Annotated in this window: 177 protein-coding genes, 1 other RNA gene, 4 pseudogenes and 2 riboswitches (2 of these 184 only partly in view); of the genes and pseudogenes, 114 read left to right on the top strand and 68 right to left on the bottom strand. The window is 55.0% G+C overall.

Features of this window, described 5'->3' with window-relative positions; translation table 11 throughout:
- Together WJU16_RS07285 and holA are read left to right on the top strand one after the other, a co-directional pair.
- Window positions 1–302 carry the final stretch of a 3'-5' exonuclease gene (locus WJU16_RS07285; protein ID WP_341837663.1) on the top strand. The gene continues 424 nt to the left of window position 1, outside the view, so 302 of the gene's 726 nt are visible here — the last part of the coding sequence; its start codon lies beyond the left edge, outside the window; the stop codon is at window positions 300–302.
- Between the two features lie 24 nt (window positions 303–326).
- Complete coding sequence (gene holA / locus WJU16_RS07280) at window positions 327–1,325, top strand: DNA polymerase III subunit delta (RefSeq protein WP_341837662.1); 999 nt, start codon at window positions 327–329, stop codon at window positions 1,323–1,325.
- On the opposite strand, the gene WJU16_RS07275 is transcribed toward holA, so the two are convergent.
- Complete coding sequence (locus WJU16_RS07275; protein WP_341837661.1) at window positions 1,314–2,249, bottom strand: bifunctional riboflavin kinase/FAD synthetase; 936 nt, start codon at window positions 2,247–2,249, stop codon at window positions 1,314–1,316. The two genes, holA and WJU16_RS07275, sit on opposite strands and share 12 nt — an antisense overlap.
- A 98-nt stretch (window positions 2,250–2,347) precedes the next feature.
- Here WJU16_RS07275 and WJU16_RS07270 point away from each other — a divergent pair, with 98 nt between their 5' ends.
- Window positions 2,348–3,526 (top strand): AIR synthase related protein, encoded by a 1,179-nt coding sequence (locus WJU16_RS07270; protein ID WP_341837660.1) that lies wholly within the window; start codon window positions 2,348–2,350, stop codon window positions 3,524–3,526.
- A gap of 73 nt (window positions 3,527–3,599) precedes the next feature.
- Here WJU16_RS07270 and WJU16_RS07265 read toward each other — a convergent pair whose 3' ends face one another.
- Together WJU16_RS07265 and WJU16_RS07260 are read right to left on the bottom strand one after the other, a co-directional pair.
- Window positions 3,600–4,853 carry a M56 family metallopeptidase gene (locus WJU16_RS07265; RefSeq protein WP_341837659.1) on the bottom strand — a complete coding sequence of 418 codons (1,254 nt, stop codon included), beginning with the start codon at window positions 4,851–4,853 and terminating at the stop codon, window positions 3,600–3,602.
- A complete protein-coding gene (locus WJU16_RS07260; RefSeq protein WP_341837658.1) occupies window positions 4,850–5,221 on the bottom strand; it encodes a BlaI/MecI/CopY family transcriptional regulator in 372 nt (123 codons plus the stop codon). The genes WJU16_RS07265 and WJU16_RS07260 overlap by 4 nt, the downstream gene beginning before the upstream one ends.
- Before the next feature lie 333 nt (window positions 5,222–5,554).
- On the opposite strand from WJU16_RS07260, the gene WJU16_RS07255 reads away from it, so the two are divergent.
- From WJU16_RS07255 to WJU16_RS07245, 3 genes are all read left to right on the top strand, one after another.
- Window positions 5,555–6,247, top strand: coding sequence for an ATP-binding cassette domain-containing protein (locus tag WJU16_RS07255; protein ID WP_341837657.1), 693 nt, complete (start codon window positions 5,555–5,557; stop codon window positions 6,245–6,247).
- A gap of 113 nt (window positions 6,248–6,360) precedes the next feature.
- A complete protein-coding gene (gene rpsO, locus WJU16_RS07250) occupies window positions 6,361–6,633 on the top strand; it encodes a 30S ribosomal protein S15 (protein WP_298710514.1) in 273 nt (90 codons plus the stop codon).
- 86 nt (window positions 6,634–6,719) lie between these two features.
- Window positions 6,720–9,053: a polyribonucleotide nucleotidyltransferase gene (locus tag WJU16_RS07245; protein WP_341837656.1), complete on the top strand. Its 2,334-nt coding sequence runs from the start codon at window positions 6,720–6,722 to the stop codon at window positions 9,051–9,053.
- Window positions 9,054–9,132: 79 nt separating this feature from the next.
- Here the strand turns inward: WJU16_RS07245 and WJU16_RS07240 are convergent, their stop codons facing one another.
- Window positions 9,133–9,708: a hypothetical protein gene (locus tag WJU16_RS07240; protein WP_341837655.1), complete on the bottom strand. Its 576-nt coding sequence runs from the start codon at window positions 9,706–9,708 to the stop codon at window positions 9,133–9,135.
- A gap of 103 nt (window positions 9,709–9,811) precedes the next feature.
- Here WJU16_RS07240 and prmA point away from each other — a divergent pair, with 103 nt between their 5' ends.
- From prmA to WJU16_RS07220, 4 genes are all read left to right on the top strand, one after another.
- On the top strand, window positions 9,812–10,633 hold the full coding sequence (gene prmA / locus WJU16_RS07235; RefSeq protein WP_341837654.1) for a 50S ribosomal protein L11 methyltransferase: 822 nt from the start codon (window positions 9,812–9,814) through the stop codon (window positions 10,631–10,633).
- A gap of 118 nt (window positions 10,634–10,751) precedes the next feature.
- Window positions 10,752–11,393: a glycerol-3-phosphate 1-O-acyltransferase PlsY gene (gene plsY, locus WJU16_RS07230; RefSeq protein WP_298710522.1), complete on the top strand. Its 642-nt coding sequence runs from the start codon at window positions 10,752–10,754 to the stop codon at window positions 11,391–11,393.
- A gap of 132 nt (window positions 11,394–11,525) precedes the next feature.
- The gene (locus tag WJU16_RS07225) at window positions 11,526–12,329 is read left to right on the top strand and encodes a M48 family metallopeptidase (RefSeq protein ID WP_341837653.1); all 804 of its coding nucleotides are present in this window, start codon (window positions 11,526–11,528) and stop codon (window positions 12,327–12,329) included.
- 894 nt (window positions 12,330–13,223) lie between these two features.
- Window positions 13,224–14,363, top strand: a complete 1,140-nt coding sequence (locus WJU16_RS07220; protein ID WP_341837652.1) for a hypothetical protein — start codon at window positions 13,224–13,226, stop codon at window positions 14,361–14,363.
- 76 nt (window positions 14,364–14,439) lie between these two features.
- Here the strand turns inward: WJU16_RS07220 and WJU16_RS07215 are convergent, their stop codons facing one another.
- Together WJU16_RS07215 and topA are read right to left on the bottom strand one after the other, a co-directional pair.
- The gene (locus WJU16_RS07215; protein ID WP_341837651.1) at window positions 14,440–15,309 is read right to left on the bottom strand and encodes a transglutaminase-like domain-containing protein; all 870 of its coding nucleotides are present in this window, start codon (window positions 15,307–15,309) and stop codon (window positions 14,440–14,442) included.
- 44 nt (window positions 15,310–15,353) lie between these two features.
- On the bottom strand, window positions 15,354–17,705 hold the full coding sequence (topA, locus tag WJU16_RS07210; RefSeq protein WP_341837650.1) for a type I DNA topoisomerase: 2,352 nt from the start codon (window positions 17,703–17,705) through the stop codon (window positions 15,354–15,356).
- Window positions 17,706–17,916: 211 nt separating this feature from the next.
- On the opposite strand from topA, the gene WJU16_RS07205 reads away from it, so the two are divergent.
- The 7 genes from WJU16_RS07205 to WJU16_RS07175 all read left to right on the top strand — a co-directional run bounded on the left by WJU16_RS07205 (window position 17,917) and on the right by WJU16_RS07175 (window position 23,630).
- A complete protein-coding gene (locus tag WJU16_RS07205; protein WP_341837649.1) occupies window positions 17,917–18,678 on the top strand; it encodes a DUF2520 domain-containing protein in 762 nt (253 codons plus the stop codon).
- Between the two features lie 70 nt (window positions 18,679–18,748).
- The gene (locus WJU16_RS07200) at window positions 18,749–19,270 is read left to right on the top strand and encodes an HAD hydrolase family protein (RefSeq protein WP_341837648.1); all 522 of its coding nucleotides are present in this window, start codon (window positions 18,749–18,751) and stop codon (window positions 19,268–19,270) included.
- Window positions 19,271–19,301: 31 nt separating this feature from the next.
- Window positions 19,302–20,243 (top strand): geranylgeranylglycerol-phosphate geranylgeranyltransferase, encoded by a 942-nt coding sequence (locus tag WJU16_RS07195; RefSeq protein WP_341837647.1) that lies wholly within the window; start codon window positions 19,302–19,304, stop codon window positions 20,241–20,243.
- 1 nt (window position 20,244) lies between these two features.
- Complete coding sequence (locus WJU16_RS07190) at window positions 20,245–20,814, top strand: Maf family protein (protein ID WP_341837646.1); 570 nt, start codon at window positions 20,245–20,247, stop codon at window positions 20,812–20,814.
- 184 nt (window positions 20,815–20,998) lie between these two features.
- Window positions 20,999–21,868 (top strand): hypothetical protein, encoded by an 870-nt coding sequence (locus WJU16_RS07185; RefSeq protein WP_341837645.1) that lies wholly within the window; start codon window positions 20,999–21,001, stop codon window positions 21,866–21,868.
- Window positions 21,869–21,968: 100 nt separating this feature from the next.
- Window positions 21,969–22,439 carry a hypothetical protein gene (locus tag WJU16_RS07180; protein WP_341837644.1) on the top strand — a complete coding sequence of 157 codons (471 nt, stop codon included), beginning with the start codon at window positions 21,969–21,971 and terminating at the stop codon, window positions 22,437–22,439.
- A 393-nt stretch (window positions 22,440–22,832) separates the two neighbouring features.
- Window positions 22,833–23,630, top strand: a complete 798-nt coding sequence (locus WJU16_RS07175) for a hypothetical protein (protein ID WP_341837643.1) — start codon at window positions 22,833–22,835, stop codon at window positions 23,628–23,630.
- A gap of 75 nt (window positions 23,631–23,705) precedes the next feature.
- Here WJU16_RS07175 and WJU16_RS07170 read toward each other — a convergent pair whose 3' ends face one another.
- Together WJU16_RS07170 and WJU16_RS07165 are read right to left on the bottom strand one after the other, a co-directional pair.
- The gene (locus WJU16_RS07170; RefSeq protein ID WP_341837642.1) at window positions 23,706–24,890 is read right to left on the bottom strand and encodes a homoserine dehydrogenase; all 1,185 of its coding nucleotides are present in this window, start codon (window positions 24,888–24,890) and stop codon (window positions 23,706–23,708) included.
- A gap of 2 nt (window positions 24,891–24,892) precedes the next feature.
- Window positions 24,893–26,070 (bottom strand): annotated as a pseudogene (locus WJU16_RS07165) (trans-sulfuration enzyme family protein).
- Window positions 26,071–26,284: 214 nt separating this feature from the next.
- A riboswitch (SAM riboswitch) is annotated at window positions 26,285–26,399 on the bottom strand.
- A gap of 122 nt (window positions 26,400–26,521) precedes the next feature.
- Between WJU16_RS07165 and WJU16_RS07160 the strand changes: the two are divergent.
- A complete protein-coding gene (locus tag WJU16_RS07160) occupies window positions 26,522–27,874 on the top strand; it encodes a DUF2851 family protein (protein ID WP_341837641.1) in 1,353 nt (450 codons plus the stop codon).
- A gap of 91 nt (window positions 27,875–27,965) precedes the next feature.
- On the opposite strand, the gene WJU16_RS07155 is transcribed toward WJU16_RS07160, so the two are convergent.
- Window positions 27,966–28,373 carry an OsmC family protein gene (locus WJU16_RS07155; protein ID WP_341837640.1) on the bottom strand — a complete coding sequence of 136 codons (408 nt, stop codon included), beginning with the start codon at window positions 28,371–28,373 and terminating at the stop codon, window positions 27,966–27,968.
- A gap of 163 nt (window positions 28,374–28,536) precedes the next feature.
- Here WJU16_RS07155 and WJU16_RS07150 point away from each other — a divergent pair, with 163 nt between their 5' ends.
- The 3 genes from WJU16_RS07150 to WJU16_RS07140 all read left to right on the top strand — a co-directional run bounded on the left by WJU16_RS07150 (window position 28,537) and on the right by WJU16_RS07140 (window position 31,498).
- A complete protein-coding gene (locus WJU16_RS07150; protein ID WP_341837639.1) occupies window positions 28,537–29,364 on the top strand; it encodes a hypothetical protein in 828 nt (275 codons plus the stop codon).
- A 30-nt stretch (window positions 29,365–29,394) separates the two neighbouring features.
- Entirely contained in the window at window positions 29,395–30,288 is an 894-nt protein-coding gene (lipA, locus tag WJU16_RS07145; RefSeq protein ID WP_341837638.1) for a lipoyl synthase, read from the top strand.
- Window positions 30,289–30,592: 304 nt separating this feature from the next.
- On the top strand, window positions 30,593–31,498 hold the full coding sequence (locus tag WJU16_RS07140) for a phosphodiester glycosidase family protein (RefSeq protein WP_341837637.1): 906 nt from the start codon (window positions 30,593–30,595) through the stop codon (window positions 31,496–31,498).
- Between the two features lie 4 nt (window positions 31,499–31,502).
- Here WJU16_RS07140 and WJU16_RS07135 read toward each other — a convergent pair whose 3' ends face one another.
- Both WJU16_RS07135 and WJU16_RS07130 read right to left on the bottom strand, forming a co-directional pair.
- Window positions 31,503–31,907 (bottom strand): SdpI family protein, encoded by a 405-nt coding sequence (locus tag WJU16_RS07135; RefSeq protein ID WP_341837636.1) that lies wholly within the window; start codon window positions 31,905–31,907, stop codon window positions 31,503–31,505.
- A 48-nt stretch (window positions 31,908–31,955) separates the two neighbouring features.
- The gene (locus tag WJU16_RS07130) at window positions 31,956–34,658 is read right to left on the bottom strand and encodes an AsmA-like C-terminal region-containing protein (RefSeq protein ID WP_341837635.1); all 2,703 of its coding nucleotides are present in this window, start codon (window positions 34,656–34,658) and stop codon (window positions 31,956–31,958) included.
- A gap of 96 nt (window positions 34,659–34,754) precedes the next feature.
- Between WJU16_RS07130 and WJU16_RS07125 the strand changes: the two genes are divergently transcribed.
- Window positions 34,755–35,348: an RNA methyltransferase gene (locus tag WJU16_RS07125; RefSeq protein WP_341837634.1), complete on the top strand. Its 594-nt coding sequence runs from the start codon at window positions 34,755–34,757 to the stop codon at window positions 35,346–35,348.
- Window positions 35,345–35,800: a TlpA disulfide reductase family protein gene (locus tag WJU16_RS07120; protein WP_341837633.1), complete on the top strand. Its 456-nt coding sequence runs from the start codon at window positions 35,345–35,347 to the stop codon at window positions 35,798–35,800. Before WJU16_RS07125 ends, WJU16_RS07120 begins: the two co-directional genes overlap by 4 nt.
- A 31-nt stretch (window positions 35,801–35,831) precedes the next feature.
- Here WJU16_RS07120 and WJU16_RS07115 read toward each other — a convergent pair whose 3' ends face one another.
- The 3 genes from WJU16_RS07115 to WJU16_RS07105 form a co-directional block, all read right to left on the bottom strand.
- The gene (locus WJU16_RS07115) at window positions 35,832–36,449 is read right to left on the bottom strand and encodes a hypothetical protein (protein ID WP_341837632.1); all 618 of its coding nucleotides are present in this window, start codon (window positions 36,447–36,449) and stop codon (window positions 35,832–35,834) included.
- A gap of 201 nt (window positions 36,450–36,650) precedes the next feature.
- Window positions 36,651–39,023, bottom strand: a complete 2,373-nt coding sequence (locus tag WJU16_RS07110; RefSeq protein WP_341837631.1) for a ribonucleoside-diphosphate reductase subunit alpha — start codon at window positions 39,021–39,023, stop codon at window positions 36,651–36,653.
- Window positions 39,024–39,084: 61 nt separating this feature from the next.
- Window positions 39,085–40,056: a ribonucleoside-diphosphate reductase small subunit gene (locus WJU16_RS07105; RefSeq protein WP_341837630.1), complete on the bottom strand. Its 972-nt coding sequence runs from the start codon at window positions 40,054–40,056 to the stop codon at window positions 39,085–39,087.
- Between the two features lie 133 nt (window positions 40,057–40,189).
- Window positions 40,190–40,393, bottom strand: a riboswitch (cobalamin riboswitch).
- Window positions 40,394–40,835: 442 nt separating this feature from the next.
- On the opposite strand from WJU16_RS07105, the gene WJU16_RS07100 reads away from it, so the two are divergent.
- From WJU16_RS07100 to WJU16_RS07080, 5 genes are all read left to right on the top strand, one after another.
- Window positions 40,836–41,396, top strand: a complete 561-nt coding sequence (locus WJU16_RS07100; protein ID WP_341837629.1) for an RNA polymerase sigma-70 factor — start codon at window positions 40,836–40,838, stop codon at window positions 41,394–41,396.
- An 85-nt stretch (window positions 41,397–41,481) separates the two neighbouring features.
- Window positions 41,482–42,549, top strand: a complete 1,068-nt coding sequence (locus WJU16_RS07095; RefSeq protein ID WP_341837628.1) for a FecR domain-containing protein — start codon at window positions 41,482–41,484, stop codon at window positions 42,547–42,549.
- 174 nt (window positions 42,550–42,723) lie between these two features.
- Window positions 42,724–42,999, top strand: coding sequence for a hypothetical protein (locus tag WJU16_RS07090; protein WP_341837627.1), 276 nt, complete (start codon window positions 42,724–42,726; stop codon window positions 42,997–42,999).
- Window positions 42,999–46,157: a TonB-dependent receptor gene (locus tag WJU16_RS07085; RefSeq protein ID WP_341837626.1), complete on the top strand. Its 3,159-nt coding sequence runs from the start codon at window positions 42,999–43,001 to the stop codon at window positions 46,155–46,157. Before WJU16_RS07090 ends, WJU16_RS07085 begins: the two co-directional genes overlap by 1 nt.
- Window positions 46,158–46,193: 36 nt before the next feature.
- Window positions 46,194–47,858, top strand: coding sequence for a RagB/SusD family nutrient uptake outer membrane protein (locus tag WJU16_RS07080; RefSeq protein ID WP_341837625.1), 1,665 nt, complete (start codon window positions 46,194–46,196; stop codon window positions 47,856–47,858).
- 60 nt (window positions 47,859–47,918) lie between these two features.
- On the opposite strand, the gene WJU16_RS07075 is transcribed toward WJU16_RS07080, so the two are convergent.
- On the bottom strand, window positions 47,919–49,472 hold the full coding sequence (locus tag WJU16_RS07075; RefSeq protein WP_341837624.1) for a hypothetical protein: 1,554 nt from the start codon (window positions 49,470–49,472) through the stop codon (window positions 47,919–47,921).
- 245 nt (window positions 49,473–49,717) lie between these two features.
- Between WJU16_RS07075 and leuC the strand changes: the two genes are divergently transcribed.
- From leuC to WJU16_RS07045, 6 genes are all read left to right on the top strand, one after another.
- A complete protein-coding gene (leuC, locus tag WJU16_RS07070; RefSeq protein ID WP_341837623.1) occupies window positions 49,718–51,115 on the top strand; it encodes a 3-isopropylmalate dehydratase large subunit in 1,398 nt (465 codons plus the stop codon).
- A 21-nt stretch (window positions 51,116–51,136) separates the two neighbouring features.
- The gene (gene leuD / locus WJU16_RS07065; RefSeq protein ID WP_341837622.1) at window positions 51,137–51,736 is read left to right on the top strand and encodes a 3-isopropylmalate dehydratase small subunit; all 600 of its coding nucleotides are present in this window, start codon (window positions 51,137–51,139) and stop codon (window positions 51,734–51,736) included.
- Between the two features lie 14 nt (window positions 51,737–51,750).
- The gene (leuB, locus tag WJU16_RS07060) at window positions 51,751–52,824 is read left to right on the top strand and encodes a 3-isopropylmalate dehydrogenase (protein ID WP_404980337.1); all 1,074 of its coding nucleotides are present in this window, start codon (window positions 51,751–51,753) and stop codon (window positions 52,822–52,824) included.
- Window positions 52,825–52,845: 21 nt separating this feature from the next.
- A complete protein-coding gene (locus tag WJU16_RS07055) occupies window positions 52,846–54,351 on the top strand; it encodes a 2-isopropylmalate synthase (RefSeq protein WP_341837620.1) in 1,506 nt (501 codons plus the stop codon).
- A 1,088-nt stretch (window positions 54,352–55,439) separates the two neighbouring features.
- Window positions 55,440–58,424: a SusC/RagA family TonB-linked outer membrane protein gene (locus WJU16_RS07050; protein WP_341837619.1), complete on the top strand. Its 2,985-nt coding sequence runs from the start codon at window positions 55,440–55,442 to the stop codon at window positions 58,422–58,424.
- A gap of 19 nt (window positions 58,425–58,443) precedes the next feature.
- Window positions 58,444–60,132, top strand: coding sequence for a RagB/SusD family nutrient uptake outer membrane protein (locus WJU16_RS07045; RefSeq protein WP_341837618.1), 1,689 nt, complete (start codon window positions 58,444–58,446; stop codon window positions 60,130–60,132).
- A 122-nt stretch (window positions 60,133–60,254) separates the two neighbouring features.
- On the opposite strand, the gene WJU16_RS07040 is transcribed toward WJU16_RS07045, so the two are convergent.
- Together WJU16_RS07040 and WJU16_RS07035 are read right to left on the bottom strand one after the other, a co-directional pair.
- Window positions 60,255–61,088 (bottom strand): DUF1080 domain-containing protein, encoded by an 834-nt coding sequence (locus WJU16_RS07040; protein ID WP_341837617.1) that lies wholly within the window; start codon window positions 61,086–61,088, stop codon window positions 60,255–60,257.
- Window positions 61,089–61,132: 44 nt separating this feature from the next.
- Window positions 61,133–61,807, bottom strand: coding sequence for a M15 family metallopeptidase (locus WJU16_RS07035; protein ID WP_341837616.1), 675 nt, complete (start codon window positions 61,805–61,807; stop codon window positions 61,133–61,135).
- 115 nt (window positions 61,808–61,922) lie between these two features.
- Between WJU16_RS07035 and WJU16_RS07030 the strand changes: the two genes are divergently transcribed.
- From WJU16_RS07030 to WJU16_RS06985, 10 genes are all read left to right on the top strand, one after another.
- The gene (locus tag WJU16_RS07030) at window positions 61,923–62,705 is read left to right on the top strand and encodes a glucose 1-dehydrogenase (protein WP_341837615.1); all 783 of its coding nucleotides are present in this window, start codon (window positions 61,923–61,925) and stop codon (window positions 62,703–62,705) included.
- A 3-nt stretch (window positions 62,706–62,708) separates the two neighbouring features.
- Window positions 62,709–63,455, top strand: a complete 747-nt coding sequence (locus tag WJU16_RS07025; RefSeq protein ID WP_341837614.1) for a hypothetical protein — start codon at window positions 62,709–62,711, stop codon at window positions 63,453–63,455.
- Between the two features lie 9 nt (window positions 63,456–63,464).
- Window positions 63,465–64,319: a fumarylacetoacetate hydrolase family protein gene (locus tag WJU16_RS07020; protein WP_341837613.1), complete on the top strand. Its 855-nt coding sequence runs from the start codon at window positions 63,465–63,467 to the stop codon at window positions 64,317–64,319.
- 4 nt (window positions 64,320–64,323) lie between these two features.
- Complete coding sequence (locus tag WJU16_RS07015; protein WP_298707835.1) at window positions 64,324–64,653, top strand: L-rhamnose mutarotase; 330 nt, start codon at window positions 64,324–64,326, stop codon at window positions 64,651–64,653.
- A 30-nt stretch (window positions 64,654–64,683) separates the two neighbouring features.
- Window positions 64,684–65,514 carry an amidohydrolase family protein gene (locus WJU16_RS07010; RefSeq protein WP_341837612.1) on the top strand — a complete coding sequence of 277 codons (831 nt, stop codon included), beginning with the start codon at window positions 64,684–64,686 and terminating at the stop codon, window positions 65,512–65,514.
- A 15-nt stretch (window positions 65,515–65,529) separates the two neighbouring features.
- The gene (locus tag WJU16_RS07005) at window positions 65,530–66,312 is read left to right on the top strand and encodes an SDR family oxidoreductase (RefSeq protein ID WP_341837611.1); all 783 of its coding nucleotides are present in this window, start codon (window positions 65,530–65,532) and stop codon (window positions 66,310–66,312) included.
- A gap of 37 nt (window positions 66,313–66,349) precedes the next feature.
- Window positions 66,350–67,648, top strand: a complete 1,299-nt coding sequence (gene fucP / locus WJU16_RS07000) for an L-fucose:H+ symporter permease (protein ID WP_341837610.1) — start codon at window positions 66,350–66,352, stop codon at window positions 67,646–67,648.
- A 91-nt stretch (window positions 67,649–67,739) separates the two neighbouring features.
- Window positions 67,740–68,486, top strand: a complete 747-nt coding sequence (locus tag WJU16_RS06995) for an MbnP family protein (protein WP_341837609.1) — start codon at window positions 67,740–67,742, stop codon at window positions 68,484–68,486.
- Window positions 68,483–69,526: a cytochrome c peroxidase gene (locus WJU16_RS06990; RefSeq protein ID WP_341837608.1), complete on the top strand. Its 1,044-nt coding sequence runs from the start codon at window positions 68,483–68,485 to the stop codon at window positions 69,524–69,526. Before WJU16_RS06995 ends, WJU16_RS06990 begins: the two co-directional genes overlap by 4 nt.
- Window positions 69,527–69,648: 122 nt before the next feature.
- Complete coding sequence (locus tag WJU16_RS06985; protein ID WP_341837607.1) at window positions 69,649–70,059, top strand: septal ring lytic transglycosylase RlpA family protein; 411 nt, start codon at window positions 69,649–69,651, stop codon at window positions 70,057–70,059.
- Between the two features lie 129 nt (window positions 70,060–70,188).
- On the opposite strand, the pseudogene WJU16_RS06980 reads toward WJU16_RS06985, so the two are convergent.
- From WJU16_RS06980 to glmS, 3 genes and pseudogenes are all read right to left on the bottom strand, one after another.
- Window positions 70,189–70,760 (bottom strand): annotated as a pseudogene (locus WJU16_RS06980) (DNA-3-methyladenine glycosylase I).
- Window positions 70,748–72,916, bottom strand: a complete 2,169-nt coding sequence (locus WJU16_RS06975; RefSeq protein ID WP_341837606.1) for a DUF4954 family protein — start codon at window positions 72,914–72,916, stop codon at window positions 70,748–70,750. Before WJU16_RS06975 ends, WJU16_RS06980 begins: the two are co-directional and overlap by 13 nt.
- A 7-nt stretch (window positions 72,917–72,923) precedes the next feature.
- Complete coding sequence (gene glmS / locus WJU16_RS06970) at window positions 72,924–74,762, bottom strand: glutamine--fructose-6-phosphate transaminase (isomerizing) (RefSeq protein ID WP_341837605.1); 1,839 nt, start codon at window positions 74,760–74,762, stop codon at window positions 72,924–72,926.
- Between the two features lie 507 nt (window positions 74,763–75,269).
- On the opposite strand from glmS, the gene WJU16_RS06965 reads away from it, so the two are divergent.
- The 8 genes from WJU16_RS06965 (at window position 75,270) to WJU16_RS06930 (ending at window position 86,128) form a co-directional block, all read left to right on the top strand.
- Window positions 75,270–75,869: an RNA polymerase sigma-70 factor gene (locus WJU16_RS06965; RefSeq protein WP_341837604.1), complete on the top strand. Its 600-nt coding sequence runs from the start codon at window positions 75,270–75,272 to the stop codon at window positions 75,867–75,869.
- Between the two features lie 69 nt (window positions 75,870–75,938).
- Complete coding sequence (locus WJU16_RS06960) at window positions 75,939–77,105, top strand: FecR domain-containing protein (RefSeq protein WP_341837603.1); 1,167 nt, start codon at window positions 75,939–75,941, stop codon at window positions 77,103–77,105.
- Between the two features lie 230 nt (window positions 77,106–77,335).
- Window positions 77,336–80,662 carry a TonB-dependent receptor gene (locus tag WJU16_RS06955; protein ID WP_341837602.1) on the top strand — a complete coding sequence of 1,109 codons (3,327 nt, stop codon included), beginning with the start codon at window positions 77,336–77,338 and terminating at the stop codon, window positions 80,660–80,662.
- Between the two features lie 12 nt (window positions 80,663–80,674).
- Window positions 80,675–82,141: a RagB/SusD family nutrient uptake outer membrane protein gene (locus WJU16_RS06950; protein WP_341837601.1), complete on the top strand. Its 1,467-nt coding sequence runs from the start codon at window positions 80,675–80,677 to the stop codon at window positions 82,139–82,141.
- Between the two features lie 11 nt (window positions 82,142–82,152).
- Window positions 82,153–83,781, top strand: a complete 1,629-nt coding sequence (locus tag WJU16_RS06945; protein ID WP_341837600.1) for an FAD-dependent oxidoreductase — start codon at window positions 82,153–82,155, stop codon at window positions 83,779–83,781.
- A gap of 184 nt (window positions 83,782–83,965) precedes the next feature.
- Complete coding sequence (locus WJU16_RS06940; protein ID WP_341837599.1) at window positions 83,966–84,445, top strand: carboxymuconolactone decarboxylase family protein; 480 nt, start codon at window positions 83,966–83,968, stop codon at window positions 84,443–84,445.
- A 40-nt stretch (window positions 84,446–84,485) separates the two neighbouring features.
- Complete coding sequence (locus tag WJU16_RS06935; protein ID WP_341837598.1) at window positions 84,486–84,830, top strand: YciI family protein; 345 nt, start codon at window positions 84,486–84,488, stop codon at window positions 84,828–84,830.
- Between the two features lie 56 nt (window positions 84,831–84,886).
- The gene (locus WJU16_RS06930; RefSeq protein WP_341837597.1) at window positions 84,887–86,128 is read left to right on the top strand and encodes a DUF6596 domain-containing protein; all 1,242 of its coding nucleotides are present in this window, start codon (window positions 84,887–84,889) and stop codon (window positions 86,126–86,128) included.
- Between the two features lie 60 nt (window positions 86,129–86,188).
- Here the strand turns inward: WJU16_RS06930 and WJU16_RS06925 are convergent, their stop codons facing one another.
- Window positions 86,189–89,710, bottom strand: a complete 3,522-nt coding sequence (locus tag WJU16_RS06925; protein ID WP_341837596.1) for a TraB/GumN family protein — start codon at window positions 89,708–89,710, stop codon at window positions 86,189–86,191.
- Window positions 89,711–89,810: 100 nt separating this feature from the next.
- Window positions 89,811–92,165 (bottom strand): prolyl oligopeptidase family serine peptidase, encoded by a 2,355-nt coding sequence (locus tag WJU16_RS06920; RefSeq protein ID WP_341837595.1) that lies wholly within the window; start codon window positions 92,163–92,165, stop codon window positions 89,811–89,813.
- A 96-nt stretch (window positions 92,166–92,261) separates the two neighbouring features.
- Between WJU16_RS06920 and WJU16_RS06915 the strand changes: the two genes are divergently transcribed.
- Window positions 92,262–92,804 (top strand): histidine phosphatase family protein, encoded by a 543-nt coding sequence (locus WJU16_RS06915; protein ID WP_341837594.1) that lies wholly within the window; start codon window positions 92,262–92,264, stop codon window positions 92,802–92,804.
- Window position 92,805: 1 nt separating this feature from the next.
- Here WJU16_RS06915 and mgtE read toward each other — a convergent pair whose 3' ends face one another.
- Both mgtE and WJU16_RS06905 read right to left on the bottom strand, forming a co-directional pair.
- The gene (mgtE, locus tag WJU16_RS06910) at window positions 92,806–94,182 is read right to left on the bottom strand and encodes a magnesium transporter (protein WP_341837593.1); all 1,377 of its coding nucleotides are present in this window, start codon (window positions 94,180–94,182) and stop codon (window positions 92,806–92,808) included.
- Between the two features lie 30 nt (window positions 94,183–94,212).
- On the bottom strand, window positions 94,213–95,094 hold the full coding sequence (locus WJU16_RS06905; RefSeq protein WP_341837592.1) for a bestrophin family protein: 882 nt from the start codon (window positions 95,092–95,094) through the stop codon (window positions 94,213–94,215).
- Window positions 95,095–95,183: 89 nt separating this feature from the next.
- On the opposite strand from WJU16_RS06905, the gene WJU16_RS06900 reads away from it, so the two are divergent.
- The 8 genes and pseudogenes from WJU16_RS06900 to WJU16_RS26030 all read left to right on the top strand — a co-directional run bounded on the left by WJU16_RS06900 (window position 95,184) and on the right by WJU16_RS26030 (window position 103,269).
- Window positions 95,184–95,573 carry an SET domain-containing protein gene (locus WJU16_RS06900; protein ID WP_341837591.1) on the top strand — a complete coding sequence of 130 codons (390 nt, stop codon included), beginning with the start codon at window positions 95,184–95,186 and terminating at the stop codon, window positions 95,571–95,573.
- Between the two features lie 74 nt (window positions 95,574–95,647).
- Window positions 95,648–96,154 (top strand): MarR family transcriptional regulator, encoded by a 507-nt coding sequence (locus tag WJU16_RS06895; protein WP_341837590.1) that lies wholly within the window; start codon window positions 95,648–95,650, stop codon window positions 96,152–96,154.
- A complete protein-coding gene (gene hutH / locus WJU16_RS06890; RefSeq protein ID WP_341837589.1) occupies window positions 96,151–97,719 on the top strand; it encodes a histidine ammonia-lyase in 1,569 nt (522 codons plus the stop codon). Before WJU16_RS06895 ends, hutH begins: the two co-directional genes overlap by 4 nt.
- 25 nt (window positions 97,720–97,744) lie before the next feature.
- On the top strand, window positions 97,745–99,418 hold the full coding sequence (gene hutU, locus WJU16_RS06885) for a urocanate hydratase (protein WP_341837588.1): 1,674 nt from the start codon (window positions 97,745–97,747) through the stop codon (window positions 99,416–99,418).
- Window positions 99,419–99,436: 18 nt separating this feature from the next.
- A complete protein-coding gene (hutI, locus tag WJU16_RS06880) occupies window positions 99,437–100,639 on the top strand; it encodes an imidazolonepropionase (RefSeq protein WP_341837587.1) in 1,203 nt (400 codons plus the stop codon).
- A gap of 42 nt (window positions 100,640–100,681) precedes the next feature.
- The gene (gene hutG / locus WJU16_RS06875; RefSeq protein ID WP_341837586.1) at window positions 100,682–101,680 is read left to right on the top strand and encodes a formimidoylglutamase; all 999 of its coding nucleotides are present in this window, start codon (window positions 100,682–100,684) and stop codon (window positions 101,678–101,680) included.
- A gap of 17 nt (window positions 101,681–101,697) precedes the next feature.
- Entirely contained in the window at window positions 101,698–102,186 is a 489-nt protein-coding gene (locus tag WJU16_RS06870; RefSeq protein ID WP_341837585.1) for a metallophosphoesterase family protein, read from the top strand.
- Between the two features lie 37 nt (window positions 102,187–102,223).
- Window positions 102,224–103,269, top strand: a pseudogene (locus tag WJU16_RS26030) (DUF4421 domain-containing protein).
- Here the strand turns inward: WJU16_RS26030 and WJU16_RS06855 are convergent.
- On the bottom strand, window positions 103,264–103,893 hold the full coding sequence (locus WJU16_RS06855) for a hypothetical protein (RefSeq protein WP_341837583.1): 630 nt from the start codon (window positions 103,891–103,893) through the stop codon (window positions 103,264–103,266). The pseudogene WJU16_RS26030 and the gene WJU16_RS06855 sit on opposite strands and share 6 nt — an antisense overlap.
- A gap of 87 nt (window positions 103,894–103,980) precedes the next feature.
- Window positions 103,981–106,251 (bottom strand): aconitate hydratase, encoded by a 2,271-nt coding sequence (locus WJU16_RS06850; RefSeq protein WP_341837582.1) that lies wholly within the window; start codon window positions 106,249–106,251, stop codon window positions 103,981–103,983.
- A gap of 141 nt (window positions 106,252–106,392) precedes the next feature.
- On the opposite strand from WJU16_RS06850, the gene WJU16_RS06845 reads away from it, so the two are divergent.
- Both WJU16_RS06845 and WJU16_RS06840 read left to right on the top strand, forming a co-directional pair.
- Entirely contained in the window at window positions 106,393–106,614 is a 222-nt protein-coding gene (locus WJU16_RS06845; protein ID WP_341837581.1) for a PspC domain-containing protein, read from the top strand.
- 136 nt (window positions 106,615–106,750) lie between these two features.
- Window positions 106,751–107,560 carry a DUF4382 domain-containing protein gene (locus WJU16_RS06840; protein ID WP_341837580.1) on the top strand — a complete coding sequence of 270 codons (810 nt, stop codon included), beginning with the start codon at window positions 106,751–106,753 and terminating at the stop codon, window positions 107,558–107,560.
- A 390-nt stretch (window positions 107,561–107,950) separates the two neighbouring features.
- Here WJU16_RS06840 and WJU16_RS06835 read toward each other — a convergent pair whose 3' ends face one another.
- Window positions 107,951–108,349, bottom strand: coding sequence for a hypothetical protein (locus tag WJU16_RS06835; RefSeq protein ID WP_341837579.1), 399 nt, complete (start codon window positions 108,347–108,349; stop codon window positions 107,951–107,953).
- 120 nt (window positions 108,350–108,469) lie between these two features.
- Window positions 108,470–109,291 (bottom strand): 3-deoxy-8-phosphooctulonate synthase, encoded by an 822-nt coding sequence (gene kdsA, locus WJU16_RS06830; protein ID WP_341837578.1) that lies wholly within the window; start codon window positions 109,289–109,291, stop codon window positions 108,470–108,472.
- A 216-nt stretch (window positions 109,292–109,507) separates the two neighbouring features.
- On the opposite strand from kdsA, the gene WJU16_RS06825 reads away from it, so the two are divergent.
- Window positions 109,508–110,464 carry an NAD-dependent epimerase/dehydratase family protein gene (locus WJU16_RS06825; RefSeq protein WP_341837577.1) on the top strand — a complete coding sequence of 319 codons (957 nt, stop codon included), beginning with the start codon at window positions 109,508–109,510 and terminating at the stop codon, window positions 110,462–110,464.
- Between the two features lie 104 nt (window positions 110,465–110,568).
- Complete coding sequence (locus WJU16_RS06820) at window positions 110,569–112,179, top strand: hypothetical protein (protein WP_341837576.1); 1,611 nt, start codon at window positions 110,569–110,571, stop codon at window positions 112,177–112,179.
- Between the two features lie 84 nt (window positions 112,180–112,263).
- Here the strand turns inward: WJU16_RS06820 and WJU16_RS06815 are convergent, their stop codons facing one another.
- From WJU16_RS06815 to WJU16_RS06775, 9 genes are all read right to left on the bottom strand, one after another.
- Window positions 112,264–113,511: a GTP-binding protein gene (locus WJU16_RS06815; RefSeq protein WP_341837575.1), complete on the bottom strand. Its 1,248-nt coding sequence runs from the start codon at window positions 113,509–113,511 to the stop codon at window positions 112,264–112,266.
- Window positions 113,512–113,538: 27 nt separating this feature from the next.
- A complete protein-coding gene (cysD, locus tag WJU16_RS06810; RefSeq protein ID WP_341837574.1) occupies window positions 113,539–114,444 on the bottom strand; it encodes a sulfate adenylyltransferase subunit CysD in 906 nt (301 codons plus the stop codon).
- A 21-nt stretch (window positions 114,445–114,465) separates the two neighbouring features.
- Entirely contained in the window at window positions 114,466–115,152 is a 687-nt protein-coding gene (locus WJU16_RS06805; RefSeq protein WP_341837573.1) for a phosphoadenylyl-sulfate reductase, read from the bottom strand.
- A 390-nt stretch (window positions 115,153–115,542) separates the two neighbouring features.
- Complete coding sequence (locus WJU16_RS06800; RefSeq protein WP_341837572.1) at window positions 115,543–115,959, bottom strand: Rrf2 family transcriptional regulator; 417 nt, start codon at window positions 115,957–115,959, stop codon at window positions 115,543–115,545.
- Window positions 115,960–116,040: 81 nt separating this feature from the next.
- Window positions 116,041–116,757 carry a 4-hydroxy-tetrahydrodipicolinate reductase gene (gene dapB / locus WJU16_RS06795; RefSeq protein ID WP_341837571.1) on the bottom strand — a complete coding sequence of 239 codons (717 nt, stop codon included), beginning with the start codon at window positions 116,755–116,757 and terminating at the stop codon, window positions 116,041–116,043.
- Between the two features lie 20 nt (window positions 116,758–116,777).
- Window positions 116,778–117,455 carry a DUF5683 domain-containing protein gene (locus WJU16_RS06790; RefSeq protein WP_341837570.1) on the bottom strand — a complete coding sequence of 226 codons (678 nt, stop codon included), beginning with the start codon at window positions 117,453–117,455 and terminating at the stop codon, window positions 116,778–116,780.
- 1 nt (window position 117,456) lies between these two features.
- The gene (locus WJU16_RS06785) at window positions 117,457–118,362 is read right to left on the bottom strand and encodes a ParB/RepB/Spo0J family partition protein (protein ID WP_341837569.1); all 906 of its coding nucleotides are present in this window, start codon (window positions 118,360–118,362) and stop codon (window positions 117,457–117,459) included.
- Window positions 118,346–119,167 (bottom strand): AAA family ATPase, encoded by an 822-nt coding sequence (locus tag WJU16_RS06780; RefSeq protein WP_341837568.1) that lies wholly within the window; start codon window positions 119,165–119,167, stop codon window positions 118,346–118,348. The genes WJU16_RS06785 and WJU16_RS06780 overlap by 17 nt, the downstream gene beginning before the upstream one ends.
- A 43-nt stretch (window positions 119,168–119,210) precedes the next feature.
- Complete coding sequence (locus WJU16_RS06775) at window positions 119,211–119,897, bottom strand: metal-dependent hydrolase (RefSeq protein WP_341837567.1); 687 nt, start codon at window positions 119,895–119,897, stop codon at window positions 119,211–119,213.
- A 246-nt stretch (window positions 119,898–120,143) separates the two neighbouring features.
- Between WJU16_RS06775 and WJU16_RS06770 the strand changes: the two genes are divergently transcribed.
- From WJU16_RS06770 to WJU16_RS06745, 6 genes are all read left to right on the top strand, one after another.
- Window positions 120,144–121,436 carry a metallophosphoesterase gene (locus WJU16_RS06770; protein WP_341837566.1) on the top strand — a complete coding sequence of 431 codons (1,293 nt, stop codon included), beginning with the start codon at window positions 120,144–120,146 and terminating at the stop codon, window positions 121,434–121,436.
- Window positions 121,437–121,733: 297 nt separating this feature from the next.
- Window positions 121,734–122,348 carry a porin family protein gene (locus WJU16_RS06765; protein ID WP_341837565.1) on the top strand — a complete coding sequence of 205 codons (615 nt, stop codon included), beginning with the start codon at window positions 121,734–121,736 and terminating at the stop codon, window positions 122,346–122,348.
- A 208-nt stretch (window positions 122,349–122,556) separates the two neighbouring features.
- Window positions 122,557–124,959 (top strand): endopeptidase La, encoded by a 2,403-nt coding sequence (gene lon, locus WJU16_RS06760; protein ID WP_341837564.1) that lies wholly within the window; start codon window positions 122,557–122,559, stop codon window positions 124,957–124,959.
- Between the two features lie 168 nt (window positions 124,960–125,127).
- On the top strand, window positions 125,128–126,294 hold the full coding sequence (porQ, locus tag WJU16_RS06755) for a type IX secretion system protein PorQ (protein WP_341837563.1): 1,167 nt from the start codon (window positions 125,128–125,130) through the stop codon (window positions 126,292–126,294).
- Window positions 126,224–126,994, top strand: a complete 771-nt coding sequence (locus tag WJU16_RS06750) for an ABC transporter ATP-binding protein (protein WP_341837562.1) — start codon at window positions 126,224–126,226, stop codon at window positions 126,992–126,994. The genes porQ and WJU16_RS06750 overlap by 71 nt, the downstream gene beginning before the upstream one ends.
- Before the next feature lie 12 nt (window positions 126,995–127,006).
- The gene (locus WJU16_RS06745) at window positions 127,007–128,716 is read left to right on the top strand and encodes a hypothetical protein (RefSeq protein ID WP_341837561.1); all 1,710 of its coding nucleotides are present in this window, start codon (window positions 127,007–127,009) and stop codon (window positions 128,714–128,716) included.
- A 70-nt stretch (window positions 128,717–128,786) separates the two neighbouring features.
- Here WJU16_RS06745 and WJU16_RS06740 read toward each other — a convergent pair whose 3' ends face one another.
- The gene (locus WJU16_RS06740; RefSeq protein ID WP_341837560.1) at window positions 128,787–129,518 is read right to left on the bottom strand and encodes a pyridoxine 5'-phosphate synthase; all 732 of its coding nucleotides are present in this window, start codon (window positions 129,516–129,518) and stop codon (window positions 128,787–128,789) included.
- 149 nt (window positions 129,519–129,667) lie between these two features.
- Window positions 129,668–130,996, bottom strand: a complete 1,329-nt coding sequence (ahcY, locus tag WJU16_RS06735; RefSeq protein ID WP_298716748.1) for an adenosylhomocysteinase — start codon at window positions 130,994–130,996, stop codon at window positions 129,668–129,670.
- Between the two features lie 375 nt (window positions 130,997–131,371).
- Between ahcY and WJU16_RS06730 the strand changes: the two genes are divergently transcribed.
- The 3 genes from WJU16_RS06730 (at window position 131,372) to WJU16_RS06720 (ending at window position 146,940) form a co-directional block, all read left to right on the top strand.
- On the top strand, window positions 131,372–144,985 hold the full coding sequence (locus WJU16_RS06730) for a Calx-beta domain-containing protein (RefSeq protein ID WP_341837559.1): 13,614 nt from the start codon (window positions 131,372–131,374) through the stop codon (window positions 144,983–144,985).
- An 18-nt stretch (window positions 144,986–145,003) separates the two neighbouring features.
- On the top strand, window positions 145,004–145,918 hold the full coding sequence (locus WJU16_RS06725) for a PorP/SprF family type IX secretion system membrane protein (protein ID WP_341837558.1): 915 nt from the start codon (window positions 145,004–145,006) through the stop codon (window positions 145,916–145,918).
- Window positions 145,919–146,733: 815 nt separating this feature from the next.
- Entirely contained in the window at window positions 146,734–146,940 is a 207-nt protein-coding gene (locus tag WJU16_RS06720; protein WP_298716165.1) for a PLDc N-terminal domain-containing protein, read from the top strand.
- Here WJU16_RS06720 and WJU16_RS06715 read toward each other — a convergent pair.
- From WJU16_RS06715 to rplU, 5 genes are all read right to left on the bottom strand, one after another.
- Window positions 146,931–147,668: a PrsW family glutamic-type intramembrane protease gene (locus WJU16_RS06715; protein ID WP_341837557.1), complete on the bottom strand. Its 738-nt coding sequence runs from the start codon at window positions 147,666–147,668 to the stop codon at window positions 146,931–146,933. The genes WJU16_RS06720 and WJU16_RS06715 overlap by 10 nt on opposite strands.
- 1 nt (window position 147,669) lies before the next feature.
- Window positions 147,670–149,352 (bottom strand): helix-hairpin-helix domain-containing protein, encoded by a 1,683-nt coding sequence (locus WJU16_RS06710; RefSeq protein ID WP_341837556.1) that lies wholly within the window; start codon window positions 149,350–149,352, stop codon window positions 147,670–147,672.
- 74 nt (window positions 149,353–149,426) lie between these two features.
- Window positions 149,427–149,828: a histone H1-like repetitive region-containing protein gene (locus WJU16_RS06705; protein WP_341837555.1), complete on the bottom strand. Its 402-nt coding sequence runs from the start codon at window positions 149,826–149,828 to the stop codon at window positions 149,427–149,429.
- Between the two features lie 71 nt (window positions 149,829–149,899).
- Window positions 149,900–150,178 (bottom strand): 50S ribosomal protein L27, encoded by a 279-nt coding sequence (rpmA, locus tag WJU16_RS06700; protein ID WP_109697096.1) that lies wholly within the window; start codon window positions 150,176–150,178, stop codon window positions 149,900–149,902.
- Between the two features lie 37 nt (window positions 150,179–150,215).
- Window positions 150,216–150,545: a 50S ribosomal protein L21 gene (rplU, locus tag WJU16_RS06695; protein ID WP_298708030.1), complete on the bottom strand. Its 330-nt coding sequence runs from the start codon at window positions 150,543–150,545 to the stop codon at window positions 150,216–150,218.
- 292 nt (window positions 150,546–150,837) lie between these two features.
- On the opposite strand from rplU, the gene WJU16_RS06690 reads away from it, so the two are divergent.
- The 4 genes and pseudogenes from WJU16_RS06690 (at window position 150,838) to ssrA (ending at window position 155,416) form a co-directional block, all read left to right on the top strand.
- The gene (locus tag WJU16_RS06690) at window positions 150,838–152,337 is read left to right on the top strand and encodes a GH3 auxin-responsive promoter family protein (protein WP_341837554.1); all 1,500 of its coding nucleotides are present in this window, start codon (window positions 150,838–150,840) and stop codon (window positions 152,335–152,337) included.
- Window positions 152,338–152,450: 113 nt separating this feature from the next.
- Window positions 152,451–153,613: pseudogene (locus WJU16_RS06685) on the top strand (1-deoxy-D-xylulose-5-phosphate reductoisomerase).
- Between the two features lie 43 nt (window positions 153,614–153,656).
- Entirely contained in the window at window positions 153,657–155,006 is a 1,350-nt protein-coding gene (gene rseP, locus WJU16_RS06675; protein ID WP_341837551.1) for an RIP metalloprotease RseP, read from the top strand.
- 38 nt (window positions 155,007–155,044) lie between these two features.
- Window positions 155,045–155,416: a transfer-messenger RNA gene (ssrA, locus tag WJU16_RS06670) on the top strand.
- 627 nt (window positions 155,417–156,043) lie between these two features.
- On the opposite strand, the gene WJU16_RS06665 is transcribed toward ssrA, so the two are convergent.
- Together WJU16_RS06665 and WJU16_RS06660 are read right to left on the bottom strand one after the other, a co-directional pair.
- Entirely contained in the window at window positions 156,044–157,600 is a 1,557-nt protein-coding gene (locus WJU16_RS06665) for a TlpA family protein disulfide reductase (RefSeq protein WP_341837550.1), read from the bottom strand.
- Window positions 157,601–157,808: 208 nt separating this feature from the next.
- Window positions 157,809–158,588 carry a hypothetical protein gene (locus tag WJU16_RS06660; protein ID WP_341837549.1) on the bottom strand — a complete coding sequence of 260 codons (780 nt, stop codon included), beginning with the start codon at window positions 158,586–158,588 and terminating at the stop codon, window positions 157,809–157,811.
- Between the two features lie 324 nt (window positions 158,589–158,912).
- Between WJU16_RS06660 and WJU16_RS06655 the strand changes: the two genes are divergently transcribed.
- Window positions 158,913–161,348 (top strand): TonB-dependent siderophore receptor, encoded by a 2,436-nt coding sequence (locus WJU16_RS06655; protein ID WP_341837548.1) that lies wholly within the window; start codon window positions 158,913–158,915, stop codon window positions 161,346–161,348.
- A 72-nt stretch (window positions 161,349–161,420) separates the two neighbouring features.
- On the opposite strand, the gene WJU16_RS06650 is transcribed toward WJU16_RS06655, so the two are convergent.
- Window positions 161,421–162,527 carry an epoxide hydrolase family protein gene (locus WJU16_RS06650; protein WP_341837547.1) on the bottom strand — a complete coding sequence of 369 codons (1,107 nt, stop codon included), beginning with the start codon at window positions 162,525–162,527 and terminating at the stop codon, window positions 161,421–161,423.
- Window positions 162,528–162,825: 298 nt separating this feature from the next.
- On the opposite strand from WJU16_RS06650, the gene WJU16_RS06645 reads away from it, so the two are divergent.
- From WJU16_RS06645 to WJU16_RS06635, 3 genes are all read left to right on the top strand, one after another.
- Window positions 162,826–163,656, top strand: coding sequence for a hypothetical protein (locus tag WJU16_RS06645; RefSeq protein WP_341837546.1), 831 nt, complete (start codon window positions 162,826–162,828; stop codon window positions 163,654–163,656).
- A gap of 89 nt (window positions 163,657–163,745) precedes the next feature.
- On the top strand, window positions 163,746–164,660 hold the full coding sequence (locus WJU16_RS06640; protein ID WP_341837545.1) for a 2-dehydropantoate 2-reductase: 915 nt from the start codon (window positions 163,746–163,748) through the stop codon (window positions 164,658–164,660).
- A gap of 3 nt (window positions 164,661–164,663) precedes the next feature.
- Window positions 164,664–165,407, top strand: coding sequence for an SDR family oxidoreductase (locus WJU16_RS06635; RefSeq protein WP_341837544.1), 744 nt, complete (start codon window positions 164,664–164,666; stop codon window positions 165,405–165,407).
- Between the two features lie 58 nt (window positions 165,408–165,465).
- Here WJU16_RS06635 and WJU16_RS06630 read toward each other — a convergent pair whose 3' ends face one another.
- Entirely contained in the window at window positions 165,466–165,807 is a 342-nt protein-coding gene (locus WJU16_RS06630; protein WP_341837543.1) for a HopJ type III effector protein, read from the bottom strand.
- Between the two features lie 101 nt (window positions 165,808–165,908).
- On the opposite strand from WJU16_RS06630, the gene WJU16_RS06625 reads away from it, so the two are divergent.
- The 8 genes from WJU16_RS06625 to WJU16_RS06590 all read left to right on the top strand — a co-directional run bounded on the left by WJU16_RS06625 (window position 165,909) and on the right by WJU16_RS06590 (window position 175,590).
- Window positions 165,909–166,637, top strand: a complete 729-nt coding sequence (locus tag WJU16_RS06625) for an endonuclease (protein ID WP_341837542.1) — start codon at window positions 165,909–165,911, stop codon at window positions 166,635–166,637.
- A 5-nt stretch (window positions 166,638–166,642) separates the two neighbouring features.
- Complete coding sequence (locus WJU16_RS06620; protein WP_341837541.1) at window positions 166,643–167,503, top strand: family 43 glycosylhydrolase; 861 nt, start codon at window positions 166,643–166,645, stop codon at window positions 167,501–167,503.
- A 198-nt stretch (window positions 167,504–167,701) separates the two neighbouring features.
- Window positions 167,702–169,009 carry an SWIM zinc finger family protein gene (locus tag WJU16_RS06615; protein ID WP_341837540.1) on the top strand — a complete coding sequence of 436 codons (1,308 nt, stop codon included), beginning with the start codon at window positions 167,702–167,704 and terminating at the stop codon, window positions 169,007–169,009.
- A 56-nt stretch (window positions 169,010–169,065) separates the two neighbouring features.
- The gene (locus WJU16_RS06610) at window positions 169,066–170,520 is read left to right on the top strand and encodes a DUF5691 domain-containing protein (RefSeq protein WP_341837539.1); all 1,455 of its coding nucleotides are present in this window, start codon (window positions 169,066–169,068) and stop codon (window positions 170,518–170,520) included.
- Between the two features lie 12 nt (window positions 170,521–170,532).
- Window positions 170,533–171,612, top strand: a complete 1,080-nt coding sequence (locus WJU16_RS06605) for an AAA family ATPase (RefSeq protein WP_341837538.1) — start codon at window positions 170,533–170,535, stop codon at window positions 171,610–171,612.
- A 12-nt stretch (window positions 171,613–171,624) separates the two neighbouring features.
- Window positions 171,625–173,826 carry a DUF5682 family protein gene (locus WJU16_RS06600; protein WP_341837537.1) on the top strand — a complete coding sequence of 734 codons (2,202 nt, stop codon included), beginning with the start codon at window positions 171,625–171,627 and terminating at the stop codon, window positions 173,824–173,826.
- Entirely contained in the window at window positions 173,823–174,962 is a 1,140-nt protein-coding gene (locus WJU16_RS06595) for a VWA domain-containing protein (protein ID WP_341837536.1), read from the top strand. Before WJU16_RS06600 ends, WJU16_RS06595 begins: the two co-directional genes overlap by 4 nt.
- Before the next feature lie 91 nt (window positions 174,963–175,053).
- Window positions 175,054–175,590, top strand: a complete 537-nt coding sequence (locus WJU16_RS06590) for an OmpA family protein (RefSeq protein ID WP_341837535.1) — start codon at window positions 175,054–175,056, stop codon at window positions 175,588–175,590.
- Window positions 175,591–175,620: 30 nt separating this feature from the next.
- Here WJU16_RS06590 and WJU16_RS06585 read toward each other — a convergent pair whose 3' ends face one another.
- The 3 genes from WJU16_RS06585 to WJU16_RS06575 all read right to left on the bottom strand — a co-directional run bounded on the left by WJU16_RS06585 (window position 175,621) and on the right by WJU16_RS06575 (window position 177,908).
- Entirely contained in the window at window positions 175,621–176,193 is a 573-nt protein-coding gene (locus WJU16_RS06585) for a pentapeptide repeat-containing protein (RefSeq protein WP_341837534.1), read from the bottom strand.
- A 153-nt stretch (window positions 176,194–176,346) separates the two neighbouring features.
- Window positions 176,347–177,186, bottom strand: a complete 840-nt coding sequence (locus tag WJU16_RS06580) for a histidine kinase (RefSeq protein WP_341837533.1) — start codon at window positions 177,184–177,186, stop codon at window positions 176,347–176,349.
- Between the two features lie 83 nt (window positions 177,187–177,269).
- Complete coding sequence (locus WJU16_RS06575) at window positions 177,270–177,908, bottom strand: response regulator transcription factor (protein WP_341837532.1); 639 nt, start codon at window positions 177,906–177,908, stop codon at window positions 177,270–177,272.
- Window positions 177,909–178,103: 195 nt separating this feature from the next.
- Here WJU16_RS06575 and WJU16_RS06570 point away from each other — a divergent pair, with 195 nt between their 5' ends.
- On the top strand, window positions 178,104–178,997 hold the full coding sequence (locus tag WJU16_RS06570; protein ID WP_341837531.1) for a hypothetical protein: 894 nt from the start codon (window positions 178,104–178,106) through the stop codon (window positions 178,995–178,997).
- 147 nt (window positions 178,998–179,144) lie between these two features.
- Here WJU16_RS06570 and WJU16_RS06565 read toward each other — a convergent pair whose 3' ends face one another.
- Window positions 179,145–184,433, bottom strand: coding sequence for a glycoside hydrolase family 44 protein (locus tag WJU16_RS06565; protein WP_341837530.1), 5,289 nt, complete (start codon window positions 184,431–184,433; stop codon window positions 179,145–179,147).
- Window positions 184,434–184,792: 359 nt separating this feature from the next.
- Here WJU16_RS06565 and WJU16_RS06560 point away from each other — a divergent pair, with 359 nt between their 5' ends.
- Window positions 184,793–185,782: an ABC transporter ATP-binding protein gene (locus WJU16_RS06560; protein WP_341837529.1), complete on the top strand. Its 990-nt coding sequence runs from the start codon at window positions 184,793–184,795 to the stop codon at window positions 185,780–185,782.
- 3 nt (window positions 185,783–185,785) lie between these two features.
- On the opposite strand, the gene WJU16_RS06555 is transcribed toward WJU16_RS06560, so the two are convergent.
- The 7 genes from WJU16_RS06555 to WJU16_RS06525 all read right to left on the bottom strand — a co-directional run bounded on the left by WJU16_RS06555 (window position 185,786) and on the right by WJU16_RS06525 (window position 191,079).
- The gene (locus tag WJU16_RS06555) at window positions 185,786–186,676 is read right to left on the bottom strand and encodes an SMP-30/gluconolactonase/LRE family protein (protein ID WP_341837528.1); all 891 of its coding nucleotides are present in this window, start codon (window positions 186,674–186,676) and stop codon (window positions 185,786–185,788) included.
- 45 nt (window positions 186,677–186,721) lie between these two features.
- Window positions 186,722–187,021 (bottom strand): thioredoxin, encoded by a 300-nt coding sequence (gene trxA / locus WJU16_RS06550; protein WP_341837527.1) that lies wholly within the window; start codon window positions 187,019–187,021, stop codon window positions 186,722–186,724.
- A 9-nt stretch (window positions 187,022–187,030) separates the two neighbouring features.
- Complete coding sequence (locus WJU16_RS06545) at window positions 187,031–187,546, bottom strand: thioredoxin domain-containing protein (protein ID WP_341837526.1); 516 nt, start codon at window positions 187,544–187,546, stop codon at window positions 187,031–187,033.
- Window positions 187,547–187,554: 8 nt separating this feature from the next.
- Window positions 187,555–188,019 (bottom strand): redoxin domain-containing protein, encoded by a 465-nt coding sequence (locus WJU16_RS06540; RefSeq protein WP_341837525.1) that lies wholly within the window; start codon window positions 188,017–188,019, stop codon window positions 187,555–187,557.
- 109 nt (window positions 188,020–188,128) lie between these two features.
- Window positions 188,129–189,616 carry a gamma-glutamyltransferase gene (locus tag WJU16_RS06535; RefSeq protein ID WP_341837524.1) on the bottom strand — a complete coding sequence of 496 codons (1,488 nt, stop codon included), beginning with the start codon at window positions 189,614–189,616 and terminating at the stop codon, window positions 188,129–188,131.
- A 29-nt stretch (window positions 189,617–189,645) separates the two neighbouring features.
- Window positions 189,646–190,017, bottom strand: a complete 372-nt coding sequence (locus WJU16_RS06530) for a gamma-glutamyltransferase (RefSeq protein ID WP_341837523.1) — start codon at window positions 190,015–190,017, stop codon at window positions 189,646–189,648.
- A 189-nt stretch (window positions 190,018–190,206) separates the two neighbouring features.
- Window positions 190,207–191,079 carry a fatty acid desaturase gene (locus WJU16_RS06525; protein WP_341837522.1) on the bottom strand — a complete coding sequence of 291 codons (873 nt, stop codon included), beginning with the start codon at window positions 191,077–191,079 and terminating at the stop codon, window positions 190,207–190,209.
- Window positions 191,080–191,292: 213 nt separating this feature from the next.
- Between WJU16_RS06525 and WJU16_RS06520 the strand changes: the two genes are divergently transcribed.
- A complete protein-coding gene (locus tag WJU16_RS06520) occupies window positions 191,293–192,603 on the top strand; it encodes a hypothetical protein (protein WP_341837521.1) in 1,311 nt (436 codons plus the stop codon).
- 81 nt (window positions 192,604–192,684) lie between these two features.
- On the opposite strand, the gene WJU16_RS06515 is transcribed toward WJU16_RS06520, so the two are convergent.
- The gene (locus WJU16_RS06515; RefSeq protein ID WP_341837520.1) at window positions 192,685–192,885 is read right to left on the bottom strand and encodes a hypothetical protein; all 201 of its coding nucleotides are present in this window, start codon (window positions 192,883–192,885) and stop codon (window positions 192,685–192,687) included.
- A gap of 225 nt (window positions 192,886–193,110) precedes the next feature.
- Between WJU16_RS06515 and WJU16_RS06510 the strand changes: the two genes are divergently transcribed.
- Window positions 193,111–195,243 carry a catalase gene (locus WJU16_RS06510; protein WP_341837519.1) on the top strand — a complete coding sequence of 711 codons (2,133 nt, stop codon included), beginning with the start codon at window positions 193,111–193,113 and terminating at the stop codon, window positions 195,241–195,243.
- A gap of 1 nt (window position 195,244) precedes the next feature.
- Here WJU16_RS06510 and WJU16_RS06505 read toward each other — a convergent pair whose 3' ends face one another.
- Window positions 195,245–196,117 carry an AraC family transcriptional regulator gene (locus tag WJU16_RS06505; protein ID WP_341837518.1) on the bottom strand — a complete coding sequence of 291 codons (873 nt, stop codon included), beginning with the start codon at window positions 196,115–196,117 and terminating at the stop codon, window positions 195,245–195,247.
- Window positions 196,118–196,237: 120 nt separating this feature from the next.
- Here WJU16_RS06505 and WJU16_RS06500 point away from each other — a divergent pair, with 120 nt between their 5' ends.
- From WJU16_RS06500 to WJU16_RS06455, 10 genes are all read left to right on the top strand, one after another.
- Window positions 196,238–197,641, top strand: a complete 1,404-nt coding sequence (locus tag WJU16_RS06500) for a sugar porter family MFS transporter (RefSeq protein ID WP_341837517.1) — start codon at window positions 196,238–196,240, stop codon at window positions 197,639–197,641.
- A 63-nt stretch (window positions 197,642–197,704) separates the two neighbouring features.
- A complete protein-coding gene (locus tag WJU16_RS06495) occupies window positions 197,705–198,892 on the top strand; it encodes a hypothetical protein (protein WP_341837516.1) in 1,188 nt (395 codons plus the stop codon).
- Window positions 198,862–199,122 (top strand): hypothetical protein, encoded by a 261-nt coding sequence (locus WJU16_RS06490; protein ID WP_341837515.1) that lies wholly within the window; start codon window positions 198,862–198,864, stop codon window positions 199,120–199,122. Before WJU16_RS06495 ends, WJU16_RS06490 begins: the two co-directional genes overlap by 31 nt.
- 166 nt (window positions 199,123–199,288) lie before the next feature.
- A complete protein-coding gene (locus tag WJU16_RS06485) occupies window positions 199,289–200,077 on the top strand; it encodes an SDR family oxidoreductase (protein ID WP_341837514.1) in 789 nt (262 codons plus the stop codon).
- Window positions 200,078–200,095: 18 nt separating this feature from the next.
- Entirely contained in the window at window positions 200,096–201,319 is a 1,224-nt protein-coding gene (locus WJU16_RS06480; protein WP_341837513.1) for a mandelate racemase/muconate lactonizing enzyme family protein, read from the top strand.
- 9 nt (window positions 201,320–201,328) lie between these two features.
- Window positions 201,329–202,603 (top strand): aspartate aminotransferase family protein, encoded by a 1,275-nt coding sequence (locus WJU16_RS06475; protein WP_341837512.1) that lies wholly within the window; start codon window positions 201,329–201,331, stop codon window positions 202,601–202,603.
- Window positions 202,604–202,606: 3 nt separating this feature from the next.
- The gene (locus tag WJU16_RS06470) at window positions 202,607–204,112 is read left to right on the top strand and encodes a M81 family metallopeptidase (protein ID WP_341837511.1); all 1,506 of its coding nucleotides are present in this window, start codon (window positions 202,607–202,609) and stop codon (window positions 204,110–204,112) included.
- Window positions 204,113–204,365: 253 nt separating this feature from the next.
- Window positions 204,366–207,482: a TonB-dependent receptor gene (locus WJU16_RS06465; protein ID WP_341837510.1), complete on the top strand. Its 3,117-nt coding sequence runs from the start codon at window positions 204,366–204,368 to the stop codon at window positions 207,480–207,482.
- A 27-nt stretch (window positions 207,483–207,509) separates the two neighbouring features.
- Window positions 207,510–208,943: a RagB/SusD family nutrient uptake outer membrane protein gene (locus WJU16_RS06460; protein ID WP_341837509.1), complete on the top strand. Its 1,434-nt coding sequence runs from the start codon at window positions 207,510–207,512 to the stop codon at window positions 208,941–208,943.
- Window positions 208,944–208,966: 23 nt separating this feature from the next.
- Entirely contained in the window at window positions 208,967–210,094 is a 1,128-nt protein-coding gene (locus WJU16_RS06455; RefSeq protein ID WP_341837508.1) for a hypothetical protein, read from the top strand.
- A gap of 92 nt (window positions 210,095–210,186) precedes the next feature.
- Here the strand turns inward: WJU16_RS06455 and WJU16_RS06450 are convergent, their stop codons facing one another.
- On the bottom strand, window positions 210,187–211,233 hold the full coding sequence (locus WJU16_RS06450) for an agmatine deiminase family protein (RefSeq protein ID WP_341837507.1): 1,047 nt from the start codon (window positions 211,231–211,233) through the stop codon (window positions 210,187–210,189).
- Entirely contained in the window at window positions 211,230–212,108 is an 879-nt protein-coding gene (locus WJU16_RS06445) for a carbon-nitrogen hydrolase (protein WP_341837506.1), read from the bottom strand. The genes WJU16_RS06450 and WJU16_RS06445 overlap by 4 nt, the downstream gene beginning before the upstream one ends.
- Window positions 212,109–212,216: 108 nt before the next feature.
- Between WJU16_RS06445 and WJU16_RS06440 the strand changes: the two genes are divergently transcribed.
- From WJU16_RS06440 to WJU16_RS06425, 4 genes are all read left to right on the top strand, one after another.
- The gene (locus WJU16_RS06440) at window positions 212,217–213,725 is read left to right on the top strand and encodes a histidine kinase (RefSeq protein ID WP_341837505.1); all 1,509 of its coding nucleotides are present in this window, start codon (window positions 212,217–212,219) and stop codon (window positions 213,723–213,725) included.
- Between the two features lie 4 nt (window positions 213,726–213,729).
- On the top strand, window positions 213,730–214,935 hold the full coding sequence (locus WJU16_RS06435) for a DUF4407 domain-containing protein (protein ID WP_341837504.1): 1,206 nt from the start codon (window positions 213,730–213,732) through the stop codon (window positions 214,933–214,935).
- Between the two features lie 17 nt (window positions 214,936–214,952).
- A complete protein-coding gene (locus WJU16_RS06430; protein WP_341837503.1) occupies window positions 214,953–215,660 on the top strand; it encodes a LytTR family DNA-binding domain-containing protein in 708 nt (235 codons plus the stop codon).
- A 169-nt stretch (window positions 215,661–215,829) separates the two neighbouring features.
- Window positions 215,830–216,306 (top strand): DUF4920 domain-containing protein, encoded by a 477-nt coding sequence (locus WJU16_RS06425; RefSeq protein WP_341837502.1) that lies wholly within the window; start codon window positions 215,830–215,832, stop codon window positions 216,304–216,306.
- Between the two features lie 68 nt (window positions 216,307–216,374).
- On the opposite strand, the gene WJU16_RS06420 is transcribed toward WJU16_RS06425, so the two are convergent.
- Window positions 216,375–217,067, bottom strand: a complete 693-nt coding sequence (locus WJU16_RS06420) for an alpha/beta fold hydrolase (RefSeq protein WP_341837501.1) — start codon at window positions 217,065–217,067, stop codon at window positions 216,375–216,377.
- Between the two features lie 872 nt (window positions 217,068–217,939).
- A complete protein-coding gene (locus WJU16_RS06415) occupies window positions 217,940–218,323 on the bottom strand; it encodes a VOC family protein (RefSeq protein WP_341837500.1) in 384 nt (127 codons plus the stop codon).
- A gap of 186 nt (window positions 218,324–218,509) precedes the next feature.
- On the opposite strand from WJU16_RS06415, the gene recQ reads away from it, so the two are divergent.
- From recQ to WJU16_RS06400, 3 genes are all read left to right on the top strand, one after another.
- On the top strand, window positions 218,510–220,675 hold the full coding sequence (gene recQ / locus WJU16_RS06410; RefSeq protein ID WP_341837499.1) for a DNA helicase RecQ: 2,166 nt from the start codon (window positions 218,510–218,512) through the stop codon (window positions 220,673–220,675).
- A 115-nt stretch (window positions 220,676–220,790) separates the two neighbouring features.
- On the top strand, window positions 220,791–221,819 hold the full coding sequence (locus WJU16_RS06405; protein WP_341837498.1) for a sugar phosphate isomerase/epimerase family protein: 1,029 nt from the start codon (window positions 220,791–220,793) through the stop codon (window positions 221,817–221,819).
- Between the two features lie 85 nt (window positions 221,820–221,904).
- Entirely contained in the window at window positions 221,905–222,219 is a 315-nt protein-coding gene (locus tag WJU16_RS06400) for a hypothetical protein (RefSeq protein WP_341837497.1), read from the top strand.
- 112 nt (window positions 222,220–222,331) lie between these two features.
- Here WJU16_RS06400 and WJU16_RS06395 read toward each other — a convergent pair whose 3' ends face one another.
- Complete coding sequence (locus WJU16_RS06395) at window positions 222,332–223,108, bottom strand: FecR domain-containing protein (protein ID WP_341837496.1); 777 nt, start codon at window positions 223,106–223,108, stop codon at window positions 222,332–222,334.
- A gap of 203 nt (window positions 223,109–223,311) precedes the next feature.
- On the opposite strand from WJU16_RS06395, the gene WJU16_RS06390 reads away from it, so the two are divergent.
- Entirely contained in the window at window positions 223,312–224,490 is a 1,179-nt protein-coding gene (locus tag WJU16_RS06390; RefSeq protein ID WP_341837495.1) for a proline dehydrogenase family protein, read from the top strand.
- 213 nt (window positions 224,491–224,703) lie between these two features.
- Here the strand turns inward: WJU16_RS06390 and WJU16_RS06385 are convergent, their stop codons facing one another.
- Together WJU16_RS06385 and WJU16_RS06380 are read right to left on the bottom strand one after the other, a co-directional pair.
- The gene (locus WJU16_RS06385) at window positions 224,704–225,990 is read right to left on the bottom strand and encodes a RagB/SusD family nutrient uptake outer membrane protein (protein ID WP_341837494.1); all 1,287 of its coding nucleotides are present in this window, start codon (window positions 225,988–225,990) and stop codon (window positions 224,704–224,706) included.
- A gap of 24 nt (window positions 225,991–226,014) precedes the next feature.
- Window positions 226,015–228,978: a SusC/RagA family TonB-linked outer membrane protein gene (locus WJU16_RS06380; RefSeq protein WP_341837493.1), complete on the bottom strand. Its 2,964-nt coding sequence runs from the start codon at window positions 228,976–228,978 to the stop codon at window positions 226,015–226,017.
- Window positions 228,979–229,479: 501 nt separating this feature from the next.
- Between WJU16_RS06380 and WJU16_RS06375 the strand changes: the two genes are divergently transcribed.
- The gene (locus WJU16_RS06375) at window positions 229,480–230,274 is read left to right on the top strand and encodes a thymidylate synthase (RefSeq protein ID WP_341837492.1); all 795 of its coding nucleotides are present in this window, start codon (window positions 229,480–229,482) and stop codon (window positions 230,272–230,274) included.
- Window positions 230,271–230,686, top strand: the 5' portion of a protein-coding gene (locus WJU16_RS06370) for a dihydrofolate reductase (protein ID WP_341837491.1). It continues 76 nt past the right edge of the window; the window shows 416 of its 492 coding nt (coding positions 1–416); its start codon is at window positions 230,271–230,273; its stop codon lies beyond the right edge, outside the window. Before WJU16_RS06375 ends, WJU16_RS06370 begins: the two co-directional genes overlap by 4 nt.

Genomic DNA, 230,686 nt, shown 5'->3' with positions numbered 1-230,686 from the left:
CTCCCCTCCAGCTCCACCAGCTCAAACCCTGGGAACAGCCCCTGCTGGACACCCTACAGATCTGGCGGTTCGGGGATTTCCGGAACTACACCTCCCTCAAGCTGCTCGCCGCCGTTCTCGGGATTCCCACCCCGAAAGACGATATCGACGGCAGCCAGGTCGGGAAAGTATATTGGGAAGAAAAAAATCTCCGCCGCATCGCGGAGTATTGCCAGAAAGACGTGCTCACCGTTGGCCAGCTCCTGCTCCGCTTCAAAGGGCTCCCCCTTATGGAAAAGAACGGCGTGGAAGTAGTCAGCTAATTTTGGATTGAAACAGACAGGGTTATGGATTACCAGGATATCATCAAGGAATGGAAAAACAATAAGTTCAAACCGCTCTACTGGCTCGAAGGGGAGGAGGATTTCTTTATCGACCAGGTGGTGAACTACGCCGAACACAACCTGCTCACTGTAGCCGATAAAGGCTTCAACCTCACCGTGCTGTACGGGAAAGACACCGACTGGGCCACCGTCATCAACGCCTGCCGCAGGTATCCCATGTTCGCCGAACGCCAGGTGGTCATCCTCAAGGAAGCACAGGGCATGCGCGACCTCCTCAAAATCGAACCCTACATCGATAAACCCCTCGAATCCACCATATTCGTCGTGGCCCACAAACAAGGCAAGCTCGACGGCCGCTCCAAAATGGCCAAGCTCGTCAAAGACCGTGGTGTCATGCTCTCCACCAAAAAACTCTACGACAACCAGATCCCCCAGTGGGCAGAGGCGTACGTCCGCTCCCAGGGCCTCGCCATCTCCGAAAAAGCCTGCATCATGCTGGCCGACCACATCGGCAACGACCTCAGCCGCATCGCCAACGAGATCGAAAAACTGATGGTCAACCTCCCGCAGGGCAAAAAAATCGATGAAGGCGATATCGAGAAATACGTGGGTATCAGCAAGGAATACAACGTGTTCGAGCTGCAGAACGCCATCGGCCAGATGGACCTCGGCAAGGCCATGCGTATCATCAAATATTTCTCCGCCAACCCCAAAGCCGCGCCGATACAGGTAGTCATCCCGTCCCTATACGGCTACTTCGCCAAAATCAACCTCCTCTTCGGCGCCAAAGGCGGCGAAAAGGAAATGGCCGCTGCATTGGGCGTGCACCCGTTCTTTTTGAAAGATTACATGTCCGCCGCAAGGAACTTCGGTCCCAACGGCACTGAGCGCGCCATTTTGCTGCTCGCCCAATATAACCTGCGCAGCATCGGCATCGGCGATAGCGGTAACGAAGACGGTGAACTGATGAAGGAAATGGTATACAGGATCTTACGGCCTTGACGAGATCGCGCGGGCCTGCTCCACATCGTTTTTCATTTGCATGACGAGCGCTTCCACGCTGTCGAACCTGCGGTCGCTCCGGATATACTCCAGGAAATCGACCCGGATAGCCGCGTCATAAATTTCCCGGTCGAAATCGAGGATGAACACTTCGATGCGTAGTTCCGAGCCATTGAAAGTGGGGCGGGTGCCGATGTTGAGCGCGCCCTGCAACAGCGCGCCGCCGTTGCCGACGGATACCGTTACGGCGTAAACGCCTTGCGCTGGGATGAGTTTGCGGTAATCGTTGAGGGAGATGTTGGCGGTAGGAAAACCGAGCTTGCGCCCCATTTTATCGCCGTGTACCACTTTGCCCTGCAGGAAATACGGATAACCGAGCAGCTCGCTGGCCAGACGGACGTCGCCTTCCTGGAGGCTTTTACGGATGCGGGTGGAGCTGACGGCGGCGTCGTGGATCACTTGCTGGGGGATTTCCAGCAGCCGGAAACCATATTTTTCCTGCTCCGCTTCCAACAACTCGAGGCCGCCTTCGCGGTTGTGGCCGAAACGGTGGTCGTAACCGATGATGATGGTGTGCGGACGGAAAGTGCTGATGAGAAAATCTTCCAGGTAAGCCGTGGCGGAAAGCTCGGAGAACTCGCGGGTGAAGGGGACCACCACCAGGTGATGAATGCCCCAGTGCGCCAGCAGCTCGATTTTTTCTTCGAGCGTGGTGAGCAGCCGCACGGTTTTGTCGCCCGCCAATACTTCCCGCGGGTGCGGGTCGAAGGTGATGATGACCGTTTCCCCGTTGCATGCGTGCGCGGCTTCCTGCAGTTGCTGGAGGATGTGCTGGTGCCCGGTATGCACCCCGTCGAAAGTACCGATGGTGATCACGGCATTCCGGAAAGCGGGCAATTTCTTTAAATCTCTGTGAACCTGCATGGTGGAACGGTCATATTTGCAAAAACGCCGTGCAAATCTAAATGTTTTGACGGGATTACAATACTTTTGCACTTTAATCGCAAACCAAAGGATCATTCGTGGACCAAAACCTTTACGCCAAAAGAGGCGTCTCTGCCGGCAAAGAGGATGTGCACAACGCCATCCGGAATATTGACAAGGGGCTCTTCCCCCGCGCTTTCTGCAAAATCATCCCCGACCTGCTCGGTGGTGACGAACAGTGGTGCAATATCATGCACGCCGACGGGGCGGGCACCAAATCCTCCCTGGCTTACGCTTACTGGAAAGAAACGGGGGACCTCAGCGTATGGCGCGGCATCGCGCAGGACGCGATCATCATGAACACCGACGACCTCCTCTGCGTGGGCGCCACGGATAACATCCTGTTGTCTTCCACCATCGGCCGCAATAAAAACCTCATCCCCGGCGAAGTGATCGCCGCCATCATCAACGGTACCGAAGAAATCCTCGAAGAGCTCCGCTCTTATGGCATGGGCATCTACAGCACCGGCGGCGAAACCGCGGACGTGGGCGACCTTGTGCGCACCGTGATCGTGGACTCCACCGTTACCGCCAGGATGAAGCGCAGCGATGTGATCTCCAACGACCGCATCCAGGCGGGAGACGTGGTGGTAGGGCTCGCATCCTACGGCCAGGCCACCTACGAACGCGAATACAACGGCGGCATGGGCAGCAACGGCCTCACCTCCGCGCGCCACGACGTTTTCAACAAAACCGTCGCCGAAAAATACCCCGAATCCTTCGACCCCGCCATCCCGCAGGAGCTTGTGTTCTCCGGGAAAAAAGCGCTGACCGATATGGTCGACGTTCCGGGATTCGGCCAGATCACCGCCGGCAAACTGGTACTGTCGCCCACGCGCACCTACGCGCCGGTGATCCGCCACATGCTGGAGCAGTTCCGCCCGCAGATCCACGGCATGGTGCATTGCAGCGGTGGCGCGCAAACCAAGGTGCTGCACTTCATCGAAAACCTGCACGTCATCAAGGATAATCTCTTCCCCGTTCCCCCGTTGTTCCAGCTGATCCGCGAGCAATCCGGCGCCGAATGGAGGGAGATGTACCAGGTGTTCAATATGGGCCACCGCATGGAATTGTACGTTCCCGCTGAAATCGCGGAAGATCTTATCCGCATCAGCCAGACCTACAACATCGACGCGAAGATCGTGGGCCGTGTGGAAGCGGCTCCCGAGAAAAAAGTAACAGTGAAAAGCGAGTACGGAACTTTCGAATACAAATAATCGCAATCATGCATACACGAAAGCCGGCGGTCCGTTTGGGCCGCCGGCTTTTCGATTATTGTTGAAAGTTAACCTATTCCAACACGAAACGGATGGGCAGCACGAACTGAACGTTTACAAACTTGCCGTTTTGCTTGCCAGCCTTCCATTTGGGCATATTTTTTACGACACGGATGGACTCTTGTTCCAGTCCGCTTCCGATCACTTTTCCGACAGTTTTTACGTCAGAGATGGAGCCGTCGGCCCGTACCACGAATTGCACAAAAATGGTTCCTTTGGTGTCTTTATCAATGGCTTCTTTGGGATAGCGGATGTTGTCGCCCAGGTATACATTCAGCGCTTCGTCTCCCCCGATGAAGCTGGGCGGTTGCTCCACCAAAGTGAAGATTTCGTTACTGGCCGTGGGGGCAGATTGTACGGCTTCCGGAGCAGGGGAGGGTGTTTCCGCTACCGGTGCGGCTGGATCCTGCTGTGTGCAGGAGGTAGCGAAAAGGATACCTGCGGCGAGGGGGAGTGCCATCAGTTTGCGGATGGCGGCATGACGTGTTTTGGAATGGCGGGTAAGCATCATAATTCTGCGTTTTACGGGCGGTTGAGAAAAATGGTGAATGAGCAATTGGGCGGAAGGAGCATGCAGCGCCTGGCGGAGGAGGTTTTCGGCATATGCGGCCGTTTGTCCGTTTCCTGCGGGCACTTCGTCGGCTTCGAATTCATGGACGATCGATAATTCTTTCTTCACGAGATGGAAGAAGGGATTGATCCAGCAGAGGGCCGTAACCGTTTCCATGAAAAGCGTATCCCAGCTATGGCCTTTGCGGATATGCGCCTGCTCGTGCTGAAGCATGTGGCGGCCTTCGGCGGAAAGGGTCTCCGTGCCGGGGTTCCAGAAGATGTACCGGAAGAAGCTGAATGGTGAGGAAACGGAAGGGTGGAGGATTAGCTGGTAAGTGGATGACACCTGCCTGCGGCCCCCGCGGATGAGGTTGCGCAGCTGCCATATGGCGTAACCGAAGCGGCTGAGCAGCGTGGCGGCCACGAGTGCGTAGGCGATCCAGGCCCATTGCCAGGAACCTGCGTTGCCGGAAGCACCGCCTCCATTCACTTCGAATGCGGCCGCGGTGTACCGCAGGATGGCGGAAGAAGCGGCGGCGTCGCCGGGGAGCGGGATGCGCACAAGGGGGAGCTGGAGGCTGGCGGCCGTGAGGGTCAGGAGGTAAGCCCGGTTCCAGCGGTGCTGCCGTTGGTTGCGGAGCGCCACACAATAATAGGCGAACAGCAGGCCCGAATACAGGGCGGCTTTTAGCAGATACATGAGGATCGGGCTCATGGGTGCTGATTTTTAGATTTTTTAATTTCTTCCAGCAACTGTTCCAGGTCGCTGACCGAGATATCCTTCTCCTTGACAAAGAACGATACCAGGTTGGCGAAGGAACCGCCGAAGTACCCTTTTACAAGATTTTGCACGGTACGGCTGCTATATTCGGCTTTGGAAACAAGCGCGTAGTACTGGTGGCTCTTCCCGAAAGCCTTGAAGTCCACAAATCCTTTGTCGACGAGGATTTTAACGAGTGTGGAAACTGTATTGTAATGCGGCTGCGGCTCCGGGAGCACGGTGATGATGTCTTTCACGAAAGAGGGGCCGAGCGCCCAGAGGGCTTGCATGATCTGTTCTTCGGCTTTTGTCAGTGTTTTCATTGTGTCGCTGTTTATGGCGGGGCGGTTTGAAAGCCCGATGGAATTATTTTTGATGATACATCCGCCTATGCGGTTGTATTTTTTACGGTTGTTTACCGGACTGCCGGTTTTTGTTTTAGTACGGTTACAGTACGGTATCCCTACTGTATCTGTACGGAGCCATTGCTGAGGGGCGCCTGAAAAGCGCTGTCCCGTCACCGGAATTCCGCATTTCCCGATGCTGTAACGAATGTATAACTATTATTTTAGTTTACAAACTAATTTTATAGTTATTATTGAATGCGGGTGGATGACAAGGATTTAATTATTTTTGGATTTTAAAACAGGAAATTAATGGTTGATCAACCGATAGTCCAGCTGACGAACGCTAATATTTACCAGGGGAGTTCATTGATCCTGTCTGACGTGAACATCTCGATCAATAAGGGCGAGTTTGTGTATTTGATTGGGAAAACGGGCACGGGGAAGTCGAGCCTGCTGAAGACGCTGTACGGCGACCTGGTGTTGCGGGAAGGCTCCGGTCAGGTGGCGGGTTTCGACCTGACGAAGATGGACTGGAAGAAGGTGCCTTACCTTCGCCGGAACCTGGGCGTGGTGTTCCAGGACTTTCAGTTGCTGACGGACCGCACGGTGCATGAGAATCTGAAGTTTGCGCTGAAGGCCACGGGGTGGACGGAGCAGAAGCAGATTGAGGATAAGATTGCGGACGTGCTGGATAAGGTGGGCCTGGCCACGAAGGGGTTTAAGATGCCGTATGAGTTGTCGGGCGGGGAGCAGCAGCGTGTGGATATCGCGCGGGCGTTGCTGAACGGGCCGAAGCTGATTTTGGCGGATGAGCCCACGGGCAACCTGGACCCGGAAACTTCCGACGGGATCATGCAGCTGTTGTTCCGGATTTGCCGGGAAGACGGTACTACGATCGTGATGGCGACGCATGATTACATCGTGTTGCAGAAGTTCCCGTCGCGCGTGCTGCGCACGGAAAACGGGCAGGTGACGGACAATGCAGCAGTAAATTTTGTATAGATAAAGCATTGGTTTACAGGTAGGGTGTTCCAAATAATTCTATTTGGAACTTGCCATTTATCTTCTTACCTTTGCACCGGAAAAATAGCGAGTAATAATTTATTTTATCAAAGATGTCTTACTTAACTGTAGAAAAGAAAGCGAACATTTTCAAGGAATTCGGTGGTAGCGAAAAGAATACCGGTTCTACTGAAGCGCAAATTGCTCTGGTAACCGAGCGTATCAACAGCATTTCCGCTCACCTGAAGCAAAATAAAAAAGACTTCTCCACACACCGCGGACTGATGAAGATGGTAGGTCAGAGAAAGCGTTTGCTTTCTTATCTGTCTAAAACCAACCTCTCCGGCTACCGTGCCCTCATCGAGAAGTTAGGTATCAGAAAATAATCCGAATTTATTGATAGCGCTATTCCCAACTATTCTGGTTGGGAATAGTTTTTTTGTATGTATACTATTTTAATCCTCACACAAGTATGAATCTCACACCTACTTCGGTTAAATTTGATATAGGCGGAGGTCGTGAAGTGACGATCGAGACCGGCAAGATGGCCCGCCAGGCCGACGGTGCCGTTACCGTTCGTTGCGGCGATTGTATTCTGCTGGCTACCGTGGTGGCCAATAAAGAGCCCAAAGCCGGGCAGTCTTTCTTCCCCCTCACCGTGGATTACCAGGAGAAATTCGCTTCCGCAGGCCGTATCCCGGGTTCCTTCTTCAAACGCGAAGGCAAGCTGAGCGACTACGAAGTGCTGATCTCCCGCCTGATCGACCGCGCCCTGCGACCCCTGTTCCCCGATGATTATCTTTGTGATGTTCAGGTGTTGGTAACCCTTGTTTCCTCCGATAAAGAAATCATGCCCGACGCCATGGCCGCACTGGCCGCGTCCGCAGCCCTCGCCGTGTCCGACGTTCCCATCCAGGAGATCATCTCCGAAGTGCGCATCGGCCGCGTGAAAGGCGAATACATCATCAACCCCACCCGTTCCCAGCTCGCTGAAGCCGATATGGACTTCATCGTGGCCGCTACGGAGAAAAATATCATGATGGTGGAAGGCGAATCCAAAGAGTGCCAGGAAGAAGACCTTATCAAGGCCATCGAACTCGCGCACGACGCCATTCGCATCCAGGTGAAAGCACAGGAAGAACTCCGCGCCCTTATCGGCAACCCCGCCAAGCGCGAATTCACCCTGCCTTACGCCAACGAAGAACTGAAAGCGAAAATCGAAGCCTTTGCCGCCGGCAAAATCCTCGAAGTTTCCAAATCCGCCCTCGGCAAACACGAGCGCAGCGAAGCTTTCAGCAAAATCGAAGAAGAAGTGAAAGAGCACCTGGGCGAACTCTCCGAAGAAGACGCCCCGCTCGTCGGCAAATATTTCCATAAACTGGAAAAAGAGGTAGTGCGCAACATGATCCTGGACCAAAGCATCCGCCTCGACGGCCGCGTGCTCGACCAGGTTCGCCCCCTCGCCATGGAAGTTGACCTGCTGCCCAGCCCCCACGGCTCCGCACTGTTCACCCGCGGCGAAACGCAATCCCTCACCACAGTAACCCTCGGTACCCCCGACGACGAACTGCTGATCGAGTCTGCCGCCACTTCCAACTACGTTAAATTTATCCTCCACTATAACTTCCCTCCCTTCTCCACCGGCGAAGTGAAGATGATGCGCGGCCCCGGCCGTCGCGAAGTGGGCCACGGTAACCTGGCTTTACGTTCCCTCAAGCAAATGATGCCCGGGAGCGATTACGCCTACACCGTGCGCGTAGTAAGCGATATCCTCGAATCCAACGGTTCCTCCTCCATGGCTACCGTTTGCGCAGGCTCCCTCGCCCTCATGGACGCTGGCGTTCCCCTGCCCAAACACGTATCCGGTATCGCAATGGGCCTCATCTCCCGCGCTGCCGACGGCAAATGGGCCGTACTGAGCGACATCCTCGGCGACGAAGACCACCTCGGTGACATGGACTTCAAAGTTACCGGTACCCGCGACGGTATCTGCGGCGTGCAAATGGATATCAAAGTAGACGGTCTGAGCATGGACGTAATGCGTGCAGCGCTTTCACAAGCCCGCCAGGGCCGCCTGCACATCCTCGATGGCATGTACAATACCATCGAAGCTGCCCGTCCTGAACCGAAACCGCACGCTCCGCGCATGGAGAAACTGACCATCGACCGTGAATTCATCGGCGCGGTGATCGGGCCCGGCGGTAAAGTTATCCAGGAAATCCAACGCGAAACCGGCACCAATATCAATATCGAAGAAGTTGGCCAGCATGGTGAAGTATCCATCTTCGCTACCCAGAAAGAAAACCTGGACAAAGCCGTGGCATGGATCAAAGGCATTGTTTCCCAACCCGAAGTGGGCGAAGAATACGAATCCGTTGTGAAAAGCGTAATGCCTTACGGTGCTTTCGTGGAATTCCTCCCCGGCAAACAAGGCCTGCTCCATATCTCCGAAGTTTCCTGGAAACGCCTCGAAAATATGGACGGCGTACTGAGCGAAGGCGACAAAGTGAAAGTGAAACTGGTAGGCACCGATCCCAAAACCGGCAAGTTCAAACTCAGCCGTAAAGTGCTCATGCCCAAACCCGAAGGTTACGTAGAACGCCCCGAACGCGAAGAACGCGGAGACCGTGGCGATCGCGGAGACCGTCGTGACCGTGGCGACCGCCGTGGCGGTGGTGATCGTGATCGTGGAGACCGTCGTGACCGCGGAGATCGTGGTGACCGTGGCGATCGCGGGCCCCGTCCTTCCCAGCAAACTGAACAGAACGATGGTCCCGAACTGGGCCCCGTATTCGACGAACAATAATCGTGTGAATAGCTTACATAAAAAAAACGCCGCTTACGAGCGGCGTTTTTTATTTTAAGGAAATCCGTTTGTTTTTCGTTTAGCGGCCGGCGTTATACACCTGCTCAATGAACACTTCGCTTTCACGCCAGATTATTTTCCCTTTCTCCAGCCTGAACACCCGGAAAGATTTACCGTTCACGTCTTCATAATCCATTTTGTAGAGCTTCACGCGCTTGTTGGTGGTGCGGTCCACCACTTGCACCTTGCCGGCTTCCAGGAGGTCGGGCAGAATCTCGTCGATGTACGGGAGGATGATACCTTCGTTATCGTTCCAGAACAGCGTGATCCGGTCGGTGCTGTAGGAGAGGGGATTGCTTTTGGAGGCGGTCCAGAACTTACTGGCGAGGCCGTAGTGGCGTTGCACTTCTTCGGGGTTGAGCGGTGAGAACTGGATGTTGCGGAACACCGTTTTGTTGTATTCCTTTTGCACGAGCAGGGTGTCGAGGTTTTTGAAGTAATCCTCCAAGTCCAGCTTGTCAACAATCAGCACGGCGTTGGGCACCTGGTAGAAGATGGAGTCCTTTTTTTCGTATTCGTGGGGAATGATGGTGGACTGGGCGGATACGGAGCAAGCGCCGCCCAGCAGGACCGCGAGGATGATGCGTTTTTTCATAGGATAAGGTTATATTTAATAAAAAGTAAATATAGAGAGGTGTGGGGAAATGGCCAAGAAAAATGCGGAATCGGGGGCGGAAAAATGTCATTATCTTGCGGCCATGTCTTACATCGCCATAACGATTCCCGCGCCTCAGGAGCTGCGGGATGTGCTGGTCGCGCAATTGAGCGACATGGGTTACGAAGGGTTTGAGGAGCGGCCCGATGCGCTCGTGGCTTATATACCCGAAACGGATTTTGAGGAGAACAACCTGATGGGGCTCGTGGGGTCTCACGGGCTGGATTATACGAAAGAGAAGATTGAACAGGCGAACTGGAACGCAGTGTGGGAAAGCAGCTTTGAGCCGGTGCTGGTGGAGGATTTCTGCGGCATCCGCGCGGGTTTCCACGCGCCGTTGGGCGATACGGTGAAGCATGAGATTATTATCACGCCGAAGATGTCGTTCGGGACAGGGCACCATGCTACCACCTGGTCGGTGGTGCGGCTCATGCGGGGTGTTGATTTTGTGGGAAAGAAGGTATTTGATTTCGGTTCGGGAACGGGCATACTCGCGATATTGGCGGATAAGTTAGGTGCGGAGGAAACGCGGGGGATCGATATCGACACCTGGGCGGTGGAAAACGCGGAGGAGAATGCGGAGGCGAATGGTTCGGGGAACGTGTCGTTTGCGCAGGCCGATAACCTGTCGCGGGAGGAGAGCGGGGCATACGACGTATTGCTTGCCAACATCAACCGTAACATCCTGCTTGTTAATATGAGCGAGATGAAAAGAATACTCAAAAAAGGCGGAATATTGATTTTGAGTGGTATATTGCAGGAAGACGAACCTGCAATTGTTAAGGCCGCCCGGGCAGAGGGGCTGCAACCCGCGGAGCGGGCAGAACGGGAGCACTGGCTGGCACTTTCATTCATCGCCGGTTAATGTGGAAAAATTATCATATTTTAATTACTGATTCTTGAGTAATTACCTTATCATTGCAGTATATTTTACATTCATTTTAACACATTAATTGCTAACTTAGCAGTTCTAACTTATTGTGATGACAGAATTATTGCTAATTATCTGCGCCTATCTGATTGGCTCTTTTGCAACCGCCGTGTGGGTGAGCAAGGGAGTTTTCGGTATCGATATCCGCGAGCATGGTTCCGGTAATGCCGGCGCCACCAACACGTTCCGCGTGCTGGGCCCCAAGGCCGGCACGTTCGTGATGTTGGTGGACATGCTGAAAGGCGTGCTGGCTGTCAGACTATCCTACCTTATCCCTCATGATTCTACCGAACAATTGGTAAACCTGCAGGTTGGCCTAGGCCTGGCTGCCGTAGTGGGTCACATTTTCCCCATCTGGGCGGGTTTCCGCGGGGGCAAGGGCATTGCCACCCTTTTCGGGATGGTACTTGCCATTCAGCCGCTGGTTGCCCTGTATTGTGTGGGGGTTTTCCTCATGATTCTCTTCCTTACCAGGTACGTATCGCTGAGCTCAATCCTCGCCAGCATCGCGTTCCCGGTGCTCATTCTCTTCGTGTTCCGTGAAGAAGAGGTATACTACCGTATTTTCGCTATCGCAGTCGCGGTAATGGTGGTGTTGACGCACCAGAAAAACATTATGCGCCTTATCAGCGGCAGCGAATCCAAAGTTCCCCTCTTCAAAAACAGGAAAAACAAGCACGGAAACGATATCTGATCTCCCGTTCCCGTAAATCCGGCACAACGATTGCAAGCTGTTATGTAAAGTGGTATTTTCGCCGCAACAACCGCCATGCTGCGCTTGTTAATATCGCAGCGATATTATCCTTTCTACTAAATTAATGTCCCGATGAAAAAAATTGCGTTGTTATTGGTTGCCGGAACCGGGCTGATATATGCCTGTTCGAGAGTGCCCATCACCGGCCGTAGCCAATTGAACCTCATTCCTGAAGCCACCATGCAATCCATGGCCCTGCAGGAGTACCAGACTTTCCTTTCCCAGAACAAAGCCGTTTCGCCCGCCGCCAGCAAAGATGCTGAAATGGTGCAACGCGTTGGCGGCCGCATCGCCAAAGCCGTTACCACTTACATGACCCAGAAAGGCATGGGGAGCGAAGTAGCCAGCTACAAATGGGAATTCAACCTCGTGAACGATAACCAGGTGAACGCCTGGTGCATGCCTGGCGGAAAGGTTGTGGTATACACCGGCCTCTTGCCGGTAACTCAAAACGAGACCGCACTCGCCTGCGTAATGGGGCACGAGATTGCCCACGCCATCGCGCGGCACGGTAACGAAAGGATGAGCCAGGGCCTTGTAGCCCAGGGGGTCCAGATTGCGGGCGCCGTTGCGCTCAACAAGAACCCCCAGGCCCAGAATATCTTCATGCAGGCAGTAGGCGTCGGCGGACCGCTGGGTCTCATGGCCTATGGCCGCCAAAACGAGCTGGAGGCCGACCACCTGGGTGTGATCTTCATGGCCATGGCCGGTTATAACCCGCAGGAATCCATCGCTTTCTGGGGCCGTATGGCGAAAGCCAGCGGCGGGCAGAAGCCGCCTGAGCTGCTCAGCACCCACCCGAGCGACGACCGGCGTATCGCGCAGCTGCAAAACCTCATGCCCGAAGCCATGAAGTATTACACGCCTGCCAAATAATTCCGAAGACATGCTTCTTGATATAGCACCGGGCAATAGCGTTACCGCTGTTGCCCGGTTTTTTATGGGTCCCACCCGTTAAGAAAACGCACCTGGGGTAAATGGTTTTAGAGATGCGAGAAACTCTAATTTTGGACAATTTGTATTAGTTGAAACCATGCATTTGGTTAAATGCCGGGATATCTATGTTAAGGAATTTGTAACAGTTGAAAACAAGGTACTTGGTGCAAGTAATGCGAGATTTAATCTTAAAAATACGATAACCGCATTAGTGCATCGGACTGGCTCTTCAAGCATGCATTTCCTGGCATGAATTTTAGTTGACCGGCATAAGTCAAATACGCGACCCCAGACCGATGCATTTTCTGACTAAGAGGGAAGTTTTAAAACCTTATTTTATCTCCTTTCTAAACCTTTTGTTAGGAAATATTTCGTCTAATTTGAAATTATGTAATAAAAAGAAAGGATGGTGCTGCTGTATTTTATTAAAAATAATGTTTAGAAAATAATTTTGTTTGTTATATCTTTTTTCATAGTTTTATATCCTTGTTAAATGATTGTTGTTGTCAGGGAATCCAATGTTATGAAATCGATTGAAATGGCTTTTGTTGCCGGCTTCCCCAGTGTCCTGATTACATATCAATGAAAAATGGCCCAAGGCCACCCATTCCACCGGTCCAACCCCCACGGTAATAGCGAAAGTCGAGCAGAATAGGGAGGACCACCCAGTTACATCATAAGCCGCCGGCAATGCCGGAAGCGCCGGAGCAATACCGGCCCGGATATGCGCATCCCGCATTTACCGTACCGCCTCACGGCCTTGCGGTCAGGGAAAGCCATGTCCGCATGCAGCAGGATCTTATATCACTTAATAACCAAGTAAATCCAAGCATTATGAACAACTGTGTGAAACTACTGTTCTTGACCGCTGCCGTATGGACCCTCGGCAGCTGCGACAAGGCAGACATTTTCAACCCTCCGGGAAAAGACCCGAAACCTAACACCACCACCACCACGCCGGTGCACGGCGACCTTAAAACCATCACGGTGACGGGCTCCGGCAGCAAGACCGACTTCAACGCCGGCAATTACACTTTCGCCGGACACCGCCACATGGCGCTGCGTTCCACCGACTTCGATTCCGCCACTACCGCCACGCCTTCGTCCAACACCAAGGCCGGCTGGCAGGCGCACCTGCAGGGTATTTACCCTATCCTGACCTCCAACGATTTCAACAACCAGGCCACCGCTTCCGGCGCCACCCTGGAACTCACCGGCGGTCCCACCCACTCGGGCAAATGGCTCAAACGCCAGGCCAGCCAGGCTATCCGTACTTTGTTCCCCTCCAACTGGCGCCTGCGCAACTGGAACCTGCTGGACAACTCCGGGTACAAATCCTACCTCTACGTTTCCTTCTACCTGCAAACGTTTGACGACGACGAAACGGGCAAGTGGTACCGCATGTACTGGAAAAGAGATCTTCCCAGTAGCGATCCAAAATACAGCAGCAGCTTCTGGGCGGCCAAAATGCCCAACGGCGGTCAGTTTACCTGGCGCGTGGAATGGTCGGGCAACGGTGAACTGGGCGGATATGCCGATCAGTCGCACCCCACCACCGGCGTATGGAACCGCATGGAATTGTTCTTCGATTTCGATAACGATGCATACCAGATTCATATCAACGGCAAGCCCATTACCGATTCTTCCCGGAACTATTTCGGCACCGTGTCCAACCAGCTGGGCCTGAACAGCCAGATCACTTATGCTTTGCTCGGCAATACGCTGGAACCGATGGCGGAAGACGGCCACCATGTCGGCTGGGCTATGCCCTACGCGGATTACAGCTCCAAACGCATCGAGCTGGCCGATAATTCCAACTGGGCGTTGAAGACCAAATCCGTGGTACAGCCTGTGAAATCATGGGCTTCCGGCAATGTGGAATTCATCATCAACCAGGGCGACTTCGCCGACCTGAACAACAAGCACATTTTCTACCTCGACGGTACCACCGCCACCTACATCGGGGCATTATAATTCACCCAAGGCAATCGTGACCACAAAAAAAGCCCGCAGTCATCTGCGGGCTTTTTTCATATGATAAGCTAAGGTATCAATCGAGTATGCGGGCGAGGTTCAGCAGTTCGTCGTGTTTGTACTGTTCCTTGTCGTTGCGAAAGCATTTCGCGGTTTCTTCCAACAGGAACTGGACGATCCGGGCGTTGCTTTGTGGTTTGTAGAAGTCGGGATTTACCGGCACGTTTACCCGTTTCAGGTAGGTGTCCACATCTTGTTGCGTATAGATCTGGCCCTGGATGGGGTCGATGAAGAAAAGGATGCGGTAGTCTCCCGGGTCGGCGGGCTCGGTGAAATCGTAGAACGTGTCGAAATACCCGAGGATGAATTGCCGTGGTATATTGACGGCGTACACCGGCAGGTCGAGCATCGCGCAGAGTGCCTGGTACACAATTCCGTTGGTGAGGGGATTGCCTTTCCGGCCTTCGATCACCTGGTTGATGAAAAACTGGTTCTTGCGCTGGTAGCTGACTTCTTCCCCCTTCAACCCGAAATAGTTATAAATCATGCTGTTCAGCACATTTATCTGCTCCAGTGGGGTGAGGTAATTATTCAGTTCGAGCCAGATATTACGTTTGATGCGGTCGATTTCAGTATGTACCGTCTGCTCCGTGAGGTCGGGGTACTGGTATTGGGCGGTCAGCAACGCGCCTTTGATCAGCTCCTGCGAACCCGCCGCATGCCACACCCTGAATGCTTCCTGCAGGTCCTGGTAATGGACGCGGTGGATCAGCATTTCTATCCTTTCCTGGATGTGCTCGTCGATGGTCGTTTCCCACAGATGCTCAAGGTTGGGAATGATTTCTTTCCCGAACATGAGAATTTTGTTGGCCACGGTGTCAAACACTTCCTGGTCAGGATCGTCCAGCAGATGGAATAACGCGTTTATTTCCCTTGTTTCGTGCAATGGAATGAGTTATGGATTCTTGTCTTTAAGTTACGATTTTTTGGCTAGTCCGCTTTCTTTTTGCGGGGCGGCGCCTTTTTCTTCGGGGGATTGGCTTTCAGCTCTTCGATGATGGCTTTGGCTTCTTCCACGGTGATATCGGCGGCGGTCTCATGTTTTTCTTTCGGCAGCTTGTAATTGCGCAGTCCTACTTTCAGGTAGGGACCGTACGGGCCTCTCAGCACCTGGATCTTCTCCTTCTCGAACACTTTAATGGTGCGTTCGTCTTTGGCCTGGCGTTTTTCCACGATGAGCGGCGCCACTTCTTCGAGCTCCACGGTGTAGGGGTCCATTTCCTTTTTGAGGGAATAGAACTTCTTGTCGTGTTGCGCGTAAGGCCCGAACCGGCCGATGTTCACCGACACTTCGGTGCCTTCGAACAAACCCAGGTTGCGGGGAAGGCGGAACAGGTCCATGGCTTCATCGAACGTGATCGTTTCGATGCTCTGGGTTTGCTTCAGCTTGGCGAAACGGGGCTTCTCCTCGTCTTCTACCTTGCCTATCTGTACCATCGGCCCAAACCTGCCCATGCGGGCGGTAACGGGCTTGCCGGACGCGGGATCTTCGCCCAGGAGGCGTTCTCCCTTCACCCTTTCGGCTTTTTCCAGCGTTTCCTCCACATTATGATGGAAGGGCGCGTAGAAGTCCTGGAGCATATTGTTCCATTTCTTCTTGCCGCCGGCGATTTCGTCAAATTCTTCTTCGATGCGGGCGGTGAAGCCGTAGTCCATCACCCGGTCGAAATATTGTTTCAGGAAGTCGGTCACCAGCATGCCGAGGTCGGTGGGGAAGAGTTTGGCTTTCTCCGCGCCGGTGTTTTCCTGGTCGGTGACTTTGCTGATCTGGTCGTTTTTGAGCCAAAGGATGCGGAAATCCCTTTTCACCCCTTCTTTATCGCGCTTCTCCACGTAACCGCGTTTCTGGATGGTGGTGATGGTGGGGGCGTAGGTGGAAGGGCGGCCGATGCCGAGCTCTTCGAGCTTTTTCACCAGCGAAGCCTCCGTATAGCGGGGAGCGGGGCGGGTGAAGCGTTCGGTGGCTTTCATTTCCTTCATTTCCAGCGCCTGTTTCACGGCCAGCGGGGGCAATACGCCTTCCTGGTCGTCTTCTTCCGCGTCTTCGTCGTCGCGGCTCTCCATATATACTTTCAGGAAGCCGTCGAATTTGAGCACTTCACCGCTGGCGGTCAGCTCTTCGTGATTAGTGCTGATATCGATTTTGGCGATGGTTTTTTCCAGTTCCGCGTCCGACATCTGGCTGGCGATCGTCCTTTTCCAGATCAGTTCATAGAGCCGCTTGAGGTCGGAATCGTCGACCGAGGCGTTTTCCATGTAGGTGGGGCGGATGGCTTCGTGGGCTTCCTGCGCGTTTTCGTTTTTGTTTTTGTATTTGCGGGATTGATAGTAGCGTTCGCCCCAGTTTTTATGGATGGCTTTGCTGATATCTTCCATGGCGGTGTCGGAGAGATTCACGGAGTCGGTCCTCATGTAGGTGATCTGCCCGGACTCGTAGAGTTTCTGCGCCAGTAGCATGGTTTTGGACACGCTGTAGCCCAGCTTGCGGGAGGCTTCCTGCTGGAGGGTGGAGGTGGTGAACGGTGCGGCGGGGGATTTTTTCCCGGGTTTTACCGTCACGTCTTTCACCGTATAGGCGGCGCCCACACATTGGGAGAGGAACTTCTCGGCGTCTTCGGCGGTTTTGAAGCGGGAGGGGCCGTCGGCCTTGAAGGCGATGGTCCGCCCCTGGATATCCTTGGCGAGGAACCAGGCTTCCACTTTAAAGCTGCTGACGGTCTCGAACTGGTTGATCTCGCGCTCGCGCTCCACGATCAGCCGAACGGCTACGGATTGCACACGGCCGGCAGACAGCGAGTTGCGCATGCTCATTTTGCGCCAGAGCACGGGCGAAAGCTCAAAGCCCACGATCCGGTCGAGGATGCGGCGGGCTTGCTGGGCATTCACCAGGTTCATGTCGAGCAGGCGGGGGGTACGAACGGCTTTTTCGATGGCGGGTTTCGTAATCTCGTGAAATACAATGCGTTTGGTAGAGGCGGGGTCCAGGCCGAGTACTTCGCAAAGGTGCCAGGATATGGCTTCCCCTTCGCGGTCCTCATCCGTTGCCAGCCAAACCTCGTCGGAGTCCTTCACCAGTTTTTTTAATTCCTTGACAACCTTTTCCTTGTCATCCGGTATTATATATTTCGGCTTGAAATTATTCTGAATGTCGATTCCCATGTCATCCTTCTCCAGGTCACGGATGTGGCCGAATGAAGATTTCACTTCAAAATCTTTTCCTAATATTTTTTCTATAGTCTTCGCCTTTGCCGGGGATTCTACAATCACGAGATTTTTAGCCATGAACGCCTTTTTATGTCTGTAATTACGCTAAAATTTGTACAAATATTACAAATCCGATTGGTGCAATTATATAAAAGTAGGTTGATATAAAAAATAGCAAAGGTTAAATACTTGATTTATAGCAATCAACAATCACGATATTATTATATTATCTCCTTTTCGCCGAAAGACGCTTATATTACATATTCAATTTTTAACTACATCGACCGCCATGGACATCGTCATTATAGGATCCGGAAACGTAGCGCATTGTTTTGGCCATTTCATGAAACTGCACGGCCACCCCGTAAAGCAAGTCATCAGCCGTAACAGGGAAAACGCCCGCCTGCTGGCGGAAACCCTCGGGGCCGAGCACTCCGCCGACCTGTTCGACATCCACATGGAAGCGGATATTTACCTTTTGGCGGTGGGAGACGAAGCCCTCGTGCAGCTGAACAACGACCTCCGCCTGGGCCGCCGCATCGTGGTGCACACTGCCGGCGCCGTTCCCCTGTCCGCCATTTCCAACATTTCCGCAAATACCGGCGTGCTTTATCCCCTGCAGAGCATCCGGAAAGAAAATAAATCCTATCCCGAAATACCCCTGCTGCTGGAAGCCTCCTCCGACGAAGTGCAGAAGCGCCTCCTGGCCCTGGCCCAAAGCATCAGCGGCAGCATTTCAATCATGAATTCCGAACAGCGGCTGCAGATGCACCTGGCAGCCGTTTTCTGCAACAATTTCACCAACCACCTCATCGCCCTGGCCAAATTCTACTGCGAGCAGGAAGGGCGCGACTTCAGCCTGCTGGCCCCCATCATCAGGGAAACCTTCCAGCGGCTCGACAAGTTTCCGCCCGAACACGTGCAAACCGGCCCGGCGATACGGAACGATGCGCGCACGATGGCCCTTCATGAGTCGCTCCTGGCCAATTACCCGTCTATGGCGCAGATTTATCCGCTCCTGTCCGAAAGCATCCAACAGTTCCACAAATGATTGGCGGTCTCCCGATTAACAGATATTTTTGCGCACCGGCCTCCGGCCGGCCAACGCAGAACAGACAGTTATGAACGTATTGGAACATTTTTCCCGCATCCGCACTTTTGTATTCGACGTAGATGGCGTGCTCACCGATGGCACCGTACAGCTCCTGCCTGGCGGCGAGCTGAGCCGGAAGATGAGCATCCGCGACGGGTACGCCTTGCAGCTGGCGGTGAAAAAAGGCTATCGCATCGCGATCATTTCCGGTGGCAGGTCGGAAAGCGTGGTGACGCGGCTCAACGGATTGGGTATCACCGACGTATATACGGGCGTGGCCGACAAGGTGGACCGTCTGGAAACTTACGCCCTGGAGCACGACCTGCAATGGGACCAGATCCTGTTTATGGGAGACGATATCCCCGACTACCGCGCCATGCAGCTGGTAGGCCTGGCCGCCTGCCCGGCAGACGCGGCGCCGGAGATCAAATCCATCAGCCGGTATATTTCGCCCCTGGCGGGCGGTGCAGGCTGTGCCCGCGACGTGATAGAGAAAGTGCTGAAGCTCAACGGCGACTGGCAGCTCGACGAAGGCATCCGTGCTAAATAGCAAACCGGATTCTCCATATATAAAACGACTTATGACCCTCATCGCCGCTTTTTTCAGGATGATCCGGTATCCTAACCTGATCTACATTGCCCTCACGCAATTGCTGTTGCAGTTCTGCGTGGTGGCGCCCGTGTTGCAGAAGAGCGGGCTGGAGCCCTCCCTTTCCTGGGCGCATTTCGTGCTGCTGTGCCTTTCCACCCTCATGGTGGCGGCGGGCGGGTATATTATCAACGATTATTTCGACATCAATATTGACCTGGTCAACAAGCCGGAAAAAATGGTCGTGGAAAAGATCATCAACCGGCGCTGGGCCATGGCCTGGCATACGATGCTCAATATGGCCGGCGTATCGCTGGGCTTTTTGGTGGCATTCAAGATCGGGCAGTTTTACCTCGGTTTCATCCAGGTGATCTGCACGATGCTGCTGTGGTTCTATTCCACGTCCTTCAAGCGCCAGGTGATTATCGGCAACGTGGTAATCTCGCTGCTGACGGCATTGAGCGTGGTGGTGGTAGGATTTTACGAGAAACAGATTTACGAGAGCTTCGAGGCGATTCTTTCACCCGCAGGGCGCAAGCTCATCCAGATCATCGGGATTTACGCGCTGTTCGCGTTCCTGTTGTCGATGATCCGGGAAATCGTGAAGGATATGGAAGACATGATCGGCGATAGCAAGGACGGTTGCCGGACGCTCCCCATCGTGTGGGGCGTGAAGAAGACGAAGCACTTCACCATGGGGCTGATCGTAGCCCTGGAAGTGCTATTGCTCGTGCTTATGGTGGTGACCTTCCTGCGGGAATGGTATGCGGCGGTGGCGTATGTGGGGTTGTTTGTCGTTTTCCCCCTGGCCTGGTTTATCCAGCGCCCGCTGGCGAAGGCTTACCAGCCGGAGCATTACCATTCCATTTCCACCTGGATCAAGATCGTGATGCTGACCGGTATTTTGTCGATGGTGTTCTTTAAAATCATGTAAGATGTATTCCCGCAAGCCCGTAATATTGGCGAGTCAAAGCCCCCGCCGCGCGCAGCTCCTGGAGCAGGCCGGCATCCCCTTCGAAGTGAAAGTAAGCCAGGCCGACGAATCGTGGCCCGAAGGCATGCCGGTGCCCGAAGTGCCGGAGCACATCGCCCGGCAGAAGGCGAAAGCCGTACAGGCGTTTTACGGCGCCAGCGATATCATTATCGCCGCGGATACCATCGTGGTGCTGGATGGCGACGTGATCGGCAAGCCCACTGACCGCGACGATGCCCTGCGCATCCTCGGGCGCCTCAGCGGCCGGGTGCACACGGTGATCACGGGTGTGGTGATCGTCAGGAACGGGGAGGAGCAGGCGTTTTCACAAACCACCGAAGTGCATTTCAAACCGCTGACCGAAGAGCAGATCGCCTATTACGTTGATCATTACAAACCTTACGATAAAGCGGGCGCGTACGCCATCCAGGAATGGATCGGGGCGGTGGGGATCGCCGGTATAAATGGGGATTTTTACAATGTGATGGGCCTGCCGGTGAGCCAGGTGGCGGAAAGACTGGCGAAGATGTAAATCCCGTGGAAGTGGCGTATATTTGACGCGTGAATTGTTTGTGACCGGGCATTTAGCATATTATCCCTTATACCATAGATAATGAGATTTTGGAAGAAAGCCGGATGAGGTCTGGAATACATGCTTCACTTTCTTGGGCGCTAACTAAATAATTTTCCACCTGCCTACACTTATGAATATTTCGATGAAACTAATTGCACTAATCATCCCGTTTATCATCCTGTTAACCGCATGTACCGCGGATGATCAGCCGGATCCTACGGCAGAATATTCCCTCGACCTCACCAGCTGGTCTACCTACAATTACAAGCTGGAAAATACTAACTGGATCCGCCAAGAGCCAAATACCATGCTCGTCAAATACCATGACGACGGCCGGATCAATACGATCGAAAATGCACTCGCAGGCCCTGATCCCGACAATGGCCGCTTGACGGTATTATACGACCAAGGTAAATTCTCAGGCATTGCCCATATCTCATTTGAATATACGTTTGTTTTTAACGATGGCCGCCTGCGGAAATTCCAGTTCCGCATGCCCACAGATTACGGACATGAAAGGGATATTGATACCATCATTTATGATCCTGCGGGAAAGTTAGATTATATCGACAGGTTAGGGACGTATGGTATCAATGGAAAAGACCGGAAGTATAAAGTCGATTTCGTGTGGGAAGGAGAAAATCTGAAGCAATACAACATGTATATGGAAGACGATGCGGGGCAGATGCAGGTTTTATTTAAGCAATTCTTTACCTACAATGAAAGGTTGCAGATCAACTTCTTCCCCAAGCTCAGGGGCGGGGCCGATTATTTCTTTCTCAAACTGCTGGCGGGCGATAGATCGTACCTACTCAGCAAGCATCTTCCAGTATCTTCCGAACGCATATGGACGTCTCGAATTCCCATCCCCGCAAGGGAAGTGTTTGAATACACCCATCGGCTGGATGCGCATGGCAGGCTGCAGGAAACGGAGATTAGAGCAGTGCGTTATGAATACGAAGTTTGGAAAAGCGAAATCCGTACTGCAATTGGCTTCACCTATCGTGAGTAAGTTGGTATTATTAACTATTGGAATTTTATCACGAATTATTTTATGAAACATTTATTCTCTGCGTTCTCATTGATCCTGCTGCTGGCAAACCTTAACCAGCTTGTTCTACCGCGCCAATGGGAAAATAGATTCGTTTGTGGGAATGGGGCTGAATGATCCATACCTGAAGGATCAGCGCAATAAAATCGTATTAACCTGGAACGGGGATGACCTTGTGCGGTATGAGGCTTTCTCTTTCCATAAAGATGAAGTTACGAGCACAAAAAGGGTGGATTTTGAATATGAAAGCAGGGCGCTTTCTGTCGACTATTCAAAGTTCCCGGATGGAGTCGGATACTTTATCTTATCGCACTTATCACAGGAAGAGTTGTATCTGTATAGCAAGCGGCTGGTTAAAACTATGACGGTTTCGATGCTGTTATACAATATGCGCAATGTTATCAGTTTTGCGCATGAAGTAGATGCGAAGGGCCGGTTGATATCCACTGAAAAGCGAAATGTGCATTATAATGCGGAAAACATACCTGAAGATGAACAACGATCTTTTACTTCATTTTCCTACGATAAATAACAAATTCAGACAAAATATCCGACCATGCAATTCCTTCGTTTTCCAATTATCGCTTTGAACGCTGGCCTGGTTCGGGCGGGTATCCGGACCGGATCACAAAGCGCGCATACTTTTATGTCAAACATTAACCCGCTTTCATCTTCCGAAGTCAAATTGCGGCTTGCCGGAAACAATATTTCAACCGTTCGCAGCGCCGACGGATCCGTTAACGGAGTACCTATACGAAAAACATTAATGACAACCGGTCTGTTTCTACGTATAAATGCTGAAAATAGCTGCAAACACCACACGGCATGATAAATACGAAATAATTTATATACATTCGTCCCGGTAACGTAAGATGCTGATCGTTCCGGCTTGTACAGAGAACTGCGTTACCTACAACCGACACCTATGAAAAAAATGCTACCCGCAACGCTCCTGATAGCGCTGACGGCATGCAGCAAGAAGGAAGTAAACAACACCCCCGGCCCCGCAACCCCCGCTTGGAAACTGACGGAAATCGCAGGCTCGGGGTACACCACCGTTTTTTACTATAACGCCGCCGGAGCGCCTTCTGCCTGGGCAACCCTTTCATCCGGCGCGGCCGATTCCACCGCCATCAGCTGGAGCAACGGCAAGCCCCGGTTCACCTACCTCTTTTTCAACCAGCAACAACGGATCGACAAATCCTACCTGTATTCCGGCGACAAGCTCACCCGCATCCAATACCACAATTTCGACCATGCCGGCCAGTGGACCATCACCGACTACGATTCCCTGGTGTACGACGGCCCTCGGCTCGCCGGGCTTCACGTCGTGAACGCGGGCGCCCGCAACCAGCTGTTCAAACTGAAATGGGAAGGTGAAAACGTTACCCGCTGCGACAGCTACGACCTGCATGGCGAAACCGCCATACTAACGGAAACCACTGTTTATACTTACAACCGCCAGCCCGCATTGGCGAACGCCTTCCACCCCTGGTTCTATTTCATTTACACGAAACACCAGTTCCCCGCCCTCAGCGCCAACGAACTGATCCGGGAGGAGCGCTTCTCGGCCACGGGGCACCTGCGCTGGAGAAATACCTACGGCCCTTCCTACCAACGCGAAGGCCGCCTGGAAAGAATGACGCGGCTGCACGAAGACTTCTCCCTTCCCGCCACCGAAAACTCCGCCAAAAACTATGTATATCAGCAAAAACAGCTGTAATAATTAGCTCCTAAAAACACAGGGCGGAGGAAAGTCAAACTTCCGCCGCCCTGTTTATTATCCGATAGGGAAAAATTAATTTTCCAGCACCAGCAGGTTCACGTCTTTGTTCTTCAGCCATTTGGCTTCTTTCAGTTTCTGCAGGTTGATGGTGCCTACTACGTAACGGCATTCCGGCGATTCGTATTTCTCCGAGATGTTGTAGAAGGAGGCGAGGTCTACCTGGTCGGGGCTTTTGAAGCGAAGGTAAACTTTCAGCTGCACGTCGTTGGTGAACGAGGGTTGGTTTTGCTGTTTGATCTTCTTGTATTCGTAGCGGTAGTTGTACAGCAGGGCGGAGATGTCGCTCAATACGGCGGAACCGGTGGCGGTACCACCCGCGCCTTTGCCTACGAAGAATTGCTTGTCGGTGAAGGCCGATTCCAGCAATACGCCGTTGTATTCGTTGTACACATCATACAGCAGGTTGTGCTCGCGGATGAGGTGGGGGAGTACGTATGCGTTTACGCTGCCGTTCTGGCGGCGGCAATTGGCGATCAGTTTGATGGTGCAATTGCGCTGGCGGGCGAAGTTGATATCAAAATCGTTCAGGTGGTTGATGCCGAAGTTGAACACTTCTTCCGGTTTCACGAAAGTGCCGAAGGCGTGCAGCAGGAGGATAACGATTTTGAATTTCGGGTCGTAACCTTCTACGTCCAGGGTGGGATCGGTTTCGGCGAAGCCCAGGTCCTGCGCTTGCTGGAGCGCGGTTTCGAAGCTCAGGTGCTCTTCGAAGATTTTGGTGAGGATGTAGTTGGTGGAACCGTTGCAGATGCCTTCCACGGCGTTGAGCAGGTCGTTGTCGTAGTACTCTTCCAGGTTGCGGATGATGGGAATGCTGGCGCAGCTGGAAGCTTCGTAGAGGAAGGGCACTTTATTCTCCACCTGCAGCTGGTAAAGGGCGGGGAGATTTTCGGCGATCATGCGCTTGGAGGCGCTCACTACGGCTTTGCCGTTGCGGAGGGCGGTGCTCACGATCTCGAAGGCGGCTTCGGTTTCGTTGATCAGTTCCACTACCACGTCGATGGTGGGATCGTTGAGTATTTCGTTGGCATCCGTCGTGAAATAGCTCATGTCGATCGGGCGCGGCTTGTTCGGGTCTTTGATGCAGATTTTCTTGATCCGGGCGTTGATGCCTTTTGTTCTGTTCAGCACTTCATACAGGCCCTGGCCTACGCAGCCGAAGCCGAAAATGCCGAGATTGATAGTCTTCTGTTCCATATTTATTGCAGTACGGTAATTTGTTTGCCGATAGGCTGGTTAAGTTTATCTAAAGCTTGTTTAAGGTCGTTGATGAGGTCTTCCGCGTCTTCGATCCCGATCGAGAGGCGGATGCAGGAATCCTGGAGGCCTGCCTTGCGGCGGAACTCTTCCGGAATATTGCGGTGCGTCATGGTTACGGGGTGGGCCAGAAGGCTCTTCACGCCGCCGAAGCTTTCGGCCAGTTTGAAGAGTTTGGTGGCGTTGACGATGCGGATGGCGTTCTTGATGAGGTCATCTTTCAGCGAAAAACTGATCATGCCGCCGTAGCTTTTTTGCTGTTTGCGGGCGATGTGATGGTTTTTGTGCGTGGCCAGGCCGGGATAGAATACTTTGTCCACCGCCGGGTGCGCGGTAAGCCAGTTGGCGACGGCCATGGCGTTGGCGCACTGTTTTTCCAGCCGCAGGTGGAGCGTTTCGATGCCGCGGATGGTGAGCCAGGCTTCGAAGGGGCTGAGGATGCTGCCGGAAATGTTCTGGTTGAAGCGTACCTGGTCGGCCAGCGCTTTATTGTTCACCACCACGAGCCCCGCGATCACATCGGTATGCCCGGCGAGATATTTGGAAGCGGAATGGATTACGATATCGGCGCCGAGGGGGATGGGCTTTTGCAGCAGGGGGTGCTGAAGGTATTGTCTACCACCAGCAGGATGTTATGCTGCCGCGCGATCTTGCTGATGGATTTGATGTCGGAGATTTTGAGTGTGGGATTGGTGGGCGATTCGAGCCAGATGATCTTCGTTTTGGGCGTGATCTTTTCCAGCACTTTATCGGTGTCGCTCATGTCCACGAAATTGACCTTGATGCCGAAGCGCTCGAACATGTGGTTGAAGATGGAGAAGATGCCTCCGTAAGTATCTTCCACCGCCATGATCTCATCGCCCGACTTGAGGAGTTTCAGCACGGCGTCGATGGCGGCCATGCCGCTGGCGAACCCGAATCCGGCGTATCCTTCTTCGAGGCTGGTGATGAGGTCTTCCAGCACTTTCCGCGTGGGATTGTTGGCCCGCGAGAATTCAAAGCCCTTGTTGATCCCGGGGCTTTCCTGCACAAACGTGGACGTTTGGTAGATGGGCACCGAGATCGCTCCGGTGAGCTCATCTACCGGGATGCTGTGGATCAATTGCGTAGATGGTTTCATCTGTGTTCAATTTTTGTTTGCTCCGCCCCCGGCATTCCCGTCCGGCGGCGTTTCATGGTTGATCGTTGTTTTTACGAAACGGCGGGGCCGTAACGTTCAAGGGTATGAACCGGTCAAAAAATTCACGTTATGTCAGATGTAAACAAAAAAGCCCTTCCGGGAGTTGGAAGAGCATATCGCGGTAAGGTACTGCGCTGTAAGGAAAATCTCTGCCAACTTATCTTTCCCCGTAAATCCGGGGCCGGAATTAGCACCTTTTTCCCGCACGTGTGCGGAATTGGTTGCTAAGGCTTCATCGGGCCAGTACCCTCTGCCTTTCTGGATAAGTGATTTTTAAGAACTGATCGCAAAGGTAATGGCAGGAAGGCCAATTTTCCAAATCTTCTTCACCGATTTTCGTTTTCGCCTGCTTTTTTATGGTATATTTTGAATGAATTTCAATATTATTTTCATGAAACCGTTTGTTGACCCGCTCTGCCCGGAATCCCTCCTGCAGTTCATCTGGCTTTCCGGCAGGTTCAATATGGAAGGCCTGGCTACTGTTTCCGGCGAGCCCCTGGAAATTATTCACCCCGGCCAGCTCAACCGTCACGCCGGCCCCGATTTTTCCGCCGCGCAGATCCGCATCGGCCCCCTGCTCTGGGCGGGCAACGTGGAAGTGCATTACCGCAGCTCCGACTGGCGGCGCCACGGTCATCAGTACAACCCGCTGTACGACCGGGTTATCCTCCACGTGGTGTTCGAGCACGACGGCCCCGAAATCGGCATTCCCGTCCTGGAGCTGCAGCCGCGCATTCCCAAATTCCTCCTCCGGCGCTACCGCGCGCTGATGGACAGCGCCGACGAGCTGCCCTGTTCCCGCCTGTTGGCCCGCGTGCCCGACGGCTTGTGGGAGCAATGGCAGACCCGGCTCACCGCGCAGCGGATGGAGCGCAAAGCCGCGGTTTTCACCGGGTGGCTGCAGCAAACGCGCGCGAATTGGGAAGAAGTGTGCCTCCGCGCTGTGGCGTCCTGCTTCGGCATGCCGGTCAATACCGAAGCTTTCCGTACCCTCATCGCCGCCACGCCCTTCAGCGTCATGGCCCGCCAGCGCCATAGCCTCTTCGGGCTCGAAGCCCTGCTTTTCGGCCAGGCGGGGCTGCTGCCGGAGCATCCGGCCGACGATTATCCCCGCCGGCTGCTCGATGAGTACCGTTTCCTGCGGCGTAAATACCAGCTGATGCCCATGGCCCCGCACGATTGGCACTGGCTACGCATGCGGCCTTCCTCGTTCCCGACCATGCGCGTCGCATGCCTGGCGGCCCTCCTGCACAAGGAGCCCCATTTGTTTTCCGCCATGCTCGACCGCCCCGGCGCCCGGGAGCTCGCGGCCCTTTTCACCGCGGCGCCCTCCGGGTATTGGGATAACCACTACCGGTTCGACGTACCGTCCGTCCGCACGGCGGCCATGGGCAGGCAGTCCGTGCAGGCGCTGCTGGTCAATGCCGTGGGGCCATTGCTCCATGCTTATGGCGCCTGGCTGCGCAACGGAGCGCTGCAGGAGCGGGGGATGGCATTGTGGCGGGCCCTGGAACCGGAAGATAACCGCATCATGCGGGGATGGCGGAAGGAAGCCGTGATCGCCCGTTCGGCCGCGGGATCGCAGGGGCTCACGGAGCTGCGGCAGCAGTATTGCGACGAGAAAAAGTGCCTGGAATGCCGGGTGGGGAAGGAGCTGTTGGGGTTCGAAGGCGGTGTGAACGGCCGCGTGGGAGAAGCCGCCTGGCAGGGATGGGATGGCGAGGGGGAGGAAGATGATTGGTGACACGAAAAAGCCGCCCCGCGGAGGGCGGCCGTATTCGTCCGGGAACGTGGCGGGAGGTTGTAACCTGCCGCGGGGGGAATCCGTTACAGGATTACCAGTTGAAGGTCACGTCCTGGTTAATGTCGGGATGGAGGCTTTTGGCCACGGGGCAGGTAAGCGCCGCGTTTTCGAGGATTTTGCGGGCGGTGTCGTCAAGCCCGGCGGATGCGGGCATATCGAAAACAACTTTCACGCCGGTGATCCTGCGGGGCTCGGTGCCCATGATTTTTTCGATGCTGACTTTCGTGCCGTCGATATTCCAGCCCTTGTCGCGGGCTTTGATGCCCATGATGGTGAGCATGCAGGAGCCGAGGGAGGAAGCCACCAGGTCGGTGGGAGAAAACCGTTCGCCTTTGCCGTTGTTGTCTACCGGTGCGTCCGTTTCGATCACCGAGCCGGAGCGGACGTGGGTAGCGGTAGTTCTGAGTTCGCCGTTGTAAAGGATGGCTGCCATTTGCATGTGGATGGTTTTTGGTGTAAAAATAAGCGTATTTTTAGGATTGTATCCCTCTTCCGGCTATCGCGGGCCGGCGGCCAACTACGAACAAATTTGTGTATGTTTGTATAGGAATAAAACATAAAACGACATCCCGCGTTTTAATTTAAAATAATAGCGCAACACGGTGAAAAAATTCAACACACTTCTACTCCTCCTGCTGGCTTCCCTTGCATTGCATGCCCAATCCGACCGATCTGCGAAGAAGGCGGAGAAGGACGCGAAAAAGCTGCGCAAAATTTCTTTGTTCCGCGAGATCGAAGAAGGTGAAAACCTTTACAACCGTGAGTTTTCCGGCGGCTTCAGGCTGAATACGGACGGCTGGACCGGTTTCCTGGAAATGGGTTTCCGCAAAAGCGCCATGACCGTGAACTTCTTCCAGTTCGAATTCTCCGAGAAAAAAGACCCCAAGCAAGACCGTTCCGCCAATTTTGTGCAGACGCCGAATTTTGTCATCAGCACTTCTCCTTTCGTATACGGTAAAATGAATAATTTCTACCAGGCAAAGCTGGGAATCGGCCAGAAGCGGCTCATCGGCGGGAAAGGCAACAAAAACGGGGTGGAAGTGAACGCTATTTACTACGGCGGGATTTCCGCAGGCCTCATGAAACCCTACTACCTGGAACTCATGAATACCGACGGCAATCCCGATTCCCGGAACTTCGTGAAATACACGGAAGAAACAAAGGACGATTTCATGGACAAAAACATGATCTACGGCGCCGGCGGGTTCTCCAAGGGATGGGGTGAAATAAAATTCAACCCCGGCCTCCACGCCAAAATGGGCTTCCGGTTCGACTGGGCCAAGTTTAACGACATCATCTCCGCCCTGGAAGTAGGGGTAAATGCGGAATATTACACGAAAAAGGTGCAAATCATGGTCAACGGCGATAGTAAGTCGTTCTTTTTCAACGCTTATGTAGGTTTGCAGTTAGGTAAACGCTGGAATAAGTAACTTTGCACTTTATTAAAGAAAGGATTTGCGATGCAAGAATTACCCGTAATCGCCGCCGAACCGGCAGCGCCCAGAGTGAAAAAGCCCGACTGGCTGCGTGTAAAGCTGCCGATCGGAGAGAACTACAGGCAGGTCAGGAACCTCGTAGACACCCATAAACTTCATACCATCTGCGAAAGCGGAAACTGTCCCAATATGGGAGAGTGCTGGGGTGCCGGCACCGCCACTTTCATGATTCTCGGCAACGTTTGCACCCGCTCCTGCGGATTTTGCGCCGTTGCCACCGGCCGGCCGGAACCAGTGGATTGGGACGAACCCCAGCGCGTGGCCGAAGCCATCTACCTCATGAAAGTGAAACATGCGGTGATCACCTCCGTTGACCGCGACGAACTGAAAGACGGCGGCTCCATCATCTGGTCCAATACCATCAAAGCCGTTCGCGCCCTCAACCCGGAAACCACCATGGAAACCCTCATCCCCGACTTCCGGGGCATCTGGGAAAACCTGGACAGGATCATCGAAGCCGCCCCCGAAGTGGTATCCCATAACCTGGAAACCGTGGAGCGCCTCACCAAGCAGGTCCGCATCCAGGCCAAATACCACCGTAGCCTGGAAGTCATCCGTCGGCTCAAACAAGGCGGCATGCGCACCAAATCCGGTATCATGCTCGGCCTCGGCGAAACGAAGGAAGAAGTGGTACAAGCCATGCACGACCTCTACGACAACGGTTGCGACGTCGTTACCCTCGGCCAATACCTCCAGCCTACTCCCAAACACCTCCCGGTGGTACGCTTTGTACACCCCGATGAGTTTGCGGAACTCCGCGAGATCGGATATGGCCTCGGCCTCGACTATGTAGAAGCCGGCCCGCTCGTCCGCTCCTCTTACCACGCTGAAAAACACATCTTCAGCGGAAGAAAGTAACCTATTCAGACATCCTGATACCAACCCGGGGCCACTCGCCCCGGGTTTTTTAATGCCGCCGAAAAACCCTTACTAAAGGTATAATGTACCCTTACCCAGGGTTTACTTAAGGTTTAATGAGGGGTTAATGTAGGGTAAAGGTATATAGCTAGATACTGTAGGGTGCTGTTTAGTGCTGAATATCAATACATTAAACCTTCCTTTACCCCTCTTTACCCCTGTTTATATACATTCGATATACATTCCCCCGGAAATTTAACCTGCAGGTCATCGATCTTCCACCCGGATTATATATTTTTCTGCCATGACACGATTGTTGCTTTTCCTGACCATGCTCCCTGCCGCCACGATGGCGCAATTGCGCTGGCAGCCCTCTAATGCGCATAACGAAGGCCTCCCCGAGGGCGCCCGCGTTTACCAGACCACCGATCCCGTATCCGGCCGGCCCTTCAGGGCGTACTACCTCGAAATTGCCCCCGGCGCCAAAGACCTCCGCCTTTCCGTGGAAGCCTTCCCCGGCAAACGGTTTACGCCCGCCCAGTACGATAGCATCATCGGGCCAGGCGCCCTGGCGATCATGAACACCACTTTCTTCTCCTTCAAAGACAACAGCAACCTTAACATCGTTGTGAAGCAGGGGAAAGTATTCGCCGTAAACCCCCAACCCGCACCCGACGCTTCGCCGAAGCGCTACGTCACCCGCGGCGCATTCGGTATCGACCGGAAAGGCCGGCCGGATATTGCCTGGGTGTACAACGTCGGGAAGAAGCGCGCGCCCTATGCTTACAGCGCGCCGGTAGAAAAAGTGGAACCCACGAAAAGCGCGCCCGCAGGCGCCCATCGATGGAAGATGCGGGAAGCGGTAGGCGGCGGACCCGTGCTCGTGCAGAACGGGCAGCCGCACATCACCTGGGAACAGGAAGGAATGGGAAAAAGCATCGCCGCGCTGCACCCGCGCTCTGCGGTAGGCTACAGGCCTGATGGCACCATTCTGCTCATGGTGATTGAAGGGCGAAATAAAGGCGTGGCGGAAGGCGCCAATTTCGAAGAAATGGCGAAGATATTCACCGACCTCGGCTGCGTGGAAGCCCTCAACCTCGACGGCGGCGGCTCTTCGGCGCTTTACGTCAATGATCAGAATACCATCAGGCCATCAGACCCCGCGGGCCAACGGCCAGTGCCGGCGGTACTGGTGCTCAGTAAAAAATAACGGACTACACGGCGGGCTTCTCATTCCCGCCGTTTTTTTTGCGGGGAGCGCCGTCTTCATCAAATAGCTGCAACAAGTGCCATTCCGTGATCCCCGTCAGCAACAGCGCACCCACGATCACGGGTGTGATCGTGAGATAGAGCAGCAAATCCGATTGCCGCGAAAAGATCCATCCCATCAACAACCCGAACGGCACCAGTATCCAGCCGAGCCACCGCGAGATATACGCGGCGTAGCGGTTGCCTTCGTCCCAGGTGTCCTGGTTGATGGTGGAGGAAAAAGTACGGTAACCGTACCAGGCTTTCATACTGCGTGGAGGAAATCGCCGGATCATGTGGCCCATGAACAGGAACAGCAGTCCGGCCAGCAAGCTGGCATTACAGAAGGGGGTTTGTAAAATGCTGTCCATAAAAAAAGCGCGGCACAAACTGTGCCACGCTTACTATTACAAATCATTTCAGTTCTTTGTTGAATCGGCTGCGGTGTTTTTGCGTTTAATCAGTCCTTTCAGGGTATTGTTCAACGTTTTTTCCGCCGCCTTGCCTGCGCCCTGCAGCCCGCCGCCGGAACCGGTGGAATCTTTCCCGCCGAGCAATTGCTTTTTCAGTTCATCTTTCGCTGCGTTCACGGCTTCGTTCTTCACATGGTTCAGTGAATCTTTAATTGTTTTTTGCGCGGAATCCGCTTTGCTTTTTACCATGGCCGTGGCCTGGTCTTTCAGGTTTTCCGCCGCCTTGCCGGCCGCTTCTTTCAGATCGGTTTTCACGGAAGGCTTCATGATATTGCCACCCAGTAATACGTTGAGATACACGGTATCGCTCACGTTTACGGGGATGCCTTTGTTGTTGGCTTGCTTCACGAGATTGTTCACGAGGCTGTTGCCCTGCTGGCCTAGCAATGCGCGGGGCAGTGCGAGCTGCATGGTGTAATCCATCGTTTGGTCGAAACCGTGGGAACCGCCGATGAGCATGTTGAAGTTGTTCATCTTCACGCGGAAGGGATTCACGGTCATCCTGCCGTTCTGGAAGGCGAAATAGTTTTTGATATCGCGGATGGAAATGTCTTTCAGCGCGGAAACGTTCAGCTGGTTGGCCAGCTGGTCCATCGGTGCGAACTTCTTCAGGAAACCCTGTATCAGCAACAGGTTGCCGTCGCCGGTAAGGGTATTTAGCACAGGTGACATATCCTTGCCCAGTTTGCCGGTCATCGTAAGCTGGCTGCTCATTTTTCCGCTGAGGAACTGCCCGATGGGCATAAGTTTCTGCACGGTATTGAACGTTTTGAACGTTTCCTGCACATCCAGCTCTTTTACGTCGTAGGAGATGAGGATATCTGGATTGTTCTTGTCGTTTTTGGTGGAATAGGAACCGTCTATTTTCATGGAACCCTGGAGCGCGTTGGCTTTTATGTCTTTCATGATCACGGCTTCGTCGCGCACGTAGAGCGTGCCGTTGAGGTTGTTGAGATCGAGTTTGTCATAAATTACTTTCCCTGATTTTGCCTGGAGGATAAAATCGAGATTGTTGGGAACGGCGAACGGTACGGCGGCCAATGTGTCTGCTTGCGCCGGAGACGTAGTTTCGCCGGTGGCCATCCATTTATTCAGGTTGATTTGGTCGGCTTCCATGGAAAGGCGCCCATTCAACGCATCGTTGCGGAAGACATACGCGAGGAAATTATTCACCTCGCCGTTGGCGCTGAAGTTCGTGCCGAGATAATGCCCTTTGAAATCGGAAACGGTGACGTTTTTCGGGTTGAAAGACATGAGCATGGAGTTCACGTTCACCCCATCCGGGTAGTCTTTGCTTTTATATGCGAGATCAGCCACGGATATTTTGCCCGCTGCGTGGAAGGTTTCGTATTGTTCCTTTTCGATGGCGCTCATGTAGCCGCGGGCCTGCAGATCTGCATCGAGGATACCGGAGAGTTGGGTGCCTTTCTCGAATTTCACGACCTGGGCCACTTTGGCGAGGTCGAGGCGGCCTTTGGCGGCGGCGTCGAGGTAGAGGTCGGAAACGGGCGTTTTGATCATGAGGCGGAAATCCACGGGGCTGTCGTCCATCTCCAGGTGCGCCTGCGGCACATCCACGATGGTATGGTCGGGCACGCCGTCGGGGTTGGTGACATTCACCGCCAGCTGGATATTTTTCACCGGTTTAGGCAGATCGGGGTATTGGAAGAAGCCGTTTTTGATGCCGAGGTGCACTTCGTAGGCGGGCATCTTGTCGCCGTCGTAGATGCCTTTCACGAAACCGTTGAGGGTGGCGGCGCCGGAAGTTTTGATGCTGGCGAAATCCTGGCTGTAAACGGCGGGCACCAGCGAGAGGATGTCTTTGAAATCCGTACTGGGCGCCTGGAAGCGGATATCCATGTTGTACGCGCTGTCGTTCAGCAGCTGAAAGAACCCTTCTGTACTGAGCCGCAGGTTATTGATGGCGATGTTATCGGTCTTGAAGGTGTATTTGCCGGCTTTGTTGTCGATCTGCACATCTGCGAGGATCTCCACTTTGGTGTCGAGGAGGTAGGGGATGAAGCCCTGCGCGAAGCTGAGCGCGGCGGCGGTGGTGCTGGTCGACAGGGTAAAGTTGTCTTGCGTGAAATCGCCTTTCCCTTTGTGGTTGAGCCCGGCGATGGCCAGGTGCATATGGCCCTGGTGGTCATCGTATTTGATGACGGCATTCTCTATGTTGTACTGTTGCAGGCTGAAGGCGAAATCGCTGCTGCTGGTATCTGTGGGGCCGGCGGTAGTGGCGGTGTCGGGTTTCACGATGTCCCAGTTCGGGCGGCCTTCCTCATCCACCACGGCATAGATGCGTGGCGCTTGCAGGGAAACGTTGTGGACGTTGATCTTGTCGCCTTTGATGGCTGACAGGAGATCCACCGCCATATCGAGCCGGCGCACGGCCAGCAGGGTATCGCCTTCAAAGTGCTGCACGCCGGTGACCTGGAGCTCTTCCAGTGCCACGGCCAGGCGCGGGAACCGGCGGAAGAGGCTGATATCCACGTCTTTGAAATCCACTTTGGCGTTGAGGCTTTTGTTCAGCTCAGCCTTGACCTTCGACATGATCTGGCTTTTGAACAGATACGGGATGGCGATCAGGATCGCAATAAGCACGAGCAGCCCGATGCCGACACGTTTCAGTATCTTCTTGAGTTTCATAGGAAGTTGTTATTGGTATTTAAACGTTGGCAAATAATCTGAATGACCATATCGGCAGTTAAATTCGTTATTTTTGACACAAATATAAATAACGGTATGACACCGGAACGGAAAGAACGGCTTTTATCGGTAATTAACAAACGTCAGGCCAACCTTACGGTGGTGCTGGAAAATGTCGAAGACCCCCACAACGTGTCGGCGGTCCTGCGCACCTGCGACGCCGTGGGCATCCAGGACGTTTACCTGCTCACCACCAAACTGCCCCGCCATAAAAAATGGGGCGTCAAAAGTTCATCGAGCGCCATCCAGTGGCTCTCTGTGCATGAATTCGATGATACCACCGGTTTGGTGGAGACCCTCCGTTCCCGGTACGATAAAATTTACACCACACACCTGGCCGATGGCGCTAAAAGCCTGTACGATATCGACTTCACGGGGTCTGTCGCGCTGGTATTCGGCAACGAGCAAACCGGTGTGAGTGAAGATATCCGGAAGGCGGCGGATGGTAATTTCGTAATCCCGATGATGGGGATCATCAAATCCTTGAATATATCCGTGGCGGCGGCTGTCAGTATATATGAAGCCATGCGGCAGAAGGATGCCGCGGGGCAATACAATACGCCGTCGCTCCCCGAAGCGCGGCGGCTGGAGCTGCTGACCCACTGGAAATTCCCGGTGGAAGAATTATGAGCACCTGTTTTTTCATATGGAGCCTTTGGATGGCGACGGCCGTCACCCGCGTAAGTCCTGCGGAGCTGGAGGCGCGTCTGGCCCGGACGGATTCCCCGATGGTGGTGAACCTCTGGGCTACCTGGTGCGCGCCATGCGTGGAGGAGCTGCCTTATTTCGAAAAAGCGGCGAAGCAAAATCCCGGCATACAATTCGTGTATCTGAGCCTGGATCTCGATGAAGCTTATCCGCACCAGATCGAATCGTTTGTGAGCAAGCTCGGTTTGAGCGGTGAAGTGTGGTGGATGGAGGAAAGCAATGCCAACAAATACGCCCCGCTGATCGACGCGCAGTGGAAAGGAAGCCTGCCGGCCACGTTGTTCATCCATCCCGGTAAAAAGTATCGCAAATTTATCCAGGGCGCGATGGACGAGGGGGCGGTGATGAAGGAAGTTGCGGCGTTGCGGGATTAATTACAGGCAAATCGTATTCATATCTCTATACTTATCTTTTCACGCCCTGCAACCGGGCTTTCTTTTCTATCTCCCGGACAAACGCGCTGAAGATATCGTCGAGCCCCTCGTCCCGGGTGATCTCATGCCATTCTTCCCAATCCTTTACCGTTACTTTCCCGCGGTCGACAAACAATTCGGTGATGTTGGCCGCGGTGCTTTCGACTACAAGCCCGCTTCCCGCGAAAGCGGCCAGCAGGGCTGTTCCTGCGATTTCGTGCGGGAAGTTTTGCCGGTTTTCGAAGAAGCAGGCGGCCATTGTTTTGTACAGGCAGTGAATGGATTTGATGGCGGCTTCTGAACGGTAGAGGTTCCGGGCGGTGCCGATGTCTTTCACCCAAACGGTGACCATGTCCATGTCGGCGAGGCTCGCCCTGATCTCAGGCTCGCTGTTGCGGACAAGCGACTCATCCGGCGATAGCACCAGCGCTTCTTCGAGGAATTGCAGGGAATGAAGGACCATGTCCATCACGAATTCATTGTCGATTTCATCCGAAGCGAAATCCGTTTCTATCCATTTTACAAGCGAGGGGTGCGTACTGCGGACGCCCTGGTAAAGGGTTTTCAGGATCCACAAATCGCTGAGCCCGCTTAAATTCTCAGGTAACATAATGGCTGAATGTTTGGGGCTGGAAAATTACCGGATTTGATGGCAGGGGCTAAGTAACCGGTTGCTAACTGCCGTTGGAGGAAGGTGGAATTACATTCCGGGGATGCGGGATGACGGGCCTCCGGGTGAAATGATCACGATAAAAAAAGCCCGGAAGCAAAAGCTCCCGGGCCTGGTTTTATTATCTGCAATGAATAATACTTACGCGCTGCAAGTTACGCAACCTTCTTCCATGGTGCATACCGCGCCTTCCACGATTTCCATTTCGGAACCGCCTTCGGCAGGTAATACGGGAACCATGTTCTGGCCGCCTTGTTTTTCCACCGTAAACTGAACGGCTTGTGCCGCAGCCTGGGTACGGAGGTAGTACATACCGGTCTTGAGGCCTTTCTTCCAGGCGTAGAAGTGCATGGAAGTGAGCTTGGAAGCGGACGGTTTGTCTACAAACAGGTTGAGGGATTGCGACTGGCAGATGAACGCGCCGCGGTCGGCCGCCATGTCGATGATCGTACGCTGCTTGATCTCCCAAACGGTTTTGTACAGTTCCTTGATATTGGAAGGGATCTCGGGGATGCCCTGGATAGAGCCGTTCGCCGCGATGATCTTGTTCTTCATATCGTTGTCCCACAGGCCGAGCTCCACGAGGTCTTTCAACAGGTGTTTGTTCACCACTACGAACTCTCCGCTCAGCACGCGGCGGGTGTAGATGTTGGAAGTATATGGCTCGAAGCACTCGTTGTTGCCCAGGATCTGGGAAGTGGAAGCGGTGGGCATGGGCGCCAGCAGCAGGGAGTTGCGCACGCCGTGCTGTTTGATTTCGGCTTTCAGGCCGGTCCAGTCCCAACGGTCGGAGGGCTGCACGTTCCACATGTCGTATTGCAGGATGCCTTTGGAAATGGGCGATCCTTCGTAGGAAGCGTATTTACCTTCAGTGATGGCGAGGTCTTTGGAAGCGGTCAGCGAAGCGAAGTAGATCGTTTCAAAGATTTCTTTGTTCAGCTGTTGCGCCTGCTCGCTTTCGAAGGGATAACGGAGGAGGAAGAACGCGTCGGCCAGGCCCTGCACGCCGAGGCCGATGGGGCGGTGGCGGAGGTTGGAGTTGCGGGCTTCATCTACCGGGTAATAATTCTGGTCGATGATCCTGTTCAGGTTGATGGTAGCCTGGTAGGTAACATCATACAGGCGTTTGTGGTCGAACTTGCCGTCGATCACGAAACGGGGCAGCGCCAGGGAAGCGAGGTTGCACACGGCGACTTCGTCTTCGGCGGTGTATTCGATGATCTCGGTGCAGAGGTTGGAGGATTTGATGGTGCCCAGGTTCTGCTGGTTGGACTTGCGGTTGGCGGAGTCTTTATACAGCAGGTAAGGCGTGCCGGTCTCGATTTGTGCGTCGAGGATAGCGAACCACAGATCCTGCGCCTTCACGGTTTTTCGCTGGCGGTTTTCGGATTCGTATTTTTCGTACAGTTTCTCGAATTCCTCGCCCCAGCAATCGGCCAGTCCGGGTGCTTCATGAGGGCAGAAGAGGCTCCAGTCGCCGTTTTCTTCCACGCGCTTCATGAACAGGTCGGGCATCCAGAGGGCGTAGAAGAGGTCGCGGGCGCGCATTTCTTCTTTACCGTGGTTCTTGCGCAGGTCCAGGAACTCGAACACGTCGGCGTGCCAGGGCTCCAGGTAGATGGCGAATGCGCCTTTGCGCTTGCCGCCGCCCTGGTCCACGTACCGTGCGGTGTCGTTGAACACGCGCAGCATGGGGATGATGCCGTTGGAAGTACCGTTGGTACCGCTGATGTAGGAGCCGGTAGCCCGGATGTTATGGATGCTGAGGCCGATGCCGCCTGCGCTCTGGGAGATCTTGGCGGTCTGCTTCAGGGTGTCGTAAATGCCATCGATGCTGTCGCCCTTCATGGTCAGCAGGAAGCAGGAGCTCATCTGCGGTTTGGGGGTGCCGGCGTTGAACAGGGTGGGCGTGGCATGCGTGAACCAGCGCTCGCTCATCAGCTCGTAAGTTTTGATGGCGGAGTCGATGTCTTCTTTGTGGATGCCAACGGCCACGCGCATGAACATGTGCTGCGGGCGCTCGGCGATCTTGCCGTCCACTTTCAGGAGGTAAGAGCGTTCCAGCGTTTTGAAACCGAAGTAATCGAATGCGAAGTCGCGGTCGTAAATGATGGTGGAGTCGAGGATCTCCGCGTTCTTTTTGATGATCTCCCATACGTCGTCGCCCAGCAGGCCGGCGTTTTTACCGGTCTTGGGGTCCACATATTCGTACAGTTTCTTCATCGTTTTGGAGAACGACTTCAGAGTATTTTTATGCAGGTTGCTCACCGCGATGCGGGAAGCGAGCTGCGCGTAGTCCGGGTGCTTGGTTGTCAGGGACGCTGCGGTTTCCGCGGCGAGGTTGTCGAGCTCGCTGGTGGTAACGCCGTCATACAATCCCTGGATCACTTTCTTCGCTACATCTATTGAATCAACGTATTCCGGCGCAAGTCCGTAACACAGCTTCTCTACCCTTGCCGTAATCTTGTCGAACTTGACAGTTTCTTTTCTGCCGTCTCTTTTTATAACGAACATAGTGTGGTGAATTTAGTGGGTGAAAAAATTGAATATGGCTGATTGAGGTTATGTGAATTGACTAGAAATCTTCGTCGAGGCTGAAGGTTTGTGTTCCTTTTTCGCCCATTACGCCGGCTTTCTGGTAGTCGCCCACGCGTTTTTCGAAGAAGTTGGTTTTGCCCTGGAGCGAGATCATTTCCATGAAATCGAAGGGGTTGGCGCTGTTGTAGATTTTGCTGCAACCGAGTGCCACGAGCCATCTGTCGGCTACGAATTCGATATATTGTTTCATGAGATCGGCGTTCATTCCGATGAGCGCTGCGGGGAGGGCTTCGGTGATGAATTCTTTCTCGATGGAAACGGCGTCGGAGATGATTTCGTGTACCTGTTTTTCGCTCATTTTGCCTTCGAGCATGGAATACAGCAGGCAGGCGAATTCGCAGTGGAGGCCTTCGTCGCGGGAGATCAGCTCGTTGGAGAAGGTGAGCCCGGGCATGAGGCCGCGTTTTTTCAACCAGAAGATGGAGCAGAAGGAGCCGGAGAAGAAGATGCCTTCCACGGCGGCGAATGCCACGAGGCGTTCCGCGAAGGTGCCGTTCTCGATCCAGCGGAGGGCCCATTCGGCTTTTTTCTTCACGGCCGGCACGGTTTCTATGGCGTGGAAAAGACGATCCTTTTCAACGGGGTCTTTCACATATGTATCGATGAGCAGGGCATAGGTTTCGGAGTGGATGTTTTCCATCATGATCTGGAAACCATAGAAGCAGCGGGCTTCGGGGATCTGCACTTCGCTCATGAAGTTAACGGCCAGGTTCTCGTTCACGATCCCGTCGGACGCGGCGAAGAATGCCAGTACGTGGGTGATGAAGTGGCGTTCGCCGTCGTTCAGTTTGGCCCAGTCGGCCAGGTCGCCCGACAGGTCGATTTCCTCGGCGGTCCAGAAGCTGGCTTCGTGGCGTTTGTACTGTTCCCAGATGGCGGGGTAGTTGATAGGCAGGAGTACGAACCTGTCTTTGTTTTCCTTCAGTAGTATCTCGTTCTCGTTATTCATACAATTTTTTTTATATGGTTAACCAGTTATAGTTGCCAATATTGAACGTGATTCGAAGGGTGACGGAGGTCCGTTATCCTCGTAAGGAAGGTAGCAGGGGCCATCAGCCAATACCTTGAATCGCGAAGGTTATGACGTTGTCCGATGTGCTGGCAGGTCTCCTGGCTATCCCTTGCCGGGCGGGCCTTCCCGCTCCGTTTTGAGGCGAAGCAGTGGCAGTTTGAAGAAACCGGCATTACAGGGGGTTACAGTAGCGCGTCTGCCCGTGATTCTCACACAGTTCCCTTTTAATTCCTTTCGTCGGAAACGTTCGGAAGCCAGCACAACGTTGTCAAGAACTGTGTGCAAATGTAATGATCAAACCCCCTGAACAAACTCATAAGTTACCCCCATATGTGGATAAAGAACTGAACAACTTTGGAAATCGCGCAGGGTAGCCATTCAGCGGCTTTTACACATCTAAAAGCAGGTTTTTGGTATAAAGATTAAGCACAATGTGTTGATTTGCTGGCACATATTAACGCAGGATAAATGTTTGTCGTTCCGGAGATTGGAAACCAATATTTTGTACATAGTCAGAAATAAGTATTCTTTTTGAATCCCAAAAGGCTTCGTATGACCGCAACCGGAAGTATAACGACAGGAGTCCTCATTTGCAATCGCTTGCATAAAGAACGGACAGCAATATGGTGAAAAAACAGGATTTCAATGTGAAGATCATATCAGGAATGCGTCGCTTCGTCCCGTAACTTGCATATCTACGTTATTAAATTCCGCGGATGGAGCAGTTGTTGGAAAGAATCGCGAAGAACAGTGACCAGTTGGCTTTCGGCCAGCTCTTTTCCTATTACAGCGACCGCCTCATTTATTTCGCCACCGCCCTCGTGCGCTCCCGCGAAGAAGCCGAAGAAGTAGTGGCCGATGTGTTCGTCAAACTCTGGCAACAACGCGCCCGCCTCCTGGACATCCATTACTTCCAAACATACCTTTACACCGCAGTCCGCAATACCGCCCTGAACCACACCTCCCGTTCCGTTATTCCTTACGAAGAGCTGGAAGACCAGCACGCCACGCTCATGCCCTGCGTCGTATCTCCCGAAGAATCCCTCATCAGCCGCGAAAACCTGCGCCAGATCGAGCAGGCGGTCAATGAACTGCCGCTGCGCTGCCGGCTTATTTTCAAACTGGTGAAGGAAGACGGCCTTTCGTACCGCGAAGTGGCGGAAGTACTCGATATATCCATCAATACGGTGAACGCCCAGATCACCATCGCGCTGAAGAAACTGGGGTCGGCCATCGACCTGCGTAAACCATTCCGCTTACCACTTGCGCGCAAATAATTATTTTTTAAAAAAATTTCCGACTGTCTTAACTGGACGGCCGGAAATCTGTGTCTAACTATATAACCACCTGATTTTTTCCAGCATGGAACAAGAACAAAAGCTTTGGGAATTATTCGGCAGGGAACTGTCGGGCAGGCTTACCGACAAGGAACGGCTGGATATGGAAATGCTGAAAAAGCAGTTTCCGGATGCGGCGCGGCAGTACGAGATGCTGGGCGCTTTGCAGTTCCGCAGCAGGGAAAGGCAATCGCAGGAGCGGAATGAAGAGATGCTGGGGCGGATATTTGCCGCCGCCGGCGAGGAGCCTGAGCCTGCCATGTCCGACGCGTTTCCCGAGCCGCCCCGCCGCAGGAGGTTGTGGCTGGCGGCGATACCACTTGCCGCCGCCGTGTGCGCCGGTATCTGGTTCTGGACAGGGCAGGGGCAGCAGGATGAAAAGGGATGGAGCACCGTGCAAACGCGCAAAGGCAGTAAATCAAAGCTCACCCTGCCCGATGGCACCGAGGTGATCCTCAATGCGGGCAGCTCCCTTTCTTACACGGAGGGTTTCCGCAACGGCGTACGCCATGTGCGCCTCAACGGGGAAGGATATTTCAAAGTGGTGAAAAACGCCGAACATCCGTTTATTGTAACCACCAACGCGGTGGAAGTCCGCGTGCTGGGCACGGAATTCAACCTCCAGGCCTACGATTCAGAATCCACGACGGAAACCACGCTCATTTCGGGGAAGGTGGAAGTAATGGTGAAAAAAGACGGGAAAAGCTATATGCTGGCGCCGCGGCAGAAACTGGCCGTGCAGCATACACTCCCGGAACCGGTGTCCGCTTTGCCGGCAACGCATCCCGACAGTGATCCGGGATTGCCGGAAGTGGCGCTTACAGCCGCGGATACCGATAGCCGCGACAGCTCCCTGACAGCAGGCGCCTGGGTCGAAAACCGGCTCGTATTCAACGACGAGCCCCTCGAATCCCTCGCCCGCAGGCTCGAAAGATGGTACAACGTGGAAGTGGAAATACGGGACGATGCCCTCAAACAGGCCCGGTTTACCGGCAGCGTGGAGAATGAACCAGTGGACCAGATCCTCGAAATTCTCACAACAATCCGACCCATCAGATACAAAATATCCGCGACCAAAATCATCATTTACTAAACTTAAACTGACTACAATGCTCGACACACCAGTTTCCACCGCCTTACGATCCTGACCTTCAGGAAATAAAAAACGGGAAACGCGCCAACGTTCCCCGCCAGATAAGTATGCAGGAAATCCGTCTGCTTTGGATTTCAACGGGTTTCCTATTGCCTGAACTTAACAATCAAATCTATGAAATTATTTACACAATGCACTGCCAACCGGCGGTTGTATCAACTTTTGCTGATCATGAAGATGAGCCTTGTGCTGACGTGTCTCTTCCTGCAGGTGCACGCCGGCGTTTATTCGCAGAAACGTATCAGCGTACGGGCAGAAAAGCTGCCGGTGAGCCAGGTGCTCTCCATGATCGAGCTGAAAACGTCGTACCGCTTTTTTATAACAGCGACGATCTCCGCAAACTCCCGCCGGTATCGCTCAACGTTTCCAACGGCACGCTGCCGGAAGTAATGAAGCTCGTACTGGCCAACAGCATGCGCTACCGCGTGATGGACGACCGGCTGGTGGTCCTCGGCAACGACCTCGACGCCAAGCAATACAAGCGCGTGAAAGGCCGGCTCACGGATAACAAGGGTGGCCCCGTGCCCGGCGCCACCATCGTCATCAAGGGCACCACCAAAGGTGTGGCTTCCGATGCGGAAGGGAACTTCGAGATCGAAGCCAACAACTCCGACGTGCTCGTGATCAGCATGATGGGCTTCAAGAAAATGGAGGTGCCCGTGGCGGGAAAAGACGAGATCAACATCGTGATGGAAGCCGACGTATCGGGCCTGCAGGAAGTGCTCGTGGTCGGTTATGGCACCCAGAAAAAAGCGAACCTCACCGGGGCCGTGGCTTCGGTGGGCGGCGAAGTACTGGAAAGCCGGCCCCTCGTGAACCTCGCGCAAGGCTTGCAGGGCGTGGTTCCTAACCTCAATGTCAACATGAACAACGGCGCCCCCGGCAGGGGAGCCACTTTCAATATCCGCGGAACCGGTTCCATCAACAGCGGCAATGACGCACCGCTTGTGCTGGTCGACGGTGTGGTGATGGACCCCAACCTCATCAACCCCGCAGATGTGCAAAGCGTGACCGTCCTCAAAGATGCAGGTTCCGCCGCCATCTATGGTTCCCGCGCCGCCAACGGTGTGATCCTCATCACTACCAAGAACCCGGGCAAACACCAGCCCATGCGGCTGTCGTTCAACAGCACCTACTCCTTCAACAAGCCTACCTACATGCCCAAATACATCAACTCCGTTGATTACATCCGCATGTTCCGCGAAGCGGACAGGACAGGCGCAGACGGTGGGCGTACTTCTTCCGAACCCTTTACCGTGGAAGATTCCATCCGCGCGGAAGCGTATTTCCGCGATCCGGCCAATAATCCAACCGTTTACGTCGACCCCAATAATCCGAACAAATACCGTTACGTAGGCAACACCGACTGGCTCGACGAGCTTTATCCCGGTTGGGCGCCCATGTGGGACAACTCTTTCTCCCTCAGCGGCGGCTCCGGCAAAATCTCCTACGTGGCCAGCCTGGGCTACCTCAAACAAGACGGTCTCATCAAAGCCGCCAACCAAACCTACAACCGTTATAACGCTTCGCTGCGGCTCAATGCGGAAGCCACTTCCTGGCTCGACCTGAATTTCAAGGCCGCACTAAACCGCTCCGACTACAATACACCCAACGCAACGCAGTTCGCCGAAAGCAGCGTGAACGATTTTCCATTCATCTCCAGCGACCTCCGTCCCATCATGCCGATCCGGCACCCGGATGGCAATTGGGCTGGACAAGGCAGCTTCACCAACCCCTTTGCCGTGATGGCGGAGAATGGCCGCGTGAAGGAAAATAAAACCGATATCTGGCTGACGGGTGGGTTTACCGTGAAACTGCTTCGCAACCTCCGCGTGATCGGCGACCTGACCTGGAATAATTACGGCGCCGGCAGAAGCATCCATTACAAAGCATTCAAGGAATATGGGGTAGACGGAAGGCTGATCGGTACTTATCCCTGGACCAATCCGGACAGGCTGATCCGCAGCGCTGCGAACGACGGCTACCACGCTATCAACCTGTACACGGAATACTTCACTACCTTCGCGCGCAACCACAACCTGAAGCTGATGGCGGGTTACAACGAAGAGATGAAGAAAAACCTTTCCTTCAGCGCTACCGGCCGCAACCAGATTGATCCCACAATGGAAAGCCTCACGCCACTGAACGATCCTACCGCCACTTCGCTATCGGTCGGCAACAGCATGTCGGAATGGGCGGTTCGCGGCGGGTTCTTCCGCGCCAACTATGATTTCAAGGAAAAATACCTGCTGCAGCTGACCGGCCGTTACGATGGCACTTCGCGATATGCACGTGGCAAGCGGAATGTGTTTTCGCCTTCCGTATCCGCCGCCTGGCGCGTGTCTGAAGAGAATTTCTTCGCAAGCGCCAAATCCTGGATCAACGACCTGAAGCTGCGCGCGTCCTACGGCACGTTGCCCAACCAGCTGAGCAACAATCCTTATCCGTATATCACCTTCATGCCCACCGGCACCACTGCTTACCTGTTCGGGAACAACCCGGGCGTGATCGTGGGCGCCCCGGCGCTGGTGAGCGCCGACTTCACCTGGGAGAAAGTGACGACGCTGAACTTCGGCCTCGATGTTACCGCGCTGCGCGACAGGCTGACAGCATCGGTGGACGTGTACCGCCGCAAAACGACCGATATGATCACTGCAGGGCGGCTGCTGCCCGCATTGCTGGGCACACCGTCGCCTTCCCGCAACGCCGCGGACCTGATGAACAAAGGTTGGGAAGTTGCGCTGGGATGGAAGGATAAAATCGGCAGCGAAGTCCGCTATAACGTGTCGCTCGTTATGGCCGATGCACAGGCGGAAATTACCCGCTACGAAAACAATCCCAACGGCAACATCGGCGATCGTTATGTGGGAGAGAAGTGGGGTGAGATATGGGGATTTGAGACCGACGGGTTCTTTACTTCCGGCGACGATGCGGCCAAAGCTCAGCAGTCGCAAATCTGGTCCGGCAAATGGCTCGCAGGCGATATCCGTTACAAGGACCTTGATGGCAACCAGCGGATCGACCGGGGTAGCAGTACGCTGACAGACCCCGGCGACCGGAAGGTGATCGGTAATAATACGCCCCGTTACACCTACGGCGTGAACCTGGGCGTAGCGTACAAGGGATTCGACCTGACGGCGTTCGTACAAGGCGTGGGCAAGCGCGATTATTGGGTAGACGGCGCTTATTTCTGGGGATTGACGAGCGAGTGGTCAGTTCCCATGGAGTACCATACCGATTACTGGCGCCCCGACAATACGAATGCTTATTACCCCCGCCTGCGCTTCGAAGGCGGCGGCAACTTCCAGGTGCAGTCCAAATACCTGCAAAATGCGGCATATGCACGGCTGAAGCAGGTGACACTGGGTTACACTTTCCCGGCCGAATGGTTACGTGTCGCCAGGATCCAGCGTTTGCGCGTATTTGCGACCGGCCAGAACCTCTTTACCATCACCAAAATGCACAAAGCGTTCGATCCCGAACTGCTGGGCGCGCAAAGCTATCCGCTGAGCCGCACTATTGCTTTCGGCCTTCAACTGGGACTGTAATCGTTGATGAATTCTTTGATCTTAAATCAGCATGAAATGAAAAAGACACGCGTCATATCCTCCGCCATGCTCGCCCTCGTTTTTGGCGCAGCCTGCAATGACAATTTCCTGGACCGTCTTCCACAGGACCGTCTCAGTGATGCCACGTACTTCAAAAACGAGAACGACCTCCGTATCTACGCGAACCGTTTCTACACACTGGTGCCCGCGCAGACATTTAACAGCGACAATAATTCCGATAACTTCGTGCCCCGCGACCGCAACACGTTCCTGGCCGGCCAATATACCATTCCGAACACCGGCGGCGGCTGGACCTGGACCAACGAGCGCGAGGCCAATTACTTCCTCGCCCGTTATGAAAGAGCCGACGCGCCGGCGGAAGTGAAAGCCAAGTATGCCGGGGAAGTGAAGATGTTCCGCGCTTACCTCTGGTGGCGGAAAGTAGTGCAGTTCGGCGACGTGACCTGGTTTGGCGGCGACCTCAACGAGAATTCGCCCGAGCTCTTCGCGCCCCGCACGCCCCGCGGCACCGTAATGGACACCGTGCTCAAAGACCTGAACTACGCCGTGGCCAACCTGCCCGTTCCGGCCAGCGCGGAGCAGGATCGCGTCAATAAAGACATCGCCAATGCCCTGAAGGCCCGCATCTGTCTCTGGGAAGGCTCTTACCGCAAATCCCGCGGCCTTGCCGGCGCCACCGAATGGCTCCGTGAAGCCGCCAACGCAGCTGAAGCCGTGATCAACACCGGCAATTACGCGATTTGGTCCAATGGCAATCCCGCGAAAGATTATGTGAACCTGTTCCTGCAGGAAGAGCTTCGCGGCAATAGGGAAGCGGTGTGGCCACGCCGGTACGTGAAAGACCAGTCGATGCACAATACGACCCGTCAGATCAGCGATATCTGGCCCAGTTACAGCAAGGATTTCGTGGAAGGGATTTTATGCGACGACGGGCTGCCCATCGGCCTGAGCGCGCGTTACCAGGGCGATGAAACGCCTGAACTGGAGCGCACCAACCGCGATCCGCGCTATCAGCAGCTCATCGTTACCCGCGATTACGTGGTATCGCAGAATGCCGACGGTACCGCCGACCGGGTGACGCTTCCGCGCATCCCCGCCATTACCACCGGCTACGCCAGCGCCAAGTATAAAAGCCCGGACCCCGTGCAGTGGGTCGCCAATCAATCCACCCTGGATCTCTTCATCATCCGCTACGCCGAAACGCTGCTGATTTTTGCAGAAGCCAAAGCTGAGCTGGGCGAAGCCTCCCAGGCGGTGATCGATCAAACCATCAACAAAATCCGCGACCGCGTGGGTATGCCGCACATGAAGATCGCCACACTGCAGAAAGATCCCAACTCCATCTTCCCCACGCTGCCCGTCCTCCTCGACGAAATCCGCCGCGAACGCCGGGTGGAACTGGCGCAGGAAGGATTCCGTTTCGACGATATCATCCGCTGGAAAGCCGGAACGCTCATCAACAATCCGAAAACGATTGTGGGTATGAAACTGACGGACGCACTGCGCGCGCAGTACCCCGCATCACAGGTGGCCGGTATCCAGGTGGATGCGGACGAACACATCCGCGTGTACACCGATATCACCAACCGCACCTGGCACGACAAACTCTATCTCTACCCGCTGCCCTTGCAGGAAATGAACCTGAATCCGCAGCTGAAACCGCAGAATACGGGCTGGTAATCCGGTAAGTAAGGAAAGTAATAAAAACGACGAAGGGGGCTCCGGCCCCTTTTTCATGCCTTAAATCCTCGGCACCTTGTTCCTGAATTTCTGCTGGATGACCTCCTGCACGGGGATGCCTTCGATCTTGCTTTCCAGCCAGCTGACGATATCCAGGTACAGGTAACTGCGGCGCTCGTAGGGATTCTTCGCAATCACTTCCAGCCGGCCTTTCAGGTCGCGGAATGCGGTGCGGAGCGCGCGCGGGTTAGCGTACATGTTCTTCCGCAAAAACTTCAGAATTTCTTCCATCACCAGGCTAAGGTCTTTGTTCTTGGCGATGAAGTGGTACACAGATTTGATGAGATATTCCACCAGGCTGTAATTCTCCAGCTCGTAATGCGCGATCAGATGCAGGATCCGCGCGAAACACTGAATGTCGGCCCGGAGGTTGCCGATCCTGAGCTGGATGATCTTATTGAGATAGATGATGGCATTGTCATTATCGCCGCTGCCGAAATACAAACAGGCGATTTTGTAGTAGAACACAAGCACGCGGTGCTGGTCCACCGTCAGTTGGTGCTCGCTGATCTTTTCCTCCACTTCGGCCACCAGTTTCAGTCCTTCCGAGAAAGTGCCGTCCAGGAAGTGCCGGTTGATCTTGCCGGTATACAGGTACACGAACGCGTTGGTGCGGGTGTTTTCGTTGAGGGCTTCTTCTTTTTCCGTAATAAAATCCTCCATTATCTGCAGTACTTCCGTGAACTTGTCGTGGTTCATAGTATGGAAGTGCGCGGTGAGCAGGTTGTGCATCGCCTTGATGTAAAGGTCCACATCCGTTTCCTTCAGGTTGGGATATTCGCTGAAAAGATCCACCCATTTCTGGGTGTACCGGTAATACATGACGAAGTCCTGGAGGATGTAGTAATACCAGCAATAAGCCTGGTAGAGGTAGATGCGCTCATAGAAACTCATCTGGCTCCGCTGCACGGGCGGCAGATTTGTTTCGAAGAAGGATTTGAGCATGAGGGTATCTTTCTCGTCGCGGGCGTGGCCGAGTTTGAGATAAAGGCCGTACATGCGGAGGGCAAGGGTGGAAAGGCGGGAAACGTTGTTGAGCTGCTCGTTGATGAGGCGGCTTTCGTCGGACAGCTCTTCGGCGCGGTTGTCGAGGCTGCGGGTGATATGCCGGGTTTCGATAAGTTTTTCGAATTCCACGATCTCGAAATAAAGCATGACTTCTTCCTGTTCGCGGGCCGATACTTTGGCTTTGGCGAGGATTTTCAGGCTTTGATGATATAACCCCTTGTTGTACAATACCCTGGCGTAATCCAGTTGTTCCCGCAGCTCGATGAGCGCGTCTTTGGTTTTGTACAGCAGGCGGAGGGTGGTGAGGAGGTGTTTGTAAAGATGGGCTTTGATGTTGCTGAGCTGCTGCTTTTTAATGTCGGGCACACGGCGGAGGATCTGCTCATCGTCGTATTCCTTCATTTTGTCGAGCGCGTTGAACAGCTGTATGAAAAGTACGTCTTCTTTCGTGTTGTCCCGGTTAAAAGCGAGCTGGAAGTTCCTTTTTTCTGCTTTTGTAAGCGTTTTTATCAATATGAACAGGGCATCGTTCTGCGTGTTGGACATCGTTGTTATCTGATTATAAAAAATTGACTTTCAATAAGTTAATGGCCTCAGGCGACAGTTGCGAATCGTAATATTGACAAATTTAACGAACTGAGGTTTAAAAGTGTCAATTAGATTTGAAGGTGTAAAATGACAGGAAAAGCAAATATACGGGATTGAAGGAAAATGCAAATTGATACAGAGGATTTAATATATCAGTAATAAATTGCATGTATCGATTCCGGGTTTTATAAAGTCAAATAAGCATGGGGAAAACATTATTCGACAAAATTTGGGATAGCCATATAGTGGCGAGCCGGTCCGGCCATCCGGACGCGGTGTATATCAACACGCATTTCATTCACGAGGTAACGAGCCCCCAGGCGTTCGACGGCCTGCGGAAGCGCGGGGTACCGGTTTTCAGGCCGGCCAAGACGCGGGCCACGGCCGACCATAACGTTCCCACCCTCGACCAGCACCTTCCCATCAAGGAAGCGCTGAGCCGCAAGCAGGTGGAAATGCTCACGGCCAACACCGCCGAATTCGGTGTGGAGCTTTACGGCCTGGGGCACCCCTACCAGGGGATCGTGCACGTTATCGGACCGGAACTGGGTATCACCCTACCGGGGATGACGATCGTGTGCGGCGACTCTCATACATCCACACATGGCGCTTTCGGCGCCGTAGCCTTCGGGATCGGTACGTCCGAAGTGGAACAGGTGCTGGCCACCCAGTGCATCCTCCAATACAAGCCGAAGCGCATGCGCATCACGGTGAACGGGCAGCTGAAAAAAGGCGTGGTGTCCAAAGACATCATTCTCTATATCATTTCGCAGATCACCGCCGCGGGCGGCACCGGCTATTTCGTGGAATACGCCGGCGAAGCCATCCGGAGCCTCAGCATGGAGGCGCGCATGACGATCTGTAATATGTCCATCGAAATGGGCGCCCGTGGCGGCCTCATCGCGCCGGACGACATTACTTTCGAATACATCAAAGGCCGTGAGTTTGCACCGAAAGGCGAAGATTGGGAGCAATCCCTCGCTTACTGGAAAACCCTCCAGACCGATGCAGACGCCGTTTTTGACGCGGAACTGACTTTCGACGCAGCCGACATCGAACCGCAGATCACCTATGGCACCAATCCCGGCATGGGCATGGGCGTTACCGGCAACATCCCGGCGCTGGCGGATATCGAGGAAAAGGAACAGCTTTCTTTCTCCAAATCCCTCCAGTACATGGATCTCCAGCCCGGCAGCCAGCTCCTCGGCAAAAAAGTGGATTACGTCTTCATCGGCAGCTGCACCAACAGCCGCATCGAAGACCTCCGCATGGTGGCCGAATTCGTGAAAGGCAAAAAGAAATCCGATGACGTCACCGTATGGATCGTGCCCGGCTCCAAACAAGTGGAATCCCAGGCCATCGCGGAAGGCATCGACAAAATATTCGAAGAAGCAGGCTTCCAGCTACGGCAACCCGGTTGTTCCGCCTGCCTGGCCATGAACGAAGACAAAATCCCGGCAGGTAAATATTGCATCGCCACTTCCAACCGCAACTTCGAAGGCCGCCAGGGCCCCAACGCCCGGACCTTCCTGGCTAGTCCGCTCACCGCGGCCGCAGCCGCCATCACCGGTAAAGTGGCCGATGTACGCGCCATGATTTAATTCCCGAAACAGACCATCAACATGGACAAAAAATTCGCAAACCTGGTATCCTCCGTGGTACCCTTACCCATAGAAAACATCGATACGGACCAAATCATCCCGGCCCGCTTCCTCAAAGCGACCACCCGCGATGGTTTTGGAGAAAACCTTTTCCGCGACTGGCGTTTTGATGAAAACAACCAGCCCAAAGCCGGATTCGTGCTCAACAACGACACGTACAAAGGCAAGGTGCTGGTGGCTGGCAAGAACTTCGGCTGCGGCTCCTCCCGCGAGCATGCCGCCTGGGCTCTCGGCGACTACGGTTTCAAAGTAGTGGTGAGCAGCTTCTTTGCCGACATTTTCAAAAACAACGCCCTCAACAACTTCATCCTTCCCGTGCAGGTGAGCGAGGATTTTCTGCAAAAGATTTTCCGTGCCGTTGAAAAAGTGCCTTCCGCCGCCATCGAAGTGAACCTGGAAGAACAATTCATTGAAATCAAGGCAACGGGGGAGAAGGAAAATTTTGACATCAATGCTTACAAAAAAACGTGCCTGCTGAACGGGTACGACGATATCGACTATCTCCTCAGTCTCCGCGGCGAGATCGAAGCATACGAAACAACAAGACCTTTTAATTTCTAAAAAAATCTATGGGCATCGCTAAGAAAATACTGGTAATACCCGGCGACGGGATCGGACAGGAAGTAACCGCTTGGGGGAAGAAAGTGCTGGAAGTGATCGCGGCGAATTACAAACATACATTCACTTTTGACGAAGGGATCATGGGTCACGTAGCCATCGAGGCTACCGGCGACCCGCTGCCCGCCGAAACGCTGGACAAGGCCCGCGCATCAGACGCGATCCTTTTCGGCGCCATCGGTCATGCCAAATACGATAACGACCCTTCCGCGAAGGTGCGCCCGGAGCAGGGATTGCTCAAGATCCGCAAGGAACTGGGATTGTACGCCAACCTTCGCCCCATCAAACTGTTCGACGACCTTTTGCAGGCTTCCAGCATCAAGCCGGAAATCCTCCAGGGGGCCGATATCCTGTTTTTCCGTGAGCTGACCGGCGATGTGTATTTCGGGGAGAAGCAACGCAGCGAAGACCGCGCCACCGCTTCGGATCTCATGATCTACCATAAATATGAAGTGGAGCGTATTGCCCGCAAGGCTTTCGAAGCCGCGCGCACCCGCCGCAAGAAACTCTGCTCCGTGGATAAAGCCAACGTGCTGGAGGCTTCCCGCCTGTGGAGGGAAGTAGTGCAGGAAATCGCGAAAGATTACCCGGATGTGGAAACCGAGCATATGTTCATCGACAATGCCGCCATGCAGCTGATCAAGGATCCCAAGCGCTTCGACGTGGTGGTGACCGGCAACCTGTTCGGCGACATCCTGACGGACGAGGCTTCGCAGATCGCCGGATCGATGGGGATGCTAGCGTCTGCCTCGGTGGGCGACCGCGTAGGGTTCTACGAGCCGATCCACGGTTCCGCGCACGACATCGCCGGCAAAGGCATCGCCAACCCGCTGGCTTCCATCCTGTCGGCCGCGTTGCTGCTGGATATTTCTTTCGGTTTGAAGGAAGAATCCCAGCGCGTGATCCGCGCGGTGGACGCCACGCTGAAGCAGGGCTACCGCACGATGGACATCGCTAACAAGCATACCCCCAACGACTTCCTGCTGGGAACCGACGCTATGGGGGCGCAGGTGCTGAAAAACCTTAACTAATCAACTGTTTACTATATTATCATGGATAAAAATAGAGTATACGTATTTGACACCACGCTGCGCGACGGCGAGCAAGTGCCCGGCTGTCAGCTGACCACCGTGGAGAAAATTATCGTAGCAAAAGAACTGGAGGCCCTCGGCGTAGACGTGATCGAAGCCGGCTTCCCGATCTCCAGCCCTGGCGATTTCCAGAGCGTGGTGGAGATCTCCAAAGCGGTTTCCGAACCTATCATCTGCGCTCTCACGCGCGCCAACACCGCCGACATCGACGCCGCAGCCTCTGCGCTGGAGTTCGCCAAGCGCGGGCGTATCCACACCGGCATCGGCGCATCCGACATGCACATCAAATATAAATTCAACTCCACCCGCGAAGCCATCCTCGAAAGAGCGGTGAGCGCCGTGAAATACGCCCGCAAGTTCGTGGACGATGTTGAGTTTTATGCAGAAGATGCAGGACGCGCAGACAATGAATACCTCGCCCGCATGATCGAAGCAGTGATCGCCGCAGGCGCCACCGTGGTGAACATCCCGGATACAAACGGGTATTGCCTGCCCGAACAATATGGCGCCAAGATCAAGTACCTCGTCGACCATGTGAAAAACATCGACAAGGCGATCATTTCCGTACATTGCCATAACGACCTCGGCCTGGCTACGGCCAATACCATCGCCGGCGTGATGAACGGTGCGCGCCAGGTGGAATGTACCATCAACGGCATCGGCGAGCGCGCGGGCAACACTTCCCTCGAAGAAGTGGCAATGATCCTTAAGACGCACCATGCGCTGGGGTATACAACAGGCATTAACAGCAAGCGGATTTACGAAATCAGCAACCTCGTGTCGAACATGATGCGCATGCCCGTACAGCCGAACAAGGCGATCGTGGGCCGCAACGCGTTTGCACATAGTTCCGGCATCCACCAGGACGGCGTCCTGAAGCACCGTGAAAACTACGAGATCCTTGATCCCGAAGATATCGGCCTGTCTTCCAACGCCATCATCCTCACCGCACGCAGCGGCCGCCATGCGTTGAAGCACCACCTCGAAAGGCTGGGTTACAAGATCGACAAGATCAACCTCGACGAAGTGTATGCCCGTTTCCTGGAAATGGCCGACAGCAAGAAGGAAATCAATGATCACGACCTGCTGGTGCTCATGGGCGACGGCACCGCCAATCACTACGACGACAAAGCCATCAAGGTGACGCTGTTGCAGGTGGTTTGCGGCGATCCCCTGCGCCCGATGGCCACGGTGAAGCTCCGCGTGAACGGTGAAGAGAAGGAGGCGAGCGCGGCGGGCAATGGTCCGGTGAACGCGACCATCAACGCCATTTCCAATATCATCAACGACGAGATCACGATCGACGAGTTCAGCATCCAGGCGATGCACGGCGGCAGTGAAGATGTGAGCAAGGTGAACATGCGCGTGCATAAGGACGGCAAGTCTTATTACGGTTTCGGTTATTCCACCGATATCGTGAATGCGAGCGTACATGCATATGTAGATGCGCTGAACAAGATCTACTAATCGTTACACATCATATTATTAGTGAGAGGCCGCCATCGTGCGGCCTTTCCTGTTTTATATGCGATTAGGAATAGTTTTGAAGCAGGAGCCGGGCGCCAGCAACGTATGCGTGACGTAGCCGCTGCAGGTGCAGCGCGATGAAATTGGAATTGCCGGTGCCGGCTTTCCGGAAGGGTGGTATTTTTTACGGGGTCCGGAAATTACGCAGTCAGTGCGGCGGCTTGAGTAAAAAACAATAGGGCGGAATGGCCGTTGGCTGATGCGGCAGCGGGTGATTAGCCTGGCGCAACCCAATCGTTGGATTGAAATACGGTATATTTTAGTTATCATGATTTTGGGAGGAGGAAGAGGGGGATTCCGGCCTGCTTTTTGCTGCATTCATCTTGCAGTGGCCGTTTTGCACGGGATGGGAAAAATTTTATTTGGACTTAAGTAACGTTCTTCTTATCTTGTTGGCCAGACGGTTTACGAAGGAATTTTTAACAGTGAAATTGTAAAATAAGAACCATCGCTGAACACGGATGTTACCCGCCGCCAACGCCATATCTAAGTAAAAAAAATGTCGGCAGTGAACGAAAAAACCACGGACGAATTGAATTATGAAACCAAAATTAATCGACCCACGTATGACTGAATTTGACACTTCACGGGCTTTCGCCAGGCCGCAACGCCGTCATTTCCGGTTAAGATTCAGGTAAAAAAAGACAGGTATATATTTTCCGATGCCAATGCTGGTGCCGCCTGTGGTATCAGTCGGGAAAAACGTTGCTCAATTTAAAAAACATCAACACATGAAAACATCCGCCTTCCCCACGCGGGTTTTTTGGGTGATTTTGCAAAATCGATTTAGTTGCCGCTTCCGGAGGTTTATACCGGTTGTGTTCCAGGCTTTTGTGCCAATGGGAGCGGGGTCGGTTCGCAGGATCGTGGAGGGTATGGAAATGGGATATGCCTGGGGCATCAGGGGCAGTTTGCGAAGTTGCACGTAACATAGTAAAACCAGTATACAGATACAACGCCACATCTAAAGCCGACCACCGGTTTTGGACCGGGACTGTCGTTCCTCAATCCTAAAAAATATCAAAAACATGAAAACATCCACCCTCCCTCCACGGGCTTTCCGGGTCGTTTTGCAAAATCGATTTAGCAAAGCGTTCTGGTTAGCCGTGCCGATTGTGCTGCTGGCCTGCATGCAGGCACTCGCGCAATCCCGGAACATCACCGGCTCCGTGAAAGACGACTCCGGCGTCTCCCTCGCAGGCGTCACCATCCAAATCAAAGGAACCACCACCGGTACCGTCAGCGACGCCGACGGGAAATTTAAACTCACCGTCCCCAACGACAACGCCCTCCTCAACGTCTCCTTCATCGGGTACGAACAACAGGAAATTCCCGTGGCAGGCAAGTCCGATATCAACATCGTGCTCCTCCTGTCCAAAAAAACACTGACAGACGTAGTGGTAGTCGGCTACGGAACCGTCGCCAAACGCAACCTCACCAGCGCCGTAACCACCGTCACCAGTAAAGATTTCGTGCAAGGCGGCTTCAACTCGCCCCTGCAACAGATCGATGGTAAAATCGCGGGCGTAACCGTTTCCAACGTCGCCGTTTCAGACCCTAACAGGGGAGCAGACGTACAGGTGCGCGGCGCGGGTTCCCTCGGCGCCGGAACATCACCGCTTATCGTTATCGACGGCATGCCCAACGGCGATCTCCGCAATATCATGCAGCAGGACATCGCATCTTACACCGTTCTCAAGGATGCTGCCGCGGCGGCTATCTACGGATCCCGCGGCGCCAATGGCGTCATCCTCATCGAAACCAAGAAGGGGAAAAGCGGAAAGGTAACCCTGACGTATGACAGCTACCTCGAACACGATGCCGTGGCCGCGAAACCTGATATCCTCACGGCGGATGAATACCTGGAACGCAGCCGGGGCACCGACCAGGGCGCGCGCACCAACTGGTACGATGAACTGCTTAACACAGGGAACATCGGCACTAACCAGTTCCTCACTGTGTCGGGCGGTAACGAAAACACCGTGTTTCGCCTGTCCGGGAACTATCGCACCAAGGAAGGGATTGATATTGCTTCTGATCGCAAAGAATACGGTTATCGCGCCAACTTCCAGCAGAAGGCGATAGACGGCCGGTTGGAGTTCTCCGGCAACGTTTCGCAGCGCTTCGTTAAAGAGGAATACACCAACTACGGCGCTTTCAATCAGGCTGCCAAACTGAATCCCACAATTCCCATCATGGACCCGGACGAGCCCACGAAGTATAACTTCCTGGCTGGTTACGATACCTACAATCCCGTTGCCGACCTGCTCACCCGCGAAAACGGTGCAGATGTTAATTATTCCATCGTGGATCTCAACGCGAAATTTCACATCCTGAAAAATTTCAGCACGGAACTGAAACTCGCCCGCCAGGGACAGGATAAACTCCGCAGGGAATATTACAATTCCAAAGCGCCCGAATCCATCTCCAATAACCGCACCGGCAGAGCAAGGCTCCAAACCGAGAAATGGACGGATTATACCCTCGAATGGCTGGGCAACTACAATACCAGCATCGGGAAACACGATATCAGCGCCATGGGCGGCTACTCTTACCAGGAGTTCAACTACCAGCAATTCAACGCGGAGAATATGAATTTCCCGAGCGACGCCTTCGGGTACAACAATCTCGGCGCGGGTCTTTGGAACCTGGAAGCAGGTCGCCTGGGCATGGGGTCCGGCAAAGAAAAGGAGCAACTTATCGCATTCCTCGGCCGTGTCAATTATAACTTCGACGATACCTACTTCCTCACCGCATCGTTACGCTACGAGGGCAGTTCCAAGTTCGGGCGCGATAATAAATGGGGGATGTTCCCGGCGGTATCTGCGGCATGGCGCATCGCTAACCTGCCGGCACTGAAAGATAGCCGCGTGATCGATGATCTGAAGCTGAGGGCTTCCTACGGGGTAACCGGCCGGTCCGGTTTCGCACGTTATTCCGCACTGTTCCGGTATACAGGGTATGGAAAGTACCAGAATGACCAGGGCCAATGGATCACGGTTTACGGGCCCGGCAACAACTACAACCCGAATCTCGCCTGGGAGCGTGCAATCGCTTATAACATTGGTCTTGATTTCGCCTTGTTCAATAACCGCCTTTCCGGTAACCTCGACGTATTCGACCGCCGCAGCAAAGACATCCTGGGCAATTACGACGTGCCCGTGGGCGCATACCCGCACGATCAAATGTTCGTGAACGTGGGAACCACCAGCTCCAAAGGCATCGAACTTGCATTGAATTGGGAAGCGGTGAAGACGAATGATTTCTCCTACACGACAAACATTACTACTTCCTATATTAAAACCAAACTCATCACATTCTCCAACGAAGAGTTTAAAGGTACGCACCGGTACTTGCAGGACCTGCCGTCGCCAGGTAACCCCGGACCAGCTTACCGCCTGGATCCCGGTACGGAAATCGGGAGTTTCTATGGTTATAAATATGCAGGGGTAAACGACGACGGGCAAATCATGGTGTGGAAAGACGGCCAGGTTGGAAAAGAAGCCATCAGCTTCCAACAGGCAAACGCCAACCGCGACAGGACCTATATCGGTCATGGTGCACCCCGGTATGAGCTTTCGTGGGGGAATTCACTCGCGTACAAATCCTTTGACCTCAGCCTCTATTTCCGTGGCCGCTTCGATTACCAGATACTCAACTTATATCAGATGTATTACGGTTTGCAGGCGGAACAGGGCATCAACCTGTTAAAGGATGCGTACACCCGCAACGGCCACATCAAATCCTCCAAACTGATAACCGACTACTTCCTGGAAGACGGCGACTATTTCAGGCTGGAGAACATTACACTGGGATGGTCACCGAAGCTGCAATCGAAACTGGTGAGTAACCTCCGCTTGTACGGCAGCGTACGGAATGTGTTTACCACCACAAAATACTCCGGTCTGGACCCCACCTCAATCGGTGTTACAGGTCTCACGCCGGGCTATGGCGATTTGAGCCTCTATCCGGTAACCCGCTCTTTCACATTCGGCGCCCAGGTAAGTTTCTAACCTCGTAAAAGCATTCATCATGAAATTTAAACATCAGATAAGCGGTTTATTGCTGCTCTCCATATTTTCCGCCAGCTCCTGCACGAACCTCGACGAGGTCCCGTACAGCATCATGGACGGCAACACATACTACCAGGATAAAAATTCAGTGATCGCGGCGGTGGTACGCCCATATGAACATGGCCACTGGTGCGGATGGGACGGCGACCGCTGGTTGCTCCAGGAGCTCACGGCGGACAATTTCGTCTGGACGCAGAAAGGCATCCACGGTTATGACGGCGGCGATTGGCAGCGGCTGCACCACCATAACTGGAATGCAGACGATAACCGCGTTTATGGTGCCTGGTCTGGTCCGTATCAGGGCATCTCGCAATGCGTACTCATCATGAAGGACCTGGAAAAACAGAATTATCCCGCATTGGGCTTAACGGATGCTGACAAGGCGCATAACATTGCCGAGCTGCGGACGCTCCGCGCCTGGTACTATCTGTTCCTGATCGATATGTTCCGTTCCGTACCGCTTTACAATACCCCGCAGGAAGTGGTGCCTGCATCATCCCCGGCGGAAGTTTTCGCGTTTATCGAAAAGGAACTGAAGGAATCGATCCCCAGTCTTCCGAAAAATACACGTGTTGGCCGTTGGGACCAGGGTGGTGCGGCAGCGTTGCTCGTGCGCCTATATCTCAATGCTGAAAAATGGACGGGAACGGCGAAATTCGCGGAATGTGCTGCCATTGCGCGGGACATCATCGATGGGAAATACGGCACTTATACGATCGATACAGATTACCGCGGACCTTTCCGTTCCGGTATCAACAGTTACCGTTCCCCGGAGAACATCTTCGAATTCCCCCATGCTAAGAACATTTATGAATTCGGATGGATGTACAACGCCACGATGCACTACCAGGCCCGCTATTCCCTCGACAATGACTGGGGTGGCTGGAACGGTATCCACCTCACACCTTCGCGCAACCCTGACGGCGCGCTGTATACCTATAAACTGGGCATGCCGTACGAGCGCTTCCCGGAGGGAGACAAACGCAGGCAACCCTTCCGAACCACTTCCCGGAATGCCACTTATGAAGGCTTCTTCCTGATCGGGCAGCAATACGCGTATGTTCCCGGCGGCGTAGGGTTCGACAGTACCAAGCCGATTGTTGGAACGGAGGAATATAAAGGAAAACCCCTGGCATATGTTGATCAGGTGGCCCGGTTCTCTGAAAAACCAGGTGGCCGCTGGGGCGAGGGCTCGCAGGTGCTGACCGGCGAAGAAAACTCTGGCGTACGGCTCATGAAATTCCCGTGGTTGCCCATGTCGCAGGGATTCTTCCAGTTCAACTCAGCTCCCGAAATCCGCCTGGCGGAAATTTACTATTCTCTGGCAGAATGCAGATACCGCGCCGGCGCCAAAGCTGAAGCAGCCACGCTCCTCGATGCCGTGCGCAGGCGCAATTTCACGGATGCTGCATGGCCCGCCAACAGCTACGTGACCAATCTGGCAAAGCTTACGGACGACGAATTCGTAATCGAACTGGGAAGGGAATTCCTGGGAGAACGCCACCGCCGCACGGACCTCGTGCGCTGGGACCGGTTCGGAGCAGAATGGTGGGATAAACCCCTGGACGCCAAAGACCGCAGCGTATTCCCCATTCCCAGAAGAGCGATGAACACCAACCCGAATCTCAAACCGAATGGATACGAATAGGAAAGAGGAACATTGAAAAACCAAAAACCCTCCGGTTCGTCCGGGGGCTTTTTTGGAACAGACATGAAAAAATCCCGGCCAGCGCAAGCCAGCCGGGATTTTCGTTTTTATCGTTAACCGGGTTATTTGCGTTTTTGCAGTTCCGCCAGCTTCTTGTCGAGTTTCTTTTTGTCTTTCATGTACGGCGCGAGGTCGAACAGCTCCACCTTGCGGTATTGTACGGGGTGGCTTTCGCTTTGCAGGGCGATGTAGCCTTCGGAAAGGAGCTTGCCGTCCTGCTTGATTTTGGGATCCGCGTTGGAAACGTTGCCACCGCCGATCTGGGGTTTATAGTAAGTCAGCACGGTATCGCCTTCCACGATGTGTTTCACGATGGAGTCGCCCAGCACGAGCACTTCAGCTCTCACCCAACGGTCGCCGTCATAGGTTTCGCTTTTGGAATCCACGCAATGCGCCGTGATGAGTTTGTCGTTCATCACCACGTTGGTGCCGGGCGTGCAGAGATTGGCCGTGGTGCGGCGCCCGTTGCCGAGGCCGCCGAGCAGCTGCACTTCGATGGAAATGGGGAAGTCCTGGTCTTTGCCCATTGAAGCCGCCGATTGGGAATGGATCATGGCGCCGGAGTTGCGGGTAGCCCAGCCGGGGCCGCCTTTCACCTGGTCGCCCACGAAACGGTATTCCATCACCAGCAGGTAAGCGGAGAATTTCTTTTTATGGAAGATGTGCCCGTACTGTTCGTTGAAGGCTGCGTAGTTTTCGTAAGACACGGCGAGGGTGCCGTCCTGCACGCGGAAAGTATTGCCGTTGTTGTCGTTGAGGGCGTGGCCGGTGATTTTGATATCCCAGTCCTTGAGGTCTTTTCCGTTAAACAGCTTGATCCATCCGCTTTTCTGGGCGGAACAGCTGGTGCTGCCGAGTGCGAGGGCGAGCGTTAATGCGAGGGTCGATCTTATCATACGTATCATATGGTGTAATAAATTAGGCTGTTAAACTATAAAAATTATTGCAGGTCCTCAAATGAGATATCCATGAGCGGAAAGCGGGCGGCGCCTTTGAGGGCGTAGTGCCACCATTCCGTTTCGAGCGCAACGAATCCGTGGGCTTCCATGAGGGTGCGGAGCAGCGCCCGGTTTTCGGCGGCTTCAGGTGTAACGTTGGCGGCGTTGTGGTGGGCTTTCTCGGTGAAGTCGTCGTACGGAGTAGGCATTTCCAGTTCCTTGCCGGATTTGGCGTAGATGATGGTGAGATCGACGGCCGCGCCGCGGTTGTGCCCCGAGCCTTTCCTGGGATCGGCGGCATAGCGTTCGTCGGGCACCACTTCCCACATCTTTTCGGTGACGCGGTAGGGGCGGTAGCCGTCGTAGATTTTGAGACTGAGGCCCATCGGTGCGAGGAATTCCTGCAGTTGCAGGAGCGCTTCGTACACAGGGCGCCGCAGGAAAACGGCCGGGTAGGGGTAGAGCGTGGTTTTGGTGAAATTGCTGTCTGTCGCATACTTCACGTCAATCGGAATATCCGTGACCCTCACCAGCTCCTGCGCCGGGTCGGTTTTGACCAGCTGGCGATATAATGCCGTGTCGCCCACCACGGCGAGGCCGTATTTATTCGGCGGAACCGTTTGCGAAGATGCATCCAGGGATAAGCATAAAAAGCATAGGATGAATAGATTTTTCACGAGTATCGATTTAGATGGGCCTAAAAATAGTCAAGATTGTATAGAATGAGGCTAAAAAAGAATTGTAATACTGGTTCAAATTGAGGTATTTTAGAACCCTTAAAATTACAGAAAGATGAGTTTGTTCCGACTAGATGGAAAAACGGCCGTGGTAACCGGTGCCGGAAGCGGTATCGGCCAGGCTGTGGCGAAGGCGTTTGCGCAGGCGGGCGCCACGGTGCACGTATTGGAGTTGAATGAAGCTGCCGGCAAGGTAACGGCCGACGAGATCGTTGCTGAAGGCGGCAAAGCCCTCGTGCATGCGGTCAACGTAGCCGACCAGGACGCCGTGGTGAGCGTAATGAACCACATCGCCGCCTCCGCCGGGAAGCTCGATATCCTCGTAAACTGCGCCGGCATCGCGCACGTCGGCAACCTCGAAAACACCGCCGAAGCGGATTTCGACCGCGTCTTCAACGTCAACGTAAAAGGAACATACAATTGCATGTACGCCGTGATTGGACAAATGAAGTCCCAGGGCGGCGGCGTTATCCTCAACATCGCGTCCATCGCGTCGAGCGTGGGCATCCCCGACCGCTTCGCTTATTCCATGAGCAAAGGCGCCGTGCTCACCATGACCCTTTCCACCGCCAAAGATTACCTCGCCGCCGGCATCCGCGTGAACTGCATTTCGCCCGCGCGCGTGCATACCCCATTTGTGGATGGCTTCATCGCCAAAAACTATCCCGGCAGGGAAGCCGAAATGTTTGAGAAGCTTTCCAAAACGCAGCCCATCGGCCGCATGGCAAAACCGGTTGAAGTAGCCCATCTCGCGTTGTATCTTTGCTCCGACGAGGCCGGTTTTATCACCGGTTGCGACTACCCGATCGACGGGGGCTTTATCAAACTGAACAACTAATCCATGTACAAATCCATCCCCGGGCTGATGCTCGTGATGCTGGCGGCCTGCGCAGGCCCCGGCGCCGAAGAAAAAGCCCGCAAAAACTACCATGAAGGCGAAGGGCCCGTGACGCCCGCCACACCCGCAGGCACCCTCCGGGTCAACATCGAGGGCCGTGAAAAAGACACTTCGAAAGTGACATTCTTCTGGACGGTAGACTCGCTGAAGTACGAAAAATCCTTCAACGACCTCCCGCTCATGCAAAACCTGGCGGACACCTCGCTGTACAAAGTCCTCTGGGACGCGCCCAACAGCGTCTGGATCGGCTTCATCAAGCCCAACCGCGACACGCGCTACTATCACGGTAAGCAGGACGGTAATTCGCTCCGCATACTCTGGGTGCCGTCGCCCCCGGAGCGGATCTATAATTACATAGAGAAGGATATGGGCCTCGGCGACGCCATCCGCAACTTCGAAAAAGTAACGCGCTACGCCAAATCCATCCAATCGGGACAGATCATCGCAGAATTCGTCGTGGACCTCCGCAACGCCACGCCCGAGAAAGTAGGCGTCTACATGGAATTCGGCGGCGTCAGGAGGGAAGTGGAACTGCCCACGCCCGCCGGTACTAAACCTTACATCATGGCCGTGGCGGAAGACCATTGCGTAGTCGGCCTGGAAATGGAAGACGGCGAAACGGAAGATATTTACGAAGTGAAGGTCATGAACGGCCGGATCGGGTACAAACAAATCAAAACAGTTAAATAATCTAAGGATATGAAATTAATCAGGTTCGGATTGCCGGGTGAAGAGAAACCGGGTGTTGTTACCGACAACGGTATGTTTGACGTGTCTGCCTTCGGAGAAGATTTCGGAGAGCGCTTTTTTGAAACCGACGGACTGGCCCGTTTGCAATCCTGGTGGACTGCCAACAGTGCAACCTGTCCGCAGGTGCCGGCCGGTACCCGACTGGGTTCCTGTGTACAGCGCCCTTCCAAAATCATCTGTATCGGACTCAACTACGCCGACCACGCAAAAGAAACCGGCGCCGCCATCCCGAAAGAGCCCATCGTATTCTTTAAATCCACCTCCTCACTGGTTGGCCCGAACGACAACCTCGTGATCCCCCGCAATAGTGTGAAAACGGACTGGGAAGTAGAACTGGCCGTAATAATCGGCAAAAAAGCCAGCTATGTGGAAGAAAGCGAAGCGCTGGATTATGTGGCCGGCTACGCGCTGCACAACGATTACAGCGAGCGCGAATTCCAGCTGGAAAGAAACGGGCAATGGGTGAAAGGGAAGTCCAACGACACCTTTGCGCCACTCGGCCCCTGGCTGGCTACCAAAGACGAGATCAAGGATGTGGACAACCTGCGACTGTGGCTGACCGTTAACGGCAAAACCATGCAGGATGGCAACACGTCCAACCTCATCTTCAAAATTCCATTCATCGTTTCCTACCTGAGCCAGTTTATGACCCTGCTCCCGGGCGACGTAATCTCCACCGGTACGCCCGCTGGCGTAGGTCTGGGCTTCAACCCCCAAATTTACCTGAAGGCCGGCGACGTGATTGAACTGGGTATCGACGGGCTGGGAACTTCCAAACAAACGGCGGAGGCCTGGAAAAAATAGTGATATGAAAAGATATTGTCTGGCGCTGGATCTGAAAAATGATCCGGCGCTGATTGCAGAATATGAAGCGTACCACCGCGCCGTTTGGCCGGAAATCCTGGACAGCATCCGCGGTGCGGGTGTGGAAGCCTGCGAAATTTACCGCGCGGGCAACCGGATGTTCATGATCATGGAAGTAGGCCCGGATTTTTCTTTCGAGCGGAAAGCCGCCATGGATGCGGCCAACGCGAAGGTGCAGGAATGGGAAACGCTGATGTGGAAATACCAGGAGGCCATTCCCGTCGCCAAACCCGGCGAAAAGTGGGTGATGATGGACAAGGTATTTTCGCTGTAGGACTGATACAACCACGTAACCAGCAACGTTATGACAATTGATGCACACCAGCACTTCTGGCGTTTCGACCCCGTTCGCGACGCCTGGATCACGGAAGAGATGAATATCATCCGCCGCGATTTCCTCCCCGCCGACCTGGCGCCCCTTCTCAAAGCCGCGGGCATCGATGGCTGTGTGGCTGTTCAGGCTGACCAGTCGGAAGCTGAAACGCAGTTCCTGCTGGAATGTGCGCAGGGCAACGATTTTGTGAAAGCGGTGGTGGGATGGGTGGATCTGCGCTCGCCGGATGTGGCCGAAAGGCTCGCGTATTGGGCGGAGCAGCCGCTGGTGAAGGGGTTTCGTCATATCGTACAGGGCGAACCAGATGATAAGTTTTTGTTGCGCGAAGATTTCAATAACGGCATCGCCGCGCTGAAAAAACATGGTTTGACTTACGACATCCTCGTGTACCCCCATCAGCTGCCCGCCGTGGAGCAGTTCGTGGAAAAACACCCGGAGCAGCCGCTGGTGATCGATCATCTGGCCAAGCCTTACATCAAAAAGAAAGAAATAGGCGACTGGACCAAACAGATCCGCCGCATCGCGCGGATGCCGCATGTGCATTGCAAACTGAGCGGCATGGTAACGGAAGCGGATCTGCAAAACTGGAAAGAAGCCGACTTCCGGCCGTACCTCGATACGGTGCTGGAAGCCTTCGGGCCGGGGCGCCTCATGTACGGCTCCGACTGGCCCGTTTGCCTGCTGGCGGCCGATTACACCCGGCAAAAAGCCATCGTGGATAATTTCATCGGCAGCTTGTCTGACACGGAAAAATCCCGCATCATGGGCGGCAACGCGGCGGCATTTTATAACATCTCTTAAAAATTTCAACCACACATGAATCTCGGGTTACAGGATAAAGTAGTGATCGTGACGGGCGGCGCCAAAGGTATCGGCGCAGCCATTGCAGAGCTGATCGCGCAGGAAGGCGGCATTGCAGTGATCGCCGGAAGAAGCGAAGCGGACAATAACAAAGCCGTGGACGCCATCCGCAAGGCCGGCGGCAAGGCATTGGCCATCCGCGCGGAGCTGGGGAAAGTGGAAGATTGCAAACACGTGATCGATACTACGGTGAAGGAATTTGGCCGTATCGACGGACTGGTGAACAATGCCGGCGCCAACGACGGTGTTGGGCTCGAAAGCGGAAGCCCTGAGCGATTCATGGCCTCGCTGCAAAACAATCTTTCCCATTACTACAATCTCGCGCATTTCGCGCTGCCTTACCTCAAAGCCGCCAAAGGTGCTATCCTCAACATCGGTTCGAAGGTAGCGGAAACGGGGCAGGGGAACACCTCCGGCTATGCTGCATCCAAAGGCGCCATCAATGCGCTGACGCGCGAATGGGCCGTGGAACTGCTGCCGCACTCCGTTCGCGTGAACACCGTGAACCCCGCGGAAGTATGGACGCCGCTGTACGAAACCTGGATCAATTCCCTACCCGACCCGAAAGCCAAACTGGCTTCCATCGTGTCGAAAATCCCCCTGGAAAAAAGAATGACCACTTCAGAAGAAATCGCCAGCATGTCGGTTTTCCTGCTGAGCGATAAATCTTCGCATACCACCGGGCAGATCATTTATGTTGACGGCGGTTACACGCACCTCGACAGATCGATCAGCTGATTCCATCGTTATAATATCACCTTAAACAATCAACACTATGGCAGGAGGCGCCACCACCACACAATACACGACCGCATCTTCGGGTAACAAGACGTCGGGGTATTTATTCCCTTTCATCCTCGTTACCAGCCTTTTTTTCCTTTGGGCACTCGTGCATAATCTGAGCCCGATCCTGATTCCGCACCTGAAAAAGGCTTGTATGCTCACGGATACGCAGTCTTCGTTCATCGACTCTGCCGTGTTCCTCGCTTACTTCCTGCTTGCTTTGCCGGCAGGTTATTTCATGAAGCGGTTCGGGTTTAAATCCGGCATCATCCTGGGGTTGATCCTGTATGCGGCAGGAGCCTTCCTGTTCATTCCCGCAGCGAATTCCGGCCAATATTCCTTTTTTCTCGTTGCGTTGTTCGTCATCGCTTCCGGGCTTACTTTCCTGGAAACGGCTGCCAATCCTTACGTTACGATTCTCGGGAAACCGGAGACTGCAACGTTGCGGCTGAACCTTGCGCAATGCTTTAACGGGATGGGCGCCTTTATTGCGCCGATCATCGGTGCGCAGTTTATCCTTTCCGGCACCGAGCATTCTGAAGAACAGCTGAAAGCTATGCCTGCAGCGGAATTGCAACAGTATCTTGCATCAGAGGCTGCAACCGTGAAAGTACCGTATATGATTATCGGTATCGTGGTGATCCTCGTTGCCGTGTTGTTTATTTTTACCAAACTGCCGGATATCAAGGAAGAAAATGCCGAAGACGCTAACCGTCAGAAGGAAGGCAGCATTTTCAAACACAAACACCTGATCGCTTCCATCATCACACAGTTCTTTTATGTGGGCGCACAAATCGGGGTGAGTGCATTTTTCATTCGCTTCGCCAAGTTCGCCGGCAACATGCCTGAAAAAGATGCAGGCTTCCTGTTGGGAGCGGTAGCCGGCCTGGGCTTTATGATTGGACGCTTTGTAGGAACATTCCTTATGCGGTATGTAAAACCCCAATCGCTGCTGGCTGTTTACGCGCTCATCAACGTTATTCTTGTGACCATCGCAATGACTGCTTCCGGTGACGTAGCCATCTATGCGGTGCTGGCCGTTCCTTTCTTCATGTCCATTATGTTCCCCACGATTTTCTCGCTGGGGCTGGAAGGATTGGAGGGAGGACATACCAAACTGGGTTCGTCGTTACTGGTTATGTCCATCGTGGGCGGCGCCATCTTCCCGCCGCTGATGGGGCTTATTTCCGATGCCACCAGCATCCAGATGGCTTACCTCGTTCCCGCAGTATGCTTCGTGGTAGTGCTTTGGTTTGCCACTAAAGGGTATAAGCTTGGCAGAACTGCCTGATTTACAGATCTAAGGATATAAGCTCAACGCTGCAAGGCCACCCGGTTTTGCAGCGTTTTTTTGTGTAACTTAGATAAATACCGCTTTCCCCATGAAACCTTGCAATCTCCTTTTCACGTGCCTGGTCTTTTGCATCGCCTGCAAAAAGGATATCATTCCGAAAAAAGAGGGGAATTTCCGGCTGAATTTTGATCATAAAATAGGAACGGCAGCACTCAAATTGGGGGCTACGGTGTATAAGAACCCCTCCGCCGAAGACTTTACCATTTCCACATTCAAGTACTATATCAGCAATGTTTATCTCGTGAAGATGGATAATTCCGTCCAGGCGCTCCCGGCTTCCTACCACCTCGTCGATGAAAGCAAGACGGATTCCAAATCCATTCTCCTGCTCGCACCGCAAGGCGAGTACCGCGCGATCGGGTTTAAACTGGGGGTGGATAGCACCCGCAACGTCAGCGGTGCGCAAACAGACGCGCTGGACCCCGTGCTGGGCATGTTCTGGAGCTGGAACAGCGGGTATATTATGGTGAAGATGGAAGGCGCCTCGCCCTTGTCCGCCGCCGCCAATCACATGCTTACTTTCCACATCGGAGGGTTCAAAGGGCAATACAACGCCGTGCAGGATATCCGGATCCAGACGCCGATTTCCATCACCGTGGGCCCCGACCGCGAGCCCGCCGTCACTTTTGCCGTGGATGCGAACGCGATGTTCGGACAGCCGAACCCCGTATCCTTCGCTACATCCGCCACCATTCATGCGCCCGGCGAAGCCGCGTGGAAAATCTCGGAGAATTATAAAAATATGTTCCGCATAACGAACGTCACCGACCTGTGAAGCAATATGTCGTATATACCTGTTTTGTGCTGGCGCTTTTCTGGGCCTGCCGCAAATCCGGGGGAGATGCCCGCCCGGCAACGCCCACGCCATACCAGGTGGAGCTGCCCGCTAATTTTCCCGCGCCGGTATACGACTTCGCACAAAACCCTACAACGGTGGAAGGCGTCGCTCTTGGCCGGCGGCTTTTTTACGATCCCCGTCTCTCGCGCGACAGCTCGATCTCCTGCGGGTTCTGCCATCAACAGTTTGCCGCATTCGCGCATTTCGACCATTCACTCAGCCACGGGATCGACAACCGCAATGGCATACGCTCCGTTCCCTCCCTCTTCAACCTCATCTGGCAGAAAGATTTCATGTGGGATGGCGGCGTGAACCATCTCGATGTCCAGCCGCTCACGCCCATTACGGATGAAAGCGAAATGGGAGAGGACCTCCAGCGCCTCATCGACCGTCTCAATGCAGATAAAAAATACCGCTCGCTGTTCGACGGCGCCTTCGGACCGGGCGAAATCAACAGCCAGAAGCTCTTCCGCGCGCTGTCGCAGTTTATGGTCACGATGAACTCATTCAACTCGAAATACGACAGTGTTTTCAACAAGAAAGCCCAGTTTACCGCGGACGAAGCCGGCGGCTACGCGATCTTCCAGGCGAAGTGCGCCGCCTGCCACAAAGAGCCGCTGTTTACCGACGGCAGTTTCCGAAACAACGGCCTGCCCTGGAACGAATTCCTCAACGACGCGGGCCGGATGCGTATCACCAACAGTTCCGACGATCTCCTCAAATTCCGCGTTCCTTCCCTCCGGAATATCATCAAAAGCCCACCCTATATGCACGACGGCCGTTTTTACGACATTTTCAAGGTTTTTGAGCATTACAGCAAAGGCATCGAACAAACGCCCACCATCGATCCGATTGTGAAAAATGGCATACCTTTAAGCACGGAAGAACAACGGCAGTTGTACCTCTTCCTCACAACCCTAACAGATCACACGTTTATCAATAATAAAGCGTTAAGCGAAATCTTAATTGATAATTAAATGGTTAGTAGGAAGTAGGAATTTTTAGCCCCGGTTTTAACATTTCTTATCGGTCTTAATAACGGTTTTTGGCAGGAATTTTGCCAATTCCAGGCGTCATGCAAAAAAATATATTAAAAAAAGTGTTGAAGCATGCTCTTTTGCTGCTGTTGCCGGTGATGGCGGGGATTGCCCCTGCGAAGGCGCAGTTGAAAACGAGCACGGGAACGGCCAGTTACTACGCCCAGAAGTTTCATGGGCGGAAAACGGCCAGCGGGGAGATTTTTGATAATAACGGAATGACGGCCGCCCACAATACCCTTCCGCTGGGGACCCTCATAAAGGTCACCAATCTCCGGAACAACCGTTGGGTAGTGGTGCGCGTCACCGACCGGCTGCATGCAGCCAATCGCCGCATCGTGGACCTCACGCAGGCCGCGGCCAAAAAACTAGGTTTTATTCACTGGGGACTGACAAAGGTTAAGGTGGAAGTGGTAACGAAAGAATTCGTCAATAGTCTTCCCATCCTGGACCTGGCCATGAACCCATCTTAAAAGCTTGTTGTTGGAAAACCCGCAAACGTGCACCCGAACCGTCGTCTGTTGTAACCCGCAAAAAAACCTCACACGTTTGCAAAAAAAATACCGGCGCTAAGGCCGGTATTTTTTTATAAGATGTCAGGATCAGGGATGGAATTTGAAACATCCCTTCACGTGGTCGTCGACCATTCCGCAGGCCTGCATATAGGCGTAGCAGATGGTGCTGCCCACGAATTTGAATCCTCTTTTTTCAGATCCTTGCTCATGGCGTCGGAGATTTCCGTTTTGGCGGGCACTTCCTTCATGCTTTGGAAAGCGTTGCGGATGGTTTTGCCGCCGGTGAACTGCCAGATGTATTTGCTAAAGCTGCCGAATTCCTTTTGCACGGCCAGGAAGGCTTTCGCATTGGAAATGGTAGCCCTGATCTTCAGCTGGTTGCGGATGATGCCGGGGTTTTCCATGAGCGATTGCACTTTCTTTTCGGAGTACTTCACGATTTTTTCCGCGTCCCAGTTATCGAATGCTTCGCGGTAATTCTCGCGTTTGGTAAGCACAGTGTACCAGCTAAGACCAGCCTGCGCGCCTTCCAGGTTCAGCATTTCGAACAGGTGCTGGTCGTCGTGGCTGGGAACGCCCCATTCCTTATCGTGATATACGTTGTATAGCGGGTCGGTTCCGGCCCAACCGCAGCGTTGTTTTTCTATTACAGTTGCCATTTCTTCGTTAGTTCTTTTACTTGTTTCCTGTAAGCCTTCAGTTCTTCGGCAGTCTGCAATATAAAGCTATTTTCATCCAGTTTCCCTACCACATTTTCCATTTCCTCTGGGCTTTCGTAGGTCATCTGTCGGAAGGGGTTGATATAATCCTTCTCGCGCGACTTCCGGATGTTTTCGGTGATAACGCCGAGTGTTTCCGCGGAATCAGCCAGGAATTGGCGCAGGTCGTCTGCGGTGATGGTGGAGGCTTTCAGGCCGTGGAGGTCGAGCAGGCAGCCGAGCGAATGGCGGAGCTTGTCTTCTTCGTAACGTTCCCCGTTTTCGCGATAGGCTTCGTGGAGCGCGTCCCAGCTGCCGATTTTATTCTTCCGGATGCGTTGCTTAATGTCGTTGACGCGGTCTTCGGGGATGAGTTGCCCTCCCACATTATTCCATGCCGATCGGCGGCATTGTTTCAAATAGGTTTGCAGTTCCGCGAAATCCCCGAACCGCGCGTACTCCCGGATCAGGTTGCGCATGGCGTACAGTGTAACGAGCTTGCGGAACAGTGGATACGCTTTATCCACCTTCAGCAGCTGCGTTTTGCGGGAAGAATTTTCACATCCCTCAGCGAGGATTTCCATCCCGGCCACTTGCTTCGGATCATCGAGCAGGAGGGCGCGGCCGGCTTTGCGGTCTTTTCCTAACGCTTTACCCACGGCGGTTTCGAACAACTCAAGTGCCGTAAATACTTCTTCTATGGAATCGGGTGCGAGGTAATCGAATTCGAGATGCTGGGTTTTGTCGGTCCGGCGGTCTCGGTCCACGTACTTCCAGGCGTTGCGGGCGAGGGCGTACATGTTGTGCAGGAACCAGTAACCCGGCATGATCTTGAGCATGTCGTCGTGCTCATCGTTCACCACGAGGCTGAACGGAATCGGTATTTTCAGTTCACTCATATAATTTCCTTTCGCGATGAGCGTAAAGGAAGCGAACATGGAATTGTGCTTGAGGCTCACGCAAAGGCCCGGCCAGAACCCTCGCCCGGCGATGATCTCACCATCCGCTCCACGGGAATTGTGGTTGGATCCAATGGTAGCGCCGGCGGCCATGTTGCTTTGCCCCATGATGAGCGCGGCGCAGAGGAAAGAATTGTTGTGATGCTGTTCGTGTGCGGGGAAAATGAGCGAATTGAGTACTTCGCAGCAGGAGATCGTAGCGTTGTTGCCGAGATAAGAGTTGATGAGACGCGCGCCGTATTTCAGTTGCGAATGCGACGCCATTACGAAGCGGACAGCCTTCACGCCATAGAACACGCGGCACCCGTAGCCGATGATCCCGTTTACCAGCTCGCAGCCTTCCCCGATCTGGGTGGGCGCGGTGGCGTCGCTGTTGAGCGTTACGTTCTTGATCTTGTTGGCGCCTTTGAGATAGGCGTCTGTCCCAATCTTAGTATCCTTGATGATCTTGCAGTTCTTGATCACGGTGCGGTCGCCGATCTCGCCGTAATAGCCCCTGCGTTTGTCGAATTGCTTTTCGGTGAACGCTTTGAATTGGTTCTGCAAGGCTTCGTCGGCCCGGTTGCGGGTCCAGAACCAGGCGTCGCCGGGCAGCATCCCGTCGAAAGGCAAAACGCTGCGCCCGCCGTTTTCATTGCAAAGTTCCAGCCAGATGCGCACGCTTTCGGGTTCGCCTTCCTTCAATATGCCGTTCCCGAATTTGCTGTGATCCGTTACGCCAAGTTCGTTGACGTTGGAGATGATCACATCGTTGCCGATGATATAATGCGAAAGGGAATTCACGTTATGGATCACCACGTTGTCGCCTATGTCGCAAGACGCGATGGTGCTGTAATACAGGCCCACGGGCAGCCGCAGGTTATGGAACTCCAGGAAGTAAGGTTCCAGTTTTCCGATGCGGACGATCCCGTAAAACTGGCAGTGTTGAACGAGATGCGGGTCGAATTCGTTGTCTACGAAGATGTTGTTCCAGTCGTCGGAGGTATTGTCGTTGCGTACGAGCGTTTCGATTTCGCCGGCTTTCAGCTTGCGGTACACGTTGGATTTGCCGCGTTGCTGGTCGCGCAGGTAATATTCGTCGCGCCCCTTCGGCAGGTAGCGCCCGTCCACGAACTGGTAGCCCAGCAGGCTGAGGGGTTTCTTCTGGATATTATTCATACGCGCTTTATTCTACGGTTACGGACTTGGCGAGGTTACGCGGTTTATCAACGTCGAACCCTTTGCTGACGCCGATGTGATAGGCGAGGAGCTGCAGGGGGATGACGGAGATGATGGGCGCCACCAGTTCATCCGCCTCCGGTACAACGATAACGTCATCGGCCATGGTGGGGATCGTGGCGTCGCCCGCTGTGGTCACGGCGATCACTTTTCCTTTCCGGGCTTTGATTTCCTGGATGTTGGACACGATTTTTTCGTAGTAGCTGTCTTTCGTTGCCACGAACACCACGGGCAGGTTTTCATCGACGAGCGCGATGGGGCCGTGTTTCATTTCCGCGGCGGGATAGCCTTCGGCGTGGATGTAGCTGATCTCTTTCAGCTTCAGCGCCCCTTCCAGCGCGATGGGGAAGTTGTACCCGCGGCCGAGATAGAGGAAGTCGCGTGCATCTTTATATTTATCCGCGATGGCTTTCACCTGGTCGTTGAGCTGCAGCGCGGTGGCTACTTTTTCGGAAACATCGTTCAGTTCTTCGAGGAGGTGCTGGAACCGTTGCTCGGTGATGGACCCCTTCGCCTGGGCGATTTTCAGTGCGATCATGGCCAGTACGGCCAGTTGCGCGGTAAACGCCTTGGTGCTGGCTACGCCGATTTCGGGGCCTGCGTGCGTATATACGCCGCCGTTGCTGAGTCGCGCGATGGAAGAGCCCACTACGTTGCAGACGCCGAGGATGATGGCGCCTTTTTCCTTGGCGCTTTCCATGGCCACGAGCGTGTCAGCCGTTTCACCGGACTGGCTCACCGCGATGATCACATCTCCCGGGCCTACCACGGGATTGCGGTAACGGAATTCCGAAGCGTATTCCACTTCCACGGGGATGCGGCACAGTTCTTCGATGATGTATTCGGCCACGAGCCCGGCATGCCAGCTGGTGCCGCAGGCCACGATGATGATGCGGCGCGCGGCGGTGAGCACGTCGAGGTGTTCGCGGAGGCCCCCCAGGGTGAGGGTGCCGTTTTTGGCGTCGAGGCGGCCGCGTAGACTGTCAAAAATCGTCTGCGGTTGTTCGAACACTTCCTTCAGCATGAAATGATCATAACCGCCTTTTTCTATGGCCGCGAGTTCGATATCAAGCTTCTGGATATAAGGGGTTTGTATTTCGTTGGAAATGTTTTTGAGGATGAGCTCGTCGGCCCGGAGAATGGCGATCTCGTAATCGTTCACATACACCACTTCTTTCGTGTATTCCACGATGGGCGATGCATCTGACGCGAGGAAATGCTCACCTTTGCCAACGCCGATCACGAGCGGGCTTCCTTTGCGCGCGGTGATGAGGGTGCCGGGATTGTCTTCGTCCACGATCACGATCACATACGCGCCCACCACGCGCTTCAGCGCGATGCGCACAGCTTCTTCGGTGGAGCATTCGTTGCTCTGCTTGATTTCCTGGATGAAGTGGATGAGCACTTCGGTGTCGGTATCGCTGGAAAACTGGTGGCCTTTGTTCAGCAGCTCCTGTTTGAGCTGCATGTAATTTTCAATAATGCCGTTGTGGACCATGGCCAGCTTGCCGTCGCCCGATACGTGGGGATGGGCGTTGCGGTCGGAAGGCTCACCATGTGTGGCCCAGCGTGTGTGCGCGATGGCGATGTGGCTTTTTACATCCTTGCCCGTCACATAATCTTCCAATTCGGCGACTTTTCCTTTTTTCTTGTACACTTTCAGCTTTCCGCCATTGAGCAATGCCACACCAGAGCTGTCATAACCGCGGTATTCCAATCTTTTCAATCCTTTTAATACTACGGGATAGGCTTCCCTTTGGCCGATATAGGCTACAATTCCACACATCTTGTTACAGTAGGGTTGAGAGGTTATAAAAAAACAAAACGGCCCTCAATGTAAGATTATTCAGGCAATTAACAGCGGTTTTATGAAAGTCTGCCTATTAAATAATGAATAATTATAATTGATAAGCGAAAGATTTTTATTTCAGTATACGCTAAAATGATACGTATCACACATGAGTTGGAAAAATATTTTAAGAAAGTCGGAAGGATTATGAAAGTAATGCGGAAATGTCAGGAAAGATGACCCCCGTTTTTGGGAAAAGCGGAGCGGCCTGCTGGCGGTATAGACGTATATCCGGGTGTATATACGCCAATTCTTCATTCATTCTTCGTTCATCCTTCGTTCATCCTTCGTTGGTATCCAGTGCTGGCAAGGGTTTGACGGTCAGCGAACGAAGGATGAACGAAGGATGGACGTAAGAATGCCGCACCATGGCGGAATGCGCAAAAGCATCAAAGTATAATTTTTACCCCGCAACCCGTATATTACGGCCGTAAACCATCCACGTTGCCTGATACTGTACAAGACATGAACGAACAGCAGCTCCTGCGGGAAACCGCCGCCGGGAACGAGGTGGCGTTCGCCGCGTTGTTCGATCAATATTGGGCCGGCGTTTACGCGCACATCCTGAGCTTCCTCAAAAACGCGGCGCATGCGGAAGAAATAACGCAGGACATCTTCCTCAAATTATGGGAAAACCGCCAGCGCCTCCCGGCACTGGAAAGCTTCCGGAATTTCCTGTTCATCGTCACCCGTAACCGCATATTTTCCGAACTGCGTAAAAAGAAAGAATTGCCGGCCGAACCGGAAAACTTCCTGCTGGAAGAACCGCAGATGGTGCCGGACCGCCAGCTCGATTACAAGGAGTTCTACCACCAGGTGATGGAAGCGATAGAGCAATTGCCCGCCCAGAAAAAACGCGTGTTCAAAATGTACCGCATGGAGCAAATGAGCCGCCAGGAAATCATGCGGGAAACCGGACTCAGCTACGGAACGGTCAACCAATACCTGGTGGAAGCGGTGACTTTCCTCAAATCCCGCCTCCGCAATAACGTCAGCGCCGACTTCATCTTATATGTTACCCTGACGACCATCCTCTTCGACTGATTTTAATTTTTTTTGCCGCGGCACTACATATGTCGTTTTTCCTGCGTCTTTATTATTGAAAGTGTAGCCATGCATACCCGACAAACGATACAATCCCTGCTCGACGACTATATCACCGGTTCGCTGGATACGGACGGAAGGGAGGAATTATACCAGGTTTTCCAGGACCCCGCTTACGAGGCGCTCCTGTCTGCCATGATGGACGAGGCGCTCGAAGAACGCCTGGCCGGCAGCTACCACTTCCCGGAAACGGCCGGGCGCGTAAAAAGCAACCTGATGCGGCAGATCCGGGAATCCGGAGAAACCCGTTTGCGCCCTGTCAGCATCCGGCGGCGCCTCCGCGCCTGGGTGGCCGCAGCCGCAGCCATACTGGCCATTGCTTTGGCCTGGTACCTTTACGAAAAGCCCGCCGCCCCGCCCGAACAGGCGAACGCCCAGCCTGCGCCGGGTAGCAACAAAGCAGTGCTGGTATTGGCGGATGGCAGCACAGTGCAGCTCGACAGTACCAGCGGCCGGCAGATTTCACAGGGACAAACCGCCATTCAACAGCAGAACGGCAGCCTGCAATACACCGCAACACGCGGAAGCGGCGCACAGGGATTCAATACCCTCCGCACCCCGCGCGGCGGACAATTCCAGGTGACTTTGCACGACGGTACCCGTGTTTGGCTGAATTCCGCCAGCAGCCTGAAATACCCTGTTGTTTTCAACAATACGGAAAGAACGGTGGAACTGGTCGGGCAGGGATACTTCGAAATCGCCGCAGATACGGAGAAGCCTTTCAAGGTGAAAATCAACCAGGCAACGGAAGTACAAGTGCTGGGCACCAGTTTCGACGTGATGGCTTATCCTGATGAACAGGCCGTTAAAACGACTTTGCTCCAGGGTGCGGTCCGTGTGATGCACAAAGCTTCCACGCAAACGCTCCGTCCGGGCCAGCAGGCAGTGATGGAGCCGGACAGCCGGGAGATCGCTGTGCATGAAACGGACGTCAGCAGGGTGACGGACTGGAAAAACGGTTTGTTCATTTTCAATAATACCGACCTGCCGGCCATCCTGAGAGAAGTGGCCCGCTGGTACGACGTCGATATCATATACCAGGCCCCGCCCAACAAGAACCTCTATGGTGGCGGGCTGAGCCGGAAAATGGCATTAGCCGACGTGCTCCTTTTCCTGGAAGAAGGTGGCGCTAATCATTTTAAAATAGAGGGGAGAAAAGTGATCGTACTACCGTAAATACAACCAAAAGAAGAACAATAAATTATTACAGGGTACAAAGGAAACCGGGAATGTTAACGGCATCCCCGGCAAAATCTGGCGTGCTTTGATAATCTGTGCTTGACTATTTCACCACCACCAAACACCACGAATGTATGTATTTTAAACTGAAAGGAGAAATCCCGCAGCAGTGCGGGCTATCAACCAAATTAGCCTCCGATTTCATCAGCAGTAAATTATGCCGGGTGATGAGAATGATCGCTTTTATTTTACTCGTAACCTGCCTGCATGTCAGTGCCGCGGGTTACTCGCAGAAAGTGTCCCTGTCAATGAAGAACGTACCATTGAAGCAGGTGTTTGCGGAAATCATTTCGCAAACGGGCGTTTCGATTATTTACAATGAATCCGCGCTTTCCCGTACCACGCCGGTGTCTGTACACGTCAGCGATGTGCAGTTGAAGGATGTGCTGGATATCTGCGTCCAGGGGCAGCCCATTGCTTACAGAATCACCGGCAGGAATATCGTCATCGAGCGCCGGAAGGCCGCCGCCGTTGCCGCTGTTCCGGATACCGTGGCCGCCGCCGAACCTGCGGATCATCCGTTGACCGGTGTGGTGACCGACGGGAAGGGTGCGCCCATACCCGGCGCCAGCGTAGTCATAAAGGGTACGCGGCAAGGTGTTTCGACCAATGCGAAAGGGGAATTCGTGTTGAACAATGTCCCCCCCGGCGCGGTGCTCGTCGTGTCCAGTCTCGGCTACACAGCAAGGGAATTGCCGGTGGAAGGCAAGGATTACCTCGCCGTAGTGCTGCAGGAATATATCGGGAACCTCAACGAAGCGGTAGTGGTCGGGTACGGCACCGTGAAGAAAAGCGATATCACCGGCTCCGTGGCCAGCGTTAGTGAAAATGATATCAAAGCCACACCGGTGACGGACCTCGACAGGGCCATGCAAGGCCGTGCAGCCGGCGTTTTGGTTACCCAGAATTCCGCCCGACCCGGCGGCGCGGCTACCATCCGCATCCGCGGTACAGGATCCGTTAACGCCGGCAATGCGCCGCTGTACGTAGTGGATGGATTTCCTACCACCAGCATCAATGATATCAACCCTTCCGATATCGAATCCATCGAAATACTCAAAGATGCCTCCTCTACCGCCATCTACGGCTCCCGCGGCTCCAACGGCGTTGTAATGGTAACGACGAAACGAGGCAAGAAGGGCGTGTCCAGCGTCAACTTCGAAAGCTATTACGGCATCCAGTCGGTACGCCGGAAAATCCCACTGCTCAACGCGCAGCAATACGCCGACTTTATCAACGAAGCCCGCGTAAATGCCGGCGGCGCGCCCTATTTCGACGGCTCATCGCCGGATCGCCCACTGCCCGCGAACGTTGGGAAGGGTACCGACTGGCAGGACGAAGTTTTCCAACAGGCGCCCATCCAGAATTACCAGCTGTCTTTTACGGGCGGCGAATCCAAAACCCGCTACGCCATTTCCGGGAACTATTATAACCAGGAGGGCATTCTCGTTAATTCGTACTTCAAACGTTACACCCTCCGCGCCAACCTGGACCGTGAAGTGACTTCCCGCCTTAACGTGGGCCTCTCCATGCAGGCGGCTTACACCAAATCCAACGCCTCCCGCACGGAAACCGACGGCGGCGCCAGTTCGGGCGTTACCAACGCAGCCATCAACTACGCGCCGGTATTCCCCGTCTTCAACGCCAGCGGCAAATATTATCGCGACCAGGGCCCGCTGAACGGCAACCTGGTCGACAATCCCCTGGGCCTCGCCAACGAGATCACTGACCAGGTAAGCAACATACGTCTGCTCGCCAACTTCTTCGCGGAATATAAAATCATCGAAGGACTGACCTTTCGCACATCCTGGGGCGCAGATCTCAATAGTTTCAAAACCAATTACTACGCTACCCGCCAGATCGGACTGGGCGCCGGCACCAACGGCGATGCTTCCGTTTCGGCCGGCCAGGGCATCAACTGGCTGAACGAAAACACGCTGACGTATACGCGTACTTTCAAAGATGTTCACCAGCTAACCGCAATGGCGGGATACGCAACGCAGGCCTATCGCAATGAGAACGTAACCGCGAATGCCACCAACTTCACCGACGATTTCGCCAAATACAATAACCTGGCTTCCGGCGCCACGTTGAGAACACCGGGATCTTCGGCCGGCGACTGGGCGCTGAGCTCTTACCTGGCGCGGGTGAATTACGGGTACGATAACCGTTTCCTGCTCACGCTCACGGCCAGGAGCGACGGCTCATCGCGCTTCGGGCCGAATAACAAATACGGCTTTTTTCCGTCCGGCGCCGTAGCCTGGAAAATGATCAACGAAAAATTCATGCAGGACCAACAACTGGTATCTGACCTGAAAATCCGCGCCAGTTACGGCTTAACAGGCAACCAGGAAATCGGGGACTACGGTTATCTTTCCTACATTTCCAACGTCAAATATCCCTTTGGCCCGAATGCTGTATTGCAAACCGGCGGCGTTCCCGGTGGCATCAGCAACATGGACCTGAGCTGGGAGAAGAACGCGCAGCTGGATGCTGGGGTGGATATCGGCCTTTTCCGCAACCGTGTTATGATCACGGCGGATTATTACATCAAAACCACATCAGACCTGTTGTTCAGGGTGAACGTGCCGCAGATCACCGGCTACAGCGAATCCCTGCAAAATATCGGTAAAGTGGAAAACCGTGGTTTCGAACTGGGGATCAACACTGTCAATATCAGCGGTCCTGCTGTAAAATGGAACAGCGCGTTCAATATTTCCTTCAATAAGAATAAAGTGTTGACGCTGGACAACCGGCCTGAAATCTCCGCCGGTTCCGGCAGCGGCCACCTCGGCGTTTGGGGCAATACGGTGTTGATGCGGGTAGGCCAGCCGTTGGGTGATTTTTATGGCAGGAAGATGATCGGTATTTTCCAGAACAAGGCGGAGATAGACGCTTCGGCCCAGAAGTCCGCCAGCCCGGGCGATATCCGGTATGCCGATATCAACAACGATGGTGTGATCAACGATGCCGATCGCACCGTGATCGGCAACGGAAATCCCGATTTCTTTGGCGGGTTGAACAATACCGTTACCTGGAAAGGGTTTGAAATGAACATTTTCGTGCAGGGCAGCTATGGCAACGATATCCTGAACTTCGGGCGATTTGACCTGTACAACCTGAATGGCAACAATAACCAGTCGGCCGATGTGCTCGACCGCTGGACGCCTTCCCATCCCGGCAATACTGTTCCCCGCGCCAACTCGAATGGGGGCCAGCGCATCCTGTCCAGTTTTCACGTGGAAGACGGTTCGTACCTGCGGGTGAAGAATATTTCGCTGGGGTATTACTTCCAGCCGCATGTGTTGAGCAAGTTGCGCTTGAGCAGCCTGAAGGTGTATGCATCCGCGCAAAACTGGGTGACGTTCACCAAATACAAAGGTTACGATCCGGAAGTGAGCCGCTTCGGCGCTTCGGCGATCGACCAGGGTATGGATTACGGCGGCTATCCGACTGCCAAAACAATATTGTTCGGTTTGAATGTTAAATTCTAAAATTCATTCATCATGAGAAACATCCTCTTTATTATATTTTCCATTTGCGTCGCAGGTTGCCAGCCCAGCCTCGATCTTTCACCGGACGGCTGGAAGGCGTCCAGTACTTTCTATCGCAACGCGGCAGACGCGGAAGCGGCGGTGACAGGGGCATACAGCGTGTTGCATGAAGTCTACAAGAACGAACATATTTTAACGCCCAATGTGATTTGCGCGGACGACGGAATCCCGTTCCTCACCGGTGCGGCGGACCGGGTGGCGATCTGGAAATACGAACAGGTGTCCACCAACAGCTACTCCGGTCAGATCTGGAGCAGCGCCTATCGGGGCATTCAATTTTCGAATATCATCCTGGCGCGCGTTCCAGTCATACCCATGGATGAAAACCTGAAGAAACAGTATCTCGGTGAAGCTCATTATCTCCGCGCACTGCATTACTTCAACCTCGTGCGTTTCTACGGCGGCGTTCCTTTGGTGACGAATGAAATCACGACGCTGGCGGGTGTGGAAATGCCGAAAGCCGGTATTGACGAAGTGTATGGATTGATCGAAGCCGATCTGAAGGCGGCGGAAACTGCGCTGCCCAGGAGTTACGCATCCAGCGCCAACATCGGCAGGGCTACAATGGGCGCGGCGAAAGGATTGCTGGCCAAAGTGTACCTGGCGCGCGCGGGAAACGTGGCGGGATCTCCTTATTGGTCGCAGGCCGCGGCCAAGGCGAAAGAAGTGATCGACCTGGGGATTTACGACTTGTGGGAAGACTACGCCGACGTTTTTGCCATCAAAAACCGGGGTGGAAAGGAGTCCCTTTTTGAAGTGGTGTTCCTCACCGATATCCAGGGCAATTCCTTTACAACGGGGTATGCACCCCGCGGTGCGCCCATCGTTCCGAATAATGGTTACGGGATTTTCCGGGTGAGCAAATCATTGTTCGAAGCCTACACGCCGAACGATAAACGCACGGCCGTTACATTCCTGACTTCTTATGTACACCCGGTAACACAGCAAACAGTGCAGTTGTCCGTTGATAACCCGGACCCCGCGCTGGCCGTTTCTTTCTGGAAACTGGCGGACCCTACTGTGAAAGTGGGAGTGAACGGCGGCACCAGCTGGCCGTATATGCGCTATTCCGAAATCCTTCTCATCTACGCGGAAGCGCTGAGCGAAGCCAATGGCGGCCCGGGTACGGAAGCTTATGACGCGATCAACGAAGTGCGGAACCGCGCCGGCCTCGACGATCTCTCGGGTCTCAATGCCGCAACATTCAAGGATGCTATTTTGGAAGAAAGAAGACTGGAGTTCTGTTTCGAAGGCCAGCGTTGGTTCGACCTCGTGCGCACCGGCCGCCTCGCCGCTGCTGTGAAAGCGGAGAACAGTTTCTCCCGGAATGCCACCGTACAGGCGCACCAGGTCTGGTTCCCCATTCCGCAGCGGGAAATCGATGCCAACAGCGCACTGGATCAGATTAAAGGTTATTAAAACAGGCTTACATGATGAAGAAATTTTTGACCGGCCTGGCGGGTTGCCTGCTGCCGTTGCTGGCGTGCGCGCAAATGCAATTCGATGTGGTAGTATACGGCGGAACGCCCGGCGGGATCGCCGCCGCGATACAGGTCGCGAAGATGGGCAAGTCCGTAGCCCTGATCGAAACCACCGCGCATGTGGGCGGCATTATGACGAACGGGCTCGGCGTAACGGATATCGACAGCCAGCAGGCTTTCCAGAACAGCGTATCTGTAGGCGGCCTGGCATTGGAATATTACCGCCGCATCGCTAAAGTATATGGAAGAACAGAGGAATTCGAAACCGCATGGCGGACGAGAACGAAGAAACACGCCCTCTGGTCGCACGAGCCCGGCGTGGGGGAGAAGGTGCTGATGGATTGGCTGTCGGAACATAAAGTGCAGGTATTTACCCGGACCCGGCTCGTAGAGAAGCGCAACGCGGTCAGCAAGAAAGGAACGGCGATCACGCGTATCCGGATGGAAGGCGGCAAGACTTTCAGTGCCGGTGTTTTTATAGATGCTACATATGAAGGAGACCTGCTGGCAGCAGCAGGCATCTCCACCGTGATCGGCCGCGAATCCAACGCGCAGTACAACGAAACGCTGAACGGCATCCGGGGCGAAACCACGCATGCCCAGTTCAAAGTGAAAGTCGACCCGTACAAAATCCCCGGCCAGCCGGAAAGCGGACTTATCCCCACGATCCAGCCCGGCGCTATCGGCACACCCGGGGCGGCCGACAAGCATCTGCAGGCATATTGCTTCCGGGCGGTTTTGACGCCGGTGCCGGAAAACCGCGTGCCTTTCCGGAAGCCGCCCGGTTACGACCGCAACTCATACGAAATCTACATCCGTTACCTGGAAGCCGGCGGCCATCTGCTCTGGCCATGGGTGAGCGTGCCCAACAGCAAATCCGACCTCGGCGCCTGGCACGACCTATCCCACAACCTGTATGGCATGAACGTGGATTATCCGGGTGGTAATTACGCGACCCGCCAGCGCGTGCTGAATGAGCACCGCTTGTTCACCGAAGGCCTCTTTTACTTCCTCGCGAACGATACGGCCGTCCTGCGGCTGGCGCCGGATATGCAAAAGGAATGGGCGTCCTGGGGACTGGCGAAAGACGAGTTTACCGACAACGGCAACTGGCCGCACCAGTTTTATGTCCGCGATGCGCGAAGGATGGTCTCGGATTATGTCATCACAGAACATCATATTCTTAAACCGGATCCGACCCCTGTGGAAGACCCGGTTGGCGTTGCCTTCTGGCCGCCGGATGTGCACAGCGTCAGGAGGATCGTGCATGAAGGATATGCTTATAACGAAGGATTCGTGTTTGAACCTTACGGTAACTGGCGCCCGCTGCCGGTAGCCTACCGGGCGCTCGTTCCGCGAAAAAGCGAATGCACCAATCTGCTCACACCCACCTGCCCGTCGTCGAGCCATATCGCCTATGGCGCCATCCGCCTCGAATGGACGTTTATGGTGCTGGGACAGTCGGCGGCCACCGCTGCCGTAATGGCGCTGGAAACCCGGGTAAATGTGCAGGACGTGGATTATGGACAATTGAAGGCCCGGTTGCTGGGACAAGGGCAGGTATTGGAATTGCCTTAACGGAAATAGCTTATATTCAATTTGTTATGTCGCCGTAGTTGTGCGCTGGATGACCAGCGGCAGCTGCGGCGATCCTGTTTTGAAAAATATTTTAAAAAAAATCGGGGGAAGATGTCCAATCGGGAAATGGTCATGCATTATTAGGGTATACGAACAATATTCACCACCTTAAAAACGCAATATCATGTCACAAAGAATCAATCCTTTTGAAAAAGGTTTCCCGGTAACCAAAGCATTGTTTACGCTCGGCGCTTACCTGCATAAAAACCCCGTTGTGGAACAGCCGCTGCTGCATTTGATTTACATGCGCGTATCGCAGATCAATGGCTGCGCATTCTGCCTCGATATGCATTCCAAAGACCTGCTCGCCATGGGCGAAACCGCGCAAAGGCTCCTGCTGCTCGATGCCTGGCGCGAGACGGAGCTGTTCACCGACCGGGAGCGCGCGGCTTTTGCCTGGGCCGAAGCCGTGACTATGCTGAACAACCGCGAAGTGCCGGATGAAGTATACGAACAGGCCACGGAAATTTTCTCCGAAGAAGAGCTTACGGAACTGACTTTCGCCACGATGGTCATTAACAGCTATAACCGTTTCAACATCGCGTTCCGGATCATGGGCGGCAATTATGTGCCCGGTGTGTTTAATGCCAAAGCGGCGGTATGAACCATTAATTATTTAATTTCAAGCATTCTATAAAAACAAGATGATGAAAGACTTTGCATTGTTATTCCGTCAACCAACATACGATCATCTCCAGTTACCGGAAACCGAGCAGGCTGCGCTTGTTAAAAAGTGGCAGGATTGGCTGGGCGGGATCGCCGCGCAGGGCAAACTGGTGATGCCGCCTACGCGCCTCGTTCCCAACCAGGGCCGCGTGCTGAAAGCCGGCGGTGTGGTGACCGACGGGCCTTTCGTGGAGATCCGCGAACGCCTGGGCGGCCTCACCGTGATCCGTGCAGAAGACCTGGAAGAAGCGACTACGCTCGCGCACGGATGCCCTGCCATCGAAGCGGGCGGCAGCGTCGAGATCAGGCAGGTGGTTGGATAAGATATTATGGAATACGGTTCGCCCGGAATCCGGGCGAACCGTTTTATTTTGCAGCCATGAGTAAAGCACGCGCAACCATCGATCAGCTGTTTCAGCAGGAATTCACCAAAATGGTGGCGGTGATCAGCCGTCAATTCGGGTTGGAGCATATCGAAACGGCGGAAGACATCGTCGGCGATACTTTCCTGACGGCGGCGGAAAACTGGGCCGGGAAGGGCATGCCCGAAAACCCGGCCGCGTGGCTGTATGTGGTGGCGAAGCAGAAAACGCTGACGTACTTCCGGCGGGGCGAAATCTGGCAGCAGAAGGTGCTCCCGGCCGTAAAAGCCGGCATGGAAACGGAAGAACCCGAAACCGACCTCGACTTCTCCGCCCAAAACATCCAGGACAGTCAGCTGCGGATGATCTTCGCCATCTGCAACCCCGCCATCGCCAGCGAATCGCAGATCGGCCTGGCGCTGCGCATCCTCTGCGGATTCGGGATCGACGAGATCGCCGAAGCGTTCCTGACCAACAAGGAAACCATCAACAAAAGGCTCTTCCGCGCAAAAGAAAAGCTCCGTACCGAAAACATCCGGATGGAACTGCCACCTGAAAACATGCTGGACGCGCGGCTCGATAATGTGCTGCACATCATTTACCTCCTTTTCAACGAAGGCTACTACAGCCGCACGCAAGACGTTATCCTGCAAAAGGATCTCTGCCTGGAAGCCATGCGCCTGGGCCTTCTCCTTACCACCTTCCCCGCCACCGCGCAACCGCGCACCTTCGCCCTCCTGGCGCTCATGTGCTTCCACGCCTCGCGCTTCGAAGCACGGCAACCGGGTACCGGAACTATCGTGCTGTACGAAGAGCAGGACGAAAACCGCTGGGACCGCGAGCTTATCGCAAAAGGGATGCATTTCCTCGGCCTGTCGGCCACGGGTAATGTGCTCAGCACTTACCACCTCGAAGCACGGATCGCCTTCCTGCATTGCAGCAAAGAAGACACCCCGGAAAAATGGCAGGAAATTTTGGCGCTGTACAACGATTTGCTCATCCTGCATTATTCCCCCGCCGCCGCCCTCAACCGCACTTTCGCGCTCTATAAAGCCCATGGCGCACCCCTCGCGCTGGCGGAAGCCGAAAAACTGCAACTCACGGACAATCATTTCTACTGGCTGCTGCTGGGAGAGTTGAACCGGAGCGACGATCCCGCGAAAGCCGCGTCCCATTACCGCCGCGCCTACGATCTGGCGAAAACGGGCGCGGAAAAACAAGGCATTCTCCGCGTATTGCAATCCATCGAATCCTACTGATAAAAGAAGGGAACCCGCGGCCGCGAATTCCCTTGCATCATATCGTACCAGTAAAAATTACTACTCTTCGTACATCGCCCGCATACTCGATTTATACCGCGCTTTCCGCAATAATTTTTCCTGCTGCGTGGCTACGGACACTTTGCTGTCCATCGGTTTGTCGGCTACTTCCAGCAATGCTGCCGAGCCACGTACATGCGCCGCGTTTTTGGGTTGCAGCCCGCTCACTGCGAGGAACCAATCGTCGAGGTTTTTCATGCGGCATTTGTAGAAGTAAATAGTGCCTTTCTTCAGTCGGAAAGTAGTGGCCTGCTTGCTGAGGAAAATAATGGAATCCAGTCGGTTGTCCCACGCCGGGGCCGCCATGAGCATGCTCCGGGCCAGCAATTCCTGCTTGCGGTAGCGTTCCGGGAATCGTGCGGACTTCCCGATCGATTCCAGCTCGTCCCACAGCCGGGCACGGTAGAGGTCCTGGGCGGCGATGGCCTGGAGCAGGCTGTCTTTCACCGGTACCCCACGGCGCAGGTACAACGAAATGAGACTGATCTGCTGCGCCGGTTGCCGCAGCTTTTCGAGGCTGTTGAAGAAGCGGGCGGCGTTCCTGTTTTTTTCACGGAAAGGAAGCAGCAGCACCGCGAACTGTTCAATCTCGTCGTTGGCCGGCTCAAATCCGGGCCTTCCTTCGGGATCTTCTTCCTGCTCCTGCGATTCGCTCACCAGCGCCTGCAAAGCTCCGCGCGCATCGAAAGCGATCTGGCCGATGTGGTCTTCGTAAAGCGCGGGCGCCAGCGCATTGCTGTCGGCCGCCTGCGCCATGAAACGGTAAATATTGCTTTTGTATTCGGATAAGGCCGTCAGCTGCAACAGCTCGGGGAACAAACCGGAACTGAGTTGCAGCGTATCGTACATGGGAAAGAACCAGTTGTAGATGCGGTCGCCGTCGCTAAGGATGGGGATGTCGGTCAGCACCAGTTCCTTGAACAGCGTGTTGGCGCCGGCCGTTTTCTGCATGAGAAGCGCCCGCGCAACGGCCTGCTGCAACAACGAAGTGTCTTCCGCCGCGAGGTACGCGCTCTTCAGGTACGGCAACACATCCGGGTGATGCAGCGTTCCCAGGCCTCCTAGCAGGCTCGATTTCACGGAAAGGTAATCCTTCTCTTTCGCGCTCCATCCCTTTATCAGCCCGATGAGCCCCGGTGCGTCCGCATCCCTGAATTCGGCAATGCCGACAGACATACGGGCCGATGCCCGCAACGCACTGTCTGCTGCATGAAAATCCCGGATCAGCGCACTGCCACGGGATGAAAATAACATCGTGGAATCCATTGGGTCCGTAGCAGGACGGAAAGTCCCGAAGAAACCTTTCACAAAATCCGACGGCCCCGCTGCGGAATCGATGAGCGATGTCAGTAAGTAACGCATATGGTTGCTGACGATCACTTTGTGCATTATCTGCCGTGAGGAGTTGGTGTCGCGCATGCGGAGCAACATTGTTTCCTGTCCATTCTTCGAAAATCTTTCTTTCGAAGCCACGGCCAGGTCGCTTTCTTCACTGAGCCCTTCCACCACGCGCTGCCAGTATTCCGAACTGTCGATCGAGTAATAGGGATTGTACTTGCGGACCGTCACGCGGATCGCCTCTCCCGTGCTGTCTGCCACGAACCAGCGCGTCTTGATACGGGATTCCCCAGCGCTGTAACGGTTCCAGGCCAGCGATTCGTCGAGCGCTTCGGCCATATCGTCCTGCAGGGATTTCACGGGCGACTGCACCGTGAAAAGCAGCATGGTATCGCGTTCCTCGTTTACGGTGCCGTATTGCGGCAGCTCCGGCCGGTATCCCGACAGGAAACGTTCCGCGGCTTTTTTATCGCCGGTGTACCTGGCGGTTACGAGCACGGTGTGCGGCCCCTGGATGAAAAAGCGTGCGATGGTATGCGAGTTGTCGGTATTATCGTACTGCATTTCGATGCAATCCCGGTTTTGCCAGCGGAAGGCCTTGCGGCCGGTGGTTTTCTTTACCGAAGCGGTAGCGCGATACGTTTCTTCCGCGAATGACAGCTCCACCGTATCTTCTTCCAACCTGTTATAATTATGCAACGGGATGCGGAAAACCTGGTAGTGGTTGTTGTTCGTTGCGTCTTTCAACTCAAATTCCTGCCGTTGTGTAAACCCCGGTGTGGCTACCGCATTGGAAAACCAGGGCTGCGCGGAGGTTTCGATGGTAAAAGCCCCGTTCGGTGAACGGTACATGTAGGGCGCGTTTTGCTTCTCCGCCTCCGGCAACCGGATGGAAGACAGGAAACGGTCGCCCTCGGGCCCGGCGGCGTAATCGCCGTTGCCGCTGATCTTGAAAATCAGGATTTCGAAAGGTGTAACGTATATGCGGTAACGCTGTAAGTCGCCCCGCCGCGTGCGGCTTTCGATGGCGAAGCCGGGATGCTGGTTCAGCGTTATTTTTTTGAGGGAAGTGATTTTGCCGGGCACGAATTCATATAGCGAGCTGTCGATCCGCGACATCACATCCGCCGTGGTTTGCCCCAGGCTGGATGCATTCGTTTTGATGCGCGACACGAGGTAATACGCGCCGTTGGCCAGGTCGGCATACTGCAGCTGGTTAACAGTCAGCAGCCGGCTGAAATTGAAAAGATTACCTGGCACATCCACGTAAAAACTACGGTCTGCAGGGAAATATTCCCGGAATTGCACAGGTGCTTTCAGCTTGTCGAGTTCGTCTTTCTGCTTGCCGTCACGGTTGGCGTATTGTACGGGACGAAGCGTGTATCCCATCTTCCGTAACATATTAATCACGCCACGGTCGCCGGGCAGGTGGGCGGCGCCCACGCCGGCAAACAGGCTGGTATGGCGGATGATGGAGTCGATGGCTTCGGCCATGTTCTCGTTACGTTTATAGAGGAATTTTTCCAGGAAAGCGGGCGATTCGGATTGCCGGTTGGAAAGGGAGTCGAGCAAGTCGAGGTCGCCACGGCGGTAGGCATCGTTCAGCATTTCGCCGGACGTGTTGCGGGAAACGGATCTGCCGGGCCGGCGGTTCTGCCGGTCGAGGCTCGCGTCCCGGTAGGCTTCAAACATCAGTTTCTCCGATTCGTCGAAGTTCTCGACGCCGGTCGCTTTCTTGCCGAGTTTGCTGCCTACCTGGTAGATGTACATGTCGAGGAAGGTATTCTCTTCGAAATCTTCCTGCATGGAATAAGAACGGTACAGTAAATGATTGATCATTTCGGGGCGATAGGCGAGCCCCGCTTCCAGCGCGTCAGCATAAGTTGAAACGGTAAACGCCTGGTCCGGAAGGGTTTTACGTTGCGGCGGCCTGCGGGAAGCCATGCTGCCGAGGAAAAACATGCGGCTCCGTGCAAAGTCTTCCTGCAACTGTTCCGGATTGGTTTCCAGCGCGACCATGTCCGAACGGCGGATGCAATGGTAGAAAGAATCGCTGAGGTGAAATGCCAGCTTGCTGCTGACGTGCATGGTGCCGAAAAGGTACGAAGGCTTTTGCAGACCGTTCCCGGTTATCTCCCATAAAAGTCCTTGATACCGGGGCTGCTGCTGCGCCGCGGATGTCATTGAAATGGTCAACAGTAGGGCCCCCAGTGCCAGTATTTTCCGGAGTATCATAAGGTTGGAAGGGATGGTCTATCCAAATATACCGAAAAAAAAGCAGCGCCTAATGGCGCTGCAGTTCGTTTTCAAAGAGTTTCAGGATCCGCTTGTATTCGTCGGTCCAGCTCGCCGGTTCGGTGAACCCGTGGTCTTCGACGGGATAAACGGCCAGTTCCCATCCGTCTTTCCCAAGCTCGATCAACCGCTGCGTCAGCCGCACAATGTCCTGGAAATGCACGTTGGTGTCCACCATGCCGTGGCACATCAGCAGCTTGCCTTTCAATCCTTCCGCGAAATAAATGGGGGAGGAGCGGCGGAAAGCGATGCTGTCGGTATACGGTTCGTTGAGGATGTTGCTGGTATAACCATGGTTGTAATGCGCCCAGTCGGTCACGGAGCGGAGTGCCGCACCGGCCGCGAAAGCATCCTGCTCAGTGAAGAGCGCCATCAGTGTGATAAACCCGCCGTAGCTGCCGCCGTAAATGCCGATGCGTTTGGGATCGATGCCATGCTGCTGCACGAGGTATTTCGCGCCGTCTACCTGGTCGCTGAGGTCTTTGCCACCCATATGCCGGTAAATGCCGGTGCGCACGTCGCGGCCGTAGCCCGCGCTGCCGCGGTAATCGATGTCGAGCACGGTGTAGCCCAGATCGGTGAGCAGGTTATGGAACATGTACTCGCGGTAATACTGGCTCCACCATTTATGCGCGTTCTGCAGGTATCCCGCGCCATGAACAAAAACCACGGCCGCGCCGTTTTTCTTCGATGTTTCGGGCGTGTACAACCTGGCGTATACGTCCGCCTTGTCGCGTGCGGTGAAAGTGATCACGTTGGCCTCGCGCCAGGGATAGGCGCGGAACTCGGGGCTCATGGCCAGGTTTGTGACCTGTTCTGGCTTCGCGCCGGCCTTATTCTCCTGGATGTACAGCTCCCAGGGATGGTTGGAGTTGGAATAACGGTAGGCGATCCACTTTTCGTCCGGACTGATGCTCACCGTATGCGCGCCGCCCATGGTAGTGATGCGCTCGGGTTTCCCGCCGGCAACGGCTAATTTGTAAAATTGCTTTTCGCCGGGATGCACTTCGTTGGTCGTGATGTAAAAATGATTTTTATCCCTCGACAGCTGCGCATCCTGTACTTCGAACTTCCCGGAAGTGAGGGCGGTCTTTTTGCCGGTGGCTACGTTGTAAGTATACAGATGGCTGTACCCGGTGGCTTCGCTCTGGAACCAGCAGGTTTGCTCGTTGATCCAGCCAAGGCTGCCCCAGTTGATGCCGGGGCCTGCCACCCAGGCTTCGTCGCGCTGGCGGTCAAGCGGCGTGAGCGTGCCCGTTGCGGGGTCGAGGAGCATGATCCAGCGGTCTTTATTGTCCTGCGCGCGGATATTCACGATCGCGCGCGTGCCTTTTTCCGACCAATACGGTCCGTTGATGATCACGGGGCGCGCCGTTTTGCCGGTATCGCGGCGGGGGTAATCTTTTACGTAATCCGGTTTGTCGTAGATGCCGGGGATCTGGAGGGTGCGGATGGCAAAGGAGGTATCCTTCTCGCGGTCGTAGACGAATGATTCGTAACGGCTTTGCGGACTGCCCACTTTGGCATTGGTGCGCACGCTGCCGGTATACCCGTTGTCGGTCACAAACGTGGGGATCTCCGCGCCGCGGGCCATGCCTTCGCGGAACACGCGGTACACGACGAAGCGCCCGTCCGGGCTCATGCGGGCGTCGTTGAGGGAGCGGTCGTCGAGGTAAAGGGGGCGGAGTGCGCGGGGTTTGGGGAGATGGTTATTGTATGCGGTGGCAGCGTCGGATTTGGCTTTCCGCTCGCGGAGCACTTCAAACAATTCCTGTTGCTGGTTTTTGAGATGTTGTTCCTGGTCAGACACAGATTCGCTGCGTTTAGCGGGTTTGGCGCCCATGACGAAGTCGGTCAGCTGCTCTGTGGCGCCGGTGGTGAGGTCCCAGCTGTAAATATTGCGTTCGCGGCGGTAGAGGATACGGCTGTCGTGGAAGCCGAATTCGGCGCCGGTTTCCAGCTCGGAAGTTTGGGTGATGCGGGTGTCTTTGCCGCTTTCGAGATCGCGGAGCCAGACGTCGCCCTGCCAGGTGTAAGCGAGGCGGGTGCGGGCCTGGTTGTATTCCCCGGACTGGAGCGCCTGTATCTGCGTCCGGCTGGCCGGAACGGTTTTTACCGGTTTGCGCTGGGAAAGCTGGATGGAATAAAGGGAATCGGCCGGCGCTTTGTCGGGATTCCAGTTGAAATAGATAGTTTTACCGTCGATACCCCAGGAAATATTGTCGGGGGAAGTGCCGATCCATTTCGGGTCGCGCATGATCTTTTCGACGGTGAGCGGCTGCGCTTGCTGCGAAAAAGCGGCAAGGGGCCAGCAAAGCAATGCGAGTAGCGTGAGGCGTTTCATGTGTGTTGGCATAAACCCGTAAACAGGCGATGGATTATTGGTTTGCTTGGAGATATTTTATAATTTGATGCACAAGATACTAAACAAGATAACCCGATGAAGCGTAAATTGATGGCTGGTGCTTTGATGCTGGCGGTTTTCGGTAGCTGCGGGCCTGGGAAGCAAAAGGAGCGGGCGGTGGTCCCCGTGGCCGAGGACACCACGTTCCTCACCGGCACTTTCTTCCTCGTGCGCCACGCCGAAAAGAACCCCGGTCCGGATTCCACGCTCACCCCGGAAGGCGAGCGCCGTGCGGGCAAGCTGTATCACCTGCTGAAAGACTCCTCCATCCAGCGCATCTATTCCACTCCCTACCGCCGCACCCGGCAAACCGGAGATTCCCTCCGGATTCACCTGGGTATCGACACGGTAACCTATACCCCCGACAGCACCGGCGAATCGCTGCTGTATGAAATCTCCCGCCACAACGACTGGGGTAAGCGTCTCCTCGTTATCGGGCATAGCAATACCCTGCTGCCCATCATCAGCAGCCTGGGTGCAAAACCGGGGATCGACAGCATCGCGGGTAAAGACTACAGCAACCTCTTCATCATTCACAAAACGAGGAAAGGCAGCCGCCTGGTCCGCAAGCGCTTCTGATTTACAATAAAATACCCTGAAGGAACATATACGCCACCGAGAAATAGATGAGCAGCCCGGTAACGTCGACCAGCGTGGCCACGAAAGGCGCACTGGAACTGGCCGGGTCGGCGCCGGCTCTTTTGAGCAGAAGCGGCAGCATGGAGCCTGAGAAGGTGCCCCACAGCACCACGCCGATCAGCGAAACGCCCAGCGTTGCGCCGATGAGCAATGTGTGCTCCCCGTAAGTATGGAAAAACTGGTTCCAGATGATAATGCGGGTAAACCCGATGATCCCCAGCACACTGCCCAGCATCAGGCCGGAAACGATCTCGCGCCGCATGACGCGCCACCAGTCTTTAATCGTTAATTCACCCAGCGCCATGGCCTGGATGATAAGCGTGGATGCCTGTGATCCGCTGTTGCCGCCACTGGAAATAATCAGCGGGATGAACATGGCGAGCACCACGGCTTTGGCGATCTCGTCTTCAAAATAAGCCATCACCGAGGCGGTCAGCATTTCGCCAATGAACAGGATGATCAGCCAGCCCACGCGCTTTTTGATGAGGCGCATCAGGGGCATGTCGAGGTAGGGCTCGTCCAGGGCCTCGGTACCGCCGATCTTCTGGATGTCTTCCGTATGTTCTTCGTTGGCGATCCAGAGGATGTCGTCGATGGTGACGATCCCGAGCATGACGCCGCCGGCGTCGAGCACGGGGAGGGCTACCCGGTTTTCGAGCCGGAAGGTCTGGATGGCGTCTTCCTGGTCATCGTTCACATGGAGCGCCACAAACCGATCGTCCATCAGCGTTTCCACCACGGTGTCGGGGGATACGAGGAGGAACTCGCGGATCCGGAAGTCGTCGAGCAACTTTCCCTGACTGTCGATGATATAAATAACGTCGATGGTTTCGGAATCCTTGCCGTACATGCGGATGTGCTTCAGCACCTGCGCCACGGTCCAGTGGGCGCGGGCGGCGATGTAATCCGGTGTCATGAGGCGGCCCACGCTGTTTTCCTTGTAGCCGAGGAGGGAAAGGGTTACTTTCCTTTCTTCCGGTTCGAGGAGTTTGATGAGCTCCTGTACGGCCTGCGCCGGCAGTTCTTCGAGGAAAGCGGTACGGTCGTCGGGCGGCAGCTCGTTGAGCAGCTCGGCGGTTTTGGTGGCGGGAAGGTCGCGGATGATTTCTTCCTGGGTCGGGAATTCCAGGATACGGAAAGCCGCCGCTGCGCGGCTGAGCGTCAGGTTATTGATGATGAGCGACGCCTGGTCGGGGTCTTCATAGATCAGCTCGGCGATGTCCGTAATGAGCTGGTGGTCCAGGAACGACCGTAGTTCCTGGGGTTGTTGCTCACGGGCCAATTGTTCGAACTTTTCCAGTAATGCTTCATTTTCCATAAATCCTGACTCTAGCGCGAAAATAGGTAATTACTGCATGATCTCCTGCACGTGGCGGCGGATACTGGCCGAGATGGTTTCGGTGGGAAGGTCGTTGGCGTCTTTCCCGAACGGATCTTCAATCTCTTCGGCGATTAGCTCGAGGCTCGCCAGTACGTAGAAGATGAAAACGACCATGGGCACCACGAGGTATCCTAACCCGAACACATATCCCATGGGCAGGGTCATGACGTAAAAGAAAATGAATTTCTTGAGGAAAACGCTGTACGAAAACGGGATGGGCGTATTCTTGATACGCTCGCAGGCGCCGCAGATGTCGGTGAATGCTTCCAGCTGGCTGTTGATGGTGATAAGCTGATCGCCCGAGATGACCTGCTGGCGGTGCAGCTCGTTGACTTTTTCCAGGATAAGGATGGCTATGCGGTTGGGGACATGTCCCCCTTTGCCCAGGCGCTCCAGTTCTTCGGCAGGCATATTTTCCAGCTTGTGGGGGTGGAATTCCCCACGCAGGTGGTCTTTCATCGTATACGCGTAATTCGGGATCATGGTTGCGAACCAGGCCACGGCCGGGTGCCCCGTGGGCAGCATGGCCTTCAGCTTCATGGCGAGGTTGCGGCTGCAGTTGACCAGCAGCCCCCATTGCCTGCGGCCTTCCCACCACCGGTCGTACGCCGTGTTGGTGCGGAATACGAGCAGCATGGATATCACGAAACCCAGCAGGCCGTGCATAGCCGAAATGTTCTTCAGGTGGTCTTTCTCCGCCTGCACCCGCACGAAGTTCAGCTCCAGCCAGGCGATCACTGCGCTGTATATCGCCATGGCGACGAACATGGGGTAGAGCTTCTTCACGGTATCCGCCTTATGGATGCGGAAAATAAAGGTGAACCAGTCGCGAGGGTTATAGTTGATCATGCAGCAAAAATAATAACAGTCGCGCTTATTTTGATTAGTGTGCGTATTAGTGTTAATTTACGCCCTGCTTATCTATTCCCAAGTCATTTATGATCAAGCCGTATTTGTACATACAGAAGACAAAAGAAAAAGGCCGCGGTGTTTTCACCAAAGAAGCCATCCCCGCCGGGACTACCATCGAGGTGTCGCCCGTACTGGTATTGTCCAACAGCGATACCCAGATAGCGGATACCACCAAGCTGCACAATTACATCTTCCTCTGGGGCGTACGGGAAACCCGTTCCTGCGTGGCCCTGGGGTATTGCTCCATCTATAACCACTCTTACGAGCCCAACTGTGAGTACGAGATGGATTTTGATGCGGAAACCATGGCGATCAAAACCCGCCGCGCCATCAAGAAGGGAGAGGAGCTGCAGATCAACTATAACGGCGATCCGGAAGATGTTTCCGACGTTTGGTTCGATGTGAAACGCAAATAACCCGCTAAAAAATTCTCCGCGTATGCGCAGGATTTTTTAATATTGTAAAATATATAAGCACTTATATAATTAGTATGAGTTTCTATCCCAAACTGGGTTACCTGATCTTCGGCAGCCGGCTGCGGCGGTTGAGCGAGTACTTCCTGGCGGAAGTGAACAAGGTGTACGCCCAATCCGGCATCGCCTTCGACGCCAGCTGGTTCCCGTTGTTTTATTTATTGTCGGAAGGAAAGCAGCTCACGCTGATGGACATATCCCAGGAGCTGGAGGTATCCCATTCCGCCGTGAGCCAGCTCATCGCCAACCTGAAAGGGAAAGGACTTGTTACTACTACACGCTGCGCGGAGGACGGCCGCCGGCAGCTGGTGGAGCTCACGCGCAAGGGCGCTGCATTGCTCAGCCAGGTGCTCCCCGTCTGGAAAGCCATCGGCCAGGCCATGGAAGGCCTCGTGACCGAAGACCCGCAAAGCCGTGAAATACTCGAAGCCATCGGCGCCGTGGAGCGCTCGGTAGCGGAAGACCCGCTTTCCGCCCGCATCCTCCGCGCGATGGACCCTAAAGCCAAAACCATCCCATCATGAGCCAAAACTTTCATTACGGTAAAGAACAACTGACCGCCCGCATCGCGCTGGACATCGCCGAAGGACGCACCCGCGGCATCCTGGCCGCCGATGTGATGGACCGCGTCCGCCAAAGTCATGGGCATGTGCAGTCCATCGTGAAGGAACACCGCACCGTGTACGGCATCAACACCGGCTTCGGGCCGCTGTGCGACACGAAGATTTCCGAAGAAGACACCCGCGCCCTGCAGTACAATATCCTGCAAAGCCATAGCGTAGGCGTCGGCAACCCCATCCCCGAAACCATTTCGCGGCTTATGCTCGTGACCAAGGTGCAAGCCCTGGCGCAAGGCTTCTCCGGCGTAGCGCCCGATACCCTGGAGCGTATCGTCTGGCACATCGACGCCGGTATCACGCCCCTCGTGCCCGAAAAAGGGAGCGTAGGCGCTTCGGGCGACCTCGCACCCCTGAGCCACCTCTTCCTCCCGCTCATCGGGCTGGGCGAAGTTTGGCGCAACGGCCAGCGCATGTCCGCCGTCGAAGCCCTGCAACAGGAAGGGAAGGAGCCGGTGGTACTTGGCCCGAAAGAAGGGTTGGCCCTCATCAACGGAACGCAGTTTATTCTATCGTTTGCCGTGAGCGCCGTGGCGCGCATGCACAATATACTGGAGGCCGCCGATCTTACCGGGGCGCTGTCGCTGGAAGGGCTCATGGGCACCTACAAACCCTTCGATCCCCGCCTGCACGCCATCCGCCCGTATCCCGGCAACCAACTGGTAGCCCATCGCCTGGATACTTTGCTGAGCGGCTCGGGCATCATGGCGGCGCATGTGGACTGCGGCCGGGTGCAGGACCCCTACAGCCTCCGCTGCATGCCGCAGGTGCATGGCGCCTCCCGCACGGCATGGAAGCACCTCGAAGAACTCACTGCCATCGAACTGAACGCGGTAACCGATAACCCGATCATTTTCTCCGCGGAAGACACGATCTCCGGCGGCAACTTCCACGGGCAGCCGATGGCCCTGCCGCTCGATTACGCCACGCTCGCTTCCGCCGAAATCGGCAATATCTCCGACCGCCGTTGTTATATGATGATCGAAGGGCGGTTCGGGTTGCCCAAATTACTGATCGAAGACGCGGGCCTCAATTCCGGGTTCATGATCCCGCAATACACGACCGCCGCGCTGGTAACGGAAAACAAAACCCTGTGCTTCCCCGCTTCCGCGGATAGCGTGCCTACCTCGCTGGGGCAGGAAGACCATGTGTCCATGGGCTCCATCAGCGGCCGCAAATTGCACCAGGTCATTGGCAACGTGGAATACATCCTCGCCATCGAACTGCTGTATGCCGCGCAGGCCGTGGACTTCAGGAGGCCCCTCAAATCCACGCCCGTCCTGGAAGCATTGCATGCCTACGTGCGGGAAAAGGTGACCTTCGCGAAGAAGGACCGCATCTTCGCCAACGATATCGCCGCATTGCATGCCATCATCGCCGACGGATCTTTCGTGGCCACCGCCACCGCAGCCGCCAAAGCGAACGGCATCGACCTCGACGGTCCTTACCACGGAAAATTCCGTCTCTCCTGACATCATCCGCCAAAACTATCTTACCATGAAAAATATTAACGACTTCATTTCACAATACGCCGCGCATCCCCACTACAAAGCCCCGCACGGCACCACGCTGCACGCTAAAAGCTGGCAAACTGAGGCCCCGTTGCGCATGCTGCTCAACAACCTCGACCACGAAGTAGCCGAAAACCCCGGCGAGCTGGTGGTATACGGCGGCATCGGGCAGGCGGCGCGCAACCGCGAAGCGTTGCAACAGATCATCCAATCCCTGCTCACGCTCGACGAAGAACATTCATTGCTGGTGCAATCCGGCAAGCCGGTAGGCATCGTGCGCACGCATCGGGAGGCGCCGCGCGTGTTACTGGCCAATAGTAACCTCGTTCCCAAATGGGCCACCTGGGAGCATTTCAACGAGCTGCGCGCCAAAGGGCTCATGATGTACGGCCAAATGACGGCAGGCAGCTGGATTTATATCGGAACGCAGGGGATTCTGCAAGGGACGTATGAGACCTTCGTGGAATGCGGCCGCCAGCATTTCAACGGCGACCTGAAAGGCAAGCTCCTCGTGACCGCGGGCATCGGCGGCATGGGGGGCGCACAACCGCTCGCAGCCACCATGGCGGGCGCTACCTTCCTCGGCGCAGACGTAGACCCTTCGCGCCTGCAGAAGCGCATCGATACCAGATACCTCGATCGCATGACGCATTCCTACGAAGAGGCCATCGCATGGGTGCGCGAAGCACAGGCGAAAGGCGAAGCCATCTCCGTAGGGCTCGTGAGCGATGCCGGCGATATGCTGGAACGCATGTTGCAAGACGGTATCATCCCCGATATCCTCACCGACCAAACCTCCGCGCACGATCCTGTCAACGGTTACGTACCCAACAATATGAGCCTCGAAGCCGCCGCGGAGCTGCGGGTGAAAGATCCTGCGGGATACAAACAGTTGTCGCTGAAGAGCATGGCCCGCCACGTGGGTTTTATGCTGGAGATGCAGCGCCGCGGCTCAGTAACCTTCGATTACGGAAACAACCTCCGCGAGTTCGCCAAAGAAGGCGGTGAAGCGGATGCCTTCAATTTCCCCGGATTTACGCCGGCATACATTCGTCCGTTGTTCTGCGAGGGTAAAGGGCCCTTCCGCTGGGTGGCGCTTTCCGGCGATCCGGAAGATATTTATACAACGGACCGTGCGCTCATGGAACTGTTCCCCGACAACCAGCCCCTCATTAGCTGGTTGAACAAAGCGCAGGAAAGGGTTGCCTTCCAGGGATTGCCGGCGCGCATCTGCTGGCTGGGCATGGGCGAAAGGGAAAAGGCAGGGTTATTGTTTAATGAACTGGTAAGAACCGGCAAAGTGAAAGCACCGATCGTGATCGGCCGCGATCACCTCGACTGCGGTTCCGTGGCATCGCCCAACCGGGAAACGGAAGCGATGAAAGACGGTTCGGATGCCGTGTCGGACTGGACGCTGCTCAATCTCATGAGCAATACCGCCGGCGGCGCCACCTGGGTGTCTTTCCATCACGGAGGCGGCGTAGGCATGGGCTATTCGCAACATGCGGGCATGGTGGTGCTGGCCGACGGTACCGATCGGGCGGAAGCCTGCCTGAAACGCGTGCTGTACAACGATCCTGCGATGGGCATCTTCCGCCATGCAGACGCAGGTTATGAAAAAGCAATCGAAGTGCGCGACCAGTTCGGGCTCGGATTATAAACCTTTAAAAGCATCCTTATGAAACTCATCGGACCATTCGCGCAGCTATTGCCGCTGACCGGGTTGCCGGAAAAAGGGGCCATTTCCGACGAACAGCTGACCGTTATTCCCGATGGCGGGGTATTGGTGGAGAATGGAAAAGCCGTAGCCGCGGGAGCATTCGAAACGCTCCGAAAAGCCAATCCCACAGCGGAAATTGATAAGACCGACGAGCCGATGGTGTTGTTGCCGGGCTTCGTGGATTGCCATACCCATATCTGCTTCGCAGGAAGCCGTAGCCGCGATTATGCCATGCGCATCGCCGGCAAATCGTACCTCGACATCGCCCGCGCCGGCGGCGGCATCTGGGATTCGGTGACGAAAACCCGCGCCGCCTCCGATACGGAACTGATGGAAAACGTAGTGGCCCGCGCCAACCGTCATCTGCGCGAAGGCGTTACCACGATGGAAGTGAAAAGCGGTTACGGTTTAGATCTGGATTCGGAACTGAAGATGTTGCGCGCCATCCGAACGGCGGACCAGTATACGCCGGCGTCGTTCGTTACCACTTGCCTGGCGGCGCACATCCGCCCGAAGGATTTCGATGGCGACGAAAAAGCATACCTGCATTGGATATTAAACGAATTGCTGCCCGCCCTGCACTCGGAGCACCTGACGGAACGGGTGGATATTTTCATCGAGGAAACGGCATTCTCCGTGGCCGCCGCGCGCCCGTTTCTCCGGGAAGCGAAGGCGATGGGTTTCGGGATCACCGTGCACGCCGACCAGTTCACCAGCGGCGGCTCCGCCGTAGCGGTGGAAGTAGGCGCCTTGTCGGCTGACCACCTTGAAGCCTCCAACGCCGAAGACATCCGCAGGCTGGCGGCCTCCGACACGGTGGCGGTAGTGCTGCCGGGCGCATCATTAGGCCTGGGTATGGGATACGCCCCCGCCCGCAAGCTCCTCGACGCCGGCGCATGCGTAGCCATCGCCAGCGACTGGAATCCAGGTTCAGCGCCTATGGGCGACCTGCTCATGCAGGCGGCTGTTATAAGCGCGGCGGAACGGTTGTCGGCCGCGGAAGTGTTTGCCGCGCTCACGTTCCGCGCCGCGAAAGCACTGGGTATCCGATCGTCCGCGGCCGACCTGCAAGCTTATCCCTGCGCCGATTACCGGGAGATCCTCTATCACCAGGGCAAACTCAAACCCTCGATTGTGTGGAAAGATGGCGAACGCATCTGATTTTTCAGGATATTAGCAATTCAACACCTTCAATCGCAACCCATGACCCTTGTATGTTACCAACCTTCCGTACCCGGCGCCTGGCAGGGCAGGAACGACGGCAATGACCCCGATCTGCTCCGCTGGCATCAGCTTATCCAACCGGCCGATATCAGCCGCGGCCCCTTACCCGCGGTCCCCGCGGGGAAAAAGGGCATCGCGTTCCTGGGGTTTTCCTGCGATGAGGGCGTCCGCCGCAACGGAGGGCGTACCGGCGCCGCGGCAGGCCCCGAAGCCCTGCGCAAGGCGTGCTCGTCGTTTCCCGTCCATTTTGAAGGCCACGTGCTGGCAGACGCGGGCAATATCGTTTGCGAAGGCCCGCAGCTGGAAATGGCGCAGGAGGCCCTGTCGGCAACAGTATCGCACATACTACAGGCAGGTTACCTGCCCGTAGTGCTAGGTGGCGGGCACGAAGTCGCCTTCGGCCACGAGCGCGGCATCAGCCGCCATTACAAAGACGAAGTGGTCGGCGTCATCAACTTCGACGCGCACTTCGACCTCCGGGAGCCCGGAGTGGAAGGCGCGTCTTCCGGCACAGGGTTCTGGCAGATCGCGCAGGAAAGGAAAAAAGCCGGGCAACCGTTTCATTATCTCGCCCTCGGCATCCAGCAAAATTCCAACACACCCCGGCTGTTCCATACCGCGGCGGAACTTGGAGCGGATTACCTGCCGGCGAGCCTCTTCCAGCAAAAGTATCACGACCAGCTCGTGGGCGCCATCCGTTCCTTCATCCAGCGCAACGACCGCATTTACCTCACCACCTGCCTCGATGTGTTTGCCGCTCCCTATGCGCCGGGAGTGAGCGCCACGGCCTACAACGGCCTCGTGCCCGATGCGCTGTTCCTCGACTGTTTCCGCACCGTGCTGCGCACGGGCAAACTGGCCGGCGCCGACTTCGCGGAACTGAATCCTTCCCTCGACCACGACAACCGCACGGCGAAGCTCGCAGCCTCGCTGGTGTTCGAAACGGTGATGAATTATTTCCTCCGGCAGGGCGATTAAAATCCTATTTTAGCGCCATGAAGATTGGATTGATGTCGGATACGCACGGATACCTCCATCCGCAGGTGTTTAAATATTTCGAAAACGTGGACCAGATCTGGCATGCGGGAGATATCGGCAACGTAGCGCTGGCCGATGAGCTGGAGGGTTTCAAGCCGCTGAAGGCCGTTTACGGAAATATCGACGGGCAGGATATACGTATCCGTTACCCCGAACACAATCTCTTCATTTGCGAAGGCGTGAAGGTCTGGATGACCCATATCGGCGGCTATCCTCCGCGATACACGCCCGCGCTCAAGCCACATATCCAGAAGAAGAGGCCGCATCTTTTCATCACCGGCCATTCCCATATCCTCAAAGTAGTGCCCGATCCGGCATTGCAATTGCTACATATCAACCCGGGCGCCTGCGGGAAGCAGGGCTGGCACAAGGTGAAAACCCTCGTGCGCTTCGATTGCCTGAACGGGGAAATTAAAAATCTCGAAGTGATTGAACTGCCCGACTAGCCGATTGTTTATACCATAATACGACTGTTTACACTGTATGATGCACCGGATGAAAGCCATATGTTGGATATTCCTGCTCTGCCCGGCCCTTGCCAGCGCGCAGGAAAAACGTATTCTCCGCTGGCTGCATACGGACAATGACAGCAACTACGTCCAGGATCTTACCAAAGACCTGACGGTCCGCCTGTATGGTTCCCGCAAGTACAATTACTTCGACATGCACGACCGCTCCCTGGGCGAGGAGGTCTTGTATCGCCCCAACGCCAATAACAACGTTGGCGTGGGTTTCAACTACAAATTCATTGGTCTCAATCTCGGCTTCAACCTGCCCTTCATCAATAACGACAACGACCGCTACGGCAAAACGAAATACCTCGATTTGCAGACGCATCTCTACACCCGCAAAATAGTCGTGGATTTTTACGGGCAGTATTACCAGGGGTATTTTAACAGTCAGACCAAGCGGTTTTTCGATAACGCCTATTCCGTGGAGGCCGATCATCTCCGGCCGGATATTATCAACACCAATATCGGGCTGCACGGGCAGTACATTTTCAATGACGAGCGCTTCTCTTACCGCGCCGCCTTCCTGCAGAACGAATACCAGAAAAAAGCGCCGGTTCTCTCCTGGCAGGAGCGGAAATCTTCGCCTGGCAGATGCGGGGCGATTCCGCGCTGGTGCCTTACCAGGCCCGGGAAGATGGTTTTTATAACGGGATGGCATTCACGCGCGCCAGCAATATCAGCCTGGCTGTCAACGGCGGATATGCGTATACGCTGGTGATCGCCAAACACTGGTTCATTACCGGTTCGCTGGCGGTGGCGGTGGGCGCCAATCGTTCGGTGCTGGCTTTTAACGAAGGCTCGGGGAAAAAACATGGATTCGGCTGGCAGATTAATAATACTTTGCGCATCGCGGCCGGTTATAATTCTCCTAAATACTATGTAGGCGTGCATTACGTGGATATCTCCACCCGCGGCGACGCGCCCCATCCCCGGGCTTATCATACTTTCGGAGCGGGCAATCTCCGCTTCAGCATCGTGCGGCGCTTTACCATGAAGAAGCCCATCTTCGGGTTATAATTTTTCCAGTTCCCTTTCCAGGTTTTCCCTTGCCCGCGATTCATATTGGTCGCGGAAAAGCTCCGTGCGGTAAATATGCGGCATGGAAAGCAAACGCTGCAACACTTTGATGCGGCCATTGCGGTATTCCAGCCAGGAATACATGCGGTATTCGCGCCGGATGTTCCTGGTGTACAATTTATAGCGCTCCGGAGCCGCGGCGAGCACGCACAGGTCGAAGTCGAGGAAATAATCGAGGTCGGGGTCGGAAAGTTCGGGTTGATGACCCGCCGTTGCGAGGATATAGCGGTACACTTTATCCTGCCTTTCCGCGGGCGCATTGGCTTTGCGGAGGTAGAAGACGGCTTCCTCCGCGCTTTTGAGCTCGTTATCCTGGCGTTTGGGCAGGTAGATGCAATCGTGGAAGTAAATGGCGTACACCAGCGCTTCATTGTCCACGATCTGCGGGGAATACTGGTGTTGCAGGGTGAGGAGGTCGGCCAGGTGCTCCAGGTTATGGTAATGCCGGCCAAAAGTGGAATACTGCATCATCAACCGGTCGATGCCGTGCCAGGCCACCGGCGGCGGGCATCCGCAGCGCTGATTCAGATCCAGCCAGTATTTCCTGATGGCATCGGGTTGCATTGTTAAGGGATTTTTGGGGGTAATCGAACAAAAAACAGGCCGTTCCCGGATAGGAACGGCCTGTAATATATGCTTTTCTGTATTTACTTACTTGGCTGCTGCGAACTGGGCGCGGATCACGTTCAGCGCACCGCCGGCTTTGAACCATTCGATCTGCTGCTGATTGTAAGTGTGGTTCACGGTGATGGCATCCTGGGAGCCGTCTTTGTGATGGAACACTACGGTCAGCGTAGAGCCGGGAACAAATTCGGTCAGGCCTACGATGTCGATCACATCATCTTCCTGGATTTTTTCGTAATCGTCCTTATCGGCGAAGGTCAGCGCAAGCATGCCTTGTTTCTTCAGGTTGGTTTCGTGGATACGCGCGAAGGATTTCACAAGAATCGCACGAACGCCGAGGTGACGGGGCTCCATGGCAGCGTGTTCGCGGCTGGAACCTTCACCGTAGTTTTCGTCGCCCACAACGATGGAACCGATGCCTGCGGCTTTGTAAGCGCGCTGGGTAGCCGGTACCGCGCCATATTCGCCGGTCAGCTGGTTCTTCACGGTGTCCGTTTTGTCGTTATACGCGTTCACGGCGCCGATCAGCATGTTGTTGGAGATATTGTCCAGGTGGCCGCGGTATTTCAACCAGGGGCCTGCCATGGAGATGTGGTCGGTAGTACACTTGCCTTTCGCTTTGATGAGAAGCTTCAGTCCTTTCAGGTCGGTACCTTCCCATGCCTTGAAAGCTTCCAGGAGCTGGAGGCGGTCGGAGGTGGGGGACACGATTACCTGCACGCCGGAGCCGTCTTCAGCAGGCGCCTGGTAGCCGGCGTCTTTCACGTCGAAGCCCTGCGGAGGGAGTTCGTAACCTTTGGGCTCGTCAAGCTTCACCTCTTTACCGTCGCGGTTTTTCAGCGTGTCGGTAAGGGGGTTGAAGGTGAGGTCGCCCGCGATGGCCAGCGCCGTCACGATCTCGGGAGACGCCACGAAAGCGTGGGTGGAAGCGAGGCCGTCGTTACGTTTGGCGAAGTTCCGGTTGAAGGAAGTGATGATGGAGTTTTTGCGGTTGGGATCGTCGATATGACGGGCCCACTGGCCGATGCAGGGACCGCAGGCATTCGCGAGCACCACGCCGCCGATCTGGTCGAAAGTATCGAGCAGGCCGTCTCTTTCGATGGTGTAACGCACCAGCTCGGAGCCGGGGGTGATGGTGAATTCGGAATGTACTTCCAGGTTCTTATCGATCGCCTGTTTCGCGAGGGACGCGGAACGGGAGATGTCTTCGTAGGAAGAGTTGGTGCAGGAGCCGATCAGGGCTACTTCCAGCTTCTCGGGCCAGTTGTTTTCCTTAACGGCCTGTGCGAATTTGGAGATAGGCCATGCCAGGTCCGGCGTAAAGGGGCCGTTTACGTAAGGCTCCAGCTCGTCGAGGTTGATCTCGATCACCTGGTCGTAGAACTTGGCGGGGTCGGCGTATACGGCGTCGTCCGGACGGAGGTGTTCGCGCACGCCGTCGGCCAGTGCGGCCACTTCGGCGCGGCTGGTGGCTTTCAGGTATTCGGCCATGCCTTTGTCGTAAGCGAATACGGAGCAGGTAGCGCCGATTTCAGCACCCATGTTGCAGATGGTTCCTTTACCGGTGGCGCTCATGGAGTCGGCGCCTTCGCCGAAGTATTCCACGATGCAGCCGGTGCCGCCTTTTACGGTGAGGATGCCGGCAACGCGGAGGATCACGTCTTTCGGAGAAGCCCAGCCGCTCAGTTTACCGGTCAGTTTCACACCGATCAGTTTCGGCATTTTCAGTTCCCATGCCAGGCCTGCCATTACGTCAACCGCGTCGGCGCCGCCAACACCGATCGCCAGCATGCCGAGGCCGCCCGCGTTGGGGGTGTGGGAGTCCGTACCGATCATCATGCCGCCGGGGAACGCGTAGTTCTCCAGCACAACCTGGTGAATGATACCGGCGCCGGGTTTCCAGAAACCGATGCCGTATTTATCGGAGATAGAAGATAAAAAGTCGTAAACTTCCTTATTGGTGTCGATCGCGGTGGCAAGGTCCTGCACGGCGCCCGTTTTCGCCTGGATCAGGTGATCGCAGTGAACGGTGGACGGTACGGCTACCTGGTCGCGGCCGCAGGTCATGAATTGCAGCAAAGCCATCTGCGCTGTCGCGTCCTGCATAGCTACACGGTCCGGAGCAAATTCCACATAGGATTTCCCTCTTTCGTACGGTGTAGTCGTCGGTTCGTACAAGTGCGCATAAAGGATCTTCTCTGCCAGTGTAAGCGGCCGGCCCAACAACTTACGGGTAGCTTCCACTTTACCCGGGAGTGCCGCATACAATTTTTTAATCATGTCAATATCAAACACCATGGAAATAAATAATTTAAGAGCGGTTACATTAAAATTTGCACGGCGAAGTTAATCATTTCCCGACTTTTTTTAAAGTTAAAACTGTTGTTAACGGTGCCAAATTCATTTGTTAAATTTGCTGGATTGCAATAAATTTGATATATGAATAAGGTCAAAGATTTTGTGGAGTGGAATACCTTTGGCGTGTGTACCGCCATTGGAGAGAAACTCGGCATCGCCACGTCCCGCATCCGTATTTTCTTCATCTATGCCACCTTCCTCACGATGGGCTCGCCCCTGATCGTGTATATGATCCTCGCATTCTGGATGAACATTAAAAACTACATCACCAACGCCCGCAGGAATCCCCTCCGCTACCTGTAACCCGCATTATCCCGCACATATCCCATATTCCCCCCGAATTTTGTTTACGTGAATCTGCGTAAATTGCTATCCCCTTGCCGGACATCTGACTGTTTGAAAAACCTTGGAAAACATTGAACCATAAACAACCATCAACATGAGAAACACATGGAAAAACCTCGCCCTTGGCACCCTTTTGCTGGGCGGAATCGCAACACAGACAGCCTGCTCCAACTCGGATTCAGACGGCTCTCCTGAAAAAACACGCCTCCAGATCGCCCTCACCGACGATCCCGGGGATTTTGCCGAAGTCTGGATCGACGTGAAAGAAATCCGAATCAACTCCTCGGATGCCGACGACCAGAACTGGGTACCCCTGGCTGGCGTAAAAGCAGGCGCCTACAACCTCCTGGAGCTCGTGAACGACCGCGACACCATCCTGGCCGACGCCGAGATACCCACCGGGAAAATTTCCCAGATCCGCCTCGTACTGGGCGACAATAACTACCTCGTGACCAACGAAGGCGAGCGGATCGACCTCACCACCCCTTCCGCGCAGCAATCCGGCCTTAAACTGAACATCCACCAGGCTGTGGTTGGCGGGATCATCAACAAGCTCACCCTTGATTTCGATGTAGCCAAATCTATCGTCAAAGCCGGCAACAGCGGTAAATACATCCTCAAACCCGTTATCCGCACCATTCTGGAAGCCGTAGGCGGCAACATCCGCGGCGGCGTATTGCCTGATTCGGTACAAACCGCCGTTCTTGCCATCCAGGGGCAGGACACCATCGCCAGCACCTACTCGCTCGGCGGCGGCTACCTCATCCGCGGCATCCCGGCGGGTGCTTACGATCTGCATTTCCTGCCGACAGACACCAACTTCCTGCCCGCCGTGAAACCCGGCGTACCGGTAGTGCTCGGCCAGGTGACAACGGTAGACACTGTGCGTCTTCCACTCAAATAGGAACACCGGCGGCATCCGCTACATTATATTTTTCCACTGAAAGGAGGTTACCGGGCAGGTAACCTCCTTTTTATTGGGTACCATCGGTAAGGTAACGGATGATTATACATGGGTTTACTCCGGGTTTGACACGGATATATCCTGCCTATATCCTGCCCTATATAAAGGGCAGGATATAGGCAGGTCAAAGGCATGGTATAGGCAGGACAAAGGCAGGACATATCCACTGAAACGCCGTGTTGACCGCAAAGTAGCGTAGCTATAAACCGGGTGTATCCCGAAAGAACGGGTGTGAAACGTCACAAACAGGGCAGGAGGGAAGGAATGTGCAAAAGAAAGGGTGGCTGAAAATCAATTCCGGCCACCCTTTGCGTATGCAAATGAAGATGTTTACTCAAGATGGAAAAGGGTCATGCCCGCATAGTGGTTCTGAAGTTCATGGACCATGAGCGAGCCCGCGATATTCCGCGTTTCGTCACGGTAATGCAGCACGGTGCGGGGATCGCTGCCGTGATGAAGGGTAACGGTGAAGGGGCCACGAACGTAGGTATCGGCGGCGCCGTTGATCGTGGTTTCGTCCGCTTTTTTAAATTTCAGTTTCGTCAGCTGTTCCACCGTTAGCGGAATGGGAAACAAATCCGCCGGCGCATACCAGTTTTCCTGTTCGCCGGTCAATACGCAGGCTTGTCCCAGCTCGCGGTCTATTTCGAGCACGGGCCCTTCCAGCAACTGTTCCTCAAATTTTGCCAGCACGAGATCACCTTTCTTTAAATCATGCAAATGAATCATAGTGCAATGTTTTTGGGTTGAAAACTTAGCAATTCGAATCTGTATGCTATGAATATAAAGGAAATCCGGCATTATAAAAAGTAAAAAAGGCAGAACCGCGATGGCCCTGCCTTGTTGCAATTACTTTTTGTACACCGCTTCCCGGAGGCGTACCAGCTCTTCGAGCAACGGTTCCAGGAGGTCGAGGCGGAGCATGTTCGCACCGTCCGATTTGGCGCAGGCCGGATCGGGATGGGTTTCGATGAAAAGCCCGTCGGCCCCGGTGGCAATTGCCGCTTTGGCGATGGTGCCGATCATCTGCGGGTTGCCGCCTGTTACGCCGCCCGGCTGGTTGGGTTGTTGCAGCGAGTGCGTGCAGTCCATGATCACCGGCGCGCCCAGTCCTTTCATGACGGGGATGTTGCGGTAATCCACGACGAGGTCCTGGTACCCGAAAGTAGTGCCGCGCTCGGTGAGCAGTACATGTTCGTTGCCGGCCTGGCGGATTTTTTCCACGGCGAATTTCATGGATTCGCCGCTGAGGAACTGGCCTTTTTTCACGTTAACGAATTTGCCCGTGTCGGCGGCTGCCAGGAGGATGTCGGTCTGGCGGCAGAGGAACGCGGGGATCTGGAGCACGTCCACATACGCGGCGGCCATGGCGGCTTCGGCGGCGGAGTGAATATCGGAAGTGACGGGAAGGTGGAAGGTTTTGCCTACTTTTTGCAGCAGGTCCAGCCCTTCCACGTCGCCGATGCCGGTAAAGGAATGGATGGAAGTGCGGTTGGCCTTGCGGTAGGAGGCTTTGAAAACGTAGGAGATATTCAGGCGTTTGCACATGGCGGATACCTTTTCGGCTACGCCCATCACCAGGTCCTCGTCTTCAATGACGCAGGGGCCTGCGATGAGAAAGAAATTTTCGGGATGGTATTGCTCTTTGAAAAGCGCTTGTAAAGTTTTCATTGCTATCGATTATCCTGTTTGTTCAAATTGAAATGATCCCCTTTTGGGCAACACGGCGCAAAATTAGGCTTATTTATCGACATGACTGATGCAGCCGTTACGAAGGGGAACAAGACGATCCGCAAATTGTTATAGTATTGTCATTGTTTGGAAGGGTAATTCCGGTAATATTGCCGGTTGAAGTTAAATTTGGCGACTCATTTTATTCACCTGTATATGAAGAAAGACAAGATTCTGGTAATCGGCGCCTGCGGTCAGATCGGCGTAGAACTGACGCTGGCCCTGCGCAAGATGTATGGAGATGCCAACGTGATTGCATCCGACCTGCGGGAGGAGCATGACCTGCTGAAGGGCTCCGGCCCCTACGTTTCGCTGGACGTGATGAACAAGGAGATGCTGCACGTGCTGGTGATTCGCCACAACATCACCCAGATCTACCTGCTGGCGGCCATCCTCAGCGCCACCGGCGAAAAGAACCCGCTCCTGGCCTGGCACATCAACATGGCGAGCCTCCTCAACGTGCTCGACATCGCGAAAGAAGAAGGGCTCGACAAAATCTACTGGCCCAGTTCCATCGCCGTATTCGGCCCCAACTCCCCGAAAGCTGATACGCCGCAGCACACCATCATCGAGCCCACCACCATCTACGGCATTTCCAAGTTCGCCGGCGAACGCTGGTGCGAATATTATAATACCCGTTACGGTATCGACGTGCGCAGCCTGCGCTATCCGGGCCTTATCAGCTATAAATCCGCCCCCGGCGGAGGCACCACCGATTACGCGGTGGAAATCTACCACGAAGCCCTCGAGGAAGGCAGCTACAAGTGCTTCCTGTCGGAAGATACCTACCTGCCCATGATGTATATGCCAGACGCGATCCGCGCCACTATCGAATTGATGGAGGCCGACAGCGCGAAGATCTCCGTCCGTTCCGGCTACAACCTGTCCGGCATGAGCTTTTCGCCCAAAGAGATCGCCGGCGCTATCCGCGAACATATCCCCACTTTCTCCATCAGCTATGAGCCCGACTACCGGCAACAGATCGCCGACGGCTGGCCGCAAAGCATCGACGATGAACTGGCCTCGGCCGACTGGGGCTGGAAACCCGAATTCAATCTGGAGAAAATGACCGCCGATATGCTCAAAAACCTCCGGTTGCAAAAAGGCATGTAATCTCATTTGACACTACTATATAGTCTGACCCCGGCATTTTTGCCGGGGTTTCTTATTACAAATATGTTATATTTGTATCGGCCATTTTGCGCCCACCCTGTCCTATGAAGCAAACCATCCTCCTCTGCCTGCTGGCACTTTGTGCCGGTACGGCCCGCGCGCAATTCACCACCATCGCGGAAAGCCCCGCCTTCCAGGAGCCCGGCGACGGCAACGCGCGCATCCTCCAGCTCACCAACGGCAACACCCTCTTTATCCACTTCACGCCCAAACAGGGCATTCAGCTCCAGCTGTTCAACCCGCAACACCAGCGCGTGGACACGCTGCCGCCTGTAACCGATTGGAAATCCTATAAGAACGCTCATCTCGACGCCGCTTTCGAATCCGCCGGCGGAGATGCCGCCATATTCCTCAGCGACCGCTCCCGCAAACACCCCCTGCTCAGGCGCCTCACCATCAGCGCCGAAACAGGCCTCCTCCGGGAAGATACCGTGGTGGCAGAACAGGATAAAGTAGACCTGCGGAAGAAATCCCTCGCCAGCTCCGACTTCCTCATCATCCGCGACCCCCATTCCGGCAGCTACGCCGTTTGGATGTACTTCAATACCGAAGAATCCGACGCCGGCTACCAGGTGGCGCATTTCTCCGCATCCCACCGCGAAATCTCCCGCGCCCGTTTCAAAAGCTTCGGCAACGGAGCCCCCTTCCGGTATTGGGACATGGCCGTGATCGGGGAAGAACGCCTCTGTATCCTGGGCATGGAAGAGAACAAAGGACAGCTGGGCGACAGCGCCGTCATGAAACTCGCCACGCTCGACAGCGGAATGGAATTCTTCAAATTCCACGACCTCCGGTTCCCCGCGGAAGCTGCCGTCACCGGGGCGGTAGTCAAACACAACCCCTTCACCCGTCAGCTCCTCCTGCTGCAGGCCGTGAAGAAAACCGAAAAGAAATCCGAGCGCATCATCACCCGCAGCTCCGTGGTCCAACTGCCGAAACTGGACATCGCTTTCGCCCGGGACATCCATTTCCGGGGCGTCAACCAAAAACAACTGGAAGCCTTCGGATATGAAACGGAATACAACGGCGTGCCGCAGAACGTATTCTTCCGGCCCGATGGCACTTACAGCATCGTATTCGAGGAGCTGGACAACCACGTGCGCATGATGAACAACACGCCCACCGTGGTGAGCACCGTGCTGGCGAATGTGGCGGTGGTGGATTACGACCGCGATGGCAAGGAAACCAACAGCTGGATCATCCCGCGGCGCCACATCGACCAGGGCGTTATCATGAAACCCTTCTACCTCAAAGCCCGCGAGAATGTGAACGCGCCGTTCCAATGGGGCGACCAGTATAAACTATTCACCTATATCCCCGGCTACATCCTCATCAACGACCTCGACGCCCGCCGCAAAACCCAAGACCCTTCGCGGCAGCCGGCTATCCGCGATATCCGGGATTGCCACGGTTTCTACTACACGCTCGACGGAAAAGCCCCCGTGCCGCAGCGCGACTTCGTCTTCAATGAAGAAACGGACCGCCAGGTGGGGCTCTTCGCGTTTTCCAATTACGATGCCGCCAAACGCATGCTGGTGACGTTGAAGCGGAACCCTGAAAACAGGAAAGAAGTGAAGCTGGTGTGGCTGCAGGTGCCCGAACACCCTTCGATCCCGCAGGATATGGCGGGGACGCCGGCCAGCAATATGAAATGAAACACCAAGTTGCTATAAACGGTAAAGCCGGAGCACTGAGGCTCCGGCTTTTTATTTTAGTTGACAGATGGTGCGGGGAAACGATTATTCTACAAAACCCACGGCCACGGTGGCGTTCGAGAACTCGTCGACGAGGATGAACGTGCCGTTGGCGGGATTGCTTTGGTAAGTGTCGGCGAACACAGGCTGGGCGGTTTTCAGGACGATGCGGCCAATGTCGTTGAGGCCCATTTCGCTCTTTTCTTCCGTCCGGTTAGTGGTTACTTCCGTTACGCTGCTGATCTGCTGCACTTTGGATTTGATGCGGGTAGGGCCGTGCTGCAACAGGTACGTTTTACCGGTAGTCAGTTTTTGCTGGTCCATCCAGCAGATCTGCGCTTTCACTTCACGAAAGCCTTCGGGCCGTGCCTGGCCTTCTTTCACGAGGAGGTTGCCGCGGCTGATGTCTATTTCGTCTTCGAGGGTGATCACCACGCTTTCGCCCGCATGGGCTTGCGGCAGCTGCTCACCGAATTTCTCGATGGATTTGATTTTGCTTTTTTGCTCGTTGGGCAGGGAAACGATGGTGTCGCCCACCGCAAAGCTGCCGCTGGCGATCTTGCCGGCAAACCCCCGGAAGTCGTGGAACTGCTCCGTTTTCGGGCGGATCACGTACTGGATGGGGAAGCGGGCGGGATGATTGCGGTCGTTGCGGTCGAACTGGATTTGTTCGAGGAACTCCAGCAGGGGGAGCCCTTTATACCAGCCGATCTTCTCTGTAGCCGCCACCACGTTTTCGCCGTACAGGGAAGAAATGGGGATGAACTTCACTTCCGTACCGTCGTAGAAAGAGCCGGGCAGCAGCTGCTGGAAATCTTCCACGATCTGGTTGTAGCGTGCTTCGTCGTATTCCACAAGGTCCATCTTGTTGATGCAGACCACCAGATGGGGGATACGCAGCATGCAGGCGATGAAGAAGTGCCGGTAAGTTTGTTCTACGATGCCCTTGCGCGCGTCGATAAGAATGAGCGATACCTGCGCGGTGCTGGCGCCGGTCACCATGTTGCGGGTGTACTCGAAGTGCCCCGGGGTGTCGGCGATGATATATTTGCGGTTGGGTGTGCTGAAATAAATGTGCGCCACATCGATGGTGATGCCCTGCTCACGCTCGGCGATGAGGCCGTCGGTAAGGAGCGAAAGGTCGGTGAAATCAAGCCCTTTCCTTTTGCTGGCCGCCTGAAGGGCTTCCATTTTATCCTGCGTGATGGATTTGGTATCGTACAGGAGGCGCCCGATAAGGGTGCTTTTGCCGTCGTCTACACTGCCGGATGTGGTGATACGTAAAACGTCCATATGTTGCGTTGCGGTTATCGGTGATGGTTAGAAATATCCTGCCTGTTTGCGTTTTTCCATGGCGGCTTCGGATCGCTTGTCGTCGATACGCGCGCCGCGCTCGGAGATTTTGGCCGCGAGGATTTCCTCGATGATGTCTTCCAGCTTATCGGCTTCCGACAATACGGCGGCGGTGCAGGTCATATCGCCCACGGTGCGGAAGCGTACTTTGGAACGGAATGGAACCTCTTCCTCAGTGGTGTTGAGGTAGGGTGAGAAGGGCCAGTACATGCCGTCGCGCTCGATAATCTCGCGTTCGTGCGAGAAGTAAATCGACGGGATCTGAAGTCCTTCTTCCCGGATATAATTCCATACGTCGAGTTCCGTCCAGTTGGAGATGGGGAACACGCGCACGTTTTCGCCGATGTTGATTTTGCCGTTGAGCATATCGAAAAGTTCGGGGCGCTGCATTTTAGCGTTCCATTGTCCGAATTCGTCGCGGACGGAGAAGATGCGTTCCTTGGCGCGGGCCTTCTCTTCATCGCGGCGGGCGCCGCCGATGCAGGCGTCGAATTTCAGCTCTTCGATGGCATCGAGGAGGGTAACGGTCTGCAGGGCGTTGCGGGAGGCGTATTTGCCGGTTTCTTCCTTCGCTTTTCCCTGGTCGATGGAGTCCTGCACGTTGCGGACGATGAGCTCCAGGCCGAGGGATTCCACGAGCCAGTCGCGGAACTGGATGGTTTCGGGGAAGTTATGGCCGGTGTCTACGTGGAGGAGGGGGAAGGGTATTTTACCGGGATAGAAGGCTTTCTGTGCCAGGCGCACGAGTGTGATCGAGTCTTTACCGCCGGAAAAGAGGATCGCCGGGCGTTCGAACTGCGCGGCGGTTTCCCGGAGGATGTAAATCGCTTCGTCCTCGAGGGCTCTTGGAAATTGCCATTGTATACTACTCATATCGTGATGTTAAAAGTTGGTCTAACTGTGTAATCCGCATTCTTTTTTAGAGAGCTCCCACCACCAGCGGCCGGCGCGGGGATGTTCTCCGGGTTCGATAGCGCGGGTGCAAGGAGCGCAGCCGATGGAGATGAAACCTTTGTCGTGCAGCTTATTGTAGGGCACGTTATTGGCTTTCAGATAGGCGATCATCTCTTCGAAGCTCCAGCGGATGAGGGGGTTGTACTTGTACAATCCGCGGTGGCCGTCCCATTCGAGCACAGGCATATCGTGCCGGTTTTCGCTTTGTTCCGCCCGCAGCCCCGTGATCCACACTTTGGCGCCCTGCAGCGCCCTGCCGAGAGGCTCCACTTTCCGGATATGGCAACATTCCTTACGGTTCTCCACGGAATCGTAAAAGCTGTTGGTACCTTTCTCCCTTAACAGATTTTGCACTGCTTCTGTTTGCGGAAAATACACATCGAACGGCTGTTTGTAACGCGCCCTGGTGAGATCCATCAGGTCGTACGTTTCCTGGAAAAGCCGCCCGGTGTCGAGCGTGAAAACGCGGACAGGGAGGTGGTTGCGCCAGATGATGTCGGCCAGCACCTGGTCTTCCTGCCCGAAGGAGGTGGAAAAAACCACCTGTCCCGGAAATTCCTCCGTCAACATACGTATTCCCGTGGCGATGTCTGTTTGCTGGGCGATGATGCCCGTGAGATCTTTCATATCCTTATCCCGGTAGTCCGGACAACAAAAATACATAAAGTCTATAAAAAATATAGACTAAATTTCCGGAAAAGTGAAGAGCCCCGTCCTGCGGGGCTCTTCGTTGACTTTTCTGGGGAACGTCATATCTGGAAAAAACTCTGCGAAAGCAATGTAAATCAAAAGTATACACGTTGGTTAGGGTATCCGGCAAGCGCGCTATTTCCATGGCAACAGGTATACGTTGACCGGAATATAATATCCGTTGGAACAAAGGTACCGGGTGGCGCATCATCCTCCAATACTCACTTCTGAGTATTTTGTATGCAAACGGGTGAATATCCGGCGACATAAAAAAAGAGGCTGTATCGCATCGATACAGCCTCTGTACTTATAACCCTGAGAATGTCGTTACTCTCTTGTGAGGATATCTTTTAAAGATTTGTTTTCCAACAGTTTAAGCGTCGCGTCGCGGACTTTGCTCATTACTTCGTGCAGGCCGCAGACGGTTTCGTCCTTGCAATTCTCGCAACGCTCATAATAGTTGAGGCTGACGCAAGGGAGCAGGGCGATGGGCCCGTCCAGCAACCGGATGATACGCGCCAGCGGAATTTCCTTCGGCGTGCGCAACAGGTAGTAACCGCCTCCTTTTCCCTTCTTGCTGCCCAATATACCGGCATTCTTCAGCTCCAGCAGGATGTTCTCCAAAAACTTGATGGAGATGCTTTTCTCCGAAGCGATTTCAGAAATCAGTATAGGTCCTTTGTCAACATTCTCCGCCAGGTAAATAAGGGCGTGGAACGCGTATTGTGTTTTTTTAGACAGCATATTCCTAAGTCTCCTGTGATTTTTGCACTCTCAATTGTACAAATATAACAAAAACCGTTGGTTTTGAGGGGGGCGTGAGTTTTAGAGATTCAGCACGTCGCCCATGTTGAAGATCCCTTTTTTCCCTTTGATCCATTCCGCCGCGGTTACGGCACCAGCTGCGAAGCCCTCGCGCGAGTGTGCGGTGTGGGTGATGGTGATATCGTCGATAGTGGAATGGTAATCAATGATATGTGTTCCTGCGGCGGGGTCGATGCGTTTGGAATGGATATAGAGCTGGGAAGCGTCCTGCGTGGGGTCGTTTACCCAGCCGGTTTTCCCCGGGATTTTATCGATGATCTGTTCGGCCAGGGTGATGGCGGTGCCGGAGGGTGCGTCTTTCTTCTGGGTGTGGTGGATTTCTTCCATCCGCACGGAGTAAGACGGTTGGCCGGCCATTAGTTCAGCCAGTTTCTGGTTCAGGGCGAAGAAGATGTTCACCCCGATGCTGAAGTTGCTGGCGTAAAGGAAGGCCTGGTGCTTTTCGAGGCAGGTGGCTTTCACTTCGGGCAGCTTCTCGAGCCAGCCGGTGGTGCCGCAAACAACGGGTACGCCCGCGTCGAAGCATTTGAGGATGTTGTGGTAAGCGGTTTCAGGTGTGGTGAATTCGATGGCGACATCGGCCTGGGAGAGGCTTTCTTTCTCCAGGAGGTGGCTGCTGTTGATGTCGATGCGGTGAACGATTTCGTGGCCGCGGCTGGTGGCGATGGCTTCAATGGTTTTGCCCATTTTGCCATACCCGATTAATGCGATTTTCATATCTGGTTCGGATCCTGTGATTATTTAAATGAAATCCCCGCAGGCCGCGAAGCGCGCGGGTTGAGGGTGAGGGTGAGCCCTACGCCGAACGAACGCCGGTCGATCATCTTGGGCGTCACGCGCAGGCTCAGGTCGTTGGAGATATCGAACTGCCGGAGGTGCGCAAACACGGTGGCGTCCACGATGTTGAGCGCATACGCCGCCGCGAATACCAATACCGAGTAATCCACATACTGGCGATAGGCATCGCGCAGGTAGGTCAGGTCTTCGTCGCGGTAACGCGCATAATTATCCTTAAAATCTGGATTGTCGCGGTTGGCGACCCGCTGGCGGTAGGCGTTGCGGTATTCCTGGTACAAGTCCAGGTTCCCGATAAAGAACCCTGCGCTGACGCCGAGTGCGGCGTATACAACGGGTACTTTCCAGTACTGGCGATTATAGATTTGTCCCAACCCCGGGAGCACGGCGGAATAAAACGCCGCTTTGCGGGGGCTGTGGAGCGGTTTGTAGTTGGCTACGATACTGTCTTCCGCGCTGGTATACCGGATAGCGGTATCCTTGCCGGCAGTGGTGGTGGTGGCCTGGCGTTTGAGCGAGTCCATGATCACACGGTTGCCGGTGGTATCTGCCTGAGCCAGGAGGCGGGTGCCCGGCAGCAGCAACAGGCAGCAAAGCAGGTAGCGGACGCTGTTTTTCACCTTATAATGATAGTTTTTCCAGGATGCTGTCCAGTTCTTCGTCCGAATAGAATTCGATCTGGATGCTGCCTTTTCCGTTCTTACCCCTGTCCAGGTTTACCTTGGTGGAGAAGTGGGAGGAGAGGTTGTCCTGGATTTTCTGATAAGCCGGCGGGAGGGAGGGTTTCGCCGGTTTTTTCGCCTGGCTCTTTTCGTTCTGGTTCACCTTGCGCACGAGCTCTTCGGTCTGCCTTACGGACAATCCGTTTTTCATGATTTCCCCGAAAACGAAGAGTTGCTTGTCCACGTCTTCCACACTGATGAGGGTGCGGGCGTGGCCCATGCTGAGTTTGTTATTGCGGACCGCCACCTGGATATCGGGGGGCAGTTTCAGCAGGCGGATGTAGTTGGTAACGGTGCTCCTTTCCTTGCCCATTCTTTCTGCTACCTGCTCCTGGGTGAGGTCGATCTCTTCCATGAGGCGTTTGTAGCTGAGGCCGATTTCGATGGCGTTGAGATTTTCCCGTTGCAGGTTTTCGAGCAGCGCCAGTTCCAGGAGCTCCTGGTCGTTGGCTTGCCGCACATACGCGGGAATGTCTTTCAACCCGGCCATCTTGCTGGCGCGGAAACGGCGTTCCCCCGCAATCAGCTGGTATTTCTTGCCGATGCGGGAAACGGTTACGGGTTGAATGATGTCGTGGATCTTGATGGACTGGCTCAGCTCCTGCAGCGCCTGTTCGTCGAAATCGCGCCGGGGCTGCTTGGGGTTGATCTCAATCATATCAAGCGGGATCCGCTCGATACCGGTCGCCTGCGCCACCACCTGCTCGGCGAGCGCGCCGGTGGTCTGCTTCAGGTCTGTGTCGATATTCTGTAACAGCGAGCGGATGCCTTTCCCCAACGCCTCTTTCTTACTCGGATTGGTCATCGTTAATTGCTAGTATTTTGTCTTCTTGATTGATCTTGGTAAAGTTATGCTTCTGCAGGATTTCCTTCGCCAGGTTCAGGTAGTTGATGGCGCCGGTGCTCATGGCATCATACATAATCACCGATTTGCCGAAGCTAGGCGCTTCGCCCAGCTTGGTGTTGCGGTGGATGATGGTATTGAACACGCTTTCCTCGAAGTGTTGCTTCACTTCGTCCACCACCTGGTTGCTGAGGCGGAGGCGGCCGTCGTACATGGTCATGAGGATGCCCTCGATCTCCAGGTCCGTATTCAGCCTGCTTTGCACGATTTTGATGGTATTGAGCAGCTTGCCCAGGCCCTCCAGGGCAAAGAACTCGCACTGTACCGGGATGATCACCGAATGGGAAGCCACCAGGGCGTTCACCGTGATCAGGCCCAGGGAAGGGGAGCAGTCTACGATAATGAAGTCGTATTCGTCTTTGATGGCATCAATCACCTGTTTCATCACCCTTTCCCGGTTGGGATGGTTGATGAGCTCCAGCTCCGCGCCCACCAGGTCGATGTGCGAAGGCAATACTTTCAGGTTCGGCGTGTCGGATTCCAGGATCACGTCGCGCGGTTGCACGTCGTTCACCATGCAGTCGTACAGGCTCTGCTGAATGTTGCGCAGGTCGAAGCCCAGCCCCGTTGTGCTGTTGGCCTGAGGGTCCGCGTCCACGAGCAGCGTTTTGTACTCCAGTACCGCCAGGCTGCTGGCGAGATTGATGGCGCTGGTTGTTTTCCCCACGCCCCCTTTCTGATTGGCGATTGCGATGATTCTTGCCATTGTCTTGTCTTAAATTCCAGGTTTAATAGGATAAAATAGGATGTCAGCCGATGGCTTCGATGGTTTCACCGATGCCCGGCAGCAACAGGGTAAGCCCCGCTTCTTCAAACTGCCGCAAGGCAGCCGTTTTGTCGATTTTGATATATCCGAAAGTGTCGTAATGCGCTCCGATGATACGCTGGCATTCAATGAACTCGGCGGCGATCACCGCGTCTTCCACTCCCATCGTGAAATTATCCCCGATCGGCAATACCGCGAAATCCAGCTTCGCCCAGCGGGGGATCAGCTCCATGTCGAAAGTCAATGCCGTATCGCCTGCGTAATAGAAGTTCCCGTCGCCGGTCATGAACAAAAATCCCATGGGATTGCCGCCGTAACTGCCGTCGGGCAAACCGCTCGAATGATGCGCCACCGTGCACTTCACGGTCCCGAAATCAAACGCCCATTTACCCCCTGTGTTCATCGGGTGCACCTTATCATACCCCTGCTTCCGCACCCACTCCGTGAGCTCGAACGCCCCTACCACCGTAGCACCCGTCCTGGCAGCCAGGTCCATCAGGTCGGCCACATGGTCGCTATGGCCATGGGATACAAAAATGTAATCCGCCTCTATCTGATTGACGTCTATCGACTTAGCCAGTTCATTGTGCGTAATGAAAGGGTCAAATACGATCTTTTTCCCCTTCACTTCCACCGCAAAACTGGAATGCCCGTAATAGGTGAACTTCATAATTGCAATAATATAATATTATGACCTAATCGGACAAAAATACAACGAATCGCCTAATAATGGGGCAAGCCGGATATTTATTTATTCACACCCGGAACTGGGGAAAAACCCCGTTTTTTTTGCCCCATCTTTGCAATTTTTAAGTCATTTGATCGTCTACCTAACCACGGAAGCCACCCTTTCAGGACCATTTGTCCTAAATTTACAGGATTGCTTCCAAGTTAAACCATTGATCCATACGATATTATGCGAGCCGGACCAAACTTACTCTCCACCATACTCCTCGTCATCATCATGCTGGCGCTCGACGCCTACGTGTTTTACGCCCTCCGGGCCCTCATGGCCAACGCCGCCCCGAAACTCCGGATGGTCGTTTTCACCTTGTTCTGGGTGTTATCCGCCATTGTGATGGCCTCCATCGTCTTCTACGGTAAAATCCCCTGGGCGAAGTTCATGCAGGCCAGGGCCTATTACCTCACCTTCGCCTTCTCTTTCTCCTTCTCCAAACTCATGGTCGTCCTCTTCCTCCTGATCGACGATGGCCGCCGCGCCGTAATGTGGGTTGTGGAGAAAGTACGCTCCGCCCCCGCCGTAGCCGCGGCAGTGGCGCAGCAGGACGGCAACCGCGAAGCCGACGGCATGACCCGCTCCCGCTTCCTCCTCAAATCCGGATTCCTCCTCGGCGGCACCCTTATGGGCACGCTGCTGTACGGATTGTCCAACAAATACAACTACCACGTCCGCAAGCTCCGCCTGGCATATCCCAACCTGCCGGCCGCGTTTAAAGGGCTCAAGATCGTGCAGCTGTCCGACATCCACTCCGGTTCCTTCAACGACAAGGAGGCCGTAAAAAGGGGCGTGGAGCTTATCCGCGCCCAGAAGCCCGACCTCGTTCTGTTCACCGGCGACCTGGTAAATGACCGCTCCATCGAAATGGAGGATTACCTCGATGTGTTCGACAAGATCGAGGCGCCCCTGGGCGTATATTCCACGCTGGGCAACCACGACTACGGTGACTATTACCCCTGGCCCGACTACGATAACAACCGCCGCTCCCGCCTCAAGGCCCAGAACCTGGAAGCCCTCAAGGGCATGCATGCCAAAATGGGATGGCGCCTGCTCATGAACGAAAACCAGATCCTGGAGAAAGACGGGCAACAGATCGCGTTGCTGGGCGTGGAGAACTGGAGCATGAACCCCCGCTTCCCGCGGCTGGGCGATATGAAAGCCGCGTATGCCGGCACGGAACAGGTTCCGTTCAAAATCCTCCTGTCCCACGACCCCACGCATTGGGACGGCCAGATCCGGTCCGAGTACCCTGATGTCGATCTTATGCTGGCCGGCCATACGCACGGCATGCAGTTCGGCGTGGAGATACCGTTCTTCAAATGGAGCCCCGCGCAATACATCTACCGCCAGTGGGCGGGATTGTACGAAGAAGGCAAACAGCGTCTTTACGTGAACAGGGGCTTCGGATTCCTCGGGTACCCCGGCCGCGTGGGCATCCTCCCCGAAATCACCGTCATCGAACTGGTGTAATCAAACTTATTTGAGTCCGTCTTCCTGCATGTTTCGCCGGAAGACGGTTTTTTTATTCCCCCAAAGTCTATTAGTACGGTATTCCTACTAAGCCCCTATTGAAAGGATATTGAGGCATAGCCATGTCCGTTCCCCGAAATGATTCCCCCAAACCTTTTATCCGTCATCTTCTAGCATGGATTTTGCGACGAGTGTAGGGGTGGGACGTCCGGCAACCGTCTTTTAACCGGTGGAACCCATTCACAATCAATCCATCAAGATAAAATTAAGCCGCTTAACACTTAAACAATATCATATATGAAAAAACTGTTTTTGGCCCTTGCTGTTATCTCCGGCCTGACCGTATCCTCTGCAAAAGCCCAGAAAATGGTGCGTTTCGGTTTCAAGGGAGGCGCCAACCTCGGGAAGATCGACGGAACGGGATATGACGACGCTTTCAAACTCGGCTGGCACCTGGGCGGCTTCGCGCAGATCAACCTGGTAAAAGGTTTCGGTATCCAACCCGAACTGATTTATTCCAGCTCCAAAACCGAAGTGAAAAACACTTCCGAGTTCCAAACCGAATACGAATTAAACCAGGTGAATGACAATAAACCGAAATTGGATTATCTTTCCATCCCGGTTCTGGCGAACATCGACCTCGGATCCCCCCGCTTCAAGCTGCAGGTGGGCCCCCAGTTCTCGATCATGACGAGCAAGAAAAGGAACGTGTTCCAGGAAGGGAAAGAAGCCTTTAAAGGCGGCGACTTCGGTGCGGTAGGCGGCCTCTGGCTTCAGCTCCCGATCGTTAATATCAGCGCCCGCTACGTTATTGGCCTGTCCAACGTCAACGACATTACTTTCGCCGACGGTACCAACCCCGAAAAGTGGAAGAATCAAAGTATTCAATTAGGCGTAGGTATTACCCTCTGAGTTTACCTACAACTGAGCGATGACCGCTCCCGGAAACGGGGCGGTCTTTTTTTGCCGTCCGGGCAACCCCCGGCCCCCTTCACGCGTTTTCCTATTTTGACATGCCGGGTATCAATGGCATCAATCTTGACTATATAGCCATGTTCTATTTTCCGGGACTAATGCAGGAGGGATCCTGACATTCTGTCCCGATACTTAAAACTGACAGATGAATACATTTTTTTTAGGCAATACAGAGGAAGAGATGGAGTTTATGCCCATCATTCCGCTGAATGAGGACGGGGAAGGGCAGGAAGAAGACCAAATACCTGATGAGCTGGCGTTATTGCCGCTACGCAATACCGTGTTATTCCCGGGTGTGGTGCTCCCGATTACGGTGGGGCGCGATAAATCCATCAAGGCGGTGAACGATGCGTATAAAACTGACAAAATGATCGGGGTTGTCGCACAAAAAGACAGCAATGTGGAAGAGCCGGGCGTGGGCGACCTCAATGATGTGGGCACCGTCGCCAAAATCGTAAAGCTCATCAAAATGCCGGACGGCGGCACCACCATCATCATACAGGGGCGCAAGCGGTTTAAGATCACCGAGATCGTGACGGAAGACCCGTATTTCAAAACCAAATACGAATTGCTGTCAGATGAGGTAGATGCCAACGACTCTGAATTCGACGCTTACGTTTCTTCCATCAAAGACCTGGCGGCGCAGATCATCGCGCTCAGCCCGCACCTGCCTTCGGAAGCCAGCATTATTCTGAAAAATATCGAGAACGCGCCTTTTCTCATCCACTTCGTTGCCAGCAACCTGAACAGCGATGTGAAAGAGAAGCAGCGCATCCTGGAGATCAGCAATCTCCGCCAACGTGCAGAGTTGCTGATGAAACTGTTGCAGCTGGAACTGCAGCTGGCGGAGCTGAAGAACAAGATCAACAACAAGACCAAACAGGACCTCGATAAACAACAGCGCGATTACTTCCTGCAGCAGCAGATGAAATCCATTAAGGAAGAGCTGGGCGGCGATGCGAATGATCGCGAGATCAAGGAAATGCAGCGCAAGGCGGAAGCCAAGAAATGGCCGGAAGCCGCGAAGGAACTTTTTACCAAAGGCATCGAGAAGTTGGAGCGCATGCACCCCAGCACGCCCGATTATTCGGTGGTTTACAATCACCTCGATCTTATGCTCGACCTGCCCTGGCAGGACTATACCATCGACAGCTACGACCTGAAGAAGGCGAAGAAAGTCCTGGATCATGACCATTACGGCATGGACCGGATCAAGGAGCGTATTCTCGAATACCTGGCCGTGCTGAAGCTGAAGGGCGACATGAAATCGCCGATCCTTTGCTTCGTAGGGCCTCCGGGTATCGGTAAAACCTCGCTGGGGCGCTCGATCGCCAATGCCATCGGCCGCAAATACGCGCGCCTCAGCCTGGGCGGTTTGCACGATGAAAGCGAAATCCGCGGCCACCGCAAAACTTATATCGGCGCCATGGCCGGCCGTATCCTGCAAACGATCCGCAAGGTGAAATCATCCAACCCGGTGATGATCCTCGACGAGATTGACAAGATCGGCAGCGACCATCGCGGCGATCCGGCATCCGCATTGCTCGAAGTGCTCGATCCCGAACAGAACAGCACGTTTTACGACAACTACCTGGAGCTGGAGTACGACCTGAGCAAGGTCCTCTTCATTGCTACGGCCAATAACCTGAGCGCCATACCCATCGCGTTGCGCGACCGCCTGGAGATCATCGATCTCAGCGGTTATTCCATCGAAGAAAAGGTAGAGATCGCCAAGCGCCACCTGATCCCCAAGCAGAAGGACGCACACGGGCTGGCCCACGTGAAATTGTCGTTCGCCAATAAAGTCATCGAAAAAGTAATCGCCCATTATACCCGCGAGAGCGGCGTCCGCGAGCTGGACCGGCAGTTTGCCGCCATCATGCGCTCGCTCGCCAAAGACGTGGCGCTGGGCCATACGCCGAAGGAAGCCGTTTCGGAAGAAAGGGTGATCCAGGCGCTGGGCAAGCCGAAGTACAGCAATGAGATGTACAAAACCGGCAATCCTCCCGGCGTGGCCGTAGGCCTGGCCTGGACGTACGTGGGCGGCGATATCCTGTTCATCGAATCCAGCCTGTCCGACGGCAAGGGCGACCTGAAGCTGACCGGCAACCTGGGCAATGTGATGAAGGAATCAGCCGTGACGGCGCTCAGCTGGCTGCAGGCGAATGCATTGAACTATAAAATCGATCCGAAAACGTTCCAGCAAAAGACCATCCACGTCCACGTTCCGGAAGGGGCGGTGCCGAAAGACGGTCCGAGTGCGGGTATTACCATGCTTACGGCCCTGGCGTCGGTGTATACCGGCCGCAGGGTGAAGCCCTACCTGGCGATGACGGGAGAGATCACGTTGCGCGGACAGGTGTTGCCGGTGGGCGGTATCAAGGAAAAGATCCTCGCCGCCAAGCGCGCCGGTATCAAAGAGATCATCCTTTGCTGGCAGAACGAAAAAGATATTGCGGATATCAACCCCGATTACATCAAGGGGCTGAAATTCCATTATGTGCGCGAAATGAACCAAGTGCTCGAAACTGCGTTATTAAAGAGGTAAAACGCACGGTGCGTTACTCCTGACACAGCCGTGCCACCAACGTTCACTTGGAAAAGTGAGCGCATGTTGATTGTTTAAGGGTTTGAATAAAGCCATCTGTGATAGGGTGGCTTTATTCTTTTTTATACCCTTCAAGTTGTAACTTGCCGCCTAATCGCGTATGCGCCTGTGAAACTCCGATTCCTGATCATATGGCTGTTGCTTCCCCTTTTCGCCGGCGCCCAGTTGCTGGGCGGGCGGCAATCGTACGCTTTCCTGGAGCTGCCGCCATCGCCGCAGATCACCGCGCTGGGCGGGCTCAACGTAGCCATCCTGGGCAGCGATGTAAGTACGGCGCTCCTCAATCCCGCGTTGCTCCGGCCGGAAATGGGCGGGCAACTGCAGGTGAACATGGCGGGCTATAACGGCGGTATCAAATACATGCACACGGCTTTCGGGGCATACGCGCCGGGGATCGGCACCAGTTTCGCGGCGAGCCTCCAGTACGTGGGGTACGGCACCATCCCGCATACAGACGTTACGGGGAATGTGATGGGGAGCTTTCGCCCGGTGGATTTTTCCTTCCAGCTCACCGCCTCCCGCCGCTACCTCGAAAAATGGCACTACGGCCTCACCCTCAAATACATCCGCAGCAAATATTTTGATTACGGCTCCACCGGTATCGCCGCCGACGTGGGGATTACGTTCTCCGACAGCGCCCGCGGCTGGCAGGCGGGGCTTGTAGTCACCAATATGGGCACGCAGTTCAGCAAATACGCGCCCGGCGAAAACGCTACCCTGCCCTTCGACCTGCAAATAGGCATTTCGAAACGGCTCGCACATGTGCCCATCCAGCTGTCGGCCACCATCCACCACCTCCACCAGTTCGATATCCGCTACGAAGGGCCGGACCTGCGCGATGAATTGCAAATCGAAAACGGCGACACCCTGCGAACGGGAGGCCGCGGGATCGATAATCTCTTCCGGCATTTCGTGCTGGCGGGCCAATGGAACATTGGGAAATACATTGAGCTGACGGGCGCTTACAACCATCTTCGCCGACAGGAATTATCGCTGCCCGAACGCCGGGGAATGAGCGGTTTTTCCATGGGCGTGGGACTGGTGGTGAAGAAATTCCAGTTGCGGTATGCCCGCAGCTGGTACCAGCGTTCCATCGGTTTTCACCATATCGGCGCCAGCATTCCTTTGCAACAGTGGGCAGGAATCGGTATTTTCGAAAAAGAGCGGACCGTTAAACCCAATCCGCGGAAACATACACATGCACATGCAACCAGTTATCGCCATACGGAACCTGCACAAAAGTTTCGGGAACAAACAGGTGTTGAAAGACATTAACCTGGAGGTTCGTCCGGGCGAAATCATCGGATACATCGGCCCTAATGGCGCCGGTAAGTCGACCACGGTGAAGATTCTCATCGGGCTGCAGGGAGATTTTGAGGGAGAAGTGAGCGTGTTGGGGCATGACCTCCGCACCGATACCCTGGCCGTTAAAGCCCTCACGGGTTATGTACCTGAAAATGCGGAGATATATGAAGTGCTTACGCCCATGGAATATCTTTCGTTTACCGGCAAGTTGTACGGGCTCGACGATGCCGTTATCGCGGAACGCGGGCAGCGCATGCTGCAGGCTTTCGGGCTGCTGGAGAACAAAGACCAGCGGATGGACACTTTTTCCAAAGGGATGCGCCAGAAAGTGCTGATTATTTCAGGGTTGCTGCACAACCCGCAGATCGTGATCCTCGACGAGCCGCTTTCCGGCCTGGACGCCAATGCGGTGATCATCGTGAAAGAAATTATTACGCTGCTCAAGAAAGAAAATAAAACCATTTTCTATTGCTCGCATATGATGGACGTGGTGGAGAAAGTGGCTGACAGGATCGTGCTGATCGACGAAGGCCGCATCGTGGCCGACGGTACATTCCGGCAGTTGCAGCAGCAGGAAGGCGAAACCCTCGAGCAGGTGTTTGCCCGGCTTACCGGCAAGCAGCAGCTGAGCGAGCAGGCGGATCAATTCATCAACGCCCTCGGGCAATAAAACCCCTCGTACATGAATAAGATGATGCTGGTGATGGTGGGGTGGCTGAACCCTTTGTGGCGCGCGCTGGGTGTGGACGTGGCGCAGTTGCGGAATATTCTGTACACCAAGCTCATGATCGACGACCGGCGGCCGAACGTTTACAACCGCGGTTCCCGGCAAAGTACGAAGCCCGTGCGCAACAGCGCCATCTACACGATGGTGCTGTCGTTGCTGATCGGGATGATATACCTGTCCGTTTTCAGCGTAACCACCGATGCGCGGCTGCAGGCGTTCCTGTGGTTTTCGGCGTACCTGCTCACGATGTGCATTACGCTGATCACGGATTTTTCTTACGTATTGATCGATCCGCGCGATAATTACATCCTGTTGCCGCGACCGGTGAGCGACCGCACGCTGGTGGTGAGCCGCTTGCTGCATATTGCGCTGCATATTTCGAAGATCGCGGTGCCGATGAGCGTTTCACCGTTTGTGTTCATCTTGATTGAATATGGGGTGGCGCCGGCGCTGTGGTTCTGGTTATTGGCGATGCTGCTCACTTTCCTCGCGATATTCCTCATCAATACGGCATATTTGCTGGTGTTGCGGATCACTTCCGCGGAGAAGTTCAAGGAAGTGATCAATTCCATGCAAATCGCCTTTTCGATCGTGATGTTTGGCGTGTATTTCCTGGGGCCTAGGGCAATGCGGAACCTGGATATTCAAGGCAGTTTCAACAGCGGGGATTATCCCTGGCTGCCATTTACACCTACCTGGTGGTTTGCCGGCGCGTATGCATGGCCGGTGGAAGGGTGGCAGCCGGGGACGGCGGCCGATATCGCTTTGACTTTCCTGACCCCGGCGGTGTGCCTCTGGGTGGTGGTGCGCTTCCTGGCGCCGAGCTTCAACCGCAAGATCGCCGGCATGGGCGCGGGCGATCCGGCGCCGAAGGTGGTGAAATCCCTGAAACGCGCAGACAGCAGCGTGCCTTTCTACAAAAAAATGTCGCGGCTCTTCGCCAAAGACGGCCAGGAACAATTATCGTTTGAGTTGGTATGGCTGCTCACCTCCCGGACGCGCGAATTCAAACTGAAAGTCTACCCCTCGATCGCTTACGTGTTTGTGATGGGAGTGGGCATTATTTTCTTTTCCGACCGTGGCACGTTCCGGCAGCAGTGGGGGCAGATACAGGAAACCCCGGTTTACCTGTTCCTCATCTACATGAGCAGTTTCATTTTCATTACAGCGATTTCGCACCTGGTGTATTCGGAAAAATATAAAGCCGCCTGGGTATATTTCGCATCGCCATTGGAAGCGCCGGGCCGCATATTGGCGGGCGCTTGGAAGGCGGCGCTGGTGAAGTTCCTGTTGCCTGTTTATCTCATTATTTCCCTTTTTGCCGGTGCGATCTGGGGTATAAAAGTAATCCCGGATCTGATCGTGGGATTCCTGAACGTGCTGGTGATCAGTTTGCTCTATGCGCTGATTATCCTGCGGGAATTGCCATTCTCCGCAGCACCGGATTTGGGGAATAATACGGGGAAGATGATGCGGAACCTGCTGGTGATGATCATCCCGGCTTTTATCGGGCTGGCCCACTTCGTGCTGGGGCTGCTGGCAGGGAAAGGAGGCAATGCCTTGTATTATGGCATGCTGGCCGGGTTCGCCTTATTGTCGGGCACGGCGTTTTACCTGTTGTACGGATCGTACCGGAATACGGGCTGGAAAGACGTAAAAAGCTGACGGGTTGCGTCAGCTTTTGGAAAAATATCTGGCAGGCAGCGCATCGTGCGCTGCCTGTTTTTTATGCGGGTTAGTCCTGCAGCTGGCGTTTGTACAGCTGGATGGTGTTTTCCAGACCGAAGTACAATGCGTCGCAAACGAGCGCGTGGCCAATGGATACTTCTTTCAGTTGCGGGATGTGCAGTTTGAAGAAGCGCAGGTTATCGAGGTTGAGATCGTGGCCGGCGTTGATTTCCAGCCCGATATCGGACGCCGCGAAAGCCGTGTTCTTATAATCGTTGAACAGCTGGAAGTTCTGCGGTTGCGTGCGTGCGTTGGCATATTCTTCCGCATACGGCCCGGTGTACAGTTCGATGCGGTCTGCTCCGGCGGTTTTAGCGCCTTCCACTTTGCTGACGTCGGCGTTGAGGAAGATAGACACCCGGATGCCGGCGGCTTTCAGGGTCGAGATCACGTTTTTCAGGAAAGACTGGTACCCGACGGTATCCCAGCCGGTGTTGGAGGTGATGACGCCGGGGGGATCGGGCACGAGGGTGCATTGTTCGGGTTTCACTTCGAGTACGAGGTCCATGAAATCCGGGGAGGGGTAGCCTTCGATGTTGAATTCGGTGGTTACGAGCGGTTTCAGGTCGCGGACGTCCTGGTAACGGATGTGGCGCTCGTCGGGGCGGGGGTGAACGGTGATGCCGTCGGCCCCGAAGCTTTCGCAATCCTTCGCTACTTTCAAAATATCCGGAAGATTGCCGCCGCGGGCGTTCCGCAGGGTGGCAAACTTGTTGATGTTTACACTCAGCTTGGTCATGCCGCGAAATTACGATTTATGCAGGAGGATCGTTGCGGGAAAAGGGATAAAAATGACGAGCGTAGCGGCGGGATGATGAAAAGGGTTGGCGGGAACAAAAAAAGCAGCCCCCTTGCGGAGGCTGCTTCGTGATATCGGTGGTACCGTGATTAGTAACGGTAGTATTCCGGTTTGAAGGGACCTTCAACGGGGATGCCGAGGTATTCGGACTGAGCGGAGGTCAGTTCGTCCAGTTCCACACCGATTTTCTTCAGGTGGAGGCGGGCAACTTTCTCGTCGAGGTGTTTGGGCAGTACGTACACTTTGTTTTCGTATTTGTCCGTGTTGATCCAGAGCTCAAGCTGGGCGAGGGTCTGGTTGGTGAAGGAGTTGGACATTACGAAGCTGGGGTGGCCGGTGGCGCAACCCAGGTTCACGAGGCGGCCTTCGGCGAGGAGGATGATATCTTTCCCGTCGATGGTGTACTTGTCTACCTGCGGTTTGATTTCCACTTTGGTGTTGCCATAGTTGGTGTTCAGCCAGGCGACGTCGATTTCGATATCGAAGTGGCCGATGTTGCAGACGATGGCTTTATCTTTCATGGCTTTGAAATGTTCGCCGGTGATGATATCGCGGCAACCGGTGGTGGTTACGATGATATCGGCTTCTTTCACGGCGTCAGCCATTTTCTTTACTTCATAACCTTCCATCGCTGCCTGGAGGGCGCAGATGGGGTCGATTTCGGTTACGATTACACGGGCGCCGGCGCCGGCGAGGGATTCTGCGGAACCTTTGCCTACGTCGCCAAAACCTGCCACCACGGCAACTTTACCGGCGATCATAACGTCGGTGGCGCGGCGGATGGCGTCTACGCAGGATTCTCGGCAACCGTATTTGTTATCGAATTTGGATTTGGTAACGGAGTCGTTGATGTTGATGGCGGGCATGGGCAGGGTGCCGTTCTTCATGCGCTCGTACAGGCGGTGAACACCGGTGGTGGTTTCTTCGCTGAGGCCTTTAATGTGCTGGATCAGCTCGGGGTACACGTCGAACACCATATTGGTGAGGTCGCCACCGTCGTCGAGGATCATGTTGAGGGGGCGGTCGGTGCTGCCGAAGAACAGGGTTTGTTCGATGCACCAGTTGAATTCTTCCTCATTCAGGCCTTTCCAGGCGTATACAGGGATGCCTGCGGCTGCGATGGCGGCGGCGGCATGGTCTTGCGTAGAGAAGATGTTGCAGGAGCTCCATTGGACTTCCGCGCCGAGGGCTACGAGGGTCTCGATCAGCACGGCGGTCTGGATCGTCATGTGCAGGCAACCGGCGATACGGGCGCCTTTCAGGGGTTGGGACTTGCCGTATTCTTCACGCAGGGCCATCAGACCCGGCATTTCGGCTTCGGCAAGCTGGATTTCTTTACGGCCCCACTCAGCCAAAGACATATCTTTTACTTTGTACTTGAGGCTCAAATCAATCTTGGATTTTGTTATCGTTGACATTCCAATAATTTTTTGCAAATCTACCTTTATTTTACCTATTCCCATAAACTAATCTGCTATCATATCTCTATCAGAATGAATAGATATGTTACTGCATTCCTCAATAGTATATAGATAAATAAGTACAAATATTACTTGTTTTAATATTATAATTATTATACATTTGCTTGATAGGTGGGGTCTGTCCGCACTATCGGTCAGTTTCCGGAGTCATTGCAGTAGGAGAGGCGCCTTCCCAGGGGCGCCGGATGTGGCATTGGTATTTTTTTATGCCGACAGTATATCCCGCCGGCTTCAGCCCTTCAGGCTTCCGGAGTTAAAAAACGCAGGTTACAGGCGAAATAGTATGTATGTAAAGAAATTTTAAAGTTATTTATGTTAGTCCTATCCTATCCTATGAAAGCGGCGATCCGCATGGCAGGCGCGATCTTGTTGATGGCGGTGGCGATCTTCCTCCCGGCAGGGCAGGCCCTCGCGCAGGTCCCCTCCGTGACCATCAACCCCGGAGGCGGTAACGCAGGCAGCAACGACATCAGGATCACCATCACCGACACCAGCGTGCAGGTAAAGCACAACGGCGCCGACCAGTTCACCCACGATCCCCTCGCCAACCGGTACGACAAAGGAGGGCTACGGACCTACTTCATCCTGCAGCAACGCATGGGCATGCTCGGCCATATCGAGAAAACCCCCGTTTACCTGAAGCACTGCGAAATCTCGCAGGTCTCCGGCGAAGGCACCCTCGCCAACCCATGGAAAGTCGTGGGCCAATCCAGCTTCAAAAACGCCCGCGGAAGGGATTATTTTGTCAGCACCGTCTATAAATACATCGCCGGACATCAATATTATACCGTCGATTACATCGTATCCTCACATGAAACCGCCTACGACGACGTGCTCTACGGCGGCACCTACTGGCTGCACATATACCTGTCCGAAAACGCCCTGATAGACGGCAGCAACTGCGGGAAAGGCTTCGTGGCAAGTCCCACGCCCAGCACCGAAGACGCTTACTACTGGACAACATACGGCGACGATAATCCCGTTACGTTTTACAATACCATAGGCATGGCCCGTACATCCGCGGATTGCCCGCAGACCCCTGGAAGCCATGTCTTCAAAACCACAAAGGGTTTTTCCTCTTACGCGGCAAGGCCGTATAGCACCCGCGATAACAAAGTTCCTCCGGGCTACCTGCTCACCGATATCGCATCCAATACAATTCCCGCCGATATTGGCGTGGCTGTTCATAAAGCATTAGAAGTTAATATCGTAGAAAATCCCAACCTCATCCGCCACGTCACCAAGCAATTTGCAGTTGGCTTCGACCAGGCGGAAATGGCGGGCGTTACCGTCACGGATCCTATTCCCGTGCTGGATAACCTGGGTTTTTTCGGCAGCGTGAAAAGCGAAAAACTGACCGTCAACTTCGCTTCGGCGGAGATGAGCGGGCTGGAAGGAGAAACCGATCATGAGATCAACGGTCTGGAACTGAAAATCGGGAAATGGATGTTCAACCTGCCGCAGGTGCTCGAACTGACCGTTTCGGAAATTCCCGGTCCGGGCAACGCCCAGGAGGGCGTGGACTACGAAGTACTGCGCGAAAAAATCATCATTGAGCCCGGTATTTACTGGGACAGCATCGTTCCCATTAAAAACATCCGCATCAAAGGCAACTCGATTGTTAATGTCGACCGCAAGTTCAGGGTGGAGATCAAACCGCTGGCCTGCTCGCCGCACCTGCAACTCGGCAGTACTACCGTGGCCGAATATACGATCATCGACGACGACGAAAACCGCATCTTCCTCGAACCGGCGGCTACATCGGTAAAAGAAGGCGAAACCCTGAAAGTGAAAGTGAAGGTAACCGGCGTGACGCCGATCTCCAGCCCCCTCACCGTAACGCTCACCCGTACCGCAGGCGTGGAACCCGCAGCGGAAGGAACCGATCATGCCACGATCCCGAACACGGTCATCATCCCGGCTAACTCCTGGGAAACGGAGTTCGACGTAGTAGCCACCGGCGACCTGATCCTGGAAGAATCGGAGCTTTTCGATATTGAAGCTTCCGCCGTCTTCGGTCCCAAAACGAGCACGCATAAAATTACCCTCACCATCCTCGACACCACCGGCCTCAACCCAGACAACCGCGTGATCACGCTGTCGGCGCCTCCGGGCATGGAAGGAGCAACCGTGGCGTTGAAGGCCAGCCTGCCCGAAAACGTGACCACCGAAAAAGCCATCGTCGTTACCCTCGATCTGAACGACCCGGCCAATACCGCCGGTGCCACAGATGTGGATTATATGCCCGGCACCCTGACCATCCCCGCGGGAGGCAACAGCGTGCAGCAAAATATCCTCCTGCTGGACGATAACACCATCGAGGAACAATATGAATATTGGTACTTCGAAGGCACGGCGACCGACCACGACGGCGAATTCATCATCATGCCCGGCAGCCTGGTGATAGAAGACAATACCACCGACCGGACGATTGAAATCATCTCCAGCAGCAGTTCCAGGACCGAAACCGGTTCGACCCTGACCCTGACGGCCAATATCGTAAGCGGAGCATTTGCTCCCGCGGGAGGATTAAGGATTCCGCTGGTACTGGCAAGCGGTTCTACCGCAGATGAAGACGACTTCATTGGTCCTGATCCTTTCGAAATTGTAATTCCCGGTGGCGCCGGATCCGCTTTCATTACGCTCACCATTCCTGTAGACAATGTGTGGCTGGAAGGCCCGGAAAAACTCATGATCACCGGCGCGTTGACAGGCTACAATTTCGATGTGGCTACAATAAATATTACAGATAACACCAGTCAGCTGGCCGAGAACCGGAAGCTGATCCTGGAAGGGCCGGAGTTTGTAACGGAAGGAACTTCCGGTACCATAACCGCCCGTTTGGCCAAGCCTTCGCTGAAACATAAGACACCGGTAACGGTCAACCTGACGAGAGGAACTACATCCACTGCAACTACAGCCGATTATTCGCTCAGCGATAACGTCATCATAATACCTGCCGGCGATAACAGCGCTTCCGTCACCATCACGGGCACCACGGACGCCTTGCCGGAACCCAACGATACCGTGCATATCATCGGGACGGGACTCATTGTGGGGTCTACGCAGAAAGACACTGCGTCTATTGCTATCAAGGATCCCCCGTCCACCAAAATTACTTTCTCCGCTCCGGACCTGACAATGATGGAAGGCGGCGCGTCCGTGACCGTTACCGCTTCGCTGGAATACGGCACCGCAGCAGCGGATATTCCGTTCACCCTCACCATCGGCGGCGGTTCCGGTGCAGTGGCTGCCGATTTCAGTATATCGCCCGCCACCTTGAAAATTCCTGCCGGAAGCCAGTCGGGAACTTTCACCATCACGGCCACTGAAGACCAGCTCCTCGAAATAACGGAAACGCTGGAGCTGAGCGGTACTTCAATTGGCTACACGTTCGAAGGGCTGACGTTCCAGATCGAAGACAGGGAATCGGCCGACGAAGACAATAAGAAAATCAGCATCGTACCGCAGGCTTCTACTGTGAACGAAGGCAACGATGTAACGGTGCGCGTAAGCTTGCCGTCGAATATCTATACCGCAGATGAGATTGCCGTTTCCCTGAGCCGGGGCACCGGTTCCAGCACGGATCTGCAGGCCACGGAATATAGCTTCCCTTCGGAAGTGAAAATACCGGCCGGTGGAAACGAGATCACTTTCACCCTGCATGCCAATACCGACAATGTGATCGAGGCGGACGAGGATTTGGTGATTGCGGGCGCCGCCACCGTGACGGGGGATGCGCAAACGGCCACTGGTACGGTGACGGTGAAGGACGTTCGGCCTGCCACGATCCAACTGGTGGTAACCGGCCCCACCGAAATCACGGAAGGATTCACCGGTAACTGGCGGATCGCACTGCCCGCCGGTATTACCACGGAAACGCCGGTGGTTATTGGCATTGCGCCGGCAACAACGGGCAATACTACCACATCCGCCGATTTCGTGGGTAATTACCCGGTTTCAGCGACGATCGCCAAAGGACAATTATATATAGATGTACCTTTCGAAGCAAAGGCTGATAATATTGTAGAAGGACAGGAGCGTTTGGAATTGACGCTTTCCGCGACAGGTTTCACTTTTACGAAGCACATCGGCATGGATGTGAAAGACACCGACCCCGCAAGCCTGCAGATCAAACTGACGGCCGGCGCGGCCACATTGAATGAAGGCGCATCTGTTTTAATTACCGCCACGCTGGACGGCTTTACATCGGAGTCGGACATCGACGTGGTGCTGAGTGCGGGCGGGGCTTCCGTCGCGGGTACGGACGACTACAATGCATTGGGGACCATTCATATCGGCGCCGGTTCATCTTCGGGTACTTTTACGCTGCAATCCAAAGCCGATCTCGTTCTGGAGAACGACGAGCTGCTCGCCGTTCGTGGGGCAGCCGGCACTTATACCGTGCAGGGTGTGGATGTTACGATTAAAGACGTGACCGGCACCAACGCCAATAAAACCCTTTCCCTCACGCCAGCGGTAGCCACCGTTGCGGAGGGTATTAAAGTAACGATGACCGTGAGCCTGCCTGCCGGGATTACTACTTCCGTTCCCATCACGGTGAATCTGGCGAAAGGCGCTGGCAGCGATGCTTCCATCACTTCCACGGATTATGTGTTGCCGCTGTCGGTAGAAATTCCGGCAGATGAAAATAATGTTGAATTTGATGTAGAAGCGTTGACGGACAAGATAATCGAACCTTCCGAAAAACTGCAGGTGACCGCAGCGGGCACCGTATTCGGGTATGCATCTTCAGATGCTTCGGATGTTACGATCACGGATGTTTCCACGAAGCTGATCACGGTGAGCGGGCCCGCTACCGTAACAGAAGGCGGTAATATCAAATGGCGTTTCGAATTGCCGGCGGATGTAACCACCGCCAATGAAATCAATATCACTTTAACCCACGACGTAACAGGAACCGCGGAACTGGCCGACCTGGAACCGCTGTCGGCGTTGAAGATCGCCGCGGGCGCATCGTTCGGTGAAATTACTTTCGAAGCGATAGCGGATAATAAAATAGAAGCGACGGAAACACTGAAGCTGACACCATCAGCCGCAGGCGGTTTCACTTTCTCCCAACCGGTTTCCTTTACCATTACGGACAACGATCTCGCCGCTGCGGGCATCACTTTATCCGGGACACCGAACCCCGTTTCGGAAGGTGGTAGTGTGGTATTCAAAGCTACGCTCACCGGCGGCGTTACTTCCACCAATAATATTACAATTACGTTGGCTAAAGGTGCGGCGTCTACGCTGGGCAACACCGAGCATGGAACGTTGGGCAATATCGTGATTGCCGCCGGGGATACCGAAGGCACTTTCACGCTGTCTACCAACACGGATAATATCCTGGAGCAGACGGAAACGCTCGTGCTCACGGGCACCGCCACTGCTTCGATCCCTGTTACGGGTGTGACGGTGCAGGTAGAAGACGCCACCGGCACCACCGCCAATAAAACGCTCCAGATCTCACCGCTCACCGCTTCCATTGCGGAAGGCGATGTGCTGGAATTCACCGTGGGTCTGCCCGGTACGACCGTAACTTCTGAAGATATCACGGTATCGCTTTCCCAGGGCGCCGGCAGCACGGCCACGCTCACGGCGGCTGATTATGGCTTCCCGGCGACGGTTGTTATCGAAGCGGGCACGAATCATGTGAAATTTAATGTAGAAGCAAAAACGGATGGTTTGATTGAATCAGCGGAACTGCTGAAGCTCAGGGCCAGCGCATCCGTTTTCGGCAATAACAGCACGGCGGTTTCCGATGTAACGATCACCGACGTATCCAATAAACTCATCACCGTGAGCGGTCCGGCTACCGTGGCCGAGGGCGGCAATATCAAATGGCGCTTCGACCTCCCGGCAGGTGTTACTTCCGCCAGCGATATCAATATCTCGCTCACGCTGGATCCTTCGGGCACGGCGGTGCTGGCAGATCTTACGTCGCTCCCGGCCCTGAAAATCGCGGGTGGCGCTTCGTATGGCGAAATTACTTTCGCCGCCGCCAGTGATCTTGTGATCGAAGCGACCGAAACCCTGAAGCTGACGCCTTCGGCTACCGGCGGTTTCACCTTTTCGCAACCGGTATCGTTTACCATTACCGATAACGATCTTTCCGCTGCCGGTATCACATTGTCGGTAAGCCCGAGCCCGGTAGCGGAGGGCACCAGCGCTACCATTAAAGCCACCCTCAACGGCGGCGTGACGTCCACAGACAACATTACCGTAACCCTCGGCAAAGGCGCATCATCCACACTCGGCAATTCCGAACACGGTGCATTGGGCACGATCACCATCACGGCAGGCGCAACCGAAGGAACATTCACCCTCACCACCGGCACCGACGATATCCTGGAACCGGCTGAAACATTGGTGCTCACGGGCACTGCTACATCCGCTATCCCCGTAACCGGCGCCACCCTCCAGGTAACCGACGCCACAGGCAACACCGCCAACAAAACCATCCAGATTTCGCCGCTCACCGCCACGCTGGTGGAAGGTAGTGAAATGGACTTCACAGTTTCGCTGCCGGGCAGCATCACTACTTCGCAGGACATTACCGTTACGCTCACGAAAGGCGCAGGTAGTGCGGCTACGCTCACTTCCGGAGATTATGCCTTCCCGGCAACGGTTGTCATAAAAGCGGGTAGTAATAGCGCGACGTTTAAAGTAGAAGCGAAAACGGACGGGCTGATCGAAACGGCGGAGCTGTTGCAACTGACAGCCGGCGCCACCGTGTTCGGGCATAGCAGCAGCGCGGTGTCCGATATCAGCATCACCGACGTTTCCAATAAGCACATCACAGTGACCGGTCCTGCTACGGTAGCCGAAAGCGGTAGTATCACCTGGCGTTTCGCATTGCCTGCGGGTGTTACGGCAGCCAGTGATATTAATATTACGTTGACGGCAAATGCGGCTTCCACGGCCGTGCCCGCCGACCTTGCCGCACTGCCCGCGCTGAAGATCGCAGCGGGCGCGTTGTATGGCGAGATTACTTTTAACGCATTGTCCGACGACCTGATCGAGCCCACCGAAACAATGATCCTGCAGGCGGTAGCCACGGGCGGGTTCACCTTCTCGCAGCCGGTTACTTTCACCATTACGGATGGCGACCTTGCCAAGGCGGGGATCACGCTTGCCGCGGCTCCGGCCACAGTAGCGGAAGGCGGCAGCACGGAAATCAAGGCCACCCTCACCGGCGGCGTAACGGCCACCAGCGCCATTTTGGTAACCCTCACTAAAAATGGCGCTTCCACCCTGGCCGACAATGAGCATGGCGCCCTGGGCGTGATCACGATCGCAGCAGGGGAAACGGAAGGTACCCTGACCCTGTCCACCAACACAGATAAAATCCTGGAACCGTCGGAAACACTCGTGCTGGAAGGTACGGCCACTTCTTCGATCCCGGTTTCCGGCACCACCGTTACCGTGACCGACGCCACCGGCACCAACGCGAACAAAACCATCACACTGACGCCGGTTACCGCCACCATCGTGGAAAGCGGTAAAGTGACGATGACGGTTTCGCTGCCGGAAGATATCATCACATCTCAGGCTGTTACCATCAGCCTGGCGAAAGGCCCTGCCAGCTCCGCCACGCTAACGGCGGGCGATTACAGCTTCCCCGGCACCGTAACCATCGACGCCGGTACCGGCAGCAAGAGCTTCGACGTGACCGCCGTAGCAGATGCGCTTATTGAAAGCTCTGAACAACTGGAGCTGGTGGCCACGGCTACCGTGTTTGGATTCACATCGACCGACGCTTCTAAAATTACCATCACCGATATTTCCGATAAACACATCACCGTCAGCGGTGCGGCCACCGTGGCCGAAGGCAGTACCATCACCTGGCGCTTTGCCCTGCCCGACGGCGTATCCGCTACCAGCGATATTTCTATCACACTGACAGCGGATCCCTCTTCCACCGCCACACTCGATGACCTTACAGGGGTACCGTCGCTGAAGATCCTGGCGGATGAGCCTTTCGGTGAAATCACCTTCACCGCGAAAACCGACAACCTGATCGAGCCCGCCGAAACGCTGGTGCTGAATCCTTCGACGCTGGCGGGCTTCACATTCAGCCAGCCGGTGACCTTCACCATTACCGACGGCGACCTTGCCGCCGCCGGCATTACGCTGTCCGCAATACCGTCCGGTGTTGCGGAAGGCAACAGCACCATCATCAAAGCAACATTGACCGGCGGGGTACAGTCTTCCACAGACATTACCGTTACACTCACGAAAGACGCGGCGTCTACACTCGGCAACAGCGAGCATGGCGCTTTGGGTACCATCGTGATCCCGGCCGACGGCACGGAAGGAACGTTTACGCTGGTCACCAATACGGATCAACACCTGGAAACCACGGAGAACCTCGTGATCGGGGGAACTGCCACCGGCAGCATTCCCGTTACCGGTACCACCATCACCGTTTCCGACGCTACAGGTACCGCCGCGAATAAATCCCTGCGCCTCACGCCAGCCACCGCAACAGTGGCGGAAGGCGGCAAAGCGGTACTGACGGTCGCATTGCCGGAAAACATCATCACCACGCAAGCCATCACGGTTGCACTTTCGAAAGGCATGGGCAGCAGTGCCACGCTCACCGCAGGTGATTACAGCTTCCCGGCTACCGTGACCATCGACGCCGGTACTAACGGCAAAACTTTCGAAGTGGAGGCGCTGGCAGACGGGCATATCGAAGGGCAGGAACTATTGGAGCTGACTGTAGCAGGTACTGTTTTCGGACATGCTTCCACCGCCAACGCTGATATCACCATCACCGACGTTTCGGACAAGACGATCACCGTGAGCGGACCGGCGAACGTTGTGGAAGGCCAGGATATTGTTTACCGCTTCAGCCTGCCCTCCGGTATAACCGCCACCAGTGATATCACCGTCAATCTTGCCGCTATAGCATCTTCCACCGCCACGCTCGCCGATCTCACGGGTTTGCCGGTAGTGACAATCGCGGCAGGGCAGCCTTTCGGCGAAGTCACCTTCACCGCTAAAGTTGACCAGCAAATCGAACCGGTGGAAACGCTGACGCTGACACCTTCGGCCGCAGGCTTCACCTTCTCTCAAAACGTTTCCTTCACCATCACAGACGCCGACCTGGCCGCAGCGGGCATCCAGCTTTCCGTTGCGCCTGCAACCATCGCGGAAGGCGGCGGCACCGCGGTTAAAGCCACGCTTACAGGCGGTGTGACGGCGAAAAGCGATATCGTAATCACCCTTTCCAAAGACGCAGCCAGCACCTTGTCCAACACAGAACATGGCGCACTGGGCACGATCACCATCGCCAGCGGCGACACAGAAGGTACCTTCACACTTTCGACCCATACCGACCAGCTGCTGGAGCCCACTGAAACACTGGTGCTCGGCGGCACGTCGAGCCCTGCCATCCCGGTTTCCGGCGCTACCGTTTCGGTAACCGATGCCACGGGGTCCAACGCGAATAAAACACTCAGTCTCACACCCGCCACCGCCACCATCATGGAAGGCAACAGCGTTACGATGACGGTTTCCCTGCCCGCGGGCATACAGTCGACAACACCGGTTACCGTGAACCTGTCCCGCGGCGCCAATACCGCCGCCTCGCTGACGGCAGGGGAATACAGCTTCCCGGCTTCGGTAACCATCCCGGCGATGGAGAACAGCGTCACCTTCCAGGTATCGGCGATTACGGACGGTAATATTGAAAGTCCGGAGCTGCTCGAACTGGAGGCTACAGGTACGGTGTTCGGATTCGCCTCCACGGATAAATCCAATATCACGATCACCGACGTTTCCACCAAGCATATTACGGTGACCGGTCCGGCCACGGTAAGCGAAGGCAGCGGCATCGTGTACCGCTTCAGCCTGCCTGCGGGGGTAACGGCCGCTTCCGATATTCATATCGCCTTGACGGCAGATCCCTCATCCACCGCTACCCTGGCGGATCTGACAGGCCTGCCAGTGGTAACGATCGCCGCCGGGCAACCGTATGCGGATGTTACCTTCAACGCGAAAGCCGATCTGCTGATTGAGCCCGCGGAAACACTCACGCTGAATCCTTCGGCCACAGACTTCACCTTTTCGCAACCGTTGTCGTTCTCCATTACCGACGGCGACCTGGCGGCAGCGGGCATCACCCTCACTTCCACGCCCGCCAGCGTACAGGAAGGCGGCAGCGCGCTGATTACGGCCACGCTCACAGGCGGTGCAACGGCCACCTCGGCCATCACGGTGACGCTGGCGAAAGACGGCGCATCCACCCTGGGCGATGCAGAACATGAAGCCCCCGGAACGATCACCATCCCGGCAGGTACTACCGAAGGCACGTTCATCCTCACCACCAACGCCGACTTCCTGCTCGAATCCAGCGAAACGCTGGTACTCGGCGGGAATGCGAACCCGAATATCCCGGTAACCGGCGTTACCCTCACGGTAACCGACGCCACCGGGACTGACGCCAACAAGACATTGCAGCTCACTCCCGCTACCGCAACAATCGCGGAAGGGGATAAGGTGACGATGACGGTGGCGCTTCCCGCCAACATCATCACCACGCAGCCCTTGACAGTCACACTTTCGAAAGGAGCGGGCAGCGCGGCTTCCGTGACCGCGGGCGATTACGTGCTGCCGGCGACGGTAACGATCGAAGCGGGCAGCAACAGCCAGACGTTCGAAGTAGAAGCGGCAACAGACGCCATCATCGAATCCAATGAATTGTTGCAGGTAACGGCGGATGCGACCATATTCGGTTTCACGACATCCAAATCATCCAACATCACCATCACCGACGTTTCCGATAAGCTGATTTCAGTGGCTGGTCCGGCTTCCGTTGTGGAAGGCAATTCTGTAACGTGGACTTTCAGTTTACCGGCCGGTGTAACATCTGAAGTGCCGGTGGTGATTAGCCTGGCGCAGGGTACCGCAACTCCCGCAGCTTCCGCTGCCGACCTGGAAGGCGGTTTGCCCGCGACGGTGACCATCGCAGCCGGTGCAACAACCGCATCGCTGGTAATCGAAACGGAAGCTGACCAGCTGATTGAGACGACGGAAAAACTGGAACTGGTACCCACTGCAACAGGTGGTTTTACCTTCAGTAAAAACATACTGGTGGATATACAGGAAGCACCTGTATCGGGAAACATCACGATGACCGCCACCGCGGCTACCATTCGTGAAGGCGCCACCGCCACCACCATCACCGTTTCCCTGCCAGGTACTTACATCGCTGGCAGCGACATCATGGTGAACATCACGAAAAGCGCCGTTTCCTCCGCCGCCAGCGGCGATCACAGCGCTTTGCCCGCTTCCGTAACGATCGGGGCCGGTCAACATGCGGTTACCTTTACGGTGAGCGCGGTAACGGATAACATCCTGGAACAACTTGAATCGCTGCAACTCGAAGGAACGGCGGCAGGATTTGTGGTGGATGGCATCAGCATTAGCCTGGAAGACGCCACCAGACTTGATCCCGCCAAAACGAAAATCGTGCTGCTGCCCACTGGCGCCAGCATCGCGGAAGGCAACGCGGGTCAATTCAGGATCAGCCTGCCCGCCGGCATCACATCGAGCACCGATATCACTGTTCAATTAAGCAAAGACCCCGCTTCCACCGCCGCTGACACCGACCACGGCGCCATCACCGCCAACGTGACGATCCCCGCGCTCGCCAATACCAGCGCAGATTTCACAATTACCGCGGCAACGGACGGCATCCTGGAAGGTGTGGAGGAACTGCACATCGGCGGCACCGCGCCGGCAGGCTTCACGTTCAACGGCGGCATCATTGAAATCACCGACGGCACCGGTCTTATCGCGGCCAACCGCCATATTACCATTACCATCGACTCCACCACCCTGCACGAAGGGAACCTCACGAATGTGAGATTCTCCCTCCCTGCAGGTATCAGCACCGCCAGTCCGATCACCCTCACGGTGGGTGCGAACGCGGCGCAAAGCGCTACCGCGGCCGATTTCTCCATTTCCCCTACACCGGTGACCATCGGTTCGGGACAGCAGTCGGTTACCGTACAGCTCACCGCAGTGCCGGATATGATCGCGGAAGTAAGCGAGGTATTGCAGATCACCGCCACGGCAACAGGGTTTACGTTCGAGCCAGCGGCCACGATCACCATCCCTGGCGAGCCCGCGCCCGGTGTGCATATCACAGCCACGAAGGCTGCAGATGCGGCAGAGCCTTCCGCGCACGGAAGTTTCCGCCTGCAACTGGCCTCCGGTGTAGCACCTGCGGATATTACAATGCAGTACACTACAGGAGGCACGGCAACGTCCGGCAAGGATTACACCGCGCTGACCGGTACGGCTGTCATTAAAGCCGGCGAATCGGGTGTGGATGTGACGGTAAATGTGCTGGATGACAAGATCCTTGAGAACAATGAAACCGTAACGATGACGCTGGTTTCCGGCAGCTTCGAATACCTCGGCGCCACCGTGCCGGTAAACATCGCCACCAGCGGCGCGGTCTCCATGAGCCTGGCGGACGATGACATGTCAATCAGCCGGAGCATCCTCATCGAGAAGATCGCCGACGCCGCGGAACCCGCGACTGCCGGCAGGGTGCGCGTGCGTTTCGCCGATACGGACCTGACTACCGTTGTACCCGTGAACGTGTCCTACAACATTGGCGGCACGGCGTCCGCGGGCGCTGATTACCAGGTGCTTACCGGATCGGTAGACATTCCGGCCGGTCAGAAGGAGGCTATCATCACCATTCAACCCGTCAATGACAATATCCTTGAGCCCACTGAAACCATCGAGATTACGCTGACGGCGGCATCCGCGCCCCTGGGCAGCTATACCTGGCCCATCGATGCGCAGCACACGGCCACGGTGAACCTGATCGACGACGACCAGATCCGTATGGAACTGGCGGCCACGGCGGAAGTGAACGAAGGCGGCAACCTGACGGTAACGCTGCGTTCCTCCGAAGCCTTCCCCGCCGCGATCCCCGTGTACATCACGATGGCGCATGATGCGGTGAGAACAGTGACCACGGCCACGCCGCGCTCGGGCACCACACTGACGGTGACCATGCCTGCCAACCAAACGGAGGTTACATTCCAGCTTACATCCGACGAAAACGACACGAACGACGACGAAGGATACATCAACCTTACCATCCAGCCCCACAGCGGCGCGGGACAGGCTTACCGGCCGGGTACGGACGACAGGACGAGCACCGCGGTGAAAGACAACGACGTGCTCACGATCAGCTTCGCATCCGATTCCTCCCGTATCGACGAAGGCAATTCCGGTATGGCGATGATGCCTTTCAAAGTGGTATTGAGCCGTAAGAGCACGCGCCCCATAACGGTGGAATACGCTTTTGCCGATGCATTCGAAGGGCAGGGGGCGGACAAGGATTCCCAGCGTGCGATAGCCGCGGAAGACTTCCAGGACGCCACGCGGTCGATCGTAATCGCGGCGGGAGTGGAGGAAGGAGTGATAGAAGTGCCGGTGATCGGCGACACGAAAGTGGAAGAAGACGAGTTCTTCGCAGTGAAGCTCACTGGTGCTGTAGTGGCTTCTTCGCAGAATGTTCCCGTGATGGGAACGGCAGCGGTTGCGGTAGGCGTGATCGTGAACGACGATTTAAATCCCGATATGGTGATCCGGGTGCATAAGGGGTTGTCGCCCAATGGCGACGGTATCAACGATGTGCTGGTGATCGAGAATATTGAGAAATACGGCCGTAGTGAATTGGTGATTGTGAACCGTTGGGGCGGCACCGTATTCCAGACGGTTAATTATCATAACCAGAACAATGCGTTCAAGGGCTTGGCGAACAGGGGTGGCGGCAATGGCAGCCAGCTTCCGGACGGGTCTTACTTCTATGTGCTCCAGGTTTGGGATGCGGAAGGAAAACTGACACGCTACAATGGTTATATCGTACTGAAATCTGCCCAATAAGCTTAAAATGTTTTTCAGATGAAAACAGGCATTCAAAAAATTCTGTTCTCCCTGGCCGCGCTTTTCGCGGCCGGGGAAGCTGCAGCGCAGCAACAGCCGTTGTACGCGCAGTACCAGTATAACGGGATGGTGATCAATCCCGGGTATCCTTCGATGGATGAATTCGGCAGCGCCACGGTGGTGATGCGGAATCAGTGGGTGGGGATGGAAGGCGCGCCCAAAACGGCGACGTTCTCCTTTTATTCGCCGATAAAGTCTACGGGAACGAGCGTAGGTTTCATGGCGTTGAAGGATGAAATCACTATTTATTCGCAAACGGGTTATCACCTGAACGTATCGCAAAAGGTAAAGCTGGATGACAAATTGTACCTGGCGATGGGGCTGAAGGGAGGGATGGAGCAATACCGGGAGAATAACGAACATCTCGGAACGCCTGAGGATCCGGTGTTTTCGAACAACCAGTCGTATTGGAAAACAGACGTCGGATTTGGTTTCGTGTTGTTTTCCGACAAGTGGTTCGTTGGCTTTTCTGCGCCCTCGTTCCACAATTTTGACCTGGGCGGTTCTGTTAACAAAGTGGAGTTCAAGCGGCATATGTATCTGCACGGCGCTTATCTGACGAGGATTAACAGTTTCCTGAAATTCAAACCAGGGGTGGTTTTGCGCCAGGTTAGCGGTGCAGGTGTGCAGGCAGATATCAATGCGATGTTTATTTTGAAAGATGTGTTATGGGCGGGGGCAACGTGGCGGACGGAGAAATCAGCCTGTGCGACAATGCAGGTGCAGGTTTCAAAGAATTTCCAGTTTGGTTATTCGTATGATTTCGCATCCTCGACGCATTTGAAGAGCATGCAGGGGGGATCGCATGAACTGATGTTGAATTACCGGTTCAGTTTGGAGAAGGATAAAAAACCGACGCCGAGATTCCTTTAATCAATAAAAAATTATACATTAGATAAATAAATATCCGGGTTAATCAATCCGTCTTTTCACGGTAACCGTATATACCTCTCAAACAAGCCTACACGACAAGTTACAGGGGTTGTTTGACAGTGAAAATGGAATGCGGTGGTTTGGTTAATAGTTAGTTATCCTAACGTGAGTGTTTTGTAACTTCGAATTTTTAAATTAGATTTGATGTATAGTTGATACCGTAAGTGAGGTTGTTGATTTTGAGGTATCAATATAAGTTCTTTCAAAAGATCCGATTTTATTTCACCAAGATATTTTGCCTGGGCGGCAACGCAGGGCAGTAAGTTTTGTCTTAAGCTAAATTGGAGAAAAATCCGAGCCTGATGTTCGTGTCGGGCTCTTTTTTCAACTTTGGTTTGGCAGGCTTACAAAAAACATTTTAAAGAGTCTTATTAGGGAATAAGGGATTTTTGTCTTAAGCTAAATTGGAGAAAAACGAGCCTGATTGTCTTATCGGGCTCTTTTCATTTTACCCCCTTCCCATCGCTCCACTTCAACATAATTACATTCCGGAAATATTCTCCCGGACGCTCAGAAATAGTTAAGCAATCCTAACTATATAATGAAATTTTTGTAGATTTACAGAGAGGAAACCGGTGCTTTCTGCCCCTTTCCTTTTACATTCCTTACAACCGCATACACAAACTTTTTTTTATATCCACTTTGCATTACTAGTTAATTTGGAGGATGGGCCTGATTATCAAATCGGGCCTCTTTTTTTATGCGTTCTTCCAAAAAATTGCTAGATTTAAAACACACCAACGTACCGGAAAGCCATGAAAGAAGAGATGATCCTCATGCTGTTGTTCCTTGCCCACCTCTGGCTGGTGGTCCGGTTTGTGGTACTGCATACTTTCAAACGTGCCGACAATAACCGGCCCTACCATCTCAAGTGGCTCATGCTGGTTTTTTTCCTTCCTTTTATTGGATACGGGCTGTATTTCTGGCTCACCCGCAAAAGCGTGACGGGCAATCAATCCTGATCAACTTCGGTTCCCCTTTCTTCCTGATTTTCATTTTCCCTGCGCAGCCTTTCCCACTCGCGGGAAGTGGCCCTGTGTTGCCGTATGGCCCGTATAGACAGGCGCACGGCGATATAGAGACACAGGAGCGCGGCCGCCACCTGGAAAATGCTGTCGCCGATAAAGAGAAAGAAATCGAACGCGCCGTGGAACATCACCGCCCAGAAGAGCCCTGTGAACAGCAAAGTGCCCCGGTGCTGGGGGATAAACTTCGCGAGCCCGGTGTAATAACCCATGAGGATGGCGAAACAGGCGTGCGCCGGCACGGAAATGAACATACGCGCCCATCCAGTAGCCATGCCGAATTGGTATACGTAACTGATATTTTCCGCCGTGGCGAATCCCATGCCGATCATGATAGAATACACGATGCCATCGAAAGGCTCGTCGAATGCTTTTTTCGGATAGGCGAAGTACCGCAACACGAGGTATTTGCCGCCTTCTTCGCTCAACCCCACGATGATGAAGGCGTATATAACGGTGTGGAGCCACCCGCCGCCGGAAGAGCGCCAGCCTTGCAGGGCGGCCACCGATTGCACGGCAAGCGGGATCGCCACGCTGAGGACGCCCAACAGGAAACAACGGATCAGCAGGCCCAGGGGCTCGCGGTTGCGCTGGTCGAGCGCGTAAATGGCCAGCATGATGGCAATCCCCGGCGCTACGGCCAGGGCGAGGGCGTTTAATAACATGTCAGATTCCTTTGGATTTCCGGCGGGCGGACAGCCAGGATTCGAATGCCTGCAGGCCGAAGCTGCTGAGGTTCTTGTCGGCGGAGAGCCCGCCTTTCTGTGCTGTCAGCGTACCGTAGCGGATGTCGTCGAAGCCGGAGATATCGTGCGCGTCCGGGTCGATGGAGATCAGGGCGCCGCGGTCGATGGCCAGGGCAATCCATTCCCAATCAATGTCCAGCCGGCGCGGGTGCGCGTTCAGCTCGATCGCCACCTGGTTGGCCACGCAGGCGTCGATGATGGCGGGATGGTTGACGGGGTAACCGTTGCGGCTGAGGAGCAGGCGGCCCGTCATATGTCCGAGGATGGTGGTATACGGATTGGTGATGGCGGTGAGCAGGCGCGCCATGGCTTTTTCTTCCGGCATTTTCAGGTTGGAATGCACGGATGCGATCACGAGGTCGAAGCTGCGGAGGATTTCATCCGGGTAATCCAGGCTGCCGTCGTTGAGGATGTCGGCCTCAATGCTTTTGAATATTTTGAAGGGGGCGAGTTGCCTGTTCAGCTCGTCGATCTGCGCATGCTGCGCCAGGATGCGTTCGGGCTGGAGGCCGTTGGCATAGAAGGCCGACCGGGAGTGGTCGCTGATGACCAGGTATTCAAAACCTTTATCCCTCGCGGCTTTCGCCATATCTTCCAGGGAGCTGACACCATCGCTCCATTGGGAGTGGGAGTGGATGATGCCTTTGATATCGGTGGGTTGGATGAGCTGTGGCAGATTGCCTGCGGCGGCTTTCAGGAGGATGTCGGGTGTTTCGCGGAGGGCCGGTTCAATGAAGGGGAGGCCTGCGCGGGAGAAGATCGCGGCTTCGTCAGGTTCATTTCCACCGTTGGAAGCGCCTTCGCGGTTGAAGAACGCGGTGAGGAAAGCCTCGGTTCCTGTGGTGGTGAACAGTTTGGTGGCGAAGTGTTCGGGCGCCACGCCATAAAGGCGTATTTTGACCTGCTCGCGGAATTGGAGCAGGATGGAATCGTCGTTATTACCGAGCCTTTCGAAGCCGTCGAGCGCGTGGAAAGTTTCTGAGACTTTGTCGATAGGAGTTCCGATGACGGCTTCCAGCTCGTCGATCACGGGTTGTTGCCTGCGGAAGGCGCCGGTGAGGGCAACGGGGGCGGGGGAGAAGGTTTTTTCGAGCAGCTGGAGGAGTTCTTTGGCGAAGGGTTCCACTTCCGCAAAGAGGAAACGTTCGCGGTTGGAGAGGAAGAATTCGATTCCCTGGCGGATGGATTCCTGTGTTTTGGCGCCGAATCCTTTGAGGAGGGTGAGGCGGTTTTCGTTACAGGCGTAGAGGAGTTCGCCGAGGGATTCGATTTCGAGTTCTTTCCAGATGGTGGCGATTTTCTTGGGCCCGATGCCTTTGATGCGCATCATATCGAGGATGCCCGCGGGTGTTTTGGCGAGGTAGTCTTCGAGGGCGGTGTATCGGCCGGTATCCAGCATTTCGAGGACGGATTTGCCGGTGGATTCACCGATGCCTTTGATGCGGAAGATGGCGTCGCGGGGTGTTTCCTGGAGGGGAACGGTGAGTTTTTCTATTTGAAATGCCGCGTTGGCGAGAGATTTGGCTTTGAAGGGATTATCTCCGTGGATGTCCATGAGTTTGGCAAGCAGGGAGAAATTATCGGCGATGACGTAATTATCCATAGGGGCTAAAGGTAACAAAAAAAGAACCTCGATTTTCATCGAGGTTCTTTATGCTACAGTTTGTAAATCCGATCTTACATGGCCGGAGCTGCAGGAGCAGAGGGAGCAGCTTTTTTAGGAGCGGCTTTCTTTTTCGGAGCAGCTTTCTTGGCGGCGGCTTTTTTAGGAGCAGCTTTCTTGGCAGCGGCTTTCTTAGGAGCAGCTTTCTTGGCAGCGGCTTTTTTAGGAGCAGCTTTCTTAGCAGCAGCTTTCTTCGGAGCGGCTTTCTTAGCAGCGGCTTTTTTAGGAGCAGCTTTCTTAGCAGCAGCTTTTTTCGGAGCGGCTTTCTTAGCAGCGGCTTTTTTAGGAGCAGCTTTCTTTGCAGCAGCTTTTTTGGGAGCAGCTTTCTTAGCAGCAGCTTTTTTAGGAGCGGCTTTCTTAGCAGCAGCTTTTTTCGGAGCAGCTTTTTTTGCAGCAGCTTTCTTAATTGTTGCCATTGTTTTTTGAATTTTGGGTTAGTAATTAAAATTGGGTATTAAAAAAACTTTATGGCAAACACTGCGTGGAATTAGGCTTCCGCCTGCGCAGTGGTGTCAAATGATTTTACGGAAACGAAAGTCCGGTTCTCGCGGCCTTTCCTGAATTCCACCACACCGTCGGTCAGCGCATAGATCGTGAAGTCCTTACCGATTCCAACATTGGAACCAGCATGGTACACGGTGCCTCTCTGACGGATGATGATGTTACCGGCTACAGCTGCCTGACCGCCGAAGATTTTAACCCCGAGCCTTTTGCTTTGGGAATCGCGGCCGTTCTTTACACTACCTTCACCTTTTTTGTGTGCCATTGTATTATAACTTTAGAAACTTTTAGTCAATATGAATTTAAGCAATTTCGTTGATCTTGATCTTGGTGAAGTGAGTGCGGTGACCCACTTTCTTCCGGAAGCCTTTTCTGCGCTTCATCTTGAAAGCGATCACTTTGTCACCCTGCACATGGCCCAGAATTTCAGCCTTGATCACTGATTTTACATCAGTACCAACGGTAAGCTTACCGTCGTTGTCAGTCAGCAGAACTTCTGCAAATTCTACTTTATCTCCGACGTTCCCAGTCAGTTGGTGTACGAAGATCTCCTGATCTTTCTGCACCTTGAACTGCTGGCCTGCGATTTTTACAACTGCGAACATAGTATTTCCAAAAATAATTTCCTGCAAAGGTATTACTTTGTTTTTTAATCAACAAAACAATTCCTGCAATATTAATGCCTGTTTATCCACACCGGATCAGTACAGAACTGAAAAATAGTGAATTACATATCAAAGATACGCACTTTTTACAATTTTAGTTTTTTTAACAATTGTTTACATCCCCCTCCCCGCCAACAACCACAGGCCACCCGCTGCTTTCCGCCCCGCAAGCCCCGCCTGTGGCCCGTTTGAAAAACGCTGAACTTGTGTACAATTTTTATACATTTGTTACTTACGTTGATCATTAAAATAACGGGGCATGAAGTTTAAATCACTGCTGGCCAAACCATTTGCTTCCATTATCGCCAACAAGGTGAAGAAGGAAATGATGAGGGCGGCGGAAGACCAGGAGGCCATCCTCCAGGATTTGCTGAAGACGGGCAAGAAGACAGAATTCGGGAAAGCGCACCATTTCGATACCATCAACTCCTACGATTCCTATAAACAAGCCGTTCCCATCCGGGATTACGAGCAGTTCAGACCCTGGATCGACAAAATCAAGGAAGGCCGCCATAATATATTATGGAAAGGGCTCCCCATGTATTTCGCCAAAACGTCCGGCACCACCTCCGGCGTCAAATACATCCCCATCTCCAAAGAATCCATCGACCATCACTTCAATACCTCCCGCAACGCCGTTTTTTGCAACGTCGTGGAAACGGGAGACGCCACCGCGTTCGACGGCAAGCTGATCTTCCTCTCCGGATCCCCGGAACTGGAAAGGATCGCCGGCATCCCCACCGGGCGCCTCAGCGGCATCGCCAACCACCAGATCCCCCGGTACCTCCGTACCAACCAGCTCCCCACCTACGAAACCAACTGCATCGATGACTGGGAAACCAAGCTGGGAAAGATCGTGGATGAAACCATCAACCAGGACATGCGCCTCATCTCCGGCATTCCGCCGTGGATGCAGATGTACTTCGACGAGCTCACCGCCCGCAGCGGCAAACCCGTCGGCGAGCTGTTCCCCAACTTCAACCTCCTCGTGCATGGCGGCGTCAACTTCGAGCCCTACCGCGCCAAACTGATGGACTCCATCGGCCGGAAAGTGACCACCATCGAAACTTTCCCCGCCTCCGAAGGCTTCTTCGCCTTCCAGGACACCCAGCAGCAGGAGGGCCTGCTCCTCAACACCAATGCCGGCATCTTCTTCGAATTCGTACCCGCCGCCGAGATATTCTCCCCCAATCCCACCCGTATTTCCCTCAAAGACGTGGAAACGGACGTCAACTACGCCATGGTCGTAAGCACCAACGCGGGATTGTGGGCGTATAATATCGGGGATACCGTCAAGTTTGTATCCCGCAATCCATACCGCATCCTCGTCACCGGCCGTACCAAACACTTCATCTCCGCATTCGGCGAACACGTCATCGGCGAAGAAGTGGAACAAAGCCTCATGGGCGTGGCCGGCCGCCACAACATCCGCATCACCGAATTCACCGTGGCGCCTAAGGTGCAGGTGAACGGCGAACTGCCCTACCACGAATGGTTCGTGGAGTTCGAAGAAGCCCCCGGCAACCTGGAAGGCTTCGCGCAGGAGGTGGACCAGGTAATGCAGCAAAAGAATATTTATTACAACGACCTGTTGACCGGCAACATCCTCCAGACCCTGAAAATCAGGCCGGTACGCAAAAACGGGTTCATCGACTATATGAAATCCATCGGTAAACTCGGCGGGCAAAATAAAGTGCCCCGCCTCAGCAACGACCGTACCATCGCGGACGAGCTGGGCAAGTACCTGGAAGGCCGCTGACAGCGCACCTTCCCGGGAAAGATCTCCCCGCCGGACAGGCGGGGCGCCCCTTTTCGCACGCTGCAATTGAAAAAACCTTTAAATTTAAACGCAAGGAGAGATTACAAGCGATCATGAGTAAAAAACGTATAGGCATTTTCGGGTCCACGGGTTCCATCGGCCGCCAGGCGCTGGAAGTGATCGAGGCCCATCCCGCCCTGTTTGAAGTGGAAGTGCTCACGGCACATTCGAACGACGCCCTGCTCATCGAGCAGGCGTTGAAGCACCGGCCCAACGCCGTTGTGATCGGCGACGAAAGCAAGTACGCCGCAGTGAAGGATGTTTTATTCGACCAGGGCATCAAAGTGTTTGCAGGCCCTTCCGCCATGGTGGAAGTGGCCGCGTGGGATTCCATCGACCTGATGCTGTCTGCCATCGTAGGTTTCGCCGGCCTCGCGCCCACCCTGAGCGCGCTGGAACAGGGAACCCCCGTAGCCCTGGCCAACAAGGAAACGCTCGTGGTAGCCGGCGACATCGTGATGGCCACCGCCCGTAAGAAGAACGTGCCCCTCATCCCCGTGGATTCCGAGCATTCCGCCATTTTCCAATGTCTGCAGGGCGAGCCCCTTTCCAGGGTGGAAAAGGTGATCCTCACGGCTTCCGGCGGACCGTTCCTCGGCAAAAAGACCAATTTCCTCATCAACGTAAAAAAAGACCACGCCCTGCAGCATCCCAACTGGAGCATGGGCGCCAAAATCAGCATCGACTCGGCCACCCTCATGAACAAAGGCCTGGAGATGATCGAAGCGAAATGGCTCTTCGGCCTGCATCCCGACCAGATCGAAGTGATCATCCACCCGCAATCCATCATACATTCCATGGTACAGTTCACTGACGGATCCCTGAAAGCCCAGATGGGCCTGCCCGATATGAAGTTGCCCATCCAGTACGCCATGGGGTACCCCGACCGGCTTACCAACGATTTCCCGCGGTTTACCTTTAAAAATTACCCATCCCTCACCTTCGAACAGCCCGACGTGAAAACGTTCCGGAACCTGGCCATCGCCATCGAGGCGTTACGGAAAGGGGGAACGCCGCCTGCGTCATGAACGCCGCCAACGAAGAAGTGGTGAACGCCTTCCTGAAAAACAGGATCGGGTTCCTGCAGATGACGGAAGTGATCGAGGAAACGATGGCAAAAGTGCCTTTCGTGGAAAAGCCCACTTTACAACAATATTACCAGGCCGACACAGCTGCCCGCGATCATGCCGCAGAATTGATACATAGCCTGTCCTAATTACTTACATTCGCAAAAAAATCCTGGTTTTTCAAGCAAATACATGGAAACAACCGCAATATTAGTCAAGGCAGGCCAGTTGCTCCTTTCTTTATCGATCCTCGTGGTCCTGCATGAACTCGGGCACTTTATCCCAGCCAAACTGTTTAAGACGAAAGTGGAGAAATTCTATCTCTTTTTCGATCCCTGGTTTTCCCTTTTCAAATTCAAAAAAGGCGATACGGAATACGGCATCGGATGGCTGCCCCTGGGCGGTTATGTGAAGATTTCCGGGATGATCGACGAGAGCATGGACAAGGAACAGATGAACCGTCCTCCGGAACCCTGGGAATTCCGTTCCAAGCCGGCCTGGCAGCGCCTGATCATCATGATCGGCGGGGTAACGGTGAACCTGATCCTGGGCTTCCTCATCTATACGCTGATCCTCTGGCATTGGGGCGAGAAGCTGCTGCCCGTGGCCAACGTGAAATATGGTATTTATACCGATTCGGTAGGTTATAAGATCGGCCTGAAGGACGGAGATATATTAATGTCGGTCGACAATAAGCCGCAGGAAGATTTCCGGGACATCACCAAAGGCGTGATCCTGGACGAGGCTAAAACCATCCAGGTGATCCGGGATGGGAAGCAGGTGGATGTGCATATCCAGGAAGGTTTTGTGGGCGGCACCATCAAGAAGAAAGGGCCGATCGCGGCGGTGCGCCTCCCGGCGGTAATCGACACGGTTTTGGCGGAAATCAAAAAGGTGGAAACACCGGCTTACAAGGCGGGCCTCCGGGCGGGGGATACCGTGCTGGCGATCAACGGCCAGCCAGTGCAGTGGTTCCATGAGATTTCCAAACTGGTGGTGAAGGATACGGGTAAAACGATTTCCGTAACGGTGAAACGCGGTGCGGATACGCTGACCAAAAGCGCAACGATCCCTTCGGCGGGTTACCTGGGCGTGAACATTTCCCCCGATCGCCACCTGGAATATGTGACGAAACATTACACCTTCGGCCAGGCGATCCCTGCCGGTTTTACAACGGCCATCGAAACGCTGGTGGACTATGTGAAACAGCTGCGCCTGATTTTCGTTTCCAAGGAAGTGAAGGCCAGCGAGTCGCTCGGAGGGTTTATGAGCATAGGGAACCTGTTCCCGTCCGAATGGGACTGGCAGAGCTTCTGGACGCTGACGGCGCTTTTGAGCATTATCCTGGCGTTCATGAATATTCTCCCGATACCCGCGCTGGACGGGGGACACGTATTGTTCCTCATTTACGAGATCATCACCGGCCGCAAGCCCAGCGAGAAGTTCATGGAATATGCGCAAATCGTGGGGATGGTATTGCTGTTCGGTTTGCTGTTGTACGCAAACGGACTGGATATCTGGCGCTGGCTGACAGGTAAATAATTCGGAGAATTTTCGTATCTTTGCGTTGCGAAAATACCGGGGCTGACCGGTTTTGACAGCATAGGTCTTTGAAAGTGTAAGCATGCCGTGCGTTGGATAATTAGCACGTAAATCTGAATACCCGAACTTTAATTGGCGAATCTAACTACGCCATGGCTGCCTAATCAGATTAGGTACCCATTATAGCCGCCGGAATTGTGTCCTACTGCGACTCCCGCCGCTGAATCAAAACCACAGATGGATAAGTGCACATGGTTTCTGTGAGTGTGCAACGAAAAACTTAACGGATAAGGGCAAGGTTGGTTTGTTCCGTTCCTGCCAGGCCTCGAAAAAGCAATAAGGAAATAAGCATGTAGAAAGCTTTCCGGGAATATGTTTGGACGCGGGTTCGACTCCCGCCAGCTCCACCTCTCATCATTAAAAAATCAATAGGTAAGTCCAAAAGACTTACCTATTTTTTTTGCTCAAAATTTACCTTAAGGAAGTCGATTATGTGTTTCGCTTGGTTTGTGGGAATATACCGACTAGCAGGTTGCCATCGTCAGCATAATGAGTTTTTTATATCTAATTGATCTTAGGAGAAAAACGTGGGGAAAAACTGAGGGTAGCTATAAAAAAGAAGATGCCTACATTTGTAAGCATCTTCAACGATAATTTTTTCACTGAATCGTTTCGGATTCAGGCGGGATTATTCGCTTAATCCATCTTTAATACTGTAAAATTACAAATATTTTCTCGATCAATGTATATGTTTGGCTTGCTGTAGTTGTAAAATACTTTGCGGAAATATAACTGGATAATCGATTAATTCCATATTGTCGAATGATTATTCCACAAGTTAGTCTGCGCATTGTTGGGTATTAAAATATGAATTGTTCATATTTACTTGCTTAAAACTAGATTTGTAACCATCAGGGAAGAAGCCACTGCTGCTTTAAGAGAAATAATGCAGGAAGTGGCACTTGCAGGTCTTCCACTTTAATACGCAAAGAAAAAAAAGCTGTCGTCAAAAGTAGCACACATCCCCGAACTGTTTCCTATTCCTCCATCCGCACATTCCCCGGTACCTTCCCCGCCCGGATATCCATAATCAATTTTTGCATGTCCTTATTACCGGGGTATCCGGTCATCTGCAGCTTCAGTTCACCCTGTTTGTCGTATACAAAGTAAGTGGGAATGGCGCTGAACTTGTGCGTTTCCATGATATGCTCCCATTCTCCTCTTGTGAGATAATATTGTTCCCCGCCGATGCCCCGGATATATTGCTCCCATTGTTTTTTGGGAGAAGATGGGTTGCTGATGTAGATGAATACCACATCTTTCCCCGACAATTCCTTTTTCAATGACCGGGATTCGCCAATGGCTTCCAGGCAAGGGACGCACCAGGTGGCCCAGAAATCAACGACCACCGTTTTCCCTTTGTACCGGGAAATGATGGCGGACATCAGTTCGGCGGGAGGTACGGTTGGAGTAGGGCGTATCACCGCAGCTTCTTTCAGCCGGGACTGGGCAATGATTTCCTGGTTCCGGCGCAGGAGGATCTTTTGCATATCACTCCCTTTGTAATGTTTTTTGATGTGCTCCACTTGTTTGTCCGTGAGCGGAGTTACTTCATGCTCGAATTGCAAGCCATATGCATTGCCCGCGAGCACGTCATAGAACTGCCCTTCATCGAATCCCAGCAACGGTGCCAGGATGCCTTTCACCTGTGCAAGCCATTCACGAACTGGTGTGTCGTGGATAGGCGGGAGGTCGAGCGCGGGGTTTTGCAGCATTTCTTTCGCAAAGGATGGATAGGCGTAATTCAGCAGGTAAAGGGGATTGTTCAGGTCGAGTGTTTTGAGGAACGTGTAATCCTGGCGGACGGGCATCCGGATCAGCGCGCTGTCGGGGAATGCGCCGTTATGGAGATTGCTGTAATTCCTCATCATTTCTTCCTGATACGAGAATACATGTCCTTCAAACAAGTTCAGCGAATATTCGCGGAACAGGATTTCTTTCATGTTACCGGAAACAAAAGGCGGTTTGTCGAGGAGGAAACGTCTGTCTTCAATTACGTTGCCGGCATGTTCGATAAATGCGCTGAATGGCTTGTCGTACAAGGCTATTCTCGGTTTATCCGAACGGTAATCAATTATATCATCCAGTTTTCGCTGGCTGAAGAGCAGGTCATCTTCCGTGAATGCGGGGAACCCGCTGACGCTGGCCTTGTTGATGGTGCCTTCTTCATCATATCCGAATGCGATTTTGTTGTCATGCCCGGTTTTCAGCAGGATGGTAATCATGTTTTCCAGGTTGATATCCGTCCGGGCGGCGCCTCTCACCAGGTTAGTGGTGGTATTGACCTTCAGGGTAAACCTGCCGTGGCGATCGAGGAGCGTTTTGTAGATTTTGTATTCCCCCGTGAATGGCTGAGGGATCGTGAGATGCAGCCAGACGCTGTCTTTCCTGATTTTTTCCGGGATCGATACTTCGCCTGAAATATGGATTGTGCCTGCTTCCAATACAGGCGCGGGCGTTTGGGCGAATGCGATGGCAGGCAGAAAAATGAGTAGGGAAATAAAAGCTCGCAGGATAGCATTGAAAATTGGCATGGTGATGTCAGGGGAATGTATGAATAAGGTAACTGGCTGGCGGGAATCACATCCAGCCGGGATAACGACCTACAATATACGCGGTTTTTCGTACTATTTGCCCATGTATGCATCCCATTTTCGATAGCCGGCCAATGGCTTGGACTATAGGAATACGGCGAATAAGCGGTAAGTGGGAAATGCGCAAAGCCTGAGTGCGCAGGCGCACTCAGAATACCTCCACCACTTTCGCGGCGCCGCTGTATTTTACCGGCAATATCTCACCAAAACGGTCCGGCTGCCCCATTTCCACACCGATCCCCAACAGGAATGAATCACTGTCTGGTATGCTGCCTGATATTTGCAGCGGTATGCTGATTTCGGGCGCAGGAGATGCCGGATGCTCCCATGGCGTTGCATGTGTTTGCGTCATGAACCCAGCCAGGTTCCGGGCGGCATCGGAAACAGCTGCGTCACGCACCACACCAAGACAAGCCACGAAGCGGTAAAACGCGCCTTTGGGCGGGAGGATTAAATTCACGCCGGGAATGATAGCAGGAATGGTGATAACGGCGGCGCTTTCGTCGCGGTTGGTGTGTATATGCAGCGGATGGCGCAGGAAGCCGTCGAAGGGCTGGGGAAGGTTGATGCTGAACCCCCGCAGCATATGGCGGTGCCGCGAAAGCTGTACTGTCCGCTGCCCGCGCTCGTGTTCCGTATCGAGCAGCTGAATTTGTTTGGATAACCTGTTGAGCGCGCCGGTGAATTGGGTATCCCCCATATGGACCAGCGGGAATATCGCCTTCCGGATGCCCGCGGTCAAACGCGTGCATGCTTTAAATTCACTATTGTTTTCGCGGGTACGGATGAACTCGGGAGCCGTTTTCAACCGCTTCCTGGAATGCCCCGCCGCTTTCCGGATGACCGTTTTGCCGGTGCCTTTCATCTTGTAGGCTGTCAGGTTTCCTATTTTGCCTGTAAACTCGAAAGGGGTTTCTAACGTAGCCATATGCAAATGGTTTTGAGGTAGTTAATGGATATCGACAGTTATGATACATCCAATAACAAGTAACCTTCCCTTATAGTTCAGTTACGGTTGAGACAGGGTTGAGTTACCCCTTTATAGGGAGGCTCAACGATGGCTGAACCGTATCTCAAGGGTATCTCAAGGGTATCTCATCCCTCCTGTAACCTCCCATAGTGCTTACTTCTACCTAAGTGAAAGGCTACTTTTTCCGCATTGCGTAAACGAATTTCCCGATACGATGGGGAAGCGACCCGGGCACCGCGCTACATTTGCGGCCGGATTTTAACATTTCTTTAAAAAATCTATATGCGAATCAAACTCAAGAATATAACCTTTCTGGCAGCCGCCTGCATCGCTTTCGTATGCGCTTTGCCTGCCATGGCCGGGGTAGAACCCCTTTCCGCCATCAAGGTGAAGGTGGTGACCAACGACGGCTCCCCCGCCGGCTTTGTAACCCTGCAGCTGAAGGAAAAGAACCGCGGCGGCATGACCAACGAAAAAGGCGAATATGTTTTCAGGAAACTCAACGCCGGCCGGTACACCGTGCAGGTGTACCTCATCGGTTACAATAAAGTAGAGCAGGAAGTGGACCTCAAAGACGATGAGATCCAAAGCATCAGCATCCAGCTGGAAGCCACCCACGCAGAACTGCAGGAAGTAGTGGTGAATGGCGAAAGGAACAAATACAAAGTGGACCAGGTTTCCGGATCCCTCCGCCTGCAAACCCCCATCCTCGAAGTACCCCAGAACATCCAGGTGGTATCATCCACCGTGCTGGCTGACCAGCAGGTATTCGATATCGTGGATGGCATCACCCGCAACGTGAGCGGCGCCACCCGCACCGGCCACTGGGATAACCAATACGCCAACATCCGTATGCGCGGCTCCAAAATCCCCGCATTCCGCAATGGCATGAACATCGAACAAAGCTGGGGCCCCACCGCGGAAGATGTTTCCATGATCGAACGCATCGAATTTGTGAAAGGCCCCGCCGGCTTCATGCTGGCTGCCGGTGAACCCGGCGGCTTCTATAACGTGGTCACCAAAAAGCCCACCGGCCAAACCCGCAACGCCGTGAACCTCAGCATGGGCAGCTTCAACACCTACCGCGCCGCCTTCGACTTCGACGGCAAACTGAGCAAAGACGGCAAATGGCTCTACAGGCTCAACCTCGCCGGCCAGCAAAAAGACTTTTACACCAAATACAACTACAACAAACGCGTAGTGGTCGCTCCGTCCGTAAAATACCTGCTCGACGAGAAAACATCCTTTACCCTGGAGTATACCTACCAGGCATCCAAATATCTCGGCAACGGGAACTACACCTTTTCCAAACGCAAACTGCTGGATGAGGGCATTGCGAACGATTTCTTCTACCAGGACCCCGCCCTGGAACCCAGCACCCTGAAAGATCACAGTGTGTACGTGTACTTCGACCACGAATTCAGCGACAAATGGAAAGCCCACGCGCAGGTAGCCTACTTCAATTTCGCCATGGAAGGCAGCAGTATGTGGCCTTCCAAAATCGAAGAGAATGGCAATATGTTCCGCTACGTAAGCCAGGGCGACGAAGCCGGAGAAAACCGCTTCGGCCAGTTCTCGCTCACCGGTGAAGAATACACCGGCGCCGTACGCCATCGCATTCTTGCCGGCGTAGATATGGGCGTCAAGAAATTCTGGGGCGACTTCCGTACGCTGAGAAACGATGTACGTCTGGATTCGATTGCCCCCATCTTCAATGTCTACAATCCCAGATACGGTATTCCTGTCGACTCCATGCCGATGCTCGACCGCAGCCGGAGCGTACGCCAACGTGCCGCTACCTCCGGGTACCTCTTTTCCACAAGCTATGCTTCCGTATATATACAGGATGAACTGGGCTTCTTTGACAACAATCTCCGCCTTTCCCTGGCTGGCCGCTTCACACAGGCGATGACCACCGGCCGCGACAAAGCTGCCGATAAAGTGGATAAGGTATTTTCTCCCCGGGTTGGTCTGAGCTATTCCATCGATAAAAACACCAGCGTGTACGCGTTGTACGACCAGTCGTTCGTACCCTTGGCCGGTGTGGATTCTTCCGGCAACGCTTTCGATCCCGTGAAAGGCAACGACATCGAGTTCGGTGTGAAAAGAGACTGGTTTAAAGGCCGCCTCAGCACCTCCGCTACTGTATACCAGATCAAAAGGGTAAACAATACAACGAACACCGGATTAACCGACAGCCGCGGCCAGGCCGTACTGATACAGCTCGGCGAAACCACCACCAAAGGCGTGGAGATCGATATCAACGGCGAGATCACTCCCGGCCTGAATGTGACGCTGAACTATGCGCTCACCGATTCCAAGATCTCCCGTGAATCTCCTACTATCACGGATGAAGCGAAAAAGACAGTAGGCAATATCACGCCCAATACCGCCAAACACGTGACCAACGCCTGGGTAAACTACCATATGGTGAAAGGCCCGCTGAAAGGTTTCGGCGTTTCCGGCGGCTTCCAATGGCAGGCTGAGCGTGCGGTAGGCACTAATACCCGTGTGTCCAACATCCCCAACTACTTCCGGGTAGACGGCGGCCTGAATTACCAGTCAGGCAAATACACCATCGGTCTCCTGGTGAACAACCTGCTGGATGACCGCAAACTGCTGACCCAGGCCACCTTGCCGGCGAGCGTTTCCGGCTACTACACCTACATCGTGGAAGCCCGCAGGAACTTCCGCATGACTTTTGGATACCGTTTCTAAAAAACAATCATCGCAAAACAGAAAGGCAGTCTGCTCATGCAGGCTGCCTTTTTTGTGTAATGATGTTGGAATTTATTTCGCCGGAATACTCTTAAAAAACGCATCCACTTCCTTCGCCCAGATCTCTGGCGCTTCCAGCGCCGCGAAGTGCCCGCCTTTCTCCATTTTGGTGAAGCGTTGCAGGTTGACTTTCCTTTCCGCCCATTCCTTCGGCGTGGGCGCATCGCCGGGGAAGATGGCCACTCCCGTGGGAACGGTCACCTTCTGGCTGGAAGCCAGTTTTTCCGGCGTGTCTACGGCGTAGGTGCGCATGGAAGAATTGATCGTTTGGGTAACCCAGTAAATCATGACGTTGGTGATCAGTTCGTCTTTCGTGAAATTGTCTTCCAGTGTGCCCTGCGGCGTACGCCAGGTGTTGAATTTCTCGATGATCCAGGCGGCGAGGCCGGCAGGCGAATCGTTGAGGCCGTAAGCTTGCGTTTGCGGCTTGGTGGAGTGCAGCATGGCGTAAGCGCCTTCGCGGTACCACCAGCCCTGGATGAACTGCCCGAATTCCTGCTCGGCGGGCGACATCTGGCTCCAGTCTTCGGACCCGTCCGGATAGCCGACGTCGGAAAGATGGATGGCCGCAACATGTTCAGGGAAGAGGTTGGCCAGGGATTTGGCGATACCCTGCCCGATGTCGCCGCCGGCGGCAAAGAAAGTTTTGTAGCCGAGTGCGTCTTTCATCAGTTTGTCGAATACTTTGGCGGAGCCGTCGTCGGTCATGGCTACTTTGCTGGAAAATCCGAATCCGGGGATGGAAGGAATGACCAGGTGATAATCATGGGTGAGCAACGGGATCACTTTGTGGTAGCGGTAGAAGCCATCGGGCCAGCCGTGGAGCAGCAGCAGGGGTTTGGCGTTGGGGTTTTTACTGGTGATGTGCAGGAAATGGATCGTATTGCCGTCGATCTCCACCGTGAACTGGGGGAACTGATTGAGGGCGGCTTCCTGCTTGCGCCAGTCGTACCCGTTTTGCCAGTAGTCGACGAGGCTTTTGAGGAACACGGGGTCTGTGCCGTATTTCCAGCCGATATTGTCTGGCGCGTCGGGCCAGCGGGTCTGGCGGAGGCGGGTCTGGAGGTCGTCCAGTACGGATGACTGGACATCAATTTTGAAGGGCTTTACAGTTAACATATTGTCAGGTTTTGTGGATTGTGCTTTTGCGGTTACTACAAAGGCAATGATTGTCAATAAAAGGAAATGCTGTTTCATGGGTTTTTCGTTTGATGAAACAAATGTCCGGACGGGTTATGACAGCAGTATGTCAGCAGTAATCTGGCTTTTCAAAATAAAAATACACGGTTTTGGATGAATTATGAAATGCTGTACCATAGCAGGTTTGAATGCAATTATCGGTGTTGTGACAAGTAATTTAAGAATGACGGGAACGGATATATTATAATATGCAACATTGTTGCACTATATTGCAGGCATGAAGCGATTTTTACTACTCATGATAATGGCGGGGGCTGTTTCCTGCACATCCAGCCGTAAAATAGCGGGCATTCCCGCGGCGGACCGGGCATTGGCCGACAGTGTGCTGTCATTCGGCCTGGATCATGAAGCGGTGTATTCCCTGCTGGATACCCTCAAACCCATCAGCAGCCTGAAGCTGCTTTGGTACCCCATCGCGAAAGACAGCACCATGGCGGAAGGTGAGGCGCATGTGGTGAAGGATCTGGCCGTCCTGGAGAAAATTGATCAATACCAACGCCTGTGCCATGCACTGAGCGGGGGCGACTGGCAGTTTGTGCTGATTCCTTTTAACATGACGAGCAAGCAGCAGCGCAGCATGGAGATTTACGTGGTGCGTAAAGCCCGCTTTGCCGCCGTGCTCCGTGAACATGCCGCGTTCTTCGGACAGTGGGGATTCACGGAGTCGTCGGACCCCGCGGTGGTGCTCACGGCGATCGAATTCGAGCGGCAGCCCGACCGCTACCGCGCATATGGCTATTTGTTCGGCTACCCGCCGTATGCCGTGGATTTCTTCGTGGAATCGACGCTGAAAACGGAGGCAGACCCGGCTAAAAAACTCATCCCCCGGGATTTCTTTTCCATTCCCGTATTCGCCGGGAAATCCGGGTTCTTCACGTATGCGATGCCCAAAGGCCACCGGCCCGGCGGGGAGGATTCCACGCTGTATAACAAAGCGGCGCAAACGTTGGAGCGGTATAAGCACATGCGATCGCAATACAACTCGGCCAACGGCTTCCGGGCCACGGCGCTCTGGATGGACTGGAACGCTTCCAAACGCAGGAAATAGGGTCATCTGATCTGCCCGAAATTTCCGGATCTGACATGTGAGCGGATACCCGATCCTTCCCATATTTGCGGTGAACAAATCCCCCATCCATGGAAACTTCGTTTATCATCGGTGCGGGCGCCATCGGGCAGGTGCTGGCCGCCGTGCTTACGTTGCATGGCCGGAATGTGGTGCTGCTGCGCGGCAGCACCACCCGCCAGGAGTCCGCCGTGCAACCCGTACGCTTCACTACGCCGGAGTCGGAATACCAGGCCGGTGTGCGCTTCGATTTGCTGGAACGCTATCCTGTGCTGGATGGTCCTGTCATCCTAACCAGCAAATCCTTCGGCAATGCCGGCCTTGCCCGGCAACTCCAAAACAAAACCGGCCATTCGCCAGTCCTGCTCCTGCAAAACGGGCTGGATGTTGAACAGCCGTTCATCGACCTGGCGTTTCCTGCCGTTTACCGTTGCGTATTGTTTGCGACGAGCCAGTTTGCGGACGACGGCAGTCTACGGTTTAAACCTGTGTCTGCTTCACCCATTGGGGTGGTGCAAGGAGATGCGGACGCATTGCCCCGTCTGGTGGAACATATCAATACCCCGCTGTTTCCTTTCTGTGCCGAAACAGACATCCAACCCGTTATCTGGAAGAAAGCGATTGCCAACTGCGTATTCAATTCCATCTGTCCCCTGCTGGAAACCGATAACGGAATTTTCCACCGGGATGCGGAAGTAATGGGCCTGGCCCGCCAGGTGATCGGGGAGTGCCTGGAAGTTGCAAAGCGGAAAGGCGTGGTGTTGCAACAGGATGCTGTGGAGGAAAGCGTGCTGATGATCAGCCGCATGTCTGACGGGCAGTTAATTTCCACTTACCAGGACATACTATCCAAACGCCCGACGGAAATCGATACCCTCAACCTGGCTGTTGCGCGCATGGCGCAGGAAATGGGATTGGCCGATGCCGTACCGCAGACGCGCCTGCTGGGTGCGCTTACGAAAATGAAATCCAACATCAACCGATAACCGATGAAAGTAATGATCATTACCGGCGCGAGCCGCGGAATCGGGGCCGCCACTGCCTTGCTGGCCGCCCGGGCGGGATATGCCGTTGCCGTCAATTACCATCAGAACAAACCCGCCGCGGAGGCTGTAGTGGCGGAGATTGTGCGTAACGGAGGAACCGCGAAGGCCATCCAGGCGAATGTAGCGGTTGAGCCGGGCGTGCTGGCGTTATTCGAGGCCTGCGACAAACACTTCGGCATCCCTGACGCATTGGTCAACAACGCCGGCATCCTGGAGCAGCAAATGCGGGTGGAGGAGCTGACGGAAGACCGGCTCCGGCGCATCTTTGCGTCGAACATCACCGGGCCGTTCCTTTGCGCCAGGGAGGCTGTTAAACGCATGTCGCTGAAATACGGGGGGAGAGGCGGCACGATCGTGAATGTATCGTCTGTTGCCGCTAAAACGGGTTCTCCCGGCGAGTATACCGACTACGCCGCATCCAAAGGCGCTATCGATACGCTGACCGTAGGGCTGGCAAAAGAAGTGGCGGAAGAAGGCATCCGGGTGAACGCCGTGCGGCCGGGATTCATTTACACCGATATCCACGCGGATGGGGGAGAACCGGGGCGGGTGGACCGAGTAAAAGCCTCGGTGCCGCTCAAACGGGGCGGACTGCCGGCGGAAGTAGCCGAGGCTATCCTGTGGCTCGCATCTGATAAAAGTGCGTTCACAACGGGTGGCTTCATCGACGTCAGCGGCGGCCGTTAAAAACACATCCCCCGGCAGCACGCGCTCCCGGGGGATGATCGTCTTTGGCCGAAGCCGTTTATTTTGCGGCGAGGGCTTGTCCTTCCATGGCGATGCCCGCCCAGCCGTGCTGCATGAACTGCCGGATGTTCTGGTGGTCGGCGCCGTCGGGTGTTTGCAATACCGCCTGGTAATGTTCCGCAAACAGGAACAGGGTATCTGTTGCGTCGAGATTGTTGAGCTGTGCGAATGCAAAAACCTTGGCGCTGCCCTGGTTCTGCGTGGCTTCGTTATATGCATCACCGTTCCTGAATGCGGTAGGCTGGTGTTGGTAATGATTTTCGATGAAGGCGATCACTTCCTTGAAGGTAACGGTGTTCGCTTTCAGTCCCTGGATCAGCGTGGCGATTTGTTCTTTCATGCCGGTTAGAATAGTTTGAAATGGTTCGAAGGTCAAAAATAGCAAATCCGGAACAACAATACCTCCCGTTCCGGTGGCCCGTTGTTTGATGTGGGGAATGTATGCCTGAAGGACCCTCCATCGTTATACTCAAAGAAGCATTGGCGCCGTTCGAAGGGAAAAAGGTGCTGAGCGCCGGCGGCACGGTACAGTCGTTCGACGTACAGCTGCTGGAAAACAAAACCGTCCGCTTCCGGACCTGGGGCAAGCATTTCCTGCTTTGTTTCCCGGGGTTTACAGTGCGGGTGCATTTCCTGCTGTTCGGCTCTTACCTGATCAATGAACGGAAGCAAACGAAGCCCCGGTTGCAATTGCAATTCAAAAACGGAGAAGTAAATTTTTACGCGGGCTCCGTGGTATGGCTGGAAGAACCGTTGGATGCGCTGTACGATTGGAGCGGCGATATCATGAACGACGCATGGAGTTCCCGGAAAGCTTTGCGTAAGCTGAGAGAAATTCCCGATACACTGCTGTGCGACGCGATCCTCGATCAAACGATCTTTGCCGGTGCGGGGAATATCTTCAAAAACGAGGTGCCCTGGCTGATTCGGGTGCATCCCGGCAGCAAGGTGGGTAACCTGCCCGTGGAGAAGCGCAGGCAAATGGTCCGCGAGATTGTCAGCTTTGCTTTCCGGTTTTATCAATGGAAGAAAGAAGGCGTGTTGAAGCGGAACTGGAACGTGCACACGAAAAAAGAATGCCCCCGGTGCAAGATTCCCCTGCAAAAATCCTATATGGGCAAAACGAAAAGGAGAACGTTTTACTGTGAAAATTGTCAAAATAAATATTGAAGGCCATGTCCCGCAATCCCATCATCCGCCACAAATTCACCGCCGATCCCACCGTGCTGGAGCACAACGGAACCGTGTATCTTTTTACCGGTCATGACGAACCTCCCGAGGGAACGGATGATTATGTGATGAAGGATTGGCTGTGCTTTACTTCCACCGAACTGGAGGCGTGGCGGGAGTTGCCCTCGCCGCTGAAGGCCACCGATTTTGCCTGGGCTTCCGGCGATGCGTATGCGTCAAAGGTGATCGCGCATGGGGGTGCGTATTATTGGTTCGTCGCCGTTTCGCACCGCGATATTCCCGGGAAGGCGATCGGGGTGGCGAGGGCGCCTTCGCCCGGTGGGCCCTGGCAGGATGCTATCGGCGCTCCGCTGATTACGGGAGATATGTTGCCGCAACTGCACAACGAAAAAGAAAACCTCGACCCAACTGTTTTTACGGATGACGATGGTAAGTCCTACATCTGCTGGGGCCACCAGGTCTGCCACTTCGCGCAGCTCAACGTTACCTTCACAGGCCTTAACAGCGAAATCCGGACCATTGATCTGCCGCAGTTCATGGAAGGCAGTCATCTTTACAAAAAGAACAGCTGGTACTATCTCATGTACGGCTATGGCCAGCCCGAGCAGATTGCTTACGCGATGAGCAGAAGCATCCACGGGCCCTGGGAATTCCGCGGCATCGTTTGCGGACCTGCATACAACAGCGAAACAAACCGTCCGGCCACGCTGGACTTCATGGGGAAGTCGTGGCTTTTTTACCATAACGGCGCGCTCCCGGGAGGAGGCAGCCACCGGAGGTCGGTGTGCGTTGGCGAGCTGGAATATTTGCCGGACGGCACGATAAAGCCCTTCAACATGCCCTGAAACCCATCATCTGCAGCGAAATTTTTGCAGCCATCCGCTGCGCAGATACCCTGCGCGATAGCGCCGTAATTTTACGTCAGATCAGCAGCGATGAAGCTATAATGCATTCATTCCCACAAGTGGATCAATGTTGTTTATTTTATCTATTTTCGGATGGATGATTTTGTTTGTCTATCGCCAATTTTTTAAAAGACACCCTTGCAACTGACAGAAGACCAAATACTATCCCTTGCGCCCGACGAATCTTCCCGCAAATCCGGCAGGGAGCTGGCCAATCCTTCCAAATGGGTCAGTAAAGGCATCAGCGATATCGCGCTCTGGGGCGAATGCCAGGGCAGCGGATCGAAGCCCTACCAGGCGCAAATCGATCTTACGAATACCGCATTCAAATGCTCCTGCCCGAGCCGCAAATTTCCCTGCAAACATGGGTTGGGGCTGATGCTCCTTTATGCCCGGCACGCCGCTGCCTTCACGGATACAACCGCGCCGGCATGGGTAATAGAATGGATGGAGAAAAGAACGAAGCACGAAGAGAAAAAGACGGAAGCGATTGCCAAACCGGTGGACGCTTCCGCGCAGGTCAAAAGGAAAGAAACGCGGGAACAGCAAGTGGAGGACGGTATCGCCGAATTGCTTCGCTGGATGAAAGATATCGTCCGGAACGGCATCCTTTCCATGCCGGAAAAAGACCCTGGCTTCTTTTCTGAAATGGCCCGGCGGATGATCGACGCCAAAGCGCCGGGGCTCGCCGGGATGGTGCGGAACCTCGGCTCGGTGGGATTCTATCGCGAAGACTGGCAAAGCCGTTTTATGGACCAGCTCTGCCGGATGTACCTCGTTGCCACAGGCTTCCTGAACAGAAACGCGTTGCCCGCTGACCTGGCGGAAGATATCCGCAGCGGCACGGGCTTCACCCAAAGCCAGGAAACGCTCAAATCATATCCCGGCGTTTCCGACACCTGGATCGTGCTGGGCAAGCAAACCAGCGAAGAAGACAACCTGCTCGTGGAGAAAAACTGGCTGTATGGTACCTCCACGCAACGCTATGCGCTGGTATTGCAATTCAGCGTACGTGGGCAGGGACTGGCGTTTTCGCTCAGCGCGGGGATGTACATCCGGGCGGAGCTGGTATACTTTCCGTCTGCCGCACCTTTGCGTGCCGTTATCCGGGAACAGCAGTCCACCCGTGCGCAGGCTGCCTACACTTCGTGCAGCGGATGGCTGGAAGTTACGGCGGCGGCAGCGGCCGTCTACCGCACTTTGCCTTTCGACGGCGAGCGCCCTTACATTGTAGCACAGCTGCGGCTGGTGCAGGTAAACGGCGGGTGGTGGCTGGCCGACGCACATAACCGCATGGTGCAGCTGAAAGACGGTTTTAAACAGTTGTATGCTTTGTTGTCGGTCAGCGGCGGGCGGCCGCTCGATATGGCCGTACTGGGCCGGGAACATGTGTACGAACCCCTGGGCGTGTGGGCCGCGGGGAAATATCATCACCTTTCAAATTAAACCATGCAATTCTGGACCGATATCATTCAAACCGCCCAGCTCGGCATTGAAAAAGGTTGCCCGCGCCGCCGGTCGCGGAACCCCTGTTGCTGGAACCGGTTGCTGCGATACATAACAACACCGCCATTGACCGCGAAGCGCAATTCCTGCAGGTAGCCGCGCTCGCTTTCAACTACCGGCAGAGCGGCGTGCTACCGGTACAGCATGCCTTGCCGGCCGTAACGCCCGCCCCGGAAGAAGAAGCTGAACTTTGCAGCCCGGCTGCCCACCAGGCGTTGAAAGACATCCAGACTTTCGAAAGCGCCGGCCTGCTCACGCTCTGGCTGCGGCTCGCCGGTGAAAGGAAAAGGATCGCATGGCCGGAAGCGCTGCCTTCCCTGCTCAACACCGCCCTGCACCAGCGCACCCTCCGCCCGCTGATCGAAGCCGTTATCGGCCGCAGGGGCAGATGGCTGGCGCAGTTCCGGAAAGAGTGGCAATTCACCGCTACAGCGCCCGACGATGAAACCTGGGAACATGGCACGCCGCAGCAGCGGAAACCCGTACTCCTGCGTACCGCGCTTGCCGATCCCGACAAAGCATTGCAATGGTTGCAAGGCACCTGGGCGAAGGAAACCGCCGCTTCCCGCACGGACCTGCTCAAGGAACTTCCGGCGGAAATGTTCGCGACAGGGCTTCCGTGGCTGGAATCGTTGCTGCAAGACAAAAGCCAGAAAGTGAAAGACGAAGCGCTGAAGATCCTGCAGAAAATTCCGGCGTCGTCCGTGGTGCATCATTACCAGGAACTGTTGAAACCCCTCATCCGCTTGGGAACGGAGAAAACCATGCTGGGGTTGTCGTCGCGCAGAACGCTGGACATCGACGTGCCGGAATCTTTCGACGAAAACATTTACAAACTCGGCATCAACAAGATCAATACCAGCGCCAATAAAAATAACATTACCGAATCTTTCATGGTGGTGTATCAATTGATGCAATATATTCCGCCGGAATGGTGGGAGGCGCAGCTGAACGCAACGCCGGAGCAGATCCTGGACCTGTTTTCCGCCAGCAAAACCGCCGAACCGTTCTTCCCCGCCATTGGCCTCGCCGTGGGTAAATACAGGAGCGAAACCTGGGCGCCACTGTTCACCAGGGACGAAACCAAATACTACGCGGACATCCTTCCCATCCTTCCGCGCAAACAGCGCGACGACTACATGATCCGGAATTTCCCCCACTCCAGCGTACAGATTATCCGTTATCTCACCGAAGAACAGGACGCCGAATGGAGCCCGGAGGTGGCGCGGGTGGTGCTGAAACATGCGGCCAATAATCATTACAATTACAACCGCGGATTCTATAACAAATTCGTGCACCTGCTGCCATTGCAGATCGCCGGAGAGCTGGAGCAGTTTTCGCCCGATGACGAATACAGTAAAAGAGGATGGTCCGACATGGCGGGGCATATCCTGCAATTGTTATCCATCAAAGACCAGACGTTACAATCATTTCATGCAATAAACCCTTAACAACATTTATTTATGTCTACCATCTTACGCAGTCATGCAGAACAACTTTACGCCCACGAACTGGAGGAGCTGCAAAAGCAGGACAGCGGCAAGCGCCCGGCCAACTGGAAGCTCACGCCGCAGTCGGTGGTAACCTACCTGGTGGGCGGCATATTGAAAAACGGCATGGAGATCACGCCTAAATATATCGGCAGCCGCCGCCTGATGGAAATCGCCGTGGCAACGCTCACGACAGACCGCGCGCTGTTGCTCTACGGCCTGCCGGGAACGGCCAAAAGCTGGGTGAGCGAACATATTGCCGCGGCGATCAGCGGCGATAGTACCATGATCATCCAGGGCACGGCGGGAACCAGCGAGGAAGCGATCCGTTATGGTTGGAACTATGCGCGCCTGCTGTCGGAAGGGCCTTCGGAAAGGGCGCTGGTGGAAACACCGGTGATGCGCGGGATGAAAGACGGGAAGATCGTCCGCATCGAAGAACTGACGCGCATAGGCGCCGATGTGCAGGACACGCTCATCACCATTCTTTCAGAAAAAACATTACCCGTTCCCGAACTGAATACGGAAGTGCAGGCGGTGAAGGGGTTTAACGTCATCGCCACGGCAAATAACCGCGACAAGGGCGTGAACGATCTTTCCAGCGCATTGAAGCGCCGTTTCAATACCGTGATCCTGCCCGTTCCGGATAGTATGGACGAGGAAATCGATATCGTGAAACGCCGGGTGGAAAGTTTTGAGAAAGTGATGGAACTGCCCGCGGAAAAGCCCGCGCTCGAAGAGATCCGCCGCATCGTGACTATCTTCCGCGAGCTTCGCTCCGGCGTTACGCTCGACGGAAAAACGAAGATCAAAGTGCCTTCGGGAACACTCAGTACCGCCGAAGCAATATCGGTGGTCAACAACGGGCTTTCGATGGCGGGGTATTTCGGAGATGGCCAGCTCAAGGCGGCAGACCTCGCTGCAGGTATTATCGGTGCTGTGATCAAAGATCCGGTACAGGACAAGCTCGTTTGGCAGGAATACCTGGAAACGGTCGTGAAGCCGCGGGCGGAATGGAAAGATATTTACAGGGCCTGCCGCGACCTGGTATAAAAACAAAGGAAAATGTCGATACATGTTTTAGGCATACGGCACCATGGACCGGGTTCCGCCGCCAATGTGCAGCAGTTCCTCGAAAGCCTCCGGCCCGACATCGTGCTGGTGGAAGGGCCGCCGGAAGCGGATGATATCCTCCAATGGGCGGATCACGAAGATTTGCAGCCGCCGGTGGCGATCCTGGTGTACCAGTCCGACGATATCAAGCGATCCGTCTTCTATCCTTTCGCCGAATTTTCCCCGGAATGGCAGGCGATCCGGTATGCAAAGCGGAACAATATTCCCGTGCGGTTCATGGACCTGCCGGTGGCGCATAGTTTTGCGTTGAAGGATGAAGAGCGGCCGAAGGAAGAAACGAATGCGGACGAACAATTGCCGCACCCGATGGAAACGATGGCCCTGGCGGCGGGGTTTCCGGATCATGAAAGGTGGTGGGAACATACCTTCGAGCACCGCCGGAAAAACGAGCAGGTGTTCGACGCGATCGGGGAAGTGATGCAGGCTATGCGCGCATCCGATCCTTCGCGGCACGACCGGGAGGAGCAGCTGCGCGAAGCTTCCATGCGCAGGATCATTCGCCAGGCCGAAAAGGAAAAATATAAGGAGATCGCCGTGATCTGCGGCGCCTGGCATGCGCCCGCACTGACGGATATGCCTTCGCAGAAAACGGATAACGAACTGCTGAAAGGATTGCCGAAAGTAAAAACTGAATGCACCTGGACGCCCTGGAGCTACAACCGCCTCAGTTACCAGAGCGGCTATGGCGCGGGGATCCATTCCCCGGGATGGTACGAGCACGTCTGGCATCACCCGGACGATGACGGCTCGCGCTGGATGGCCAACGTGGCGCGGCTTTTCAGGGAAAATAACATGGATACTTCCGTGGCGCATGTGATCGAATCGGTACGGCTGGCGGAGTCGCTGGCGGCCCTGCGCGGCTTGCCGAAAGCCGGGCTGGAAGAACTGAATGAAGCCACCATTAGTGTGCTGTGCATGGGAGAAAGCGTGATGATGAAATTGATCGGGGAACAACTGATCGTGCGCAACAAAATGGGGCAGGTGCCTTCCGCCATTCCGAAGCCGCCATTGCAGGTGGATATCGAAAAGCACCAGAAGAAGCTTCGCCTGCCGGCATCCGCCGACTGGAAAGATTACCTGCTCGACCTCCGCAAGGAAAACGACCTGGAACGCAGCGTGTTCCTGCATCGCCTGCAGCTGCTGGGGATCGAATGGGCGCAGCGGAGCGAAGCCGGCGGCAAGGGAACCTTCAAAGAACAATGGCGCCTGCAATGGGACCCCGCGTATACCATCGAGATCATCGAAAAAGGAGTGTGGGGAAATACAGTGGCGGAAGCCGCGGCGCGGTTCGTGGTGGCAGAAGCGGAGGGGACAGGCTCGTTGCCGAAAGTGAGCCAGCTGCTGTCGGCCACGATTCCTGCGGAGCTGCCGGATGCGGTGGAAACGCTGATCGGAATGCTCAACAACCTGTCTGCCGCCAGCAGCGATGTGATGCAGCTCATGGAAGTGATCCCTCCGCTGGTGAGCATCAGCCGTTACGGCAACGTCCGCAAAACAGACGCGGTGATGGTAACGGACATCGCGACGGGCATCATCACGCGCATTTGCATCAGCTTGCCCAACGCCTGCAACTCCATTTCCGACGACGCGGCACAAACGCTGCTGGAATTGTTATACAGGATGAATGACGCGGTGAATCTCCTGCAGCAGCCCGCTACCACCGCCGAATGGCAGCAGATGCTGCGGATGGTAGCCAATGGCCGGCAAACGGCGCCTGTATTGGCAGGATATAGCACAAGGCTGCTGGTGGATGCCCAGTTGCTGAAAGACGAACCATTGGTGCGGGCGTTCAATTTCGCCATGTCGCATGCCACGGCGCCGGCTATTGCGGCCGCCTGGCTGGAGGGGTTCCTGAAAGGCAGCGGCACCCTCTTGCTGCTGGATCCGCAACTCTGGCAAGTGGTCAACAACTGGGTAGCCACGCTCGACGAAAACAACTTTAACCAGGTGCTCCCTTTGCTCCGGCGGACTTTCGCGCATTTTACCCATGCCGAAAGAAGGAGGCTCGGTGAAAAAGTGAAGCAGGGCTGTGGTGGGGCCGCGCCGCTCCCGGAGGAAACAAACTTCGAATTTGATGCCAGCCGCGCGGCGCAGAGCCTGCCTGTCATCATGCAAATACTCGGATACGCATGAACAACGAATACAATCTCCGCAAATGGCGCCTCATCCTTGGTGGCGGCGAAAACGACGGCACCGGCGTATCGCTCGGGGGCGATGAACTGCGCATGGACCGTACGCTGGAAGCGCTGTACGATAGTGAAAGAAGCGGCGGCCTGGGGCCTTCGTCTCCCAACGTCAGCCGCTGGCTGGGCGATATCCGCACCTTTTTCCCGAATTCAGTGGTGCAGGTGATGCAGCAGGACGCGCTCAAACGCCTCAACCTCACCCAGATGCTGTTCGAAAATGAAATGTTGGAAAACGTAACGCCCGACGTGCACCTCGTGGCCACGCTCATGACCCTCAGCCGCGTGATCCCCGACAAAACCAGGGAAACCGCCCGGCAAGTGGTGCGCAAGGTAGTGGACGAACTTGTGCGCAAACTGTCGAACCCCATGCAGCAAGCCGTTACCGGCAGCCTCAACCGCAGCATGCGCAACTACAAGCCCCGGCACAACGAAATCAACTGGGACATGACCATCCGCAGGAACCTCCGGCACTACCAGCCCGAATTCAAAACGATCATCCCCGAACAAAAAGTGGGTTACGGCCGTCGGCGCAACGCCCTAAAGGATGTGGTCCTCTGTATCGACCAAAGCGCTTCCATGGGCACTTCCGTGGTGTATTCCGGTATCTTCGGCTCGGTGATGGCTTCCATCCCCGCGATCAAAACGAAAATGGTCGTGTTCGATACGGCCGTGGCCGACCTTACCGAGGAACTGACCGACCCGGTGGAGTTGCTGTTTGGCGTACAACTCGGCGGCGGAACAGACATCAATGCCGCGCTCACTTACTGCCGGCAGATCATCACCCGCCCGATGGATACCGTGCTGGTGCTCATTACGGATCTGTACGAAGGCGGAAACGAAGCAGAGATGCGCAAACGTGCAGCGGAGCTTGCGGCGGCAGGTGTTCAGGTGGTGGTGTTGCTCGCGCTCAACGACGATGGCGCCCCTTCCTACGACCATGCCAACGCCGAATTCTTCTCCGGCCTGGGCATCCCCGTATTCGCATGTACGCCCGATAAATTTCCCGATCTCATGGCCGCAGCACTTGGCAAACAGGATATCGCCGGCTGGGCGGCCAGCGAAGATTTGTCACTCAGGAAATAATCTATCCGAAATAGTTTTCATATGGTTGTTTATTTTCATAACTGATTGATTAGTGGGGTTTTACATATATTTGCGCCTAAATCGCAAGCATATGACCTTACCATTCGTTAATCTCCGAAACCTGCTGTTCCTGTCAGCCATCGCATTGCTGGCCTCCTGCGCTGCTTCGAAAAAATCCGGTTCTTCCCATGCTTACATGAAAAAGCAATACAAGGAACTGAAGAAAGCGCTGAACGACGCAGACGTTTCCATCGTGGAAGACAGTCTGAAAGTCATTTTTCCCAACCATGTACTTTTCGCCACCAATTCCGACGTGCTCAAAGATGAAGTCCGCCCTACCTTCACGCGTTTCGCGGAAGTGTTGAATAAGTATGATAAAACGAAAATCCTCGTGACCGGCTACACCGACAACACCGGGACGGACCAACTCAACAACGCCCTTTCCGAGAAGCGCGCCGTAAGCGGCAAGCAATTGTTGCAGGAAAATAATGTGGCGGCCGACCGCATGTTTACCTGGGGCCTGGGATCGCGGCACCCGCTCGCTACCAACGAAACGGAAGAAGGTCGCGCTAAGAACCGGCGGATAGAATTCGTGATCCTTTATAACGTACAACCGGAAAATCAATAAAGAAAAAAGCAGTCATACCGACTGCTTTTTTTATGTGATCTGGATATTGTATTTGCTTAGTAACCCCAACACCCCCGGCACTGAGAACTTCGCTTTTTTGATTTTGTTTCTTTCAGGATCGAGCTGATAATGCTCGGCCGTCCGGAAGTCGGCCTGTTCCAGCACTGTGCCGCTGAATGTAGCATGCAGGAGATCGCATTGTGCGAAGGATGCGCCGGTAAGGTCGGCGTTGGTGTAATCCGTTTCGCGCAGCTGACAGGCGGTGAATATCGTTTTCTTGATTTTCAGGTTGAAGAAGGAGCAGTTGTTCAGCGTACACCGTTCGAAGCTGAAGGAGATGTTGAAGGTATTGCACTCGTCGAACCGGAGGCCGAGCATTTTGCAGTCCTGGAATTTTACATCCCGGAAGGCGGTTCCCTTTACCTGCGCCAGGCTCAGGTTGCAGCCGGAAAAAGTGCAATCGAGGAAGATGATGCCCGTTAGTTCGCTTTCGGAAAAATCGCAGTTGCGGAAAGTGCATTGTTCGTATTCGCCTGCGGGGAGCGGTTGGCTGCGGTAGTCTTGCCGGTCGAAAGTCCGGTCGCTGAAATAGTCCTGTTCCATAAGGCTGAAAATTAATCATTTCCTCACTTTTTCAGGCGGATTACCGGCTGACTTGCCGAATTCAGATTCCCGGGTATGAATATTCTGTAAAAAAGCAGCGACCGTACGGATGATGGCGTACGGTCGCGGGGAGGATGATTTCCGTTTGAACGGTCAGGGTTGAATGGGGATATCAAACATGAATTGGAGACCGCCGGGCGCGTTGCGCGCTATCAGCAGGGGTTCGTTATACAGTTTTTCCAGTCGCAGGGCGGTATTCCGTAATCCAACGCCGGAGGATTGCATGATCTGGTGCAGGGGCCCGTCGAATCCCGCGCCGGTGTCGCTGACGGAGAGGCGGAGTTTACCGTCCCGGAGGGTGCAGGCGATGGTAACGGAGCCGCCATCGATGCAGGGCCCGATCCCGTGTTTGATGGCATTTTCGACCAGCGGCTGGAGCAGCATGGGCGGGATGCGGTAATGGTGCAGGGATAAAGGGGCTTCAATATGGACCTGGAGTCGCGCGGCGAAGCGGTCCTGTTCGATTCGCAGGTAATCGCGGAGGAAGGAAAGTTCGTTTCCGAGCGGGACCAGGTCGGTGCGGGTGGCGTCCAGCGCATAGCGGAACGTATCGGCGAGCCTTGCGATCATTTCGCGGGCGGCTTCCTGTTCGGCGGGGAGGCTGGCGTTTACCCGGTTGAGGGCGTTGAAGAGGAAATGCGGCTGGATTTGCGCTTTCAGTGCCTGCAATTCAGCCTGAAGCGCCTGTTCCCGGAGCTGCGAAACATGCGTTTCGGGAGTCTGCACATCCGGCGGTGCGGCGGGCGCCACGGGAAGTAGCAGGAGCAAGGCGGAGATGATGACAGCGGCCAGCGCAAGCAAGGGGGCGATTCTGCCCGCAATGCCGCTTTGGTAAACGGTGAAGGCGAAGGCCAGCAGCGAAGCTGCCAGTAACCCGGCAATCAGCGTTTGTAAAAGGAAGGGAGCTTTCTTTTCCACAAGCAACATGGTCATGAAGTTTCCTCAAAACTACCTGACATCGCAAATGGATTTAACCGATGAATTACCTGAATTTGAATGTGAGTATTTTTACCTAATCAGCTGGCAAGACCGAGCTCCATGGCTTTGCGCACCAGCGCGGCGGTATTCTTCACATCCAGCTTCTGCATGAGGTTGTAACGGTGGTTTTCGATGGTGCGCACGCTCAGGGACAGTTTATCCGCGATTTCCTGGTTGCTCAGCCCCTGGGCGATGAACCCCAGGATCTCCTTTTCGCGCCGCGTGAGGGAAGGAGCGTAGCGGCTGGGCTTGCGCTGGATGATCTGCTGGAACATCTGGTCTTTCAATTCGTTATGCACATACTGTTCGCCCGCCGTCACGGTATCGATCGCTTCGCGTATCTCGCGGCTGCCGGCTGTTTTCAGCAGGTAGCCCGCCGCGCCGTTCTGGAACGCGGTACGGATGGTATGCTTATCTTCCACATTCGTGAATATGATCACCCGCGTTTCCGGATAATCCGCCGAAACCCTCCGGCAAAGCGCCAAACCGTCTTGCCCCGGCAACTGAATGTCCAGGAAAAGCACTGCGGGAGCCTGCACCTGCAGCCCGTCAAGCAACTGGTCCCCGTTTCCCCAGGCGCCCGTCACGGAAACATCCGGGAAGCCCTGCAGGATCATCTGCAACCCGTTGAGAATGGCCGGGTGATCGTCTACCAACGCGATGGTGATGCTGTTCATGCGAATCTTTTAAACGGCGTAATATTAAGGGTTTCCCGGGAGATATGAAAGAATTCCCCACCCGGCGCAAATCTGGCGCGAAATATGCATTCCTGATGGAAATATGCATTCTCGTTTGATATGTTAAACCTGTCATAACGCTTAAACCAGGGAATTATCCCGCAGTCTAACTTTCAAGAACTAAAACCAGCACGTATGAAAAGGGTATTTGCAATCTTAGCTGTGATGACCGCTTTTACGGCTTTCAAACCGTCTCCCGCCTCGGCGCAGGTGCAGGTGAGTGTCAATATCGGCATTCAACCCGCCTGGGGCCCCGTGGGTTACGACTACGCGGAATACTATTATTTGCCAGATATAGATATTTACTACTACGTTCCCACGCAGATGTACGTCTATTTCGACTTCGGCCGCTGGATTCACACGCGCTACCTCCCGGCACGTTACCACTATTACGACTTCTACAGAGGCTATAAAGTAGTGATCAACCACCGCGATCCCTGGCGCTACCACCGCCGCCACATCCGTGAATATTCCCACTACAGGAATACCTACACGCAGGTAGTATGGCGCGACCGCGACCGCAATCACCGGTACGACATCCACGGCAACTCCCGCCCCGCTCCGCGCAGGGAATACGTTGGCCGCGATAACGACCGCCCGAGCTGGAACAACAACAGCCGCCCGGATCGTAACAACAACGCCATCCGACCGCGCCCGGACAGGGACAACAACGGCAGACCCGACCGCGACCGCGACAACAACTGGAACCGTTCGGAGCAACCGCGCCCCGACCGGAACAACAACCGCCCGGACCGCGACAACAATGTTACCCGCCCGAGCCAACCACGCCCGGATTGGAACAACAACCGCCCGCAACGGGATCGTAATGAAAACGCCAACCGCCCGAGCCAGCCGCGCCCTGACAGGAATATCAGCCGTCCGCAACAGCAGCGGCCCGACAGGAACAATAGCATCAGCCGCCCGTCTCCGCGCAGGGAGTTTCAACAGGGCAACGGTAACAACCGCGGCAACAGCGAAAGGAGATTCGCGCGCGAAACATCCCGGGGCAATGGCCGTGATAAAAAATAACTTTAGTCAGGGGTCAAGACAGGAACCAAAGCTGTAGTGTGTGAGAAAACCGCCGGCAACGGCGGTTTTTACCGCTTCATAAGAGTCATAATGCAAAAGGGGCTGCATCCAAATGGATACAGCCCCTTTTTTATGCCCGTTCGGATGTTACTTGACAATCACCACCGGCCGGGTTTGTTTATCCTTTTTCGAACGGACCTGTACGAAATACATGCCCGCCCGCAACTTCGCCGCGGGAATGTATTCATTGCCCTGCGGGGCGGTCAGCACCTGGCGGAACCAGATCCTGCCGAAGAGGTCCATAACGGTCAATTCCATTTCATCGCTTTCCGGTATCACGTATTTAACGCGGAAGCCCTCCTGCGCGGGGTTCGGGTAAATCCACAAAGATTCCCGACTCGCGGCCACCAGGATGGTAAACTGCGCGGTGCAGCCCGTTACCTTATCGGTGACGGTTACCGTGTAAACGCCGGGAGGACGCTGGGTGAGATCTTCCGTCGTCGATTTGTCGGACCAACGGTATTCGTAATCCCCGCTGCCGCCGTTCACGGAAATATTTACGTTGCCGTCTTCATCCGCAACGCCTACGATACGGATTGCATTGGCGGTACCGCCGACCGTCACGGTTTGTGAATTGTCGAACCCGCTGTTGCCCGTTACGCGAACCGTGTACTGGCCTGGTGCGAGGTTGCGGAAAGTGAATTGGCCGGCTGGGTTTTCCCTTCCATCGATGAAATAACGGAATGCAGCAGGCGCACCTTCGCTGAGTTGCACTGCTATCACGCCGTTGGCGCCGCAGGCGGCGTTGGTAACGGTAAAGGTAACCGTGGGATGGACGGGCCTCGCGATGGTGAATGTTTCGCGGAGTACGCAACCTGTTTGTACGTCTGTCACATCCACCCAGTAATTACCATTCGGCAGCCCGCTCACATCCTGCGTGGTGGCGTTGTTGGACCAAAGGTAGGTGAAGTCCCCGCTGCCGCCGGTCAGGCTGATATCGATGTTGCCCTGTTGCGCGTTGATCTGGGAAGTAATCACGACGTCGTTCATCCATCCGTCAACAATCACCATTTCCTCTTTCGAAAAACCATTATTGCCGGTTATCCGGATATCGTAAATGCCGCCCTGGAGCCCGGTGAAAACGTTCGTTGCCGCTCCGGCGGGATTACGTACGCCGTTGATGAAATATTGATAGGGTGCGGCGCTGACACCGGTCGTACGCACAACGATCGTTCCGCCTGCGGCGCAGGTGGCATCTGCCTGTGTGAAAGTGACGTCAGGGCCGGTGCGCGTGATGTTGAATGTTTTGGCGGTGACGCATTGCGTTCCGCGATCGGTGACCTCCAGCTGGTAGTTGCCGGAAGGCATGCCGGTGAGATCTTCCCGGGTGCTGCCGTCAGACCAGTTGAACCGGAAACTTCCGCTGCCGCCTTCCATCGTGATGTCGATGTTGCCGTGATGTTGATCGGTAACATCGCGGATCACCATATCGTTGAGGTTGCCGCCCATCGTGACGTCCTGGCTGAAATCAAGTCCGGAGCCCGTTACGCGGATGGTATAAACACCCGGCGAGAGCTGTGTGAACATGTTGTTGTTGATGCCTTGCGGGTTGGGGTTCCCGTTGATATAATACTGGTATGTCCCGGAAGCGTTGGCTACCGTGGCCGTGATGATCCCGTTAGGGAAACAGTTGGCGTCTTTTACATTGAAACTTACCGCCTGCGTACGCATTACCGTGGCGGTTCCGCGGAAGGTGCAACCGGTGGTGTTGTCGGTGACGTTTACTTCGTAATCTCCGGAAGGCACATTGGTGAGATCCTCCGTGGTGGCGTTGTTCGACCAGCGATACGAGTAATTGCCGCTGCCTCCGGTAATGGTCAGGTCAATATTGCCTGATGCGTTGGTGACAGACAGGTTGCCCTGTAACCCTGTTCCACCCGTCAATACGATGGTTTCCATATATACAAAACTGCCGTCGCCTTCGATCCGGAGGTCATAAGTACCAGCGTTGAGGTTTTCGAAAACAGGGCTTGCCTGGAATGCGGACGCGCCTAACCGGTAGCGGTAGTTGCCAGTTCCGCCGGTCACATCTTTCACTTCGATTTTACCATTATTCCCGCAGGTGGCGGGTTGCGTTTCGATTTGCACATCCGCCACGGGGCTGCCGCTCAGGTAAATATCATCCAGCTGCACGTGCGTGCCGAGATCGGGAAGTCTTTCCGACAACAGTCCCATCCAGGCGATTTTTGCCGGGTTGATGGGGGAATTGGCGAGCAGGTCCGCGATGGGGATGCGCACGTTTTGATAATTGCCGGTGTAGGAAGTGAGGTATCCGCCGGCTTTTAACCCCAGCACCTGCGTGCTTTCGCCGAAGCGGTCTTTGAAATAGATCTGCAGGTCGAAGTCGGTGCGCCCGCCGCCATTGGGTACCAGCACGGAGAAATTGAGATATCTTTTCTGGCGCACGTCGATCATCCGCGCATCGTTGAATTCGGCCAGGTCCCAGGTAACGTATGCGTAGGGTTCCGGGTTGGGTTGAAGATGGGCGCGCAGGCTGATGGGGCCTTTATTGCCGCCCGTTTGCGCTACGAATATCCGGGATTCCGGGTTGCTGGACGCTTCGGCTACGCCCACGTTTTTCGTGTCGCCGTCCCAGATGATGTCGGAAGACGCGGGGCTCCATACGTAAAAATTCGCCGAACCCGCGGCCGTATTCCCTTTCGCGTCTGTTGCCGTGACGTTGAACGTGCGCGGCCCCGGCGGGGTTTCCCGCGGAACGGTGAATGAAGCCGAATACCGGCCGTTGGCAAGCGTCAGCCCCTGGTTATTGGCGCCGCCGATGGGAGAAAGATCCACCGTCACGGATTGCAGATCGTTGTTGGGATCGGTAGCGATGGCGCTGATCGTGACGGGCGTTGTGCCATCCGCAAATCCTTCAGCCGGCTGTACGCGCACATCGCGGAGTTCGGGCTGTACGGTCGGGTTGTCGTAGGGAACGGCGCGCACATCATCTATCCACATTTCAAAACCATCCTGTGCTGTGTTGACGAGGAAATTAAACTGCCACAACCGCGACAGATCGAATCCAGAGCCGGTGAACAAGTCGGTGAAAGGAATTTTTACTTTGGTGAATTGCGTGGGGTGAAAGGAAGAAATGTAGCCGTTTGCCTTGAGTTTGACGGTGTTGGAAACATTCATGTTGGCGCTGGCGTCTCTCACGCTGAATTCGATGTCTGCATATTCCGGAGCGTTGGAGCGGATGTAGAATTCGAGATACCCGAACTCGCTCACGTCGCGGGCGTTCCCGGCATTAGGATCGATGCGCCAGGTCATGAGGCTCCAGTTGTTGGGATCGTGTTTGAAGCGGAGGTATAGGCTGCCGGGACCGGTATTGCCGCCGTCAGGCCGCCGCTCTATCCTTTGCACACTGGCCGACTGGTCGCCAGGGTCAGCGAAGCGCTCGCCCTCGCCGCCGCGGATGGCGTCGCCGTTCCAGATATCGGTAGATTCCACGTTGCGGATCACACGGTACGTCACATTGCCTTTCACGCTATGCCCCGCGTCATCCACCGCGGAAATTTCCAGCAGCTTCAATCCAGACGGCGTATTAGCCGGCACTGTGAACCGGATGGTATATTGATCGCCGTTACGCACCATTGGGGTGGCCGCCTGCCCGCCTACGGGCCGCAGATCGATGGTGGGCGTTTGCATATCGTTGTCGGAATCCGTAATGGTCGCAGATACGGTGAACTCCGCATGCCCGTCGGAATACCCGACCGAGGGATTAATGTTTAGGTTCGTGATGTACGGATACACAGTTAGATCGGTTTCCGACAGCACGAGGTGGTACACTGTCATGGGCGGCAGCTTCACCTGGAACGAATTGTTTTGGATCCCCCGCACGTCTTCGAGCCTCCTCACCAATGGACTATTCCTGTCTACCGCGTAAACCGACGCGCTCAGGTATGCGCGCGCGCCCGAGAAAGCGACCGTCGCCATGACGGTGTCCGTCACGCTGCGGTTGATGGCTATGGCGTGCATGTACTGGTCGTTCCCGGCGTTCACGGATGCGTATACCGCGCTGAGGTTCCGGTTGTCGGTTTGTGCGCTCACGGCTGTGTTGCCGTATTTTCCGCCGTTGCCGTCGTAGTTGCAGAACAGGTCGAACCCGCTCTGGATGTAGCCTGTCACCGCGCCCCAATAGGTGGCGAGGTACACGCCGTTGGCGCCGAAAGCACCGAGCGCGTCGGCCTGGGCGACAGTCCCGGAAACGTGGCTGGTGCCACCGAAACTATATTCCGTGATGCCGAGTTTGGTGCCGGGATAGAAGTCGTCGGTCATTTCATGCAGCTTCGGCAATACGGGAAAGATCCCGCCGTTGGAAGCGTCCTGCACCCATGTGTTTTCGTGGTATGTTTCATCCCACAAGGAGCGCGACATCTCCACCCGCGCGGCTACTGAATTTTCGTCGTTTTCGTCGTCGAAAGGGCTCATGCCGCCGAAGTCGCGGTGCTGCTGCGGGTACCAGTGCACGTCGAGGACGTCCAGCAGCCGCCTGCCCGCGGACTGACTGCGCTCGCGCATTTTGGCGAGGTAGTAATGGAGGAAGATGGCGTAATTACCACGCACCTGCTCCCAATCGGGCGCGAACTGGAGGTTCTGGTAAGCGGTGTAACCCCAGAGTGCGGGGCCGTACACCTCGGCGGTGGGGTCCATTTCCTTCACCAGCTCTGCCGTTTCATACGATTTCGTCATGAGGTAATTCACCGTCACGCCCGTGTGCCCGAAGAGCCGGGGATGGGTGTCGAACCAGATGCAGGGCTCGTTGTCCAGCGAATATCCTTTGATGCCGGTGGCGGTATTGCTGCGATTGTAGCGGTTCAGCATGAAATGCAGCTCTTCGTCTACGTACACGGCGTTGTCGTTCACATCCGGCGTGAGGGAAAGCTGTCCGCCCGGCTTCCGCGTCACCACTTGCGCCCAGCGGGGCGAAGGAGCGCTTTCCGCGGCGGTTACGTCGCTGTTCTTGTCTTTGGCGACATACCCTGCCATCGGCAGCGTGGCGAGCGAATACGCGCCTTGCTGGAGCGACTGGTCATGAAACGCCACGAGCGCCGATCCCGGCACGTCGTATTGGTCCCAGGGCGTATTCCATTGCGCCGGCACCCAGTTGTCGCTTTGGTGGAACCAGTCGCGGCCGGCGTTGCTGGCATTGTTTTCCCAGTTGTAACCCGTGAGGCGGTTGCCGCCCATCCGCTTGGCGGTGGCGTAGGGGTAATGATCGTTGGTGCCGTACACGAGCGGACTGATCGGCTTTCGGTTGGCGGCCGACGCATCGATGGTAAACCTGACGTTGCGGACCGCCTGCGCAGCCGTGTCCGGGGTGCTGGCAAGGGTTAACACAGTACAGGTGAAAAATGTGTAGAATGGTTTCATGAGAGATGGTTGAGGTCAATAAAACGTTCCGCGGAACGGTATGGAGCCCGTTAGGTATAATGAAAAATGTACATGCAAATTACATGGATTGAAGGGGGCAACTAACCGGCTTCCGCCGGGATGTCGTTATTCGTGGCTGAAGCTGTAGCGGATGATTTTGAAACGACGGATGCGCCTGCCGGAACGTAAGCCGGCGGCGGCGACCAGTTGGCGATCAAAGCCGGCGGATGCAAATAGTTGAGGTTCTATGGGTTAGAAGGGTAGAGAAAGCCTTCTGGAAGCAAGTCCCGGAAATGTTTTTTCTTTATGATCCGGAAATGGAACGCGCTTTGCAGTAACCGGCCGGCAATTTTGGGATTATGACGTTATTACAAGTTTCAGATATATCGAAAAAAGACAAACTGGGATTCGAGCTGCAGCCTTTGTCTTTTCAAGTGGAGAATGGACAGAAAGTAGCGATAATGGGCGCATCGGGATCGGGGAAAAGCACTTTGCTGCGGATCATCGCGGGATGGGCGCAGCCCGACGAAGGAGGAACGGTGCTGTTTGAAGGGGAGAAGGTCTGGGGGCCTGATTATCGCCTCATTCCCGGCCACCCCGGTATTGCATACCTCTCGCAACATTACGAGTTGCGGAACAACTACCGCGTGGAAGAGCTCCTGGGCTACGCTAACCAGCTCAGCGAAGAGGAAGCCGGCAAACTGTTCGAGATCTGCCGCATCAGCCAGTTCCTCAAACGGAAAACCGACCAGCTGTCGGGCGGGGAGAAGCAACGCATCGCACTGGCGCGGCTGCTCGTTACCAAACCGAAGCTCCTGCTGCTCGACGAACCTTATTCCAACCTCGACCTCATTCATACCCACATCCTCAAATCCGTGATCCGCGAGCTGGGGGAAACGTATGGCATCACCAGCCTGCTCGTGTCCCACGATCCGGACGATGTGCTGCCCTGGGCCGATCATCTCATCATTCTCCGCGACGGGCAACTGGTGCAGCAGGGCGTACCCGCAGAAGTCTACCGCCAGCCGGCAGACGCCTACGCTGCGGGGCTCCTGGGCGAGTTCCAGCTCTTCCCGCCCGATAAGGCGAAAGTCTTCGCACTCATGCCGGGGATCGTCATTAACGGGCGCAGCCTCATGGTGCGGCCGGAGCAGTTCCGGTTGGTGAACGACGGCAGCGAAGCCATCAAAGGCGTAGTCAAAGAAGTGCTATTCGGCGGAAGCTATCACGACGTGGTGGTGGAAGTGCCGGGCAACCTGCTGACCGTGCGCACCACCGCGTCGCGGCACCAGAAAGGCGATGCGGTGTTTGTGGCCTTGCCGTCGAAGGGTATCTGGTTTCTTCCTTAAAAATTATTCCGCTCCCTTCACTTTCATTTCAACCGTGTAAATAGCGGTGGATGCGGTAAGGAACAGGATGTTCCTTTTCTTGCCGCCGAAGCAGGCGTTGGCGGTCCATTTTTCCGGAACGTCGATATGCCCGATCTGCTGCCCTTGCGGGTTGTATATGAAAACGCCGTTGCCGCAGAGGTAGAGGTTGCCACGTTCGTCGAGTGTGATGCCGTCACCGCCTTTGTTGGTGAATAGCATCCGGTTGCTGAGCTGGTTGCCGGGCAGGATATCGTACCGGTAAATTTTATCGCCGCCGATATCCGCAACATACAGATACTTTCCATCAGGCGTGCCTACGATGCCGTTGGGTTTCACGATATCGTCGGCTACCACTACCGGCGCTTTGGCGCCCGCGGGAAGGCAGTAAACTTTCATGCCTTCTATCTCAGGCTTTTGGCGGGTCCAGTAGTTGCGTTGATAGTAGGGGTCGGTGAAGTAGATGTCGCCGTTGGGATGGATCCAGAGATCGTTGGGCCCATTCAGTTTTCTTCCTTCGAAATTATCCACCAGTACGGTATGCTTGCCTTTGGGCGAGAAGGACCAGAGCTGGTTGTCGGCATCCGCGCAGGCGAGGATGTTTCCTTTTTTGTCTACATACAATCCGTTGGCCCGGCCGCTCTGGTCGGTGAAAAGACTGAGCTTTCCTTTCGTATCATATTTCCAGATGGTGTTATTCGGCTGATCGGTGAAGTAGATATTGCCTTTCCGGTCGGGCGCGGGGCCTTCCGTGAATTTGAATTGTTTGGAAACGAGGACGGGTTTGGCGCCGTCCGCAACGAGCAGGTGTGTTGAATCGGATTGGGCATTGGCCTGCAGGGCGGCCAGTAATAAAAAGGCGGCGGCTATTTTCATGTGGAATCTTATTTCCGTCAAGATAATAAAATGCCGGCACCTTTCCTATACGGAGGCGGATTGCAGCTGGCGCAGCAGGCTTCCCTTGTCGATCATGCCCGCGTGGCGCCATACCACCTGCCCTTTGCGGAAAATGATGAATGTGGGCACGGCACTTACGTTAAAATGTTGCGCGGCCTGCTGGTTCTTGTCGATATTCACTTTCACCACCCTGGCTTTTCCTTCCACGGCCTGCGCCACTTCTTTGATGACGGGCGTCATGGCATGGCAGGGCTGGCACCAGTCGGCGTAGAAGTCGACCAGCACAGGTTGCTCGGAATGGATCAAGTCGTTGAATGCGCTCATAACAAGGATTTAAAAAGTGAGGGAAGCCATGAGTGATTCTTCGTCATAGCTGCCGTTGTATTTATGACCGTTGATGAAAAAGGAAGGTGTGCCATTTACGCCGCTTCTCACGCCGCTCTCGAAATCCGCATCCACTTTTTCTTCCAGCGCGGGATCTTGTATGTCGTTGCTGAATTGTTTGAGATCGATGCCGGTTTTTTGCGCGATAGCGAACAGGGTTTCGGGGGAAAGTTGATCCTGGTTTTTGAAGATGAGGTGATGCATTTCCCAGAACTTACCCTGCCTCCCCGCAGCTTCCGCGGCGATGGCTGCGGCTTTGGCCATGGGATGGGATGCTGACAGCGGGAAGTGGCGGTACACGAACCGCAGGCCGTTGCCCATTTTCTGAATGATGTCTTCAACTGCCGGAAACGCGTGTCCGCAATGCGGGCACTGAAAATCGCCGTACTCTACGAGTGTAACGGGCGCTCCTTCGTTTCCCCGCGCATGATCCTGCGGACCGGGCGGCGGTGTGAGTTTTGCCATAGATCGATTTATTTTTTAGCCTGAATTTTTTCCAGCGCATCGAGGATACCGTCTGCACCAGGATTAACAGCCGGAGGCGATAAAAAGTTCCAGCGGATGATGCCACTCCCGTCGATCACATACAATGCGCGATGGCATTGGCCTTCCTTGTCATCATATGCCTCATATGCTTTCGCCATGGCGCCTTTTGGCTCAAAGTCCGCCAGCAGCGGGAAGTGCAGGTTGCGCGCCTGGGTGTAGGCCATGTGGCACCACTTGCTGTCGACCGAAACGCCGAGGAGGGAAGCGTTCTGTTTCCTGAACAGCTGCAACATTTCGTTGTACAGCGACATCTGGTCGCCGCAAACCGGGCTCCAGTCTGCCGGGTAGAACGCCAGGATGAGGTTTTTGCCCTGAAAATCCTGCAGCGTATACCGCTGGTCGGGCGTAGAATAAAGATTAAAATCCGGTGCAGGGGTGCCAATCGTTAACATGCCGCGTGATTTTATGAAAAAAATCGGGTTTTACAATCCCGGTAAATGTACGACCAAAAAGTATACCGGCATTCCGTATGCCTTCCATTATGCGTTGTTGTCCACGGTGTTACCATCCGATCCCGTAATCCTCGCCATGATTGCTGCTGCCGCCCCAGAGGGATTTGTGCAGGGTATCGAAGAAGATGGCGTTGATGGGGCCGCTGGTGCGGGCGGCGTAGCTGAGTGTGTAGCCCATGGCTGCGAGGGCGCGGCGGGTGCTGTCGGGGGTGGTGTTGGCCAACAGGATGCTCCCGGCTTTGGGAGCCCTGTCTTTCACCGCCGTTCCGCCCAGCGAAAGCCAGAGCTGGTTGCTGTTGATATTGGCGGCTTCGGTGGATTGCTGCACCGTCATCCCGAACTCCACCACGTTGAGGAAAAACTGCAACAGGTTCTGGTCCTGCGTGTCGCCGCCCTGTACGGCGAAGGAAAGAAACGGTTTCGCGTTTTTGAGCGCCATGGAAGGCGTGAGGGTAACGCGCGGTCTCTTCCCCGGCGCGATCACATTGAAGGGGTTCATGACCGAATCGAGGACGAAGCTCTGTGCCCGCTGGCTCATGCCTACGCCGGTGCGCCCTGCGATACAGGCTGGCAGCCATCCGCCGCTGGGCGTGATGCTGACTACCCATCCTTCCGCGTCGGCGGCTTCCACGCTGGTGGTGCCGCGCCAGAGGCGGTCGTGGTACGCGCTGTCGGTTTGCTGATACGCCACGGCGTCATGTTTCGGCACGAAATGGCCGGGTTGCCGTTGCAGCGTGGTATCGGTGAGGGAGTGCCTTACGTCGAGGAATCTTTTCCAGGGGTTTCGGCCGTTCTGGAAAGGGTAGGGGTCGCCGGGCTGCACATCGGGTGAGTTGCGTTGCGGATCGATGGCTGCGGCGCGTTGGCGGGCGTATGCTTTGCTGAGGAGCCCTGCGATGGGGGGCTTCAGTGCGCCGTAGGGGTCGCCGTAATAGAAGTCGCGGTCGGCGAAGCTGAGGTTCATGGCCTGGTAGAGCGTATGGATGTATTGCGGGGAATTGTATCCCATTGCTTTCAGGTCGAAGTTTTCGAGGATATTGAGGGCCTGCAGCAGCATGGGGCCTTGCGTCCATTCGCGGAGCTTGTACACGTCGATGCCTTTGTAATTTACGTGCAGTGGCGCTTCTTCGATAACGCGCCAGCTGGCGAGATCTTCCATGGTGATGAGGCCACCCTGTTCGCGGGCGCCGCGAACAAACTCGCGCGCGATGTCGCCCTTGTAGAACCGGTCGTAAGCGGCCATGATCGCTGCTTTACGTGACTTGCCGGCACGGAGGGCCGCCGCTTCTGCATCCACCATTTTTTGCAAAGTGGCGAGGAGGTCGCGCTGCACGAAAATTTCACCCGCATCCGGCGCTTCCCGCGGCTGGCCCGGGTGCGTGAGGAATACCGCTTTGCTGTAAGGCCATTGCCGGATCCAGGATTTGCCGCGTTCGATGCTGTTGGCCGTTTGCGCGTCGATCGGGTAACCGGCGGCCATTTCCATCGCGGGCTGCAATACCTCGGCGAGACTTTTGGTGCCATATTCCGCCAGCATGTAGCAAATGCCGCCGGGCGTGCCGGGTGTTACGGCGGAAAGGGGGCCGTATTCCGGGGGAAGGCGTAGCCTTTGCTTTTATAAAATGCCGCGGTGGCGCCGGTGGGTGCAACACCCAGTGCGTTGATGGCGATGACTTTACCTGTTTTCGGATGATAGATGAGCGCCTGTGTTTCCCCGCCCCAGCTGAGCACGTCCCACATGGTGCAGGTGGCGGCCAGCATGGCGCAGGCAGCGTCTACCGCATTGCCGCCCTTCTGGAAGGTGGCGGCGCCGGCAGTGGCAGCGAGGGGCTTGCCGGTAATGGCCATCCAGTGCCGGCCATGGAGCGGGGGCTTTTGGGTTTGCTGCGCCTTTGTGTTGGCGGAAAGGAGCAGCAGCAGGATCAGGAGACGTTGCATATGGCTAATTTAATCAATACAGGGATAAATATTGCCCGTTTTTTAAACGGTCGGGAAGCTGTGCAGAAAAAGGCGCAGGCAGCGAATGCTGCTGACGCATTATGGAAAAACAAACAAGATTCAACCGGAAACAAAAAATCCCAGTCTGCTTGCACAAACTGGGATTCGTCGTATTGTTTGTAGTATCAGCTATGCTGCTACTTTATTATTCTCCCTGATTTTCTCCGGCACGCCATGGATATCCCAAACAAGCCCTACCCAGCCGAGCATTTTGATAATGTAAAACGTGATATCGATTTCCCACCAGTAAAAACCCTGACGCGTTGCACGCTGGTAGTAGTGGTGGTTATTGTGCCAGCCTTCGCCGAGGGTAACCAGTGCGAGGATCAGGCTGTTTTTGGATTCGTCGCCGGTTTTGTAACGGGCCTTGCCCCATTTGTGCATGAGGGAGTTGATGGTAAAGGTGCCGTGGAACAACAGGATCGTGCTGAGGAAGAATCCGATGAACAGCGTGGAAAGCCCCGCCGACCAGTCGAACCAGCCCGCGCCGTTCACTTTGTTGCCGATAAAGTACACCACCACCGCGAGGATCACCGGCGGAACGAAGTGGTATTTATTCAGCCAGAACAGCTCTTTATGCTTCATGTCTTTGATGAGATCGTAACGGGTTTCTTTGTGTTCTTTATCCATGATCCAGCCGATATGGGCATGCCAGAAACCGTAGATCTTGGCGGAGTGGGGATCTTCCGGGGTATCCGAATGCTTGTGGTGCACGCGGTGATTGGCGGCCCACCACAAAACGCCTTTCTGGAAACTGCTCTGCGCGCCGCAGGCGAGTATAAATTGAAAGAATCTGGAAGTTTTATACGATCGGTGTGAGAAATATCGGTGATAACCGCCGGTTACAAAAAACATGCGCACGAAATACAATACTGCGCACAAAATCCAGTCGAAAGCAGTTACATGCGTGAAAAAGGCCAGGAACGGCACAAGATGCATCCCGATAAAGTCCATTTCATGCAGCCAATTCGTACCCTTTTTGGGTGTAATGGTGGTATTCATCCCCCAAAAGTACGGGCAGGTTTTCAAATCCGCAATGATTTCAGTCAACGGAATGATAGTGATTTAACATTGTCTTAACGAATTTCTGGGGATTTCTGCCCACGTACTACTACTGGTTTTGGAAAAACCAGTACTTCTGACAATTGACCCGGGATTCGTTGGAGAATAATTTTGCAACGAAATCATCATCATAACTATTTTATAACCCCGAAAATGACAAGATTCAGCGTATTCTTGCTGGCGGTAGCCTTGCTGTCTGCCTGCAACCACCACAAGCGGCATGAAGACACCCCCGTTCCCCAGAACCCGCAAAATCCCCAGGAACCCCAGGGCCCGAAAGGCGTAGCCCGCCCCATTGGCACCTCGCTCGGAACAGCCGTAACAAAGGATATAGGCCCCCAGGGCGGCAACATCGCATCGGCCGACGGCAAACTGCGCATCACCGTGCCCGCGGGCGCCGTGGCGGCCAATACTACCTTCTCCGTGGAACCCGTCACCAATACCCTGCCCGGCAGCCCGGGAATCGCCTATCGCCTCAAACCCGAAGGCAAATTCCCCAAACCCCTCACCCTGCAATTCACTTACAACACTACCGATCTCGACAGCACCGACGCCGAAGCCCTCTTCCTGGCGTTCCAGCCGGCCGACGGCATCTGGCGCATGGTCACCCGCACGCAACTCGATAAACAAAACCGCACCCTCACCGTGGAAACCGACCACTTTTCCACCTGGGCGCCCTACGCGCTATTCTGGCTCACCAGCCTGCACGAACAGGTGCAAACCGGTAAAAGCACCGGCCTGGCGGTCCGCACTACGGATAATTACCTCGCCGCCAACCTCGAGCGAACGGAAGTGGAAATCATGCAGGACAAAGTGCTCGACGATATGGCCAACATTAGAAACTGGCAGCTCGACGGCGAAGGAAACCTCGCGCCCGATGGCGCGCGCCCCACGGCCTTGTACACCGCTCCTGGCGCGATGCCCGAAATATCCATCGTCAAAGTGAGTGTGGAAGTCCACAATTTCATCCCCGCCGGCAAAATCCCTGGCCGCGGCGCCACCGGCAAATTGATCCTCCAGCGCAAAATCCGGATCGTGGAGGATACGTGGCATTACGGCACCATCGATGGGGTGAATTTCAACACTTCGCACCGCTGGTTCCTCGCCCAGGGCGGCATCCTTAATATCGAAGGCATCGTTGGCGGAATGGTAGGGCTCACTATCACGGCGTTCATGGACGAGCCAAAGCCAGGCAATTACCGTTGGGATATCGCGCAGGGCGATAATACCGCGCAGGCCGTCTGGCTGTCAAGAAGCCCCGGCGGATGGATCAGCGGATACCACCATTGCAGGGACGGATACGATATCAACAGCCCCGGCGCTTTGGTGATCGAAATAGTGGAAACGGTGAACGGAGTGAAGTACGTGGAAGGGCATTATACCGTGAATGTGTACGACCCGGCCGGAGCATGCGAGCCGCCGACCAAACGCTTTCAGGGCTTTTTCAGGGTAAAATCACGATAGATTCAGATAGGTAAAAACGCAAAAGGGCTGTCATTTTTCGCAATGACGGCCCTTTCGGTATATGATAGTGTTGAGAGAATTTTAAGCAAGGGATTCTCTTACTTTCCGGTCAGCTTTATGGCTGGCCTCTGCCGCTCTTTCTTTCACGCGGTTATACGTGGTGCGGGCGGCTTGTTTCATGTCGTCGATGGCGGCATCGGCGCGCTGGCGGTTTTTCATGTACCAGAAAATACCGGCGGCGGCGGTGCCCAAAACGGAAGCTGCGATGATGATCTTGTTCATGACTTTTTGATTTGGTTCATCACAAGTAAAACAATGGCCGTGCCAAAAAAACCAAATAAAAACTAAAAAAGTGCGGGGCCATATTTCCACACCCGCGATTCCGCCCGTTAACACCTTCGCCCGCACCCGTGGCGCTCCTGCATGGCTGTTCTCCTTCTGGCACCGCTATTGTGGCTGCATTTGCCAGTAGTTTGATAATGCTCACATCTTTTAAATCACATCTCCATGAAAACTCCCAAACCCGGCGACAACGCCAAGAACGAACAATTGTCCGGCCATACAACAGAGGGCGAGGACAAGTTCCTCAATACGAACCAGGGCACCCGTGTGAACGATGATCAGAATACCCTGAAGGCGGGCGATCGCGGCCCTTCCTTGTTGGAAGACTTCATTATGCGCGAGAAGATCACGCATTTCGACCACGAGCGCATTCCCGAGCGCGTTGTGCATGCCCGCGGATCCGCCGCGCACGGGGTCTTCAAAGTGTATGACAATCGCTTGTCCGCCTATACCCGGGCCGCCTTCCTAACCGATCCTGCGGCGGAGACGCCTGTATTCGTGCGATTCTCCACCGTAGCGGGCTCCCGCGGTTCCACCGACCTGGCGCGCGATGTCCGCGGTTTTGCCGTAAAGTTCTACACGCAGGAGGGCAATTTCGATCTGGTGGGCAACAATATGCCGGTGTTCTTCATCCAGGACGCCATCAAGTTCCCTGATCTCGTGCATGCCGTGAAACCCGAGCCCCACAACGAAATGCCGCAGGCGGCCAGCGCACATGATACATTCTGGGATTTCATCTCGCTCATGCCCGAATCCGCGCACATGATCATGTGGCTCATGAGCGACCGTGCGATCCCGCGCAGTTACCGCATGATGGAGGGTTTTGGCGTGCATACGTTCCGGCTGGTGAATGAAGAAGGGAAATCCACTTTCGTGAAATTCCATTGGAAACCATTACTGGGCGTACATAGCGTTGCCTGGGACGAAGCACAGAAAATTTCCGGAAAAGATCCAGACTTTCACCGCCGCGATCTCTGGGAAGCCATCGAAAACGGTTTTTATCCTGAATACGAGCTGGGCGTTCAGCTGGTGGCGGAAGAGGACGAGCACAAGTTTCCCTTCGACTTGCTCGATCCCACCAAAATCATCCCCGAAGAAATGGTGCCCGTGCAGCGCGTCGGGAAGCTGACGCTGAACCGGAATCCCGACAACTTCTTCGCGGAAACGGAGCAGGTAGCGTTTCATGTGGGGCATGTGGTGCCGGGAATTGATTTAACCAACGACCCCCTGCTCCAGGGCCGCCTTTTTTCCTACACCGATACGCAGCTCATCCGGCTGGGAGGCCCCAACTTCCACGAAATTCCCATCAACAGGCCGCTTCCGGAAGTAACGAACAACCAGCGCGACGGCTTCATGCGCCAGCAGATCAACCGCGGACGCACCAGCTATCATCCCAATTCCCTCGGCGGGGGATGCCCCTTCCAGGCGAAATGGGCGGAAGGCGGGTTCCGCTCCCACAACGAGAAAATCGACGCGCATAAAGTGCGTGCCCGCAGCAAAAGCTTTTTCGATCATTTCAGCCAGGCTACCTTGTTTTACAACAGCCAGTCGCCCGCGGAGAAAGTACACCTCGCCAACGCACTCGCATTCGAACTGGGTAAAGTGGAAACAGTGGCGGTCAGGGAAAGGATGGTGGGCATCCTCACGCAGATCGATGTTGGGTTGGCAACAACCGTAGCCGACGCGCTGGGGCTCGGTGTTCCCGAAGCGCCGGAACAACCCGTTAACCACAGCATTCCCGCCGACGGCGACCCGCAGGATTTCCAGCCTGTGACGGTGAAACTGGACCTCGCGGCCAGTGCGGCACTGAGCATGGCCAATACCCTGAAAAATTCCGTGAAAAGCCGTAAGGTAGCGATCCTCACGGCGGATGGCGTGCACACCGCCAGCGTGGAAGCCATGCAGGCCGCCCTGGAGGCGGAAGGCGCAGTCGGGGAAGTGGTGGCGCCGCGGCTTGGGTTCGTGGAAGGGAACGATGGGAAAGATATTCCCGTAAAGAACAGCTATCTCACCGCGGCTTCCGTATTGTACGACGCGGTTTATCTGCCGGGAGGTACCGGCGCGCTGGTGCTCAACGGCGATGCGGTGCATTTCCTCAATGAAGCCTTCCGCCATTGCAAGCCCATCGCTTACGATACGACGGCGGTGGATGTTATTGGCGCGACGTATTTCGGAACGGGCGATCACCCCGGTTGCTATTCCGGCGACGAATTGCGCCTCCTGGCGGGAGCATTCATCGAAGGGATGAAACAACACCGTTTCTGGGAAAGGGAAACGCCCGGACCAATACCGGCTTAGACTAGATTTCTTTCAGGTATTTTCTCGCATACGCTTTGGCCGTCATTCCGGTGATCAGCCTGAATTGACGGTTGAAGTGCGAGAGATTGTTATAGCCGGATTCGAAGGAGATTTCCGATACCGTCATATCGCTTTTGACGAGCAGCTTGCAGGCGTTGAGGATCCTGATCTCGTTCAATACCTGGAAACAGGTTTTGTTGGTGCGGGATTTGAAATACCGGCAGAAGGATGCCTTGCTCAGGTTCACGAGCGCCGCCGTTTCTTCGATGGTGACGTCGCGGTTGAAATTCTTCATGAGGAAATTCATCACCTTGTTGATGCGTTCCGTATCCGTATCGTTGACGGTGTTGGCGTAGCCGGGACTGGAAAGTAGTTCGTAATCCTTCGTATTGGCGATGCTGTCGAGTGTTTGCAGGAACAGGTTCAGCCGCTCGATGCCGGAGGCGCGGTAAGTGCTTTTGATCAGTTCCGCAATGCCGGCATGGTCGCCGCCCTGGATGCGCACACCCTGCTGGCCGCGCTGGAACAACTTTTTGATATGGGTGAATTCCACCAGGTCGAAGAACCCCTGGCCAAGGGAGTCTTCCTTGAAATGAATCACGTACACATCCACCTTCAGATTTTCGTTCCGCTGATAGAAGTCTTTATCGTTCCGCCACACATGCGGGAGATTGGGACCGATGAACATCAGGTCGCCGTCGGAGAAATTGCCGATGTGGTTGCCCATGAAACGGATGCCATAACTCTTTTCCACGAAGATGATTTCGTACTCCGGATGGTAATGCCAGGGATAATCCATATAGTCGGTGATTTCCCGCTTTATGGCCAGGGAGGAAGTGCCGTTCAGGAAGATCTTTTCAAGCGCTGGTTGCATCACTTTCACATTTATATTGCTGGTGAATCTACAAATAAAGGCAGATACATGCAAATATAGTGTCGTAAGCAGAAAATATTGTTGTTGCAATGGATGCGGGGTTTGGATAGTTTTGTTTGCATGAGCGATAAAGGACTAAACAAACTATACATCTATAAAATTGCCCTGGTGGCATCCATCGGCGGCTTCCTCTTCGGGTATGACCTGGTGATTATTTCCGGCGCCCTCCCATTCCTGGAAGCTGATTTTGGTCTTTCTCCCGCTATGAAGGGGTTTGCCGTGAGCAGCGCTATACTCGGCGCCATATCGGGCCCCTTGGTAGGGTTGTGGTGCGCGGACCGGCTCGGCCGGCGCAAAACCATGATGCTGGCGTCTTTCTTTTTCATGATTTCCGCAATTGGCAGCGGGCTGGCGCTCGGCATCTGGGATTTCGCGCTCTGGCGCTTCCTGGGTGGCGTAGGCATTGGCCTGGCGATGATGTCGTCTCCCATTTATATCGCTGAATTAGCGCCCCCGCATTTGCGCGGGGTGCTGGTGAACGTCAACCAGCTTTCCAATGTCATCGGTATCAACCTGGCTGTTATTGCCGGTTACCTCTTTTCGTTCGACGGATGGGGCTGGCGCTGGATGATGTTTTCGGAAGGATTGCCGGTGGTATTCCTCGTGATGGGCCTGCTCGTGATCCCGGAAAGCCCTCGCTGGCTGGTAGCGCAGCGCCGCGGTGGCGAAGCGCTCAAAATCCTGGAAAGGATCAACGGCCGCAGGCGTGCGGAAGAGGAACTGGCGGAAATCAATGCCGGTTTGCAGCAGGAAGCAGGCGGCAGCTTCCGGGAAGCGTGGCAACCGGGTATCCGGACCGCCCTCATCATCGGTACCATTCTCATGATCTTTTCGCAGGTGAACGGCGTGAACATGATGTTGCTGTACGCTCCCACGATAATGGCCGAAGCGGGCGTGAGCATGGGTTCCAGCGCGATCCTCAGTTCGATTCCCGTTTACTTCGTCATCCTGGTGTGTACGTTGCTGGCGTTTCCGCTGATCCGGAAATTCAGCCGCAGGGGTCTCCTCATCGCTTCCGTTTCCCTGATGGCGCTGGGGCACCTGGTGATGGCGCTCAATCTCTATCAGGGCTGGCCTCCCATGTTCACGCTCATCCCTATGTTTATCGGCACCGGCGCGTTTACCCTGGGATTTGCGCCCCTCAGCTGGATCATCGCTTCCGAAATATTCCCCACCCGCATCCGCAGCAAAGCGCTGGCGGTGGTATGTTTTTTCCTGTACCTGTCTTCCTTCGTTATCGCCCAGTTCTTCCCCATGCTGACGGATTTCTTTACCCGCAGCTTCGGCGACGCGGCCGGCGTGTATGTACTCTTTGCCGCGGTGTGCCTGTCCTGCGTATGGTTTTCCTGGAAAAAAGTCCCCGAAACCAAAGGCCTCAGCCTCGAAGAGATCGGCCGGTTCTGGCAAGGGAAAGGCGCAACGGAATCGTCGCGGAAAAACGGTGTGCCGGAAAGCGTATCCTGATGTCTATTGCTTTTTACATTTGATTTGGATATACTTGAGAGATCAAATGATAAAGCAGTGTTTATGATGCAAAGTGAAGAACTGTTGATGGGATGGGCCGTGGAAGATATAACGCCCCCCGGTCCGGCCGTGCTTTTCGGGCAGTACTACGACCGCCTCTCCGGATACGTGGAAAGCCCGCTCACCGCTACCGCCTGCGCGCTGGAAAGCGCCGGCGGACAGGAGCAGGCCATCCTGCTCTCCATTGATCTCATCTGGTGCCCCGCGGCCCTGATCGCCGCGCTGCGGCAAATACTGCATTCCCGGATTCCGGGTTTCAACAGCCAATATCTCCTCGTCCACGCCACCCATACCCATTCCGCCCCGGAGCCGGACGTACACTCGGCATACGGCCAGCATCTCCTTGAAAAACTCGCCGCAGCCGCTGTTTCCGCGTGGCAACAACGCCAGCCCGCATCCGTGGGCCGCGCGCTGGCATATGCCGTGGCGGGCCATAACAGGAGAGTACGTTATGCAGATGGTACCGCGGAAATGTACGGCGCTACCGACCGCCCCGATTTTACCGGCCTCGAAGGCCCGTCCGACAGCGCAGTGGACCTCCTCTTCTGTTGGAACGATGCGGGCGCGCTTACCGGCATCATCATGAACGTACCCTGCCCAGCGCAGGTGACCGAAGCGAAATATTATGTATCCGCCGATTTCTGGAGCGTGGTAAAAAAACGTTTGCAGGATCACTTCGGGCAAGATGTGCAGCTGCTCGCGCAATGCGGTGCCGCGGGCGATATTTCTCCCCGTAACCTGCTCCGCCCTTACACGCCCGATGAACCCAATATGTGGGATCTGCCCGGGATGGTGGAAGTCGGCGAACGACTCGCCCGCGCCGCGATTGCCGCGTATGCGGATGCGGAAAAGAACCGGCAGAACCAACCTGTTTTCAAACACCGTTCGGTAACGTTGCAAATACCCTACAGGACCGTTTCCCCCAGGAATATGAAACCGCGAAAGCCCTGGTGGCGGACATCCGTTCCCGCGAGCCCCTCGATCCCGCATCCCCCGGCACCGCTTTCAACCGCTTCCTCGCTGATATCAAATCCAACGAAACCACCCGGCAATACGGCCCCTGGGATAATAAAGCGAGCGATTACGGCATACTCCGCAAACAGGAAATCATTCTCGAACAATATACCCGCCACCGCGAAGTCCCGTTTTACCCGGCCCCCGTGCACATACTGCGCATCGGCGACGCGGTAATGGCCACCAATCCCTTTGAACTATTCGTCGATTACGGCGCGCGCATCAAATGCCGGAGCAAGGCCCCGCAAACTTTTGTGGTGCAATTGTGCGATGATTATGGTGATTACCTGCCCACGGAAACCGCCATAGCGGGCGGCGGATATAGCGCCGTGGCAACGCCCGTGGGGCCCGATGGCGGAGACGTGCTCGCCAACGAAACCATCCGGCTCATCAACGAAATATTGTAGCGGGAACATCGAAATCATTTTGCGGCGCAGCACTGTTAACGGTGCTGCGCTTTTTCTTTCCGGCCGGAAACGGATAATTACGAATATAGTGTCGTGATATGAAACTATAGTGGCTGATTAAATACGTGTACCGCGATACTTTTGTTTGCATAGGACAGTAACGCTTATGCAACAACCAATGAATGATGTAAATGGTATCGGTAAGAACAGGAAATGCCTGGTAACCGGCGGTGCGGGTGGGCTCGGTACTGCGATTTGTACAACGTTTTGCCTGGCGGGTTATCGCGTGTTCATGCACGATCTGCCAACATCTGCTGGCGCCGAAGTAGCCGCGCAGATCAATGCGGCGGCGGGGGAGGATCGGGTTACTTTCCTCCCGGGCGACCTGGCGGATCTCAACGGTTTGCGCAATACGGCGGCGAAATTGCTGGCGGAGGAAGGAGGAATGGATGTGCTGGTCAACAACGGCGGCATCGATACGCTGGGCGAGCTGGAAGGCGTGTCGTTACAGGAGTTCCTGGATACGCAGACCGTTAATTCCGGCGCTGCTTTCGTATTGTCACAGGCGCTCAGCCCTGCCATGAAACAACGCGGTGGCGGGCAGATCGTGAACATCATGAGCATCATACTCAGCGGGGGATGGAACGGGCGTGTGCCTTACGCCATGTCGAAAGGCTCGTTGCTGGGCCTTACCCGCGCTCTCGCACGCGAGCTGGGGCCTTTCAATATCCGCGTGAACGCCGTGAGCCCCGGCGCTATTCCCACCAATATAGAACGTAAATTCTGGACAGACAGCCGGGAAGAGCTGGACCGGTTCATCCTCGACAAGCAATCGTTGAAATTCCGCGCTACGGCGCAGGATGTGGCTGACGCGGTATTCTTCCTCGTGTCTGACCAAAGCCGCTTTATTACCGGGCATGAATTGCACGTGAATGGCGGATGGTATATGGGTTGACATTTAATTTTTGCAATAATGAAAATTACGAAGATAGAAACGGTGCACGTTTCGCATTTGCTCATGCTGCGGGTGCATACCGACGCGGGCATCATCGGCAACGGGGAAACTTTCTACGCCCCCACGGCGGTAGCCGCGCTGCTGCACGACTGGATGTCGGAAAAATTGCTGGGCGCCAACCCGCTCGATATCGAAAAGCACTGGCGCTTCTTTTACCAGCGGTTTATGAATTTCGGCGGCCGCGGTGCGGAAATGCGCGCCATCTCCGCCCTGGACCTCGCGCTCTGGGATATCCTCGCACAGTCCTGCAACCAGCCGGTATGGCGGCTCCTGGGCGGATGTACGCAAAGTATCCTGCCTACCTACAACAGCGCAGGCGGTACAGGTTATGGTGTTCCGGTTACGGACCCCAACGACCGCAGTCCCCGCCCGTTGTTCTGGCCCGGCCATGGCAGCGCGGGATTCGATGGCCCGCTGGAAGACAACTGGGCCAGCATCAACCGTCCCGCCGAGTATGCCGAAGAACTACTTAAAGAAGGCTACAAGGCCATTAAAATGTGGGCCCTCGACCCCCTGGCCCATCGCCCCGGCGGTACGCTGCACCTGGGCTGGAAGGAGTTGAAAGCCGCCCTGGCGCCACTGTTTAAAGTCAGGGAAAGGGTAGGGTATGATATCGAGATCATGCTCGACGGTCATGGGTTCTTCCAATGGCCCGCAGCCATGCGCATCGCGGAAGTGATGCGCGATATCCGCCCGCTTTGGATGGAAGACGTGCTGCGCACTGATAACATGGACGCGCTTAAAAAATTCCGGGACGAAGCTGGCGTGCCCATCGCCGTAAGCGAAATGCTGACAGTACGCGACGATTACCGGCAAATACTGGAGAAGGGCGGCGCCGATTACATCATGATCGATCCCACCTGGGTGGGCGGCATCTCCGAAACCCGCCGCATCACCGAAATGGCGATACCGTATAATATTCCCGTTACCATGCACGATTGCACGGGGCCGCTCACGTTGCTCGCCGGCGTGCAGGTAGGTATCGCCAACCACAACGTCGTGTTCCAGGAAAGCGTGCGCGCGCACCTGCGCGTGGCATACAAGCAACTGATCGATACCGACGTTGTGGTGGAGCAGGGCGGGATAGCGGCGCCCACTCGTCCAGGGATCGGCGCGGCATGGCAGCCTGAACTGTTCAACGAAAACGCGCCTTCCTACAGGGCTACTGTGTGGAAATCATAACCAACCATCATGAAACATTTACATTCGGATCAATTGTACAAAGCAGCCTGCGAGGTGATTCCCTGCGGCGTTTCCAGCTCGATGCGGAAGAACGTGCAGCCGCTGCAGTTTTTTGAGCGGGCGGACGGGCCGTACTTCTACGACGTGGACGGCAACCGGTTCCTGGATTACACCCTGGCCTGGGGGCCGCTGATCGCGGGGAGCAACCATCCCGTCATCAATAACGCTGTAACGGAGCAATTGCAGAAAAGTTATACCCTCGGCGCGCAGCATCCTCTGGAAGTGACGTTGGCTAAACGTTTGGTGGAAGTGCTACCGGGCGTGGAGCAGGTCGCATTCAGCAACACGGGCAGCGAGGCGGTGCAATCCGCGATCCGCATCGCGCGGGCATACACAGGCAAAACGAAGATTGTAAAATTCGAAGGGCATTACCATGGCTGGCTGAACAACGTGCTGGTGAGCTACAAGCCCCAGGCCACGCAATTGGGATCGCCCGCTCCGGGATGCGGCGGGCAGCCGGTTTCCGAATACGGCGAAACCCTCGTACTGCCCTGGAATAACTTATCCGCACTAAAATCGTTACTGGCTGAAAGAGGCCACGAAATCGCCTGCGTGCTGACTGAGCCGATACTGGCTAATTCCGGTTGCTGCATGCCGCTGGAGGGATTTTTGGAAGGTGTGATCGACAGCTGCCGCGAACATGGCGTAGTATCTGTTTTCGATGAAGTGATCACCGGTTTCAGGGTGGCATTGGGTGGCGCACGTGCGTATTTCGGGCTGCAGCCGGATATGTCTGTTTACGCCAAAGCCATCGCCGGCGGGTTTACCATGGCCGCGGTGGGTGGCCGCAGGGAGATCTTCGACGTGCTGCGGGAGGGCAAGACCATTCATGCCGGCACCTATAACGGCGCTTCCATCAATCTCGCGGCAGCGCTGGCAACGATCAGCCTGCTGTCTGCCGGCGATTGTTATGATAAGTTGCATAATTACGGTTTCGCGCTGCGCAGCTGTTTGCAACAGGCCGCTGATAAAGCGGGCGTGACCATGGTAACTTCCGGCACCGGCAGTGTATTCAGTACTCACTTCGGACTACGGCAAACGCCGTTGAATTATGAAGAAACGCTGCAGGCAGATACTGCGATGCTCGCCCGGTTCCGGTCGCTGATGCTGGTAGAAGGGGTGCTCCTCCTGCCCGACGGGCGCTGGTATATCGGCATCACCCACGGCGCTGAGGAACTGGCGGCTACGCGGCGGGCCATCGAAAGAACTTTTGCAAAATTATAACCGATGCGTAAGAAGACTCCAACGGTATTTGTATCCGGCCTTTTCCATGAAACACATACGTTCCTGGCCGAACGCACTGGCCTCGGTTCCTTCCGCGAACTGGCGCTCCATCACGGCCCTGAAATCCTGGCGTGCAACGAAGGCAACGGCACACCGATGGACGGTTTCCTCGCTTTTGCCCGCGAAGCAGGGTGGGAGGTGACCCCCGGCATACAGATGGCCGCCATGCCTTCGGGAATGGCAGAAGACGCCGTGTACGACTACTTCCGGGAACATTTCTTCGCGGCGCTGGATGTGCATTGGCAGCAGGTAGACGCGGTGTACCTGGTGTTGCACGGCGCCATGGTTTGCGAAAACACGGCGGATGTGGAAGGACGTTTGCTGGAAGAGCTGCAGTTCTTTTTCTCCCTCCGCGGAAAGCAAGTGCCCGTAGTGGCGGTGCTCGATCTGCACGCCAACGTTTCCCAAAAAATGATCGATAACAGTACCTGCCTCTACGGTTACCGCGAGAACCCGCATACCGATGCGCGCGAAGCCGCCGTTACAGCCGCCGCTTTTTTGCAGGAGATTTTGGAACAACCCGGTGTGCGACAAGTATTTCATGCTACTCCATACATCGCACCGCCCGCCGGGCAAGGCACCGCCGCGGACCCCATGCGCGCACTGCTGCGCAGGGCCGCCGCTGTCGAAGCAGCAAACCCACAGCTCCTCTGTATCAACGTTTGGGCGGGATTCGCCTACGCCGACATTCCCGACTGCGGCTTCAGTTTTTCCTGCTGCACACGCGGCCCCGCGGCGGAAGCCGCAGCATGGCTCGCAGCGCTGGAACAGGAACTGAAAGCGCACCTGCAACCGGCTTACCCTTACGAGCACACGCTGGAGAGCGTGCTGGCGATCCCCGGCCTCATGGCGCCGGTTCTCCTCATCGAAGCTTCCGACAACATCGGCGGCGGCACGCCCGGCGATGGTACCGGCATCCTCGCCCCGCTCCTCGCCACCGGCGAAACAGGGATCGTTGCGATCCTGAACGATCCGAAAGCGGTGCAGGATTGCATTCACCTGGGCATCGGCGCAACCGGCACATTCACTATCGGCGGAAAAACGGACAGGTTCCACGGCGATCCGGTGACATTCACCGCCACCGTCAGCAACCTCACCGACGGCTGTTTTGAACTGGAAAATAAAAATTCCCACCTCGCATCCATTACCGGAGCATTCGTGAACATGGGCCCCTGCGCCGTTATCCGGAACACGCAGGCCACGGTGCTGCTCACCACGTACAAAACACCGCCCATGGATCTTGGCCAGCTCCGCTCGCAGGGCATCGTGCCCGAAACGGCGCAATTCATCATCGTAAAAGCCGCCGTATCGCACAAACAGGCATACGATCCCATAGCGGGCGCTGCTTTCTACATCGACAGTCCCGGCCTTTGCACCAGCAACCTGCGCCGCCTGCCTTACCGGCACATCGGGCATAAAAGGATCGGTCCGGATGCGGCGGAAACCTGAACTGCTTTTATCGCGCGTTTGCATGGAAATCAGATAAAGTAATTGCCTAATGCAAATATGATGTCATACTTTGAAAACCATGTGTCCAATTACGTAAGGAATACTGGTTATTTTTGGGAAGACATGAGGGGTGATTTATTTCAACCAAAACGATAATTAATCTATTCATCCACGTAAGCTGTTTGTCTGCGAACAGCATGGAAATTTTTTGACTTATTAGAAGTATACCACTATGAATGTATCCGCAGTATTTATGATCGCAATGTTCCTGGGTACAGCCGGCGCTACCGCCGCACCGGTCCCGGGAACCGCAACGGGTGAAGGCATACGCCATTCCGTAGCCCGCGCTCCGGTTACCGGAAGGGTAACGGATGCTTCCGGGCAGCCCCTGGAAGGCGTATCCGTTTTTGTAAAAGGTACGCAACGGGGTACCGTCACCGACGCGGATGGCCGCTTCCGGCTGGAAGCTGGTAAAGGGGAAATACTTGTCTTCCGCATCGTCGGTTTCAAGGAACAGAGCGTAGTGGTGGGCGATGGCAACATGCCCGTTGTAGCCCTGGAATCCAGCCTTTCCGACCTCGACGAAGTAGTGGTGGTGGGATACGGCACTTCCTCCAAGCGCCGCCTCACTACCGCCATCTCCAAAGTATCCGGCGCCGACCTCGGCAAACAACCCGTAACCAATCCGGGTGACGCCCTCGCGGGCCTTGCCGCCGGCGTGCAGGTGCAATCCGCCAGCGGCAGCATGCCCGGCGAAGCGCCCACCATCCGCATCCGGGGCATCGGCTCCATGGGCGCGTCCAACGATCCGCTGTATGTGGTAGACGGTTACCCGCTGCCCAACGCAGCGCAATTCCAGCGCATCAACGTGGCCGATATCGAGTCCATCGAATTGCTGAAAGACGCGGCTTCCGCGGCAATTTACGGCTCCCGCGCCGCCAACGGGGTGGTGATCGTGACCACCAAACGCGGCAAGTCAGGGAAGACGATGTTTAACGTCAACGCATACACCGGCGTTCAAACCGTTTACCGTACCATGGACATGATGAACAAATCCGAATACCTGCAATACGCCAAAGATGCTGCCAAAGCTCAGAACGGCCGCTACCCCGATGTGTTCGACACGCCGGACCAGCTGGCGGATACCGACTGGCAGGATGTGATCTTCCGTTCGGCTCCCATGTCAGACATCCAGTTGAGCGCCCGCGGCGGCAGCGATAAAGTACGTTTCTCCATTTCCGGCAACTATACCAACCAGAAGGGCGTGATGATCGGAACGGATTACAAGATGGGAACGGTAAACGCCAATATCGATGCGGACCTGAGCAGTAAACTGAAGATGGGTGCGAGCTTTGCGCCGTCATTCACCACCCGCAACGTGAAGCCCGGTCCGGGCAATCCGGGTCCTGCCACATACATGCCGGTATACGCAGCGATGCTCATGCCGCCGGTGGTGTCTCCACGTTTACCCAATGGCGATTATGGACAGAACAACGTATTGCCCTTCACCCAATACGGCTTCAGCGAGCCGGGCATCCACAACCCGCTGGCCGTGCTGGAACTGTATGAAAACGAGCAAAAGTACTCCGGCCTGCTCAGCAATGCCTACCTGCAGTGGGAGCCCCTCAAAGGCCTCATCATCAAATCACAGGGCGGCGTAACAACCGGCGCTACAACTTATACAGAATACACGCCTTCCACTCTCGCTTATAGCAGCGCGCCCTTCGCGAACCTTTCAAATCCTTTGCTGACGGGAATCGCCAGCCAGGTAACAAGCAACAGGACCGTAGGCTGGCTCTGGGAAAATACCCTCAACTACAGCCGCAGCCTGAAAGGCGGGCACAACCTCGGCGGTATGCTGCTGTATTCCATGCAGCGCTTCAACGGCACCAGCACGGCAGCACGCGGCAAGGCCGGCACCTTCATCAACGACCAGGTGCATAACCCCGCCGCATCCACCGAACTGCTTGGAACGCTGGGATATGAATTGAACAGCTTCCTGTCTTACGCCGCACGCGTGAACTACGATTACAAAAACAAATATCTCCTTTCCGCCTCCATCCGTACAGACGCATCTTCACGCTTCGGGCCTGATAACCGTTGGGGCGTCTTCCAATCGTATTCCGCCGCATGGCGCGTTTCGGAGGAAGCCTTCATGCAAAACCAGCAGCTGTTCGATGAACTGAAGATCAGGGCCAGCTATGGCGAAACCGGCAACGCCAACATCGGCGACTTCACCTGGATGAGCGGCATCGGTTATTCCAATTACAGCCTCGGCGACCAGCGCGTGTCCGGCGTATTCCAGAACGGATATATGAACCGCGAACTTACCTGGGAAAAGAACAAACAGTTCGGCGTCGGCCTGGAAGCGGCTTTCCTGAAAGAAAGGATCTACCTGACGGTGGACTTCTACAACAAGGAAACCGACGGCATGCTGTTCTCCAAAGACCTTCCCGGCGTGCTCGGCTATGCCACATCGTTCCAGACCAACATCGGCAAGCTGCGCAACAGGGGCTACGAAATCGAGCTGAACACCCGAAACATGGTGGGCAAGTTCAAATGGAGCACCAACTTCAATATCTCCTACAACCGTTCCGAAGTGATGGATCTCGGTGGCAGGAAATCCCTCAACCCCTACGACGGTATCGGCGGATGGCCGAACGTTTACCGCGTGGAAGTGGGCAAGCCCCTGGGCAGCTTCTATGGCTTCGTGATCGACGGTGTGTTTAAGAATGCGGATGAGCTGGCGAAGAGCGCCAAATGGGCCGGCTCCGGCGTGGGCGATTACAAAATCCGCGACGTGAACGGCGACGGACAGATCAACGAATCCGACCGCACTTATCTCGGCAACGGTTTCCCGGATTACGTGTACGGTATCACCAACAATTTCTCGTACAAAAACTTCGACCTGAGCTTCCTCTTCCAGGGCACCCTCGGCAACGGCATCATCAATGGCGCCGCACGCCACTCCCAACTCTGGATCGGTAAATTCAACGCCGTAAAGGAAATGGCAAACAATTATTACAGGCCCGAAGAACCCGACAGGGATGTGAAGTATGCGCGTGTAGGGCCCCGTGCGGGCTTCAGCACCGCGGGGCAACTCAGCTCTTACGCCGTATTCAGCGGCTCCTTCCTGCGCCTGCGAAACGTAACGCTGGGGTACAACCTGCCGGAGACGATCACCAGGAGGCTCACCCTGCAGTCGGCACGCCTTTACCTCACGGCGCAGAACCTCTTCACCCTTACCAAGTATCCCGGATTCAACCCCGAGCCCAGCCAGTACGGCACGTCCGTTTACCAGCCAGGGGCCGACCAGGGCAGCTATCCGCTGGCAAAAAGCGTAATGGTAGGTATCAACATCGGGTTTTAATTGATCAAGCACAAAAATCTAGCGCAGATGAAATCGCATACATATAAACTGGTGGGAATGGCCGCAATGGTTCTCGGCCTCGCGCAGGGATGCACGAGCTTCGTAGACCTGAAATCCCCCACGGTCGTGAACCGCGACGATTACTTCAACCGCGAGTCGGATATTACAGCCGCCGTTAACGGCATGTACAACAGCCTTCGCGGGTATTATAACAACTACTTCGTGGTGGCGGAAGTGCCATCCGACAATACGGAAGCCAACAATGGGAACCTCGCCTACGCGGAGGTAGACCAGCAAACCTGGCTCAATAACAATTCTTATTTCCAGTCGCTCTGGCTCAATTCTTACAATACCATCGGCCGTGCCAATATCATCCTCGACAAGATCGATGCCATTGCCATGAACGATAACCTGAAAAAGCAATACAAAGGCGAAGCCCTCTTCGTGCGCTCGCTCATGTACCTGCAGCTGGCGCAGTTCTTTGGCGATGTGCCGCTGATCCTGAAGGAAGTGAAAACGGAAGCCGAGGCGTACAGCTACCTCCGCGAACCCATCGCCAAGGTGTACGCGCAGGTCGAAACAGACCTCCTGGCCGCCATCGAAGCGCTTCCCCCGGTGTATACGGGCGCCAATGTAGGCCGCGCTCCCAAAGCCGCTGCGCAAGCCTTGCTGGGGAAAATGTACCTCGTGTCCAAACAATTCCCTAAAGCCGTGCCGGTGCTGAAAGCCGCGAAAGAAGACGCGAATTTCGGCCTGCTTGACGATTATGCGCAGGTGTTCAGCGTCGACAACCGCAATAACAAGGAGATACTCTTTGCCGTGCAATATATCGCCAACGGCAACGGGGAAGGCAGCAGTTTCTGCATCCGCTTCGCGCCCTTTGGTTCCGGTACCGACATCACTACCGGCGCCTTCCCGGCAGGATCGAACCAGGGCACGGAAGACCTGAATGATGCCTTCGAGGCCGATGATGCCCGCAAACCCGTGGCCATCGCCCGGTATGCTACCACCAACGCGCTGTATACCCGCAAATTCCTCGACAGGCCCATCGCCAATAACGAAGGCAAGAACCTCTGGCCGGTAATCCGTTATGCGGATGTATTGCTCATGTACGCCGAAGCCCTCAACGAAACCGGCGCTACCGGCGAAGCCATCAAACCCCTCAACGAAGTACGCTTCCGCGCGGATCTGGATGATGTCCCGGATGTAGGTCAAACCGCCCTGCGCGACACCATACAGCACGAGCGCCGCGTAGAACTTTGCTTCGAAGGCCACCGCTACCTCGACCTGCTGCGTACCGGCAAAATGCTGGAAGTGATGCGTGCATACAAGGAGAAATACAAAGGAGTGGGGTATCTTGTAGAAAACTACGACATCAGGGACCGCAACGTCCTGTTCCCCATCCCGTTCAGGGAAAGAAGCCTGAACCCGGAACTGTCGCAGAACCTGGGATACGATTGATTATTTAACAGCAAGCAACAGATATGAGGTTTATAGCATTGTGTATTTGCCTGATATGGTCCGCCGCCGCCATGGCGGATCCCATCACGCCGAATGATTTTAGGAAGGGAACCGACAGCGACCGCATCGAAGCTGCCATCCGTGAAGCCATCCGGACAGGCGTCAACTCCATCGAAATCCCGCGCTGGAACCAGCAGCGGAAAAGCGCCGAATGGCTCATCGACCGCGCTATACTCGTGCCGTCAGACTTTACGCTGGTGCTCAACGATTGCCTCGTGCGCCTTTCGCCCGGCACCGCGGACAACATCATCACCAACGCCGGCGCCCGCACCCAACCGCTTTCATCCAACAAAAACATACGCATCACCGGCAAAGGAAACGCCGTGCTGAGCGGCGGACTGGAAGCACACTTCAACCCGCCAGGCGATAAGAGCGGCTACCGCACCATCGGCATCCTGTTGTACGATACGCAACATTTCACCATCGAAGGTTTTACGATGGAAGAAACGCAGGCCTGGGCTATTTCCATGGAACATGGTTGTGCCTACGGCAAGGTGGCCAACATCAACTTCGCCAACACCAACAAATTTCCGAACCAGGACGGTGTTGACGTCCGCAAGGGCTGTCACGACATCATCATCGAAAACATCACCGGCATCACCGGCGATGATGTGATCGCCCTCACCGGCCTCGCCACGCCCAACGATACCGCCAAAACCAGCATGCAGGTGGGCGGCAGGCTCCCCCGTGAGAACGACGACATCTACAACATCACCATCCGTAACATACAGGCCAAATGCGTCGGCGGCCACGCCCTCGTACGCCTGCTCAACCAGGATGGTATCAAAATGTACAACATTTTCGTTTCGGGGATTTTCGATACTTCGACGGACAAGGAAATCAGGCCCGGAGCGGGTATCCGGATCGGGGAGGAGCATTACTGGTCGTCCCGCATGAATGTGCTGGGCGAAACCTGCAATATCCAGGTGGAGAATGTGCGGACCAGGGCCAAAGCGGCCGTTAAGATCGTGGGAACGTTGAAGAATGCCACTTTCAGGGATATTACGGGCCTAGGCGGCAATTCCCAGTTGGTGGAATTTGGCCGGCAACCCGTGGAAGGCATCCGGATCATTGATGCCCAGCAGTTGTAAAAAAGATTGTTGTTTACGAAAACGTGTATGAAAAAGGCCGTTCTCTTTCGCAGGGAACGGCCTTTTCTTATTCCGGTAAAAATTAAATCGCGTTAAACCGCAGGTTCCTGCTGGCTCAGGCAATGGAAACTGCCGAGGCCCCAGATAATGTCGGTAGAATCCACGCCCACTACTTCGCGGTCGCGGAAACAGTCGGCGATGATGCGCAGCGCCTGTTCGTCTTTGTCGCATTGGAATGTGGGAACGATGACGTACTTGTTGCTGATGCAGAAGTTGGCGTAGGATGCCGGCAGGCGCTGGTCGTCGAAGATGACGGCGCCGGGCATGGGCAGCTCCACAATGTTGAGCTGCTTGCCGTTGAGCAGGCGCATGGCTTTGAGCTGGCGCAGGTTCTGCTGCAGGATTTCGTAGTTCTCGTCTGTCTTGTCGGTTTCGATGACGGTCAGCACGGTATCCTCGTTCACGAAACGGATGGTATCGTCGATATGACCGTCGGTGTCGTCGCCCACGATGCCTTCATCCACCCACAACACCTGTTCTGCTCCGTAAAACTCGTAGAGGTATTTTTCCACCTGTTCCTGGTTAAGGTGGGCGTTGCGGTTTTCGTTGAGGAGACAGCAGCTGCTGGTAAGGATGGTGCCTTTCCCGTTGAATTCCACGGAACCGCCTTCCATGATGATGCCCGGCTCAAAGAGCGGCAGGCCGAAATGTCTGGCGATTTTGGTGGGGATGATATCGTCGAGGTCGAAGGGGGGATATTTTCCGCCCCAGGCGTTATAGTTCCAGTCTACCACCGCCTTCTTTTGCGCGGCGTTGGGATTGATGAGAAACGCCGGGCCGTGGTCGCGGCACCAGGCGTCGTTGGTGGGGTGGAGGAAGAACTCCACCTGCGCCATATTCACGCCGGCAGCCTGGAGGTGCCCGGTGGCGAAGGCTTTCATTGCTTCGTCGGCCACGTTGATGCGTACCAGCTCGCTATCGGCCAGGTATTTGACAAAACGGCTGTAATGGGGATAGATGGTCTGGATCTTCCCGGGCCAGCTGGCTTCCTTGTGGGGCCAGCTCAACCATGTGGCGGTATGCGGATGGAACTCGGCCGGGAAGTAATAGCCCAGTTCCCGGGGTGTTGGCTGTATCATTGTTCGTCGTCGATATATCGTTTGGTGATCGGTTGGTAGGAGTCTATTCTGCGGTCGCGGAGGAAAGGCCAGTGGGTGCGGTAGCGGTCGGTTTTGGAAAGGTCCAGTTCCAGCACGACGTTTTCCTCGTCGGTGTGCGAGCTTTGGTGGAGCACGGTGCCGAAGGGATTGGCCACGAAGGAGCCGCCCCAGAATTTCATGAGCCCGTCCTGCTCAAAGCCGGTGCGGTTCACGCTTACGACGTGCACGCCGTTGGCCACGGCATGGCTGCGCTGCATGGTTTGCCAGGCGTTGTATTGTTCCACGTTGGTGGCTTCGTCCTGGCTCGTGGCCCAGCCGATGGCGGTGGGGTAGAACAGGATCTGGGCGCCCATGAGGGAGGTGATGCGCGCGGCTTCGGGGTACCATTGGTCCCAGCAGATCAGCACGCCAATGGTGGCGAATTTGGTTTTGAAGACTTTATAGCCCAGGTCGCCCGGCGTGAAGTAGAACTTCTCGTAATATGCGGGATCGTCGGGGATATGCATTTTGCGGTATTTGCCGAGGTATTTGCCGTCGGCATCGATCACGGCGGTGGTGTTGTGGTACAGTCCTTCCGTTCTTTTCTCGAACAAGGAGGCGATGATCACCACGCCCAGTTCCTTGGCCACGGCACCGAGGGATTCGGTGGAAGGGCCGGGGATGGGCTCCGCCAGTTTAAAGTTCTCGTAATCTTCCACATCGCAGAAATACAGCGAAGTGAATAATTCCTGGAGGCAGATGATCTGCGCCCCTTTGGCCGCGGTTTCCCGGACCTTTTCGATGGCTTTGGCGAGATTTTCCGCCTTACTGGCGGAACAGCTCATCTGTACGTAACCGACTTTTACTTTAGACATGGGCGCAAAGTTATGAAAAAGGAATGTTCGTCCCATATTCCCGTAATTTCATCCCATTTCGGCAAAGGGGAGCCGCGGCTTTGTTAATATTGCATCAAAGAATCCCGCATGAAGAAATTCCAGAAGGTGGAAATATGGGTAGCAACCGGTTTTTACCTGTTGACATGGATGATGCTCCTGTTCCCTGTCCTTTCCTATGACGTCCGCACTTATTCCTGGCAGGCGCACCAGTTCGAAAGGGAAGGACTTTACTACGATCATTTCCTCCATACCGTATGGCCCGGACTGCTATTCGCCACCGCTGCATTTGGTGGGTTTCTCATGCTGAACATCCGTGTGATGCCCGAGTTCATCGAGCACAGGCGCAACTGGCGGGGTGTGGTGCTGGCACTGGCAACGGCTGTATGCGCCTGGGCGATGATGATGGTCGCCGAAAGCTGGTGGTACGGCTTTCTGACCACATTCCCAACTGTATCCGCATTTCACCTCTGGTGCGCCGGCCGCGCGGCGATCATCCTGTTTGTGGCGCTGGTGGGATTTGCGGCGTATTACGGGCTGAAGGTGCTCCTGCTCACCGGCGCCCAGGAAGGATGGATGGGCCGCATCAGGGGCGTGAAAGTACCTGCCGATATGATCGTGATGGTTATTGTCTGGCTGTCGCTGACATTCTTTTTCATCCTCGACCGCCGGCCTGCCCGCACCAATTTCCTCTTCTGGGTTGGCGGCTGCTACGTGATCGCGTATTATTTCCTCAGCCGCCGCTTCTTCCAGCCCCTCCTCCGCAAGGAGCGCAGCTGGCAACAGCTGTTCCCCAACGCGATCGTGGTGGTGCTCGTCACTTTCGTGGCCGCCAGCGTGTTGTTCGATGCTACCACCAACATCCGCGGGATGGTCGGGTATTATTTCATGATTTTGGGCGCCGAACTGCTGTTGGTGGTACCCCTGGCCTGGGGCATCACGCGGCTGACCCTGAAACAAAAAAATGAGGTGTTGAGCCTGGAAAAAGCGTTGGGTCGCTCTTCCGCCAATCTGGACTTTCTCCGCTCCCAGATCAACCCTCATTTTCTCTTCAACGCCCTTAACACGCTATACGGCACCGCCCTTCAGGAACGCGCCGCCCGCACCAGCGAAGGCATCCAGAAGCTGGGGGATATGATGCGGTTCATGCTCCACGAGAACACGGAAGAAAAAATCCACCTCAGCAAGGAAGTCGCCTATCTCCAGAATTACATCTCCCTCCAGCGCCTCCGCACCCAGGAATCCCCCGATATCAAGATCGAAGTCAACATCCAGGAATCTGATTGCGAGCACAGCATCGCGCCCATGCTCCTGATCCCCTTCGTCGAGAATGCTTTCAAACACGGCATCAGCCTCCGGAACCGGTCGTGGATCGTGGTGTCGATGTCCTGCGATGCGCAACATATCTACTTCGATGCCTACAACAGCATCCACCCGCGGCCCGAAAATGACCCGGAAAGGAATAGCCTCGGCATCGGGCTGAATAACGTCCGCCGCCGCCTGCAATTGCTGTACCCCGGCCGCCACGAGCTTTCCATCCGCCAAACCGCCACCGAATTCTTTGTCCATCTTACCATTACTTCCGATAAATTATTGTAGCAGCATGACCGGAACCACGCAACAACCAGCCGAAAACACACCCGTTAAAAACTACGAGCCCGACGGATGGAGCCGTTTCCTCTGGTGGCTCGCCGCCGCCGACCCGGAAGTGCTCGCCGAATGCAAAGCCGACAGGGAAAGATACCGCATCATCGGCCTGGCAGTGCTCGTTACCGCCCTTTTCGCGACCCTGTCCTGGGGGTATTTCTTTTCTACCGTCGTGAAAGACGATCTTCTCATCGGCGGACTGGCGCTCTTTTTCGGGTTCGCCGTGCTCTGCATCGACAGGAGCCTCATCGCCGCCATGCAGCGCAACGGCAAGCCGCAGGTACTGCCCGTGGCCTTCCGCCTCATTCTTGCCATTACCATCGGGTTGTTTATTTCGCAACCGGTAGTGCTGATGCTGTTCCAGAAAGATGTGCAGGCGCAAATGGTGATAGACCGGCAAAAGAAGATGGAGACATACCGGCAACATCAAACCGCTTATAACGCCGAACGGACCAACCGGTTGCGCAACCAGCTGGCGGGATATGATAAAAACCTGGCCGGCCGCGAAAAGCAGGTACAGGATTATAAAGACGCCTATATCCGCGAAACCGACGGTACCGGCGGCTCTGGCCGCATCGGCGAGTACGCCGTGGCGAAAGTGAAGCGGAACGAATACCTGAAAGCCGAAGAAGCATTGCGGCAACTCCGTTCCGAAACCGCCGTCCTCCGCGAGGGGCCCCTGCAGGAACTCGCGGTGATCCAGGCGGAAGACAGCATCCGCGAAGCCGCCTACCGTGCTACGCTGACCGACGGCTTCCTGGCGCAGATCGAGGCGCTGAACACGCTCACGGAAGAGCGTCCGCCCCTGCAACAACGCTACCGGCTCATCGTGTTCATCATCACCCTCATCGAAATCATGCCCCTCCTCACCAAACTCATGATGCCCAAAGGCGAATACGACGCGCGCCTGGCGGCGATGACGGCGGCGAGCGTCAGCCAGTCGGAGCTTACGGCCAAAGAGCAACGCTTGCTGCAGGCGCATTTCCATGAAGGCGCGGGCGCGGCGGATAAAGAAGTAATGGACCATATTTTCGGATTGACGGCCAGCGCCCGCCGGCGCGAGTCGGAAAAACTGGTGGAGGAATGGGAACAGGCCGATGGGCGCAGCTTCCGCAAACTCTGGGATTCCGCGCGCAGGTTGCTGTTACTCCATAAGGCCTGAAATTGTAAATTGTACTTATGAAAATGACCGCCATCGCGATCGACGACGAACCCGTAGCACTGTCCGTGATTGCCGCGCATGCGGAGAAGGTGCCTTTCATTGAATTGAAGCGCACCTTCACCAATGCGTTCGAAGCCATGGACTACCTGCGGCGCGAAAAGATTGATTTACTCTTCCTCGATATCAAAATGCCGGATATCTCGGGGCTCGATTTCCTGTCGGGCCTCCACGAGCCGCCCATGACCATCTTCACCACCGCGTATTCCGAACATGCGGTGCAGAGCTTTGAACTGGATGCGATCGATTATCTCCTGAAACCCTTTTCCCTGGCACGTTTCCTGAAAGCATGCAATAAGGCGCACAGCCTCATGGTGCTGAAGCAGGACCGTCCGCAGGCCGCCGCCGCGCAGGCCCAGGATTATATTTTCATCAAAAGCGGATACGAGCAATGGAAGATTGCCTTCCAGGATATCCTGTTCGTGGAAAGCGCCGGAAATTATGTACAGTTCGTACTGGGCGACCGTAAGCTGCTGAGCCGCCTCTCCATGCAGGAAGCGCTCGATCTGCTGCCCACGGGCCAGTTTACCCGCGTTCACCGCTCGTATATCGTGGCCAATGCGCGCGTCGACCGTATCGACCGGAACAATGTGTATGTGGGCGATGCGGAAATACCGATCGGGGCGGCGTTTGCCGAAGCGATAGGGAAAATCAGCGGGGATGGTTGAAAAAGTACGGGCGCGCCGTAGCTACGCCCGTTTCAGATGGTGTATCCGGTGGTAAAATCCACACTGCAAAGATATATTATAACATCTCATAAATTATGAAAAAATGGGCTGATGATTTGGCCGGTTTACGGCGTATATTTGGGCAAGACGTTAAAAATCATCTGACCTTATGAGAAAAATATTCTTCTTGTTTGCTGCGGCCCTGCTGGCTGGCGGCGGAGCGCAGGCCCAGGATAAGGTCGCTTCCGCGGCTCCCGGCGTTACATACGGCAAAAGCATTGACGCTCAGGGCGCTGTAGCGTTGTCGGACCTCGAAAAGCAGATCGGCGAATCCACTTCCTACAATGGTAAAATTGAAGGGAAAGTGGTGGAAGTATGCAAAAAGAAAGGCTGTTTCATGAAACTGGAGCGCAGCAACGGTGAGGCGGTAATGGTGAAATTCACCGATTACGGTTTTTTTATGCCGCAGAATATCGTGGGTAAAACCGTGGTGGTGGAAGGCACGGCGAATGTGACGGAAACCTCGGTGGAAAGGCTGCGCCATTACGCGGAAGACGCCGGTAAGAGCAAAGAAGAAATCGAAAAGATCAAAACGCCCAAAAAGGACATCGTAATCGTGGCTGATGGAGTAGTGGTAGTTAAATAATTTCCGCTCGCGCGGACACGCAAGGCGCTCCCGGCCGGGAGCGCCTTTTTTATGCCGCTGCGCCCCGTTTACAGGGTCATGAACGAACGGATCTCCCAGATCAGCACGGCCTTGTTCACCTTCTCGATGGGGTGTTTGGTCTCGGGGAGCACCACCATGGAGCCGTTAGGCAGGTTGCGGAAGATGCCCAGGGTTTCTTCGATGCTCACCATGTGGTCGCGGTCGCCCACCATGAGGCGGACGGGCGCTTCCACCGCGGCAACGGTTTCCGGGGTGAGGAGGGGGCGCTCGCCGAGGGCTTCCATGAGACCTACCGTGGCGGGTAGCAGCGGTTCCCAGGCGGCCGCGCCGTGGAATTCGGCCAACTGGCTCACGAATGCGGGGGCTTTGTCGCGGAGGAAGTCGGCGTTGAGCTGCCGGGCTTCTTTGGCGGCCACGTCGGGCGTCCAGTCGAATTTGGTGCCCAGGGTGAGGATGCGGGCAATGGTATCGGGCGCCTGGATGGCGGCCTGCATGGCGACGTACCCGCCCATACTGTAGCCGAAAACGGCGGCAGGGGCGAGGTGGTGCTGCCGGATGTAATCGATCAGCTGCGCCGTGAAACCTTCGATGCGGAGCGGAGTTTCAGGTAAAGGCGTGCCCCCGTGGCCGTGGAGGTTGAACCGGTGAACGTCGTACTGATCCTCCAGAACCGAAGCGATGCTGTCGAAGTGCTGAATGGCGCCCAATGCGCCGTGAAGCAGGATGAGGGCAGGTTTCATGCGGAAGCGGGGTTTTAGAAAAAAGTGGTTGCGAATCAGCGAATTTAACTATATTTATGTAAATCTAAATCTGTCGTCCGCAACGCATTGATTATCGTCGCTTCACATAAACCTATTTTCCATTTAAAACGCATTGTCCTCGGAAAACCCTACAGGAGCAGAAGGAATGTGAGTTATCATGGATAATAGCCGCAGCGTCAGCGCTGCGGTTTTTTTATCGCCCGCCGTCGCACCGCATCTTCCCCTTTTTATCTTTCCCTTAACGCCAGCAGCCGGACTGCGCCTCCTGCCGGGATATACCGTGCCCTTACCGTAACCTTTGCACAGGGTTCAGGAAGGGATATCTTACCCATATCCCATATATATACCACCCATATCTTACCCATATCCTACCCCCATATAGGGGTAGCTCATAGGTAGCTCAGGGGTGGCTTACAGGTGGCTTAATGTATCGTTAAGCCCGTTGTGTCTTATACTGTCTTATACTGAAAAAACCTTACAGGGTATGATTAATAAATACGGGATTTACTTTACAGTCCCGGAGATCGATACAGCTATAGCTTTACAGAAGGATCCTCTTGCTACAGGATTTACTTTACAGCTCAAAATAGGGGTCACGTCCTAAAATAGGTTTACACCACAAAACTGTAAACCATTATCAGGACAAGACCGATACCGATGGGTATCAGGCCTATTCAATCAGTACAGGCTTAGTAGGGATACCGTACTGTAACCGTACTAACAGGTAAGCCGCTTATGCGGGTAACGCGCATGAAAATTTCCCCGAGGTACTGCCGTTTGCGGCAAGCCTGGGGGAATATTTTTATCGGGAGGAAGGCGGGGCCTTCCATTCGATGGCGGAAAATGACGGATTACGCGCTGATCTGCTGACCGAATTGCAGCAGGTATCCGTTGTTGTCGTAAATACCGAATTCGCGCATGCCGTAATCGAAATTCTGCACGGGGAAGCATACTTCCGCACGGTCTTTCACCTTTTCCCACAATTCATCGATGCCATCCATGTGAATGTAAATGGCGCCGGTAAATACGGGCTCTTCAAAAGGCGTGGAGCTGCCGAACGGGAACTTCGCCTGCGGGTGCACCAGTTGCATGGTCACCTTGTCTTTTTGAATAGAAGCGAATTTCCATGTCTCATCCAGCGTCTTGCAGGTGAAATCCAATACGGAAACGTAAAAATCTACCGTCTCCTGGAGCGACGGTGTAGCCAGTGTAGGAATGGGTGCCAGCAGTTCCATAAGTTTCAGTGTTCAGTTGTTTGGGTGATGTGTGTGCGACAGTTGTATCAGTCTTGTTTCGATTTAGCTTTTTCAGACTCTCGTTATAAATTTATCGAATTATTCCTTACCGGGATAGTTGTTCATGTTAAATTTATGCACATCGTTTTATCCTATATTTGCCCGGAAGCAAAATTAAGTTAGGGTATGCAGGCGCTGTTATCACTGCTGAAACAACATTTCGGTTATACGCAATTCCGTCATAATCAGCAGGCTATCATCGAGCATGTGCTGAATGGTGGGGATACGATGGTTTTAATGCCTACGGGCGGCGGAAAGTCTATCTGCTACCAGCTTCCCGCCCTGGCCATGGAAGGCGTTACCATCGTGGTGTCGCCCCTGATCGCGTTGATGAAAGACCAGGTAGACGCATTGCGCCAGAACGGCATTACGGCCGCGTTCCTCAATTCCACGCAGTCCATGTCCGAACAGCAGACCGTCATGCAGATGCTGCAGCAGGGGCATGTAAAACTGCTGTACCTCGCGCCGGAACGCCTGATCGGCGAAGCGAACTTCATGCAGTGGCTCGCCGGGCAGAAAGTCGCGCTTTTCGCGATCGACGAAGCGCACTGTATCAGCCATTGGGGCCACGATTTCCGGCAGGAATACCTCGCCCTCGGACAACTCAAGGATAAATTCCCCAACGTGCCCGTGATCGCCCTCACCGCTACAGCAGATGCCATCACCAAGCAGGATATCCTCGAAAAACTCCGGCTCCGCAACCCCGCCGTGTTCGAAAATTCCTTCAACCGGCCCAATATCCACTACAGCATCCGCCCCAAAAAAGACTATTATCAGCAACTGGTCGATTATCTCCGCCAGCGGCCCGACGATAGCGGCATCATCTACTGCCTCTCCCGCTCCGGCACCGAATCCCTCGCGGAAGACCTCCAGCGCGAAGGATTCTCCGCCGCCGCCTACCACGCCGGGCTCGAAAGGAACCTCCGCGAAGAGCGCCAGGAACGTTTCCTGCGCGACGATGTCCGCATCATGGTGGCCACCATCGCGTTCGGCATGGGCATCAATAAAAGCAACGTCAGGTTCGTCGTGCATGCCGACCTGCCTAAGAATATCGAAGGCTATTACCAGGAAACCGGCCGCGCCGGCCGCGACGGGCTGCCATCCGAAGCCATTCTTTTCTACAGCGCCGGCGACGTTTTCAAAATGAAGCGCTTCGCCAGCGTGGAAGGCAACGAGGAACAATCCGCCGTGATGCTCCGCAAGCTGGAGCAGATGGTGGGCCTTTGTGAAACCATCACCTGCCGCCGCCAGTATCTTTTGCGCTATTTCGGGGAAGGCGCCCCCGATGCCTGCGGCAATTGCGATATCTGCCAGGGCCAGTATGAAAAGGCGGACGGCACCGTAGCCGCGCAGAAACTGCTCAGCGCCGTTTACCGGCTCCAGGAGCGGTTCGGGCTGAATTACGTGGTGGATTTCCTGCGGGGAGGCGCCGGCGTGCGCGATGCCCACCAGGAAATCAAAACCTACGGCATCGGGAAAGACATCGGAAAAGAACAATGGAAACAATACGCCCGGGAGCTGATGCAGCTCGGGTTCCTGGGGCAATCGTCCGGCGAATACCCCGTGCTGAAGCTCACCGATACGAGCTGGTCGGTCCTCAAGGGCGAAGTGCAGGTGCAACTCACCGCGCCCGCCGCCGCTTCCGCCGCTATCTCCACTTCCGGTTCCGCCCGCAACGGCGGTGATATACCGCAGCCCCTGCTGCTGGCGGAACTCAAGCAGTTGCGCAAGAGCCTGGCGGAAAAGGAGCGGGTGCCGCCTTACATCATTTTCTCCGACGCCACGCTGGCGGAACTCTGCACCTGGCTTCCCCAAAGCCTGGGCGACCTCACCCGCATCTCCGGCTTCGGGGAAGTGAAGCTCGCCAAATACGGGGAGCCTTTCCTGGAGGTGATGCAGACGTATTGCGCGCGCCATGGCCTGCAAAGTCAGGTGCACCTCAAAGCCGGTAAAACGGCGAAGCCCCGCAAATCCAAACCCGAAACGGGCAACAGCCAGCGCGCCAGCCTGCAGTTCTTCCAGGAAGGTCTGGCCATCGAAGAGATTGCCGCCCGCCGGGGGCTCGCCGTGTCCACTATCGAAAGCCACCTGGCCGATTTTATCCGCAAAGGCGAGCTGGATATCCGCGATGTGGTGCCCGACGGCAACCGCCTCGCATGGATCCTCCGCACCATCGAAAACGCAAGCGGACAAGGGCTCACCCAAATGAAGGAACAGCTCGGCGACGATGTCGGGTACGGAGAGATCCGCGCCGTACTCAATTATTATTTCTGGCGCCAGGAACAGGCGTAAGTCCCGAATGCCGTTTTTTTTACTGTTATTTTTTGCTTAAATTGTTTGATACTTCCACGTTCACGGAGTTCAACGTGTAGTCTTTACTGTTTCATTACTTCAAATTTTTACACCCATGTCATCATCCACGAACCGCAGACATTTTCTTCGCCAGCTCGGCATGTTCACCGCCGGCGTATCGCTGGGTCCCGCCTTCCTTTCCGCCTGCAATAACGCGGGAACTGCCGGCAACGGCGACTCCTCGAAGGTTGACAGCACCAGTGGAAACGCCGCGGCGAAAGACCTTTTCTTCAAAATATCCCTGGCCGAATGGTCGTTCCATAACGCCATCTGGTCCGGTAAAATGACCAATCTCGATTTCGCTGAAAAAGCGAAAAAAGATTACGGCATTACCGGGGTGGAATATGTGAACCAGTTCTTCAAAGACAAAGCCAAGGATAAAAACTACCTGGCCGACATGAAGAAGCGTGCCGACGATAACGGCGTTACCAGCGTGCTTATCATGTGCGACGGCGAAGGCGAGCTGGGCGATCTGGATCCGAAGAAACGCACTACGGCGATAGAGAACCACTACAAATGGGTGGAAGCCGCGCAATTCCTGGGATGCCATTCCATTCGCGTGAATGCCGCGGGCCATGGTAAGGAAGAGGAAGTAAAGAAAGCGGCGATCGACGGCCTCGGCCGCCTGACCGACTTTGCGAAAGATTTCAATATCGGCGTAATCGTGGAAAACCATGGCGGTTTCTCCTCCAATGGGATCTGGCTGAGCGATGTGATGAAAGGCGTCAACAAGCCCGGTTGCGGCACCCTGCCCGACTTCGGCAACTTCTGCATCAAACGCACAGAGCCTACCGCCAACACACCCGAAGCATGGGCCGCCACCAAATGCCTCGAAGAGTACGACCGTTACAAAGGCGTAACGGAACTGATGCCCTTCGCCAAAGGTGTAAGTGCCAAAACACATGATTTTGATGCCAATGGCAACGAAACGGCCACCGATTACCGGAAAATGCTGCAAATTGTGAAAGATGCGGGATATACCGGCTTTATCGGCATCGAATACGAAGGGTCGAAAGACGCGGAAGACGTAGGCGTGCGCAAAACGCTCGAACTGCTGAAACGCGTTGGCATGGAACTGAGCTGATAAACAATTGGCCCGGCCCTTTGTTTTGTTGATAAGTGGATCAATTAAAATGCTGCACGATATGATAACAAAACCTGGACACAATATGACGACGCTATCAGACGTAATGGAAGTGCTGAAAGAAAGGGGCGTGGACCATGAACTGCGCCTGATGGAAGATGGGAACCTCCTCGATTCCGACTCCGGCCGGACCTTCAGCGCCGAAGGTGTGAAGATCATCCGCACCTACCGGTTCGAAGGAGAATCCAACCCGGACGATTCCGCCGTGCTCTACCTCCTGGAAAACAACGACGGGATTCAAGGGTACATCATCAACGCTTATGGCGCCTACAGCGATTACGACGGCGATATGTTCGATAATTTCATCCGCAACCTGCCAGTGGAAGAACGCGAGTGGTAATCACGCCGGGCCTGAAAAATACAGAAGGGTGACGAAAGCTTCCGCTTTGCGTCACCCTTTTCTATTTGCCCCATCCGTAGCATTTTTCCAGAGGATATGGGGTCTGACTTATTTAAAATTTGATCACGACTTTGTCGCGGGTAATGCGGTAGGTGAAACCGATGCTATCCTGCAGGGCGTCGAGCATTTCGTGCAGGGTTTCCTTGCTGAATTCGCCGGTGATATTGCGGGAGGGATCGCTGCGTTTGCCTTTCACTTCCATTTCCACACCATACCAGTCTTCCATCTTCTTTAACGCTGCAGGCAGCGGCGTATTGTGGAACACCAGCCGGTTATTCAAACAATCGCGCTGTTCTTCCAGCTCGAACGTCTCTTTTTCCATCAGGTCGATCATTTTATTGGCGAGCACGCTCTGCCCGGCCAGGAGGTCTTCCGGCTGATTGTCGGATGGCGAGTGGTAAGATTTCCGGACGTGGGCCGAACCGCTGAGCACATAGCAAAACGCGCCCTGCTGCGATTCGAGGCTATGCAGGCGGAATGTCGCGCCGGGCGTAACTGTCTTGAGTTTGTCAGTCCAAACTGTGAGCTTCGGCCCATCCGGCACCGAAAAGAAAGCTTCCCCGTCGAGCACCAGTTCGCGCAGGCCAGGATAACCTTCGGGCATATACAGGCGGGATCGGGAATTGAGGATGACAAGCGTGCTGTCGGGCAGGCGTACCGCCTTTCTTTCCCCGTAACGGCTCTGGTACAAGGTATACCGGATACCGGGCTGCAACATGCCGGAGCTGCGCTGGTGGCGGCCGGCCAGGTAGTACAACACGCCGCCGACTATAAGCATGACAAGGATCAGCGCAAGGGCGGTAGGTTGCCAGTTGCGCCGCTTTTTCATATACAGTGGAAAACGTGGCCGTCTGTTTTGCTTAATGCGTGCACTCATGGTTGGGAATAAAAAGATTTGTTGTAAGTCCCGGCTACAATATAATAAAAAATCAGCTGAACCGCTTACTGGTTCTATCTGTTGTATGTCAGAAAAAAATCATAAGAAAAATCAGATTTTTTTAGAAACGGCGGTTCCCCTTAACTTTGCCGCCCATGGAACCACACCAACCGTTATCGTTTGAGAATACAGCCATTGCCTTCGAGCATATGTCGGATAAAGCACTGAAGAGAGCGAACTTTCTGTTCAGCAATATCGGCAAGCCCTGGCTGGTGAAATTCGGCGCCTTTGCCACGCCGCTCGCCTTCAAACTGCGCCTTCCCGTAAAAGGCATTATCAAAAGCACCATCTTCAATCATTTCTGCGGAGGCGAATCCCTGGAAGAAGCCGTCCGCGCCGCAGAAGCCCTGGGCCGTTATGGCGTGGGCGTAGCGCTTGATTACGGGGTGGAAGCCCTCGAAGGGGAAGATAACTATGATAACGCCGTGCCCGAGTTCCTCCGCGCCATCCAGTTCGCCGCCGGCAAACCCTACATCCCGTTCCTGCCCATCAAGGTAACCGGCTTCGCCCGGTTCGGACTGCTGGAAAAAATTCACGCCGGCCAGGCCCTCAACGCCGACGAACAGGCTGAGTTCAACCGCGTCCGCGAACGCATCCGCACCATCTGCGCCGCCGCCGCCAAAGCCAAGATCGCCGTGCTGGTAGATGCCGAAGAATCCTGGGTGCAACAACCGGTCGATGATCTCACCGATGAGATGATGAGCGGCTTCAACAAAGGCAACGTATTCGTTTATAATACTTTCCAGCTGTACCGCCACGACCGCCTGGAGTATCTCAAAAAATCCTTTGACCTCGCCAAGGCCAACGGCTACCTCCTCGGCGCAAAACTCGTGCGTGGCGCATATATGGAGAAGGAGCGCAAAAGAGCCGAAGAATTCAATTACGATTCCCCCATCCAGCCAGACAAAACCTCGGCCGATGAAGACTATAACGACGCACTGCACTTCTGCCTCGACCGCCTGGATTCTCTGGCCGTGTTCATCGGCACCCACAACGAAGACAGCTGCATGCTCGCCGCCCGACTGATGGACGAGAAAAACATACCGCACAACAGCCCCCGCGTCAGCTTTTCCCAGCTGTACGGCATGAGCGACAATATTACCTTCAACCTGGCGCATGCGGGGTACCGCGTGTCCAAATACCTGCCTTACGGGCCGGTGAAGGACGTAATGCCTTACCTGATCCGCCGTGCACAGGAAAATACTTCCATCGCCGGGCAAATGGGCCGGGAGTTGGGTTTGATTCGTAAAGAAATGAAACGCAGGGGGTTATAAATATTCTGGCGCAAAAAGACAGCCGCTTCCACCGGGAGCGGCTTTTTAATTCCGGGCGGGCCTGTAACATTTGGAAGATATGGTACGTCTTACACATATCTAACCGCCTTCAATGGCGGCATTAAACGGAAACCATCTTATTCTTTTGCCATGTAAAAGAAAAGAGGGCGCCTCTTGCAGGGGCGCCCTCTCATTTTTTAAAGTGTTCCGGCATCAGCTTCCTTCCGTGAGCGGGATGGGGAACATATTCCAGATTTTATCGCCGGGCCGGGGATTGGGCAGCTGGTTGAGGCGGTTATAGCGCCGCATATCGATCCAGCGGTGACCTTCCCCGAACAGGGAATAGCGCCTGTGGTACAACATTTCGTTGAGCAATGCGGCCTGCGTAACGCCGCCGGCGTAAGGCGTCAGGTTGTGGTCCGCCCGCAGCCGGTTGATGGCTGCGATGCCGTCGGGCAGCTGGTTCAGCTGGATCTTCGCTTCGGCGTAAATCAAAATCAATTCTTCGTTACGGATGATGTACACGGGTGATTCGTTGTTGAAATGAATCCAGACGTCGCGGGTGCCGGTAAGGCCTTCCTGCGTGATGGGAATGTCGCGCAGGGTGGCTTTGGCGATGCGGTCGTCTCCCGGCAGAATGTCAGTCGAAAAGGAGGAATACGCCAGCCGGAACTCCCCGGAATTGGTGTTCTGCGGCAAAAACAGCGGGTTGAGCTGGTCGCCTGATTTGTTGCTGAAAGAATGGAAGTATCCTGTTTCAAACGGGCCGTTCAGGTGGAAGAAAGACGCGTTCAGCGCCGTGAGCGCCGCCGCCCATTGTTGCCGGTAGATCGCCACCCGCGCGGCGATGGCCCGGTTGAATTTGAGAAGGTCCGCCGCACTGGCGGCGCCGATCGTCACCGGGAAAGCGATCTCCGCACCGGTCAGCTCCGCTTTTCCCTGGTCGAGGAGGGCGGCAATGTCAGCCAATGATTCGGTGTAAGTACGGAATGGGCCGATGTTGTTGGGATCTTTCACATCCGTACGGATGCCGTTGGTATACGTCATGTTCAGGTTCAGCAGCAGCTGGTAGGCCATGATAGTTTTGGTGTAACCGGTATAACCTTTCTTCTGCACATCCGAAATGTAATTGGCGTTGGCCACGGCGTCGTGAATGATGTTGCCCTGCCGCACCACGCGGTAGCGCGCGGCCCAGGGGTTGGTGATATAGAACGTGTTATTGTCGAGGGTACCGTCGCCCATCAACTCGCCTACATATCTCGGTTCCGAAGCGGAGAAACGGTAAATCTCCCGGCCGATCACGCCGATGGCGTCGTAATAAGTGGCCAGGCTCTGTCGGGTGCCGGATTCCAGGCCTACCATGAGGTTGTCGAGCTTGACTTTAGTGCCGTTACGGATCGCATCGTCGACGATCGGGCTGTTGAGGTTGGGGATTTCTCCCTTCTGGCAGGCAGCCAGGAAGAGGAGCGCGCCCAGGCATATGATAAGATGCTTTTTCATGATCAAAATTTTCGGATGAAACAATCAGAACGTTACGGCGAAATGGAAAGTCGCGCGCTTGGATGCCGGGTATGGCATTACCTCCACACCGCTCGACAAACCATTGCTGCCGCGTGAAGTGGCGGTGGAAAGCGTGTTGGAGCCGAAGTTGGAGGATTCCGGGTCGTAACTGTTGTATTTCGTCCAGGTGATCCAGTTGTTCAGTGACGCGCCGATGTTGATGCCGGTGATATATTTATTCCGTGGCACGGGCACCTGGTAGTACAGCCCGATTTCGCGGATCCGCACGTAAGAAGCGTCCTGCACGAAACCGGCGGCTTCGCCCTTGCCGAATGCGGTGTTGCGGTCGATGCCGTCTTTAATTCCGTTGCCATTGCGGTCGTCGTCGTAATCGGCCGAAGTTTTGTTGAGGTCGTTCAGCAGTTGGCTGAGGTTGATGTTATCCCCGCCTTTCTTCCAGTGCAGCATGAAACGGAAGCTGAAATTTTTCAGGAAATTGATTTCGTTGATGGTGCTCAGCTGGAAGTCGGGCTCTGAATTCCCCAGCACGCCGATGCCCGGCGTTTCGCCGAGGGTGCCGATGATCTGGGTGGCGGATTTACCTTCTTCGATATAGAAATTACCCAGCGAGTTGCCGAATGCGCCCATCGGGAAAGGAGGGATCAGCAGCTCGGTGATCTTGGATTTGTTTTTCCAGAAATTGATGTGGGTGTTCCACCGGAAATTCTTTTTGTTGATCGGCAATGCGCTGATGCCGATCTCAATGCCCTGGTTCCGGAGGTCGCCCGCATTGAGCCACTGTGCCGTGAAGCCCGTGGATGGCTGCAGGTTCCTTCGGATGAGAAGGTCGTAGATCTTCTTGATGTAATAGGTGGCTTCGAGCGTGAGCCGCCCGTTGAGGAAGCTTACGTCTACACCCGTTTCAAATTCGGTTTGCTTTTCCTGCTTGATGTCGGGGTTGCCGAGCTGATTGTCGACCAGCACCCCGCCATTGCCGCCGATATTGTTCGGCAGCGCCGCCAGGAACCGCGCTCCGTAAGGCGCTACGTTGCCCGACTGCCCGTATGCCGCGCGAAGCTTGAGGCTGTTGATCAGCTGCATCTTCCAGAACGGCATTTTGGCGATGTTCCAGGAAAATGATCCCTTTGGCAACACGAAATATTTCTTCCAGTCGCCGTTATTGGTGGACCTGTCGAAGCGCACTCCGGCGCCCAGGGTGATCGCGTCCATGATGAGCACTTCTTCCTGCAGGAAAATCCCATTGTCGCGATATTTGGTCCGGAATTGCTGCAGCGCGGCGTTGGCGGCCATATCCACGTTTGTTTGCAGCGGCGTGGTGTTGGTGGCCGTGGCCAGGATCATGTCGAGGTAATTGGTTTCCAGTGTGGCTCCAAGCGAGGTCGTGAAGTTGAGGTTTTTGTTGGCGGCGAACTGGTTCACGAGGATGCCGGCCAGGTTGGAATTGAGGTTGGAAGTATTCCCCTGGATCGACGCGCCTTCCAGGTTGTTGCGCATGAACGGCAGCGACCGCGGGAAAATAGCTTCCGTTTTCAGGTGGAAGTAATCCACACCACCGCGGACGATCAGCCGGGTATTAGTGTTGTCCTGCTCATGCAGGAGGATTTTGATCTCGCCGCCGGTGATCACGCGGTTCACGGTTTCGTTGTTGCGCATTTTGTCGCGCAGCTCGATGGGGTTTTGCCCGCCCACGAGCACCGGGTAATTGCCGTCGGCGTCGGGCCGGAGGGGCACATATTCCGGGGCGGCGGAGAGCGCCACGCCGTAGGTCACGGAGTTGTTGTCGTTGTTGGTAAGCCCGCGGTCGGCGGAGGTTTTCATGTAAGCGGCGCGCAGGCCCACGGAGATGCGGTTGTTAAGCCGGTGGTCTACATTCAGGCGCAGCGAGTTGTTGAGATAACCGGTGTTTTTGATGATGCCCTGCTCGTCTTTCCGGTTGGCGGAGAAGAACACCCCGGTGCGCTCGTCGCCCCCGGTCACGCTGACGTTGGTGTTGAGCAGGAGTCCTTTTTCGCCGTACATATCTTTTTCGTGGTCGTATAGTTTGCCGGCGTCGCGGGCGGCGATGAAGGCGTCTCTGGCGGCGGCGCCGCCTTTATCGAAGGCGGTTTCTTCAGTAAAATGCCGCATGCCGAGGAGCTTCCGGGCCTGCGTCCACCCTACATCCTGACGGGCTTTCACGAGCGTTCGGCCGGAGAGGCCCTTTTTGGTGGTGATGATAACAACGCCCGCCGCGGCTTTGGAACCATAAATGGCGGAAGCGGATGCGCCCTTGAGCACTTCGATGTTCTCGATATCGTCCGGGTTGATGTCGGCCACGCGGCTGGAGGGGTTGTCCTGATACTGCTCGTTCCCCGCCCTGGAAGCGGCGGTGATGATATTGAGGCCTGCGGGAACGGATACGTTACTGATGAAAATCCCGTCGACCACATACAGCGGCTGGCTGTTGGAGAAGATGGAGGTGACGCCGCGCATCTTCACGGAGATGCCGCCGCCGGGCGCGCCGGAGTTGGCGGTGATGAGTGCGCCGGGGATCTTGCCGCTGAGGGCGGCATCGAAAGTTTGCGCGGGCGCAACGCCGTAGAGCTCTTTTGCGGAAAGGGTGGCCACGGCGTTGGCGAGGTTGCTGCGCTTCACGCTGGTGGCCAGGCCGGTGATCACCACTTCGTCGAGGTTGGCGAAATCCTCTTCCAGGGTCACGGTCATGGCCGTGGTGGAAGCTTCCCGGCGGAGGGTTTTGTATCCGGTGAAGGAAAAGACGAGCGTGCTGCCGGCGGGTGCTTCCAGGGAAAATTTCCCGGTGATGTCGGAGACGGTTCCGCGGTTGGAATTAAGGAGGCGTACGGTAACACCGGGCAGGCCGTTGCCTTCGGTGTCCGTCACGCGGCCGCTGACACGCTGCTGGGCATGGGCGCATAACGCCCCGCATAGCAGGATGAGCAGCCAGGTACATTGTTTGAGGAAATGCATGTGCTGGCGATTTAGAGGTTTGTAAATGGTGAGGTTGATAAAAAACACGGTATGCCGTTGCTGCTACGGATCTGTGGCTTGATAGCGCATGTCAGGTTAGATTTAGAGGACCCTCCCGCACCGATATGGCCTTGCTGCTACATACATCTGCTGCTAATTTGTCTTGACTTCTGCTGTTTTGGTTTTTCAGTCAGGTCCTGTTTTTCAATACGTGTTGCTGCTAATTGTCGGGTGTTTATCCTTGCTTGTTTTTCAATTGGTTAAATATCGGAATTGATGCTATTTGCCGGTTTTGGTTGTTGTAACGCCATGGGGCCAGGTTCACTTTTGCAGATTAACGAAATTTACGGAAAACGGGATTTGTTTATGTGTGCGGATTAGGTTATATTATTTCATCCTGCTATTTGTAGCGCGCTGCGGCAGAGGAGCAGTAACGTACCTGAAGGTAACCAGGAGAAAATGTATTGAATTTCTTCATTTACCATTAAGTTTGCAGTGTATATGCAACAGTATAAAGACCTCCTCCAACATATCCTCGACAACGGGGCGGACAAAACTGACCGCACCGGAACCGGCACCCGCAGCTGTTTTGGCTACCAGATGCGCTTCGATCTGCAGCAGGGCTTCCCCATGGTCACCACCAAGAAACTGCACCTCAAATCCATCATTTACGAACTGCTCTGGTTCCTGAAAGGCGATACCAACGTGCATTACCTCCAGGAGCATGGGGTGAAGATATGGGACGAATGGGCCAGCGCCGAAGGGGACCTCGGGCCCGTGTACGGCAAGCAATGGCGCAGCTGGGAAGGCGCCGACGGTAAAACGTACGACCAGATCACCGACGTGGTGGAGCAGATCAAAAAGAACCCGGACTCCCGCCGCCTCATCGTCAACGCCTGGAATGTGGCCGACCTGCCGCAAATGGCCCTCAGCCCCTGCCACTGCCTCTTCCAGTTTTACGTGGCCGACGGCAAACTGAGCTGCCAGCTTTACCAGCGCAGCGCCGACGTTTTCCTGGGCGTCCCTTTCAATATCGCGTCTTACGCATTGCTCACACTCATGATCGCGCAGGTGTGCGGCCTCCAGCCGGGCGAATTCGTCCACAGCTTCGGAGACGTCCATCTCTACAATAACCACTTCGAACAAGCCCGCCTCCAGCTCGAGCGCGAACCGTTCCCGCTGCCGGTAATGAAACTGAACCCGGATGTGAAGGATATCTTCGCTTTCCAATACGAAGATTTCACCCTGGAAAATTACCAGTCGCACCCTCACATCAAAGCCCCCGTAGCCGTATGATTTCCGTAATAGTAGCCGCTTCCGAGAATAACGTCATCGGTATCAACAACCAGCTCCCCTGGAAACTGCCCGACGATTTCAAATTCTTCAAGAATACCACCTACGGATTCCCCGTGATCATGGGCCGTAAAACCTTCGAATCCCTCGGCGGCGCCACGCTCAAAGGGCGCCATAATATCGTTATCACCCGGCAGCAGGACTATGCTCCGGCCGGGGTGTCGGTCGTGCATTCCCTGGCCGATGCCCTCGCGCTCGCGGAGCAGGACGATGTAAAGGAAATTTTCGTGATCGGAGGGATGGAAATCATCAACCAGGCCTGGCCGCAGATCGATCGCATCTATCTCACCCGCGTACACACCACGGTGGAAGGCGACGCCTTTTTCCCCGAAGTAGACCCTGCGGAATGGAAGCG

Source organism: Chitinophaga pollutisoli, assembly GCF_038396755.1.
Taxonomy (GTDB): domain Bacteria; phylum Bacteroidota; class Bacteroidia; order Chitinophagales; family Chitinophagaceae; genus Chitinophaga; species Chitinophaga pollutisoli.
The sequence above is the reverse complement of the archived record's forward strand: the minus strand, read 5'-3'. Positions and strand labels throughout refer to the sequence as shown.

Bases quoted from the DNA above. Each gene is read 5' to 3' on its own strand.
- holA (WP_341837662.1), top strand. From the start codon at position 327: ATGGATTACCAGGATATCATCAAGGAATGGAAAAACAATAAGTTCAAA.
- WJU16_RS07275 (WP_341837661.1), bottom strand. From the start codon at position 2,249: ATGCAGGTTCACAGAGATTTAAAGAAATTGCCCGCTTTCCGGAATGCC.
- WJU16_RS07265 (WP_341837659.1), bottom strand. From the start codon at position 4,853: ATGAGCCCGATCCTCATGTATCTGCTAAAAGCCGCCCTGTATTCGGGC.
- WJU16_RS07260 (WP_341837658.1), bottom strand. From the start codon at position 5,221: ATGAAAACACTGACAAAAGCCGAAGAACAGATCATGCAAGCCCTCTGG.
- WJU16_RS07255 (WP_341837657.1), top strand. From the start codon at position 5,555: ATGGTTGATCAACCGATAGTCCAGCTGACGAACGCTAATATTTACCAG.
- rpsO (WP_298710514.1), top strand. From the start codon at position 6,361: ATGTCTTACTTAACTGTAGAAAAGAAAGCGAACATTTTCAAGGAATTC.
- WJU16_RS07245 (WP_341837656.1), top strand. From the start codon at position 6,720: ATGAATCTCACACCTACTTCGGTTAAATTTGATATAGGCGGAGGTCGT.
- WJU16_RS07240 (WP_341837655.1), bottom strand. From the start codon at position 9,708: ATGAAAAAACGCATCATCCTCGCGGTCCTGCTGGGCGGCGCTTGCTCC.
- prmA (WP_341837654.1), top strand. From the start codon at position 9,812: ATGTCTTACATCGCCATAACGATTCCCGCGCCTCAGGAGCTGCGGGAT.
- plsY (WP_298710522.1), top strand. From the start codon at position 10,752: ATGACAGAATTATTGCTAATTATCTGCGCCTATCTGATTGGCTCTTTT.
- WJU16_RS07225 (WP_341837653.1), top strand. From the start codon at position 11,526: ATGAAAAAAATTGCGTTGTTATTGGTTGCCGGAACCGGGCTGATATAT.
- WJU16_RS07220 (WP_341837652.1), top strand. From the start codon at position 13,224: ATGAACAACTGTGTGAAACTACTGTTCTTGACCGCTGCCGTATGGACC.
- topA (WP_341837650.1), bottom strand. From the start codon at position 17,705: ATGGCTAAAAATCTCGTGATTGTAGAATCCCCGGCAAAGGCGAAGACT.
- WJU16_RS07205 (WP_341837649.1), top strand. From the start codon at position 17,917: ATGGACATCGTCATTATAGGATCCGGAAACGTAGCGCATTGTTTTGGC.
- WJU16_RS07200 (WP_341837648.1), top strand. From the start codon at position 18,749: ATGAACGTATTGGAACATTTTTCCCGCATCCGCACTTTTGTATTCGAC.
- WJU16_RS07195 (WP_341837647.1), top strand. From the start codon at position 19,302: ATGACCCTCATCGCCGCTTTTTTCAGGATGATCCGGTATCCTAACCTG.
- WJU16_RS07190 (WP_341837646.1), top strand. From the start codon at position 20,245: ATGTATTCCCGCAAGCCCGTAATATTGGCGAGTCAAAGCCCCCGCCGC.
- WJU16_RS07185 (WP_341837645.1), top strand. From the start codon at position 20,999: ATGAAACTAATTGCACTAATCATCCCGTTTATCATCCTGTTAACCGCA.
- WJU16_RS07175 (WP_341837643.1), top strand. From the start codon at position 22,833: ATGAAAAAAATGCTACCCGCAACGCTCCTGATAGCGCTGACGGCATGC.
- WJU16_RS07170 (WP_341837642.1), bottom strand. From the start codon at position 24,890: ATGGAACAGAAGACTATCAATCTCGGCATTTTCGGCTTCGGCTGCGTA.
- WJU16_RS07160 (WP_341837641.1), top strand. From the start codon at position 26,522: ATGAAACCGTTTGTTGACCCGCTCTGCCCGGAATCCCTCCTGCAGTTC.
- WJU16_RS07155 (WP_341837640.1), bottom strand. From the start codon at position 28,373: ATGCAAATGGCAGCCATCCTTTACAACGGCGAACTCAGAACTACCGCT.
- lipA (WP_341837638.1), top strand. From the start codon at position 29,395: ATGCAAGAATTACCCGTAATCGCCGCCGAACCGGCAGCGCCCAGAGTG.
- WJU16_RS07140 (WP_341837637.1), top strand. From the start codon at position 30,593: ATGACACGATTGTTGCTTTTCCTGACCATGCTCCCTGCCGCCACGATG.
- WJU16_RS07135 (WP_341837636.1), bottom strand. From the start codon at position 31,907: ATGGACAGCATTTTACAAACCCCCTTCTGTAATGCCAGCTTGCTGGCC.
- WJU16_RS07130 (WP_341837635.1), bottom strand. From the start codon at position 34,658: ATGAAACTCAAGAAGATACTGAAACGTGTCGGCATCGGGCTGCTCGTG.
- WJU16_RS07125 (WP_341837634.1), top strand. From the start codon at position 34,755: ATGACACCGGAACGGAAAGAACGGCTTTTATCGGTAATTAACAAACGT.
- WJU16_RS07120 (WP_341837633.1), top strand. From the start codon at position 35,345: ATGAGCACCTGTTTTTTCATATGGAGCCTTTGGATGGCGACGGCCGTC.
- WJU16_RS07115 (WP_341837632.1), bottom strand. From the start codon at position 36,449: ATGTTACCTGAGAATTTAAGCGGGCTCAGCGATTTGTGGATCCTGAAA.
- WJU16_RS07110 (WP_341837631.1), bottom strand. From the start codon at position 39,023: ATGTTCGTTATAAAAAGAGACGGCAGAAAAGAAACTGTCAAGTTCGAC.
- WJU16_RS07105 (WP_341837630.1), bottom strand. From the start codon at position 40,056: ATGAATAACGAGAACGAGATACTACTGAAGGAAAACAAAGACAGGTTC.
- WJU16_RS07100 (WP_341837629.1), top strand. From the start codon at position 40,836: ATGGAGCAGTTGTTGGAAAGAATCGCGAAGAACAGTGACCAGTTGGCT.
- WJU16_RS07095 (WP_341837628.1), top strand. From the start codon at position 41,482: ATGGAACAAGAACAAAAGCTTTGGGAATTATTCGGCAGGGAACTGTCG.
- WJU16_RS07090 (WP_341837627.1), top strand. From the start codon at position 42,724: ATGAAATTATTTACACAATGCACTGCCAACCGGCGGTTGTATCAACTT.
- WJU16_RS07085 (WP_341837626.1), top strand. From the start codon at position 42,999: ATGAAGCTCGTACTGGCCAACAGCATGCGCTACCGCGTGATGGACGAC.
- WJU16_RS07080 (WP_341837625.1), top strand. From the start codon at position 46,194: ATGAAAAAGACACGCGTCATATCCTCCGCCATGCTCGCCCTCGTTTTT.
- WJU16_RS07075 (WP_341837624.1), bottom strand. From the start codon at position 49,472: ATGTCCAACACGCAGAACGATGCCCTGTTCATATTGATAAAAACGCTT.
- leuC (WP_341837623.1), top strand. From the start codon at position 49,718: ATGGGGAAAACATTATTCGACAAAATTTGGGATAGCCATATAGTGGCG.
- leuD (WP_341837622.1), top strand. From the start codon at position 51,137: ATGGACAAAAAATTCGCAAACCTGGTATCCTCCGTGGTACCCTTACCC.
- WJU16_RS07055 (WP_341837620.1), top strand. From the start codon at position 52,846: ATGGATAAAAATAGAGTATACGTATTTGACACCACGCTGCGCGACGGC.
- WJU16_RS07050 (WP_341837619.1), top strand. From the start codon at position 55,440: ATGAAAACATCCACCCTCCCTCCACGGGCTTTCCGGGTCGTTTTGCAA.
- WJU16_RS07045 (WP_341837618.1), top strand. From the start codon at position 58,444: ATGAAATTTAAACATCAGATAAGCGGTTTATTGCTGCTCTCCATATTT.
- WJU16_RS07040 (WP_341837617.1), bottom strand. From the start codon at position 61,088: ATGATAAGATCGACCCTCGCATTAACGCTCGCCCTCGCACTCGGCAGC.
- WJU16_RS07030 (WP_341837615.1), top strand. From the start codon at position 61,923: ATGAGTTTGTTCCGACTAGATGGAAAAACGGCCGTGGTAACCGGTGCC.
- WJU16_RS07025 (WP_341837614.1), top strand. From the start codon at position 62,709: ATGTACAAATCCATCCCCGGGCTGATGCTCGTGATGCTGGCGGCCTGC.
- WJU16_RS07020 (WP_341837613.1), top strand. From the start codon at position 63,465: ATGAAATTAATCAGGTTCGGATTGCCGGGTGAAGAGAAACCGGGTGTT.
- WJU16_RS07015 (WP_298707835.1), top strand. From the start codon at position 64,324: ATGAAAAGATATTGTCTGGCGCTGGATCTGAAAAATGATCCGGCGCTG.
- WJU16_RS07010 (WP_341837612.1), top strand. From the start codon at position 64,684: ATGACAATTGATGCACACCAGCACTTCTGGCGTTTCGACCCCGTTCGC.
- WJU16_RS07005 (WP_341837611.1), top strand. From the start codon at position 65,530: ATGAATCTCGGGTTACAGGATAAAGTAGTGATCGTGACGGGCGGCGCC.
- fucP (WP_341837610.1), top strand. From the start codon at position 66,350: ATGGCAGGAGGCGCCACCACCACACAATACACGACCGCATCTTCGGGT.
- WJU16_RS06995 (WP_341837609.1), top strand. From the start codon at position 67,740: ATGAAACCTTGCAATCTCCTTTTCACGTGCCTGGTCTTTTGCATCGCC.
- WJU16_RS06975 (WP_341837606.1), bottom strand. From the start codon at position 72,916: ATGAATAATATCCAGAAGAAACCCCTCAGCCTGCTGGGCTACCAGTTC.
- glmS (WP_341837605.1), bottom strand. From the start codon at position 74,762: ATGTGTGGAATTGTAGCCTATATCGGCCAAAGGGAAGCCTATCCCGTA.
- WJU16_RS06960 (WP_341837603.1), top strand. From the start codon at position 75,939: ATGCATACCCGACAAACGATACAATCCCTGCTCGACGACTATATCACC.
- WJU16_RS06955 (WP_341837602.1), top strand. From the start codon at position 77,336: ATGAGAATGATCGCTTTTATTTTACTCGTAACCTGCCTGCATGTCAGT.
- WJU16_RS06950 (WP_341837601.1), top strand. From the start codon at position 80,675: ATGAGAAACATCCTCTTTATTATATTTTCCATTTGCGTCGCAGGTTGC.
- WJU16_RS06945 (WP_341837600.1), top strand. From the start codon at position 82,153: ATGATGAAGAAATTTTTGACCGGCCTGGCGGGTTGCCTGCTGCCGTTG.
- WJU16_RS06940 (WP_341837599.1), top strand. From the start codon at position 83,966: ATGTCACAAAGAATCAATCCTTTTGAAAAAGGTTTCCCGGTAACCAAA.
- WJU16_RS06935 (WP_341837598.1), top strand. From the start codon at position 84,486: ATGATGAAAGACTTTGCATTGTTATTCCGTCAACCAACATACGATCAT.
- WJU16_RS06930 (WP_341837597.1), top strand. From the start codon at position 84,887: ATGAGTAAAGCACGCGCAACCATCGATCAGCTGTTTCAGCAGGAATTC.
- WJU16_RS06925 (WP_341837596.1), bottom strand. From the start codon at position 89,710: ATGACATCCGCGGCGCAGCAGCAGCCCCGGTATCAAGGACTTTTATGG.
- WJU16_RS06920 (WP_341837595.1), bottom strand. From the start codon at position 92,165: ATGAAACGCCTCACGCTACTCGCATTGCTTTGCTGGCCCCTTGCCGCT.
- WJU16_RS06915 (WP_341837594.1), top strand. From the start codon at position 92,262: ATGAAGCGTAAATTGATGGCTGGTGCTTTGATGCTGGCGGTTTTCGGT.
- mgtE (WP_341837593.1), bottom strand. From the start codon at position 94,182: ATGGAAAATGAAGCATTACTGGAAAAGTTCGAACAATTGGCCCGTGAG.
- WJU16_RS06905 (WP_341837592.1), bottom strand. From the start codon at position 95,094: ATGATCAACTATAACCCTCGCGACTGGTTCACCTTTATTTTCCGCATC.
- WJU16_RS06900 (WP_341837591.1), top strand. From the start codon at position 95,184: ATGATCAAGCCGTATTTGTACATACAGAAGACAAAAGAAAAAGGCCGC.
- WJU16_RS06895 (WP_341837590.1), top strand. From the start codon at position 95,648: ATGAGTTTCTATCCCAAACTGGGTTACCTGATCTTCGGCAGCCGGCTG.
- hutH (WP_341837589.1), top strand. From the start codon at position 96,151: ATGAGCCAAAACTTTCATTACGGTAAAGAACAACTGACCGCCCGCATC.
- hutU (WP_341837588.1), top strand. From the start codon at position 97,745: ATGAAAAATATTAACGACTTCATTTCACAATACGCCGCGCATCCCCAC.
- hutI (WP_341837587.1), top strand. From the start codon at position 99,437: ATGAAACTCATCGGACCATTCGCGCAGCTATTGCCGCTGACCGGGTTG.
- hutG (WP_341837586.1), top strand. From the start codon at position 100,682: ATGACCCTTGTATGTTACCAACCTTCCGTACCCGGCGCCTGGCAGGGC.
- WJU16_RS06870 (WP_341837585.1), top strand. From the start codon at position 101,698: ATGAAGATTGGATTGATGTCGGATACGCACGGATACCTCCATCCGCAG.
- WJU16_RS06855 (WP_341837583.1), bottom strand. From the start codon at position 103,893: ATGCAACCCGATGCCATCAGGAAATACTGGCTGGATCTGAATCAGCGC.
- WJU16_RS06850 (WP_341837582.1), bottom strand. From the start codon at position 106,251: ATGGTGTTTGATATTGACATGATTAAAAAATTGTATGCGGCACTCCCG.
- WJU16_RS06845 (WP_341837581.1), top strand. From the start codon at position 106,393: ATGAATAAGGTCAAAGATTTTGTGGAGTGGAATACCTTTGGCGTGTGT.
- WJU16_RS06840 (WP_341837580.1), top strand. From the start codon at position 106,751: ATGAGAAACACATGGAAAAACCTCGCCCTTGGCACCCTTTTGCTGGGC.
- WJU16_RS06835 (WP_341837579.1), bottom strand. From the start codon at position 108,349: ATGATTCATTTGCATGATTTAAAGAAAGGTGATCTCGTGCTGGCAAAA.
- kdsA (WP_341837578.1), bottom strand. From the start codon at position 109,291: ATGAAAACTTTACAAGCGCTTTTCAAAGAGCAATACCATCCCGAAAAT.
- WJU16_RS06825 (WP_341837577.1), top strand. From the start codon at position 109,508: ATGAAGAAAGACAAGATTCTGGTAATCGGCGCCTGCGGTCAGATCGGC.
- WJU16_RS06820 (WP_341837576.1), top strand. From the start codon at position 110,569: ATGAAGCAAACCATCCTCCTCTGCCTGCTGGCACTTTGTGCCGGTACG.
- WJU16_RS06815 (WP_341837575.1), bottom strand. From the start codon at position 113,511: ATGGACGTTTTACGTATCACCACATCCGGCAGTGTAGACGACGGCAAA.
- cysD (WP_341837574.1), bottom strand. From the start codon at position 114,444: ATGAGTAGTATACAATGGCAATTTCCAAGAGCCCTCGAGGACGAAGCG.
- WJU16_RS06805 (WP_341837573.1), bottom strand. From the start codon at position 115,152: ATGAAAGATCTCACGGGCATCATCGCCCAGCAAACAGACATCGCCACG.
- WJU16_RS06800 (WP_341837572.1), bottom strand. From the start codon at position 115,959: ATGCTGTCTAAAAAAACACAATACGCGTTCCACGCCCTTATTTACCTG.
- dapB (WP_341837571.1), bottom strand. From the start codon at position 116,757: ATGAAAATCGCATTAATCGGGTATGGCAAAATGGGCAAAACCATTGAA.
- WJU16_RS06785 (WP_341837569.1), bottom strand. From the start codon at position 118,362: ATGACCAATCCGAGTAAGAAAGAGGCGTTGGGGAAAGGCATCCGCTCG.
- WJU16_RS06780 (WP_341837568.1), bottom strand. From the start codon at position 119,167: ATGGCAAGAATCATCGCAATCGCCAATCAGAAAGGGGGCGTGGGGAAA.
- WJU16_RS06775 (WP_341837567.1), bottom strand. From the start codon at position 119,897: ATGAAGTTCACCTATTACGGGCATTCCAGTTTTGCGGTGGAAGTGAAG.
- WJU16_RS06770 (WP_341837566.1), top strand. From the start codon at position 120,144: ATGCGAGCCGGACCAAACTTACTCTCCACCATACTCCTCGTCATCATC.
- WJU16_RS06765 (WP_341837565.1), top strand. From the start codon at position 121,734: ATGAAAAAACTGTTTTTGGCCCTTGCTGTTATCTCCGGCCTGACCGTA.
- lon (WP_341837564.1), top strand. From the start codon at position 122,557: ATGAATACATTTTTTTTAGGCAATACAGAGGAAGAGATGGAGTTTATG.
- WJU16_RS06750 (WP_341837562.1), top strand. From the start codon at position 126,224: ATGCAACCAGTTATCGCCATACGGAACCTGCACAAAAGTTTCGGGAAC.
- WJU16_RS06745 (WP_341837561.1), top strand. From the start codon at position 127,007: ATGAATAAGATGATGCTGGTGATGGTGGGGTGGCTGAACCCTTTGTGG.
- WJU16_RS06740 (WP_341837560.1), bottom strand. From the start codon at position 129,518: ATGACCAAGCTGAGTGTAAACATCAACAAGTTTGCCACCCTGCGGAAC.
- ahcY (WP_298716748.1), bottom strand. From the start codon at position 130,996: ATGTCAACGATAACAAAATCCAAGATTGATTTGAGCCTCAAGTACAAA.
- WJU16_RS06730 (WP_341837559.1), top strand. From the start codon at position 131,372: ATGTTAGTCCTATCCTATCCTATGAAAGCGGCGATCCGCATGGCAGGC.
- WJU16_RS06725 (WP_341837558.1), top strand. From the start codon at position 145,004: ATGAAAACAGGCATTCAAAAAATTCTGTTCTCCCTGGCCGCGCTTTTC.
- WJU16_RS06720 (WP_298716165.1), top strand. From the start codon at position 146,734: ATGAAAGAAGAGATGATCCTCATGCTGTTGTTCCTTGCCCACCTCTGG.
- WJU16_RS06715 (WP_341837557.1), bottom strand. From the start codon at position 147,668: ATGTTATTAAACGCCCTCGCCCTGGCCGTAGCGCCGGGGATTGCCATC.
- WJU16_RS06710 (WP_341837556.1), bottom strand. From the start codon at position 149,352: ATGGATAATTACGTCATCGCCGATAATTTCTCCCTGCTTGCCAAACTC.
- WJU16_RS06705 (WP_341837555.1), bottom strand. From the start codon at position 149,828: ATGGCAACAATTAAGAAAGCTGCTGCAAAAAAAGCTGCTCCGAAAAAA.
- rpmA (WP_109697096.1), bottom strand. From the start codon at position 150,178: ATGGCACACAAAAAAGGTGAAGGTAGTGTAAAGAACGGCCGCGATTCC.
- WJU16_RS06690 (WP_341837554.1), top strand. From the start codon at position 150,838: ATGAAGTTTAAATCACTGCTGGCCAAACCATTTGCTTCCATTATCGCC.
- rseP (WP_341837551.1), top strand. From the start codon at position 153,657: ATGGAAACAACCGCAATATTAGTCAAGGCAGGCCAGTTGCTCCTTTCT.
- WJU16_RS06665 (WP_341837550.1), bottom strand. From the start codon at position 157,600: ATGCCAATTTTCAATGCTATCCTGCGAGCTTTTATTTCCCTACTCATT.
- WJU16_RS06660 (WP_341837549.1), bottom strand. From the start codon at position 158,588: ATGGCTACGTTAGAAACCCCTTTCGAGTTTACAGGCAAAATAGGAAAC.
- WJU16_RS06655 (WP_341837548.1), top strand. From the start codon at position 158,913: ATGCGAATCAAACTCAAGAATATAACCTTTCTGGCAGCCGCCTGCATC.
- WJU16_RS06650 (WP_341837547.1), bottom strand. From the start codon at position 162,527: ATGTTAACTGTAAAGCCCTTCAAAATTGATGTCCAGTCATCCGTACTG.
- WJU16_RS06645 (WP_341837546.1), top strand. From the start codon at position 162,826: ATGAAGCGATTTTTACTACTCATGATAATGGCGGGGGCTGTTTCCTGC.
- WJU16_RS06640 (WP_341837545.1), top strand. From the start codon at position 163,746: ATGGAAACTTCGTTTATCATCGGTGCGGGCGCCATCGGGCAGGTGCTG.
- WJU16_RS06635 (WP_341837544.1), top strand. From the start codon at position 164,664: ATGAAAGTAATGATCATTACCGGCGCGAGCCGCGGAATCGGGGCCGCC.
- WJU16_RS06630 (WP_341837543.1), bottom strand. From the start codon at position 165,807: ATGAAAGAACAAATCGCCACGCTGATCCAGGGACTGAAAGCGAACACC.
- WJU16_RS06625 (WP_341837542.1), top strand. From the start codon at position 165,909: ATGCCTGAAGGACCCTCCATCGTTATACTCAAAGAAGCATTGGCGCCG.
- WJU16_RS06620 (WP_341837541.1), top strand. From the start codon at position 166,643: ATGTCCCGCAATCCCATCATCCGCCACAAATTCACCGCCGATCCCACC.
- WJU16_RS06605 (WP_341837538.1), top strand. From the start codon at position 170,533: ATGTCTACCATCTTACGCAGTCATGCAGAACAACTTTACGCCCACGAA.
- WJU16_RS06600 (WP_341837537.1), top strand. From the start codon at position 171,625: ATGTCGATACATGTTTTAGGCATACGGCACCATGGACCGGGTTCCGCC.
- WJU16_RS06595 (WP_341837536.1), top strand. From the start codon at position 173,823: ATGAACAACGAATACAATCTCCGCAAATGGCGCCTCATCCTTGGTGGC.
- WJU16_RS06590 (WP_341837535.1), top strand. From the start codon at position 175,054: ATGACCTTACCATTCGTTAATCTCCGAAACCTGCTGTTCCTGTCAGCC.
- WJU16_RS06585 (WP_341837534.1), bottom strand. From the start codon at position 176,193: ATGGAACAGGACTATTTCAGCGACCGGACTTTCGACCGGCAAGACTAC.
- WJU16_RS06580 (WP_341837533.1), bottom strand. From the start codon at position 177,186: ATGACCATGTTGCTTGTGGAAAAGAAAGCTCCCTTCCTTTTACAAACG.
- WJU16_RS06575 (WP_341837532.1), bottom strand. From the start codon at position 177,908: ATGAACAGCATCACCATCGCGTTGGTAGACGATCACCCGGCCATTCTC.
- WJU16_RS06570 (WP_341837531.1), top strand. From the start codon at position 178,104: ATGAAAAGGGTATTTGCAATCTTAGCTGTGATGACCGCTTTTACGGCT.
- WJU16_RS06565 (WP_341837530.1), bottom strand. From the start codon at position 184,433: ATGAAACCATTCTACACATTTTTCACCTGTACTGTGTTAACCCTTGCC.
- WJU16_RS06560 (WP_341837529.1), top strand. From the start codon at position 184,793: ATGACGTTATTACAAGTTTCAGATATATCGAAAAAAGACAAACTGGGA.
- WJU16_RS06555 (WP_341837528.1), bottom strand. From the start codon at position 186,676: ATGAAAATAGCCGCCGCCTTTTTATTACTGGCCGCCCTGCAGGCCAAT.
- trxA (WP_341837527.1), bottom strand. From the start codon at position 187,021: ATGAGCGCATTCAACGACTTGATCCATTCCGAGCAACCTGTGCTGGTC.
- WJU16_RS06545 (WP_341837526.1), bottom strand. From the start codon at position 187,546: ATGGCAAAACTCACACCGCCGCCCGGTCCGCAGGATCATGCGCGGGGA.
- WJU16_RS06540 (WP_341837525.1), bottom strand. From the start codon at position 188,019: ATGTTAACGATTGGCACCCCTGCACCGGATTTTAATCTTTATTCTACG.
- WJU16_RS06535 (WP_341837524.1), bottom strand. From the start codon at position 189,616: ATGCTGGCGGAATATGGCACCAAAAGTCTCGCCGAGGTATTGCAGCCC.
- WJU16_RS06530 (WP_341837523.1), bottom strand. From the start codon at position 190,017: ATGCAACGTCTCCTGATCCTGCTGCTGCTCCTTTCCGCCAACACAAAG.
- WJU16_RS06525 (WP_341837522.1), bottom strand. From the start codon at position 191,079: ATGAATACCACCATTACACCCAAAAAGGGTACGAATTGGCTGCATGAA.
- WJU16_RS06520 (WP_341837521.1), top strand. From the start codon at position 191,293: ATGACAAGATTCAGCGTATTCTTGCTGGCGGTAGCCTTGCTGTCTGCC.
- WJU16_RS06515 (WP_341837520.1), bottom strand. From the start codon at position 192,885: ATGAACAAGATCATCATCGCAGCTTCCGTTTTGGGCACCGCCGCCGCC.
- WJU16_RS06510 (WP_341837519.1), top strand. From the start codon at position 193,111: ATGAAAACTCCCAAACCCGGCGACAACGCCAAGAACGAACAATTGTCC.
- WJU16_RS06505 (WP_341837518.1), bottom strand. From the start codon at position 196,117: ATGCAACCAGCGCTTGAAAAGATCTTCCTGAACGGCACTTCCTCCCTG.
- WJU16_RS06500 (WP_341837517.1), top strand. From the start codon at position 196,238: ATGAGCGATAAAGGACTAAACAAACTATACATCTATAAAATTGCCCTG.
- WJU16_RS06495 (WP_341837516.1), top strand. From the start codon at position 197,705: ATGATGCAAAGTGAAGAACTGTTGATGGGATGGGCCGTGGAAGATATA.
- WJU16_RS06485 (WP_341837514.1), top strand. From the start codon at position 199,289: ATGCAACAACCAATGAATGATGTAAATGGTATCGGTAAGAACAGGAAA.
- WJU16_RS06480 (WP_341837513.1), top strand. From the start codon at position 200,096: ATGAAAATTACGAAGATAGAAACGGTGCACGTTTCGCATTTGCTCATG.
- WJU16_RS06475 (WP_341837512.1), top strand. From the start codon at position 201,329: ATGAAACATTTACATTCGGATCAATTGTACAAAGCAGCCTGCGAGGTG.
- WJU16_RS06470 (WP_341837511.1), top strand. From the start codon at position 202,607: ATGCGTAAGAAGACTCCAACGGTATTTGTATCCGGCCTTTTCCATGAA.
- WJU16_RS06465 (WP_341837510.1), top strand. From the start codon at position 204,366: ATGATCGCAATGTTCCTGGGTACAGCCGGCGCTACCGCCGCACCGGTC.
- WJU16_RS06460 (WP_341837509.1), top strand. From the start codon at position 207,510: ATGAAATCGCATACATATAAACTGGTGGGAATGGCCGCAATGGTTCTC.
- WJU16_RS06455 (WP_341837508.1), top strand. From the start codon at position 208,967: ATGAGGTTTATAGCATTGTGTATTTGCCTGATATGGTCCGCCGCCGCC.
- WJU16_RS06450 (WP_341837507.1), bottom strand. From the start codon at position 211,233: ATGATACAGCCAACACCCCGGGAACTGGGCTATTACTTCCCGGCCGAG.
- WJU16_RS06445 (WP_341837506.1), bottom strand. From the start codon at position 212,108: ATGTCTAAAGTAAAAGTCGGTTACGTACAGATGAGCTGTTCCGCCAGT.
- WJU16_RS06440 (WP_341837505.1), top strand. From the start codon at position 212,217: ATGAAGAAATTCCAGAAGGTGGAAATATGGGTAGCAACCGGTTTTTAC.
- WJU16_RS06435 (WP_341837504.1), top strand. From the start codon at position 213,730: ATGACCGGAACCACGCAACAACCAGCCGAAAACACACCCGTTAAAAAC.
- WJU16_RS06430 (WP_341837503.1), top strand. From the start codon at position 214,953: ATGAAAATGACCGCCATCGCGATCGACGACGAACCCGTAGCACTGTCC.
- WJU16_RS06425 (WP_341837502.1), top strand. From the start codon at position 215,830: ATGAGAAAAATATTCTTCTTGTTTGCTGCGGCCCTGCTGGCTGGCGGC.
- WJU16_RS06420 (WP_341837501.1), bottom strand. From the start codon at position 217,067: ATGAAACCTGCCCTCATCCTGCTTCACGGCGCATTGGGCGCCATTCAG.
- WJU16_RS06415 (WP_341837500.1), bottom strand. From the start codon at position 218,323: ATGGAACTGCTGGCACCCATTCCTACACTGGCTACACCGTCGCTCCAG.
- recQ (WP_341837499.1), top strand. From the start codon at position 218,510: ATGCAGGCGCTGTTATCACTGCTGAAACAACATTTCGGTTATACGCAA.
- WJU16_RS06405 (WP_341837498.1), top strand. From the start codon at position 220,791: ATGTCATCATCCACGAACCGCAGACATTTTCTTCGCCAGCTCGGCATG.
- WJU16_RS06400 (WP_341837497.1), top strand. From the start codon at position 221,905: ATGACGACGCTATCAGACGTAATGGAAGTGCTGAAAGAAAGGGGCGTG.
- WJU16_RS06395 (WP_341837496.1), bottom strand. From the start codon at position 223,108: ATGAAAAAGCGGCGCAACTGGCAACCTACCGCCCTTGCGCTGATCCTT.
- WJU16_RS06390 (WP_341837495.1), top strand. From the start codon at position 223,312: ATGGAACCACACCAACCGTTATCGTTTGAGAATACAGCCATTGCCTTC.
- WJU16_RS06385 (WP_341837494.1), bottom strand. From the start codon at position 225,990: ATGAAAAAGCATCTTATCATATGCCTGGGCGCGCTCCTCTTCCTGGCT.
- WJU16_RS06380 (WP_341837493.1), bottom strand. From the start codon at position 228,978: ATGCATTTCCTCAAACAATGTACCTGGCTGCTCATCCTGCTATGCGGG.
- WJU16_RS06375 (WP_341837492.1), top strand. From the start codon at position 229,480: ATGCAACAGTATAAAGACCTCCTCCAACATATCCTCGACAACGGGGCG.